The sequence below is a fragment of the Rhizobium sp. BK376 genome (assembly GCF_004341625.1).
GTDB lineage: Bacteria > Pseudomonadota > Alphaproteobacteria > Rhizobiales > Rhizobiaceae > Rhizobium.
On the sequence record NZ_SLZG01000005.1, the window covers coordinates 1 to 230686 of the forward strand.

Annotated in this window: 218 protein-coding genes and 1 pseudogene (1 of these 219 cut by a window edge); 120 read left to right on the forward strand and 99 right to left on the reverse strand. The window is 60.1% G+C overall.

What is annotated here, in order from left to right:
- The 3 genes from EV561_RS14485 to EV561_RS14495 form a co-directional block, all read left to right on the forward strand.
- The coding region (locus tag EV561_RS14485) for a helix-turn-helix domain-containing protein (RefSeq protein WP_281025637.1) at nt 1-147 on the forward strand (147 nt) is incomplete at its 5' end.
- Between the two features lie 112 nt (nt 148-259).
- Nucleotides 260-484: a hypothetical protein gene (locus EV561_RS14490; protein WP_132522641.1), complete on the forward strand. Its 225-nt coding sequence runs from the start codon at nt 260-262 to the stop codon at nt 482-484.
- 1433 nt (nt 485-1917) lie between these two features.
- Complete coding sequence (locus tag EV561_RS14495; protein ID WP_245512686.1) at nt 1918-2139, forward strand: hypothetical protein; 222 nt, start codon at nt 1918-1920, stop codon at nt 2137-2139.
- A gap of 69 nt (nt 2140-2208) precedes the next feature.
- Here EV561_RS14495 and ligD read toward each other — a convergent pair whose 3' ends face one another.
- The gene (gene ligD, locus EV561_RS14500) at nt 2209-4869 is read right to left on the reverse strand and encodes a DNA ligase D (protein WP_132522643.1); all 2661 of its coding nucleotides are present in this window, start codon (nt 4867-4869) and stop codon (nt 2209-2211) included.
- A 150-nt stretch (nt 4870-5019) separates the two neighbouring features.
- A complete protein-coding gene (locus EV561_RS14505; RefSeq protein ID WP_132522645.1) occupies nt 5020-5409 on the reverse strand; it encodes a DUF2934 domain-containing protein in 390 nt (129 codons plus the stop codon).
- A 147-nt stretch (nt 5410-5556) separates the two neighbouring features.
- Here EV561_RS14505 and EV561_RS14510 point away from each other — a divergent pair, with 147 nt between their 5' ends.
- From EV561_RS14510 to EV561_RS14525, 4 genes are all read left to right on the forward strand, one after another.
- Nucleotides 5557-5769, forward strand: coding sequence for a hypothetical protein (locus EV561_RS14510; RefSeq protein ID WP_132522647.1), 213 nt, complete (start codon nt 5557-5559; stop codon nt 5767-5769).
- A 24-nt stretch (nt 5770-5793) separates the two neighbouring features.
- Nucleotides 5794-6051 carry a hypothetical protein gene (locus tag EV561_RS14515; RefSeq protein WP_132522649.1) on the forward strand — a complete coding sequence of 86 codons (258 nt, stop codon included), beginning with the start codon at nt 5794-5796 and terminating at the stop codon, nt 6049-6051.
- A 158-nt stretch (nt 6052-6209) separates the two neighbouring features.
- A complete protein-coding gene (locus tag EV561_RS14520; RefSeq protein WP_165927804.1) occupies nt 6210-6917 on the forward strand; it encodes an MgtC/SapB family protein in 708 nt (235 codons plus the stop codon).
- A gap of 111 nt (nt 6918-7028) precedes the next feature.
- On the forward strand, nt 7029-7343 hold the full coding sequence (locus tag EV561_RS14525; RefSeq protein WP_132522651.1) for a plasmid stabilization protein: 315 nt from the start codon (nt 7029-7031) through the stop codon (nt 7341-7343).
- 137 nt (nt 7344-7480) lie between these two features.
- Here the strand turns inward: EV561_RS14525 and EV561_RS14530 are convergent, their stop codons facing one another.
- From EV561_RS14530 to EV561_RS14540, 3 genes are all read right to left on the reverse strand, one after another.
- Nucleotides 7481-9412, reverse strand: a complete 1932-nt coding sequence (locus EV561_RS14530; protein WP_132522653.1) for a PAS domain-containing sensor histidine kinase — start codon at nt 9410-9412, stop codon at nt 7481-7483.
- 162 nt (nt 9413-9574) lie between these two features.
- Nucleotides 9575-10489, reverse strand: a complete 915-nt coding sequence (locus tag EV561_RS14535; protein WP_281025482.1) for an SDR family oxidoreductase — start codon at nt 10487-10489, stop codon at nt 9575-9577.
- Nucleotides 10486-11094: a flavodoxin family protein gene (locus EV561_RS14540; RefSeq protein ID WP_132522657.1), complete on the reverse strand. Its 609-nt coding sequence runs from the start codon at nt 11092-11094 to the stop codon at nt 10486-10488. Before EV561_RS14540 ends, EV561_RS14535 begins: the two co-directional genes overlap by 4 nt.
- A gap of 181 nt (nt 11095-11275) precedes the next feature.
- Here EV561_RS14540 and EV561_RS14545 point away from each other — a divergent pair, with 181 nt between their 5' ends.
- Entirely contained in the window at nt 11276-13552 is a 2277-nt protein-coding gene (locus tag EV561_RS14545; RefSeq protein WP_132522659.1) for an FdhF/YdeP family oxidoreductase, read from the forward strand.
- Between the two features lie 69 nt (nt 13553-13621).
- Here the strand turns inward: EV561_RS14545 and EV561_RS14550 are convergent, their stop codons facing one another.
- The 4 genes from EV561_RS14550 to EV561_RS14560 form a co-directional block, all read right to left on the reverse strand.
- A complete protein-coding gene (locus tag EV561_RS14550) occupies nt 13622-13816 on the reverse strand; it encodes a hypothetical protein (protein WP_132522661.1) in 195 nt (64 codons plus the stop codon).
- Between the two features lie 54 nt (nt 13817-13870).
- Nucleotides 13871-14107: a 30S ribosomal protein S21 gene (gene rpsU / locus EV561_RS14555; RefSeq protein WP_132522663.1), complete on the reverse strand. Its 237-nt coding sequence runs from the start codon at nt 14105-14107 to the stop codon at nt 13871-13873.
- Nucleotides 14108-14143: 36 nt separating this feature from the next.
- Nucleotides 14144-14296, reverse strand: coding sequence for a hypothetical protein (locus tag EV561_RS37195; RefSeq protein WP_165927805.1), 153 nt, complete (start codon nt 14294-14296; stop codon nt 14144-14146).
- Nucleotides 14297-14563: 267 nt separating this feature from the next.
- Nucleotides 14564-15493: an NADP-dependent oxidoreductase gene (locus EV561_RS14560; RefSeq protein WP_132523295.1), complete on the reverse strand. Its 930-nt coding sequence runs from the start codon at nt 15491-15493 to the stop codon at nt 14564-14566.
- A 184-nt stretch (nt 15494-15677) separates the two neighbouring features.
- Here EV561_RS14560 and EV561_RS14565 point away from each other — a divergent pair, with 184 nt between their 5' ends.
- The 4 genes from EV561_RS14565 (at nt 15678) to EV561_RS14580 (ending at nt 18321) form a co-directional block, all read left to right on the forward strand.
- Nucleotides 15678-16208: a DUF4142 domain-containing protein gene (locus EV561_RS14565; protein ID WP_132523297.1), complete on the forward strand. Its 531-nt coding sequence runs from the start codon at nt 15678-15680 to the stop codon at nt 16206-16208.
- A gap of 46 nt (nt 16209-16254) precedes the next feature.
- Nucleotides 16255-16824, forward strand: coding sequence for a type 1 glutamine amidotransferase domain-containing protein (locus tag EV561_RS14570; protein ID WP_132522665.1), 570 nt, complete (start codon nt 16255-16257; stop codon nt 16822-16824).
- A 65-nt stretch (nt 16825-16889) separates the two neighbouring features.
- Entirely contained in the window at nt 16890-17747 is an 858-nt protein-coding gene (locus EV561_RS14575) for an SDR family oxidoreductase (protein WP_132522667.1), read from the forward strand.
- Between the two features lie 253 nt (nt 17748-18000).
- Nucleotides 18001-18321, forward strand: coding sequence for a hypothetical protein (locus EV561_RS14580; protein ID WP_207910535.1), 321 nt, complete (start codon nt 18001-18003; stop codon nt 18319-18321).
- A gap of 82 nt (nt 18322-18403) precedes the next feature.
- On the opposite strand, the gene EV561_RS14585 is transcribed toward EV561_RS14580, so the two are convergent.
- Complete coding sequence (locus EV561_RS14585; protein WP_132522668.1) at nt 18404-19045, reverse strand: TetR/AcrR family transcriptional regulator; 642 nt, start codon at nt 19043-19045, stop codon at nt 18404-18406.
- Between the two features lie 104 nt (nt 19046-19149).
- Here EV561_RS14585 and EV561_RS14590 point away from each other — a divergent pair, with 104 nt between their 5' ends.
- A complete protein-coding gene (locus tag EV561_RS14590) occupies nt 19150-19554 on the forward strand; it encodes a VOC family protein (RefSeq protein ID WP_132522669.1) in 405 nt (134 codons plus the stop codon).
- A 223-nt stretch (nt 19555-19777) separates the two neighbouring features.
- Nucleotides 19778-20401: a DUF5666 domain-containing protein gene (locus EV561_RS14595; protein WP_132522670.1), complete on the forward strand. Its 624-nt coding sequence runs from the start codon at nt 19778-19780 to the stop codon at nt 20399-20401.
- 33 nt (nt 20402-20434) lie between these two features.
- Here EV561_RS14595 and EV561_RS14600 read toward each other — a convergent pair whose 3' ends face one another.
- Nucleotides 20435-21319, reverse strand: a complete 885-nt coding sequence (locus EV561_RS14600; RefSeq protein ID WP_132522671.1) for a helix-turn-helix domain-containing protein — start codon at nt 21317-21319, stop codon at nt 20435-20437.
- Between the two features lie 115 nt (nt 21320-21434).
- Between EV561_RS14600 and pobA the strand changes: the two genes are divergently transcribed.
- Complete coding sequence (pobA, locus tag EV561_RS14605) at nt 21435-22607, forward strand: 4-hydroxybenzoate 3-monooxygenase (RefSeq protein WP_132522672.1); 1173 nt, start codon at nt 21435-21437, stop codon at nt 22605-22607.
- A gap of 53 nt (nt 22608-22660) precedes the next feature.
- Here pobA and pcaQ read toward each other — a convergent pair whose 3' ends face one another.
- Nucleotides 22661-23587, reverse strand: a complete 927-nt coding sequence (gene pcaQ, locus EV561_RS14610) for a pca operon transcription factor PcaQ (RefSeq protein WP_132522673.1) — start codon at nt 23585-23587, stop codon at nt 22661-22663.
- A 94-nt stretch (nt 23588-23681) separates the two neighbouring features.
- On the opposite strand from pcaQ, the gene pcaD reads away from it, so the two are divergent.
- The 11 genes from pcaD (at nt 23682) to EV561_RS14665 (ending at nt 33599) form a co-directional block, all read left to right on the forward strand.
- The gene (gene pcaD / locus EV561_RS14615; protein ID WP_132522674.1) at nt 23682-24491 is read left to right on the forward strand and encodes a 3-oxoadipate enol-lactonase; all 810 of its coding nucleotides are present in this window, start codon (nt 23682-23684) and stop codon (nt 24489-24491) included.
- Nucleotides 24488-24904: a 4-carboxymuconolactone decarboxylase gene (gene pcaC, locus EV561_RS14620; protein WP_132522675.1), complete on the forward strand. Its 417-nt coding sequence runs from the start codon at nt 24488-24490 to the stop codon at nt 24902-24904. Before pcaD ends, pcaC begins: the two co-directional genes overlap by 4 nt.
- A gap of 1 nt (nt 24905) precedes the next feature.
- A complete protein-coding gene (gene pcaH, locus EV561_RS14625) occupies nt 24906-25655 on the forward strand; it encodes a protocatechuate 3,4-dioxygenase subunit beta (protein WP_132522676.1) in 750 nt (249 codons plus the stop codon).
- A complete protein-coding gene (gene pcaG, locus EV561_RS14630; protein WP_132522677.1) occupies nt 25655-26269 on the forward strand; it encodes a protocatechuate 3,4-dioxygenase subunit alpha in 615 nt (204 codons plus the stop codon). Before pcaH ends, pcaG begins: the two co-directional genes overlap by 1 nt.
- A gap of 8 nt (nt 26270-26277) precedes the next feature.
- Nucleotides 26278-27327 (forward strand): 3-carboxy-cis,cis-muconate cycloisomerase, encoded by a 1050-nt coding sequence (locus EV561_RS14635; protein ID WP_132522678.1) that lies wholly within the window; start codon nt 26278-26280, stop codon nt 27325-27327.
- A 103-nt stretch (nt 27328-27430) separates the two neighbouring features.
- Nucleotides 27431-28603, forward strand: coding sequence for an ABC transporter substrate-binding protein (locus EV561_RS14640; RefSeq protein ID WP_132522679.1), 1173 nt, complete (start codon nt 27431-27433; stop codon nt 28601-28603).
- Between the two features lie 253 nt (nt 28604-28856).
- Nucleotides 28857-29720, forward strand: a complete 864-nt coding sequence (locus EV561_RS14645) for a branched-chain amino acid ABC transporter permease (protein ID WP_132522680.1) — start codon at nt 28857-28859, stop codon at nt 29718-29720.
- Nucleotides 29720-30724, forward strand: a complete 1005-nt coding sequence (locus EV561_RS14650) for a branched-chain amino acid ABC transporter permease (protein WP_132523299.1) — start codon at nt 29720-29722, stop codon at nt 30722-30724. Before EV561_RS14645 ends, EV561_RS14650 begins: the two co-directional genes overlap by 1 nt.
- Complete coding sequence (locus EV561_RS14655; protein ID WP_132522681.1) at nt 30721-31485, forward strand: ABC transporter ATP-binding protein; 765 nt, start codon at nt 30721-30723, stop codon at nt 31483-31485. The genes EV561_RS14650 and EV561_RS14655 overlap by 4 nt, the downstream gene beginning before the upstream one ends.
- A complete protein-coding gene (locus tag EV561_RS14660; RefSeq protein WP_132522682.1) occupies nt 31466-32182 on the forward strand; it encodes an ABC transporter ATP-binding protein in 717 nt (238 codons plus the stop codon). Before EV561_RS14655 ends, EV561_RS14660 begins: the two co-directional genes overlap by 20 nt.
- Nucleotides 32183-32351: 169 nt before the next feature.
- Entirely contained in the window at nt 32352-33599 is a 1248-nt protein-coding gene (locus EV561_RS14665; RefSeq protein ID WP_132522683.1) for an MFS transporter, read from the forward strand.
- 66 nt (nt 33600-33665) lie between these two features.
- Here the strand turns inward: EV561_RS14665 and EV561_RS14670 are convergent, their stop codons facing one another.
- From EV561_RS14670 to EV561_RS14690, 5 genes are all read right to left on the reverse strand, one after another.
- Nucleotides 33666-34769: an ABC transporter ATP-binding protein gene (locus EV561_RS14670; RefSeq protein WP_132522684.1), complete on the reverse strand. Its 1104-nt coding sequence runs from the start codon at nt 34767-34769 to the stop codon at nt 33666-33668.
- Nucleotides 34770-34889: 120 nt separating this feature from the next.
- Nucleotides 34890-35972, reverse strand: a complete 1083-nt coding sequence (locus EV561_RS14675) for an extracellular solute-binding protein (RefSeq protein WP_245512669.1) — start codon at nt 35970-35972, stop codon at nt 34890-34892.
- A 185-nt stretch (nt 35973-36157) separates the two neighbouring features.
- Nucleotides 36158-37897, reverse strand: a complete 1740-nt coding sequence (locus EV561_RS14680) for an iron ABC transporter permease (protein WP_132522686.1) — start codon at nt 37895-37897, stop codon at nt 36158-36160.
- Between the two features lie 667 nt (nt 37898-38564).
- A complete protein-coding gene (locus tag EV561_RS14685; protein ID WP_132522687.1) occupies nt 38565-40178 on the reverse strand; it encodes an FAD-dependent monooxygenase in 1614 nt (537 codons plus the stop codon).
- 129 nt (nt 40179-40307) lie between these two features.
- Nucleotides 40308-41246 carry a LysR family transcriptional regulator gene (locus EV561_RS14690; protein ID WP_132522688.1) on the reverse strand — a complete coding sequence of 313 codons (939 nt, stop codon included), beginning with the start codon at nt 41244-41246 and terminating at the stop codon, nt 40308-40310.
- Between the two features lie 114 nt (nt 41247-41360).
- On the opposite strand from EV561_RS14690, the gene EV561_RS14695 reads away from it, so the two are divergent.
- Both EV561_RS14695 and EV561_RS14700 read left to right on the forward strand, forming a co-directional pair.
- Nucleotides 41361-42380 (forward strand): amidohydrolase family protein, encoded by a 1020-nt coding sequence (locus EV561_RS14695; RefSeq protein WP_132522689.1) that lies wholly within the window; start codon nt 41361-41363, stop codon nt 42378-42380.
- Nucleotides 42381-42893: 513 nt separating this feature from the next.
- Nucleotides 42894-44789: a methyl-accepting chemotaxis protein gene (locus tag EV561_RS14700; protein ID WP_132522690.1), complete on the forward strand. Its 1896-nt coding sequence runs from the start codon at nt 42894-42896 to the stop codon at nt 44787-44789.
- 134 nt (nt 44790-44923) lie between these two features.
- On the opposite strand, the gene EV561_RS14705 is transcribed toward EV561_RS14700, so the two are convergent.
- Nucleotides 44924-46375 carry an aldehyde dehydrogenase gene (locus EV561_RS14705; protein ID WP_132522691.1) on the reverse strand — a complete coding sequence of 484 codons (1452 nt, stop codon included), beginning with the start codon at nt 46373-46375 and terminating at the stop codon, nt 44924-44926.
- A gap of 259 nt (nt 46376-46634) precedes the next feature.
- On the opposite strand from EV561_RS14705, the gene EV561_RS14710 reads away from it, so the two are divergent.
- A complete protein-coding gene (locus tag EV561_RS14710) occupies nt 46635-48023 on the forward strand; it encodes a DHA2 family efflux MFS transporter permease subunit (RefSeq protein ID WP_132522692.1) in 1389 nt (462 codons plus the stop codon).
- 430 nt (nt 48024-48453) lie between these two features.
- Here the strand turns inward: EV561_RS14710 and EV561_RS14715 are convergent, their stop codons facing one another.
- Nucleotides 48454-49092 (reverse strand): YjbE family putative metal transport protein, encoded by a 639-nt coding sequence (locus tag EV561_RS14715; RefSeq protein WP_245512670.1) that lies wholly within the window; start codon nt 49090-49092, stop codon nt 48454-48456.
- A 304-nt stretch (nt 49093-49396) separates the two neighbouring features.
- Complete coding sequence (locus EV561_RS14720) at nt 49397-50479, reverse strand: porin (protein WP_132522694.1); 1083 nt, start codon at nt 50477-50479, stop codon at nt 49397-49399.
- Nucleotides 50480-50760: 281 nt separating this feature from the next.
- Here EV561_RS14720 and EV561_RS14725 point away from each other — a divergent pair, with 281 nt between their 5' ends.
- The 3 genes from EV561_RS14725 (at nt 50761) to EV561_RS14735 (ending at nt 53764) form a co-directional block, all read left to right on the forward strand.
- Nucleotides 50761-51741, forward strand: a complete 981-nt coding sequence (locus EV561_RS14725; protein ID WP_132522695.1) for a LysR family transcriptional regulator — start codon at nt 50761-50763, stop codon at nt 51739-51741.
- Between the two features lie 249 nt (nt 51742-51990).
- Entirely contained in the window at nt 51991-52980 is a 990-nt protein-coding gene (locus tag EV561_RS14730) for a PhnD/SsuA/transferrin family substrate-binding protein (RefSeq protein ID WP_132522696.1), read from the forward strand.
- A gap of 91 nt (nt 52981-53071) precedes the next feature.
- Entirely contained in the window at nt 53072-53764 is a 693-nt protein-coding gene (locus EV561_RS14735) for a class II aldolase/adducin family protein (RefSeq protein ID WP_149339873.1), read from the forward strand.
- Between the two features lie 114 nt (nt 53765-53878).
- Here the strand turns inward: EV561_RS14735 and EV561_RS14740 are convergent, their stop codons facing one another.
- From EV561_RS14740 to EV561_RS14770, 7 genes are all read right to left on the reverse strand, one after another.
- Complete coding sequence (locus EV561_RS14740; protein ID WP_132522698.1) at nt 53879-55396, reverse strand: ethanolamine ammonia-lyase reactivating factor EutA; 1518 nt, start codon at nt 55394-55396, stop codon at nt 53879-53881.
- Nucleotides 55397-55400: 4 nt separating this feature from the next.
- Nucleotides 55401-56639 carry a cupin domain-containing protein gene (locus EV561_RS14745; RefSeq protein ID WP_132522699.1) on the reverse strand — a complete coding sequence of 413 codons (1239 nt, stop codon included), beginning with the start codon at nt 56637-56639 and terminating at the stop codon, nt 55401-55403.
- 185 nt (nt 56640-56824) lie between these two features.
- A complete protein-coding gene (locus EV561_RS14750; RefSeq protein ID WP_245512687.1) occupies nt 56825-58321 on the reverse strand; it encodes an ethanolamine ammonia-lyase reactivating factor EutA in 1497 nt (498 codons plus the stop codon).
- Between the two features lie 122 nt (nt 58322-58443).
- On the reverse strand, nt 58444-59667 hold the full coding sequence (locus tag EV561_RS14755; RefSeq protein ID WP_207910537.1) for a hypothetical protein: 1224 nt from the start codon (nt 59665-59667) through the stop codon (nt 58444-58446).
- Nucleotides 59668-60049: 382 nt separating this feature from the next.
- On the reverse strand, nt 60050-61048 hold the full coding sequence (locus tag EV561_RS14760; RefSeq protein WP_245512688.1) for a tripartite tricarboxylate transporter substrate-binding protein: 999 nt from the start codon (nt 61046-61048) through the stop codon (nt 60050-60052).
- A 139-nt stretch (nt 61049-61187) separates the two neighbouring features.
- Nucleotides 61188-61748: a tripartite tricarboxylate transporter TctB family protein gene (locus EV561_RS14765; protein WP_132522702.1), complete on the reverse strand. Its 561-nt coding sequence runs from the start codon at nt 61746-61748 to the stop codon at nt 61188-61190.
- Nucleotides 61745-63262: a tripartite tricarboxylate transporter permease gene (locus EV561_RS14770; RefSeq protein WP_132522704.1), complete on the reverse strand. Its 1518-nt coding sequence runs from the start codon at nt 63260-63262 to the stop codon at nt 61745-61747. Before EV561_RS14770 ends, EV561_RS14765 begins: the two co-directional genes overlap by 4 nt.
- 437 nt (nt 63263-63699) lie before the next feature.
- Between EV561_RS14770 and EV561_RS14775 the strand changes: the two genes are divergently transcribed.
- From EV561_RS14775 to EV561_RS14790, 4 genes are all read left to right on the forward strand, one after another.
- A complete protein-coding gene (locus EV561_RS14775; protein ID WP_165927809.1) occupies nt 63700-64275 on the forward strand; it encodes a chromate transporter in 576 nt (191 codons plus the stop codon).
- Between the two features lie 8 nt (nt 64276-64283).
- Nucleotides 64284-64823 carry a chromate transporter gene (locus EV561_RS14780; protein WP_132522708.1) on the forward strand — a complete coding sequence of 180 codons (540 nt, stop codon included), beginning with the start codon at nt 64284-64286 and terminating at the stop codon, nt 64821-64823.
- Between the two features lie 169 nt (nt 64824-64992).
- The gene (locus EV561_RS14785; RefSeq protein WP_132522710.1) at nt 64993-65859 is read left to right on the forward strand and encodes a phosphate ABC transporter substrate-binding protein; all 867 of its coding nucleotides are present in this window, start codon (nt 64993-64995) and stop codon (nt 65857-65859) included.
- 60 nt (nt 65860-65919) lie between these two features.
- On the forward strand, nt 65920-66957 hold the full coding sequence (locus EV561_RS14790; protein WP_132522712.1) for an amidohydrolase family protein: 1038 nt from the start codon (nt 65920-65922) through the stop codon (nt 66955-66957).
- Between the two features lie 32 nt (nt 66958-66989).
- On the opposite strand, the gene EV561_RS14795 is transcribed toward EV561_RS14790, so the two are convergent.
- Nucleotides 66990-67286, reverse strand: a complete 297-nt coding sequence (locus EV561_RS14795) for a hypothetical protein (RefSeq protein ID WP_132522714.1) — start codon at nt 67284-67286, stop codon at nt 66990-66992.
- A gap of 165 nt (nt 67287-67451) precedes the next feature.
- Here EV561_RS14795 and EV561_RS14800 point away from each other — a divergent pair, with 165 nt between their 5' ends.
- From EV561_RS14800 to EV561_RS14810, 3 genes are read left to right on the forward strand one after another with little or no spacing between them, the layout of a single operon-like run.
- Nucleotides 67452-68561: an alcohol dehydrogenase catalytic domain-containing protein gene (locus tag EV561_RS14800; protein ID WP_132522716.1), complete on the forward strand. Its 1110-nt coding sequence runs from the start codon at nt 67452-67454 to the stop codon at nt 68559-68561.
- Between the two features lie 10 nt (nt 68562-68571).
- Nucleotides 68572-69249 (forward strand): RraA family protein, encoded by a 678-nt coding sequence (locus tag EV561_RS14805; RefSeq protein ID WP_132522718.1) that lies wholly within the window; start codon nt 68572-68574, stop codon nt 69247-69249.
- Between the two features lie 21 nt (nt 69250-69270).
- Nucleotides 69271-70134 carry an alpha/beta hydrolase gene (locus tag EV561_RS14810; protein WP_132522720.1) on the forward strand — a complete coding sequence of 288 codons (864 nt, stop codon included), beginning with the start codon at nt 69271-69273 and terminating at the stop codon, nt 70132-70134.
- Between the two features lie 8 nt (nt 70135-70142).
- Here EV561_RS14810 and EV561_RS14815 read toward each other — a convergent pair whose 3' ends face one another.
- The 8 genes from EV561_RS14815 to EV561_RS14850 all read right to left on the reverse strand — a co-directional run bounded on the left by EV561_RS14815 (nt 70143) and on the right by EV561_RS14850 (nt 77627).
- Nucleotides 70143-71063: a LysR family transcriptional regulator gene (locus EV561_RS14815; RefSeq protein WP_132522722.1), complete on the reverse strand. Its 921-nt coding sequence runs from the start codon at nt 71061-71063 to the stop codon at nt 70143-70145.
- A gap of 221 nt (nt 71064-71284) precedes the next feature.
- Nucleotides 71285-71488 carry a hypothetical protein gene (locus EV561_RS14820; RefSeq protein WP_132522724.1) on the reverse strand — a complete coding sequence of 68 codons (204 nt, stop codon included), beginning with the start codon at nt 71486-71488 and terminating at the stop codon, nt 71285-71287.
- A gap of 137 nt (nt 71489-71625) precedes the next feature.
- Complete coding sequence (locus tag EV561_RS14825) at nt 71626-72561, reverse strand: ABC transporter substrate-binding protein (protein ID WP_132522726.1); 936 nt, start codon at nt 72559-72561, stop codon at nt 71626-71628.
- Between the two features lie 317 nt (nt 72562-72878).
- Nucleotides 72879-73808: a LysR family transcriptional regulator gene (locus EV561_RS14830; protein WP_132522728.1), complete on the reverse strand. Its 930-nt coding sequence runs from the start codon at nt 73806-73808 to the stop codon at nt 72879-72881.
- A 42-nt stretch (nt 73809-73850) separates the two neighbouring features.
- Nucleotides 73851-74861, reverse strand: coding sequence for a 2Fe-2S iron-sulfur cluster-binding protein (locus tag EV561_RS14835; protein WP_132522730.1), 1011 nt, complete (start codon nt 74859-74861; stop codon nt 73851-73853).
- A gap of 25 nt (nt 74862-74886) precedes the next feature.
- Entirely contained in the window at nt 74887-75744 is an 858-nt protein-coding gene (locus EV561_RS14840; protein WP_245512671.1) for an IclR family transcriptional regulator, read from the reverse strand.
- Nucleotides 75745-75786: 42 nt separating this feature from the next.
- On the reverse strand, nt 75787-76311 hold the full coding sequence (locus EV561_RS14845; protein WP_132522732.1) for a hypothetical protein: 525 nt from the start codon (nt 76309-76311) through the stop codon (nt 75787-75789).
- 29 nt (nt 76312-76340) lie between these two features.
- Nucleotides 76341-77627 (reverse strand): aromatic ring-hydroxylating dioxygenase subunit alpha, encoded by a 1287-nt coding sequence (locus EV561_RS14850; protein WP_132522734.1) that lies wholly within the window; start codon nt 77625-77627, stop codon nt 76341-76343.
- 222 nt (nt 77628-77849) lie between these two features.
- On the opposite strand from EV561_RS14850, the gene EV561_RS14855 reads away from it, so the two are divergent.
- The 4 genes from EV561_RS14855 (at nt 77850) to nikR (ending at nt 80486) form a co-directional block, all read left to right on the forward strand.
- The gene (locus EV561_RS14855; RefSeq protein WP_132522736.1) at nt 77850-78167 is read left to right on the forward strand and encodes a non-heme iron oxygenase ferredoxin subunit; all 318 of its coding nucleotides are present in this window, start codon (nt 77850-77852) and stop codon (nt 78165-78167) included.
- A gap of 83 nt (nt 78168-78250) precedes the next feature.
- The gene (locus tag EV561_RS14860; RefSeq protein ID WP_132522738.1) at nt 78251-79015 is read left to right on the forward strand and encodes a class II aldolase/adducin family protein; all 765 of its coding nucleotides are present in this window, start codon (nt 78251-78253) and stop codon (nt 79013-79015) included.
- Between the two features lie 157 nt (nt 79016-79172).
- On the forward strand, nt 79173-79922 hold the full coding sequence (locus EV561_RS14865; RefSeq protein WP_165927810.1) for an IclR family transcriptional regulator: 750 nt from the start codon (nt 79173-79175) through the stop codon (nt 79920-79922).
- A 120-nt stretch (nt 79923-80042) separates the two neighbouring features.
- Complete coding sequence (nikR, locus tag EV561_RS14870; protein ID WP_132522742.1) at nt 80043-80486, forward strand: nickel-responsive transcriptional regulator NikR; 444 nt, start codon at nt 80043-80045, stop codon at nt 80484-80486.
- Nucleotides 80487-80515: 29 nt separating this feature from the next.
- Here nikR and EV561_RS14875 read toward each other — a convergent pair whose 3' ends face one another.
- Genes EV561_RS14875 through cbiM form a run of 3 tightly spaced genes read right to left on the reverse strand, consistent with a single transcriptional unit; the run spans nt 80516 to nt 83271 of the window.
- Complete coding sequence (locus EV561_RS14875) at nt 80516-81310, reverse strand: energy-coupling factor ABC transporter ATP-binding protein (protein ID WP_132522744.1); 795 nt, start codon at nt 81308-81310, stop codon at nt 80516-80518.
- Nucleotides 81311-81334: 24 nt separating this feature from the next.
- Nucleotides 81335-82183, reverse strand: a complete 849-nt coding sequence (gene cbiQ, locus EV561_RS14880) for a cobalt ECF transporter T component CbiQ (protein ID WP_132522746.1) — start codon at nt 82181-82183, stop codon at nt 81335-81337.
- Entirely contained in the window at nt 82180-83271 is a 1092-nt protein-coding gene (gene cbiM, locus EV561_RS14885; protein WP_132522748.1) for a cobalt transporter CbiM, read from the reverse strand. The genes cbiQ and cbiM overlap by 4 nt, the downstream gene beginning before the upstream one ends.
- An 844-nt stretch (nt 83272-84115) precedes the next feature.
- Between cbiM and EV561_RS14890 the strand changes: the two genes are divergently transcribed.
- A complete protein-coding gene (locus EV561_RS14890) occupies nt 84116-85489 on the forward strand; it encodes an MFS transporter (RefSeq protein ID WP_132522750.1) in 1374 nt (457 codons plus the stop codon).
- Nucleotides 85490-85520: 31 nt separating this feature from the next.
- Here the strand turns inward: EV561_RS14890 and EV561_RS14895 are convergent, their stop codons facing one another.
- Nucleotides 85521-87143 carry an MFS transporter gene (locus tag EV561_RS14895; protein ID WP_245512672.1) on the reverse strand — a complete coding sequence of 541 codons (1623 nt, stop codon included), beginning with the start codon at nt 87141-87143 and terminating at the stop codon, nt 85521-85523.
- A gap of 57 nt (nt 87144-87200) precedes the next feature.
- Nucleotides 87201-88202, reverse strand: a complete 1002-nt coding sequence (gene glsA / locus EV561_RS14900; protein ID WP_132522752.1) for a glutaminase A — start codon at nt 88200-88202, stop codon at nt 87201-87203.
- Between the two features lie 314 nt (nt 88203-88516).
- Between glsA and EV561_RS14905 the strand changes: the two genes are divergently transcribed.
- The 3 genes from EV561_RS14905 (at nt 88517) to EV561_RS14915 (ending at nt 91685) form a co-directional block, all read left to right on the forward strand.
- Complete coding sequence (locus tag EV561_RS14905) at nt 88517-89059, forward strand: DUF1269 domain-containing protein (protein ID WP_132522754.1); 543 nt, start codon at nt 88517-88519, stop codon at nt 89057-89059.
- Between the two features lie 96 nt (nt 89060-89155).
- Nucleotides 89156-90892: an alpha/beta-hydrolase family protein gene (locus EV561_RS14910; RefSeq protein WP_132522756.1), complete on the forward strand. Its 1737-nt coding sequence runs from the start codon at nt 89156-89158 to the stop codon at nt 90890-90892.
- An 88-nt stretch (nt 90893-90980) separates the two neighbouring features.
- Nucleotides 90981-91685, forward strand: coding sequence for an alpha/beta fold hydrolase (locus EV561_RS14915; protein ID WP_132522758.1), 705 nt, complete (start codon nt 90981-90983; stop codon nt 91683-91685).
- A 473-nt stretch (nt 91686-92158) separates the two neighbouring features.
- Here the strand turns inward: EV561_RS14915 and EV561_RS14925 are convergent, their stop codons facing one another.
- Both EV561_RS14925 and EV561_RS14930 read right to left on the reverse strand, forming a co-directional pair.
- A complete protein-coding gene (locus tag EV561_RS14925; protein WP_132522762.1) occupies nt 92159-93211 on the reverse strand; it encodes an AI-2E family transporter in 1053 nt (350 codons plus the stop codon).
- A 21-nt stretch (nt 93212-93232) separates the two neighbouring features.
- Nucleotides 93233-94675 carry an amidohydrolase family protein gene (locus EV561_RS14930; RefSeq protein WP_132522764.1) on the reverse strand — a complete coding sequence of 481 codons (1443 nt, stop codon included), beginning with the start codon at nt 94673-94675 and terminating at the stop codon, nt 93233-93235.
- A gap of 185 nt (nt 94676-94860) precedes the next feature.
- On the opposite strand from EV561_RS14930, the gene EV561_RS14935 reads away from it, so the two are divergent.
- Nucleotides 94861-96528 (forward strand): Na/Pi symporter, encoded by a 1668-nt coding sequence (locus EV561_RS14935; protein ID WP_132522766.1) that lies wholly within the window; start codon nt 94861-94863, stop codon nt 96526-96528.
- 31 nt (nt 96529-96559) lie between these two features.
- Here EV561_RS14935 and EV561_RS14940 read toward each other — a convergent pair whose 3' ends face one another.
- Nucleotides 96560-97423, reverse strand: a complete 864-nt coding sequence (locus EV561_RS14940) for a MurR/RpiR family transcriptional regulator (RefSeq protein ID WP_132522768.1) — start codon at nt 97421-97423, stop codon at nt 96560-96562.
- 192 nt (nt 97424-97615) lie between these two features.
- Between EV561_RS14940 and EV561_RS14945 the strand changes: the two genes are divergently transcribed.
- The 7 genes from EV561_RS14945 (at nt 97616) to EV561_RS14975 (ending at nt 106401) form a co-directional block, all read left to right on the forward strand.
- Nucleotides 97616-98704: a D-TA family PLP-dependent enzyme gene (locus tag EV561_RS14945; RefSeq protein WP_132522770.1), complete on the forward strand. Its 1089-nt coding sequence runs from the start codon at nt 97616-97618 to the stop codon at nt 98702-98704.
- Between the two features lie 539 nt (nt 98705-99243).
- Entirely contained in the window at nt 99244-100725 is a 1482-nt protein-coding gene (locus EV561_RS14950) for a M81 family metallopeptidase (RefSeq protein ID WP_132522772.1), read from the forward strand.
- 89 nt (nt 100726-100814) lie between these two features.
- Nucleotides 100815-102332 (forward strand): ABC transporter substrate-binding protein, encoded by a 1518-nt coding sequence (locus tag EV561_RS14955; RefSeq protein WP_132522774.1) that lies wholly within the window; start codon nt 100815-100817, stop codon nt 102330-102332.
- Nucleotides 102333-102351: 19 nt separating this feature from the next.
- Nucleotides 102352-103293, forward strand: coding sequence for an ABC transporter permease (locus EV561_RS14960; RefSeq protein ID WP_165927820.1), 942 nt, complete (start codon nt 102352-102354; stop codon nt 103291-103293).
- Nucleotides 103290-104153, forward strand: a complete 864-nt coding sequence (locus EV561_RS14965; protein ID WP_132522778.1) for an ABC transporter permease — start codon at nt 103290-103292, stop codon at nt 104151-104153. Before EV561_RS14960 ends, EV561_RS14965 begins: the two co-directional genes overlap by 4 nt.
- Nucleotide 104154: 1 nt before the next feature.
- Nucleotides 104155-105960: an ABC transporter ATP-binding protein gene (locus EV561_RS14970; protein WP_132522780.1), complete on the forward strand. Its 1806-nt coding sequence runs from the start codon at nt 104155-104157 to the stop codon at nt 105958-105960.
- A gap of 45 nt (nt 105961-106005) precedes the next feature.
- Entirely contained in the window at nt 106006-106401 is a 396-nt protein-coding gene (locus EV561_RS14975; RefSeq protein ID WP_132522782.1) for a RidA family protein, read from the forward strand.
- Nucleotides 106402-106518: 117 nt separating this feature from the next.
- On the opposite strand, the gene maiA is transcribed toward EV561_RS14975, so the two are convergent.
- Nucleotides 106519-107178 carry a maleylacetoacetate isomerase gene (maiA, locus tag EV561_RS14980; protein WP_132522784.1) on the reverse strand — a complete coding sequence of 220 codons (660 nt, stop codon included), beginning with the start codon at nt 107176-107178 and terminating at the stop codon, nt 106519-106521.
- Nucleotides 107179-107552: 374 nt separating this feature from the next.
- Between maiA and EV561_RS14985 the strand changes: the two genes are divergently transcribed.
- The 8 genes from EV561_RS14985 to EV561_RS15020 all read left to right on the forward strand — a co-directional run bounded on the left by EV561_RS14985 (nt 107553) and on the right by EV561_RS15020 (nt 115027).
- Nucleotides 107553-108008, forward strand: a complete 456-nt coding sequence (locus EV561_RS14985; protein WP_132522786.1) for an ester cyclase — start codon at nt 107553-107555, stop codon at nt 108006-108008.
- A 165-nt stretch (nt 108009-108173) separates the two neighbouring features.
- Nucleotides 108174-109259, forward strand: coding sequence for a bifunctional DNA-binding transcriptional regulator/O6-methylguanine-DNA methyltransferase Ada (ada, locus tag EV561_RS14990; RefSeq protein ID WP_132522788.1), 1086 nt, complete (start codon nt 108174-108176; stop codon nt 109257-109259).
- A gap of 211 nt (nt 109260-109470) precedes the next feature.
- Nucleotides 109471-110220: a 2OG-Fe(II) oxygenase gene (locus EV561_RS14995; protein WP_132523309.1), complete on the forward strand. Its 750-nt coding sequence runs from the start codon at nt 109471-109473 to the stop codon at nt 110218-110220.
- A gap of 179 nt (nt 110221-110399) precedes the next feature.
- Entirely contained in the window at nt 110400-110894 is a 495-nt protein-coding gene (locus EV561_RS15000; protein WP_132522789.1) for a methylated-DNA--[protein]-cysteine S-methyltransferase, read from the forward strand.
- A gap of 178 nt (nt 110895-111072) precedes the next feature.
- Nucleotides 111073-111720: a glutathione S-transferase family protein gene (locus tag EV561_RS15005; protein WP_132522790.1), complete on the forward strand. Its 648-nt coding sequence runs from the start codon at nt 111073-111075 to the stop codon at nt 111718-111720.
- A gap of 186 nt (nt 111721-111906) precedes the next feature.
- Nucleotides 111907-112212, forward strand: coding sequence for a hypothetical protein (locus EV561_RS15010; protein WP_132522791.1), 306 nt, complete (start codon nt 111907-111909; stop codon nt 112210-112212).
- A 217-nt stretch (nt 112213-112429) separates the two neighbouring features.
- Entirely contained in the window at nt 112430-112912 is a 483-nt protein-coding gene (locus tag EV561_RS15015; RefSeq protein ID WP_132522793.1) for a hypothetical protein, read from the forward strand.
- 51 nt (nt 112913-112963) lie between these two features.
- Complete coding sequence (locus tag EV561_RS15020; RefSeq protein ID WP_132522795.1) at nt 112964-115027, forward strand: sigma-54-dependent Fis family transcriptional regulator; 2064 nt, start codon at nt 112964-112966, stop codon at nt 115025-115027.
- 81 nt (nt 115028-115108) lie between these two features.
- On the opposite strand, the gene EV561_RS15025 is transcribed toward EV561_RS15020, so the two are convergent.
- From EV561_RS15025 to EV561_RS15055, 7 genes are all read right to left on the reverse strand, one after another.
- The gene (locus tag EV561_RS15025; RefSeq protein ID WP_132522797.1) at nt 115109-116743 is read right to left on the reverse strand and encodes a molecular chaperone GroEL; all 1635 of its coding nucleotides are present in this window, start codon (nt 116741-116743) and stop codon (nt 115109-115111) included.
- A 60-nt stretch (nt 116744-116803) separates the two neighbouring features.
- A complete protein-coding gene (locus EV561_RS15030) occupies nt 116804-117619 on the reverse strand; it encodes an iron-sulfur cluster assembly protein (RefSeq protein ID WP_132522799.1) in 816 nt (271 codons plus the stop codon).
- Between the two features lie 4 nt (nt 117620-117623).
- Nucleotides 117624-118646: an amidohydrolase family protein gene (locus EV561_RS15035; RefSeq protein WP_132522801.1), complete on the reverse strand. Its 1023-nt coding sequence runs from the start codon at nt 118644-118646 to the stop codon at nt 117624-117626.
- Between the two features lie 77 nt (nt 118647-118723).
- Nucleotides 118724-119092, reverse strand: a complete 369-nt coding sequence (locus tag EV561_RS15040) for an MmoB/DmpM family protein (RefSeq protein WP_132522803.1) — start codon at nt 119090-119092, stop codon at nt 118724-118726.
- A 22-nt stretch (nt 119093-119114) separates the two neighbouring features.
- Complete coding sequence (locus EV561_RS15045; protein ID WP_132522805.1) at nt 119115-120167, reverse strand: aromatic/alkene monooxygenase hydroxylase subunit beta; 1053 nt, start codon at nt 120165-120167, stop codon at nt 119115-119117.
- A 53-nt stretch (nt 120168-120220) separates the two neighbouring features.
- Nucleotides 120221-121303: a 2Fe-2S iron-sulfur cluster binding domain-containing protein gene (locus EV561_RS15050; RefSeq protein ID WP_132522807.1), complete on the reverse strand. Its 1083-nt coding sequence runs from the start codon at nt 121301-121303 to the stop codon at nt 120221-120223.
- 98 nt (nt 121304-121401) lie between these two features.
- Complete coding sequence (locus tag EV561_RS15055; RefSeq protein ID WP_132522809.1) at nt 121402-123069, reverse strand: aromatic/alkene/methane monooxygenase hydroxylase/oxygenase subunit alpha; 1668 nt, start codon at nt 123067-123069, stop codon at nt 121402-121404.
- 492 nt (nt 123070-123561) lie between these two features.
- Between EV561_RS15055 and EV561_RS15060 the strand changes: the two genes are divergently transcribed.
- Genes EV561_RS15060 through EV561_RS15075 form a run of 4 tightly spaced genes read left to right on the forward strand, consistent with a single transcriptional unit; the run spans nt 123562 to nt 125646 of the window.
- Nucleotides 123562-124011, forward strand: a complete 450-nt coding sequence (locus EV561_RS15060; protein ID WP_132522811.1) for a hypothetical protein — start codon at nt 123562-123564, stop codon at nt 124009-124011.
- Nucleotides 124008-124328 carry a hypothetical protein gene (locus tag EV561_RS15065; RefSeq protein WP_132522813.1) on the forward strand — a complete coding sequence of 107 codons (321 nt, stop codon included), beginning with the start codon at nt 124008-124010 and terminating at the stop codon, nt 124326-124328. The genes EV561_RS15060 and EV561_RS15065 overlap by 4 nt, the downstream gene beginning before the upstream one ends.
- Nucleotides 124328-125443: a hypothetical protein gene (locus EV561_RS15070; RefSeq protein ID WP_132522815.1), complete on the forward strand. Its 1116-nt coding sequence runs from the start codon at nt 124328-124330 to the stop codon at nt 125441-125443. The genes EV561_RS15065 and EV561_RS15070 overlap by 1 nt, the downstream gene beginning before the upstream one ends.
- Nucleotides 125444-125454: 11 nt before the next feature.
- Nucleotides 125455-125646: a hypothetical protein gene (locus EV561_RS15075; RefSeq protein ID WP_132522817.1), complete on the forward strand. Its 192-nt coding sequence runs from the start codon at nt 125455-125457 to the stop codon at nt 125644-125646.
- 43 nt (nt 125647-125689) lie between these two features.
- On the opposite strand, the gene EV561_RS15080 is transcribed toward EV561_RS15075, so the two are convergent.
- Together EV561_RS15080 and EV561_RS15085 are read right to left on the reverse strand one after the other, a co-directional pair.
- A complete protein-coding gene (locus EV561_RS15080) occupies nt 125690-125977 on the reverse strand; it encodes a ribbon-helix-helix domain-containing protein (RefSeq protein ID WP_245512673.1) in 288 nt (95 codons plus the stop codon).
- 94 nt (nt 125978-126071) lie between these two features.
- The gene (locus tag EV561_RS15085; protein ID WP_132522819.1) at nt 126072-127124 is read right to left on the reverse strand and encodes an NAD(P)-dependent alcohol dehydrogenase; all 1053 of its coding nucleotides are present in this window, start codon (nt 127122-127124) and stop codon (nt 126072-126074) included.
- Between the two features lie 225 nt (nt 127125-127349).
- On the opposite strand from EV561_RS15085, the gene EV561_RS15090 reads away from it, so the two are divergent.
- Nucleotides 127350-129233, forward strand: a complete 1884-nt coding sequence (locus EV561_RS15090) for a sigma-54-dependent Fis family transcriptional regulator (RefSeq protein ID WP_132522821.1) — start codon at nt 127350-127352, stop codon at nt 129231-129233.
- On the opposite strand, the gene EV561_RS15095 is transcribed toward EV561_RS15090, so the two are convergent.
- From EV561_RS15095 to EV561_RS15125, 7 genes are all read right to left on the reverse strand, one after another.
- Nucleotides 129224-129619 carry a VOC family protein gene (locus EV561_RS15095; protein WP_132522823.1) on the reverse strand — a complete coding sequence of 132 codons (396 nt, stop codon included), beginning with the start codon at nt 129617-129619 and terminating at the stop codon, nt 129224-129226. The two genes, EV561_RS15090 and EV561_RS15095, sit on opposite strands and share 10 nt — an antisense overlap.
- A gap of 136 nt (nt 129620-129755) precedes the next feature.
- Complete coding sequence (locus EV561_RS15100) at nt 129756-131039, reverse strand: RNA polymerase sigma factor (protein ID WP_132522825.1); 1284 nt, start codon at nt 131037-131039, stop codon at nt 129756-129758.
- A gap of 31 nt (nt 131040-131070) precedes the next feature.
- Entirely contained in the window at nt 131071-131463 is a 393-nt protein-coding gene (locus tag EV561_RS15105) for a YciI family protein (RefSeq protein ID WP_132522827.1), read from the reverse strand.
- A 599-nt stretch (nt 131464-132062) separates the two neighbouring features.
- Complete coding sequence (locus EV561_RS15110; protein ID WP_132522829.1) at nt 132063-132893, reverse strand: N-acyl homoserine lactonase family protein; 831 nt, start codon at nt 132891-132893, stop codon at nt 132063-132065.
- Between the two features lie 9 nt (nt 132894-132902).
- On the reverse strand, nt 132903-133898 hold the full coding sequence (locus tag EV561_RS15115) for an ABC transporter permease (RefSeq protein WP_132522831.1): 996 nt from the start codon (nt 133896-133898) through the stop codon (nt 132903-132905).
- A gap of 1 nt (nt 133899) precedes the next feature.
- The gene (locus tag EV561_RS15120) at nt 133900-135447 is read right to left on the reverse strand and encodes a sugar ABC transporter ATP-binding protein (RefSeq protein WP_132522833.1); all 1548 of its coding nucleotides are present in this window, start codon (nt 135445-135447) and stop codon (nt 133900-133902) included.
- Nucleotides 135448-135479: 32 nt separating this feature from the next.
- Entirely contained in the window at nt 135480-136421 is a 942-nt protein-coding gene (locus EV561_RS15125) for a sugar ABC transporter substrate-binding protein (protein ID WP_132522835.1), read from the reverse strand.
- Nucleotides 136422-136596: 175 nt separating this feature from the next.
- Here EV561_RS15125 and EV561_RS15130 point away from each other — a divergent pair, with 175 nt between their 5' ends.
- The 3 genes from EV561_RS15130 to EV561_RS15140 all read left to right on the forward strand — a co-directional run bounded on the left by EV561_RS15130 (nt 136597) and on the right by EV561_RS15140 (nt 140097).
- On the forward strand, nt 136597-137616 hold the full coding sequence (locus tag EV561_RS15130) for a LacI family DNA-binding transcriptional regulator (protein WP_132522837.1): 1020 nt from the start codon (nt 136597-136599) through the stop codon (nt 137614-137616).
- Between the two features lie 455 nt (nt 137617-138071).
- Complete coding sequence (locus EV561_RS15135; protein WP_132522839.1) at nt 138072-138374, forward strand: UBP-type zinc finger domain-containing protein; 303 nt, start codon at nt 138072-138074, stop codon at nt 138372-138374.
- 28 nt (nt 138375-138402) lie between these two features.
- On the forward strand, nt 138403-140097 hold the full coding sequence (locus EV561_RS15140; protein WP_132522841.1) for an FAD-dependent oxidoreductase: 1695 nt from the start codon (nt 138403-138405) through the stop codon (nt 140095-140097).
- Between the two features lie 119 nt (nt 140098-140216).
- Here the strand turns inward: EV561_RS15140 and EV561_RS15145 are convergent, their stop codons facing one another.
- The 8 genes from EV561_RS15145 to EV561_RS15180 all read right to left on the reverse strand — a co-directional run bounded on the left by EV561_RS15145 (nt 140217) and on the right by EV561_RS15180 (nt 149427).
- On the reverse strand, nt 140217-141476 hold the full coding sequence (locus EV561_RS15145) for an aminotransferase class III-fold pyridoxal phosphate-dependent enzyme (protein WP_132522843.1): 1260 nt from the start codon (nt 141474-141476) through the stop codon (nt 140217-140219).
- Nucleotides 141477-141655: 179 nt separating this feature from the next.
- Entirely contained in the window at nt 141656-142312 is a 657-nt protein-coding gene (locus tag EV561_RS15150) for a class II aldolase/adducin family protein (RefSeq protein WP_132522845.1), read from the reverse strand.
- A 3-nt stretch (nt 142313-142315) separates the two neighbouring features.
- Nucleotides 142316-143653, reverse strand: a complete 1338-nt coding sequence (gene otnK / locus EV561_RS15155) for a 3-oxo-tetronate kinase (protein ID WP_132523313.1) — start codon at nt 143651-143653, stop codon at nt 142316-142318.
- A complete protein-coding gene (locus EV561_RS15160) occupies nt 143653-144678 on the reverse strand; it encodes an oligopeptide/dipeptide ABC transporter ATP-binding protein (RefSeq protein ID WP_132523315.1) in 1026 nt (341 codons plus the stop codon). Before EV561_RS15160 ends, otnK begins: the two co-directional genes overlap by 1 nt.
- Entirely contained in the window at nt 144678-145685 is a 1008-nt protein-coding gene (locus EV561_RS15165; protein WP_132522847.1) for an ABC transporter ATP-binding protein, read from the reverse strand. Before EV561_RS15165 ends, EV561_RS15160 begins: the two co-directional genes overlap by 1 nt.
- A 3-nt stretch (nt 145686-145688) precedes the next feature.
- Nucleotides 145689-146483, reverse strand: a complete 795-nt coding sequence (locus EV561_RS15170) for an ABC transporter permease (protein WP_245512674.1) — start codon at nt 146481-146483, stop codon at nt 145689-145691.
- A gap of 52 nt (nt 146484-146535) precedes the next feature.
- Complete coding sequence (locus EV561_RS15175; protein ID WP_132522851.1) at nt 146536-147549, reverse strand: ABC transporter permease; 1014 nt, start codon at nt 147547-147549, stop codon at nt 146536-146538.
- A gap of 249 nt (nt 147550-147798) precedes the next feature.
- Nucleotides 147799-149427, reverse strand: coding sequence for an ABC transporter substrate-binding protein (locus EV561_RS15180; RefSeq protein WP_132522853.1), 1629 nt, complete (start codon nt 149425-149427; stop codon nt 147799-147801).
- Between the two features lie 123 nt (nt 149428-149550).
- On the opposite strand from EV561_RS15180, the gene EV561_RS15185 reads away from it, so the two are divergent.
- The 9 genes from EV561_RS15185 (at nt 149551) to EV561_RS15215 (ending at nt 158270) form a co-directional block, all read left to right on the forward strand.
- On the forward strand, nt 149551-150642 hold the full coding sequence (locus EV561_RS15185; RefSeq protein WP_207910539.1) for a helix-turn-helix domain-containing protein: 1092 nt from the start codon (nt 149551-149553) through the stop codon (nt 150640-150642).
- A gap of 341 nt (nt 150643-150983) precedes the next feature.
- Nucleotides 150984-152789: an ABC transporter ATP-binding protein gene (locus tag EV561_RS15190; protein WP_132522857.1), complete on the forward strand. Its 1806-nt coding sequence runs from the start codon at nt 150984-150986 to the stop codon at nt 152787-152789.
- A 261-nt stretch (nt 152790-153050) separates the two neighbouring features.
- Nucleotides 153051-153365, forward strand: coding sequence for an ATP-binding cassette domain-containing protein (locus tag EV561_RS38395; RefSeq protein ID WP_281025526.1), 315 nt, complete (start codon nt 153051-153053; stop codon nt 153363-153365).
- A 5-nt stretch (nt 153366-153370) separates the two neighbouring features.
- Nucleotides 153371-153889, forward strand: coding sequence for an ABC transporter ATP-binding protein (locus EV561_RS38400; RefSeq protein ID WP_281025527.1), 519 nt, complete (start codon nt 153371-153373; stop codon nt 153887-153889).
- Complete coding sequence (locus tag EV561_RS37860) at nt 153816-154181, forward strand: TOBE domain-containing protein (protein ID WP_245512675.1); 366 nt, start codon at nt 153816-153818, stop codon at nt 154179-154181. Before EV561_RS38400 ends, EV561_RS37860 begins: the two co-directional genes overlap by 74 nt.
- Before the next feature lie 252 nt (nt 154182-154433).
- On the forward strand, nt 154434-155273 hold the full coding sequence (locus EV561_RS15200) for an extracellular solute-binding protein (RefSeq protein WP_245512676.1): 840 nt from the start codon (nt 154434-154436) through the stop codon (nt 155271-155273).
- A 264-nt stretch (nt 155274-155537) separates the two neighbouring features.
- Complete coding sequence (locus EV561_RS15205) at nt 155538-156359, forward strand: ABC transporter permease subunit (protein ID WP_132522859.1); 822 nt, start codon at nt 155538-155540, stop codon at nt 156357-156359.
- Nucleotides 156356-157201, forward strand: a complete 846-nt coding sequence (locus EV561_RS15210; protein WP_245512677.1) for an ABC transporter permease subunit — start codon at nt 156356-156358, stop codon at nt 157199-157201. The genes EV561_RS15205 and EV561_RS15210 overlap by 4 nt, the downstream gene beginning before the upstream one ends.
- Before the next feature lie 10 nt (nt 157202-157211).
- Nucleotides 157212-158270: a LacI family DNA-binding transcriptional regulator gene (locus EV561_RS15215; RefSeq protein WP_132522861.1), complete on the forward strand. Its 1059-nt coding sequence runs from the start codon at nt 157212-157214 to the stop codon at nt 158268-158270.
- 37 nt (nt 158271-158307) lie between these two features.
- On the opposite strand, the gene EV561_RS15220 is transcribed toward EV561_RS15215, so the two are convergent.
- The gene (locus EV561_RS15220; RefSeq protein ID WP_245512689.1) at nt 158308-159393 is read right to left on the reverse strand and encodes a LacI family DNA-binding transcriptional regulator; all 1086 of its coding nucleotides are present in this window, start codon (nt 159391-159393) and stop codon (nt 158308-158310) included.
- A gap of 468 nt (nt 159394-159861) precedes the next feature.
- Here EV561_RS15220 and EV561_RS15225 point away from each other — a divergent pair, with 468 nt between their 5' ends.
- The 3 genes from EV561_RS15225 to EV561_RS15235 all read left to right on the forward strand — a co-directional run bounded on the left by EV561_RS15225 (nt 159862) and on the right by EV561_RS15235 (nt 163498).
- Nucleotides 159862-160824: a sugar-binding protein gene (locus EV561_RS15225; protein ID WP_132522865.1), complete on the forward strand. Its 963-nt coding sequence runs from the start codon at nt 159862-159864 to the stop codon at nt 160822-160824.
- Between the two features lie 107 nt (nt 160825-160931).
- A complete protein-coding gene (locus EV561_RS15230) occupies nt 160932-162473 on the forward strand; it encodes a sugar ABC transporter ATP-binding protein (protein ID WP_132522867.1) in 1542 nt (513 codons plus the stop codon).
- A gap of 29 nt (nt 162474-162502) precedes the next feature.
- Entirely contained in the window at nt 162503-163498 is a 996-nt protein-coding gene (locus tag EV561_RS15235; protein WP_132522869.1) for an ABC transporter permease, read from the forward strand.
- A gap of 14 nt (nt 163499-163512) precedes the next feature.
- On the opposite strand, the gene EV561_RS15240 is transcribed toward EV561_RS15235, so the two are convergent.
- Together EV561_RS15240 and phnF are read right to left on the reverse strand one after the other, a co-directional pair.
- Entirely contained in the window at nt 163513-164907 is a 1395-nt protein-coding gene (locus EV561_RS15240) for a tetratricopeptide repeat protein (RefSeq protein WP_165927811.1), read from the reverse strand.
- A 64-nt stretch (nt 164908-164971) separates the two neighbouring features.
- Nucleotides 164972-165715, reverse strand: a complete 744-nt coding sequence (gene phnF / locus EV561_RS15245; RefSeq protein ID WP_165927812.1) for a phosphonate metabolism transcriptional regulator PhnF — start codon at nt 165713-165715, stop codon at nt 164972-164974.
- A 177-nt stretch (nt 165716-165892) separates the two neighbouring features.
- Between phnF and EV561_RS15250 the strand changes: the two genes are divergently transcribed.
- From EV561_RS15250 to EV561_RS15275, 6 genes are read left to right on the forward strand one after another with little or no spacing between them, the layout of a single operon-like run.
- Nucleotides 165893-167056: an ABC transporter ATP-binding protein gene (locus EV561_RS15250; RefSeq protein WP_132522875.1), complete on the forward strand. Its 1164-nt coding sequence runs from the start codon at nt 165893-165895 to the stop codon at nt 167054-167056.
- Nucleotides 167053-168003, forward strand: a complete 951-nt coding sequence (locus tag EV561_RS15255) for a sugar ABC transporter permease (RefSeq protein ID WP_245512678.1) — start codon at nt 167053-167055, stop codon at nt 168001-168003. Before EV561_RS15250 ends, EV561_RS15255 begins: the two co-directional genes overlap by 4 nt.
- On the forward strand, nt 168000-168833 hold the full coding sequence (locus EV561_RS15260; RefSeq protein ID WP_132522877.1) for a carbohydrate ABC transporter permease: 834 nt from the start codon (nt 168000-168002) through the stop codon (nt 168831-168833). The genes EV561_RS15255 and EV561_RS15260 overlap by 4 nt, the downstream gene beginning before the upstream one ends.
- A 19-nt stretch (nt 168834-168852) precedes the next feature.
- Nucleotides 168853-170112, forward strand: a complete 1260-nt coding sequence (locus tag EV561_RS15265; RefSeq protein WP_132522879.1) for an ABC transporter substrate-binding protein — start codon at nt 168853-168855, stop codon at nt 170110-170112.
- Nucleotides 170109-170930 carry a class I SAM-dependent methyltransferase gene (locus EV561_RS15270; RefSeq protein WP_132522881.1) on the forward strand — a complete coding sequence of 274 codons (822 nt, stop codon included), beginning with the start codon at nt 170109-170111 and terminating at the stop codon, nt 170928-170930. The genes EV561_RS15265 and EV561_RS15270 overlap by 4 nt, the downstream gene beginning before the upstream one ends.
- Nucleotides 170931-170960: 30 nt before the next feature.
- Nucleotides 170961-171869, forward strand: coding sequence for a metallophosphoesterase (locus tag EV561_RS15275; protein ID WP_132522883.1), 909 nt, complete (start codon nt 170961-170963; stop codon nt 171867-171869).
- An 18-nt stretch (nt 171870-171887) separates the two neighbouring features.
- Here the strand turns inward: EV561_RS15275 and EV561_RS15280 are convergent, their stop codons facing one another.
- The 8 genes from EV561_RS15280 to EV561_RS15320 all read right to left on the reverse strand — a co-directional run bounded on the left by EV561_RS15280 (nt 171888) and on the right by EV561_RS15320 (nt 183368).
- Nucleotides 171888-172472 carry a cation transporter gene (locus EV561_RS15280; RefSeq protein ID WP_132522885.1) on the reverse strand — a complete coding sequence of 195 codons (585 nt, stop codon included), beginning with the start codon at nt 172470-172472 and terminating at the stop codon, nt 171888-171890.
- 381 nt (nt 172473-172853) lie between these two features.
- Nucleotides 172854-174521: a siroheme synthase CysG gene (cysG, locus tag EV561_RS15290; RefSeq protein WP_245512679.1), complete on the reverse strand. Its 1668-nt coding sequence runs from the start codon at nt 174519-174521 to the stop codon at nt 172854-172856.
- Nucleotides 174493-177150: a nitrate reductase gene (locus EV561_RS15295; RefSeq protein ID WP_132522889.1), complete on the reverse strand. Its 2658-nt coding sequence runs from the start codon at nt 177148-177150 to the stop codon at nt 174493-174495. The genes cysG and EV561_RS15295 overlap by 29 nt, the downstream gene beginning before the upstream one ends.
- Nucleotides 177150-177500, reverse strand: a complete 351-nt coding sequence (nirD, locus tag EV561_RS15300) for a nitrite reductase small subunit NirD (protein ID WP_132522891.1) — start codon at nt 177498-177500, stop codon at nt 177150-177152. Before nirD ends, EV561_RS15295 begins: the two co-directional genes overlap by 1 nt.
- Nucleotides 177501-177504: 4 nt before the next feature.
- Complete coding sequence (gene nirB, locus EV561_RS15305) at nt 177505-179955, reverse strand: nitrite reductase large subunit NirB (protein WP_132522893.1); 2451 nt, start codon at nt 179953-179955, stop codon at nt 177505-177507.
- Between the two features lie 17 nt (nt 179956-179972).
- The gene (locus tag EV561_RS15310; RefSeq protein ID WP_132522895.1) at nt 179973-181232 is read right to left on the reverse strand and encodes a nitrate/nitrite transporter; all 1260 of its coding nucleotides are present in this window, start codon (nt 181230-181232) and stop codon (nt 179973-179975) included.
- A 310-nt stretch (nt 181233-181542) separates the two neighbouring features.
- On the reverse strand, nt 181543-182769 hold the full coding sequence (locus EV561_RS15315) for a CmpA/NrtA family ABC transporter substrate-binding protein (protein ID WP_132522897.1): 1227 nt from the start codon (nt 182767-182769) through the stop codon (nt 181543-181545).
- Complete coding sequence (locus EV561_RS15320; RefSeq protein ID WP_132522899.1) at nt 182766-183368, reverse strand: ANTAR domain-containing response regulator; 603 nt, start codon at nt 183366-183368, stop codon at nt 182766-182768. Before EV561_RS15320 ends, EV561_RS15315 begins: the two co-directional genes overlap by 4 nt.
- Before the next feature lie 632 nt (nt 183369-184000).
- Here EV561_RS15320 and EV561_RS15325 point away from each other — a divergent pair.
- Nucleotides 184001-184396, forward strand: a complete 396-nt coding sequence (locus EV561_RS15325; RefSeq protein ID WP_132522901.1) for a VOC family protein — start codon at nt 184001-184003, stop codon at nt 184394-184396.
- Nucleotides 184397-184597: 201 nt separating this feature from the next.
- On the opposite strand, the gene EV561_RS15330 is transcribed toward EV561_RS15325, so the two are convergent.
- From EV561_RS15330 to EV561_RS15345, 4 genes and pseudogenes are all read right to left on the reverse strand, one after another.
- Complete coding sequence (locus EV561_RS15330; protein ID WP_132522903.1) at nt 184598-185650, reverse strand: nitronate monooxygenase; 1053 nt, start codon at nt 185648-185650, stop codon at nt 184598-184600.
- A gap of 48 nt (nt 185651-185698) precedes the next feature.
- On the reverse strand, nt 185699-185938 hold the full coding sequence (locus EV561_RS15335; RefSeq protein ID WP_132522905.1) for a 4-oxalocrotonate tautomerase family protein: 240 nt from the start codon (nt 185936-185938) through the stop codon (nt 185699-185701).
- A gap of 208 nt (nt 185939-186146) precedes the next feature.
- Nucleotides 186147-186392 (reverse strand): annotated as a pseudogene (locus tag EV561_RS15340) (SDR family NAD(P)-dependent oxidoreductase); the annotation flags it as partial.
- Nucleotides 186393-186439: 47 nt separating this feature from the next.
- Nucleotides 186440-187219, reverse strand: coding sequence for an MBL fold metallo-hydrolase (locus EV561_RS15345; RefSeq protein WP_132522909.1), 780 nt, complete (start codon nt 187217-187219; stop codon nt 186440-186442).
- A 75-nt stretch (nt 187220-187294) separates the two neighbouring features.
- Here EV561_RS15345 and EV561_RS15350 point away from each other — a divergent pair, with 75 nt between their 5' ends.
- Nucleotides 187295-188182, forward strand: a complete 888-nt coding sequence (locus tag EV561_RS15350; protein ID WP_132522911.1) for a LysR family transcriptional regulator — start codon at nt 187295-187297, stop codon at nt 188180-188182.
- A gap of 104 nt (nt 188183-188286) precedes the next feature.
- On the opposite strand, the gene EV561_RS15355 is transcribed toward EV561_RS15350, so the two are convergent.
- Nucleotides 188287-188793 (reverse strand): helix-turn-helix domain-containing protein, encoded by a 507-nt coding sequence (locus tag EV561_RS15355; protein WP_132522913.1) that lies wholly within the window; start codon nt 188791-188793, stop codon nt 188287-188289.
- A 112-nt stretch (nt 188794-188905) separates the two neighbouring features.
- Here EV561_RS15355 and EV561_RS15360 point away from each other — a divergent pair, with 112 nt between their 5' ends.
- Nucleotides 188906-190084, forward strand: coding sequence for an MFS transporter (locus EV561_RS15360; RefSeq protein ID WP_132522915.1), 1179 nt, complete (start codon nt 188906-188908; stop codon nt 190082-190084).
- 380 nt (nt 190085-190464) lie between these two features.
- On the opposite strand, the gene EV561_RS15365 is transcribed toward EV561_RS15360, so the two are convergent.
- The gene (locus EV561_RS15365) at nt 190465-191328 is read right to left on the reverse strand and encodes an IclR family transcriptional regulator (RefSeq protein WP_165927813.1); all 864 of its coding nucleotides are present in this window, start codon (nt 191326-191328) and stop codon (nt 190465-190467) included.
- Between the two features lie 256 nt (nt 191329-191584).
- On the opposite strand from EV561_RS15365, the gene EV561_RS15370 reads away from it, so the two are divergent.
- Nucleotides 191585-192019: a VOC family protein gene (locus tag EV561_RS15370; protein ID WP_132522919.1), complete on the forward strand. Its 435-nt coding sequence runs from the start codon at nt 191585-191587 to the stop codon at nt 192017-192019.
- Nucleotides 192020-192022: 3 nt separating this feature from the next.
- A complete protein-coding gene (locus tag EV561_RS15375) occupies nt 192023-192466 on the forward strand; it encodes a VOC family protein (protein ID WP_132522921.1) in 444 nt (147 codons plus the stop codon).
- Nucleotides 192467-192549: 83 nt separating this feature from the next.
- Here the strand turns inward: EV561_RS15375 and EV561_RS15380 are convergent, their stop codons facing one another.
- The 6 genes from EV561_RS15380 to EV561_RS15405 form a co-directional block, all read right to left on the reverse strand.
- Nucleotides 192550-193797, reverse strand: coding sequence for an ABC transporter substrate-binding protein (locus EV561_RS15380; protein WP_132522923.1), 1248 nt, complete (start codon nt 193795-193797; stop codon nt 192550-192552).
- A 41-nt stretch (nt 193798-193838) separates the two neighbouring features.
- Nucleotides 193839-194942, reverse strand: a complete 1104-nt coding sequence (locus EV561_RS15385; RefSeq protein WP_132522925.1) for an ATP-binding cassette domain-containing protein — start codon at nt 194940-194942, stop codon at nt 193839-193841.
- Between the two features lie 4 nt (nt 194943-194946).
- Complete coding sequence (locus EV561_RS15390) at nt 194947-195855, reverse strand: carbohydrate ABC transporter permease (RefSeq protein WP_132522927.1); 909 nt, start codon at nt 195853-195855, stop codon at nt 194947-194949.
- Entirely contained in the window at nt 195852-196727 is an 876-nt protein-coding gene (locus tag EV561_RS15395) for a sugar ABC transporter permease (RefSeq protein ID WP_132522929.1), read from the reverse strand. The genes EV561_RS15390 and EV561_RS15395 overlap by 4 nt, the downstream gene beginning before the upstream one ends.
- A gap of 185 nt (nt 196728-196912) precedes the next feature.
- On the reverse strand, nt 196913-198109 hold the full coding sequence (locus tag EV561_RS15400) for a mandelate racemase/muconate lactonizing enzyme family protein (RefSeq protein WP_132522931.1): 1197 nt from the start codon (nt 198107-198109) through the stop codon (nt 196913-196915).
- Nucleotides 198110-198133: 24 nt separating this feature from the next.
- Nucleotides 198134-198916, reverse strand: a complete 783-nt coding sequence (locus EV561_RS15405) for an IclR family transcriptional regulator (RefSeq protein WP_132522933.1) — start codon at nt 198914-198916, stop codon at nt 198134-198136.
- A 165-nt stretch (nt 198917-199081) separates the two neighbouring features.
- On the opposite strand from EV561_RS15405, the gene EV561_RS15410 reads away from it, so the two are divergent.
- From EV561_RS15410 to EV561_RS15495, 19 genes are all read left to right on the forward strand, one after another.
- Entirely contained in the window at nt 199082-199777 is a 696-nt protein-coding gene (locus EV561_RS15410) for a dimethylmenaquinone methyltransferase (protein WP_132522935.1), read from the forward strand.
- Between the two features lie 27 nt (nt 199778-199804).
- A complete protein-coding gene (locus EV561_RS15415) occupies nt 199805-200974 on the forward strand; it encodes a mandelate racemase/muconate lactonizing enzyme family protein (RefSeq protein ID WP_132522937.1) in 1170 nt (389 codons plus the stop codon).
- Nucleotides 200975-201181: 207 nt separating this feature from the next.
- Nucleotides 201182-202393 (forward strand): sugar ABC transporter substrate-binding protein, encoded by a 1212-nt coding sequence (locus EV561_RS15420; protein WP_132522939.1) that lies wholly within the window; start codon nt 201182-201184, stop codon nt 202391-202393.
- Nucleotides 202394-202447: 54 nt separating this feature from the next.
- A complete protein-coding gene (locus tag EV561_RS15425) occupies nt 202448-203305 on the forward strand; it encodes a sugar ABC transporter permease (protein WP_132522941.1) in 858 nt (285 codons plus the stop codon).
- A complete protein-coding gene (locus EV561_RS15430) occupies nt 203302-204135 on the forward strand; it encodes a carbohydrate ABC transporter permease (RefSeq protein WP_132522943.1) in 834 nt (277 codons plus the stop codon). The genes EV561_RS15425 and EV561_RS15430 overlap by 4 nt, the downstream gene beginning before the upstream one ends.
- 5 nt (nt 204136-204140) lie before the next feature.
- Nucleotides 204141-204956: an aldo/keto reductase gene (locus EV561_RS15435; protein ID WP_132522945.1), complete on the forward strand. Its 816-nt coding sequence runs from the start codon at nt 204141-204143 to the stop codon at nt 204954-204956.
- A 117-nt stretch (nt 204957-205073) separates the two neighbouring features.
- Nucleotides 205074-205367, forward strand: coding sequence for a hypothetical protein (locus EV561_RS15440; RefSeq protein WP_132522947.1), 294 nt, complete (start codon nt 205074-205076; stop codon nt 205365-205367).
- 343 nt (nt 205368-205710) lie between these two features.
- Nucleotides 205711-206436, forward strand: a complete 726-nt coding sequence (locus tag EV561_RS15445) for a GntR family transcriptional regulator (protein ID WP_207910540.1) — start codon at nt 205711-205713, stop codon at nt 206434-206436.
- A 23-nt stretch (nt 206437-206459) separates the two neighbouring features.
- A complete protein-coding gene (locus EV561_RS15450) occupies nt 206460-207296 on the forward strand; it encodes a transporter substrate-binding domain-containing protein (RefSeq protein ID WP_207910541.1) in 837 nt (278 codons plus the stop codon).
- A 94-nt stretch (nt 207297-207390) separates the two neighbouring features.
- On the forward strand, nt 207391-208056 hold the full coding sequence (locus EV561_RS15455; protein WP_132522949.1) for an amino acid ABC transporter permease: 666 nt from the start codon (nt 207391-207393) through the stop codon (nt 208054-208056).
- Nucleotides 208053-208712, forward strand: a complete 660-nt coding sequence (locus tag EV561_RS15460) for an amino acid ABC transporter permease (protein WP_132522951.1) — start codon at nt 208053-208055, stop codon at nt 208710-208712. Before EV561_RS15455 ends, EV561_RS15460 begins: the two co-directional genes overlap by 4 nt.
- On the forward strand, nt 208709-209491 hold the full coding sequence (locus EV561_RS15465) for an amino acid ABC transporter ATP-binding protein (RefSeq protein ID WP_132522953.1): 783 nt from the start codon (nt 208709-208711) through the stop codon (nt 209489-209491). Before EV561_RS15460 ends, EV561_RS15465 begins: the two co-directional genes overlap by 4 nt.
- 47 nt (nt 209492-209538) lie before the next feature.
- On the forward strand, nt 209539-210735 hold the full coding sequence (gene uxuA / locus EV561_RS15470) for a mannonate dehydratase (RefSeq protein ID WP_132522955.1): 1197 nt from the start codon (nt 209539-209541) through the stop codon (nt 210733-210735).
- Nucleotides 210736-210737: 2 nt separating this feature from the next.
- Nucleotides 210738-212159, forward strand: coding sequence for a mannitol dehydrogenase family protein (locus tag EV561_RS15475; RefSeq protein ID WP_132522957.1), 1422 nt, complete (start codon nt 210738-210740; stop codon nt 212157-212159).
- A 46-nt stretch (nt 212160-212205) separates the two neighbouring features.
- Entirely contained in the window at nt 212206-213033 is an 828-nt protein-coding gene (locus EV561_RS15480) for a sugar phosphate isomerase/epimerase family protein (protein WP_132522959.1), read from the forward strand.
- Nucleotides 213034-213198: 165 nt separating this feature from the next.
- Nucleotides 213199-214035 (forward strand): EamA family transporter, encoded by an 837-nt coding sequence (locus EV561_RS15485; RefSeq protein WP_132522961.1) that lies wholly within the window; start codon nt 213199-213201, stop codon nt 214033-214035.
- Nucleotides 214036-214402: 367 nt separating this feature from the next.
- A complete protein-coding gene (locus EV561_RS15490) occupies nt 214403-215398 on the forward strand; it encodes an MFS transporter (protein ID WP_207910542.1) in 996 nt (331 codons plus the stop codon).
- A 3-nt stretch (nt 215399-215401) separates the two neighbouring features.
- Nucleotides 215402-215818, forward strand: a complete 417-nt coding sequence (locus tag EV561_RS37580; protein WP_207910543.1) for a hypothetical protein — start codon at nt 215402-215404, stop codon at nt 215816-215818.
- Nucleotides 215815-216648, forward strand: coding sequence for an SMP-30/gluconolactonase/LRE family protein (locus tag EV561_RS15495; RefSeq protein ID WP_132522963.1), 834 nt, complete (start codon nt 215815-215817; stop codon nt 216646-216648). The genes EV561_RS37580 and EV561_RS15495 overlap by 4 nt, the downstream gene beginning before the upstream one ends.
- A 9-nt stretch (nt 216649-216657) precedes the next feature.
- Here EV561_RS15495 and EV561_RS15500 read toward each other — a convergent pair whose 3' ends face one another.
- Nucleotides 216658-217350, reverse strand: a complete 693-nt coding sequence (locus tag EV561_RS15500) for a GntR family transcriptional regulator (RefSeq protein WP_132522965.1) — start codon at nt 217348-217350, stop codon at nt 216658-216660.
- A gap of 154 nt (nt 217351-217504) precedes the next feature.
- On the opposite strand from EV561_RS15500, the gene araD reads away from it, so the two are divergent.
- From araD to EV561_RS38410, 4 genes are all read left to right on the forward strand, one after another.
- Nucleotides 217505-219241: an L-arabinonate dehydratase gene (araD, locus tag EV561_RS15505; protein ID WP_165927822.1), complete on the forward strand. Its 1737-nt coding sequence runs from the start codon at nt 217505-217507 to the stop codon at nt 219239-219241.
- Nucleotides 219242-219258: 17 nt separating this feature from the next.
- The gene (locus EV561_RS15510; protein ID WP_132522967.1) at nt 219259-219984 is read left to right on the forward strand and encodes a ribonuclease activity regulator RraA; all 726 of its coding nucleotides are present in this window, start codon (nt 219259-219261) and stop codon (nt 219982-219984) included.
- Nucleotides 219985-220152: 168 nt separating this feature from the next.
- On the forward strand, nt 220153-220290 hold the full coding sequence (locus tag EV561_RS38405) for an NAD(P)-dependent oxidoreductase (protein ID WP_207910544.1): 138 nt from the start codon (nt 220153-220155) through the stop codon (nt 220288-220290).
- 140 nt (nt 220291-220430) lie between these two features.
- Nucleotides 220431-220748: an NAD(P)-dependent oxidoreductase gene (locus tag EV561_RS38410; protein WP_281025563.1), complete on the forward strand. Its 318-nt coding sequence runs from the start codon at nt 220431-220433 to the stop codon at nt 220746-220748.
- 98 nt (nt 220749-220846) lie between these two features.
- Here EV561_RS38410 and EV561_RS38535 read toward each other — a convergent pair whose 3' ends face one another.
- A complete protein-coding gene (locus EV561_RS38535; RefSeq protein ID WP_348633736.1) occupies nt 220847-221329 on the reverse strand; it encodes a DUF2934 domain-containing protein in 483 nt (160 codons plus the stop codon).
- Between EV561_RS38535 and EV561_RS37870 the strand changes: the two genes are divergently transcribed.
- Nucleotides 221315-221509: a DUF6074 family protein gene (locus tag EV561_RS37870; protein WP_245512690.1), complete on the forward strand. Its 195-nt coding sequence runs from the start codon at nt 221315-221317 to the stop codon at nt 221507-221509. The two genes, EV561_RS38535 and EV561_RS37870, sit on opposite strands and share 15 nt — an antisense overlap.
- Nucleotides 221510-221602: 93 nt before the next feature.
- On the opposite strand, the gene EV561_RS15530 is transcribed toward EV561_RS37870, so the two are convergent.
- The 5 genes from EV561_RS15530 to repA form a co-directional block, all read right to left on the reverse strand.
- Nucleotides 221603-223261, reverse strand: a complete 1659-nt coding sequence (locus EV561_RS15530) for a phosphoethanolamine--lipid A transferase (protein WP_188079961.1) — start codon at nt 223259-223261, stop codon at nt 221603-221605.
- A gap of 281 nt (nt 223262-223542) precedes the next feature.
- The gene (locus EV561_RS15535; protein ID WP_132522971.1) at nt 223543-224304 is read right to left on the reverse strand and encodes a phosphatase PAP2 family protein; all 762 of its coding nucleotides are present in this window, start codon (nt 224302-224304) and stop codon (nt 223543-223545) included.
- Between the two features lie 312 nt (nt 224305-224616).
- Nucleotides 224617-225987 (reverse strand): plasmid replication protein RepC, encoded by a 1371-nt coding sequence (gene repC / locus EV561_RS15540; protein ID WP_132523331.1) that lies wholly within the window; start codon nt 225985-225987, stop codon nt 224617-224619.
- A 152-nt stretch (nt 225988-226139) separates the two neighbouring features.
- The gene (repB, locus tag EV561_RS15545) at nt 226140-227135 is read right to left on the reverse strand and encodes a plasmid partitioning protein RepB (protein ID WP_132522973.1); all 996 of its coding nucleotides are present in this window, start codon (nt 227133-227135) and stop codon (nt 226140-226142) included.
- Nucleotides 227132-228331, reverse strand: coding sequence for a plasmid partitioning protein RepA (gene repA / locus EV561_RS15550; RefSeq protein ID WP_132522975.1), 1200 nt, complete (start codon nt 228329-228331; stop codon nt 227132-227134). Before repA ends, repB begins: the two co-directional genes overlap by 4 nt.
- Before the next feature lie 203 nt (nt 228332-228534).
- On the opposite strand from repA, the gene cobF reads away from it, so the two are divergent.
- On the forward strand, nt 228535-229305 hold the full coding sequence (gene cobF, locus EV561_RS15555; RefSeq protein WP_132522977.1) for a precorrin-6A synthase (deacetylating): 771 nt from the start codon (nt 228535-228537) through the stop codon (nt 229303-229305).
- A 69-nt stretch (nt 229306-229374) separates the two neighbouring features.
- A protein-coding gene (gene cobG / locus EV561_RS15560; RefSeq protein ID WP_245512680.1) for a precorrin-3B synthase crosses the window boundary here: on the forward strand, nt 229375-230686 show its 5' portion. It continues 104 nt past the right edge of the window; 1312 of the gene's 1416 nt are visible here — the first part of the coding sequence; its start codon is at nt 229375-229377; its stop codon lies off the right edge, out of view.

The window sequence follows — 230686 nt, forward strand, 5'->3', positions numbered from 1 at the left end:
GAAGGCTTCAGCGACGAGGTGATCGCGGCAACCTTGAACGTCAGTGGATCGACGATTTACCGGACCAAGCGCCGGTTTGTGGAAGCCAATCTCGACGGGGCGCTCAGCGAGGCCAGAGGGGTCAAGGCTGTTAGCTGTCATTTTTAAATGCACTTGCATTTCTTATAGGCAATCATAAGCTCGCAAATGTCGGTAGGCGTAAACCTCAGCAGTGACCGTCGGAGATTTATCGTGGTCCAGTCCAAGTAGGAGCACCGTGATGTCTTTGCTGACCCTTCTCAGCTCGCAAGATGAGCAAATCGAAATCGTCACCAATACCGTCCGGCAATGGTGCGACGAGCACAATCACGACATTCACGACGAGCGTGGCAGGTTCGCGCTACAAGCGGCTGTTGCTCTCGCTCTGACGGACAAATGGGACCCGTCAACGTTCGCTTCCCGACTTAGAAGGGAAATGGACAACTGCCCTGACCTGACCATGTAGGGATGGCCATCCTATGTCTGATCATCTCGGACGGAATCTCCAAGTCTGTTTCGAGATCTCTCTCGATTCGACGGTCGCCAAGCTAACCGGTCAGGAAACGAGTTGTTCCGTCGCTCGGCTGCTAAGTCAGGGCCGAGCCCGCTCGCTCTCGAAAGTGCCAGCCACTCTAGCTCAGCACCAACGCAGGTGGCTTCGGGCAGGTATCCCGAACAATTGATCGGCCCCCAGTTGGAAATCGCACCTGGGGGTACCATCGGCACTGTCCGAGAGTCTTTGCGCGCACGGCTCGCTGTCCAGAGGCGCAAATTTTCATGCGCCAGCATTCTTGCGGTGCCACCGATCCAATCGCTGTGTCGATAACGGCCTCGATGCGCGACTGCGAGAAATGTGCCTGTTCGCAGGAATTGCCTCGCATTTCCTCCACCTGGAACACCACCACGACCAGGGAGTTGTGTTCGAAAGGAGAGCATCATGGTTGCCGAACACGAGCAGGATCGTATAAAACCTGTGATCGGTCTCGCGCCCACGTCATCGATGTGACAGTCGTAGCAGGCGATTTTGTGTTCGGTAAAGGCATGCTGAAGTGGGAGCATTTACCGGGGCAGACCATGGACCGACACAGTTTCACATCAGAATGATTGCGATATCAAAGACCTTCGGGTAGCGCTCTCGCTGCTATTCGCCTGATGAACTGCCATGTCGAAATCGCCCTTGCCTGCAACCGAGGTCGGCTGAGCGAAACCGTTCAATGGCCGCCTGCTTTCGAAGGTCTTCCCTATAGCCGGGAGGATGTGGCCGCCGCCAACAGGTCCGAAATCGAGCGGCTGTGGACTAAGACAAGCTCGTTTGCTCGTCCGGGAACCGAGGCAGCGGTATGGAGTTCTCCCTGCAGCGAAGGAGAACGCAATGCCCAAGGACTCATTAGATGACAAAGACATCCTAAACGGAGTCGGCCCACTGGATTATGATCTAGGCGCGGTCGATGACCAGACATCCAGTGCAGCCACTGATGATGAAAGATCTACGGATTCCTGCGCTCGCGATGCTGGTCGGGCCGCAGACGCGAGCGAGGCAGCAAGCGCTGTGCGAGAAGCCGTGAGGTCCACGACCCCACGCTCAGGTCCGTCCATAGAGCGAGACATAATGATGGTGGTGGCAGCGGGCTATATCGGCTACTTCATTGCTCGACTGGCAAGATGATTGAACGATGACGGCGACGACCTCCGAAACCTGACAGTTCGAGTGCCGCCTCTTGCGGCGTTCATCAGCGGATGCCTCGCAAGTCTCGCCGGACAATCGCGACAGTAGCCTCTCATTTCGAGCAATGCTTTGCCCTATGCTCTCGCTTTTCGCAAGCGAGGGACGAGGCAATGGGCGAAGATCACACGAAAGGACATGATTCTTGAATTCCTGAGGAAGCAAACGTTGCGGTCATCGCGACATGCCACCGCAACGGAACGTCGGAGGCGGGTACGGTCGACTTCTCGGTGCGGGACAATCTTGAGATCTTGTTCGATACTTTTAAAGACACACGGAAGTTCAACAATATCGCGGAGAGTCCTGGAGGGAAAATTCCTAACGCTGCCAATTCCGCAGTACCGACCTCAACCTGGAGTCGTCGCCCGCCTCGCGGCACATCAAACTCTGCAGCGTAGCTACTGCAAAATAAACCGACTATGGATTGCATGGCCATTTTCACAGCAATAACAGTCCTGTCAAAGCTCCTATCCGCGGGCTGCTCGCGTCTTGCCCTTGTTTAAACGCTTGATCGCTTGCTCAAGTGACCGCTGGCCGTCGCAGTAGTCCTCCCATGCCGTGCTTTGTTTGAGCAAGGCCGGTACGGTCGGAATCGTGAACCGTTTCGGATCGAGTCCTGCTTTGACCTGTGTCCAGTTGAGCGGCATCGAGACCGTCGCTCCGGGTCTCGCACGAGGCGACAACGGCGCTACCGCTGTCGACGTTCGGTCATTCCGCAGGTAGTCCAGAAAGATGCGCCCATTGCGCTCAGCCTTGAACATCTTGGTGAGATACAGGTCGGGATTATCGCGTGCCATCTCTACGCAGACATCATGCGCGAAACTTTTTCCTTCATCCCATGTCAGCTTTTTACCTTTCGGCACCAGCAGCGGCGTCACCACATGGAGCCCCTTGCCGCCTGTGGTTTTGCAAAAACTGACAAGACCGAGCTCCTCCAGGCGGTCCCGGATTTCGCGTGCGCCCTCGATCACCGCCGCGAAATCGACATCCGGTCCAGGGTCCAGGTCGAATACCAACCGCCCAGGAACCTCCGGTTGGTTTGGTTCGCAGTTCCACGGGTGAAGTTCGGTACCGCCGATCTGGGCGATCGCCGCCAATCCTTCAACCCGATCGATCTGCAGATAGGGCTGCTTGTCACCGGACACCTTGACCTGCTCGATCAGATTGGATGTCCCTTGCATCGCGTGACGCTGGAAGAATTGCTCGCCACCGATACCGTCAGGGGTCCGGATAATCGAACAGGGCCGCCCCTTGATATGATTGATGAGCCAAGAACCCACGGCCTCGTAATAGTGCGCCAGGTCGACTTTCGTGACCGGCTCACCGCCAAGGGCGTCCGGCCATAGCTCTTTGTCGGGACTCGAAATCAGGACACCCATCACGTCGACTTTTGCGCCCTTGCGCAGCCTCGACGGTTTCGCGCGCGTTGGCTCGGGATCAGGGACATTCGCTTCGGCGGGGGCGGCTGGCTTTTCGGCTTCGACCTCCTCCGCAGGCTTGTCTTCGCGAAGTCCCTTGAACGCCGCCTGCCTGACCTGGCCGTCGGCAGTCCATCCGGCAAACTCGATTTCTGCGACCAGTTCAGGCTTCACCCAAACGATGTCCGGGTTCTTCTTGGGAGCGCCAATGCCGGTGAATGGAGATTTCGGCCGCTCAATCTCTTTCAAGCGTGGCAGCAGTTTATCGACGACGCTCGCGCCATATCCGGTCCCGACCCGGCCGACATACACGAAATGCTCGCCACGATTGACACCCACCAGCAACGACCGGAACTTGCCGTTTGTGGTGGCGTAGGCGCCAATGACGACCTCATGCCCTGCCCGGCATTTTGATTTTGCCCAGATTTTCGTCCGACCGGACTCGTAGGCGGCATCAGCTTTCTTGGAGACGATCCCCTCCAACGAAAGCTTGCAGGCAGACCGCAGGACAGCATCTCCGCCCGTTTCAAAGTGTTCAACGAAGCGCAAACGCGGATCGTCGCCAGCAGCTTCCGACAACAAAGCCGAAAGACGCTCCTTTCGCTCGGACAGCGGCAACTGCCTTAGGTCGTTACTGCCGTCACACATCAGGTCGAAGGCGAAATAGACGAGATCATCGGTTTTGCCTTCGGAGAGTGCTGCCTGCAGAGCCGCGAAATCCGGGGCGCCATTCTCGTCGAGGGCACAGATCTCACCATCGATAATGGCGTCGGGAAGGCTCGACGCCGATCGAGCGATCGCAGAATACTTGTTCGTCCAGTCAAGACCCTTGCGGGTCTTCAGAGTTACCTTGCCATCCTCAACGCGCATCTGAATGCGGTAGCCGTCGAACTTGATTTCGTGGACCCACCCCGTGGTGGAAGGCGGTCGATCCAGCGTTTCGCAAAGCTGCGGAGCGATGAAATCCGGCATGGCAGAAGCTTCGGCCTTTTCGCCTGGCTTGTGTTTGACCATCGCCTTGGTCCCTGCTTTCCGCTCATCGGCCGCCAGCCCCTCACTGTTATCCCATACAGCGTCCGCTTCGACGACGCCGCCTGCGGTCATGAAGGGCTTTGGCTTCTTCCCTTTTCCTGCCGCGATGGCTTCCATCGTTCTGCCGGATGCGACGGATGTGTCGTTCTCCTCCAGGACCGCCGCACCGTCCTCGTCCACGGAGAAATCGTCATGATGCTTGATCAGGAGCCAGTTGGTACGTTTTTCGCCCTCGCGTTCGCGCATGCGGACCAGCACGAAGCTGCCATGAAGCCGGTCACCCTCCAGAGTGAATTTGAAATCGCCTTCGGCCAAAGCCTGCGCGGGGCTCTTATTTCCTTCCGGCTCCCAATAACCTCGGTCCCAAAGCATGACGGTGCCACCGCCATATTGTCCCTTGGGGATCGTGCCTTCGAAGTCGCCGTAGTCGAGCGGGTGATCTTCGACCTCAACCGCGAGCCGCTTGTCTTGAGGGTCAAGTGATGGACCTTTGGTCACCGCCCAAGATTTGAAGACTCCGTCCAGTTCGAGTCGCAAGTCGTAATGAAGGCGGGTGGCGTCGTGCTTCTGAATGACGAAGCGGCGGCGGTTCGAAGATTTGACTGTCACCTCGCCGCTGGGCTCGGCGGTCTTCTTGAAATCACGTTTTGCACGGTATTTTGAAAGATTATCGGCCATGGCTCTTCTCGATCGCGATCGAGAGTCGAAATGCGACCACCGCTCTCATAGTTCCCGGCAGGACAAGCGCACTCCGCTCGACTTCGAAGCTGTGCCTCATCCGGACACACCAGGCGGGACGGGGGCGAGCGGATCGGTCACCTTCAATCCTCAGCGGGCGTTGATGCTGGGAAGAAGATTTTCGACCTGCTTGCGATCTCCTACCGGAAGCGTCTCGATCCGGTTTTGCCAGAATTCCTCAGCTGAAGGAGAATCGGACTCCCATTGCCGGACATCGGTGATGTTGTCATCGATCTTCGATAGTCTTCTGCCGCCCAGCGACAGATATTCCTGGGCAAGCTTATGCGTTCTCGTTTCCAGGTCGTCGCCGGATGGCGCCGACACGCCGCTGTTGTGATCCGAGGGCATAGTCTGCGGCATTCCTCCAGTCTTGCGATGTTCCTCTTCTGCTTCCAGCCAGTGGCGCTCGTGGGCGCCGTCAGGACGTCCTTCGGCCTCCCACTTCCGATAGGCTGCCTTTCGGATTTCTTCCTCGCTCATCATTCTCTCCTGGGTAGGGTTTCGGAGCCTAAACCTCCCATCGCCATCATCGTTCCAACACTTGGCGCGCCGGGGCGAAAACCGTGCGCTTTCCCGCCCTCCGGAACACCATGCTGGTCTCGGCGTTGTCCGACAAAGGAGAGCAAGATGTCCAAGATCACAAACGGCCCGAACGACCGCCCGCGGGACGAAAGCATCGCGCAGAGCGGCCCTGGCATTCCTGACGACAGCAGCGCGCCTGTCACCGCGTCGGACAAGGAGATCGAGGAGGCTCGGCGCAAATTGAGAAGCGGCTATCGTCCATCGGAGAGCGTTGAACTGGAGCGCCAGCTTGAGCGCCCAAAGCACGGAACCGCCTGAAGAATTTTCGCTGGAGACACCGCGATGACCTACGTTGCATCCCCGAGCCACGCAATCAATGATCCCGCCAGAACAGACGATCTTCGGCAGTGTCTGGAAACGGCGCGCAGGCGTCTGGACGAAGTGTCAAAGTCTTCAAGTGTCGAGAAAGAAGCGGAGATCATTTCCTCCGCGATCGGGGCCGGGTGGAACGAGGAAGAGGTCATAATCGCCTTGAATCCCGCACGCGAGCCGGACGGCCGGAAACCTACGATCGGTCTCGTGCCTTCTTCATCGATGTGAGTGATCGTCCGCGTCGTCGTCGGTGAAGCTCTCTGAGGCTGTCGCGTTCACCCGTGCTCACCATGGGCCGACATAGGTCCCGACCAGAATGGTCGCGATCGTCGATCTGCTGATCGCGGTAGAGCGCGACGTCGCGGCTTCGGAAGGAGATGTGATCCATGTTCGATTTGATGCCAACCGTGCCAACTTGGTGGGATATCGGCCTGAGGCTTCTGTTGACGGTGCTTGCCGGGGGCGTCATCGGAATGAACCGGCAGGTCGGCGGGCACGCAGCTGGATTCCGCACGACGATACTCGTCGGACTTGCTGCATGTCTTGCGATGATCCAGGCGAATCTTCTTCTGGCGACGGTCGGAAAATCCGAACAGTCCTTTGCCGTCATGGATACATTGCGGTTTCCGCTTGGAATTCTGACCGGCGTCGGCTTTATCGGCGGCGGCGCAATCCTGAAGCGCGGCGACTTGGTGACGGGGGTGACGACCGCTGCCACGCTGTGGATCGTCACCGCGATTGGCCTCTGTGTCGGCGGAGGCCAGATCATTCTTGGATGCGTCGGCGCGGTGGTGGGCTTTTTGGTGCTGTCACCGTTCAAGTGGCTCGATGAAAAACTGCCGAGACGTCAGAAGGCGCGAATGGTGATCAGCTCGAAGACTGGACGGGTTGCCGATCTGATCGCTGCGCTTCAATCGATCGGGTGCCGTGCGCGTTTCATGGAAAAACGCCGCTCCTCCGAGAAAGGCGTGCTGCTGCTGACCTACGAACTCAAATGGACCGGCACTGCCGAAGACGACCCGGAGCGGATCATTTCCGTCATCGAAAAATCCCACCAGCTGGATAGCTTCGAAGTGCTGAACCCGACTGCCTGAATCACCATCCAGGAGGAAGCTGCAAAATCCGCACAAGTCGACGGTTGGGAACCTGTGCCGTACCCGGAAGTTTAGCGAGAGCAAAGGAAACCGACGAACACGGAGGCGACAATGCCAAAGGGAGACACATCCCCGTACACCGACAAGCAGAAGCGCAAGGCCGAACATATCGAGGAAGGCTACGAGGATCGTGGCGTGTCCCATGGCGAGGCCGAGCGCCGCGCGTGGGCAACCGTCAATAAGGAAAGCGGCGGCGGCAAGAAGTCCGGATCAGGCCGCGGCAAGGCGGAAGACCTTTCCTCATCGAAGAAAGGCGGAAAGATCGGCGGTCACGCCGCGGCCTCCCGATCCGAGGCTGATAGGTCGGCATCGGCGAAGAAGGCTGCGGCAACACGCAAGCGCAACGAACATCATGCCGGCCATTGATCGTTCGCGTAACGCGCTGGCATGAAGTTCGCCACCCATGCCCGCTGCCGCACCGTTCGCCGCTGCTTTCGGAATCCGAAACCGTTCTTATGCCCGGCCGCGAACACATCCAATAGATTTCAATGAAGACGGCGCCGTCAACTTATCGCAACCGGTGTCGCAAGGGCGGCATTTAGCTGCCGCTGGTTGAACGGCTTTGACAGACGCTGGGCGTCCACCTCGGCGCCATCCGGAAGCTCGGCATATCCGGTCGCAAGGACAATCCTTACGTTCGGGTAACGAGACGCCACCTCTCTGGCAAGATCCGCTCCTGTCATGTGGGGCATGGCATGGTCTGTAATCAGGACGTCGGGCACCGGTCCGCGCTCAAGAACTTCCAGTGCCTCCTTGCCGGACTGCGCCTGCATTGTCGCGTGCCCGAGGTCTTCCAGCATGAGGACCGTGTTCATCTGAACGAGGCTATCGTCGTCGACCACGAGCACGGTGAGCGGTCCCACGGGATCGACTGACGTTTGCTCGGCGGGCGGATTCTCGACCTTCTGCTTGTCTGCTATTGGCATCCAGAGTTCCGCCGTCGTTCCCTGACTGCGCACAGACTTCAGCGTCAGTCTGCCGCCCGATTGCGCCATCACGCCCTGGACCATTGGAAGACCAAGGCCAGTCCCCTTGCCGATTCCTTTTGTCGTAAAGAATGGTGTGGTCGCCTTTTCCAGCGTTTCCGCATCCATGCCTTCGCCCTCGTCTCTGACGGAAAGGCAGACGTATTCCCCCGCGGGGAGATCTGGAACGTCTCCCTTATCCAGTACATGCTTGCGCGCCGAGACCGTAATCATGCCGCCGCGTGGCATTGCGTCTCGGGCATTCACCACAAGATTGAGCAACGCGCTTCCGAGCTGGTTCGGGTCGGTTCTGGCCAGCGGCAGCGACAGGGGGAATACAGTGCTGATCTCGACCGCCGGCCCGATTGAGTGCTGCAACAGCTCGGCCATCTCTTTGACGAGGTTCTGGAGGTCAACCGATTCCAGCTTCAATTCCTGCTTGCGGGAGAATGCGAGCAACCGTTGCGTCAGCGACGCGCCGCGACGGGCGCCCTGCATGGCGTTGTCGATGAGCCCGAGGACCTCGGGCATTTCGGCGACCCTCTTCCTTGCGATTTCGAGACTTCCGAGGATCGCCGTCAGGAGATTATTGAAATCGTGGGCGATGCCTCCGGTCAATTGCCCGACGGCTTCCATCTTCTGTGACTGGAACAGCTCTTCCCGCGCCCTATCCAGCGCCTCTTGTGCATTGCGTTTTTCCGTCACGTCCCGGGTAATCTTTGCGAAGCCGATTAGGTTCCCATCGTCCGCGTGAATGGCGTCGATGATGACGCTGGCCCAGAAGCGCGTTCCGTCTTTGCGTACACGCCAGCCCTCCCTCTCGAAGCGGCCTTCCCGCGCCGCGGTCTCAAGCGCATTTCGTGGAAGTTCCTTTTCCTTGTCCTCGTCCGTGTAGAAGCGCGAGAAATGTTCGCCGATGATCTCGTCGGGAGCGTAGCCCTTAATTCGTTGCGCGCCTGCGTTCCAACTGGACACGCGGCCCTCCGGGTCCAGCATGTAGATTGCATAGTCGGTCACCCCCTGCACCAGCAGGCGGAATTGCTCCTGGTTCCGCTTCAGGACTTCTTCGGCCGCTTTCCTTTCCGAGAGGTCGCGTGTGATCTTCGCGAAGCCGACGAGCTGTCCGCGAGGGTCGTGAACCGCATCGATGATCACGTGTGCCCAAAAGCGTTTCCCATCCTTGCGGACACGCCAGCCTTCGGCTTCAAACCTTCCTTCCCTTGCCGCCGTTGCCAATGCCATCGCCGGAATTCCCGCCGCCCTGTCCTCGGGAGTGTAGAAGCGCGAGAAATGTTCACCCAGGATCTCCTGCTCGCTGTAGCCCTTGAACCGTTGCGCTCCGGGGTTCCAACTGCTGACATAGCCCTCCGGATCAAGGAGATAGATGGCGTAGTCGGTGATGGCATCGACCAGAATGCGGTATCGGCCTTCGGTGGAGGCCTGCTGGAGACCGGCGACTGTGGGGTTCATGAATTCCTCGAAGCTTTCGGGCGCATATAGCGCAGCGCGGAAGCAAAACCATTCGGACACGTCGGAGTTCCGCCTCGTGCTGGAATTGTGGGCAGGCGAAGACCCGACCGCTTCATTCTGTCCGGAAAAGGCTGCGGGCGCTCTCCCGGCGAGCACGGCCAGTTAGGGCTGGCCACTGCCGCCGGCAGCGCCATAGACCTGCCCGGTCGCGTAGCTTGCGGTCGGATCGGCAAGCTGGACATAGATCGAGGCGAGCTCGGCAGGTTGGCCTGGACGTCCCAGTGGCGTCATCGCGCCGAACTTCTCAAGCTTCTCCATGGTGGCTCCACCCGCCACCTGCAGCGGCGTCCAGATCGGACCCGGAGCGACGCCATTGACCCTGATACCCTTCGGACCCAACTGCTTGGCCATCGATTTCGTGAAGCTCATCCCGGCCGCCTTCGTCATCGCATAATCGACGAGATCCTTGGACGGATCGTAGGCCTGCTCTGAGGTCGTGACGATGATCGCGGAACCCGGCTTCAGGTGTTTCAGGGCAGCTTTGGTGATCCAGAACATCGCGTAAACGTTTGTCTTCATGGTCGCGTCGAATCCTTCGGTCGTGATCTCCGACAACGACGAAGCCTGCTGCTGACGACCGGCATTGCTGACGAGGATATCAAGCCCGCCCAAAGCTTCGGCGGCGTCGGCAACAAGCCTTTCACAGAAAGCTTCGTCGCGAAGATCCCCCGGTAGCGCAACGCCTTTGCGTCCCTCCTTTTCAATCAGCGCAATTACCTCCCTGGCATCGGGCTCCTCGTCGGGAAGATAATTGATGGCGACATCGGCTCCCTCGCGCGCGTAGGCGATAGCAGCGGCTCGCCCCATCCCGGAATCACCGCCCGTAATCAGAGCTCTCAACCCTGCGAGGCGTCCATATCCCCGATAGGAGGCTTCGCCATGGTCCGGCTTAGGATTCATCTTGCCAGCAAGCCCGGGAAAGGGCTGTGACTGCTTCTCGAAGGTCGGTTTCGGATATTTCGTGGTGGGATCTTCCATGGTAACTTCTCCTTCATCTCGGGGGCGGTCGACGATCATTCGCCCGGATACTGTTCTTCCCTAAGCAGGCGGCTGAGATGCACGGTGTTGCGAACCAGCATGTCGACGGCCTTCGTCACGACCTTCGGCACCGATTTCAGATCGACGAAATTGGTGCTGCCCATCGCGTCCCCTACCCAGTAGGCGACAGCATTAGCCGGGATCGTGAAGCCGACGTCGTTCAGCGCCTGATAAAGTTCAGCGGACACATGATGCGCCCCATCCTCGTTGCCGACGACGGCGACCGCGGCGACGCGTCCATAGGACACCATCCGGCCCTGGTCGTCCGTCTCTGAGAGAAACGCGTCCATGCGCTCCAGCGCGCGTTTCGTGACCGACGACGGTTGGCCCAACCATATCGGCGTTCCGACCACCAGGATGTCGGCCGCCAGCACAGCCTCACGGATATCCGGCCACGCATCGCTTTTTCCTTCATCCGACGTTACGCCCGGCTTGATGTCGTGGTCGGCAAGACGGATGGTCCTGGTCGCAACGCCCTGCTTTTCCAAGCCGTTTGCAATCAGTCCCAACATACGATCCGTCGAGGATTTTTCTCCGCCACTGGACTTGAGCGTTCCGTTGAGAGCGAGCGCAGTGAGGGGCATCCGTATTCTCCTGGTCATTACGTTGCCGGACTTAACCAGTGACACGTTCTCTTGTTCCGTTCGCCACCAGACAGGTTCGCGGCCGCCCGCTGCCATTTATCTGGGTCGCAATCGGACGCTTGAGGAACCTACGATCGCTTCGGAGATTTGATTTGCAGAAGCGAATGTCCGTGAGGCGAACATGGCAGATCAATATCCGACTACCCATTCCGAAGGTCCGGCTGGCGGCTGGAGCTCGTTGAAATCGATTGCCCGCATCTATGGCGAGAGCTGGCCGACACCAGCAGCAATCGACACCCTGCGCCGCCAGAACAAGCCGGGTGGCTTCATGTGCGTTTCCTGCGCCTGGCCGAAGCCCGTGAACTACCATCCCTTCGAATTCTGCGAAAACGGCGCGAAAGCGACGCTCTGGGATCTCACCAACAGCCGATGCACGCCGGACTTCTGGGCCGAACATACCGTCGAAGAACTCCGGGGGTGGAAAGATCACGACCTGGAAATGACGGGCCGGCTGACCCATCCTCTTCGCTACGATGCCGGGACCGACCGCTATGTCGAAGTCACATGGGACGAGGCTTTTCAGCACATCGGAGCCGCGCTGAAGCGTCTCGAAAAGGAGAGCGTGGTCTTCTATTCTTCGGGACATGCCGGACTGGAGGCATCCTATCTCTACGCACTTCTTGCCCGCGCCTACGGCAACAACAATCTGCCCCAGAGTTCCAATATGTGCCACGAGACGACGTCCGTCGGGTTGAACAAGGTCATCGGCTCGCCCGTCGGAACCATCGTCTGGGAAGACCTGGAGAAGGCAGATGCGTTTTTCTTCTTCGGCCAGAACCCCGGCTCGAACAGCCCCCGCTTCCTCCACCCGCTGCAGGAGGCCAAGAAGCGCGGAGCGAAGATCGTCACCTTCAATCCGATCATCGAACAGGGCCTCGTTTCCTTCGTCAATCCTCAGGATCCGATCGCCATGCTGACCGGGCACGAGACGAAGATCTCGGATCAGTATCTGCAAGTGAAGGCCGGCGGCGACATCGCGGCCATCCTCGGTCTCTGCAAGCGCGTGATCGAAGCCGACGACCATGCCCAGGAGGCCGGAACAGACAGGGTGATCGATTGCGATTTCATCGCCGAACACACGACGGGCCTCGAAAAATTCGCGGCTGTCGTCCGTGATGTGCGTTGGAGCGACATCGAACGTGAAAGCGGCTTGCCGGAAGCAGCGCTTCGCCAGGCGGCCGATACCTATATCGAGGCGAAGAACGTCATCGGCGTCTACGGCATGGGCTTGACCCAGCATGCGCAAGGGGCGCTGAACGTCGCCATGGTCGTGAACCTGCTGCTGCTTCGCGGCAATATCGGTCGCAAGGGCGCTGGCTGCTGTCCGGTCAGGGGCCACTCGAACGTGCAGGGCCAGCGAACGGTCGGCATCGCCGAAAAAACCAAGCTGATCCCGATGGACAAGCTGAAGACGCTCTTCGACTTCGACCCGCCGACCAAGGATGGCACCACGATCGTCGATGCGGTGAAGGGCCTGATGGAGGGCCGGATCAAGGGATTTATCTGTCTCGGCGGCAACCTTTTGCGCGCCGTGCCGGACCAGAAGGAGATGGAGTGCGTCTGGGCCGCCCAGGACCTGACGGTGATGATCTCCACCAAGCTTAACCGAAGCCACCTCTTTCCGGGCAAGGAAGCCTTCATCCTGCCGTGTCTGTCGCGCACGGAGTTCGATCAGCAGGCAACAGGGCGGCAGGCGGTGACGACGGAGGACAGCTTTTCCCATATTAGCGGCAGCCTTGGAAAAAGAACGCCTGCCTCGCCCCACCTGAAAAGCGAGCTTGCCATCGTCGCGGGTATCGCGAAGGCCGCTCTCGATCCAAACCCGAAGATTCGGTGGGACGACTGGACGGGAGACTATGGCCTCGTCCGTGACCTGATCGAGTTCACCTATCCGAAGGATTTCAAGGACTACAACCAAAGGCTCTTCCAGCCGGGCGGCTTTTATCGGGGCAACAGCGCCCATGATCGTGTCTGGAACACCGAAGAGAAGAAGGCGGTTTTCACAACGCCCGACCGCCTCAATGCGCTATCATTCAAAGACGAACCGGGTCGGTTCAGGCTGATCACCATTCGATCGAACGATCAGTTCAACACGACCATCTACGGCTATTCCGATCGGTTCCGGGGTATCGAGGGTACACGCGACGTCGTGCTCATGTGCGAGGACGATGTCGCCGATGCAGGATTGCAGCCCGGACAGACCGTTACGCTTGTCAGCGATTTCGGCGATGGAAAGCGACGCGAACTCGGCGGGCTCGTCGTGACGCTCCACGACCTCCCCCCAGGCACGATCGCTGCCTATTATCCGGAATGCAACGTGCTCAATGCCATCGACCATCACGACGAACTGTCGAAGACGCCAGCATCGAAGGGAATCCCTGTCAGGATTCGAGGTTAGGTCGCCCGCCCCAGGAATGTGTATGCTGTTTCGTCATGCTCATATTTAGTTCTCAAGCTGCCTGTCGTCTCAATGGACGCTCGGCGTCTTCATCACGGTCGCAAAGTCCTCGGCGACCAGTTCGCTGACGGCGATCAGGACTTCCTCACGCGAAAATCCCGTCCGTAAAGCACTCAGGATCAAGTCCTGCAATTCCGGCTCGATGACGTCACGGCAATCCTCCAGGCGCTCTTCGGAGATCGTTATGCTGGTGAGCTCTTCCATCTTTATCCTTTCAAACAATGCCGCTCCGCCCAAAGCGGAGCGACGAGATTAGTTCTAGCGAACGGGAGCTTTGCGCTTCGGCGCGGCGATCAACCCTTCCCGTTGCAACTTTTTGCGTGCGGCCTTGCGATGACGGCTGATCGCCTGCGCCTTTTCCCGAACGCGACGTTCGGACGGCTTTTCATAGGCGCGCCGTTCCTTCATTTCCCGAAACAGCCCTTCGCGCTGCATCTTCTTCTTCAGCACCCTAAGGGCCTGGTCGACATTGTTGTCTCTGACGAGCACTTGCATCGAATTCTCCTTCTTTCTTGTTTGAGGTGCCACCGGTCAGCCGAGCTGCTCGGCGATGAGCTCCTGCAGTTCACGACGGGTGAGGAGACAGGGGGATATTTTCCTGTTCATGGTCGGCGGCACGACGGTCTCATCGCGCTCACGCGGCTTCACGACCGCGGGTGCGGCAGTGATCTTTGTGTTATTCAATATGTTTCCTTGCCTGCCAGTCAGCAGACGTCATCAGGTTGATTGGAGAATTACCCGTCGCGAAACGTTCGGTGGGCGCACATTTGCCTTGTAGCCAATCACAGCGACAAGCCTACGGGTGTCTAGCAAGTCATCCATATGGGCACTCACAGGGAACATTGCAATCGTTACCGCAAAGTGCCTCTACGCAGTAGGGAAAACGGAAAGAGGGCTTCAACAGTTTGGTCGAATCCCTCGTTGGGCGCAGCCGTCTCGGGGTTCTCGCAATCAGTCGGCAACTTTCAGGACCACCTTGCCGCGGATATGGTTTTCCTTCAGGGCCGTTTGGGCTTGTCCAACTTCGCTAAGCTTAAATGTGCCGGCGACCACGACCTTGACCTTGCCTTGATCGATCAATTCCGCGATTTCCTGTAACTGGCTGCCGTTTGGTTGCGCCGTGTATCTGCCCACGCGAATGCTCAATTCCGCGGCGCGGGCCTTATCCGGCTCCTTCAGTGTCGAAATAAGCGCACCTCCCGGCTTGACCACATCGAAGCTGCGATCCTGTGTCTCCCCACCAATCAGGTCGAACACCAGATCCACCGGCTCGATCACGTCCTCGAATTTTTCGGACTTGTAGTCTATCACCAGATCGGCCCCGAGGTCGCTTACGAATTCCCTGTCGGCGGTGGATACGGTGGTTGCGACCCAGGCGCCCTTGTCCTTGGCGAGCTGGATGGCGAAATGACCGACACCGCCAGCACCGCCATGGATGAGAACACGTTTGCCCGAGCGAAGACCGCCGTGATCGAAGAGACCCTGCCACGCGGTGATCCCGGCAAGCGGCACGGCGGCCGCGCCGACCGCATCCAGCGATTTTGGCATGGTGGCCACCTCGTCTGCTCTGGCCAGTACAAATTCCTCGTACCCCCCGTGATCCGGGGAGAGAAATGCAAAGACGTCATCGCCGATGAGGAAGCTTGATACGTTGTCGCCAGCGGCCGCGATTTGTCCGCTGACGTCGCGGCCGAGCACATAAGGCAAGTCCTTTTCAGTGACGACCGGATACTTGCCCTCACGCATCTTCGCATCGACGGGATTGACGCTTGCGGCAAGGACTTTGATGAGAACTTCGTTCGCGGACGGGATGGGACGATCGATCTCCTCGATCGTCATGACCTCCGGTCCGCCGAAGCGATGAATGCGAACAGCCTGCATGATGATGAAACTCCTGTGATGTCCGGGATCCCTGCTTTCTAGTGCGGAAACAGCGCTGCAGAACGATTGTTCCCTGGCTGTTGTCGACTCTGTCTTCCGACCGCGCGTTGGCACCGCGCCATCGGAACATTGTCGCTGCAAAGAGGTTTTGGCTCGGCAACCCGCTAACCGGAGCTTTAACATGATGAAGAAGACCATCGCCTTTGCTGGCCTCGCCCTTTTGATCGCGGCCCCTGTATTTGCTCAATCCGCAGCAGAAAAGACCGGCGTCAATTCGGTTCTCGGCATGGCGCCGAAGACGCAGGACTTCGTGTCCGAGGCAGCCACAAGCGACATGTTCGAAATCTCATCCAGCAAGCTCGCCCTTGAACGTTCCGATGCCGCCACCAAGACCTTCGCCCAGCAGATGATTGCCGACCATGAGAAGACGACCGGCGAACTCAAGGGGCTGGTGTCGAGCGGCAAAGTTCAGGCGACGATTCCGACAGCGATGACATCCTCGCAACAGGACATGTTGAACAAGTTGAAGAGCCTGCAGGGCGCGGACTTCACCAAGCAGTACCACTCCGACCAGGAAAGCGCCCACAAGGACGCCGTCGATCTATTCAAACGCTATGGGGATGGCGGCGACAACGCGGAGCTGAAGGCCTGGGCCGCAAGCACCCGCCCGGCGCTTGAGCATCACCTGCAGATGGCCACAGATCTGAACAAATGATGGATCTCGGCTGAGCACTTCTTTCACGACAACAATGGAGAGAGACATGACCTTGGAAGGCAAAAAGATCGCAATCCTGCTCGCCCCCCGCGGCACCGAGGAGCCGGAATTCGTGCAGCCGAAAAAGGCCGTCGAGGATGCCGGAGCGACGGTCGTTGTCGTTGGTCTTGAGGCAGGCGAAGCCCAGGCCGTCAACAACGATCTCGACCCCGGATCGACGTTTTCGATCGACAAGGCCATTGCCGATGTTTCGGCTACGGAGTTCGACGGCCTGGTCATTCCGGGCGGTAGCGTCGGCGCCGACAAGTTGCGTGGCGACAAGAAGATCGTTTCTTTCGTGCACGACTTCTTCGCGCAGCAAAAGCCGGTCGGCGTCATCTGTCACGGGCCATGGGTTCTGGTGGAAGCCGATGTCGTCAAGGGCCGCACGCTCACCTCCTACCCGACCGTCTCCACCGATATCCGCAACGCCGGCGGAAACTGGGTCGACAAGGAGGTGGTCACGGACAAGGGCCTCGTGACCAGCCGCAACCCGAAGGATCTTCCAGCCTTCTGCGCCAAGATAGTCGAGGAGTTCGCCGAAGGACGGCACCAAGCCCCGGCCCGCAGCGCCTGATCGCAAAGCCCCCCGGACGCATCGGAAGCGTCCGGCTTCCACCGTAGACCCCAAGGAGAAGAGATATGACCAATTATCCGAGCCCGCCATTTGACACGCCGCGCCAGCCGATGCCGGGCATAACGAATGTGATGTCCCCGCTACCCGATCATGGCGAAGAGACCTATCGAGGCTCCGGACGGCTGAACGGCAAGAAGGCAGTCATCACAGGCGGCGATAGCGGCATCGGGCGCGCCGTTGCGATCGCCTTCGCCCGCGAGGGAGCGGACGTGCTCATTGCATATCTTAAAGAGGACAGTGACGCGGAGCAGACGAAATCCTGGGTTGAGAAGGCCGGGCGTAAAGCAGTGCTCGTTTCGGGTGACATCCAGAAGTCCGATCACTGCCGTCACATCATCGACACGGCCGTGGCGGAGCTCGGCGGCATAGACATACTTGTTAACAATGCTGCCCATCAGGCGAGCTTTTCCGATATCGGGGACATTTCAGACGAGGAATGGGAGCTGACATTCCGAACGAACATCCATGCGATGTTCTATCTGACGAAAGCCGCGGTCGAGCATATGAGGCCCGGTAGTGCCATCATCAACACGGCTTCCATCAACGCCGACAGCCCAAGCCCGCATCTCCTCGCGTATGCGACGACCAAGGGAGCGATTCAGAACTTCACGGCGGGTCTCGCGCAGATGCTGGCGGATAAAGGCATCCGGGCAAACGCAGTCGCTCCCGGCCCCATCTGGACCCCGCTCATTCCGTCGACCATGCCCGAAGAAAACGTCAAGAACTTCGGCAAGCAGGTTCCGATGAAGCGCCCGGGACAGCCAGCCGAGCTTGCGACATCGTACGTCATGTTGGCGGACCCGCTCTCCAGCTACGTGTCCGGCGCGACGATTGCAGTTACGGGCGGGAAGCCAATCCTCTGAGGGGAACGGAGACGCGCGCTCGCATCGACGATTGCGAAGCCTTTCCGGGCGGCGACGGAGACTTCCTCTTCAACCCAGTGAAGTGGATATCGAGCATGGGACTGCGAAGGGCGCGGTTGTGGCGTGGGCGTCTGGTTCGGTTAACGCGATCATCCTTTTGGATTAGCGTCGGAGGCCACTGGCAAAGGCACAGGGCTACGAGGTCGACAATCTGGTCTGCGCCGGTGACCTTCCGCAAGGCCGGCCGACGCCGATGAACATGTACAAATGCTTCCTCGATCTCGGCGTCTGGCCGGCCCATGCCGTCGTCAAAGTCGACGACACCGGCGTCGGTATCGACGAAGGCGTGGCGGCCGGATGCTGGACGGTCGGCGTCGCGCTCAGCGGTAACGAAGCCGGCTTGACGCCGAGCGAACTCGCGGCCCAGTCACCAGATCAACGCTCCGAAGTCTGCAGCCGCGCTTCTGCCGCCCTGAAAGAACGAGGAGCCCATTACATCATCGACACAGTCGCCGATCTGCTCCCCGTCATTGAGGAAATCGAAAGCCGGCTTAGCAAAGGCGAGCGGCCCTGACATTGGCGATTTCGCCGGAGTTGGATGCATCCAGGGCGAAGCAGTCGTGCTGGATTGTGCGTCTGATCATCTTTGTATCCGATTAGCGATTATTTCGCCCGCTCCCATAGATGACAAGAAATGCCTCGACCGAGGCATCCGCATGCCGTTCAAGTTCTGCCTTTGAACGAGGCTTGCTGTTTCCGGTAAACATTGCCTCGTTCATGGGGATCCAAAGCAGCATTCCGAAAAAGTGACTGGCTGCCAAATGGGGGTCACTGGTTTGCATCAGCCCGCGACTTGTGAGCTTTTCAAAGCAGGATGCCATTGAAGCCAGCATCCGCTCGAAGCCCTTTTGGTACCAGCTGCGACCGAGTTGAGGCATGCGATCGGCATTGGCGATGATCAAACGCCGCAGCTTCAGCAATTCGTCATCCATCAGCATCGCCATCAAGCGTCGGGCGAGCTGATGCAGGCCGCCTTCCATATAGGTCACTTCGGACAGCAGTGTTGTCACGACCTCGACGACATCGTTGGTTTGGGTCGCCGTCGATTGAACGACCTCGCTGAAAAGCGTCTCCTTATCTCTGAAATGCTTGTAGATGGTCTGTTTGGAGACGCCGGCATTGGTGGCGATTTCCTCCATACTCGTTCCATCATAACCCTTGCTGACAAAGGCTAGCGTAGCTGCCTGGATGATCTCGCGGTCCTTACGTGCGGATCTGGTTTCATTCTCGATTTTCATGAAATCCTTCGACCGGTACTAGACAGTACCGTACTCTAATGTTAGTCGTGCGACACGGTACTGGACTGACCAGTACTCGTCAACAGATCACAAGGAATAGACAGATGACCAAGATGATCTTCGTGAATCTTCCGGTTCGCGATCTTGCTAAATCGACAGCGTTTTATGAAGCGGTAGGAGGAACCAAAAACCCGCAGTTCTCGGATGAGACTGCCTCATGCATGGTGTTTTCCGAGACGATTTACGCAATGCTGCTGACGCATGACAAATACAAGATGTTCACTGAGCGGCCGATTGCCGACACCAAAAAATCCAGCGCGGTATTGCTTGCCCTCACGGTCGAAAATCGCGATGACGTGGATAATGTCGTTGATCAAGCCGTCAAGGCCGGCGGCATTGCCGATCCTAATCCCAAGCAGGATCATGGTTTCATGTACGGCCGCAGCTTCGAAGACCCGGATGGCCATGTATGGGAACTGATCTGGATGGCAGGAGCGCCGGCTGAATAATCGCCTGATGAGATCGCCAATCGAACCGAAGCTTCCCGCTTCGGTTCGCAATTGATGCCTCTCCTCACTATTCCTTGATCGAGCTTTGATTGGCGCAGCCGAAACGCTCCGCTAGAATGGCTTTGTTTATTTAGGATCGATTTCGACGATCTCATCGCTATTCGGTCGGCCGCACAATTTAATTTAACGGCCTGCCGATTGGCGGCCATCGGGGAGGAATACCATGGGTCCCACCTATTTTCGCAAGACTGCCCTCATGCTTGCGAGCGGCGCCCTCGTTGCGCTCACAACAATTCATGGTGCCAGTGCCGCAGACAGAATTCGCATGCATGGCACAGTTGAAAGCCTCGACGGCGACACGCTGAAGATCAAGAGCCCCGATGGCAAGGACGTGACGGTCACGATGAAGTCCGGCATGAACGTCCTTGGGGTCAAGAACGCCTCTGCCGCTGACATCAAGCCGGGCGACTTTGTCGGTGTCGGCTCGCAGCCGACCGCCAGCGGCGTCAACGGTGCGGTTCAGGTGGTCATCTTCCCGGCTTCGATGAAGGGTACGGGCGAAGGTGACCGTCCCTGGGACGTCAAGCCAAACGGCTCGATGACTAACGCCACCGTTGCGAACGCCGTCAAGGACGTAAACGGCCCCACCCTGACGCTCGCCTACAAGGGCGGAGAGCGCAAGATCAGCATTCCTGATGGCACGAAGATCGTCGCACTCGCCCCGACGACCAAAGACGACCTGAAGGCCGGTGCCGGTGTCTCCGTACAGGGCGTCATGAGCGGCGATAACATGGTCGCAGCAGACCGCGTTTCCGTGGGTCTCGATGGCGCGACGCCACCCAATTGATCTCTGGGCCAGCCACGGTCAACGGACCCTCGGTTATAGGCCGAGGGTCTTCCTTTGCGCGATGCGCCAGGCCCGCGGCGTCTCTCCGGTCTCCTTCAGGAAAAAGCGGGAGAAATAAGCCGGATCAGCAAAGCCGAAACGATCACCGATCTCCTGCACGCTTGCGAAGGTGAAAACCAGCTCCCGCTTTGCTTCGTCGATAAGCTTGCGGGTAATCAGTTCATGCGTCCCCTGCCCGGTCATCGACCGGACGATGCGATTGAGATGCGTGGGTGAGATGCCGAGCGCTTCGGCATAAAAGGAGGCGGGCTTTCGGGATCGAAAGTGCCGCTGGATGAGATCGTTCAGAAGTTCGATCCGCCGCTCGTTCTCCCGCGCCGAGCCTTGGCTTTCCCCTTCCTGCGACGACAGGCGAAAGGTTAGTTGCAGGGCCGATGTCAGATAGGCGTCCAGCAGATCATTGCGCCCTTGGCGGCGCTCGTCGAAGGTCCGCCCGAGACGGCGAAGCGTCATGGCGATATAGGCCGCGTCTTCATTGCTGGGATCAAGCCATGTCACATGCGGCTCGGCGAGCCATTCGCCGAAACGGCTCGCGTCACCCGGTATCGTCTTCAAACTGGAAAGCAATGTGGTGACGACGAGACCGTCGATATCCTTCGAAAAGCGAAATCCATGATTCAAGCCCGGCGGAACCGTCACGACGGAATGCGGACGGATGGCCTGCCTGTTGTCACCGAAGACGACATCGCCTGCACCGGCGCTGATGTAGAGAATCTGAAAGAAGCGCTCATGGCGATGGAGCCGGATCTCCCAGTGATGAAGCCGGCTCCGCGAGGGAATCGTTTCGCAATGTAGCCAGAGTTCGGTTTTTGCACCGCTGATCTCGCCATAGAGATCATAGGTTGGCACGGAATTCATCGCCTGTACTCCCACCGCGGATGTTCGATTTTTGCAATTTCAGGCGCGAAAAGTCCATTGCTGCGGCCTCCTTCTGCCATCACAATTGCAATAAAAGCAAGCGCGGGAGGAAAGAATGCGCACCCAAGTCGTCATCATCGGGTCCGGTCCCGCGGGGCTTCTGCTTGGTCAGTTGCTGACGGAGGCCGGCATCGACAACGTCATCCTGGATCGCGCCAGCAAGGACCATATCCTCGGCCGTGTCAGGGCCGGCGTATTGGAAGAGGGAACGGTCGGGCTGATGGACCGGGCGAAGGTCGGCAGCCGCATGCATTCCGAAGGCCTGCCCCATAACGGCTTCTCGCTCACCTTCGATGGTCGCGACCATCGCATCGATCTCCATGAGCTTACCGGCGGCAAGCGCGTCATGGTGTACGGCCAGACAGAACTGACCCGCGATCTCATGGAACGCAGGGAAGCCGGAAACGCGCCGACGATCTATGACGCCGCCGATACCTGCCCGCACGATTTCGGCGGCGACAGGCCCCATGTCACCTATGTGAAGGACGGCATCTCGCATCGCATCGATTGCGATTTCATCGCCGGCTGCGATGGCTTCCATGGTACCAGCCGCAAGGCAGTTCCCGAGGGCGCGATCAAGACCTTCGAAAAGATCTATCCGTTCGGCTGGCTTGGCATCCTGTCGGAGGTCGCACCCGTCAGCCACGAGTTGATCTATGCCAACCATCCCCGTGGCTTCGCGCTCTGTTCGATGCGATCGATGACCCGCAGCCGCTACTATATCCAGTGCCCGCTGGACGAAAAAATCGAGGATTGGAGCGATGATCGTTTCTGGGATGAGCTTCGCCGGCGCCTGCCTGCCCATCATGCCGAAGCCTTGAAGCCTGCGCCGTCGTTCGAGAAATCGATTGCGCCACTGCGCTCCTTTGTGGCTGAGCCGATGCGCTTCGGCCGTCTCTTTCTCGCCGGCGATGCGGCCCATATCGTCCCGCCGACGGGAGCCAAAGGTCTGAACCTTGCTGCCAGTGACGTTCATTACCTATTTGCTGGCCTGCTCGAGCATTATCGCGACGGATCGGATGCCGCACTCGACGCCTATTCCGCCCGGGCGCTCGCCCGGGTTTGGAAGGCCGTTCGCTTCTCCTGGTGGATGACGACCATGATGCATCGTTTTCCCGACACGAGCGATTTCGACCAGAAGATCCAGGAGGCTGAACTCGACTATCTCACTCATTCGAGGGCTGCTTCGACCGCGCTGGCGGAAAACTACGTGGGGCTGCCCTACTGAAAAGGAGCCGATGCCTTTCATGGGCTTCCCTCCCCTGGCGGCGCGCTTCAGGGCTAAAGCCTCTTCGATATTTCCTCGGCCGCCTGGCGGATCGTCTGCGTGAGGATGGACAGCGGCAGCGAGGGAATGGCGTCAGTGCGCATCGTCAAACCTACCGGACCCTTCGTCTCGCTGGTGTCGATCGGCAAGGCTTTCAGCAATCCGTCGTCGATATCGCCGGCCACTACGCCTGCTGAAATGATCCAGATGGCATCGCTAGACCGGACGAAGGCGCGTCCGAAGGAATCTGAGACGGTCTCGATCTGGCTCAGCAGGTTGGCAACGCCGTTTGCAATCAGGAAGCTTTCGACAAAAGGCCGAATGATCGAGGCCCGCGTCGGCATCAGAACGGTATAGCGTCCGAGATCGGAAAACAGCGACCGGCCAGCTTCGAGAAGCGGATGACCCGAGCGCACGACGAAAACGACCTGCTCGGAATAGAGATACTCAAAGGAGAAACCGCTCATTTTGTCTGCTGCCGCCAGACGCCCGACGACCAGATCGAGATCGCCGACCCGAAGCTGCTCCAGGAGCACCGCATTCTCGCCTGTCACAACCTTGATCCGGCTCCACGTATCCTCCTTGAGAAACAGCTCCATCGCCCGCGGCATGATGCGCGTCGAAACGGTTGGCAAGGCGCCGATGCGGATTGGCGGCGCTTCGCCGAAGCGCTCCTGGCTGACGGAATCGAGCCCTTGGCGCAGCGCGCTCAGGGCCGCGCCGGCGTGGCGAAGGAAGACCTCGCCATAGCGCGTGATCCGGATGCCGCGGCCGTCGCGTTCGAGGACAGCCACGCCCAACGCCTCCTCCAGCTCGCGAATGGTCTTTGTCACCGCAGGCTGGCTGACATGCAGGAGATCGGCGGCCTTCTGCACGCTCTTCTGGCGCGCAACCTCGACAAAGGTCTGCAGATGGCGAAACTTTATGCGGCTATCCAGCATCGCAAAACATAACCTATCAGTTATCAAAGCGTCAGAAAATATCATTTTACCTAACCAGATGAAACTGCCAGTCTCGGCAAGAGGAGATTTTCAAGTGCAATTTGCCCGGATCAACGATGTCACGATCCACTACCAGCTCATTGGCGGGCCGGCGGATAAGCCCGTCATCGTCTTTTCCAATTCGCTCGGCACGGACTTCCGTATCTGGCGGGACGTTATCGTGCGTCTGGCGGGCGATTTCGCAATCGTGCTCTATGACAAGCGCGGCCACGGGCTTTCCGATGTCGGACAGGTTCCTTGCACGATTGAGGACCATGCCTCCGATCTCGCCGGCCTGCTCGATATGCTCTCGGTCAAGCAGGCGATCATTTGCGGCCTCTCGGTCGGCGGGCTGATCGCCCAGTCGCTCTATCAGGGCCGGCCGGATCTGGTTCGCGCCCTCATCCTTTGCGATACCGCCCATAAGATCGGCACGGCCGAAGCTTGGAATACGCGGATCGCGGCTATCCGCGAAAACGGCATTGCCAGCATCACCGACGGCATCATGGCGCGCTGGTTCACGTCCGCCTTCCGCCGCCCGGAAAACATCGCCTATGCCGGCTATTGCAACATGCTCGAGCGCCAGCCGGTGGAGGGATATATCGCCACCTGCGAGGCGGTCCGCGACGCCGACTTTACCGAGGCCGCCACAAAGATTGCGGTTCCCACGATCTGCGTCGTCGGCGATCAGGACGGCTCGACCCCGCCCGACCTCGTGCTTTCCCTGGCGCGGCTCATTCCCGATGCCCGCTACGAAGTCATAAAGGATGCTGGCCACATCCCCTGTGTCGAGCAGCCGGAGGCGCTGACTTCGGTCATTCGCGCCTTCATCGAATTTGCCATGCATGGAGACAAAGGCTCATGAACGAACCCTCGCCCATTTCGGAACGCTACCGCCGCGGCATGGAAACGCGCCGCGCCGTTCTCGGCGACAGCCATGTCGACCGTGCCCAATCGGTATCGACGGATTTCGACCGGCCATTCCAAGAGCTGATCACGGAAAGTGCCTGGGGAACGGTCTGGTCACGGCCCGGCTTGACGAAGCGCGAGCGGTCGATCGTCACGATCGCACTTCTCGCGGCGCTGGGGCAGGACGAAGAAGTGGCGATGCATGTACGCGCAACGGCCAATACGGGTGCCTCGCGAAACGATATCTGCGAGGCGCTGCTTCACGTCGCGATCTATGCCGGCGTGCCGGCCGCCAACCATGCAATCAAGATCGCGAAGCAGGTTTTCGAGCAAATGGACGCCGATCAGACGACCCGAGGCGAGGCATGAGATGAGCGACAGACCGAACCGCAAGCCCGAAACGGGCGCCTTCTTTGCAAGGGATCGCGCATGGCATGCGCCGGCCCTGACACCGGGCTACAAGACCTCGGTACTGCGCTCCCCTCAAAGGGCACTCCTGTCGCTCGACAGCACGATCTCAGAAATCACTGGCCCGGTCTTCGGTCACTCCATGCTGGGCGAGCTGGACAACGACCTCATTCATAATTTCGCCAAGCCGGGCGAAAGCGCGATCGGCGAGCGCATCGTCGTTCATGGCCGCGTACTTGACGAACGCGGCCGGCCAGTGCCGGGCGCTTTGGTAGAATTCTGGCAGGCCAATGCCGGCGGTCGCTATCGCCACAAGAAGGAAACCTATCTCGCCGCCATCGATCCGAATTTCGGCGGCTGCGGCCGCGCCGTGACCGATGAGGATGGACACTATTTCTTCCGCACCGTCCGACCCGGCGCCTATCCCTGGCCGAACGGCGTCAACGACTGGCGTCCTGCCCATATTCATTTCTCGATCTTCGGCCACGGTTTCGCGCAACGGCTGATCACGCAAATGTATTTCGAGGGCGATCCGATGATCTGGAAATGTCCGATCGTCGGCACCATCCCCGACAGGGCCGCCATCGAGCAGCTGATCGCGCCGCTGGACTGGGGCAATACGATCCCCATGGATTCCCGCGCCTACAAATTCGACATCATCCTTCGCGGCCGCCGCTCGACCATGTTCGAAAACAGACCGGAGGGAAACTGATGGCCCAGGAACTCGGCTACCTCAAGGAAACGCCGTCGCAGACGGCCGGCCCCTATGTCCATATCGGCCTGACCCCGAATTTCTGCAATATATCCGGTGTCTACGACAGCGACCTCGGCACTACGATGGTGAACGACAAGACGCTCGGGGAGCGGATCACCGTGACCGGGCGCGTCCTCGACGGCGCCGGCTCCCTCGTGCGAGACGCCGTCATCGAGATCTGGCAGGCCGACAGGTCAGGGCTCTACAATAGCCCATCGGAAATGCGCGGCACCGCCGATCCGAACTTTACCGGATGGGGGCGCTGCCCGACGCGTGCCGAAGATGGCGTCTACAGCTTCGAGACGGTCAAGCCCGGCATCGTGCCCTATAAGGACGGCCGCAGGATGGCCCCGCACATCACCTTCTGGATCGTTGCCCGCGGCATCAATATCGGCCTGCATACGCGCATGTATTTCCCGGAGGAGACAGAAGCGAACGCGGCCGACCCGCTGCTTGCCCGCATCGAACATCGCGAGCGTGTGGCAACGATGATTGCCACGAAGGACGGCGCAACCTATACGTTTGACATTCATCTCCAAGGCGAAAAGGAAACGGTGTTCCTGGACATCTGAAACCCGTCATGAGCGTCTCGCCCTTCGATCATCCCTATTTGTCCGGACTGCTCGGCGACGAGGAGATGAGCATCTATTTTTCTGCGGATGCCGATATCCGCGCCATGCTCTCCTTCGAGGCGGCGCTGGCGAAGGCCGAGGCGCGCAAAGGCGTTATCCCTGAGGGAGCGGCGGCGCGCATCGCAGCGGTCTGTTCGTCCTTCAAGCCGGACATCAGCGCTCTGAAGGCGGGCACGGCATCGGACGGAGTGGTCGTACCCGCATTTGTCAGTCAGCTGCGCGGGGCTGTCGGCGGCGATGAGGCTCGCTTCGTTCATTTCGGCGCGACGAGCCAGGACGTCATCGATACCAGCCTGATGATCCGGCTGAAGGCGGTCTGCTTTCTCCTCTCGGCAAGGCTGTCCGTGCTGGAGGAGATGCTGAAGGAGCTTGAGCGGCAGTTCGGCAAGCACAGGCTGATGGCTCATACGCGCATGCAGGCCGCTATCCCGATGAGCGTTTCGGACCGGCTGCGCGCCTGGAAGAATCCTTTGAGCCGGTACCGCGAGCAGCTTACCAACGAGAGTTTTCCGCTGCAGTTCGGCGGCGCAGCCGGTACGCTCGATCAGCTGGGCGACAAGGCCGCGGCGGTTCGCGCGGCGCTCGCGCAGGAGCTGGACCTCACCGACGCCCGGCAATGGCAGAGCCAACGCGACCGGATTGCCGATTTGGGCGGACTGTTTTCGCTGATATCGGGTAGCCTCGGAAAGATCGGCCAGGATATCGCGCTGATGGCGCAGGGCGGAACGGAGATCGCGCTTTCTGGCGGCGGCCGCTCCTCGGCGATGGCGCATAAGCAGAACCCGGTTGCGGCTGAGACGCTGGTGGCGCTTGCTCGGTTCAATGCGGTCCAGATCTCGGCGCTTCATCAGTCGATGGTTCATGAACAGGAGCGCTCCGGCGCGGCCTGGACCCTGGAATGGCTGGTGCTGCCGCAAATGGCGACCGCGTGCGGCGCGGCGCTGCGACTGGCGCAGGAACTGATAAAGAGCATCATTCGGATCGGAAATGCCGACTAGAAATTTTGCCCTCGGCGGACGGATGATATCGTCACCTGGCCGGCGGTCGGACTATTTGGAGAGGCCTGGACAAAAGAAGAGCCAGTGCCCCGGAGGAGGGAAAATGAAGCGTCTTATCATCGCCGCCGCAGCGGCGCTCGCATTGAGCGGCATCGCCAATGCCGACACGATCAAGGTCGGGGTCATCGGGCCGTTTTCCGGCCCCTTTGCCCTCCAGGGCAAGAACTTCAAGGCCGGCATCGATGCCTATATGGCCATGAATGGCAACAAGGTCGGCAACGACACGGTCGAAATCATCTATCGCGACGTGCCGCAGGCTGATCCCGCCCAATCTAAATCCTCGGCGCAGGAGCTCGTCGTCAAGGAGCATGTACAATATCTCGCCGGCTTCTACTTTACGCCCGATGCGATGGCCGTCACGCCGATCCTGAAGCAGGCCAACGTGCCGATGGTGATCATGAACGCCGCCACCTCGGCGATCGTTGAGAAGAGCCCGCTCGTGGTGCGCACTTCCTTCACGACATGGCAGACCTCGACGCCGATGGCCAAGGTCGCCTTCGACAAGGGCATCAAGAAGGTCATCTCCGTCGTCAGCGACTACGGTCCGGGCATCGATGCGGAAAGCGCCTTCAAGGCCGGCTTCACCGCCGCCGGCGGTCAGGTGGTCGACGCGATCAGGATGCCGCTCTCCACCAATGATTTCAGCCCCATCATGCAGCGTATCAAGGATTCCGGCGCACAGGCGGTCTTCGCCTTCCTGCCATCGGGCCCGACCACGCTCGGCTTCGTCAAGTCCTACAACGAAAACGGCCTGAAGGCGGCTGGCGTGCAACTGATCGCCCCCGGCGACCTGACGCAGGAGAGCGATCTGCCGGCGCTCGGTGACGCGGCACTCGGCATGCAGACGACCTTCCACTACGCCGTCTCGCATGATTCACCGGAAAACAAGGCCTTCGTCGCCGCCGCCGACAAGGCGATCGGCAACCCGGCCGAACTCACCTTCCCGGCGGTAGGCGCCTTCGACGGCATGCATGTCATCTACAAGATGATCGAGGCGACCGGCGGCAAACAGGACGCCCAGAAGGCGGTCGATGCGGTGAAGGGCCTCTCCTGGGTCAGCCCGCGCGGGCCGGTCACGATCGATCCTGACAGCCGCCATATCACGCAGAACATCTATCTGCGCGAGGTCGCCAAGGCCGCCGACGGGACCTATTACAACAAGGAGATCCAGACCTTCGAGAAGCAGGGGGATCCGGGGTTGAAGGCCGGGAAGTGAGATAGAGCGGCGATCGTCGCGGGTGAGCCCCCTCACCCTACCCTCTCCCCAAATGGAGAGCGGGAAACGTCGGTGATTACCGCCAGTTGGGGCGAAAGCCAGAGTCGCGAGTCTCTTCTCCCCATGGGGGGCCGAAGGACAGGTCGAGACCGGTGGGTCGACCCAGGCGGGTGCCGGCAGGCGGATGAGGGGGCCGCGCGGCATCAGGCCCAAGACGCCCGCTCTCGATAAAACAAGGAACACGCTAAACCACATGCAAACTGTCCTCAGCATAGCGGTCGATGCCCTGGCCTACGGCATGGTGCTGTTCGTCATCTCGATTGGGCTGTCTGTCACCATGGGGCTGATGCGTGTGACCAATCTGGCCCATGGCGGATTTGCCATGATCGGCGGCTATATCGCCTCCTATGCGGCGCGCGATCTCGGGCTCGGCTATGGCGTTGCCGTGATCCTCGCCGTCGTCGGCACCATCGTGATCGCCATTCCGATCGAGCGCCTGCTCTATCGCCGGATCTATGGGGCGCCGGAGCTGACGCAGGTGCTGATGACCATCGGCATCACCTTTTGCATCATCGGCATCGCCAACTATGTCTTTGGACCAACCTTAAAAACAATCCCGCTGCCGCCTGAGCTGCAAGGCTCCGTCAATCTTGGCTTCCGCAGCATCGGCACCCAGCGCGTCTTCGCCATCATCAGCGGCCTAATCGTCGCGGCGGTACTCTGGTATGCGATCGAAAAGACCGGCTTCGGCGTGAAATTGCGCGCCTCGGTCGACAATGCCGCAATGGCGGCCGCGCTCGGCGTGCGCACCGAGATCGTCTATGCCGTGAGCTTCGCCATCGCCGTCGGGCTTGCCGCTTTCGGCGGCGTGGTCGGCGCGGAGCTGCTGCCGGTCGAGCCCTATTATGCGCTACGCTATATGGTGACCTTCCTCGTCGTCGTCTCCGTCGGTGGAACCGGCTCCATCCCCGGTGCACTCGCCGCCTGCCTGATTCTCGGCGCAATCGACACGACCGGCCGTTACATCATGCCGGAATACGGAGAATTCTTCTTCTATCTCGCCGTCATCGTGGTGATCTGCCTCTTCCCTGGCGGCCTTGCCGGAAGGGCAAAATGATGGCGCTGACCCTCAACTCCAGCAATGCGGCCGCCTCCCGCCAGCGTCGCTCCATCGGCCACGATCTGATCGCTGTCGTCGTCGTTGCGGCGCTTACAGGCCTCGGCTACCTGCTATTTCCCGACAATCTGGCGCTGTTGACGCGGCTGATCGCGATCGCGCTGCTTGTCCTGTCGCTCGATCTCGTCGTCGGCTATTGCGGTATCGCGACCCTCGGCCATGCCGCCCTTTTCGGCGCCGGCGCCTATGCTGCTGGCATTGCCTCGGCGCATTTCGGCATTACCGATCCATTGCTGATGACGCTGGCCGGCATGGCCGGCGGCGCGATTGCAGGGCTGATCTGCGGCGTGATCATTCTGCGGGCGCATGGCCTGCCGCAGCTCGTTCTCTCCATCGCGCTCGTCTATCTGTTCCATGAATTCGCCAACAAGGCTTCGGATTGGACGGGCGGCAGCGACGGGCTTTCCGGCATTTCCACCGATCCCCTGTTCGGCATTTTCGAATTCGATCTCTATGGACACACCGCCTATCTCTTCGGCGCAGCACTCCTGCTGATCGTCATCCTCCTGCTGCGCCTGCTCGTGCGCTCACCCTTCGGCATGCTCTGCCGCGGCATCAAGGAGGACCCGTTGCGCATCCGCGCCATGGGCGCCTCACCCAAGCTTGCCTTGATCAAAATGTACGTCATTTCAGGCGCGGTCGCCGGCATCGGCGGCGCGCTCAACGCCATCTCGACGCAGGTTGTCGGCCTCGACAGCCTGTCCTTCACGCAATCGGCCGAAGCGTTGGTCATGCTCGTGCTCGGCGGCACGGGATCGCTGTTCGGCGCACTGACGGGAACCATCGTCTTCATGCTGTTTGAGGACTACGTCTCCTCGGTCAATCCCTTCCATTGGCTGACGATCGTCGGCGCGCTGCTGATCGCCGTCGTGTTGTTTGCACCCAAAGGCATCTATGGCACCGCCGCTGCCTACCTGAACGGACGTAGGGAGGCGCCGCGATGAGCGCAGTCTTCGAAGTCAACCGGCTGCGCAAGGCCTTCGGTGGCCTCACAGTCACCAACGACGTCAACCTGTCGATGGCGCCGGGCGATCGCGTCGCCCTGATCGGCCCGAACGGCGCCGGTAAGACCACCTTCGTCAATCTCGTGACCGGCAATCTTCGCCCCGACTCTGGTGAGGTGCGCCTCAATGGGGAGACGGTAACGCGCGTCGATGCGATCGGCCGCGTTCGACGCGGGCTCGTCCGCTCTTTCCAGGTCACGCGGCTGTTTCACGACATGACGCCGGCCGAGCATGTCGGCCTCGCCATCCTGCAGCATTCCGGGCGATCGGGCCGCATGTTCGGCAATTTCCTGGCCATGGGCGACGTCATGGCCGAGGTCGATGGATTGCTTGGCACACTCGGCCTTCGCGAGCTGATGCATCGCAAGGTCGGCGAGATCGCCTATGGCCAGCAAAGGCTGCTCGAGATCGCCGTCGCCATGGCTCTGAAGCCAAAAGTGCTGCTGCTCGACGAACCGGCCGCCGGCGTGCCGCAAAGCGATACGGCGCGCATCGAGCGGGCGCTTGCGGATCTGCCGCCCGATCTCGCCGTGCTGATGATCGAGCACGACATGGACCTCGTCTTCCGCTTCGCCAAGCGCGTCATCGTGCTGGCCGCGGGCACCATCATCTTCGACGGATCACCATCCGACGTTACCCGCGACCAGCGCGTCCGCGAAGCCTATCTGGGGAGCTACGCCAATGCCGGCCACGCCGCTTGAGGTCGACAATCTCTCGGCCGGCTATGGGCCGACGCGGGTGCTGGAGGGCGTCAGCTTCTCCGCGCCGTCGGGCGCCCGCCTTGCCGTGCTCGGCCGCAACGGCATGGGCAAGACGACCCTGCTTGCGACGCTGGCCGGTCAGACCCGGCGCTATAGTGGATCGATCCGTCTCGGCGGCACCGACGTCACCGCCTTTGCAAGCGCAAAACGCGCCCATGGCGGCCTCGGCTACGTGCCCCAGAACAGGGCGATCTTTCCGACGCTGACGGTCGAAGAAAATCTCTTCGTCGGCCTGAAGGGGCGACCGAAAAGCCCGATCAGCGAAGCATACGAGATGTTTCCGCGGCTGCGCGAGCGACGCAAGAACCTCGGAACCCAGCTATCCGGCGGGGAGCAGCAGATGCTTTCGACGGCCCGCACCATTCTCGGACGGCCGAACGTGCTCCTACTCGACGAACCCCTGGAAGGACTGGCGCCCGTCATCTGTGAGGAGCTGATGGCCGCTTTTGCGCAACTCGCCAAGAGCGGCGATATGACGATCCTGCTCGTCGAGCAGCGGATCCAGAGCGCGTTGGATTTCGCCGATCAGGTAATCATCCTCGAACGTGGCCGGCTGGCCTGGAGCGGGACACCGCAAGCACTTTCGGCGGATCGCGATGCAGTCGAACGATTGCTGGGCGTTGGCGGGTTGGAATAGCGGCGCGGGCGGCTTCGAAGCGCCCATCGGGCAGATACAAGGAGTACTTCGCGCAACACGGGAAGTTGATTGGCGTGGAAACCCAATTTCTGGACATCCGGCGCCCCCGAGGCTTAGGTCGGGGTAGTCAACTTCGATATCTACAAATTTCCCAACAATAGAATTTCAGATGACCGAGAGTTATTCAGGCGCCTCCAGCGATTCAGCGACCATGCGTTCGCCGGAGCTCGAGCCGAAAGCCACATCTAAAAACGCGATCTACTCCACATACCTGCCAGCCTTTGTCTTGGCGCTTGGTACGGGGATCGCCGTTCCGGCTATCCCCACTCTGGCGAAATCATTCGGTGTCGAATTCGGCGCGGCAAGTGGCATCATAACAGCATTTCTTCTCGGCAACCTCGTCGGAACCCTCCCCTGCGGCTGGCTCATCGACCACTTCGGCCGGCGCCCGATCATGATCGCTGGTCCCTTGCTGACAGCGCTCATGGCCTTTCTTTGTGCCTTTGCGTTCTCATTCCAGGAGCTTTTGCTCCTGCGCTTCCTGGACGGCTTTGCAGCACAGATGTGGCTGATGGGCCGGCTGGCTGCGATTTCGCAAGGTTCGGCTCCCCGTGAACGCGGCAAGCATGTCAGCTGGATGTTCGGCATGAACAATACAGGCGCGCTTGCCGGCCCCATCATGGGGGGCATGATAACGAGCATTTGGGGGGCGCGGTCACCCTTCATTGTTTTCGGTGCCCTTGCGCTCGTCTCGCTTCTTCCTACCCTATTTTTCGCTGATGCCGGGGGACGCCGAACGATTTTAAAGTCTTCCGAAAAAAGTGCTGCGACCGGCATTTCGTGGAAAGAGATTATTCTTCCCCGTTTGCCCTACTTTGGCGTCGCATTGTTCGCCGGCCTGACCAGGGGACCTATTTTTGCCGATCTCCTGCATCTTTACGCAGCCTTCGCCTACCATCTGGGTCCGCAGCAGATCGGGTATCTGGCGACCGGAGCGGCCTTGCTGGCATGGCCGATCGGCTTTCTTGCCGGGTGGATGATGGATCGTTACGGCCGACTGCGGACGATGATCCCCGGTTTCGGAGGGGTTGCACTTTCCATGGCCGCACTCGGCGTATCCACCGGGATGGGGCTGGGGCTGGATTGGTATATCGTCCTGTTTTTTATCGCTGTTATTCTGCAGGCGCTAACGGGAGGCTCAATCCAGACCGTCGGCGCCGATGTCGCGCCCCCGGAAGCGCGGGGACGATTTCTTGGGGTATGGCGCTTTGTCGGCCAGGGCGGCGCGACACTCAGCCCGATGCTTTTCGTAACGTTGGCACGGTTGGACTACGGGGCGTCCTTCCTGTTCATATCGATATGCGCAGTGGCCGTGGTCGGCCTGCTGATTAAGTACGTTCCCGAGACACGCGAATAGAAGCGGGTTGCGAGTTTCGCGCAACCCCGCTCCTTCCTGCCTTTCCGTGATACCTCGGAAAGCACCTCAATTGCGGACGAGCGTGCAATGTTCCGGCTGGATGTCGACGAAGATCTTCTCGCCGATCGGCGTGCGGAGCGAGGGATGAGCACGCGAGAGAAGCTTGATACCCCCGAGATCGATCTGGAAGTCAACAAATTCGCCGAGGAACAGCTTGCTGTCGACGCTGCCTTGCAACAGATGACCGGTGGCGTCGCGCTCCACGTGCTCCAGCAGGCGCACGTTTTCCGGGCGGATGGAAAGGCTGATCTTGTCGCCCGCTTTCAGAGCATCATTATTCAGGACACGGAGCGTGCCGACCTGGCTGTCGACCACCCAAGCGTCGCTCTCAGAGTCGCGTCCCCGCACGGTGGCGTCTACAAAATTGGTCGTGCCGACAAAATCGGCCGCGAAGTGCGACGCCGGCTTCTCGTAGATCTCACGCGGCGTGCCGAGCTGGACGATCCGACCGCTGCTCATGAGAGCGATCTGATGAGACAGAGCCAACGCTTCCTGCTGATCGTGCGTCACATAGATCGTCGTGAGGCTGAGTTCTCGCTGCAGCCGCTTGAGCTCGAAGCGCATCTTGTCGCGCAACTTGGCATCGAGGTTGGAAAGCGGTTCGTCGAGCAGCAGCAATCGCGGCTCCATGATCAGCGCGCGTGCGAGAGCAAGACGCTGTTGCTGGCCTCCGGAAAGCTTTGTCGCCTCTCGGCCTGAAAAATTTTCGAGCGCGACGACCGACAGGACGCGACCCACCTTCTCGTCGATCTCCTGCTTGCTGAAGCGCTTTCGCCCGACGCGCAGCGGAAAAGCGGCGTTCTCAAAGACGCTCATATGCGGCCAGATGGCATAGCTCTGGAATACCATTCCGAAGTTGCGCTTGTTGGGCGTCACGAAAACCTTGCGACTGGAAGAATAGACGATCGAATTGCCGACCGCGATCGTGCCGCCGACCGGTCGCTCGAGACCGGCAATGGATCGCAGAGTGGTCGTCTTGCCGCAGCCGCTCGGGCCGAGCAATGTGAAGAGCTTGCCTTCGGGAATTTCGAAGGCAACGTCCTGGGCGGCCTTGACGACGTTTCCGTTCTTGTCGGGATATTCGGTGCAGAGTTCTCTGACGGAAAGCATGGCGATTTCTTCTCCTGGCGGATCGTGTGCCGGTGGATCGGAACCGGCACACCCGAAAGTGTGGATCATCAATGGTCTTACGGCCGGAAGGCGATGCTCCTCCCCTTCCGGCCCGCTGCATTATTTCTGCTGCTGGAGGACGATCTTCTCGAAGAGGTCCTGCCACTTCTTGCCTTCGTCGAGAACGACCTTGGAATCGATGACGTCGAGGCTGACGCCCTTCGGCAGCGGGAACAGAGTAAGGTTGGTTGCCGTGAAGCCCCGCTTGACGAGGATCGCCTGCGCATCGGTCATTTCGAATTCCTGGAGGAGCAGCGCGGCGTTCGGGTGCGTCGCATGGGCGGAGACGCCGATGCCGTTGACGCGCGAAGGGATCGGCGAGATGCCGAACCAGTCGACGGGCGCTCCATCCGCCTTCAACTGCTGCGCCTTATATTCGTAGACCGTCATCGAGAGCGGCACTTCGCCGGAAGCGACCAGATTGGTCAGCAGCGTATGGCCGGAACGCACAGAGAGGCCGTTCGTGCTGACGAGCTTGCGGAAGAAATCAAGGCCTTCCTGTTCCGAGGGGAAGCGCTTTACGATTGCAGCCATCCAGTCGTAATCCTCGGCCTCGACGCCGAGCTTGCCCTTCCATTGCGGATCGAGGAAATCCGTCCACGTCTTGGGAACGGAAGAGGCGTCCACGAGATTGGTGTTGTAGGCCGAGGTCATGACGTTGAGGCGCGTGCCCACCCAGTTATTGTGATCCTGGACCGCCTGCGGCATCAGCTGCTTGAACGTGGGGCTGGATACCGGCTGCAGCATCTGTTCGCGTGTCAGTGCTTCCAATCCGGGACCGTCGGTTTCGTAGACGTCGGCGGTGTAGCGACCGGCCTTGGTTTCGGTCACGCCGCGGGTCAGCAGGTCTTCCGAGCTTCCGCGCCAGACGTCGACCTTGATGCCATACTTCTTGGTGAAGGCGTCGGTAATCGCATTGATGTCGTCCACGGGCGTCGATGTGTAGATCGTCAGCGTCCCCTCTTGCTTGGCGCCGGCAATCAGCTTCTCCATCCGGTCCGCGCCATCATATTTGGCAAGATCGGCTATGGTGGATTGGGCGAAAGCCGGGGCTGCCGCAGCCAGCGAAACAAGCGCTGCAGCTGCGAGGCGGAGCGTGTAGCGGGTGGAACGCCTGTCGGTCCGGGTAGAATGCATGGTCATGTCCTCCTTTTGTTGTGTAGTCACCAGATGCGGGGCTTTCTGCCGCATCGCCTCTCTCTGCTCGCCACTTTGCCGGCGGCGAGCTCCTCCTGATTGGGCGGCATGCGTATGCGAGGTCGGCCTGTTCCTTGCCAGCCGTCGTCCCGGTCGCCGCCGGGACGACGGCTGATGGGGCTTTGCGCAGATCAGCGTTCGCTGACCCCGAAACGGCGGCCGACGAGCTGGGCGATCATGACGATGACGAAGAGCGCGGCGATCAGCATGACGCCGAATGCCGAAAGCTCGACATACTGGCCGTTCTGCCAGAGCTCCCAGATGACGATCGACACGACTTCCGAGCCGGAGCTGTAAAGAAGCACCGAGCTTGACAGTTCGCGTACTGACACGACGACCACGTAGATCCAGCCGGCAAGCAAGCCGGGCTTCAGCAACGGCAAAAGGATGCGCCAGAAGGTCGTGAGCCAGCCCGCTCCGCTCATCGCTGCCGACTCCTCGAGTTCGCGGTGGATCTGCAGCATCGACGTCATGTTGTAACGCATGCCGTAGGGCATGAAGCGCGTGACGTAGGCGATCAGCATGATCCACAGCGTCCCGTAGATCCCGATGTCGAGATAGAGGTAGCAGATCATCACCGACAGACCGAGGACGAGGCCGGGGAAGACCATCGGCAGCGAGGTGAGATTGTCGAGCAGCCAACGTCCTGGAAGCTTCGTCCTGACGACGATCCAACAGATGATCGAGGTCATCAGCATGACGATGAAGGCGGATCCCAGCGAGAGGAGCAGGCTATTGAAGACCGCGCGATCGACCGTCGGGTAGTTGATCATCTTGATATAGGCGGCGAAGGAGACGTTCTTCAGTGCCGCCCAGCTGGGCACGCTGTAATATTTCTGCAGCGACGACCACAGCAATACGAGGAAGGGCAACACCACGACCAGGAGCATATAGAAGACGAGCACGCAGCCAGCGGGAACCCGCCACGCGCCGAGATCCATCGGGCGCGGCCGAAAACCCTTGCCCGTAACGGTGGAGTAGCGACTGCCCCGGGCGCTCAGGCGGGATTGGAAGTAGATGCCGATAGAGGCGATGGCGAGAAGCGTAATCGCGTAAGCGGAAGCCAGCCCGACATTGCTCGGATATTCGTGGATCGCCTTGTAGATCGACGAGGTGAAGACCTGGATGCCAACGGGAAGTCCGAGCAGCGCCGGCGCCTCGAAGGACTCGAGCGACCGCACGAAAAGGATCAGGAAGGAGCCGAGAACCGCCGGCCAGGCCAGCCTGAAGGTGATGCGCATCGCGATCTGGCGAATGGAGGCGCCGCTCATCATTGCGGATTCCTCAAGCGACGGGTCCATGGCACGAAACGCCGCCGACATCAGCAGGAAGGCGATCGGCGAATAATGCAGCCCGTCCACCCAGATCATCCCGCTCATCGAATAGATGTTGAGGATCGGCTCCTTGATGCCGAACATGCTGCGGGCGAGCAGGTTGAAAATGCCGATCTTCGGGCTTGCCAGCATGATCCAGGCAACGGTGAAGAGGATGCTCGGGATGACCAGCGGCACGATCGAGGCGGCGTAGAACAGCATCTTGAACGGCGTATTCGTCCGCTCGTTCAGCCAGGCGAAGAAGCCGCCGACAACCAGCGACAGCGTGGCCGTGCCCGAGGCGAAGATCAACGAATTGACGAAGAGGCGGAACGTCTCAGGATTGGAATAGGCCTCTACATAATTGCCAAAAGTGGCAACGGCAGGCGAGGTCGCGGTGCCCGGCGTGAAAAAGCTCTGCCAGATGAGAAAGACGAGCGGCACAAGCGCGAGCCACGCGATAACAGCGACGACAATACCGATGACGATCCATTTAGCGTCGAAGCGTGGACCGTTCAGCGGAACCGTCTCCTCTGCATATTCCTGTTGCACCGTCATTCACTTCCTCCTGGTACATGTCTTTTGGCCGACGCCTCCAAGGCGACGGCGGCGGCTATGGATGCCTGTCGCGTCGCTTCGGATGGCCCCGCGGCCTGCGCGCCGTTCACAGGCGCATAAGCCTGCGAGCGGCCGCAGCCACTGTCGCGACGACGGCCATCATGGCCGTGGCGACGTTCATGGTTGTGCGGATGATCAAAAGGCAGGACGCGAGGCTTCCATTCCCGATAAAGCCGACAGCTCGGCCCGGCCGCCCACATCTCAGCTTTCAACGAAGCCAGCGGCAGTACCGATGATGTAGGTATAGCGGGCGCGGCTGTTGGTGCAGCCACCAATGGGTTCCTCACAAGTCTCCTCCTCCTGAGACGAATTCCGCTCGCGCCTCACCCCGCAAGCGGAGTATGGCTGCCGTCCGATGTCGCGCATCGGGCTGCGAGTTGAGGAAACCTATGGCTACGCGGATTGCCTGTCCAAGATAATAGGATTTAGCAAGCCCTAAGTTTTTCGCGGTAGCAGCCCCAATAGCTGCTGCTGCAGGCGCGGCGAATTATCGGGTGACCGAAGGATGCGCATTCCGCCGATCACCCGGGATCCAAGCAGCAGTTTGACCTCTCGGATGATCGCAATCGCCCGGAGGCCCCGTCGTGGAAGCAACCCGGTCTCGGGCTCAGTGGCCCGTAGCGACCGCGGCAAGTGTGGCGGCATCTTCCGGTGCCTGGTTACCGCGCCAGACGACATGCATGTCGGGCCGCAGAAGCAGAAGGTCATGGCTGTAGACCTGGCGGGCCTGTTCGGAGGCGATATCGAGGACATCAAACGGTGCGCCAATCGAACGGAAGGCCTTCTCGATGCCTGATGTATCGGCCTGTGTATTGCCGAGCCGCAGCAGCGTATAGCCGGATTTGATCCTGTCCTGGACCGGCTCGCCGGGAGCAAGCCACACATGCGGCAGGCGCGCGCCGGGCCATGTGGTCGGCACATAGTCGCGGAAGAGATGCTCCGGTCCGCCCGGCTCCTCCCAGATGATTGGCGAGCCCACGTAGCGATAGCCGAGTTCGGCGCCGATCATCTCGTTGGTCTTGCGCTGCTCGATATCGGCAATGCGGGCAAGATTGTCGCGTGTCGCCTGCCCTTCGGGCGTATCCTCGGTGATATCGGGCCGATATTGCGAGCGCCACTTGCGCCGGCCGAGCGAGGCATAGCGCGAAGCGCCGACATTGCGATCGCCGACCTGACGGCGCTCGATCTCGTAGGAGCGCAACAGGTTCGCCCCACCCCACCCCTGCAGGGTGGCCGCCAGTTTCCAGCCGAGATCGACCGCGTCGCCGACGCCCGTATTCATGCCGAGACCACCCGTCGGTATGACGAGATGGGCGGAATCGCCCGCGAGAAACACGCGGCCGGTGCCATAGCTGTCGGCCAGCAACAGGTTCTGCTTCCATTGACCGACATAAAGCATCTCGTAATCGACAGGCACGCCGACGGCCTTTTCGAACTGGGCCGCCATGTCCTCGTCCTTTTCCACGACGGCATGCAGCGTCCAGTGGTTCGTGGAGTCCTGCATGATGAGGAAAGTGGCCTGCCCATCGGCGACGTGGTAGTGCCGCCCCCTGCCCGCGCCGGGACCGATCGGGATCTTGTCGTAGAGATCGGGGCTATAGTAAAGGGCCTGGCGCAATTGCAGCAGATTGCCCTCTCCGCGAAGCTTGATGCCGAGCTGCTTGCGCACCGGACTTGCGCCGCCATCGCATCCGACAAGATATTTTGCGCGAATTTCCTGTACCTGTCCGTCGGCATCGACGACTTTGGCGCTCACCCCGTTCTCGTCCTGTACCAGCGACAGGAATTCGCAGCCGTAGCGGACGGTGACGCTCGGCAATTCCTCCGCCACCGACTTAAGAAGCGGTTCCAACGTATATTGCGAAATCAGTTGATAAGGTTCCAACGGTTGGGTTCCGTCGTTGACCCTGTCGATCTCAGCAAGCGCCTCGTTGACCGAAGGATAGGGCAAATGCAGGAGCGGGGGCTCGTTCATCGAAAGCACGACGTAGACATCCATCGGCACATCGGCATCCAGCCCGGCAGCACGGATTTTCCTCGACAAGCCCATGCGACGGAAGATCTCCATCGTGCGCGCGTTACAGCGCTCCATCTTGGGAAGGTACTGCGGTCCGGGCTTTTGCTCGATCAGCATGCAGTTCACGCCACGCTGGCCGAGATCTATTGCCAGCGTAAGTCCGACGGGGCCTGCGCCCACGATAAGCACATCTGGATTCATCATTATCCCCATACTCAGCTATCCGCAAAACCGCCCCGCACGGCTGCACTCGCCGAACCGCAGCTTCGATGAGCCTTTGTACAGTCGCCGAGATTTTCGCGTCAATAATGAATCTTATATTGTGGGATAAATTTAAGAATGCTCCTTGTCTGTCGCGCCGTCGAGGGCGGACCACCGCAATGCGCCGCCGTCCAGAATCCGCGCAACAATCGGCTGCATCAGCGCCTGCAGCATCGACGCTGCCTTCGCCGCGATATCCTGGCGGACACCGAGAATGACAACGCGCTCCAGCGCCGGCTCCACGATTCGTCGCGCAGCCACCCGCCCCTCCCTGATTTCATCGAGAAAAAGCCCGTAGGGAACGATGGTACAGCGCCCATGATGCATGATGATCTCGCGCTTGACGTTGGCCGGCTCGACCTCGATCAGGTCCAGGCGCGTCTTGCGCGTCGCCGCAACCTCGTCGATCAGGCGCCGTATGGACCGCACTTTCCCATCGAGGACGAGCGGCAGTGTCGCCAATCTGTCGAAGGGCACCGGTTCCTCCGCGCCATCGAAGACGGAAGGCTCGCCCACCAGATAAAGGTCTTCCTTGTAGAGTGGCTTGATATCGACTTGCGCAAGGCCGGGAACGTTGTAACAGAGCACCGCGTCGAGATCCCCCTGCAGGAGCCCCTGGCTCAATTCATCGCTCATGCCCTGCCGTGCGACGATCTGCAGGCCGACCCCGGCGGCAAGCGGCAACAGATCGGGCAGCAATGCCCGCCCGGGCGTCGGCGCCACGCCGAGCAACAGTCGGCGACCCGCCGACCGGCCGAAAGGCGCCAGCGAACGCTCTGCCTCCGAGAAGGCCTCCAGCGCCTTCATTCCGCTCTCGAATAACACCCGGCCGGCATCCGTCATCCGCACACCTCGAGAATGGCGGTGGAGGAGCACCACCTCCATCTCCCCCTCCAAAGCCTTGAGTTGATAGCCAAGTGCCGGCTGTGAAACGTTGAGAATACGGGCAGCGGCACTCAGGCTACCCAGGCGGGCGACGGTGATGAAATAGCGAAGTTGGCGAAGGTTCATGGCATACCGCGTGATTTTCGATATAAGCTAGGCTTATAGCTCAGCTAAGTAAACCGTATTGGCCCACCAGCTCGCCGCCTCCTAGTCTGCCCCGGAACTTCAGGAGGAATTGCCATGCAATATATCGACGCATTCAATCACTTTTTCCCGAAAGCGCTTTGGGAGCGCATCCAGCGGCTGGACGGCGCCGGCAAGGATATCGGCAAGCGTATGCAGGGCATTCCCTGTATTTTCGACCTCGAGACACGCTTCCGTGTCATGGACGAATTTGCCAATTACCGCCAGATTCTCTCGCTCGGCATGCCGCCGCTTGAGGCCATGGGCACAGGCGAAGTGTCCACCGAGCTTGCCCGCCTCGGCAATGACGGCCTTGCCGAGCTCGTGCGCGACCATCCGGATCGCTTCGCGGGTTTCGTCGCAGCCTTGCCGATGAATGCACCGGAGGCAGCCGCACGCGAGGCCGAGCGCGCCTTTACCGAGCTGGGCGCCAACGGGCTGCAAATCCATAGCAACATCAACGGCGCGCCGCTCGACGAGGAACGCTTCTTCCAGATATTCGAAGTCGCCGCCAAGCATCGCAAGCCTATGTTGCTGCACCCGTCGCGCGGCGCCAACATGCCCGACTATTTGACAGAGACCAAATCCAAGTACGAGATCTGGTGGACCTTCGGCTGGCCATACGAGACGAGCGCCGCGATGGCCCGCCTCGTCTTTTCCGGCTTCATGGACCGACTGCCCGACCTCAAGATCGTCGCCCACCACATGGGCGCCATGGTTCCGTTCTTCGAGGGACGCGTCGGGCCCGGATGGGATCAGCTCGGCAAGCGCACCTCCGACGAGGATCTGACACTGGTGCTGAACAGCCTCAAGAAGCGCCCGCTCGACTATTTCAAGGATTTTTACGCCGATACAGCCGTCTTCGGTTCTCGCGCCGCCACGCTTTGCGGACTTGAATTCTACGGCGTCGATCGCGTGCTCTTCGCCTCGGATTCACCGTTCGATCCGGAAAAAGGCCCCGGCTATATCCGCGATACGCTGAGGATCCTCAATGGCCTCGACCTGTCGCAGGGAGATATGGAAAAAATCTGCTTCCGCAACGCCGCAACGCTGTTCGGACTCGGCGATCTTCACTGACTGGCCGCAAACGAACCGAGGAAGAGCCGGCATTGATCCACGATGCCGGCTCTTGCACCGCCAGCCGTGCAGCGCGGTCGGCGGCATGCCAACGCATGCAAAAATCTTACATTATGAGATAAACCAAAAAATCCGCTGGACAAAATGACCCTTTTGTCACATATTTCTCACGCTTGAGAAAGCTGGCCGCCTCGGCCTGAAGCCGACCTGACGAAACAGGTCCGGCTAGTCATTTCAATATATCTAGAAGATCTTGAGCATACCTGGTGGATATATTAAAAAATAAGATCAATTCCCCCAGATTCTTCTACATATACTAATGTAGCGAGCGCCTTCGCGAAAATAGAACAGAATTTCTCGCCTTCGATATTAACGAGACCTTAGAAATTTTGCTTTAATTCTCATTAAATCCGTCATCACGACGAACGCGCACCGCTGAATGAATCAAGCAAAAAATTTCCATTTACTCGGTGGCGTCGTCATGCCGGCCGCCGTAAATTTTTGGGACTTCAAATGAAACGGCCAAATATCAAATCCGCACTGATTGCCATATTCTCAGTCTTCGCCATCCTGTTCGGCGCAATCGCATATTTTTCCTTGACCGCGCTGACGACGCTGGCCGGCAATACGGAAGAATTCGCAACCGATTATCAGCCCAGCATATCGAAGGCAAAAGACATCCAGATCGCGCGATATTCGCTGCGAGGATCCTATCTCGATATTATTCCGGCCAGCTCGCCCGAAGACACGGCCGTGTTCATCAAGAAGATTACCGACAAAGAAGCCGCGCTTCGCCAATCCGCCGATGACTACAAGAAGCTGGTGAATTCGCCGGATGAGCAAAAGGCCTTTGATGGGGTAGTAAAATCCATCGACGCCTACACCGCGGAAGGCCAGAAGATCGTTTCGATGGCAAAAGCCGGCAAGCGTGATGAAGCGACCATCGAGTTCAAAACCAACCTCGGACCGATCGCGGATGCTTTGGCGAAGGACATCGATAACATCACGAAGCTCAACCAGGATGGCGCGGACGCAGCCCTGGTTGAAAGCCGCGCCCAATATGACAACGCAATCCTGTTGCTTTGGTCGATCCTCGGTGTGAGCGCCCTCCTCATCTGCGGCGCTTCGATCTTCGGCATCACGGGTATCGCCAATCCCATCGGCAGAATGACCAAGGCAATGCTCAATCTCGCATCCGGCGATACCGCATCGACGATTGCCGGAGCCGATCGAGCCGACGAGATTGGCGGAATGGCAAGAGCCGTCGAAGTATTTCGCCAGGCCGCAATTTCCAACAAGCGGTTGGAAGCGGAGGCCGAGGCAAATCGTATCGAGGCCGAAAACGAGCGCATACGGGTGACCGCCGAAGCCGAAGCATCGGCGCAGGCACGCCTTACGGAAGCGACGGCTGGCCTTGCATCAGGTCTGCGCCTTCTTGCAGCGGGCGATCTTAGCTTTGAGCTGTCAGAGCCCTTCGCGCCGGACTTTGAAACACTTCGCCACGATCTCAACAATGCCGTATCTCAGCTGGACGCGACACTTGGCGCCGTCGCAAATGCTGCTGCTACGATCGGCAGCGGTACCCGGGAAATCGGGCAGGGAGCCGACGATCTTTCCAAGCGGACTGAACATCAGGCGGCATCTCTCGAGGAAACTGCGGCGGCTCTCGACCAGATTACCGTCAATGTTTCGAACTCCTCGCAGCGTGCTGAAGAGGCGCGCCAGATCGCTCTGCGGGCCAACCATAGCGCCGCCCAGTCGGGTGCCGTCGTCGCCGCTGCGGTCGAGGCAATGCACAAGATCGAACAATCTTCCAACCAGATCTCCAACATCATTGGTGTGATCGACGAAATCGCCTTCCAGACGAACCTGCTGGCCCTCAATGCCGGCGTCGAGGCGGCACGTGCCGGCGAGGCAGGCAAGGGCTTCGCGGTCGTCGCCCAGGAGGTTCGCGAACTGGCGCAGCGGTCTGCACAGGCCGCCAAGGAGATCAAGGATCTGATCGGCAAGTCCTCGGTAGAAGTTCAGGGCGGCGTAAAGCTCGTAAGAGATACGGGTGATGCGCTGAGGGCAATCGAAAGCCTGATCGTTACCATCAACCAGCATATGGATGCGATCGCGACCTCGTCGCGGGAGCAGTCGACCGGCCTCTCCGAAGTGAATACCGCGGTTAATCAGATGGACCAGGTCACGCAGCAGAATGCAGCAATGGTGGAAGAGACCAATGCCGCAAGTGCGACCCTGGCGGCAGAGGCCGCGCATCTGAAGGATCTCATCGATCGCTTCAAGATGAAGCCAAGCTCCAGCATGTCCACAGGACGGTCGCGGAACGGAAATGTCGCGCAAGATACGCGCGGGCGCCGCGAGGCTTATTCCGGGAACTATAATCATATCGGCAATGCCGCATAATGTTGGCGATCTCGCGTCGGACAGGATCTGACGCGAGTGCCTGCTCGGGGTCGATGGCGTCCGCTGCCCTGCGATCCGGCCGAACGACAATTGAAGGCGATCTCAACATCGCCTTCAGTCGAAGCCTCGGGGAATTAAAGCGGAAACTGTCCCGGCATGGTCTCCATTGTGATCCATCGCAGATCGGTGAATTCAGCAATTCCCGCCGTGCCGCCGAAGCGACCGTATCCTGACGCCTTGGTGCCGCCGAAAGGCATCTGCGCTTCGTCATGTACCGTCGCGCCGTTGATGTGGCAGATGCCTGACCTAATGCGCCGCGCCACCGCTATCGCCCGCGCCGTATCGCGGCTGAAGACTGCGGCCGTAAGCCCATATTCGCTATCATTGGCAAGGCGTATAGCATCCTCTTCGTCCTTTGCCCGGACGATGGCAACCACCGGCCCAAAGCTTTCTTCCGAATAGAGACGCATCTCCCGGGTAACCCGATCGGCGACCTGCGCGGGCATCAAGACCCCTTCCGTCAAACCGGCGCTAGTTACCGTTGCTCCCTTCAAGGATGCATCCGCGATCAACGCCTCCACCTTTCGAACCGTGCTCACATCGACAACGGCGCCAAGCGGCGCTTTTCCCTCGATTGGATTGCCTGCGGTAAGGACTTTCGCGCGCTCCACGAATTTCGAAACGAACTCCTCCGCAATTTCGGGGACAACGATGATGCGCTCGGTCGACATGCAGATCTGGCCCTGGTTGAAGAACGCGCCGAAGATTGCAGCCTTGACCGCCTCGTCGATATCGGCATCCCTCAGCACCAGCAGCGGAGCCTTGCCGCCAAGCTCGAGCAGGACCGGCTTCAGGTTTCTTGCCGCACGTTCCGCGATAATCCGTCCAACCTTGGTCGAGCCGGTAAAATTAATGCGCCGAACCTCGGGATGGTCGATCAGAGCGCCCACGATCTCGGCTGCATCTTCCGGCGCGTTGGTGATGAAGCTGACCACGCCTGCAGGAACTCCGCCTTCTTCCAGCGCGTCGACAATCAGCGAATGCGTACGCGGGCAGATTTCCGAAGCCTTGAATATAACGGTGTTGCCGCATGCCAGCGGCGTTGCCAAAGCTCTTACACCCAGGATGACTGGTGCGTTCCACGGCGCGACGCCCAGGCAGACGCCCGCCGGCTCTCTCAAGGCCATGGAAAGGCAGCCCGGCTTGTCCGAGGGGATGACCTGTCCGGTGATCTGTGTCGTCAGCGACGCTGCCTCCCTCAGCATGGAGGAAGCCAGACCGACGTTAAACCGCGCCCAAGGCACTGTCGCGCCGATTTCGGTCGCCATTGCCTCGACGAATTCATCGCCCTTCGCCATAACCGCATCGGCTGCCTTAAGCAGAATTGCACGACGCGCATTCGGGCCAAGTGCCGACCAGGCCTGAAACGCTGCCGCTGCAGCGTCGGCCGAGGCAAGCGCATCGGCGACCGTCGCTGCTGCCGCTACAGACGCCGTTTTGCCGTCGATTGGATTGAGACGTTCAAAGGTGCGACCATCGGTCGCCGGCCTTTCGGAACCGCCTATTTTCAGATTGATAGTCTTCATTTGCCTTCCTCCCGATGGAATAAACTTATAGCCGGCTCCCTATCCTGGGCGCCATTTGTCCGGCGAAGCGCCATTCTGCCTTTGGCCAAAAACCAGCGTATTGCAGTCAGCCCTGTTCTGTCTGTAGATAGCGAGGCTCCGTGGTCGATTGCGCCCATGGCATCACCTTATCTATCGCTCATCAGGCGCACGGATATTTCTATCCAGGGTCGCCTTCCAGCTATTGTATAGACGCAAGTCCTGCAGTCCTGAAAACAAAATGAAATTGGAAAAAAGCGTCCCCCTGATCGTTGCCTGCGCACTCATCATGCAGCAGATCGATTCCACCGCCGTCGCGACAGCGCTGCCATCGATGGCAAATGCTCTCGGGGTGCCGCCGGTCAATCTCCATTCCACGATCACGATCTATCTTCTATCGCTCGGCATCTTCCTGCCTATCAGTGGTTGGCTTGCGGATCGCTTCGGTGCGCGCCGGGTCTTCTGCTCAGCGATCGGGATTTTCACGCTTGCCTCGCTGTTCTGCGCGGCCTCGACGAGCCTCACCATGCTAGTGCTTGCCCGCCTCCTTCAGGGCTTTGGCGGCGCCTTGATGCTGCCGACTGCGCGCCTGATCCTCGTGCGCTCGGTCCCCAAGGCGGAACTCGTTTCGGCCATGGTCATGATGAGCATGCCGGCGGTCGTCGGTCCGACGGTTGGCCCGCTGCTCGGCGGCTTCATCACCAGTGTCAGTTCCTGGCGCTGGATCTTCTGGATCAACCTGCCGGTCGGCATCATCGGCATCATCCTAACGCTTCTCTTCATCAAGGAAATCCCGCCGGTTGAACGGCCGCGCTTCGACATGACCGGCTTCGTGCTCTCGGCCCTGGGCATCGGCGCGCTTATCTCCGGTCTTGATTCCGCATCGCACGGGCTTAGCAGCAGCGCGATGCTGCTTGCCGGCATAGGAGTAGCGATCCTCGGTTTCTATATCCTCCACGCCCGTCGCCGGCCGGATCCCATCCTCGATCTCAAGCTCTTCAGGCATGCGACATTCCGCACCAGCCTGCTCGGCGGATCCCTGTTTCGGCTTGGCTTTGGCGCATTACCCTTCATGCTGCCGCTATTGATGCAGGAAGTCTTCGGATATTCACCGCTGCAATCAGGAGCCATCACCTTCGTATCGTCGATCGGCGCATTCGGCATGCGAACCGTGACGAAGCGCATTCTGCGCCGTTTCGGATTTCGCAGGATCCTGTTCTGGAATGCACTGATTTCCAGTCTTTCCATGGCTCTTTGCGGCAGTTTCACCTCCAGCACCGCGCCGGCCGTCATGGTGGTCATCATCATGCTGGGCGGCGTCTTCCGCGCGCTGGAATTCACCAGCATCAACACCCTGGCCTTTGCCGAGGTCAGTGAAGCGGAAATGAGCCACGCGACGACCTTATCGCAAATGGCGCAACGCATTTCCCAGAGCGTCGGAGTGGCAACGGCTGCCTCGCTGCTGCAGTTCTTCTCTCCAACGTCTACCGCTTTGACGAACCATGCCTTTTTGATCTCATTCCTGATCGTGGCCCTGGTTTCGGCTTCCTCCAGCCTTTCCTTCTTCCAATTGCCGGCAGGTGCAGGCGACGTGCTCGCAGGTCGCGCAAAGGAGCCGAAGCCAGCCTGACGGAAGTTGAGGGATTATAGAGCCGGTTGCCTCAGCTGCCCGCAGGGGCGAAACATCCCGCCTTGTGCGGGAACGCGGAGTGCGAGTCTGGAAATGTTCTCCGCGGCTTACAGAACGGTTCCGACGTGTCGTACGAAATTCATGGTTCGTCCCGCCTTGGCCTGTCTGGCCTTGACGAGCGAGAGCTCCGCCTCAAAATGGCCAGTAGCTCTCCGGCACCGACCACCACGGATTGAGGGAACGCCATATCCTGATACAAGGCTTTCACCGACCCTGATGGTCGATCCGCCATCTCTCGGCCCTGCCGGAGCCGGAATGGAAGCATCCTTATGATTGTACTCGGTCATCATCGTCCCCCCCGTCACTCGCAATCGGCGGATCATGTTCCTCCACATCATCCGCCCAAAAAATCGAAGCCGTCTTCCTGCAGTCAGGCGCCGGCTATATGATACGCCGCCATCAACTGCTCGCTGCCATTTACCACCATGTCGAGCGCCACGTAGACGATGATCGCAAGGCCGACCCAGCCGATCCATTTGAAACGGTTGAGCAATTTCGCTACGAGCGAGGATGCGGCTCCCATCAGCACCACTGATAGGACGAGGCCAAAGACCAGGGCATTCATGTTTTCCTTGGCCGCGCCGGCGACCGCGAGCACGTTGTCCAGCGACATCGACACATCGGCGAAAATGATCTGGCCTATTGCCTGCTGAAAGCGCTTGGGATGGCCGGCGGCATGCCGCACGCCTGCCGAACCGTCAGCGTGGATTTCGACCTCGTTCTCACCGACCAATTCGCGGAACATCGTCCAGCAGATCCAGAGGAGCATGAGCCCGCCGGCAAGAGTGATGCCTGTTACCATCAGCAGCTTTGCCGCGATAACGGCAAACAAAATGCGGATAACCGCTGCAGCTGCGATGCCGATCGCGATTGCCTTGCCGCGCACGTCCGCTGCAAGGCCCGCCGCCGCCATTCCGATGACGATGACGTTGTCTCCTGACAACAGGAGGTTGATCATGACCACTTCGAAATAGGCCGAGATCGTCGCGTGATCCAGATAAGCAGGCACTATCTTATGCTCCATCCCACAATGCTATTGAAGCGGCGCCTGGAAACTCGCTCTCCTCCGATCCAGCCACGCTTGCCATCAGGCAAATTTGCCGCCTTGCCCTGCCGCAACGCAACCTTGCGTTCGGCAAAACAGTCTTGATCGATCCGTCCGACACATCGCCGCGCTGAGCGCTCCGTTCCGGACGATTTGCATATCCCGCCGATCAGCGATCGGCGGGATATAGGGTTCATCGACGCCATCCCGTCCGGCGGCAGCCGCAAGACGAGCTTTGGTATCGATATGAGGGATTGCTGATGTTGCCTTAGAACTTGCGGTCGAACCGCAATATGCCGGCCCATGTATCGGCGTCGGCATCTTCCCAGCGAGTGTAGCTGATTTCCGGTTCGATCGTCAGAGCCTTGACCGGCCGGAAGGCAAGGTCAGCCGTGGCGGCGAAGATCTTCGAGTCGGTGTAGGCCACCTGCCAGTTGGTCTGCAGCTTCGGCGTCAGCTGATAGCTGAAGCCGGACCACAGAGCCCAGTCTCCCCAGCCGCAGTCGGCGCCGTTGTTAGGGCATGCGGAGGGATCAAGATAGGTGGCGGCATACTTGTTCATCTTGTCGCCGTCCGTATTCCAGCCGCCCATGACGAACGCCTGGAAATCATCGAAGTCGGCATCGACGCGCGCCTTGATCGCGCCTTCCTCGACGATCGAATCATAACCGCCGACCACCTTGAGGCTCCAGGCGCCACTCTTGTAGCCTGCGCCGGCGACGACATCCGGGGCGTAGTGATTTTCTTTCCCCGTCTGCCACGCTCCATCAAAAGAATCACTGTCGGCGGAGCTATTGGAATCTTCGAGCGAGATCACCGCCGAGAAACCGTTGGCATCAAACCTGTAGGTCATCTGGTTCAGCTCTTTCGGGCCGTCATAGACGACGTCATCGTTGATGACGTTCCCGGCGAAGCCCGTGTAGAGATTGTATTGCGAATCCAGCTTGCCGACCAGGAAGCCGCCCAGGCTGATATTGGCCGCGCGCAGCTTCATCTTGACGCTGCCGTCCCCCTGGGTATCCCAGCGAAGCTCGGTATTGGTCTTCAAGGCACCATATTCGGTGTCCGTCGCGGTATTGAAGTAAAGTTCGGCGCGCGTATGCCAGAATGTTCCGATACGGCTATCGGGATTATAGGCATCCTTCCACTCTCCTTCGCTTCGGGCACGACCGCCGATATTCAGACAGGTGTCCGTGCCCGGAATGAAGAAATAGCCTTTGCCGAACGCATCACAAATGCGGACATATTCGAGCGGTTCCGGCGATGCTGCGACGATCGCGTCAGCCGCAAAGGCCCCGGAAGCAGCCACGCCATACGCAGCCGCGCTCAATAGAAGTCGTCTTAATGTCATGATTATCCCCTAAAAACGGGGTACAGGAAGCCTGCCTCAAACCGGCCTTCCCTACCCCTCCTCCTGCGTCACGAATTTGTGATGCTGCGGCCGCCGGACGCAATATCGCGTTCAGCAAAATGGTCTTGACGAAATTTAAAGGGGTGTCAGACCGTAGCGGATGGTTTGACGGCAAAGTCAAATCCCCAACCAATACTGAGCCGCGTAGAAGTGGAGCCGCATCGTTATTCCGACTAGCCCCATCTTAGCTTGACAATTTACAGGAGGGGCCGGGTTATGCGATGACGATGGTGATGACTCAGGCTCCCAACATTACACGATCGAGTTTTGACGGGCTCGATCTCAACGACATCGTGATCTTTTCGCGAGTGGTGCAGCACGGCAGCTTCACGACTGCGGCCAAGCTGTTCGGCAAGTCGCCGTCCTACATGAGCAAGCACATCACCCAGCTCGAAAACGCGCTCAGCCTGACACTGCTGCACCGCTCTACCCATCATGTCTTTTTGACAGACGCAGGTAGCGTCTTTTTCGACCATTGCGTGCGTATCCTGAAGGAATTGGAAGCCGCCAAAGCCGACGCCGTCGGGCTGAGCGACGATCTCGCCGGCACATTGCGCGTGCATAGCACACCCGGCGTCGGGCAGGCTCTGGTCAGCCCGGCGATCGTCGATTTCATCGCGGAATATCCTTCAGTCACGGTCGACCTGACCATCAGCGCCAATTCCGCCAGCCTGATGGAGCGTGGTGTCGACGTCGTGGTCGGCAGCCGAAATTTCGATGATGACGAATCCTTCCACAGCGGCCTGTTCGAGCGCAAGCTGGGACCGGCCCCCTATGTCATCTGCGCCGCGCCAGCCTATCTCGAAAGGCACCCGCGGCCGGAAGACTTTCGGGATCTGGCACAGCACAATTGTCTGATCCACACGACACAGAAGCCTAACCCGCGTCATTGGGCTGCACGAATCGACGGTGAAGAGATCGCGGTCCGTGTGGAGGGAACGTTCCACTCCAATTTGGAAAGCACCATTCTCCTTGCCGCAATTCGCGGCTCGGGTGTCGCCCGCCTGCCGTTTTACAGCGTCATGAACGAACTGCGTTCCGGCTCCCTGATCTCGCTTTTCGCCGGCGAGATCGTTTCTCACCGCGTTATCAAGGCATTTTATCCGCGCAGCCGGTTCGTGCCGAAGAAATTGCGCGCCTTCCTGGCAATCCTCGAAACCCGTCTCGCCGAATCGGTCCACGGCAAGGACAGCGCCTCCTAGCTGCGGCCCTGCCGGGAACAGCCGGGAACTGAATTCTAATAAATACGCCCATCAGCCTGTCGGCGTGAGCTGGCATGGGCCACGGCATCTTCATGCATGCAGGAGAATGCGCACCGCCGGAATGATGCAGATAGAAAATAAATCTCACAATGCAGGATATCTTCAAAAACGCTGGACAGGAGATCGCGCTTTGGCGCATGGTGCGTTCGGAAAAGAAAGCGCGGCGGACGAAGCTGCGGGAGGAATATCTTGACGAAAAAAATCGAGCTCACGCTCGCCTGCGGTGATTACGAGATCGTGCGGCCTTTGCTTGAGGGCACGGTCTCCCCGGATGGCATCGAATTGACGATCCTCACGCAGATGGATTCCACGACAAGGCACTGGCGGTTTCTCAGAAACGGCGAGTTCGACATAGCAGAGGTATCCCTGTCGTCTTATATGGCCGCCAAGACGCGCGGGATGCCTTTTTCTGCCATTCCCGTCTTCCTGCACCGGCGTTTCAGACACGGCTTCATCTTCGTCAATTCGGCGAGCGGAATCCGCGAGCCGAAGGACCTGATCGGCCGCAAGGTTGGCGTGAAAAGCTATCTGGTAACGGCAACGCTGTGGCAGCGCGGACTTCTCGAAAGCGAATACGGCGTTCCGCATCAATCCATCGACTGGTATGCCGAACTCGACGAAGACGTCGACTTCAAGCCGCCGGAGGGATTGCGGCTGCATCGTCTGCCTGACGACAAATCGGTTGAGCAGATGCTGCTGGACGGAGAGATCGACGCCTTGCTGCACCCGGATCTGATCGAGCCGATCCTGAAGCGCGACCCGCGCGTCGGCCGCCTCTTTCCCGACTACAAGCGGGAGGAGATCGCCTATTACGAGCGCACAGGCATCTTCCCGATCATGCATGTGCTCGGCATCCGTCCGGAGATCGTCGAGCGCCATCCCTGGGTTCCGATCAATCTCTATCATGCTTTCAACGAGGCCAAGCGCATCGCCATGAAGCGCATGGAGAATCCCCGCCTCGTGCCGCTCGCCTGGTATCGCGAAGCGTGGGAGGAACAGCAGCAGATCATGGGCGACGATCCCTGGGCCTACGGAGTTGAGGGACAGAATCGAAAGACGCTGGAAACGGTCATCGGCTACGCCCATCAGCAAGGGCTGATCGACCGCCAGGTGACGCTTTCCGAACTTTTCCTGGACATGTCGCAGGGCCGAAAGCGCGGGGACAAGCATCGTGTGTAGCGACTGCGACGCGGCGAATGGGAAGGCCGATTTTAAACCGGCCTGGAGCGAAACTACTTTCCATTGCGAGGGCATGGGGGAGCGAAAGCAGATGCATGACGACCTGAAGCAGAGAATGATCGAGGCTGGCCGAATCTTGGAACAGGCCGGCCAGGGCGACTGGACACGCGGCCATATTTCCGTACGCGTCCCCGATCAGCCGGATCGCTTCTACATGAAGGCGTCGAAGATCGGGCTGGAAGAGATGACCCTCGACAACATCATCACCGTCGGCCTCGACGGCGAAAAGATCGAGGGAGACCACGGGCGCCACAACGAGGTCTATATCCATTCCGAGGTCCTGCGCGCCCGGCCGGACATCAACGCGGTGGTGCATACCCACGCGCCCTATTCCGTCAGCTTTTCCGCGCTCGGAAAGCCGCTGCAGCCGATCGGCCACCCCGGCTCGATCTTCGCGGAGGGCCTGCCGGTGTTTGCCGAGACGACCGAACTCATCACTACGGCAGAACGCGGACGTGCGGTCGCTGCAGCACTCGGTGAATATGGCGCCATGCTTTTGCAAAATCACGGCATCGTCACGGCCGCCCCCAGCATCGAGCAGGCGATCTATCTGGCGCTTTCCCTCGAAAACGCCTGCATGATGCAGCTATGGGTCGAGGCAGCCGGAGGCGCCAAGGCGCTGGGCAAGCCGGAAGATATCAAGGCAAAGCGCAAGCACATGTTCCGCGAGGAAATGTTCAAGGCGACCTTCGCCTATCTGGTCCGTCGGCTGAAGCGCGGCTGAGGGGCGCACCATCCTCCCAGGGACCAGGAGGATGGTGTCCTGCTGCTCCCTGGGATTGAAGGTCCGGAGCATTTCGATCTCGATCCGCCTTGCGGATCGCGCCAACCGGATGGTTCAATTCCGTTCGGCCATTCCCGCCCGGCCGAGTTCCTTGGTCGGGAAGACCAGGGACTTGATGACAACGGGCACGGCGCCCGAGGTTTCCAGCATGCCGCCAATGTCGATGAAATCGAATTCATCGAGCTTGATGCCGTCGATGGAGACGAGATTGGCGACGCCGGCTTCCGCCTTGCAATGCATCCCGACGAGACCGCCGACATCGCCGTCACCGACGAGGATCAGCGGATGGCCCTTGCCGAGAACATCGGACAATCCATCAATCACGCCACGGCAAAAATCGTCGAGCCGACGATAGCTGGCCGACCCCTGCCATTCGTAGCAGAGCGCGACTGGGCTTTCGCCTGCCGCAAGATCAAGCCGTGCCAGGCCGGCTTTGACCTTTGCGGCCACATCGCTAGGATCTATCACCTCGTCGAAGGAGAGTTCCGGCTTGATGACGGGGACGTTTTTGACAGGCAATAGCGAAAGCGGATGCACGAAGATCGTGCTGCCGCTGACCTGCACGGTGTATTGCGATGCCCCGACAACGGTCGCCCGGATGCCCTGCGCCGGACGTTCCAGACGCGGCGGCCATTGGCGCAATTTCTCACGCAACGCCTCCGCCAGAAGCGGACCGAGATCGCTGAACTCCTCCTGCGTCTCGCCGTAGAAGAATTCCGAAACACCGCCTGAGATCGTCACAATGTCGGGCGCGGGAGCAGACGGCAGCGGCGGCAGGCGATGCAGATCGAGCGTTTCCTTCGGCATCTCGCCGCCGGTCATCGCCTCGAAGAGCTGGTCGACCATGCATGCCGCAAGCTTGCGCGCATCCCGCTGTGACAGCACGCTCCCGCGTTCGAGGACGATGCCGGCCCGATGGGCAAAATAGCGACCGGCCTCCTCGATGCGGGTGATCCTGCGATCGGCGTCGAATGCAACGATACGGGCGCCGATGTCAATCGCGGAAATATTGCGGATGGCGCCATTGGCGCAGCGCGCAAGTTTGGACGTGCCGCCGCCGATATCGACGTTGAGAACGGTGGCTCCCGTTTCTCCCGAGCGCGCCACCGCCCCCGAGCCGAAGGCGGCAAGCGTCGTCTCCAGCCCATCGCCGGCGCTGACGACAACGAACTTGCCGGTCTGTTCGGAGAAGATCTCGCCGATCGCCCGCGCATTGCTGCGCCGGACGGCAACGCCGGTGAGGATAAGCGCACCGGTATCGATCGTTTCAGGCGTGATGCCGGCCGCGTCATATTGCGCCTTGATGAAGGCGCCGAGCACGTCGGCATCGATCTCGTCCTCGCCGCGATAGGGTGTCAGCAGCACGTCGGACTGATGCAGCAGCGTGCGTTCGACGACCATGTAACGCGTATCGAGCCGCTCCAGCACGATACGTGAAAAGGCGAGATGGGAGGTCGAAGACCCGATATCGATGCCGACGCTGACCAGCACGATTTCGTCTTCGACTTCCATGCTGCGGCCGATATTCGAGAAGAATATCCGGCCGCCCTGTTCTTCCTCGTCATCGGCCATTGGATCAGACGACGGTCGACAGCTTCTTGGTCGTGTCGGACGGCTTTTCGTACCATTCCGGCTTCATGCGGACCTCGACGCCGTTCTTGTTCAGAAGCGCCTCATATTCCTCGCGGATATGCGGATCTTCCATCCAGTACGGGATCGCAGTGCCGCCTTCGTTGACATCGATCGCGGTGTAGTCCGTGTGCTTCTCGCCAGGCGCACCGGGATCGCGACCCGGATTGTGCGGGCCGAACCAAGCCGTCAGACGGAATGGCTCCTTGGAGACGCTGAAATGCTGGTGATACCAGCGTGCGCCGCCCGGAGCCGCCGTGACCATGCCGTACTGACCGTAGTCGAGACGGCGGACGCGGTCGGCATGGCCGTTCGCCCACGGATTGACACCGCATTCTTCCGGCCAGGTATAGGTATAGCCCTGACCCTTGAGGCAGATCAGGATTGCGGCCGAAGTATGCGCATGCGCCTTGGAGTAACGGCCGTTCTCGTGCTGGCCGATCCAGTAGTAGAAGGCGTTGTTGGTCATGAAGGGCTCGACGCGGCGATAGCCGACCGAACGACGGTTGTCGAGCGGCAGCTCGCAGTTGACGGCATCAGGCATGAAATTGGTGCGGCGCATGGCAAGGCCGCGCACCGGATCCGGCTCGATCTCTTCGCGATACTTGTAGAAGTCATCTGCGCCGGAGAAGCGGTCGCGGAAAATGAAGGGATTGCTGAAGACGGCATCGACGTTCTGGATCTGGTTCAGCACGTTCGGGGCAGTCGTGCCGCCGAGCAGAAGCGCCGGGCTGTTGGTGGCGTTGACGATGCGGTGCATGGCGTTCATCGGGATTGAGAACATCGATCCTTCCTGCCATTCGAAGATGTGCTTCTTGCCTTCGCCTTCGATCCAAACTTCGGTCGAGCCACGGCCTTCGACGACGAGGTAGATTTCCTCGTACATATGCTTTTCAGGATTGAGCGCGCCTGCGGCCGGAACCTCGACGAGGTGGCAGCCCCACTTGGTTTCCGTTCCGTAAAGCTGGATATAGGTGCCGCGGCCGCCGGTGCGCTTCCAGGGTTTCAGCGGCAGGTTCTTGACGCTGTCGACGCCGAGATCGCGGAAGACCGGAATACCCTCTTCTTCCATGAACTGGTCATAGGGGGTCGGCTGCTTCTTGAACTCGCCGAAGCCTGCCTTCTTCGTGCCTGCCGGCTCATGCCAGTGCGTGCCCGTGCCGCCGCCAAGTGGATCCTGATGCATATAGATACTCCTCTTCAATACGGGGCGGGCAATCGCAATCGCCGAACTGCACCGCTCCTCCCCTGGAATGCGATTTAAAAACGTTCCTTCATAAGGAACATTGTTCTTGTCTTGAAATTACAGCGAGCGCCCTCGCAAATCAACGCGGCGGTAGGCCCATTCCGGCAACACAGTCTTTCCGTCGCTCACGAGAACAACAATGACTTGATGACGACGGGAATGACCCCCGGCGGATCGATAAATTCGCCGAGATCCACGAAATCGAGATCCTTCAGCTGGACCCCGTCGATAGAAATGAGATTCGTGCCGAGACTTAGTTCGCGATCCAGGATGCGCCCAATGGTTTGGCCGATATCGCCATCGATCATCAACACCAGGAGTTCCTCGCGCTGGCCCTCAGGAGCCAGGGCAAGCTTGATGGCTTTTGCCATCGCCAGCAGGCGCTGATAGTCCGGCAGGCCGGTCCATGCGAAGGCAAGCGCCAGGGGCTCTGCGATACCGCGATCCTGCCGGTCGATACCCGCGCGAAAAGCTTCAGCCACCGCCTGCACGTCGATCTCTTCTTCAAGAGGCATGCCCAGATGGATGACCGGAATATTGTGCGAAGGCAGCCCCTTCGATCCGCGTCGATAGACCGTCTTTCCGCTCACCTGCACAGTGAACTGCGAGGCACCGATGACAGTGGCGCGGATGCGTTGACCGGCATCGACGATCGGAATGGTGATGCGCGGCTTCAGCTGCTCGACGATTTCACGCGCCAGGAGCTGGGCGATATCGCCGTGCTCGGCCTGTTCGTAGTTGAAGATATATTCGGAGACGCCGCCCGAAAACGTGATGTAATCGGGTGCGCCCTTGCGTTCGAGCGGTTCGGTCAGCTCCAGCCGCCGGCCAAGCTCGTCCAGCGGAGCGCCGAGTATCTCGTCTACGGCCACGGCGGCAAGACGCCTGGCGATCGCCCGGCGGGCGGAAGGATCGGCAAGCGTACCCGGATCGATGGAAATGCCGAGTTCCTCGGCGACCATCCGCGCGGAATCGTCGACACGCGTCCACACTCCGTTCTTGTCTTGCGCGACCAGACGCCCGCCGACAGCAAAGGCGGCAACGCTGGCGATTTCGCCGTTCTCGATCATGGCAAGCTTCGTCGTGCCGCCGCCGATATCGACGTGCAGACCACGCCCCTTTCGCTTTTTCGAAAGCGCCGTCGCTCCCGACCCATGGGCGGCCAGCATGCATTCCAGCTTGTGACCCGCGGTCGCGCAGACAAAGCGGCCGGATTCGCTGGCGAAGATTTCGTCGATCGCGCGGGCATTCTTCCGCTTGATCGCCTCGCCGGTCAGGATGACGGCGCCTGTATCGATATGGCTGCGTTTGAAACCGGCATCGTGATAGCAGTGCTGGAAAAAGTGCCGCAGCTCATGTGCATCGATGGTGCCATCAGGCAAGAAAGGCGTCAGCAGGATGGGAGAACGCCAGACGATCTGACGATCGATCACGACGAAGCGGCTGGACAGTTCCTCGGTTTCGCGCTGCAGCGTCACGCGCGCAAACAACAGGTGAGAGGTGGAGCTGCCGATATCGATGCCAACAGTCAGAAGCTCGACCGTCTCCTGCCGCCAGAGCCAGTCGGAAATCGTCTGCCGCTCCTCCTCGGTCATGTCCTCATGTTCGTGGTCCAGATCCATATCGTGCACGTAGGTACCTCCTTACTTGCAAGTCTGCTGCCTTCATATCCATCGCGGACGATGAAAAAGGCAAACGCCCCGCGCGACGACGCACGGGACGTTTGCATCTCAATGGGTCGATCTCAGGTCGCGGGACCTGCGAGAATCGGCGTCTGGATAACCCCTGTCAGCTGCTCCTTCGGGATCGCGAGGATAGCGGGCTCGTCGAAGACATCGCCCATGGCCGAGGGAACGCCCGTCTTCTGCAGTTCCTCCAGGAACTTGCGATGAACGCGCGGATCCTGATCCTCGTACTCGATCTGGCGTCCGCCATCCTTGACCGAAGTGGCACCACCGCCTTCGGCGCTCTTGCGACGAAGCGAGATGAAAGGGTAGCGGCGGCTACCGAGACTGCAGGCAACATAACGCGCCGGCTGATCGCAAGTATTAAAGTGCTGATGGTACATCCAGAAGGGCGGCGTGTACATGAAACCATGACGCCATGGGATTTCCTTGAATTCGGAATCGCCCTCGTACCACATCAGCGAATAGCCTTCGCCGTCGACTGCATGAACGTGCGTGCCGGCAGCATGACGATGCGCCTTCTTGTAGCGGCCAACCGGCATCTGCGAGACATGCGAGTGCATGGTGCCATCGGCAAGCACGAAATTGACGTTGAGCGATCCCTTCCCGCGACCTTCGAACTCGTAGAGCTTGAAGCCTGTCAGGTCATGGACGAAATTGGTTTCCCAGACGTTCTGTACCTTGCGAACGGACGCCCCGCCATAGGTGTACAGCGCACCATCGCCTTCGAAATAGCGCGATCCGCCGAGCCGATCCTCAAAGGCGAAGTTGTTGGCGAAGACGAAATCGAGGTTATGGTAGAGATTGATGGTCAGCGGCGCATCGTTGGTGCACGAAAGCCGGACCGTTTCCTGGCCCGAGCCGTTGTGGAACTGGTACTCGCAGTTGAGCGGGATGGCGAAAAGTGCCTTGGGACCCCATTCGAATGTCCGCGTTTCACCGTTGGGAAGCCAAACGGTCGTCGAGCCGTAACCGGACAGCACGTAGAAGAACGCTTCGTACAAATGCTTGACGGGCCTGGTCTTCTTGCCCGGCAGAACCTCGATGACGTAATTGGCCATGAAATCGCCCATGCCGACGGTATGGGCGAAGCAGCCGCGCGCGTCATAGCGATCCCATGCCGCGGTTTCGAGGGCCAGAAGATCGTGGCCATAGTCAAAATGCACCGGGATACCCTCGCCGCCCGACCAGTCGGCATAGGGGTCGACGAGGAATTTCTTGTTGTCCGGATCCGGCACCGGCGTCGGGTCGTTACTCTGGACTAGCTGGTCTGTACTGGCCATCGGTCTACTTTCTGGTGGCTAATGATTGAATGATGCGGATGGAGGCGGAAAACACGGGCAACACCTCGCCGCTGAGCGGATACGCATTTTCCGGAGCGGTCCGAACGCATGCGCGGGCGTGAAACGGGAGGCCGGCAGGAATGTGGCAGGTCCTCTCACGCGAGCCCGCCCTCTGTGCGCGGCAACGGATTCATATCGAAAGCTGAGATCAGGTACCCCTTATCGAACATATGCCGGGCCACCACGGCGAACCTCATCTCGCCAGTTCCGACCACTCCGACCCTCATTTGTGGTCCTCCTCGACCGTCGCCCTTACGCAATCGAATGTCCTAGCGCCATCGGACGCCACATTGGGTGGCGTCCGATGGCGAAAGCGGCTTGCCTATTGGTCCTGAAGGGACTCCTTCAGAAAACTGACGATCTCCGGCGTTTGGTCCATTGCCCGCTTGACCAAGCCGCTCACGCTGTCGCCGACCTTCGGATCGACCGGCAGTCCCAGCTCTTTGGTCTTGGCAAGGAATTCCGGGTCAGAGACTGCTGCCGCATAGGCGTCGCGCAGTGTCTTCAGACGGTCGGCAGGCATATCCGGCGGCCCGGCCGTCAAGCGCGAAATGTCGCTCTGGGACTGAACCAGGGCAATGACCTTCTTGGCGGCATCGTTGTCGACAAGCGACGACAGTTGCGGCACATCCGTATCTAACCCGCCGATCTGAGCGATCATCTTGCCGTTTCCGGCATCAACGAAAGGCTGGAAGCTGGAGCGCGAGGCGATAATGCCCTGAACCTCGCCGCGGCGCATGGCGAGCTGATCATCGCTGCCGTTATAGCCCGAAACGATCTCGATCTTCAGACCGAGCGCCTTGATCAGCATGGTCGTCTCGGTGGTCGAGGCGCTGCCGACGCCCGCGGAGGCAAACTTGATCGGCTCCTTGAGATTCTTCAGGTCGTCATAGCTATTGATGCCGGAATCCTTGGAGACGACGATCACGCGCGGATCGGAGGAAAAGCTGCCGATCCACGACATCTTCGTCAGGTCAAACCTGATACCCGGATTGCCAGCCAGCTGTCCGTAGACCAGCCCGGTGTTGAAGGTGCCGAAGGTCAATCCATCCGGATCGGAAGCGTAGATGAAGTTCGCGCCGATCAGATGACCCGCACCGGGCATGTTCTGCACGACAAAGGTCGAGCCCGGAAGATGCTTCTGCATGAACTGGGCGATCAGGCGGCCGTTGGTATCGTAACCGCCGCCGGGACCGGTCGCGACAATATAATTGACAGTCTTGCCTTTGAAGAAGCCGGGGCCGTCATCGGCCCTGGCAGCGCCTGCCCAGGCGCCGGCCAGGGCGGCGATCGCCAACACCGCCGTGCGAAGTGATTTCATAGTCAATTGCAGTCCTCCCTCGTGTTGTCGGAAAATACGGGTGGGCTTGCCTTCCTCTGAGGCATTCATGCCGACCCGCTCATTGTCGTATCGTTGCCCGGAACACTCCGGGCGCAGCCGGTTGAAGCCGGAAGACCGCTCAGAGCGCTCCATTCTGGAAGCGTTGCATGAGCCATTTCGTCGCGAAGCCCTCATGCAGTTCGATGCCGAGAAACGCGCCGAACACCAGGTAAAGCACCGCAGTCGCAATCACGGCCAAGAGCAGCGAGAATTTCCAACTCTTCTTTGCCTGGGTGCGCAGGGTCGCTGCCAGCATGATCGGTGCGCTGACATAGAAGCCGAAAAGAAGGATCGCGACGATGAAGCTGATGAAATAGCCCCACATGGCCATTTCCTGCGGCACCGTATGCGGCCCGAACTCCGGAAGCTCCGGATCAGCCTCCTGGACAGCCAATGCTGCCGCAGCCGCCGGAGCCTGCGTCGGCACATGATGGTGTCGGCCATGGGAAGACGACGCCTTGTGCGAATACAGGTCCATACCGAGCTGAAGAAGACAGAGCGCCATGCCTGGTATGCCGACGATCAGCGGCATGAATCGCGCCTTGGCGGGAAAGCCGAAGGCCAAACCGACCATAACCGAGAAAATCACAAGCATGACGGCGGTGAGAAAAGTGCTGAAGCTGATGTTTTTCAGGGTCATGAGCTGACCTCCATGCGAGACGCAGCGTTGGAGCTGGTCGACCGGAAATTCTTGTAGAACGCATAGGCAATCAGGCCGACGATCATCGCGATCAGGACGAGCGACATGGGACGCAGGAAGAAGCTGAAACCCCAAAGCTGCAACGCCTGATGCAGCGACGCCTCCGCCTTGCCGCCGAGCACCAGCCCGATGACGAAGGGTGCACGCGGCCAATCCGCTCTCAGGAAGCCATAGCCGATGGCGCTGAAGACGACGAGAACGACGAGATTCTGCCACTGGAAATCACTGACGAAGCAGCCCAGCGAAACAAAGACGAGAATGAACGGCACCAGCACACGGCCATCGACGAAGGTCAGGACCGCAACCCAGCGGCAGATGACGAGGAGCAGGCTGACGGCGATGAGATTGCCGACGACCAGGGCCCAGATCAGCGTCCACACGAGATCAAGATGCTTGGTCACCATCAGGGCACCCGGCTGGACGCCGAGGATCAGGAAAGCGCCGAGCAGCACGGCCATGCCGGAACTGCCGGGAATGCCGAAGAACAGGGTCGGAAGCAGCGAACCGCCTTCCTTGGCGTTGCTGGCGGTTTCCGGCGCAATAACGCCTTCGATCGCTCCCTTGCCGAAACGCTCCGGATGCTTGGAGCTCTGCACCGCATGACCGTAACACAGCCAGGCTGCCGTCGAGCCGCCGAGGCCCGGGATCATGCCGATAATGGCGCCGATAATAGATGTACGCACGACCAGCCACCAGTTGCGCGGCACTTCCATGACGCCCGACAGGAGCTGCTGGTATGAGAAGCCCTTGTCCATCGGCACGGCCGAGATCGAGCCGCCCTTTGTGCTGAGCGAAATCATTTCCGGCACGGCGAACATGGCAAGCACTGCGGTCACGAGGCTGACGCCGTCCCACAGGAACAGCATGTGGCCGGCGTAACGCGGCGTACCGGTGATGGAGTCCATGCCGATGGTCGACAGCATCAATCCGTAGAAGCCGACGATCAGGCCTTTGACGATCTTGTCGCCGCTTGAAAGGAAAGCAATGAAGCTGATGCCGAGCAGGGCGATCAGGAAAAATTCCGCCGGACTGAACATCATGATGACAGGTTCGAGAACCGGGATCATGATCGCAAAAACGATTGCGCCAATGATGCCGCCGACGCCTGATGCAGTAATACTGGCGCCGAGAGCCCTCGCGGCTTGTCCCTGCTTTGCGAGTGGATAGCCGTCAAGCGTGGTCGCCGCATCGTCGCCATCACCGGGAATGCCGAACATGATGCTCGATATCTGGCCGCTGGTGCCGTTTACGGCATGCATCGTCAACAGGAAGACGCAGCCGGAAACCGTATCCATGCCGTAGACGAACGGTATGGCCATGGCAATCGACAGCTTGCCCCCGATTCCAGGGGTGACGCCGACCAGCAGCCCGAAGAAGACTGCGATCAACATCAGTCCCATGATGTGGGGAGAGCTCACCAGACCGTAGAGCGCCCCGAACATAGTTCCAATCATTTCAGATTCCGATCCTCCCAATTTCGGGCAGCAAAGGCTGTCCGCCCTCGCAATACCGCGGCGCTCCCACGCAACTCAGATGGCGATATTGCGAGCGTCATGTCCTCCGACACCCTCTCGTCATTTGAGGCACGCCTCGAAATTTTGTCCAAAGCAAAAATTTATGCTTAGTCCAACAGTTTTTACGCTGGCTCGCATTAGAGGCACGCGGAAGATAGCCACTCAGCATCCATCGCATCGCGCCAACCTGCTGTAATAATTTTGATATTTCGCGCAACGGAGAGGAGATCGCCCTGCTGGCGCAGTAAGTTTTTCTTAATTCCAAACTAAGCCGAAATGCCATGGACTTCCCATGGAGCCAGAATAGCATTCCGCCATTGGCCCGATGCGCCGGTCAAATCGTCCGCTTCGGAGTGCCTTTTTCAGCAGGAATCGTAATGGACAAGCCAGTCGACGACAGAATTGCAATATCGCCTCCGCACGTGCGGCTGCAGGCGCTGCTCGCCTCGTTTTTGCGCCTTGGCACCTCTTCGTTCGGCGGCGGCATGTCGGGATGGACGCATCGCGAGATCGTCGAGCGCCGGCAGTGGCTCGATGAAGACAATTTCCTGAAGACGCTGACGATTGCGCAAATCCTTCCCGGTGCCAACCCGGTCAATCTTGCAGTCTATATCGGCCTGAAGCTCAGAGGTGTCGTCGGCGCGGCAATTGCCTTCGTTGGCATGATCGCACCCGCATTCGTTGCCATCCTGCTGATCCGTCTCGTCTATGTTCAGCTCAGTCCTTATGCCGAAACCCACGCCGTCCTGCGTGGCTTTGCCTGCATCGGCATCGCCTCGACGCTGGCAATGGGGATAAAGACCGCCAAACGGCTGCGGAGGGAAACCGCTTCAATCGCCATTGCTCTCTCGGTCTTTGTCATGGTCGGACCGCTGCACTGGCCGCTTATTCCCGTAGTCGCCGTCGCCATTCCCGTCAGCATCGCGGCGGCCTTCCTGCAGGCAAGGAGCTGAGTGCGATCATGGCTGACGGAAAGCTTCTGAACCTCGTGCTCCTCTGTGTACCGCTTTCGCTGGTCTCCTTCGGCGGCGGGCAATCGATCATCGCCGGACTGCAGCATCAGACCGTCGACATTCAGCACATTCTGACTGCCCGTGAATTTACCGACTACTATGCCATTTCACGGGCGGCGCCCGGACCTGGAACATTGATCGTCGTATTGATCGGCTGGCATATCGCCGGCATCCTCGGCGCGCTCGCCGCAATGCTCGCCATCTTCGTTCCGTCCTCCGCCGTCGTTTGCATCTTCGGCAGTATCTGGCAACGCCATCGCCACGCGGCATGGGCAGTTGCCGTCGAGCGTGGGCTGGCCCCAGTGGCCGCCGGCCTGATCTTCGCCGGCGCTTTTGCCGTCTCGGTGGCCGCCGGTCTTACCTTGATCGACATGGCCACGGTGGGAGTGGGAACGGCGGTCCTGTTCCGCAGCAAGATCGGCGCCTACCCTCTGCTGGCGGCGGCTGCCGTCCTCTACTTTCTTCTGGCTCTCGGCGGCATGGCCTGATTTCTCGGGTTCCATCCGCCAGCCGCGACCTCGCACGACAGCCGCAAACCCCTCTCATCGAAAAATCGCCGGACCCGAATTGACCGGCTGTCATTTCGCGTTATTATACTCCATAGGAGAACGTCGTTCTACATAGAAGAACATTGACGCTCGGAGGAGGTAAATCAATATGACAGACCCGTTGGTCCTGCGGACTTCCGTCGGAAAGCACGCTCATGTTCAGCCATTGAGAGACGGTCGCGTTCGCTCCGAGCGCGTAAGCCTGGAATTCCGCGACTACGAGCCGCTTCCCAAGGCATTTCGCACCATGGTGCGCGGCGACGAACTGGACGTCTCCGAAATGGCTGTCGTCACGCATCTGCTTGCGCACCACTACGGCAAGCCGATCACCGGCATAGCCATTCCCCTCTGGAGCAGGCTGCCGCACACCAATCTCGTCAGTCCCGCCGATTCGAGCATTGCCGGGCCATTGGATCTGCAGGGCAGCAAGGTCGGCGTGCGCGCCTATGCACAGACCTCCGGCGTCTGGGTGCGCGGCGTGCTTCAATCCGAATATGGCGTCGACCTCAACAGCATCATCTGGCTCACCATGGAGGATGCGCATCTGGAGGAATACGACGATCCGGCCATCGCCGTGCGAAACCAGTCGTCTTCCGGTCTGCGCCAGCTGATGAGGGCGGGCGAGCTTTCGGCGATCATGGGCGAGCGCGAGGTCGATCCATCAGGCATCCGCTCCGTAATCCCGGAGGCGGAAACGGCCGCCAAGGCATGGATAGCCCGCACCGGCATCTATCCGATCAATCATATCCTGACCGTGCGGACCCCCATCCTGGAAGCCCATCCCTGGCTGGCCCAGGAGCTGATGGAGATGTTCGACGAAGCCCGCCGCATTGCCGAAGCGGATGGCGCCGCCGCACCGCCGGCCTATGGGCTGGAAGCCAATCGTCGTTCCCTTCAGCTCGCCTTCGATTTCTCCGCCCAGCAATTGATTACGCCGCGCGTCTACGACGTCAGCGAGCTTTTCCATCCGATCTGAGATCACGACATCACAGCGTGGGTCTGACGATCCGCGCCTCGAATGCAAAGGCATCCCATCATGATCATCGATATCCACGGACATTACACGACAGAACCGCAGGCGCTTCACCAGTTCCGTGACAAGCAGCTTGCCGGGCTGGCCGACCCCATGCGGCGCCCGACCACCAGCGATCTCGGCATATCCGAAGACATGCTGCGTGAATCGGTGGCGCCGCAGCTCAAATTCCAGCAGGAACGCGGCAGCGACCTGACCATCTTCTCGCCACGCGCCGCCGGCATGGCCCATCATGTCGGCACCGAGGCGATCAGCATGCAATGGTCGGCCATGTCCAACGACCTGATCCACCGCATCTGCAAGCTATTGCCGGACAATTTTGCCGCTGTCGGCCAATTGCCTCAGCATCCCGGCGCCCCGCCCAAGAACTGCATTCCCGAATTGCGCCGCATCGTCACCGAACTCGATTTCGTCGGCGTCAACCTCAATCCGGATCCATCAGGCGGCTACTGGACCGATCCGCCGCTGACCGACCGCCAGTGGTATCCGATCTATGAGGTGCTTTGCGAGCTGGAAGTCCCGGCGATGATTCACGTCACCTCGTCGTGCAATCCGAATTTCCATCACACCGGCGCACATTATATCAATGGCGATACCACCGCCTTCATGCAGCTGCTGCAGGGCGATCTGTTCCGGGATTTCCCGATGCTGAAATTCGTTATTCCGCACGGCGGCGGCGCTGTTCCCTTCCATTGGGGTCGCTATCGCGGCCTCGCGCAGGAAATGAAGAAGCCGCTGCTTGCCGACCACCTGCTCAAAAACGTGTTCTTCGACACCTGTGTCTATCACTATCCCGGCATCGAACTGATGGCGAAGGTCGTGCCGGTCGACAACATCCTTTTCGCGTCGGAGATGCTCGGTGCGGTCAAGGGCATCGATCCTGAAACCGGCCACCACTACGACGACACCAAGCGCTATATCGATCAACTCGATACGCTTGATGAGGCAAGCCGCTACAAGATCTTCGAGGGCAATGCCCGTCGGGTCTATCCGCGGCTGGACGCCCAGCTCGCAAAGCGCGGCCGACCGGGCAAAGCATGATGCGCCCGTTGCCGGCTCCCGCCAGCCTCCGCTTAGCAGCAGCAGAGGTCGTCGCTGTCGGAAATGATCGCGTTCTTCATCCAGTAGGGAGGCAGGTCGTCCTGCGTGGTCTCGGCGACAGGCTTGAATGCCTTGAAGACATGCCGCGTCTCAGGCGTCGTCCAGAACGTGACCACCGTCTCCAGCGGTGGGCAGCCCGGCATGCCGCAGGCGAGCTCGGACACCATGACGGGGACATCGTCGCCGAGCGAAAAACGCTCGCGCGTCCAGTCCTTCAGGCGGCGGATAGCTGCAAGCTGTTCGGTGTTTCTGGTGGCTGTCTTGAGCATGGCTTCGAACCGGGGAAACGCCGGCGCCCGTGTGGCGCCAAGTCGAGGAATAAATAGGGCGCGGGTCCCGCGCTTGTCAAAGCAGATCACGGAAAAGCAACGGTGACCGGTCGCGCATACAGCCAAACGGTTTCAATGCCAGCCAATCCCTAAGGAGTGAAAGACATGACAGAACAGGTTCTCGCCGCGGTTCGTACCGGACCAAGCCAGATGGAAATCCGCGAATATCCGATGCCCGACGTGCCGGAAGACGGCGCGTTGCTGAAGATGGAAGTCGCCGGCATCTGTGGCACCGACGTCAAGCTCTTCAAGACGCCGCCGAACAATGCACCCACCATCATGGGCCATGAGAATATCGGCTACATCGCCAAGGCCGGCCGCGAATTCACCCGCCGCAAGGGTTTTAAGGAAGGCGACCTCGTCTTCGTCGAACATTATGTCATGTGCGGCAAGTGCAAGTGGTGCCATGCCGGCCAGTATCGCCATTGCGAGAACACCGACTGGCGCAACAACCCGGACAGCATTCGCTACGGCTATACCTCTGCCGAGCGCGCGCCGCATCTGTGGGGCGGTTTCGCACAATATGTCTACCTGCCGTGGAATGCCGTCGTGCATGGCGTGCCCAAGGGCGTTACGCCGGAGCTCGCCGGCCTCGTGACGCCGATGGCGAACGGTGTGGAATGGTCGCTCTTCGATTCCAATGTCGGCTATAACTCGACCGTGCTCATCCAGGGTCCGGGCCAGCAGGGCCTGTCGCAGACCGTGATCTGCAAGCAGGCAGGCGCGGCGCTCATCATCGTGACCGGCACGACCAAGGATACAGCGCGTCTCGAAGTCGCAAAGCAGCTCGGCGCCGACTACGTCATCGATGTGCAGAAGGAAGATCCGCTCGCCCGCATCATGGAAATCACCGGCGGCAAGGGCGTCGACATCTCGCTCGACTGCACGGCAGGTGCCGGTACGATCCCGATCACGCTCGGCGTTGAGGCACTGGTGCGCAAGGCCGGCACGATCCTCGTCCAGGGCGAAATGAAGGAGTTCCCGAACTTCCCGCTGGAAAAGGTCACAACGAAGGCGATCACCATCAAGAGCGCCCGCGGCCACAGCTACCGGGCTTGCGAGCTGGCGCTGGAGCAGATCGCTTCTAATCGCTTCCCGCTCGAAAAGATCACGACACACCGCTTCGGACTGAAGGATGCGGCGCTCGCCATCAAGTCCGTCGGCGGCCAGGGCGTTCCCGATGTGATCCACGCCTCGCTTCTGCCCTGGGAATAAGGAGAGCCTCATGACTATCGGTTTTAGGATCGTTCCGCGCACGCGTCGCGTCGATGCGGCAACGATCGAGAAATATCGCACCCTGCCGGTCGCCAATGTCAGCGACGTCATGTCCCGTATGACGGCCGGCGGCCCGGCGCTGCGGCCGCTGCATGCCGGCGGCCAGATGTCCGGCGCGGCCTTCACCGTGAAGACCCGTCCCGGCGACAACCTGATGCTCCACAAGGCTCTGCTGATGGCAGAGCCGGGTGACGTCATCGTCGTCGATGCCGGTGGCGACCTCACCAATGCACTGGTCGGCGAGATGATGCTCTCGCATGCAATGATGGTCGGTGTCACCGGCGTCGTCATCAACGGCGCGGTGCGCGACTACGGCTGGATCAAGGCCGGCAATTTTCCGGTCTTTGCAGCCGGCATCACCCATCGCGGCCCCTATAAGGACGGTCCCGGTGAGATCAATGTGCCGATCTCCTTCGGTGGCATGGTGATCGAGCCGGGCGACCTCATCATCGGCGATGATGACGGTCTGCTCTGCGTGCCCTATGACCGCACCGAGGAACTTTATGCACAGGCCAAGGCGAAGAACGAGGCCGAGGCCAAGACCGTAGCGAACACGCTTGCCGGCAAGCTCGATCCCAAGCTCTGGGTCGAGGAAAGCCTGAAGCGGCTCGGCTGCGAAGGCCTCTGAACCCTTATTCTGGAGATCACGATGGCAACAGCAATCATCGACGGTATTTCGACGCGTTATGAAGTGCTGGGCTCCGGCCCGCCGCTTCTGATGTATTCACCTGGCGGCTTCGATGCGACGCTCGAAAAATGGCGCACGCAGGGCATCTACCAGCACATCAAGTTCCTGGACCAACTGCCCGATCACTTCACCTGCATCACCTTTGACCGCCGCGAGACTGGGCTTTCCGGCGGCCGCGTCGAGCGCGTGACCTGGACCGACTATGTCAACCAGGGTATCGGCCTGCTCGACCACCTCGGCATCGAGAAGGCGCATATCATGGGCGGCTGCATGGGCTGCAGCGTCGTCATGCGCTTCGGCGTCGAGCGCCCTGAGCGCGTCCTCAGCCAGGTCCTGTTCTGGCCCGTCGGGGGCGCACGCTACCGTATGACCGGACACCAGCGCTTTGCCGAACATCTGGCCTTCGTCCAGCAAAACGGGCTGGAAGCGGTGCTTACCCTCGCCAAGGAAAGCAACAAGGCCTTCGGCGCCGATCCGCGTGGCGGGCCATGGGTATCGGTCCTTCGCCACGATGCCGATTTCGCTGAACGCTACATCAGCCAGAATGTCGATCACTACAAGGCGATCATCGCTGGCATGCCGCGCACGCTGCTTGACCGCGACACCTCGCCGGGCGCCGAGCCGGAAGATCTGGTCCGCCTCGAGATCCCCACGCTGATTGTCCCGGGCGCCGATTTCTCGCATGCCACGTCGGCTGCGCGCTATCTTCAGGAATGCATTCCCGGTTCGCAATATTGGGATGTGCCGGTCTCCGCCCAGGATTCCGTCAGTACCAACGCCAAGGTGATCGAATTCCTGCAGCAGGCGTCCGCCAAGGCTGCCTAAGGCTCGATTCAATGAAGCGGGGCATCGGGCAGGAAGCTCGCGCCCTGCTTCGTCAGAAAATCCTGAAAGGCTCTCATAACAGGCGTCAGCACCCGGTCTGCACGGCTGATGGCGAACCATTGTCGCCTGATGGGCAGGCCGGCAACGTCGAGAATGGCAAGGCGGCCGTCCTGCACTTCGCCGGCAACGCTGTGCGCAGCGAGGAATGCCAGGCCAAAGTCGGCCATGACCGCCCGCTTTATATCCTCGACCGACTCCATTTCAGTCGTTGTCGCGCCGGCGCGGACCGCTGCATCGCCGATGAACCGGTCGAAGAACAAGCGGATACCCGAACTGGCACCCCGCAGGATGAAATGCTCGCCTGCAATATCCGTCTTGGCAATGCCGCGACGGTGGGCAAGCGGATGGGTGGGAGCAGCAACGGCGACAAGAAAATGCTCGCCAAAGGTTGTCGCCCGTACCGACAAACTACGCGGCGGTCGCCCCACGAGGGCGATGTCGATGGTCCGGTTTTTCAACCGATCTATCGTCTCGGCATACCTGTCGATGATGAAATCACAATCGACATCGGGGAACGCTTCGGCAAAAGCCGCAAGCATGGGCTCTGCGAAATAGCGCACCGTCGATACCGCACCGATCGCGATGCGCCCGCGCCGTACCCCCTTGAAAGCATCGATCTCGATATCGAGAAGTCGCAGCCGCTCCCCAATGTCCCTGGCTGCCGCCAGAACGGCGCGTCCAGCTTCCGTCGGTCGCATACCATGCGCACTGCGCTCGAAGAGCTGGACACCGGCCTCAGCTTCAGCCTGCTTGAGCTGCAGGGTTACGGCCGGTGCCGTGAGGCCCAGCACTTTGGCAGCTTCGACGACCTTACCACTCGCCTCGATGGCAAGCAGCGCTTTAAGCTGTCGAAAGCTGATATTTTTCATTATGTTAGAATAGAAAATCCCGCCTCGCCTGTAAAGGCACGACGATATGGCAGAGCTCAAAAGACGAAACCTCCGGCTGTAACCGGAGGTTCTTCAGAATGATGCCCAATGTAGGAAGAAGCTTACGCCTTTCGTCGGCGGCGGGGATCGCTCAACTGCCTTGAAACATGCCGGCGTTTCAATGGACGCAACCGCTTATGCTACCAGGCGGTGCCGACCGATCAGCGACGCTTCAGCGCCTGACGGAAAGCCATTTCATCGATGCCGAGCGTGCGCAGTGCGGCTGGGGAAGCGTTGCGATGCTCCCTGCGGGCCGTCGAGCATTCCTGGGCGGCGCGTACCATGCCCATGGTGTCGGCCACACCGCCGAAGACGGTGCGAAGCCAAGAAGAAGAGGAGAACTGATGTTGGGTCAGAACAGCCATGACACGACCTTCCCGCGATTATTGTGCACTGCATATAACGCCGCAGTGCACACACCGGAAGGGCTTTTGCGGGAAGGCTGATATTCGAGGCCTGCATAGGTAAGCGTCGGCTTGGGAAAGTCGCCTCGAACGCGACCTCAGATGACGAAATTCTCCATTGTTTCCGGCACGAAGATGTCCTCCGGCCGCAGCCTGCGCTTTGACAGCCGCTGCTCGTAGGAATAGCGCAGGAATGTATCCAGCACCTCGCGATTGGGGCGGAAGCCGTAGCTCCAATAATCGTCGCCCATGATGCTTCGCGCTTCCTCAACATGGGCACTGAGCCACGGCAGCATCACTTTATGAGCGGCTGTTTCCTCCAGATCGCGATACATGCGCATCTGCGACTCCGCGAAGGCCTTATAGAGCGATTGCGCAATCCACCGGTTGGCTTCGTAAACCTCACGTCGGATAACGATGGTATGCATGATCGGGAAGATGCCGGTCTTCTGGAAATAGGCGCGCTCGACCTCGGCATAGTTCTCGAACAAGCGGCGCACCCGCCCTGTCGGCCCGGTATAGGACGACGGCTTGCGGGCGGTGTAGAGCGCGTCGATCTCACCGCTGTCGATCATCGCCGAGAGCGTTTGCGTCGGGCCTATGCGATTGACGCGAATATTCGGCGGCAGATCGAGCGGCAGCTTCTCGGGGCGGTTCGGCTCCTCTTCGCCGCCGGCGTAATAGGTCACGTCATCGACCTTCACACCGTATTCATCGGACATGATCCCGCGAATCCAGACCGGTGCCGTCATCTGATATTCTGGTGTGCCGATGCGGCGGCCGATCAGATCGCGTGGCTCGCAGATACCGGCTTCCGCGTTCACATAGATGGACGAATGACGGAAATAGCGCGACGGAAAGACCGGGATCGCCACGAAGGGAGCGGCATCCGTGAAATGGGACAGGACATAGGATGAGAGCGACATTTCCGCGACATCGAATTCGCGGTGACGCAGCATGCGGAAAAAAGTCTCCTCCACCGGCATGTTGAGATACACGAGATCGATACCGTCCGGAACGACGGTTCGATCCATGAGGGCTCGGGTCCGGTCATAATTCCAGCACCCGAAAGACAAACGAAGCGACGAACTCAGAATTCTCTCCCACGATAGAGGCTGCGGTGGGACCCGCCCTGGCTACCTCCTGCCAGATCCACGATCTCCCGATCGCGGACACGAATCGCACCCTTGCCGGCAATACCAATTCCGTATGCAGATCATGGCATGCCTCCGAGGTCTCTGACGTGAGAGGACGGAAGTCATGCAACTTTCATCGTACGAAACGGGATATTCGACGGCGCGACAGCGAATGTCCAAGATAAATCGCCGTGTCCAGCCCAAAGAAAATCCGCTTACAGATCGGCATGGTCAATCAGATGCGCATGGGGGCCGATCGCCGCTGCCAATCGGTTGACCATGTCGAAAACGAAGCTGAGGAACTGCTTTTCGTCGGCAAGGCCTTTGTGAGCGGGATATGCCAGGAAGAGTGTAAGCTTAACATTGGGTCGCTCGACGCGCCGCGCGATCAGTTCCCCACTCTTTATCTCTTCCGAAACGATGCCGTAGGGCATAAGGCTCTGAGCGACGCCATGCAGGATCAGTGCCTTGATCGCCTCCATGGACTGAACCTGGTAAGTGATCTTGACGTCGAGCGACAGCCTTGCAGCCACTTCGTGCACACGCTTCCAGATGATGTCGCGGTTCGACACCAGCGCCAGATCACCGCTCACGGCCTGGCGGAAGGAGACGTCCTCTCCAGATGATTTATCATTGGGCGAGGAGATGAAGAGCAGATCCTCCTCCATCAGCGCAATGCGCCGGAGGCCGGGATTGTCCTCGATGTCGAAGGCCAGCACATAGTCGAGTTCGCCACGCTCCAGTGCATCCGTCAGCACAAAGCTCAGTTCCTCGACGACATGCAGTGTGATGTTGGGAAGCTGTTCCCGCGCAGCCACCAGGAGATCCGTGCCGAGCAGCTTCAGGATACTCGGCGTCGCGCCCAGCCGGACACGAACCTTCTCCCCGCCGAGCGATATGAGATCCCGCTTGGTCTCTTCGATGCGTTGCAGAACCTCGATTGCCCTCTCATAGAGCAGCATGCCGGCGGGCGTGGCGCTGACACCACGCGAATGCCGGTCAAGCAGTTGAATCTGCAGAGAATCTTCGAGATTGCGGATCTGAATGCCAAGCGCCGTCTGCGCAAGGTTTAGCTGCTCCGCGGCCTTGGTAATATTGCCGACCTCGACGACCTTCACGAAATAGACAAGCTGACGAAGCTTCATGACCGCCTCCGGCCCTTTCCGGCCGTCCCTGCCCCGTGCAAATCAGTAGAACTGGTCAAAATGGACCTGCGCTGAAGGCACGCCGAGATCAAGCAGCATTTTCTGAATGGCCCGACCCATCGCCGGAGGTCCTGCGAAATAGATCTCGCATTCGGGAAGGCGCTTGCCAAAAAGCTCGGCTGCAATCTCGTGCACGAAGCCGCGATAACCGTCCCAGCCGTCATCGCCCTCAGGCGCACCTGACACGACAGGGTGATAATATATTGTGCTGCCGAAGCCCGGTAGCTCCTCCAGCATCTCGCGGCCGCAAATGTCGCGAGCGGCGCGGCCGCCATAGATAAAGTCGACCCTGCGGCCTTTCAGCTCCGGCGACATCGCCGCCGCCCGGGCGATCGACACCATGGGCGACAAGCCCGATCCGCCCGCAAGACAGACGATGTCGCGCAGCGAATCCTCGCGCAGATAGGCCATGCCATAGGGACCGTCGATCTCGATCCGGTCGCCGCTGGCAAGGCCCTCGAACAACTTGGTCGTCGCCGCACCATTCGGAACCCGACGGACCTGAAAATGCCATTCGCTCTCGTTGTCCCCGGTATTGGCCATGGAATAAGCGCGTGCGCCGTCCACACCAGGCAGCGCAAGCAGCGCGTATTGGCCGGACAGGAAGCGAACGGGCTTCTCCAGCCGGAAACGGAATTCACGGATGTCGTGGGTGATGTCGCGCATCGCGACGAGGGTCGCTGCCTGGCGCACCGGAGCGAACCGGCTTTCATATTGCGGCATCAGTCGCAGCTTCACCACACAGTCCGACATCGCCCGCGCCTGACAGCCGAGCCGCCGGCCACGTTCCCGATCGCGATCGCTGAGACCTGGCGGATCGGTGCGCAGATCCTCCACCTCGCCCTCGAGCAGATCAAAGCGGCAATTGCCGCAGGAACCGACATTGCATTCATAAGGGAAACCGAGCCCAGCGCGCAGCGCCGAACGCATGATCGTATCTCCATCCGAACAGGACCAACTGACGTCGGTCCCCTTCAACATAATTACGGTCATGCGTTCCTCCTCCTGATATTCCTGTTTATCTGTGCCCGTAGCCTAGCCGGGCCGAAATGGCTGAAGCCGCGTCAAGCAACGTCGGCGCAAATCCTTCCAGCGCTTCGATCGACAGGCGCTGCATCGGTCCGGCGATGCCGACGGCCCCGACGACGTTGCCGCTCGAATCGCGGACGGGCGCTGCAATCGCGCGCACGCCGGGTTCGCTTTCCTCATCTTCGATGGCGAAGCCGTGCTGACGCACCTCCGCCATCATCTCCCGAAGCTTCGCCTGATCGATGATCGTGCGAGGCGTCCGGCGCACCAGTGGTCCCGCCAACAACCGGTCGATCATTTCATCCGGCGAAAACGCGAAGATCGCGCGTCCGACCGCCGTGCAATAGGCCGGCTTGCGGGCACCGAGATCCGATTTGATGCCGAGTGCCTGCGGGCTTTCGAGATCGTATACGTGCATCACTTCGATATCGCTCGGAATACCGAGGATGACCGTCTCTCCGGTGTGCTTGCGCAAGTCGAAGAGATAGGGCCTCGCCTCGTTGGAAAGGTTCATCCGCCGGCGAACCAGCGTACCCAATCCGAACAGGCCGACGCCCAGCCGGTAGCGTTCGGTCTCCGGGTTCTGCTCAAGCAGGCCCTCGGCAACGAGCGTGACCGCCAGCCGATGCACCGTGCTCTTGGCGACCTTCAGCTTCTGCGCCAGCGCGCTGACGCCGATTTCGACCTCGTCCTCCGAAAATGCCTTGAGAAGACGAATGGCGGTCGTGACCGACGACAGGCGGTTACGCTTGGCAGGAGCCGCCTTTTTTGGGCGGCTCGTTTCTTTGGCAGATGCATTCATGGCGTGATTGTTCCGTGTGATCGCTGGAAATACAGGATCGTCCATATCACAGCTCCCCGCAATTCTCACGCCAGCTGAATGCCATGCTCAGACCCTCAACGCGCTCAGCATTTCAAGCACATATTCGTCACCGTTGGAGATGACGAGCATGGCTGCGAAGGGGCGCATCGCCGTCAGCGTACGAGCAAGATCGATGGTCGACACGTCGGCCGAACTTAAGACCAGCCCGGTCGTCATCTTGTTGCGCACGAAGCAGGCGTTGCCGATGACTTCCGCGGCCGCCGCCGAAGCGCCGGCCGTCGTCACCATGACGATCACGTCGGCCTCATCGAGCTCGTCGGCCAGGCTGACGCGCTTGCCCTCGGCATTCTCCAGGACGGCGTCGACCGGAAGCATCTTCAGCGAATCCGTCGCACCTTTCGCCTCGATGTAACGCAGGAAATGCGCACCGTCCCAAGAACGCTGTCGTACCACTTCCTGCAAGGCTTCGAGGCCGGCCGCGTCGAGCGCGATGATACGCGATTTACGCGGCCGGGAGTTCGGGTAGTCGATGCGGAAGCGAGCCTCTTCCGCCGTCGTTGCGCGAGCGCTCTCGCTCAGTCCAAGCAGCATGATGTCTCTCCTGGGTTGGACCGGCGGTGTCAGACCGTGGTCGGCGCCTTGCCCTCGATGACCGTCAGCGCCTCATCCGCCACGTCAATGTAGGACTTGTCGACCGGCAGCACGATGGCGGCGGAACGGACCCGCTGATGGACAGGATCGACGCCGGGCGGGGTAACGCCCTTATCCTTCAGGGCACGAACGGCCTTCATCAGGCGATGACGCGCCATGATGATGCCGTTATCCGTCGACACCAGGTTCTCCTTGGTGCGGTCGACGATCGGCCCCATGCTTTCCTGCAGCGACGCGTCCTGCATGGCGATACCCTCGACACCGGAATAGGTGGTGCCCAAGCGCTGCGCCTCGCGGTCCATCAGGTAGTCGTTGTCCTTGTTGGCGGCCGGTCGGTAGGTGCCCGGGACATAGGTGACATGGATGCCCTTGCCGTCGATCATGGCCTGGCGCTCTTCGGTCGTCAGCGCCCGCACGGGATGGTAGTCGAAGCTCCAGGCCCAGCAGTTTTCGTCATCGATCGGGATCCAGAAGTGGCCATGCACCGGATGGCCGCCGCGCGGCGGCACCATGGTGAAGGACGGCATGACCCAGGGCGTCACGCGCCAGTAGTAGTGCCCCTCTTCTGCATTACGGCGGGCGCCGATGAACAGGCCGCCTTCGCTATCGGTCACTTCGAAGAAGGGCCGGGCGTCCGACATGTTGTATTGGTTGCCGCGGGAGCCCTTGAAGAGGGGGTCGCTGTTCAAGCTGCCGCTGTGCAGCCATGAAACGTGGCTGGAGTCGATGCCGCCTTCCATGGCTTGGAGCCAGTTGCTTTCCTGCCAGCGCTTGGAGGTGAACGTCTGCTCGGCCGGAACCAGGGCGAATTCCCATTCCGGATGGGGTGGCTGCTTGTCGGCCGGACCCATGTAGGTCCACAGGATGTCGCCGATCTTGATCAGCGGATAGGACTTGAGCTTGATCTTCTGACAGTAGCCACTTTCCTTCGGTTCGGAAGGAACGTCGACGCACTGGCCGGTATGGTCGTATTTCCAGCCATGATAGGGGCAACGCAGACCACCCTGCTCGTTGCGGCCGAACCACAGCGACACGCCGCGGTGGGCGCAGAATTCGTCGATGAGGCCGTAGCGGCCTTCACTATCCCGGAAAGCGAGCAGGCGCTCGCTGAGCAGCTTGATGCGCACCGGCGCACAATCATTGTCCGGCAGTTCCTCGGCAAGCAGAGCCGGAATCCAATAGCAGCGGAACATGTCGCCCATCGGCGTGCCCGGACCGGTCTGGGTCAAAAGGTCGTTCTGTTCTTTTCTAAGCATGGCAATTTCTCCTCAAAAATTGCAGCCCGCCACGAGGCGGGAATCCTGTGGCTGAACTGAGCCCTGGTCTTGGAAGATCTCCGATTAGCGGTTGACGTCCTCGTTCGATCGGGTATTTTTAACGAGCGTTCCTTTATACAGAACGCTGTTTCGTTTTTAGAACGTACATGCTGACAACTAGCTCGTCAAGCGGCGAGGGCACCAATGGAGGAGAGACTTAAAATGTCAGACACATGTTCGAGGATCAGGCTGTGTTCCACCGATGACGTCGATTGGGACAGCGCCATCCGCGTTGAGGAAGGAGACCTCGTGCTGGCGGTCTTCAACATCAACGGCACATTCTACGTGACCGATGATCTGTGCACGCACGGGCCCGGCTCGCTGGCAGAGGGCTATCTCGAAGGCCACACCGTCGAATGCGATTTTCACAACGGGAAGTTCGACGTGCGCACCGGCGAGGTGGTTGCGCCGCCCTGCATGATCCCGATCAAGACCTACAAGGTGGTCGTCGAAGACCAGCAGGTGATGATCGAGGTCTGAGAAATCAGCTCGTTAGGCCGCATCACTTGTGAGTCATAAAAAATCGTATATTGTGGGATTTATTATAACGGGAGGTTTTCTCTATGTCGTCAGTCCAGCATTCCGTCAGCCAGGCGGAAGGTCCATCCGAAAACGCGCTTCGCCACGATGTGGCGATGGTAACGCGGCTTCTCAACAGCCAGAAAATTCTAGAGTATAGCGGGCATGTCAGTGCTCGCCTGCCGGGCGGCAAAACCTTCCTGGTGCAGCCGCAGGACAAGAGCCGCGCCGATGTTGCTCCCGACCACCTGATGGTTCTGGACCTGGATGGTAAAATTCTGTCAGGCATTCCAGGAGTGAAACCGCCGTCTGAAATATTCCTTCATTGTGAGATTTATCGTGCGCGTCCAGATGTCCATTCCGTCGCGCATTTCCACCACGATGCGACCAATGTGTTCACGCTGGTCGAGGATGTGCCGTTGCTGCCCTTCAAGAATCACGCCATCCGCTGGAAGAGTGGCATTCCGGTCCATCCGGACCCTGCACATGTCGACACGCCGGAACGCGGACGCGGTATCGCGGCCACGCTCGGCGCTCATCACGCCCTGCAGATCCGCGCTCATGGACAGATCGTGACAGCCGAGACGGTGCGCGGCGTCTTCATCGACGCCGTGCATCTGGTCGAGAACGCCGAGGCCGCCTATCGCGCTGCCGCCATCGGCAAGGTCAAGCCGCTGACCGAAGAGGAGATTGCCTCCTTCGCCCATAGTTTCCGCCGCGAGCATCACATCCGCAAGCTCTGGAAATACTATGCCGGCGGCGCCATCCGCGATGGCCTGTTTCCGGAAAATTGGAACGCGGCGGTCTGACGGCCATGTAGGTGTTGGTCCGCGATTGTGCGCGGACCAAGGACCGATCTATAGTTCCGCGTCAGATTTGCCGATGCGGAGATTCGAACTTGTTACCCGATTGCCCCAGCAGACCACAGGCGTATCCGGAATGCCCCGGCAAGGCAGAGGTGACCGTTTGAACAGCCTGGAAAAGATGATCGGCATGCTGGATATCTTCGATGCCGGGGAAGATGCCGTTGCCGTCTCATTCGACGAGCTATACGAGAGGCTCGGCTATACGCGTTCGACGCTTTATCGCTACCTGAAGACGCTGACCGATGCCGGGCTGCTCACCTCGCTGCCAAGCGTCGGCTACATGCTTGGTCCGCGCATCGTGGAACTGGACTACAAGATCAGAACCGGAGACGTGCTGATAAAGGCGGCCAAGCCGATGATGGAAGAGCTGGCGGCCAGGTTCAAAGCGGTCTCCCTGCTTTGCCGCCGCTACAAGTTCGAAGTGCTCTGCGTGCATCAGGAGATCGGCCCGGACGCCATTCACAGCAATTACGACCGCGGCCGCAGGCGTCCTTTGCTGCAGGGCGCTGCCTCCGTCGCCATCCTCGCCTATCTGCCCGACCACCAGTTGCGGAAATTCCATGGCCTTGCACAGGAGCAATTCGCACTCGCAGGCTTCGGAGCCACGCTGAAGGATGTCAAAAATACGCTTCGGCAATATCGCGAGCAGGGCTGGGTCAGCACGACGGGCGACGTGACACCGGGCGCACTCGGCATAGCGGCGGCAGTTTTCGACGCCCGGACGGAGGTTATCGGTAGCCTCAGCCTTACCATGCGCGAATCCCGAGCCAATGCTGGAGTCATCGAGCAGGCAGCCGAACAACTGGTGTTCTGCGCCAATGTCCTGTCGAAAACACTGGCGCGGGACTGAGCAGGGACACAGAATATGGAAGCGGTGGTGCCGTCCATGGAACGGCGCGGCACCCTTCCCGAAGAATAGTCTGCGGCGCGAATGCCTGCTCTTGAAATCACAACGCGATTGGGAAGCGGTATGCAGCGAGTAACGGTCACCCTCGATGACGATCTGATGGCGGAGCTGGATCGGATCATCGCCACGCGCGGCTATCAGAACCGCTCGGAAGCGATCCGCGACCTGGCCAGAGCCGGGCTGAAGCAGGCGGCGATAGAAACCGGTAGCATCGAAAATTCCATTGGCGTGCTCAGCTTCGTCTATGAGCACGAGGCACGGGAACTGGCCCGGCGGCTGACGACGGCCTTCCACCATCATCACGACCTGAACGTCTCGAGCCTGCATGTGCATCTGAACAGCCGCTATTGCCTTGAGGTCGGCATTCTCAAGGGACCGACAGGCGAGGTGCAGCACTTTGCCGAACACGTGATCTCGGAACGGGCCGTCAAATACGGCAATCTGCACCTGATGCCCGCGATTCAGGAGGATGAGGACCGACCAAAACCGCAGGTCGGCGACGGCTGAGCGCCGCCCGCGCGATGCGGCCGCCGCCTTCAATGCTCATGCAGATGATGGTGCGAATGCTGCGTCCCGTCCTCGTGCACGTGCCGGTGGACATGGGCGAGATGGGCGCGGTGTAGAAGCGCCTCGTCTGCAAGAATTTCCGCTGGCGTACCTGATGCAACGACGCGGCCCGCCTGCAGCACGAAACAGTGATCGGCGATATCCTCGATAATGGAAAGATCATGCGTTGCGGTGATGACCGTTCTGCCGCTATCGCGGCAGGAGACGAGAAAATCGACCATCTCACTGGTGCTCTTCGGATCGAGGGCAGCCGTCGGTTCATCAAGCAGCAACACTTCTGGATTGATGACCAGCACGGAGGCGAGCGCGACGCGCTTCTTCTCACCTCCAGAAAGCCGGTGGGGCGAACGATCCTTCAGATGCTCGACGCGAAATTCCCGTGCGGCTGCATCCACGGCCGCTCGAATGTCGGGCTTGCTCCAGCCGAGTTGGAGCGGCCCAAAGGCGATCTCGTCGAAGACGGTCGGGTTGAACAGTTGCACATCGGGGTTCTGAAAGACCAGACCGACACGCTGGCGAAATCGGTGGGCGAGTGCGTCGTCCTGCATCGCCTCTTCAGAGAGCTCAGCACCAAAAGCAAGAATCTGGCCGCGCTCTGCAAAATAGAGTGCATCGAGCAGCCGCAGCAGAGTGGATTTACCCGAACCGTTCGCGCCCAAAAGAGCGATCCGCTGCCCCTGCTCTATCCGCAGGCTGAGGCCATTCAGCGCGGCGACCTCGTTATAGGCATAATGGACATCGATAGCTTCAAAAGCGGCGGCCATGAGAGGCTCCCTGGCGGATTTGATCTAGGTGGATTGCAGAAAGAGGGCGGCCGCGACAACGACGGCAAAACCTGCAACAGCGAGCCAATCGCGCAGCGTCATCCGGAACTCGTCGAGCAAATGTACCTCGCCGCGATAACCTCGTGAAATCATCGCGAGATGCACCTCCGTGCTCAAGTGCAATGCCTTGCCGAGCAGGACGCCGGCGCTCGCCGTGGCGATGCGCCGCCGGTCTCTCGGCGACAGCTTGCCGACGACGCGGCTGCGCCTTGCCTCAAACATCTGCGATGCGCTTTGCAGGAAGGTGAAGACATAGCGGTGCGTCATGCCGAGAATGACGACCAGCATGACGGGAAGGCGGAAGACCCGCAACGCCTTCAGCACATGCGGCCAGGGCGTGCAAAGGATCATCAGCAATGCGAGCGTGGCCGCGGTCTCGGACCGGCCAAGCAGAAAGGCAGCGCTACGCAGCCCCTGCAAGGTCACCGGCCACTGAAGAATGGGAATCCGCAGCAGCACATCGCCCGGCACAAGGAAGATCGCCGGCAGGGCGATCGTGCCGGTAAAGGCGAGAACGCTCGCCCAGACCTGCTTTGCCAAGCGCGGAACATTCACATGGGACGGTAACGCCAGCGCCACGGAGACCAGAAACAAGGCAGCGAGAACCAGCAACGAGTGAACCGAAACCGCCGTGACGACTAGCGCCATCAGGCCGGCAATCTTCACGCGGGGATCCAGCCTTTGCAGGAAGCCGTCACGCCGGGCAAGATCGTCGGCATCGAGGGCATGATCTATCGCGTGCAGAATTCCACCGGTCAGGCGGTCGAGGAAGCCGCCGTGATGGCCGCTACAGACAAAGGATTGTTCGCTCATGCCACGGTCGCGCCTGATATCCTGCGGCCGAAGAGCCAGGAGAGGCCAGCGCAGACGAGGATGATCAGACCGGCACCGATCACGGCGGACATGATGTAACCGAAATTGGCGTCATGCATGAAGGAAGGAGCATAGTCTGGCATCGGCGCGGTCCAGATGCTTGACAGTTTTTCGAGACCCAGCGGTACACGGGTCGGGGGCGCCATATTCGCCGACGCCTGCGAAATCTGTTCGCGCATGCCGGCATCCCGGAAATCCGCCGCCCCCCATTCGCCCCATGCCGTGCCGGCGGCAAGCAGACCCAGCGGGCTTGCCACCATCAGGGCGCCGAGACCGAGCCACAGGGCGCGCGTGCCGCGCCACCCTCCCGCGGTTGCGACGCCTTCCGACACGCTCGCGCGGCCGCCTTTCCCCGCCGTCATTTGCAACAGCGCCGGATTGGAGCGCTGAAGATATGCAACGACGCCGGCGGTGATGATCGCCTCGGCAAGCCCGGCAATCGTCATGTGAGCGAGCATCATGGAAGGAATGGCGATGCTGAGCGGATAGGGCGCGTAAAGCGGCGCACCTGTGGCGTCGGTGAAAAGCAGCGGCTGCAAGCCGAATTCACAGGCGGCGAGAAAAGCGGAGGCGTTGATGGCGACATAGCCCGCAATCGCAGCCGCCACCACGCGGCGTGGCGAGCCGATCTCAGCCCTGGCCGAAATCAGCCGGTAGATTCCGTAGGAAACGAGGGTGCCAACGATTGCCATGTTGATGCAATTGGCACCGAAGGCAGTGATGCCGCCATCGCCGAAGAACAGGGCCTGGATCATCAACGCAATGGAGACGGCGAGCAACGCCGCCCACGGTCCCAGCACGATGGCGGCGATGCCCATGCCGACGGCATGGGCCGTCGTGCCGCCGGGGATGGGGAGATTGAACATCATCACCACGAAGCTGAAGGCTGACACCACTGCCAGCAGCGGCACCACACGGCTCTGCAGCAGCCGCTTGATGCGCTGCAGGCCGGTGTACCAGAAGGGCAATGCGGCCGCATAGGCGACCGCGCAGGTCGAGGGACTAAGATAGCCGTCCGGAATATGCATGAAAACCTCCCGCAAGAACGCGCACACGCACTGTCGCGGCTCCCTCCCCGGAGGCCGCTGACGACAACCGCGCCAGTGATATGAACATTTCGGATGATAGTCATACCGGCATTTCTCCGTCAACCGAGCGACCGGCCGCCGAAAAGCAACGGCAAGATTGGAAGCATGCCCGGATGCGGGCTCCCGCAACGTGCTTTCGTCGCGGCTGCGGCCTGTCGGCCGACGAGACAACAGGCCCACCGAGGTCGATATAATCGCGGAAAAACAACTGGTTAAGAATATGGCCGCACGACGGCGCTATAGATGGCTATCCTTTATGCGGCACTCCGCACCGAGAGAAGACGCAACCTTCCATTTCCAACTGCCAGCAAGGATGCTTTTCCCAAAACGCGATACCGATCATCACCGGCGCTAGGAGCAAGTGCTTCTAATCCGGCCAATTGGGCAAGATGGTTTTGACGAATGTCATGTTGCACCAAAACCGCAAATAATTGCACTATCGTCGGTAGTAGGAGGACTGCGCAGAGGAGGCGCTTGCTTTCGGCACCATCAAGGCAGCCGGTAGCAAACCGGGTTGGAGACCATAGACCGCATATTTGATCGGATATCTCAGCGATCCCATTCGCCGCCATGACGACAGCGGTTTGGGAGGCACACGTAATCCGGGTTTGAAGTTGTGTTTCCGTCGAGAGCCCGCCGGCCCTGGGCCGGATGCTTCAGCTTTTCCAAGATATGTCCTGTCTCAACTCACAAGCGATCTGCGCAACCTCGAAAACGGCCGGTTTCTGCCTCCGCGGCGGCGGCGGAAACCGGGTTTTCACAGGAATGGTGAGGAGCAGGATCCATGGCAACGCGAAATATAGTCAATGTATCTGATATCATTGACAAACAGAAGATTACCTGGACAACCGTGCTCGTCTGCATGCTCTGTTTTGCCGGCCAGCTGGCCGATGGTTACGACCTCGGCGTGGTCGGTTTGACCGCGCCAGGGATCATCAAGGACTTCCACCTCACGCACCAGCAGATGGCCCCGGCCTTCAGTGCCGCCATCATCGGCATGCTGTTCGGCTCGATCGGAGAAGGCTATCTCGGCGACAAGTACGGTCGCAAGCTCGGTATCATCGTCGCGCTGCTGACTTTCGGATTGGGCAGCCTGATGTCAGGCTTCATCAGCGGTATCGACAGCCTGATCGTCGCCCGCTTCATTACCGGCGTCGGCCTCGGCGGCATGCTCCCCAACGTCACGGCCATGATGGTCGAATATGCGCCAGTCAAGCGGCGCGCAACGTTGACGACCCTGAGCTTCATGGGGCTGAGCTTCGGCGGCATGCTTCCGGGCTGGGTGAGTTACTGTCTCAACGGAGAATCCTGGCGCAGCCTCTATCTGGTAGGCACCCTGATTCCGGTGATGCTCGTGCCTCTCTTCATCTTTCTCATGCCGGAATCGCTGAAATACATGGCGATTACCGGCAGGAGCAAAGACAAGCTGGCAAGGATTCTCCGCAAGGTTTCCCGAGACCAGACGATCAGCACGGACGATACCTTTATAATCAATGAAAGCGGCAAGGCAGGCGGTTTGCCGCAGCTCTTCGAGGGACGGATGAGGCTGGCAACCCCGTTCCTCTGGATCATTTTCATGTCGATCATGTTCGTCAATTTCTATGTGAACAGCTGGCTCAATCTCGGCCTGCGCTCGATAGGCTTCGATGCCGCCGCCGCTGCCGCCACCAACTCCTTTTACTATATCGGCGGCGCCTGCGGCGGACTGGCGATCGGCATCGCGCTCGACACTTTGGGGCCGGTCGCGCTGGTGATCACCTCATTGATCGGTGCGGTCACTGCCGTTGTCATGAGCGCCATCGGTGCAGACCATACCGTCATTCGGCTGCTGGTCTTCCTCTACGGTTTTTCGATCCTGGGCTCACAGCTGGGCTACAGCACACTGGCTGGCCTGCTCTATCCGACCGCGCACCGCTCGAAAGGCGCCGGCTTCGCCCAGGGCATCGGCCGCATCGGGGGCTTTATCGGCCCCTTGGTGGTCGGCTCGCTGCTGGCGGCCCAGCTCGAGTTCCACACCATCTTCTCGCTCGCAGCCATACCGCTCCTGCTATGCGCCATCGCCACGCTCTGTTGCATCCGGGCATGGTGCGGCCGCATGACGGGCTATCGCCTCGGCCAGATCCGCCAGATGGACGGCAAGGCGCCACGTCATGCCTGATCGCTTTCCCGGAAGAGGGCGTTACCGGACCTTACGGCTTCTCGGGAATTTCACCCGGCCGATAGTCGGGAAGCCGACCGGCTGGCAGCAACGCCAATAGCGCAAGGCCCGCCATGATCAGGAAGCCGATCTTCAGCGCCCGCAGCCTGGACTCCGTGTTGATACGAAGCGCCTCAGCCTTCTGCTCAGGCGTGGCACTTGTGTTGCCGATCACAGCTGCAAGCTGATCGTTGCTCACGAAGGTGATGCTGTCCAAATTTACCTCGGATTGTATTTCGATCGGCAATGTGGGGTTTTCCACCAACTGTCGCATGACCGCCGAACTGAGGAGCCCGACGAGCAGCGCCCCCGCGACAGCGGTCCCGACTGCCGCCGCAAGATTGTTGGTCGTGCCTCGAAGCGATCCGACATCGCCGGCCAGATTCTTTGGCGATGACGTGACAAGGACATTAAACAACAGGGTGACAAGCGAGCCCTGTCCGATACCGAACAGGATCAATCCGAAGAGCACCGGAACCGAACTCCAGTCGTTGCGCACGACGAAGGCCAGCCACAGGAGCGCCACAACGCATAGGGCAAAGCCCATGCGACCGATTTGCCTCGGCGTCAGCCTTTCGTAGAAACGGACAATCAGCATGGCTGCGAAAAATACAGTCAAATTGAAAGGCAGCATTGCAATCGCCGTAGCCAAGGGCGAGCGCCCCTGCACGATTTGGATATAAAGGGGTACGGAAAAATTGAGCGCCGCCTCCAATGCCACGACGGTGAACATGGCATAGACGGCAGCGCGCTCCTGAGGCGAATCCAGAACCTCGAGCGGCAATAGTGGCGTGCGGCCAGCCGCCTCGCGTCGGCGCGTCCACAGGAAGAATGCCTGACCGAGAACGGCGCCGAGAACAATCATGATGGGAGCCGGCGACAGTCCAAGCAAGTTGAATGGTGCTGCCGGCCGCGCCAAGGCAAGGCCCCAGCCATTGAGATTGTTGAACCCGAAGCTGATGAGAACGATGGCACCGGCTGCCAGCAGGACACCGACGAAATCGATCCGCACATCCGGTCGTCCGGCATCCGATTTCAGCCGGAAGCTTAGAAACAAGACAAGCGCCGAGACCGCAATCAGTATGCCGAATACCGGCCGCCAGCCGATGTAAGTACCAAGCACTCCACCGATCAGGAATGCCAGAACGCCTGCCCCAGCCCGCGCCGATCCCAAGGCTCCGAGCGCGGTTGCCTGTTGGCTGCCGTGGTAGTTTTCCGCAATCAATGCAACAAGCGCCGGAACGATGACGGCGCCCGCCGCTCCGCAGATCGCCTGGGAGGTGATCATCGCGGACGCGGTCGGGCTGAACGTCATGAGAACCTGGGCCAGACCGAAGACGACGACCGCAATGCGAAACACCTGCAACGCGCCGAAGCGCTGCACGAGTTTTGCGCCGAGCATGACAAAGCCGGCAACGATCATGGAATAGGCGACGATGCCCGTTGCAACGACCGTGGGTGCAACCCCGAAACTGTGAACCATGCCGCCCAAAGCCACAGGCAGGGACGCCACGTTGAACGACATGATCGCCTGGCCAAATGCAATCGCGACCATCGGGATCCACGATGCACGTTCTTCCATGTGAGTTGGATGCGACGTTACGGTTGCAGACATTGACCGGCTCCCTGAAGAAATCGCGATAGATACAGCGCAGTTCCGGCAGCTGGCTTTCTAACCGTCCGGCGAGGACATCAGCAGGTCGAGCCCCATTCGCTGCGACAGGAACTGCGCGACAAGCTGCCCTTTGATGCTGTTGCCTGCCTCGTCGAGCTGCGGCGCGAACGTGCCGAGGCCGCCCTTTCCCGGCGACACGGTCACGATTCCGCCGCCGATGCCGCTCTTCCCCGGAAGCCCGATTTCATAGAGCCAATCACCCGACGTCTCATAAAGGCCAGCGGTCAGCATCACCGCCAATGCATAGTGACAGACATCCGGGTTGACGACCTGCTCGCGTGTAACGGGGTTGAAACCGCCATGGGCAAGGGTCGCTCCCATCACGGCGAGATCCTTTGCGCTGACATTCAGGGAGCACTGGCGGGTATAGAGTTCGACGGCTTCGCCGGGCTCGCAGTAAATGCGGCCCAAGCTTTGCAGCATCCATGAGATACTGCGGTTTCGGGAGTTCGTCTTCGACGCGGACTCATAGACTTCCTCGTTGACTGCGAGCTCCCGGCCCGCGAAACGAGACAATCCCTGATGGATGAAACGCCACTTCTCTTCCGGGTTCGCTCCTGGGACGAGGCTTGTGGTGGCGATGGCGCCGGCATTGACCATTGGATTCGTGCGCCCCTCGCTATTCCGCTCAACGCCAGCGAGAGAATTGAATGCGTAACCGGTCGCATTCACCCCCAGGCGCTCACGGGCGCCCGTCGCGCCGATGATGTCGCAGACCAGGGCAAAAATGAACGGCTTCGAGACACTCATGATCGTGAATTCGTGCTCGGCGTCGCCCACCGCGAAGATGCGGCCGTCAATGCCCGCAACGCAAATCCCGAACAGTTTGCTCGAAACGTTTGCGAGGGCCGGATAGACTTGGGAATTTCGTCCGAGTGTGACGTCGGCGAAGCGGTCATGGGCCTCTGTTACGAGCTTCGCAACGGTATCCGAGGAAGGAAGATGCCCCGTCGAAACATACGAGGTCTGCGGGTCGACAAGCGGATTTAAAAGCTCCATCACTACTTCCCTGCCAATAATTGGAGAGCTGTATTCGCGACTAAGGAGATTTTCTTGCTGTGTGGTACAAGAATAAACCCCTAGGAGACTCTTTACAAGGGGCACTCGGATTAGGTGTTGCGCCTCCGCCCGCATGATTAATGACATACTTCAGATCGAACCTCTCCTTAGCGGAGGCCGAAAACCGACGCCGATGTTTGGGTCGTCGATTGCTCATCATTTGGAAACTGAAAGTGCAGGAAGGCGTGAGGCCTACCTCTGGACGAAACCTCTGCTCGTCCTATCTCCGGGTTAACTCACACCAGGAGGGAATCATGTCTGAACTTATCGTGCTCGGCTTCGATAAAGCCGACGAGGCGGATGTCATACTCAACCGATTAGTGGCCCTCGAGAAAGAGTATCTGATAGATCTCGAGGATGCGGTCGTTGCTGTCCGCGACGGCGACGGAAAGGTTCGTCTGAAGCAGAGCGTGAATCTCACGACAACGGGAGCTGCCAGCGGCGGCTTGTCGGGCGCGATTTGGGGATCTCTCGTGGGCTTGCTGTTTCTAAACCCTCTCGCCGGCATGGTGCTTGGCGGAGCGTTCGGCGCAGGTTCCGGAGCGCTTGCGGGCTCGATGACAGACTATGGCATTGATGACAACCTCATCAAGAAGCTCGCCGACACAATCCCCGCCAATAGCTCGGCCCTCTTCCTTCTCGTGCGCAAAGCCCAGCCGGAAAAGGTCCTTGCAGAATTCAAGGACATGAGGGCGCGCATCTTGCGGACCTCGCTGTCCCCAGACCAGGAAATGAAACTTCAGGCGGCGCTTTCCCCCAAGGCTTCCCCTGAATCAGGCGCCGCTGTCGCATCATAGCCGCCAAAATCAGCGGAGGCGATGCGATGCCGATCGCCTCGCCTCAAGCGACAAGTCCACGACGGCTCCGAGATGGGTTGGAGGACTGGGGCGAGCATGAGTGTGAATACGATAGGTAAACGGAAATCGGGTTGGGCAGAGATTGCGGTTGCGGTCTTCGGCCGATTCTCCTGGCTTGGCTTGCTTTTGGGCGCTGTTCTTTTTGCGTCGGCGCTCACGCCGACGCTGGTGCCACGTGACCGGCTGCCGCAGGGCGCATTGGCCGGGCTTTGCTTTTTCATCGGCTATGCACTGGGCGTCTTCTTCACCTGGCTTTGGACCTACCTGGAACTGCCGCAACGAAGTGTTACGCCGATCCGCTACGTGGCGGCGGCGCTCAGTATCGGCTTCGTCGTCAATTCGCTTTGGCGCTCGGCCGCCTGGCAGAATTCCGTGCGGGCAGCCATGGGAATGCCGCCGGTCGACAGCATCAATCCCTTCGTGGTCTGCGGAGTAGCCATCCTCACCTTTGCCGTGCTGCTGACGCTCGGGCGTCTGGCAAAATGGCTGGCCTTAATGCTCGACAGGCGGATGCAACGATACATCCCGCCGCGAGTTGCGATGATCCTGGCAATCACGGTAACGGCTCTGCTATTTTGGTCGCTGGCAAACGATGTCCTGGCCCGGGCAGTGTTCCGGGTGCTCGATGCGTCCTATCGGCAATATGATGCGCTGCTTGAACCCGAACGGCCCCAGCCTCTCGAAAGTGGCAAGACCGGAAGCTCCGCCTCGCTCGTGGCATGGAATGAACTCGGCCGAGCCGGACGAGAATTCGTGGCATCCGGTCCGGATGCGGCCGACATCAGCGCTTTCACCGGGCGACCAGCCCTTGAACCGATCCGCGTCTATGTGGGGCTGCAATCGGGCCAGACACCGGAGGACCGGGCGCGGCTGGCCCTGGATGAGCTGAAACGCCAGGGCGCCTTTTCCCGTTCGATCCTGATCGTGATAACCCCGACCGGCACGGGCTGGATCGATCCTGCAGCGATGGATCCCGTCGAGTATCTGCATGATGGCAATATCGCGAGCGTCGCCGTCCAGTATTCCTATCTCAGCAGCCCGCTTTCATTGCTTGCCCAGTCCGCATACGGCGCGGAGACGGCAAGAGCATTGTTCTCTGAGATCTACGGCTACTGGACGACGCTGCCGAAGGACAAGCGGCCGAGATTGTATCTTCACGGGCTGAGCCTGGGGGCAATGAACTCGCAGCTATCGGCCCGGCTTTTCGAAATGATCGATGACCCGATACAGGGTGCGCTCTGGAGCGGCCCGCCTTTTGTCAGCGCCACCTGGCGAACCGTCACCAAAGAGCGAAACGCGGGATCGCTCGTGCGGCTCCCGCAGTTTCGCGACGGCAGGCTGATCCGTTTCATGGACCAAAGCGGTTTTCCTCAACAAGAGACGACAAGCCCTTGGGGGCCAGTCCGGATCGTCTATCTCCAATATGCCAGCGATCCGATCGTCTTCTTCAATTTCGACGATTTCTACAAAGAGCCCGACTGGATGCGGGAGCCGCTGGGGCATGACGTGTCACCGCGACTTGGATGGTATCCGATCGTCACCGGCTTCCAGCTGATACTCGATATGCTTGTCGCCAACAAAACGCCGATAGGATTTGGTCACGTCTATGCGCCCTGGCACTATATCGATGCCTGGGTCGCCGTGACGGATGTGAGGGGATGGTCCGAGGATCAACTAGCCGCCCTCAAGAAACATTTCGAAACCGCGGAAGAAAAGGGTGCGACGTCGACAAAGGATACTCCAGAACCGGGCTATGAAGGGCGAGGAGGCTGAAGAGGTGTCCCAAATGCTTCCAAACCGGTCGCGACGATCTTTTTTCCGTGCTCGTCGGCGGTCCTATGCTCATTTGCTGGAGTGAGTGATGGCGGTCCATCTCAATGAAGACGAGGCGGAATATGTCGTGCTGGTGCATGGCCTCGCTCGCAGCAGCGGATCCTTTTGGCTTATCGAGAAAGTGCTGGCGCGACGGGGATTTCTGGTCGTCAACCGGGCATATCCTTCAACGCGCGCACCAATCCACGACCTGGCCGGCTACATAGGAGCGTCGATCGAATTGTGCGGCACGCGGCGGGTCAATTTCGTTACCCATTCGATGGGAGGGATTCTGGTTCGCTATTGGCTGGCGCACGCGCAGCGACCAGATCTGGGCCGCGTCGTCATGCTCGCGCCACCCAACCACGGTTCGGAGATCGTGGACGTCTTCGGCGAGATGCCACCATTCCTTTGGATCAACGGCCCTGCTGGTCTTGAACTTGGAACCGATCCGGCGGCCGTGCCGCAGCGTCTGCCGAACCCCGACTATTCGGTGGGAATCATCGCCGGCGACATATCCGTCAATCCGGTATTCAATTCGATCATCGAAGGGCCGAATGACGGAAAGGTCTCCGTTGCGTCGACACGACTGGACGGCGCGGATGATCATCTGGTCGTCCATGCCACGCATACCTTCATGATGTTCAACCCGATCGTGGTTGTCGAAACCGTCAACTTCCTTGAACAGGGCGCATTCCATCACGGCCTGACATTACAGGAGGCAAGCGCGAGCGTCCTTGCAATGCTGCAATAGAAAATCGATGGGGCCGCGAGCCCACGCTCGCTGCCTCAAGGGAAGGAAGAATACGTTAGCGAAAGCATGGAACCGTCAGTATTCTGGCGCCAGATCAACGGAGGAGTGATCGATGCGTATTATACGGATAATAGTGGCCGCTTTCTTTGCAAGTGCGGTCGCATTGGCAGGAGCCCTTCCCGCAGAAGCGGCCACGGCGCGCGTGACCGGCACAACGCAAGTTCGATCAGGCCCCGGCACCTCGTATCGCTCCGTCGGTCAGGTGCGAAGGGGGGACAGGGTGTTCGTCAACCGCTGTTCGTCATCGCGCAGATGGTGCCGCATTGAGCCGCGGCATTCGCGCAGCGGCTGGGTCAATTCCCGGTTCCTCGATCGCGTTTCCGGAAGCCGCAGCCGTAGAGGCGGCGTGTGCTTCTACGGCTCCAGCGGGTATATTTGCCTCGGTCGATAACTATCGTTACCAAGTTTAAGTTTCAGGTCGAAGGCGTATCAAAAGCCTCTTCGGTGTCGCGGCCGATAAGGTCGGACACCCATTGGCTGGAGGGATGCTGACGGCAGAACGTGACCAGCGCAATCGAGATCGGGACACCGATGAATGCGCCGAAAATTCCCCAAAGATAACCCCAGCCGAAAACGGAAAGAAGAACGACGACAGGCGAAAGGGAAAGTGCATTGCCCGAAACGCGTGGCTCTATATAGCTGCCCAGCGTGAACTGTATCACGTTGAGCCCGATGAAGATCGCAAGCGCCGACTGCCAGTCGTCGAACTGGACGAGTGCAAATGCTGTCGGAAACATCGTCGCCACGAGTGGACCGATAAAGGGGATGTAATTCAGGGCAAAGGCGATAGCACCCCACTCCTTGGCGAGCGGCAGTCCGAAAGCGCTGGTGAGCAACCAGACGAACAATCCCGTCGCGATGCTCATGATCGTCCTGATAATCATATAGCGGCGAAGCTTCCTCGCCGTTTGCCGGCTACCATCCAGGAGCAGCTTCCTTGCTGCCGGACTGCGCATTCGCTTGATCCTGCGCTCGAAATCTTCCACTTCCATCACGCCGAGAAGAAGATAGGTCAAAGCAACGAGCCAGAAGCTGAATGTGCTGTTGATGCGGCTCGTCAGGGTCTGAACCACGCGTAGCATGGAAGCGGTGCCGATATTGTCGGACCAGAGCACGTCGACATCGATGCCGTGCCCTTCGAGCCATTGACGAATTTCCTCGTATTGCTGCTGGAAGCGTGCGGTATCGGTGATCATCCATCGGCCGACCCTGCCGAACGACCAGGTGACGATCCAGCCAAACGCAAGAAAGGCCAGGACCATGACGGCCAAACTGACCAGAAGCGCCAGGTATTTCGGGAGAAACGTCTGTATGCCATGCTGAATGGGCCATAGAAGCGCAATGGCCAACAGGGCGAACGCCAAAGGCGCGAGAACCGTTGCGGCTGCCGGGAGTATAGCGACCAACAAAAGAACTGCTATTACGACTTGGGCCGGAGGAACTGCTCGATATTTCCCTGCCCGCATCATTGTCCTCGGCTGGCCAGCTCAAAGAGTATTCTTGAAAATCCGACCGTCTTTGATGACGACCTTCAGATTTTGCTGCGGATCCTCCATCAGCTTCAAATCGTCGAGCGGATTGCCATCCCAGACCAGGATATCGGCAAACGCGTCTTTTTGAATAACGCCCAAGGTGCCCGCATAAGGCGTGCGCAAATTGGAAAGTGCCAGAAGACTTGCGTTGTCCGAGGTCGCCATGCGTAGCGCCTCCGCATTGGTGTACCAATTGCCCAAATGGGTGAGCATGAAATTCTGACGGGATGTCAGCGCGGGAGAGAACAGAACATCCGAACCCCAGGCGGTCTTGACGCCATACTTTTTGAGATATCCGTAAATCTTGGGCGTCCCGGCAAAAAGCTGCATGGCACGTTCGGCCCCTACTCCGGTCAGCGGGCCGGTATCTTCCATCGACAGGAACGGTTGAGTGCTGAGCCAGACATTCTTGTCGGCAAACATCCTTGCCGTATCCTCGTCCATCAAATGAGCGTGTTCGACGCAGGCCGCACCTCCGGCGATGGCGCGCTGGACCGTATGCGAGGCGTAAGCGTGAACGGCCACGTAGGTGTTCCAGTCCTGTGCCACATCAACGCCGGCGCGAATTTCGTCCTCGCTGAAGGTCGTCATATCAAGCGGGCTGCGCGGAGACGAAACACCTCCTCCCCCGACAAGCTTGATCTGCGATGCGCCCTGGAGAAGTTGCTCGCGTATCCGGCGCTTCAACTCGCCGACATCGTCGACGATCGCGGCGCTTCCCATCATTTCGCTCAGGCTGAGTTGTCCCTCCCTCGCGGGAATTTCAAACGGCATTCTGAGGTCGGCGTGACCGCCTGATGTCGTGATCATCGCCCCGGAGGGAAAAATGCGAGGGCCGGGAATGATCCCGGTATCGATTGCCTGTTTGAAGGTAAAGACCGGACCGCCCAGATCGCGGACGGTGGTGAAGCCCCGCATCAACGTGCGCTCGGCTTCCGCCGTGGATGCCGCAAAAATGATGCCGGGATCACCGGACATCAGAACTTGCAATGGAACCGCGGCATATATCGTGTGCCAATGCGCATCGATCATGCCCGGCATCAACATGCGATCGCCGCAATCGATGATCGTCACGTCCCCTGGCGGAGGGTTGTTTGCCTTGTCTACGGCAACGATCTTGTTTTCTTCAACCAGAACCTGTGCACCCGTCTGCAACGAGTCGGATTTGCCGTCGAACAGCTTGATCTGTCTCAACAAAATCTTGGAGGGTGGCTTCGCCGCCTGCGCGTTGCCCACCCCCGGCACGATGCCGGCGGCCGCAATGGATCCGATGCCCGCAAGAAAATTTCGTCGCGAGTAATCGCTAAGGTACTGGGATCGTCGCTGAAGAAGAGGATTGCTGCAGCCGCAGCCTGCGTTGTGGATGAGGTGTTGGTACTTCGAACCCAATCGCAACATGGCATTCGCTCCGAAAACGCCGTGATTGAACGTATCACTTCGCATCAGCTAAATCTACTGCAGATTGCTTATCTCACTATTCGGCGCTGCCTCGTTCGGATGCCGGGAGTGTCATTGCGGTAAGGCGGCTAAGGGTCTAGGGTTCGTTTGCAGCACGAGCCGAAGCCCAGCCGAAAGAGGCGTGCATGTCGACAGCAGTTGCCATACTCGGCGGCGTCGGGCTGTTTCTGCTCGGCATGACCGTCATGACGGACAGCCTGAAGGTACTGGCAGGATCCGCCCTGCGCACGGTCCTCGGCAAGGCAGCGGCGACCCCGCTCTCGGGAGCCTTCTGGGGCGCCATCGTCACGCTGCTCGTGCAATCGTCGAGCGCGGTGACGATGACGACGATCGGGCTTGTCAGCGCCGGGCTTCTAACCTTTCCGCAAGGGCTCGGCCTCGTATTCGGCGCCAATGTCGGCACGACGGGCACGGGCTGGCTCGTCGCTTTGATCGGCGTGCGCGTCTCGCTTTCGACCTATGCACTGCCGCTGATCTTCGTCGGCGCTTTGGTCAAGCTGCTTGGGGGCGGACGGATTGCGGCGGCAGGCGGCGCTCTCGCCGGCTTCGCGCTCGTGCTCTACGGGCTAACGTCCCTCCAGCAGGGCATGGGAGGCCTAGCCGAAAGCCTGCATCCATCCGATCTGCCCGCGGTGATCGGCACAGAGGGGATTGGATGGGTCACGGGTTCGGTCGGTCTTCTGACCCTCGTCGCCGTCGGCCTTGCGATGACGGCTGTCATGCAGTCCTCGACGGCAGCGATCGCCGTCACCATTTCGGCTTTCTACGCTGGGGCAGTGAACCTCGAACAGGGCGCCGCACTGATCATCGGCCAGAATATCGGAACGGCAACAAGCTCCGCCTTGGCGGCCATCGGCGCCGGGACGACGGCCAAGCGGCTTGCGCTGGCCTATGTGCTATTCAAGCTTATAGCGGCATTGATCGCCATCATCGCCTTTCCGTTCACAGCGGCATTGATGAAAGCACTTCTCGGTTCAATCGACGGAATGACGCTCCTTGCCGCCTACCATACGGCCTATAACGTTGTGGGAGTCGCGGTGCTCCTTCCGGCAACGCAATGGTTCGCCCGTGCCGTGGAGCGGCTCCTCCCCTCCAAACAGACACCGCTTCAGCGCGCACTTGATCCGAGCGCGCTCGCCAGCGCCGTCGTCGCAATCGAGACCGCGCGGCGCGTGGTGGCGGACGTTCTCGCGACGACCAGCGCCGCGGTTTCCGCAGCGCTTTCGGGTGGTGCCGCGCCGACCGCGCAAAACGCTGCGACATCCGCCGCTACGCTGGAGGAAGTGCGGGATTTCCTGTCTGAACTGAAGGAGCCGCCCGAGACGGAGACCGAACGGCTTCGCATGACGAGTACGCTGCACGCGCTCGATCACGTCTCGCGCCTCGTGGAAGTCGTGGCCGAAAAGGAACTCCCAGGGCAACCTGCCGAGACCACGCCCGATCCTGGCGCTGCCGAGATTTGCACACGAGCCATGCGCGCCGCAAAGATGGTCGGCAGCTCGATCACTTCAGAGTGCGCCTTCAGCGCGCAGGCAGCACCCATCGGCTGGAACGTCTCGCCTGAGGTCGCCGCCGCGCTTGCGGAGGTGAAGGCCGCAGCGTCGGAACTCGACGCACTGCGGCGGGTCCATCGTGCCACGACGCTGGCTTCCGTCGCGCCCGGAAAACTGACCGTCACCGACGCTTTTGCGCGGATCGACGACGCCCGGCAACTCGACCGGATTGCGCATCATGCCTGGCGCTCGGCAGCGCATCTCCTTGGCCGTGGCCCCCAGGACGGTCCGGGCTCGTGACTTGACCAAAAGATGCTCTGGGCGCGCCGGATCAATCGCCGAGGAGCTGGCGGTCGTCGCCGTCGCGGTTGCGCACCAGTTCCTCCTTGATGCTGCGCAGCGACTTGAACGCCCTGTTGCGATCGGCATAGGCGACCATGTTGGCGAGGATGTCGATTGCGGCAAGATAGGCGTAACGGGTCGAGGTCGGGCGGAAGATGTTCTTGCCCTCTGGCATCTCGATTGCAATCACCAGATCCGCCGCTGTCGCCACCGGTGAACCGTTCTGCGTCATCACGATCGTCGGGATAGCGCGCTGCCGCAAAAGCTCCAGGCAATGGACGAGGCCCATATCCCGGCCGGTGTAGGAGGAACCGAAGATCACTGTGCCCGGCTGCGCCGCGGCCGAGATCATGAGGTTCATATTGTGGTCGTTGGATGCATTGATATGGCAGCCGAGGCGGAACAGGCGGTTGTGCAACTCGTTGACGATCATCGCCGAATTGCCGCTGGCGCCGAAGGCCTGGATGAAATCGGCTGCCCTGAGCATCTGCGCCGCCTTTTCGATGACCGCCAGATCAAGCTGGCGATGCACTTCAAAGAGAGCGTTCTGCGCCTTGGAGATGATATCGTGGGCGACCTCCTCGGCAGTCGCCGTCGGTGCCTCAGGCTTCAGGTAGCGCAAGCCGATATAGGCCATCTTGGCAAGCTGAACCTTGAAGTCGGAATAGCCCTGGCAGCCCAGCCGCCGGCAGAAGCGGGTAACGGTCGGCGGGGAAACTCCCGCTCGCTCGGCCAGCTCTATGATCGACGAGTTGACGACGAAATCCACATTTTCCAACGCGAATTGCGCAAGCTTGGCTTCGAGGCTCGAAAGCCTGCCGCCTTCGTCGGAAAGGGCGTGAAACAGATCCATTCGGTCTTCCCCTCACATTGCCTGAGCCAGAAAAATGCATCTACCAATGAAAATGAATTTCACTGGATCGTATTTTGATAGCATAATGCGGACAAGCATCAACGAAACTAGCCGTCCCCGCGAAAATAAAAGCAATTCCCCTCTGTGCCCGAGTTCCTGCGAAGGCGCATTCTCCCTTAATGAGGTTTCATCATGAATTATCCGTGGCCCGAAGCCGGAACGCCCCTCGACCAGGTCGCAACCCCGATGCCTGTCATCGACGAAAGCCGGCTTGCTGCCAATATTGCCCGCGTGCAGGCCTATTGCGACACCCATGGCAAGCGCTTCCGACCGCATATCAAGACCCACAAGATCGCGGCGATCGCGCGCCAGCAGTTGGAAGCCGGCGCGGTTGGTATCAACTGCCAGAAGGTGACCGAGGCGGAAGTTTTCGCCGATGCGGGCTTCGACGACATCCTGATCACCTACAACATTCTCGGTGCGGCGAAGCTCGCCCGGTTGAAGGCACTGAACGCTAGAGTGGCAAAGCTCGCCGTGGTGGCCGATAGCGACGTCACTGTTGCAGGGCTCGCCGCGACCTTTGGGGCCGACCGGCCGCTCACCGTGCTGGTCGAATGCGACACCGGGGGCAAGCGCTGCGGCGTGCAGACGCCGGAGGTGGCGGTAGCGCTTGCCGAGAAGATCGCGGCGGCACCCGGCCTGCGTTTCGGCGGCATCCTCACCTATCCGGCAATCGGCGGCGCGGAATCGGTCGAGCATTTCATGGCCCGCACGATGAGGCTCCTGGCGGACAAAGGTATAGATTGCCCGGTCCGCTCCAGCGGTGGTTCGCCGGATCTCTTTGCCGCGCATCTCGTGCCGTCTGCCACCGAACATCGCGCTGGCACCTATGTCTACAACGACCGCAGCATGGTTCGCGCCGGCCATTGCACGGCGGGTGACCTTGCCATGCACATCCTGGCAACAGTGGTGTCGCGCCCGGCCCCGGATCGCGCCGTTCTGGATTGCGGCTCGAAGGCCCTGACATCCGACCTGCTCGGCTTCACGGACTACGGCACGATCGACGGCTTCGAGAGCGCACGTATCGTGTCGCTCTCGGAGGAGCATGCCGTTGTCGATCTCAAGGATTGCATAAAGCCGTTCCCGGAGATCGGCGCGATGGTGAAGATCGTGCCGAACCATACCTGCGTCGTTACCAATCTTTTCGATCACATGGTGTTCCACCGTGATGGGATCGTCACGCGGGTCGAGAAAGTCGATGCGCGCGGAACGGTCTGGTAAGCGACCGTCCTGAAAATTTTTGTCGCATCGAGTTAGCGGATAATGGCCGCAGCAGGGCGGCTTTCTTGGCATCATGAAAATCGGGCGCCTCGGAGGGGCGCCCTTTTTCATGTCGAGCGGCCGCCCGTCGCCTTCAGACGCGCAGCTTGCCGCGCCGGAAGGTTTTGATTCCAAAATGCAAAGCGGCGCCCGATGTCGTCGGCGAAGCTTTTCGTTGTATTGCTTCGACGTGAAAATTTGCCCTCATTTTCGCAATTTAGAAAATAAATTACATACTTTGGCGCAAAATCTGAAAATACGTTGACTTTTGCGCGATTTTACGCATTATGAAGAAAATAAATTACACCGAAACGGTGAATGGGTGAACTGAGGGAAACGGGAAATCAGATTTCTTAAGAGCGACGCGGCAGCCGTAAGAACGGTGATGTCCAAGAGGCGCTCCGGCAACCAAGAACGCAATTCAAGACAATAGCGGCGACAGCGATCGGCTCTGACCAGTTTGGCGGCCGCGAGAACTGACGCTTGCTCGGGTAACAGACATGCGCATTTTCACCGCCTCGCTGGCGACTGAGACAAACACTTTCTCACCCGTCCCGACGGATATGAATGCCTTCAAGGCGGCGTTTTATGCCGGGCCGGGCGAGCATCCGGATACGCCGACGCTCTGCTCTTCCGTCGTGCCGATCCTGCGCCGCCGCGGCAAGGCGGAAGGCTTTACCGTCATCGAGGGCACGTCCTGCTGGGCGGAGCCGGCCGGGCTGATCCAGCGCAAGACCTATGAGACTTTGCGCGACCAGATCCTTGCGGAGCTGAAAGCAGCCCTTCCGGTCGATGGTGTGGTGCTTGGTCTCCATGGCGCCATGGCGGCCCAGGGTTATGACGATCCGGAAGGCGATTTCCTCTCCCGCGCCCGCGAGATCGTCGGTCCGAAAGTGCTGATTGCCGCGGAATTCGACCCCCACAGCCACCTGACGGCACTGCGTGTCGCCAATCTCGACCTCATGGCGGCTTTCCTTGAATTCCCGCATACGGATTTCGAACAGCGCGGCGAGCATGTCGTGGAGCTGGCGCTGCAGGCGCTCAGGGGCAAGATCAAGCCGGTGATCTCCACCTTCGATTGCCGGATGATCACCATCTTCCCGACGAGCCGCGAGCCGATGCGGTCGTTCGTCGACCGCATGCAGGCAATGGAGGGCAAGGACGGCATCCTGTCTGCCTCCGTCATCCACGGCTTCATGGCCGGTGACCTGCCCGACATGGGCACCCGCATCGTCGTCGTGACCGACAACGACAGAGCCAAGGGCGACGCGCTGGCTGCTGCACTCGGCCGCGAACTCTACGGCCTTCGCAAGGAGACCGCGATGCCGATGTTCGATACCGAGGCCGGCCTCGACCGGGCCATGGCGATCCGCGCGGCGCATCCTGAAAAGCCGGTGACAATCGCCGATGTCTGGGACAATCCCGGCGGCGGCGTCGCGGGCGACGCGACCCACATCCTGCGCCGGATGATGGAGCGCGGCATGGACGATTTCGTCGTCGCAACCATCTGGGATCCCATCGCCGTTACCTTCTGCCATGCGGCCGGAGAAGGCGCGGAACTCAGCCTGCGTGTCGGCGGCAAGTCGAGCCCCGAGGGCGGCAATCCCCTCGACCTACGCGCCACGGTAGAGCGCGTTTTCGATGCCGGCTGGCAGAGTTTCCGCAACAGCCGTGTGACGCTCGGCAGCACCGCCGTCATCCGTCCGGTCGGCACCAATATCGATATCGTGCTGATCACCAGCCGCACCCAGACCTACGAGCCGGACATCTTCACCAATCAGGGTGTCGATTTCGCCGGCAAATCGTTCATGCTGGTCAAGTCGACCAACCATTTCCATGCGGGCTTTCAGCCGGTCTCGTCAGAAATCGTCTATATCGCCGCACCGACCTCCTATCCCACCAATCCCGCAACGACGCCCTATCGCAAGGCGAGCCTTGAGCTCTGGCCGCGCGTTGCCGATCCGCTGGGGCTGGACACCTGAATACCCGGCCGGACGGAAAGCCGGCCGAATTCATTGAACAAGATAGAAACGGAACTCCGTCAGCAACTGACAACAACAAGGGAACTGAGATGAAGAAGAGTATATTCGTTCTGATGACGCTGGCGGCACTTGCCGGCACCAGCAGCCTGGCTCTCGCCCAGGCAAGCGATGGTGTCCTCACCGTGGCAACGATCGGCGAGCCGCCGACCCTCGATGTCATGCAGACGCCGACCGATATCGTGCTGACCATCGATCAGCACATTTTCGAAACGCTCTACACCTATGACGCCCAGTGGAAGTCCGTGCCGCTGCTCGCTGCAGCCATGCCTACGATTTCCGCGGATGGCCTGACCTACCGCATTCCGCTGCGCGAAGGCGTCAAGTTCCATGACGGCAGCGATTTTGATGCCAAGGACGTGACCGCCTCGCTGAAGCGCTGGATGGCGATCAACTCCAAGGGCAAGCAGGTCGCAGACATCGTTGCGAGCATGACGGAAGACGGGGACCATGCGGTCATCATCAAGCTGAAGTCGCGCTATGCGCCGCTGCTCGCGACCCTCTCCCAGGCTTCGGTCATCATGCCGTCCGAAAAGGTCGCCGACACCCTGACCGAGTTCGTCGGCACCGGCCCTTATATGCTGAAGGAGCGCAAGCCCGACCAGTACACCCAACTTGTCCGCTTCGATGGCTACAAGTCGCCCGACGGCGCGCCGAACAATTACGCCGGCAAGCGCGAGGCGATCGCCAAGGAAATCCGTTTTGTTCCGGTTCCTGACGCCAATACCCGCGTCGAGGGCCTGATCTCCGGACAGTTCGATTATGCCGACTCGCTGCCGGTCAGCGCCTATGATCGCGTCGAAAAGAGCGGCAATGCCAAGCCCGTCATCTTCAAGGACGCCGGCTGGGCCTCGCTCAACATGAACATGAAGCAGGGCCTGCTGACCAACAAGGCTCTTCGCCAGGCCGTGCAGGCTGCTCTGAACCCGAACGACATGATGCTGGCCGCCTTCTCCGACGACCGCTTCTTCAGCGTCGACGCCTCGATCTTTCCGAAGGGCTCCTTCTGGCACACCGAAGCCGGCGTTGCGCGCTATGGCGAAGGCGATCCGGAAGCCGCTGCCAAGCTGCTGAAGGAAGGTGGCTACAACGGCCAGCCGCTGCGCCTCTTGACCAGCCGCCAGTACGAGTTCCACTACAAGATCGGTGAGGTCGCCAAGGCCTATCTCGAAGCCGCCGGCTTCAAGGTCGACATGCAGGTGGTGGACTGGGCGACACTGACCACCCGCCGCGCCGACCCGAAGGAATGGGACATCTTCATCACCCATTCCAACTTCCCGGGCGATCCGACCACGATCAACACGATCACCGACGCCTATCCGGGCTGGTACGTTTCGGATCAGAAGACCAAAGCCGTTGCCGCCTACATGAATGCGACGACCGACGATGCCGAGAAGACGGCCTGGGACGGCATCCAGACGGTCATCTACGACGACGCGCCGCTCTACAAGGTCGGCAACTTCAATGCAGTTTCGGGTCTTGCGAACGGCGTTTCCGGCTATGACCCCACCTACTGGCCGCATTTCTGGAACGTGACGCCAAAGAAGTAAGGGACTGACGATGGCACCGATCGCTGGGGCACTTTTAAAACGACTGGGGGGCATGGTCATCGTGCTCGCCCTTGTCGTGACGGTGGTTTTCGTCATCGTCCGAGTGACGCCCGGCGATCCTGCCGCCGTCATGCTGGGGTCGGATGCGACCCCGGCAGACATTGCGCAATTGCGCGCCAAGATGGGGCTCGATGCGCCGTTGATCGTCCAATATGGCCAGTTCGTGCTGGGCATACTTCGGGGCGATCTCGGCCAGTCGATTTTCCTCAACCAGCCGGTCACGCAGGCGCTCGCCTCGCGTGCCGAGCCTACTTTCTTCCTGACCCTGTTCTCGATCCTGATCGCGGTCGCTATCGCGCTGCCGGTCGGGATCCTGTCGGCCGTCAAGCGCGGCACTCTTTTCGACCAGGTGGTCGTGACGCTGACCATGGTCGCGGCAAGCGTGCCGAGCTTCTGGCTCGGCCTGATGCTGATCCAGATCTTCGCCGTCGGCCAGGGCTGGTTCCCGGCTTCCGGTTATGGCGGTCCCGAAACGCCGTTCCTGGAACGGCTGGACCATCTCGTTCTTCCGGCGGCCGCGCTCGGCATCGTCAATTCGGCGCTGATCACGCGCTTCACCCGAGCCGCGATGCTGGACGTCCTCGGCGATGACTATGTCCGCACGGCGCGCGCCAAGGGCGCGGGCGAAGGTCGCGTCATCCTCAAGCATGCGCTCAAGAATGCGCTGATCCCGATCATCACCGTCATCGGCCTTTCGGTCGCCATGCTGGTCGCCGGCGCAGTGGTGACGGAAACGGTTTTCGGCCTGCCCGGCGTGGGCAACCTCGTCGTGTCAGCCGTTCTGCGTCGTGACTATCCGGTCATCCAGGGCGCGCTGCTTGTCATTGCCGCCATCTACGTGCTCATCAATTTCGTCGTCGACATGCTCTATATTCTCGTTGATCCCAGGGTGCGCCTATGACCACCATGGCCTCCGTTTCCATGCCCTTCGCATCGAGCCTCCGGCGCCTGTTCGGCAATCGCGCAATCTTGTTTGGTGCGGTCATCCTGCTGATCGTCTTGCTTGCGGCAATCTTCGCGCCCTGGATCGCACCCTACGCGCCGAACAAGCTTTCGATCGTCAACAAGCTCAAGCCGCCGTCGATGCCCCATCTCTTCGGCACGGATGAGTTCGGTCGCGATATCTTCTCCCGCGCCATCTTCGCCGGACGGGTTTCGTTGCTCGTCAGCCTCGGCGTCGTGATCATCTCGTCCGTGCTCGGCGTGATCCTCGGCGTTGCCGCCGGCTTTTTCCGCAGCCTCGATGCGCCGATCTCGCGCCTGCTCGATGCGATGATGTCCTTCCCTGATATCCTGCTTGCGATTGCACTCGTCGCAGCGCTTGGGCCATCGGTTTCGACCGTCATTCTGGCGCTCGGCATCACCTATGCGCCTCGGCTTGCCCGCATCGTGCGCGGCTCGACGCTGGTGCTGCGCGAATTGCCCTACATCGAGGCGGCCATCGCCATGGGCCTGCCAACCTGGCAGATCCTGCTCCGCCACGTGCTGCTCAACCTTGCTTCGCCGATCCTCGTGCAGGCGACCTTCGTCTTCGCCTCGGCCATGCTGGCGGAAGCAAGCCTTTCCTTCCTCGGCGTCGGCGTTTCCACTGACATGCCGACCTGGGGCACGATGCTGGCCTCCGGCCGCGAATATATGGACAACGCCCCGTGGCTGATGGTGTTTCCGGGCCTCGCCATCGTGCTCTCGGTTCTCTCCCTGCAATTGCTGGGCGACGGCCTGCGCGATCTCGTCGATCCCCGCCTTGCCAAGGAAAGCTGACATGACCGATACAACGACCAATGTTCGGCCGGTGCTTTCGATCGAGAACCTGACGACCTCGTTCAAGACGCCGGAAGGCTGGAAGGCCGTCATCCGCAATATCAGCCTGCATGTCGATGCCGGCGAGACGGTCGCGATCGTCGGCGAGAGCGGCTCGGGCAAGAGCGTCACGGCGCTGTCGACCATGCGGCTCCTCCCGCCAGGCCGCTCGCGCTCGGAAGGCCGCATCCTGCTCGACGGCAAGGACCTGCTTCAGGCGACCGAAGCCGAGATGCGCTCGGTGCGCGGCGGCTCGATCGGGATGATCTTCCAGGAGCCGATGACATCGCTCAACCCGGTCTTCACCATCGGCAACCAGATTGCCGAGGCGCTGGTCCTGCACCGCGGAATGTCGTGGAAAGCAGCGGAAGCCGAGACGCTGAGGCTGATGGAACGGGTGCGCATCCCGGCCGCCAAAACCCGGCTTCACGAATATCCGCACAAATTCTCCGGCGGCATGCGCCAGCGCGTGATGATCGCCATGGCGCTCGCCTGTCGGCCGAAGCTTCTGATTGCCGACGAGCCGACGACGGCGCTTGATGTGACGATCCAGGCGGAAATTCTCCATCTGCTGCGCGAGTTGCAGAGGGAGGAGAATATGGGTGTGCTCTTCATCACCCACGATATGGGCGTGGTGGCAGAGATCGCCGACCGCACTGTCGTCATGTTCCGAGGCGACATGGTCGAGACCGGCCCGACGAACGAGATCTTTGCCGCGCCGAGGGCCATCTATACGAAATCGTTGCTCGCCTCGATCCCTCGCCTCGGCACCATGGGTGCCGCCGTCGCGCCTAAGCGTTTCCCGGAAGTCGATGCGTCAACCGGCAACGCTGCGGACGGCCGCGAAATGTCCACCGTTGCGCAGACTGTCGAGCCGATCCTTAAGGTCGACAATCTCGCTGTCCGTTTCGATCTGTCGAACGGCCGCGTCCATGCGGTTGAGGATGTGTCCTTCGATCTGCGGCCGGGCGAAACGCTGTCCCTGGTCGGCGAATCCGGCTGCGGCAAGTCCACGACGGGCCGCGCCATCATCCGTCTGATCACCCCGACGGCCGGTTCGATTGTCATCGACGGCCAGGACGTGACGAAGGCCGGCACGCGCGAGCTGCGCGGTATGCGCCGTACCTCGCAGATGATCTTCCAGGACCCGTTCGCCTCGCTCAACCCGCGCATCACCGTCGGCTCCGCCATCGCCGAGCCGATGCTTGCCCACGGACTGGCGGGCCGGCGCGAGGCAAAGGCGCGCGTCGCCGAACTGCTGGAACAGGTTGGTCTCTCGGCGGCGATGGCAAATCGCCATCCGCACGAATTCTCTGGCGGTCAGCGCCAGAGAATCTCGATCGCCCGCGCGCTGGCCCTCGATCCGAAGTTCATCATCGCCGACGAAGCCGTGTCGGCGCTCGACGTGTCGGTCAAGGCGCAGGTCTCCAACCTTTTGCTCGACCTGCAGGAAAAGCGCGGGCTCGCCTATCTCTTCATCTCCCACGACATGGCAGTGGTGGAGCGGATGAGCCATCGCGTCGCGGTGATGTTCCTCGGCGAGATCGTCGAGATAGGCCCGCGGGGGGCGATCTTCGACAATCCCCAGCATCCCTATACACGCCGACTGATTTCGGCCGTACCGATCCCGGATCCATCGCGCCGCGGCCAGACGCCACCGCCGCTTTCGGAAGAGATAAAGAGCCCTATCCGGCCATTCGACTATGTCGCCCCGAGGCGCACCTACCGTGAAGTCTCGTCTGGGCATTTCGTGCACGACATGCACTAGAACGCGTCAAACGCTCCTAGCCATTTTGAATAGAAAGACAGTCTCATGAGCAGCAAGAAACTCATCCGTTACGACGTGGCCGACAACCAGGCTGGCGGCCAGCGCCGCCCCTTCGCCAAGGCGGTTCGCGCCGGCGACATGGTCTATGTGTCGGGCCAGGTGCCCACAGTCGACGGCGAAGTCATAGTCGGCAATATCGTCGCCCAGACCGAGCAGGTGATCGCCAATATCAAGTCCGTGCTGGCGCTCGCCGACTGCACGCTCGAGGATGTCGTCAAGGTCAATGTGTGGCTCGACGATGCCCGCGATTTCTCGAGCTTCAACGCCGTGTTCCAAAAGCATTTCATCGATCATCCGCCGGCCCGCTCCACTGTCCAGTCGCCGATGATGGTCGACGTCAAGGTCGAAATGGACGTGATCGCCTACAAGCCCTTGGATTGAAACGAAAAACGGCGGTTCATAGCCGCCAGTTTTTGATAGTACTTGCAACCCGGAAAAGCAGCGTTTCCGGGTTGCATACCGATCCGGAAGGTCCGCCGCAGCACATGCGAGCAATCGCTAATGCTGCCCCTTCCCGGACTTGTAGCCGGCTTGCTGGGTAGGGTGCGCGTCGGCGAATGCCGGAAGCTCGAAGCAGCGTTTCCCGAGCGCCGCGACGGAGGGAAACGCCGCGAGATCCATTTCATAAAGATTGGCCATGACGATCTGGCCAGCGATGCAGATGTCAGCAATCGTCGGCGTGGACCCCAGCGCAAACGGAGCAGGCGGGCGCCGCGTAAGCAACCGCTCGTAGGTCGCAAGCCCTTCCTCCACCCAATGTCTGCACCAGGATTCGATTGCAGTCGCGTCTGCCTCGAATGCCTTCCCGAGATGTTTGCGGACGCGCGGGACGATAAATGGATGCGAGTCGGCGATCGAAACCAGCGCGAGCGAACGGGCATAAGCGCGCTCCTTCGCATCGGCCGGTAGAAGCCGGGGCTCCGGCCAAATGTCGTCGAGATATTCCATGATCGCAAGCGACTGGAATATGCGATGACCGTCATGAACAAAGGTCGGCACCACATGCTCCGCATTCACGTCGGCATAAGCGGCATCGAACTGGCGTCCGGATAGAATATCGATTTCGATTTCCTCGAAGGGAAGCTTCTTCAACGAGAGCGCAACGCGGACACGGAATGCCGCATTGGAACGCCAGAAGCCGTAAAGCTGAATGGTCAATGGATTGGTCCTTTCCTGATTCTTCCATCAGAAGGATGAGCGAAACCGCATCATGGGCTGAATGGAAGCCGATAAGCGAGGCTTGCCGAGCGACAATACCCGGGCGCTGGATCCCGAATCCCCGCTAGACGGCGAGACTAGCAGAGCCGCCAAAAGTTTCCTGCCAAAGTCGACCTCTCCTCAGCCTGCGCATCAATAAGACGCAGGCCATGGCCACGCCTGCTGATATCAGACAACCTTACCAACCCTTTCCGGAGGATTTCAAATCGAGGGCAAGATCCGGAGTTTAGCGTGAGGACCGGCCATCTAGACCTTCTCGCGGATCATCGACCGGCGTCGACGATCCTCGCGAAACCAAGAGAAGGACCGATAGGATGAGCAAGGAGACAGATAACAAGGCCATCGTGGTGCGCTGGTTCACCGAATTCTGGGGCAAAACCGTCAATCTCGCCGTCATCGACGAGATCGCCGCGCCCGATATGCTCCTCAAATACTCGCTGCATGAGGCCCGCCGCGGTCGCAACGACATCCGGGCTTTCATGACGGACTTCCGTGCAGCATTCCCCGACCTCAATTTCTGGGGCACAGCCGATCTGATCGCCGAAGGTGATTATGTCGTCGGCCAATGGGAAGGTGGCGGCACACATACGGGCCCGGCCTTCCACGACTTCATCATGGATCTCGGCCTGCCCGCGGCGAGCGGTCGCAAGATGCACTTTACCGGCACCACGGTGCTCAAGGTGATCGACGGCAAGATCGTAGAGGAGATCGGCCTTGATGACGGCGTGACCACGCTCACGCAGCTTGGTCTGCTCGTCAAGGCTTCCTGACCGCGCACGTTCCGGATGAACCGGGGGGGGTCACATCTCCAGATGTGGCCCTCCGCAAGAATCGGGTGGCGGCAATCCGATTTGAGAGCAAGCTTAGGAGTGTGCCGCGAGAGAATGACGGGCAGGAATGCTGCGGCTACAAGCCAAATCCGAAGACGACAACGAATGAACGCTCCGATCTTCCAAAATCGCAAAATGCTTCCGGTCGCGGACGATCCGCGATGGGCTCGCGTGCTCGTTCGCGACAAGAGCGCAGACGATCAATTCTGGTATTCCGTTTCCACGACGGGCATTTACTGCCGGCCGTCATGCCCTTCGCGCACGGCCAATCCCAAGAACATTCAGTTTCACGAGACGCTGCAGAGCGCCCGTGCGACGGGATTTAGACCCTGCGGGCGCTGCAACCCGGAGGGCCAATCGCTCGAAACCGAACATGCGGCTTTGATCGCCAAGGCCTGCCGCATTATCGAGGAAAGCGAACAAGAGCCCTCGCTTGACGAACTGGCGGAGACGCTCGGCTGCAGCGCCAGCTACTTCCATCGCATGTTCAAGGCGACGACCGGCCTGACGCCGAAGGACTATGCGGCAGCGCAGCGTGCCAGGAAGGTGCGCGAGGGGCTGGCCTCCGGAGGCACTGTCACCGAGGCGATCTACGACGCGGGCTTCAATTCCAGCGGCCGCTTCTATGAGCAATCGACCGGTATCCTCGGGATGACCCCGACGCAATATCGCGCCGGCGGGGAAAACGAGGAGATCAAGTTTGCGGTCGGGCAGACTTCGCTCGGCGCCGTTCTCGTCGCCTCAAGCAAGAAAGGGGTTGCCGCAATTCTGTTGGGCAGCGATCCGGACATGCTGGTGCGCGATCTGCAGGATCGTTTTTCGAAGGCGCATCTCATCGGAGCGAACAGGGATTACGAGGCGCTGGTTGCACAGGTCGTCGGCCTCATCGAGCATCCCGGCCTGGGGCTTGACCTTCCCCTTGATGTCCGAGGCACGGCTTTTCAGCAACGTGTGTGGCAGGCGATGCGGGAAATTCCCGTGGGGACCACGGTCTCCTACGCTGAGATCGCAGGCCGCATCGGCTTCCCGAAATCCTCGCGTGCCGTCGCCGACGCCTGCGCCTCCAACAATCTCGCGGTCGCGATCCCCTGCCACCGCGTCATCCGCAAGGATGGGTCGCTGTCGGGCTATGCCTGGGGTGTGGAGCGCAAACGCGCCCTTCTCGACCGCGAAGCCGCACAAGTTGCATGAGGCGGACGGCGCCTCCGCGGCATATCCCCAATTTGCTGGCGGCCAACATACGTCGATTTAAGAGCAAGCATCGGAGTTCGACCGCCGCGAGTGGTCGATAGCTTCTGGTCCTCAGATCAACAAAAGGAGCCAGACCAGTGAACCCAATGATTTCCGACCCGGCTGCGAGCCAGGACTTGGCCGTCTTCGTGCCGAGGGAGACAATGGCATGATGAAGCCGCTCCTCGACCTCGCCGCTCCTGAAGGAGCCAATGTATCCGCTATAGCGCGGATTGCCGGCTACGATTGGGCGGCGATCCTGTCTGAACTCGACAGCTTCGGCTGCGCCGTCCTGCCGAAACTCTTGTCTCTCGAAGAGTGCCGCAGAATCTCGGCGCTCTATCCGGACGAGAGTCACTTCCGCAGCCATGTGATCATGGCCCGGCACGGCTTCGGCAAGGGAGAGTACCGCTATTTCAAATATCCCCTTCCGGATCTGCTCTCAGGCGTACGCACGGCTCTGTACCCGCATCTGGCGGGACTCGCGGATCAGTGGAACGAACGCATGGGGATCGAACAGCGATATCCCGACACGCACGCCGCCTTCCTCGATCAATGCCACCGGGCTGGCCAGACACGGCCGACACCGCTGCTGCTGCAGTATATCCCGGGCGACTTCAATTGCCTGCACCAGGATCTCTATGGCGATCTCGTCTTCCCGATCCAGGTCGCGATCCTGCTCTCCGAGCCCGGAGCGGACTTCACCGGTGGCGAATTCTGCATGACGGAGCAGCGGCCCCGCGCGCAAAGCCGGGTCGAGGTCGTTCCGCTTCGTCATGGCGACGCCGTCGCCTTTGCCGTTCACAACCGTCCGGTCGAGGGCACCAGGGGCAGCTATCGCGTCAATCTTCGCCATGGCGTCAGCCGCGTTCACTCGGGGATGCGCCACACTGTCGGCATCATCTTCCACGACGCGAAGTGATCTCCCACTATCTGCAACACTGCCCCGCGCGGCCACCATGTCCCGCGGGGCTTTCGTCGTCATAGATGTTGGTGCAATGGCTCTGCTGCCGCGAATGTTCGATTTGAAAGCAAGGACCGGATCGGCACCGTTTTCGTCTCCTCCTATTGTGACCGCACGCAAATTCGAAAGGCGCTGTCATGCTTGAAATCATTCATTTTGCCTGGGGGATGAGTTCCCTCGGCGACTTCATCGTTGCGATGTCCGAGAAGGGCGTGGTCGCGCTGGAATTCAGTTCGCACCGCGCAGCGATGGAAGACGCGCTGCGCGCCCGCTTTCCCGCTGCCGAGCTCGTCCAAAGTCAGACTGATCTTGCCGACGTCCTTGATAGGGTCGTCCAAGCGGTCGAGCGGCCCGGATACGATCCAGGTCTGCCCATCGATCTCCGCGGCACGACTTATGAAGTCAATGTCTGGACGATGCTGCAGTCGATCCCGGTCGGTGAGACGACCAGCTATGGGGCGCTCGCAGCCCAACTCGGCACCCAGGATGCCCGCGACGTGACGAAGGCGATCGCGAGCAATCCGATCGCCGTGCTCGTCCCTTGCCACCGCGTGATCAAGAAGGATGGCTCGATCTCGGGCTATCGTTGGGGTGTGCGTCGAAAACGGACGCTCCTTGAGCGCGAGCAATAGAATGGGCTTGCCCTCAAAAAGACAAGACGACCGGCGACGGCCATTGCGCGGTGCCGGCCATTGACCGGAAAGCGGCCTCTCCGACCGAACGTTCGCACGCGAGAAATATGGACGGAACGATGTAGGTTTCCGACGAGTTCGTGCGTCATCCCGGTGGGAGACCAAAAGGAGCCGGTTCATGACGATTACGATCACAGCCTTCGAACACTCGCCTGATCGCGGCCGGGGGTTGGCGCGTGACATGCGTGTTCGCTGGGCGCTCGAAGAAGTGGGGCAACCCTATGACGTTCGCCTTCTTTCGTTCAAGGCGATAAAGGAACCCGAGCATCTTGCAATTCAGCCATTCGGGCAGATCCCCACCTATGAGGAAGGCGATCTCGTCCTGTTCGAGTCAGGAGCGATCGTGTTTCATATCGCTACCTGCCATGCGGGACTGCTGCCCCCGGATGAAAATGCAAAGGCGCGCGCGATTGCCTGGATGTTTGCCGCGCTCAACACCGTGGAGCCGCCGGTCTTCGATCGCAGTCTCGCCATGATCCTCGAGCGCGACGAGCCCTGGTATGAAAAGCGCCTGCATGCTCTCGAGGATGGTATTCGCAAACAGCTCGGGAGCCTCTCCAGCCGCCTTGGCGATGCCGACTGGCTGGATGGCGAGTTCAGCGCCGGCGACCTTCTCATGATCAGTGTGCTCCTCAGGCTGAAAGGGTCGGGCATAGTGGAAGAATATCCGAACCTCTCGGCCTATGTCGCCCGCGGCGAAATGAGGTCCGCATACAAGCGCGCCTTCGCCGCTCAATTGGCGGTTTTCATCGCTGCATCGAATTGATGAGAAAGGTCGCTTAATGCCAGGAACAGCCTGAACGACCCAAAGCTCTTGAAAGGACTCGGAACCCGCCACGTTTGATCCCTTGATCGGAGTCACTCGATCGAGAATGATTGTGCAAAGTTTGAGTTGACCGTTTTCGATGGCGAGGCGACACTTGCGGTCCAAAGCGAGGCAGGAGGAAAAACGATGGACGAGCCAGACCGCTGGCGCCACATGGCTAGCGCACCGAAAGACGGCAGTCGGTTCCTCGTTACAATCCGCCCGTCCGAACAGGGGCCGGCAGAAGTTGACCTTGCCTATTGGTCGAATGGTGATCAGTTCGCATCAGCGGGCTGGCGCTCTTCTGATTCCTCGCCCGGCCGCATCGTCGAATATGCCGAGCCGGAATTGAAGTGCTGGATGCCCATGCCCTCGGCCAATACCAATCGCAGCTCGATGCCCTCACCCTGGGAAGGCGAGGACGCCCAGGAGCTTGACGGGTCGGGCATCTGAGAACGCACGGCGCGATGTTGCGAAGATTCAATGCCAAGGTTTGCGCGACCTCGCGGCGTCGGTCGTCGGCAGTGACAAATAATCGCCCTGCTGCCGTCGGATACCACCATCATCCGTTAGCCGGTGATATGGCTTTAAGCTGGTGCATTGGAGGAAATGTGCTACGCTTTTCGTCATAGAACGCGTCAGAAAATGCAATCATGATCTGGGAGGATTCATGGTCGAGATATTTTCTAAGCGGGATGGGCCTCGTCGAGAGGACGTCCACGTCAAACGCCTGATCGAGCAAAATCGCGGCGTGATTACCAGGCTTGCCGACCAGTTCAGCAATGGTCGATATTCCCAATCCCAGAAGCCGCGCGAACGCCCGCAGGCAAAGGGTCTCATCATCCACATCGGCGACAAGCAGGCGACTAAAGCCGAGCCTGAGCCGAAAATCAGGGTAACGCCCAACGGCCGTGTCATTGCCGTTGACGAATCCTCGGGTCGGCAGCTTCAGCATTTCGGCGATATTCGCGAGACCGCTGCCGGGAAGACCTTCGCCCTCGCCATCCCACGCAATCGCTATATCGCGCCGCTGGACGAGGCGACCGCTGAGATGCTTGCGGACATGGACGGCGTCACCATCGGCTCCTCCTATGGCGCCAAAGATCTCGCTGCCGATATCGGTAGTCGTCTCGATATGCCGTCGGAAAACTGACTCGCCGCATGCGAGCACCCGATTTCTCCGAGGCATGAAATGTGAGAGCCAATGAAGCGTAACCCCCCGCATGGCATCAATGAATTTCCTCTCGAGCGGTCACGGCAGATGGCAGCACTGATGCCTGATGCCGCCATCATTCGCACCGACTACGACGAGGTCGGCGTGACCAGAGCGTGGGAAAGACTTCTGGAGGGAAAACAGGAGACCAGGCGCCCCACCCTGCCGGTACGCTCCACCATTCAAGACTCCTGGTCTCGCTGTGCCGAGGGAGGCATCGATGCCCAGCGCAACGAGGCGCCGATCGAGACCGACAGGGATGCCGTTGAAGCGCTGACGCGCGGCAGTTCGGAACTGCTGGAAGCTGCGATGCGTCCGTTTTCCACCATCGGCCGCATGCTGGATGGAACAGGCGCCATGCTCGCCCTTGCCGACAGCGACGGCGTCCTGATCAACGTCATGGGCGACAAGAGGACCGTCTTCGACGGCATGGATATCCACCTCGGCGTCGGGGGCAAGTGGACCGAAGATGTCGTCGGCACCAATGGCATCGGCACGGCCCTTTGGACCGGCGAACCGGTCTTCGTTCACGCAGCGGAACATTTCTGCGCTGGCATCAAGAGCTGGACCTGTGCTGGCGCGCCAATCCGCGACCCCTTCGACGGCAAGGTGATTGGTGTCGTCGATCTCTCCGGACACCCCGATATCTTTCGTCCACACAATATTGCGCTCGTCGCCGCCGCCGCCCGTGAAATAGAGAGGGCACTCGCGGACTCGCAGACGGCGGAGCGGATGAGGCTTCTCGAAGCCTTCATTGCGTCTGCCAACAATTATCATGCGAGTGACGGACTTCTGATCATCGATCGCCAGGGTCGCGCGATCTATCACAACAATGTGCCGCTGCCGGAAGGGCGACGGCTGGGCGAAGTCGTTCGCCGCGGTGGTGTGAACTGTTGGTCGCCGGAGCTCTCCGGCTCCGGCTTCCTCGACAGCGTCGCCACCAACCTTCCCGAGACGATGCGCAATTGCGACGTCTGTCCGCTCGAACTCGACGGCGACATTCGCGGGGCGGCGCTGGTCTTTGCAAATCGCGCACGTGGACGAACCGTGTCGATCGGCAGCCGCGTGTCCGATCGGCTGAAAGAAGCCTGTGCCCAGATCGTCGGCGAAAGCGAGACGCTCCGGGCGGCGGTTGATATTGCCTGCAGGGTGGCCGAGACGGAGGATGTAACCTCGCTGCTGATCCAGGGCGAGACCGGCGTCGGCAAGGAGCTCTTTGCGCGCCTTATCCATGCCGGCAGCCGAAAATCCGCCGGCAGTCCCTTCATCGCGCTGAATTGCGGGGCGGTGACGAAGGAATTGTTCGGCAGCGAATTGTTCGGGCATGTGTCCGGTGCCTTTACCGGCGCCTTGCGCGACGGCAAGGCCGGTGTCTTTGAACTTGCCGACGGCGGAGTCCTGAGCCTCGACGAAATCGGTGAAATGCCGCTGGACATCCAGCCGTTTCTGCTGCGCGTGCTCGAGGAACGTGTCGTCCACCGGCTTGGCGACAGCCGCGCCCGGTACGTCGATGTCAGGCTCGTGGCTTCGACCAATCGCGATCTCAAGCAGGAAGTCGCCGCCGGCCGCTTCCGCCGCGATCTCTTCTATCGCGTCAGTGCTGTGACCATTGCGGTGCCTCCCCTCAGGGAGCGCGGGGACGACTGTCTGCTGCTGCTTGACCATTTCAATCGCAACATGGCGGATCGAAGAGCCGTATCGCTGCTCCGTTTCACCAACGAGGCGCTTGATGCAATGCTTGCCTATCAATGGCCCGGCAATGTGCGGGAACTGCGAAATCTCGTCGAGCGGCTACATCTTCTTGCGCGCAATCGGCTGATCGCCGTGGACGATCTGCCGCCCGAGATAGCCGAACACCAGGCAATCGAAAGCCGTATTGCCATGGGGACAGAGACTGAGGTCCTCACCTTTGCCGAGGCCGAGCGGCAAGCGATCATAACGGCCCTGTCGGCCGAACAGGGCAATTTGAGCAGGGTCGCCCATCGGCTCGGCATTTCGCGACCGACGCTCTATCGGAAAATGGAGCAATTCGGGATCAAGCGCAGCTACGCCTGAGGCGGCGAGACAAGCCCCGACCGGCATTCCCATAGTCATTATTCCGGGCGACGGCACAGGGCCGCCGCCCGGTTCCACTGATCAGGCTCTTCCCAACCGTTCGGCGCCGCCCCCGAGCGCCGGACCGGCAGTGGGATCCACTTCGTCTTCATGCAGGTCTCCGATCAGCGTCTCTGTCGTCAGAATGAGCTTGGCGACGGAGGCGGCGTTGCGCAGCGCCGTGTAGGTGACGCGCACCGGGTCGATGATTCCGGCCTCGATCATATTCTGATACGTGCCGGTCGAGGCGTTGTATCCGTAACCGCCGTTCACGCGGGTGACCTCGCCCACGACAGCCACGGGATCCGCACCGGCGTTGATGGCAATGCGCGACAGCGGCCGTGTCAGCACCGATTTGACGAGCCGCACACCTTCCGCCACATCGCCGCTCATCGTCTGCAATAGGTCGTCGAGGACGGGCGCGATCTGGGCGAGCGCGGAACCGCCGCCGGCAACGACGCCTTCCTCTACGGCCGCCCGCACGGCATGGAGCGAATCCTCGATGAGTTGGATCGTGCGCTTCTGCTCGACGGGCGTCACTCCTCCTGCATAGATGACCGCCGTGCCGCCGGAGAGCTTGGCAAACCGCTCCCGCAGCTTGTCCTGCTCGATATTGGGCGGAGCGATCTCATACTGGCGCTGTACCTGCGCCCGACGGGCGGCGATCGCCTCCGGATTGCCACCGCCGCGAACGATCGCGGTGTGGCTTGCGCTCGTTCTCACCCGTTCGGCAGAACCGAGGTCTTCCGCGGTCACATCCTCCAGCCGACCGCCAAGATCGCGGGCGATAACGCGGCCGCCGGTGAGAATCGCCAGATCCTCCATCAGCGCCTTACGCCAATGACCGTATTCCGGCGGATGGATGACGAGATATTTTCCAGCACCCTCTTTGCCGAGCAGCATGACGACCGCTTCCGGCGACATTTCCTCGGCGAGGATTAGCAGCGGCCGGTGCGCCGCATCGGCAATGCGGCGCACCGCGTCCAGGGAGGAAGGATCCTTGATCTTGAGATCGGTCATCAGGATCAGGGGACGCTCCAGAACAGCCTCCATCTTCTCCTGATCCGTCACCATATGATGGGAGAGGTAACCGCGATCGAACGACATTCCTTCGACGACATCAAGCGTCGTCTCCGTTGTCACGCTGAAATCGGTCGTGATGACGCCTTCCGTGCCGACGCGCTCATAAGCTTCGGTCACAAGCGCCCCGAGCTTCGGATCGGTGGCAGCGATATTGGCGACAGCGGCCAGTACGCCGTCTCCTTTGGCAGGTTTCGCCTTGCTCTTTAAGGCCTCCACGATCTTGTCGACGGCCAGATCGATGCCTTTGCAGAGATCGACGGATTTCGCACCCCGCTCGCTCGCTGCAATGCCGTCCTGAACAAGCGCATTCGCCAGGACGATCGCTGTGGTCGTCCCGTCTCCGGCAACCTCGTTGGTCTGCATCGAGACTTCCCGGACGACCTGCGCACCCATGTTCTCGAAGCGGTCGGACAACTCAATCTCGGATGCGATGCTGACGCCGTCGCGGGTCACAAGCGGCGTGCCGATCGGACGGTCGATCATGGCATTCATCCCCCGAGGCCCCAGCGTCGACTCGACTGCGGCGGCAAGATGCCCGACGCCACGGGCAAGCGCCCGCCGGGCTTCGGAATTGTGCAACATCAATTTTGGCATGGCTCCTCCTCCTGCCGCCCAATGGCGGGTGCCCTGCCTGCCGTTCCATGCAGGCGTGTTTCAATGATCCGTGGTATGCGACAGCGTTGTGGGAGCAGGCACCCGACCGACGATGAAATCGACCAGGGTCGGCTCGCCATCGATCATTTCCATCTCCTTGTATCGCGTCTGTTTCAGCCCACGACAGAGCGCGCCGTTGAACTCCATGTTGATGCGCACGCTGCGCAACTCGCCGAGATAGGCGGCGAGCCTGTTGGCATCGACCGGCTTGCCTTCCCAATCGACAATGACCTTGTCATCGGGGCGCAGACCATGACGGCGAGCAACGAGAGCCTCGCGGTAGCGCAGCCTGACTTTGACGGTGTCTGCCTGCCCTCCCCGCAAAGCATCGAAGTCGGCGAGCGCCATCGCGGCGATCGCGTCCTCGGAAAATCCGTTTGCCCTCAGACTGAGGATGACGGCCTCCTGCCGGCGCTTGAACGCCTTCAGCCGAAACTTCGCGCGCACCGCTTCTAGATCGATCTCGCCTTCGCTCGTCAGTGTGTCGAAGATCTCCGAGAAGCTTTTTCCAGCGGCGATGCCCTGGTTCACCTCCTCGGCGAACATGTGATCATGCAGGGCAATGTGAAAACGCGGCGACCAGGAGAGAGCCTCAAGCGCCACCCTGATGTCCTCCAACATCAGGAAGGCGAAGTTCGGCGAGCACCAATAGGTCGGGAGCCGAAAATCCACCTCGACGCCGCCATCCTGCGCGATCTCGGCTCGCTCGATGAAGCCCATCTCGGTGACGGGCTCATCCAGTTCGGGGTCGTTCACCGTTTCCAACCGCCGCCAGAGCTCCCTCTGGCGGCTTTCAGACAGACCGTCGATGCTCATCGGCTCACTCCGCAGCAACGCTGAAGGGCGATCCGGCGAGTGCCTTCTTCTTGGCGGCGATATCGATGCCGTAGAGGCGCGCTGCGTTGAGGCCGAGTATCTTCTCCTTGATCTCGGGGGTCAGATCGACACCGCGTTCCTGCTTGATGTCTTCCGGCAGTTCGAAGGCCCAAAGCTTTTCCACCAGCCAGCGCGGCGTCCAGATGGCATAGTCCGAACCGAACAGAATCTTTTCCGGGCCGATCCAGAATAGCAGCTCGGCGATAACCTCGGCGAAATACCGCGGACGCGAATGGATGAACGGCAGGACAACGGCAAGTCCGCCATAGACATTGGTTTCCTGCACGCCGATCCAACAGAAATCATCGAGGCGCGGAAGACCGCAATGCTCGACGATCCAGTTGAGATTCTGGAAGTCGGTCGCGGCGTAATCGACGTCATGAACGTCGAAGGCATCCTTGCTGAGCGGGATGATGGTCGGGCCCTTGTGAACGTGGATGTTCTTGATGCCCAGCTTCTCGCAGAGTTCGAAGCAGCGGTAGGCGTCTGGATCGTTCAGCTTCCAGCCCTTGGAGGCCCCGTTCCACTCGGCCGTGTACATCTTCACGCCTTTGATGTCGTAAGTCTCCTTCATGTAGTGGATATATTCGAGGGCCTTTTCGCCATCACGCGGGTCGAAGGAGCCGTTGACGATGAAGCGTTCGGGATAACGCTTGGCCACCTCGGCATTGCGCTCGATCGTGTTGAAACCGTTCCTGTAGAAATCCTTCAGATAGGTGGACTGAACGACCGCCACGTCGTCAGGACCATTGATGAACAGGTCCTGATAGAGATCGTCAGCGCTATATTTCTCGAACTTGCTCTTCTCCCAGAGCTGCTCTTTGGGGCTGAGCCCGGTGTGATAGGCATAGAAGCATTCGACGAACTGCTTGCCATGAATATTGCGCTGGTTTTCCGGGCTCCCGTCCCAGAAATGCGTATGCCCATCGACGATGAAAATCTCTTTGCCTTCGGGTGTAACGTACATGGTTTTCTCCTCCAAAACTGCCGTGTTCCGAAGGGTGCGCCCTGGCGGGGCGCATCCTTCAATCGCCCTGCCAGACCTCAGATGTAGTCAAACACCTCGTCCATATCGCCGAAGAGGATCACCGTGTTGTCGTCGACGCGGACCATGCGGCCATAATGCGTCGATGTGTTGACCTCGAAGATTTCTGCGGTCATCTCCCGTCCGAGATATTCGCTGATCTCGTCCATCTTGAAGATCAGCTTGCCGACGCCGTCGATGCGGATCAGCGCGGGCTGATAGGTGACGACCACACCCGGCTTCTGGCCCATGAATTCGGCGATGGCGCGCGCCTCGACGGAATCGTTCATGGTGACGCCGCATTGATGGGAAATCGTCTGCTCGAAGGTGATATCCTTCATCGATTTGAAGATGTTGTCGTGCGATGTGTCGCGTGCAACCAGTGACATGAAATAGCTCCTTCGATTAGCGCTAGAGATCGAGTTCGCCGAGGATCTTGCCGAGCCGCTCCTGCGACTGGGCCTGGACATCGGCAAAGGCTACGGGCTTGGAATGCGGCATCGACCAGATCGGCTGCAGACCCTTGGCAGCCTTGTCGGCAAGGGCAGCATGCTTGGCGATCCATCCCTGGAAGACCTTCTTGTTGTCGTCGCCGTAGGAATTGTCGTTGGCGAGCAGGTACATAAGGTCGATCGTGTTGGCGAGATTGCGCTCGTAATCGGCTTCGGCCGCAGAGATGACCGGCGGCGTGACGAAGTCGTGGTTGGCGGCTGCCACCTGCATCAGGAAGCCAGAACGAAACAGTTCCCCGACCAGCGGCTCGAATATGAGATTGATCGCGAAATACTGCTCAAGATAGTCGGTCGCGCCCATGATGGTTTCGACCGCTTCGCGCGTGCCCTGCCAGACGCTGTCCTCGAGCCAGGTCTTCTTGCCGAGGTCGTCATCCCAGCCCTGAATATCCATGCCGATCTCGGCCAGATAGAGGGTGATGTCCTGGGCGAGCCGCAGCTTGTAAGAAGAATTGGTCAGCGTCGCGTTGTTGATCATCTGGGTATAGCCGTAGCGCTGCGCCTGCATCAGCGACGTGCCGAGGCCGAACTCCACATGCTTCCAGGCTCCCAGATGCGTCTGCAGGATCTTGAGCCATACCTTGTCGAAGGTTTTCGGCGCACCGGCGCGCCGCGCATTCGACACAACGCTTTGCACCATGGTCTCGATCTTGGACTGCCGCTGGTAGTGCGTGCGCTCCCACTCCTGGTCCGGCGCGCGGAAGCTGTGCCAGTTGGAGCTTTTGACAGCGGTGTTGTCCTTCACATAGGCGCCCTTGCCGTTGGCGAAGGAGATGATCCAGTTCTGGATCAAATAGCGTTCCGGATCGGGCTGGACGTCGACCGTCACATCTTCATAATGGGTGGCGCGCTGGCCCTTCGGTTCGAAGTAGCGATATCTGCGGCTGTCGGAATCGGCAAAGATTGCCGCTCCGGCCGCACCTGATCCGACAGAACTCGATAATGCTGGCATGGTTCTCACTCCCGTGTTGCAAGCTGATTTGTAGGTGTCTGTCTCTTCCGGCCCTAGTGAGCCGGAGCTGCCGACGAAGACGTCGTGAAGCGATCGAAGAAGATGCGCTCGGTTTCGAAGCCGTTCATGAAGAGGACGGGCTGAAGCGCATCGATCATCGGCGGCGGGCCGCAGGCATAGACGTCGCCGTTGCCATCCACATCGAGCTGTTTGAGCCAGGCGTCGACCCGTTCGTGAACGAAGCCGCGCTCACCGGTCCAGCCGCTGTCATCTGACGCATGCGAGAGGACCGGAATGAAGGTCACTTCGGGATGGCGCGCGACTAGCTCCTCGATGCGATCGAGATGGAAGAGGTCGCCTGGCGTGCGCGCGCCATAGAAGAAATAGACCGGGCGGGATTCGCCGCTGAGGACATGGTCGTTGAGGATAGACCACACCGGCGACATACCCGATCCTGCGCCTACCAGGATCAGGGGTCCTTCTCGTTCCTCCCGTCGGAAACAGGTCCCGTAGGGTCCGACGACGGTGACATCGGCTCCGACCCGGATGCCTCCGGAATCGAGTTCTCCGGAGAATTTGCCTTCCGGGTATTTTTTGATGATGAAGGAGAGTTTCTGGGTTTCGCGCGGCGTATTTGCCATGGAGAACGAGCGTGTAATCGTCTCCCCTTTTTCGGTGGTGACCGTGATGTCGACATATTGCCCCGCCCAGAACTTCATCGGGGAACCAAGCTCGATCTCGATGCCTCTGATATCGTGGGTCAGCGCTTCGATGTGGGAAATCCGTCCCCTGAACGTCTTCACCGCGATCGCCTTCGACAGCACCTCCTCGTCATAATTTAAAAGCTCCACTTCCATGTCGGAGAAGGCGAGCGCCCGACATAGCAGGATATGGCCGGTATCCTTCTCCATGTCGTTCAACGCGAAGGTCGAATATTTGAGCATGTCGACTTCGCCATCGAGAAGCACGCATTTGCAGGCGGAACACTGCCCCTCCTTGCAGCCGTGAGGCAGCGTGATGCCTTGGCGGAAAGCGGCGTTCAGCACCGTCTCGCCGTGTTCGACCTCGAATTCGACACCAACAGGCTCAAGGCGGACCTTGTGCGCTGCCACATGCACTTTCTGAGCGTCAGCCATATGGAAATTCTCCCAATTCCCCCGCTCCCGACTGAAGGAAGCGGCCTCGTCCCGGAATGCGGAGGCCGAATAGTCGGCCTCCGCCTGATCTCATGCGTTCAATTGCAGGGATTGATGGTGAAGCCTGCGCGATACTCGGCGAGGTGCTTCTCCCGATCCGCCGGCGACATTTCGCGCAGCAGCGTCAGCGGCGACATCAGCGTGTGGCCGCGAACATCGTCGAGTGTCCACATATCCTTCGCGTCGAAGCGCAGATGCGGTTGCGGCACCAGGGTCTTGCCGTCTGAACGGACGAAGTTCAGGTCCTTAATCGCATCGGCCAGATCCCAGCCGTGATAGAGCGTCTCCCACTCGCGCTTGCCGCTGAAGCGGCCCATCGCGGGCGTCGGCCGGCCCTGATATTCGTCCGCAAAGGCCTCGATGGCCGTCCAGCGGTCGAGTTCGTGGGCGAAGGTGTGAAGCTGACCGTCGATTTCATCGACGACAATGTCCTCACGGATCAGGCAGGGAACGAGGCAGCTCCAGCAGCGATGCGGATAGACGTAGCCGGTTTCCGTCGAGAAGGTGATCGGCGTTTCGCCGGGGCGGCTGAGCTTGTCGTACCATTTCCAGAACTCGCCGAACTCGGCATACCAGCCCGGATACTTGTTCTCGAACCAATCGAAGTCGGCTTCACGCTGGGCTTCGATGCGCCAGAAGTTGACCGGCCAGCCTACTGCGAAGAACTGCGCGACCTTGTGGACGTAGTGCTTCTTGGTGATGCGGTTCCAGGCTTCGTGCACGTCGTCGTGGTGGACCTTGATGCCGTATTTTTCGAGCGGCAGCATGTAGGTGCGATAATAGTCCTCGAAGATCCAGCGATGCCACATCTCCGCGTAGGACTCCTTGTTCTTGTCGCGGTTCGTGGTGCCGTATTCGATGAAGGTGCCGATGGCGGCATCGACGATCGCGTGGTTCTGCCAGAAGGCGTAGCGCAGGTCGCGTTCCAGAAGCAGGTGGTTTTCCGGCTCCTTGAGCGCTGCCATCAGCAGCGAATGGCCGTTGCCGATATGCCGGCTTTCGTCGGACTGGACCGACAGGAAGACGGTCGGCAGCGCATAGTCGCCGTTGCGAGCGGCTTCCGACGGCATGGCAACGAAGAGCGTATTGGTGAAAGCGGTCTCGGCGACGACGGTCAAGTACAGGCAGGCCGATGTCATCACGTCCCCGGTGATGAAGCCTTCGCCGAACTGGCGACCGATCGTCGTGGCATAGCACTTGCCGAAGGCCTCCTCGGTGATATCGAAGCCCGCAGGATCGATATAGTTCTCCATGTACCATTTCTTCAGGTTCATCTGGATAGTCGAATGGCGGAATTCGTCGACCATCTGCATGGTGAAGCCGGTACGCAGGTCTTCGCCGGGTGCGATGCGGGCGACCATCGCCATGGAGCGGGCGGCGGAGATTTCCGGGAAGGGGATGATCGCCAGGAAGAGCTTCATCCATTCCACCCAGCGCGGCTCGACATTGCGGAACATGTCCCCGCGCAGCGCCGCATCGAGAGCGCCATAGACGCGATTGTCCTTTTCCTCCTGCATGGGGAAGTAGGAGCGCAGCACCTGCTTCATCGGATCGCGCGGCGCCTTGCTGATCTTGTAGTCCGTCGGAAACGTCATCGCTTCCTGCACGTAGCTGGGATTCCAACCAAGATCGGAAATCCGCTTGGTTGCCTCGCCGACGGAAATACCTCGCTGCGAGGTTATCTTATTGAGTGTCAAAGACGACATCGTCCTCAGCCTCCTCTATGGTTCGCCGCAGACCTGAGGTCCCGGCCGGAACGGCGCCAGAAACGCCGCGAGCGAAAGTTGGAACGGCACGGGGACGGATGACGCGACGACGCGCCCCGGTGGGCCGGCCATTCAGTTCGATCGAGGCAAAGGTCTTCGGGGAGGTTCCGGACTCCTCGGCCGGATACGCCAAACCGTTCCCCAACTCCTTCGTTCTTCTGTCGTCGCAGTCAGCGCGATAATTTTATGAGAATTGAGAGTGCAAACGGCATGCCAAGTCAGTTTCTCCCTGTTTCCAGGGTTTGCCGAAGCGGAATATCGAAATGTTGTAAAGTTATTTTACAGTCGTAATTTACAAATGTAATTTAATTTATACTTTGATTTAGCGCGAATAATATTTCGCATGTGCGAGATAAACAAAGATCGACATTTAAAATTTCACGGCATATATTTTCATTCCGAGGGTATTTATTTCCCGGTTGGAAGAGATCCATGTCGGACGAGAATGAACAGAGGACGCCGGTCGGACCTATCGAAGGCGACGTGACCACAGATATTGCGAGGCTTATGCAGCGAGACCTCGTCTTTGTGGCGCGCTTTCTGGGAGAGAGCCAATATCTGATGCAAAGCCATTTCCAGCAATTCATCCTGCGCGAACTCTCTGCCTCAGGGATCACCGATGAGACCCATCCGATGATCCATGCCTTTGCCGAACGGCACGCAATCCTGCTGCGCGATTTCGTGTTCTCGGGCGTTTCCCTGTCACGGCAGCTTCGTATCGAAGAGCTCGAACGGTTGACGGGAGACACGATGATCCGCGTCGATATGTGGGACCAGATTCGCAGCCACATCGACATGGCGGAGCAGCGGTTCCGGACGCAGCTGCCGGGTCTGCCGGCCACGCTCGAGGTCTGGAAGGCACCTTCGAGAGGCAATCCATGAGTGCCGATGTTTCAAACCCGATCCAGGATTTGCTGCAGCGTCGCCTGATGCTCGTTTCGACCATTTCGGCGCTGACCGCAAAGACGCACAGGCTGATTCAGGAACATTCTGGCGCAGAGATGGAAATTCTTCGCCTGGAACTTGCCTTGGGGCGTAGCCCGGCAGAAGGCGAACTTCTGCACGCCCTGGCGAAAGCGGAAGCGGACGCCGAGGCGATCCGCTCAAGGCAGGAGGACTGCGCGGCCGAAATCGAGGTCGCGGAAGCCGCCGTCAGCGAGGTCGATCGTCTGATCGCAGCGTCAAAGGAAAAACGGTGATGAACCAGCAGTCCGTTCCCGATCTCACATTGTTCGACCTTCTCGCCCGCAATTGGCAACGCCCCGCCGCGATCAGGCAAATCTGTTTCAACGACGACGACACGCTTCTTGCCGTCATTTGTGCAGACGGCTCGCTCGCCTTTGCGCGAATGGCGGATAACGAGCCGCCGGAGGCCCGCATCACGGTCGACAGGGGCCAGGCGACGATCAGCCCACGTCAGGGCAAGGCAGCGCCGCTGATCATTACGCGGGTAAAGGGCGCCAGGTCCGTCTCGCTTCACCGTGATGGCGGCTTCCTCTCCGCAGGCGCAAACGGCGGCCTGTTGCGTCTCAGTCGGGCCGGCGAGATCGCCGAAACACTCTTCTCGATCGATCAGCCGGTTCAGGCCTTCGACTATTGCGCCGCGACGCATGCGACGGCGATCGTCGTCGGCGATAGGCTTCATTTTCACACCGGGAAAGATCCCTCGAGCGCAAAGGCAAACCTGCCCGGAATGGCTTCAGAGCACGTGGCGTTTGCCACAGACGGGACCAGAATCGCGGTTGCCACCGAGGAGAGACTGATCGTGTTTCGGGGCGGCAGTGAGCTGGAACCCTTGGTGGGGATTTACCTGCCCGCTCCGCCACTTTCGCTGAAATGGAGTGATGACGGAAACTGGCTGGCCGTCGGCCTCGATGGTGCAGGACTGTGCTTGCTCGATGCCAATGCCGGCCGCAATGTCGTGCTTGGCGATTTCCCGGCGCCAGTTCGTTCCGTAACCTGGAGCGCACAGGAAAAGGTACTCATTGCCGCCGGCGCCTATCGCATAGCCGGCTGGTCGATGAAGACGCCGCCGTTCGATGACAATGCAACGGGCGCGCTCGCCACCGGGCGCGTCGGTCTTGTGCTTGTCGACGCGGTTGCGGCCCAGCCAGAGGGCAGATTGGTCGCCGCCGGCCGTTCCAATGGGCAGGTGGTGGTCGCGCCGATCGGCTCAGGCGAAGAATTGGTGGTGCGCCCCGCCGGAGGGCCGGTCACGGCGCTTCAATGGACAAGGGATGGCCGACATCTCGCCATGGGCGATGCGCTCGGCAACGTCGCCATCGCAACCTTCCCGGCACAGCTTTTCAAATGATGGAGGACAGAATGCAGATCGAACTTTCCGAAGAGGAAAAGAGCAAGGACGCCTTTTTCGAGAGGATCGCCAGATTGTCTCAGGAGATGGTCGAGGCCCATGGAAGGGACTTCAGCATGGGCGCGTTGGTGCTCGGCGCGCGCTGGATCGCCGAAGGCAAGGCCGATGCGGGCGGCAAGGAACCTTCCCGCAAGATGATGTAGGGCTTGGATAAAGGCCGATGCTTCCGGCACGGCCTCTTGGCGATCAGGCCCTTTGCCGCGATGCCTCCACGCGCTCCTGCTGATAGAGAAGACAGACAGTCCGCAGCATCGAGGCGAGATTGGACATGTCGTCATGCTGCTCCAGCGCTTCGCGGTAGAGTTCGCCTACGAGCTTCGGCATCGACAGGCCCTCCATGGCTGCCATGTCTTCCAATGCATTCCAGAAAGCCGATTCCAATCTGATACTCGTCGAATGCCCGCCAATTCGGACCGAGCGGCTGATCTTCGTAAACCGGCCCTGCCCTTGATGCGTCAAAACCCTACACATCATGTCTTCCTCCATCGCGATAGTTGTTGGCACATGACTAAGCTCTCCGCCCGGAAACCGGACGAAGAGCGCTTGCGAAATTGTCGAAGCCGAACGTTCAAGGGATCAGCACGGCACGCCCATGGATCTTGCCGTTGTGCAAATCCTTGAGCGCCTTATTGGCGTCGGCGAGCCGGTATTCCACGGTCGTAAGGTTCACGAGGCCGCGATCGGCGAGCGCCATCAGCTCCACGAGTTCGGCCCACGTTCCGACGAGGTTGCCGATGATGTTCTTTTCCGTGATCACCATGTCTACCGTCGGCACGCGGATATCTTCGCCGTAGCCGACGACGTAGTAGCTGCCCATCGGCCGGGTCATCGCAAGCCCCCTGGTGGTGGTGCCTTTTTCGCCGACGAAGTCGATAACGGCTTCGGCGCCTTGCCCATCCGTCAGTTGCAGCACTGCCTCGACCTCGTTGCCGTCAGCCTTGACCAGCTTGTCGGCGCCGATCTTGCGTGCCAATGCCAGGGAATCCTCTGACGTATCGACCACGATGACGTCGGCAGCGCACATGGCCTTCAGGCACTGGATGGCGATGTGGCCGAGCCCGCCCGCTCCGATGACGACGCAGCTCTCGCCGGGTAGCAGATGCCGCGTCGCTTTCTTGACGGCTCTATAGGCGGTCAGTCCGGCATCGGCATAGGGTGCTACATCCTTCGGCGCCAAGGTCTTGGGCAAAGCCACGATATTGCGCTCTGAGGTGCAGAGATATTCGGAATAGCCGCCGTTGCTGTCGAGCCCGGGAAATTTACCGGGGCCATGCATGTCGAAGCCACGCCGGCAGGCAAGGCAAGTGCCGCCCGAAATCTTGGGATGGACGATGACGGGATCGCCGACCTTGATGCCCTCCACTTCCTTGCCAATGGCCTCTACCCAGCCGGCATTTTCATGCCCCATAATCAGGGGCAGAAGATCATGGCCGTTCGGATCCATATGCGGCCGCCACACGCCCTCGATGATATGTAGGTCGGTGCGGCAGACGCCGGCGCCACCGATACGCACGATGACGTCGGTCGATTTCTTGATCTGCGGATCGGGGACGTCCTGTAGCGAAACCCACTGATCGGCTTTCAGATGATCGTCATATTTGTTCAGAACCTGCGCCTTCATACTGATGTCTCCTCCATCGCAGAGATCGATGCCTGTTGCGAAGCAGGAAGAAGCAATCGCCGTTCCAGATCAGATTCATTTTTATTATCATATATATAGCTGGAAGCGGCCGACGCATCTCTGTTCATCGGCTGGACGGAGCCGCGAACGAAACTGTCCAGTTTCTGTCTATTGTCATCCCGGTGACGACTGTTATCCTTCCGTCATGATGCATGAGGAGGAGCCATGCAGCATCTTTCAGGAATGGACCGAGCGCGCAACGCGCTTGAAAAGGGTGAGCGCTTCCCTGTTGGCGCGCTTCAAGCTGTCGTCGCCGACAGCTGGCAGCGGTGTCGCGAAGGCGGTCTCGATCCGCGCGGCATGCCGCTTCATAGCGTCGTGGCCTTTTCCGACGTCCGAAGACGGCGTGAGGCTGCCGCGTCCATGCGCCGTCTGGCGCTCGCTGAGATGCAGCTTTTGCACTCGCAGATCGCCGGATCGAACTTCATGATCGCACTTGGCGATGCAGACGGCATCGTTCTCGATACGATCAGCGATCAGGAATTCGCCGACAGCGCTGCCGGCCGTTCGATCATTCCGGGCAGCATGTGGAACGAGGATGAGCGCGGTACCAATGCCCTCGGCCTCGCCGCCATGACCGGAAAGCCGGTCGCTATCTACGGACGCGAGCACTATTTCGCCTGTCATGGCCATCTGAGCTGCATGGCAGCGCCTGTCTTCAATTCGCAGGGCGAGCTTCTCGGCCTGCTCGATGCCTCCTGCGCCCATGAGGCCCGACAGGAACACACGCATGCGCTGGTCCGCATGGCTGCATCGCAGATCGAGAACGGCCTCGTTTTCCAGGAATTTTCCGGCAACTTCGTTTTTGCCTTCCATCCACGCGTCGAATATCTGGACACGCTCTCGGCCGGGCTGATCTCTGTATCGCCCGGCGGCGACATCACCTCGATCAATCGTTCCGGCCGGGCGCTGCTCGCTGGCCTGCCGGCAACGCTTGGCAGCCATTTCGATGCGCTCTTCGAATCCGGCTTCGGCGCTGCGATGGATGGGCTGCTCAGCGGCGTCATCATCCGCATTCGCGACCGGGCCGGCAGCAGCGTCTTCATGGCCTGCCGGCAGATCGCCCAAGGGCGAAGTTCGCCGCCCCGCCAAGGCTCCCTGTCCGTCCCGACATTGCTGCCTAAGCAAGGCCTGCCAGAGTTCGTTTGCGAAGACGGCGTGCTGCGGCGGGCAATCGCCAACCTGGCGGACGCCGTTGCTCTGGAGATGCCCGTCCATATCACCGGTGAGACCGGGACAGGCAAGGAACTGATGGCCCGCCATATCCATCACCTTAGCCGGCGAAAGGGTGAGTTTGTCGCCATCAATTGCGGCGCGGTGCCGGAGGAACTCTTCATCTCCGAAATATTCGGTCACGAGCCGGGAGCCTTCACCAATGCGCGCGACAAGGGCGCGCCGGGCCTTGCGCGCGCGGCCCATCGAGGCACGCTGTTTCTCGACGAGGTGGCCGACATACCGCTTGCCGCGCAAACCTCGCTTCTCCGTTTCCTCGATAATATGGAAGTTCGGGCGGTGGGTGCGCATAAAACCGAGAAGGTGGATGTGCAGATCGTCTCCGCCACCAATCGCGACATGGAGGAGATGGTCGCGCAACGGCTGTTTCGCGCCGATCTCTATTATCGGCTCAACGCCTTTGCCGTTCATCTGCCGGCGCTCAGAGCCCGCACCGATTTTGCTGCGATCGTTCGCCACCTAATGGAGGCTATGGCGCCGGGAACACCGATCACGGACGCTGCCATTGCCGGACTTTCACGACGAAAATGGCCGGGCAATGTGCGCGAGCTGAGGTCCGTCCTGCAGCGCGCACTGGTGGGCCGTCACGCCGACTATCTCGATGAGGATTGTTTCGAGGGAGCGAAATCGGAGGCCGAGAGCGTGGGCGATTGCTGTGAGGAATGCCGAAACCGGCCGCTCAGTCGCGCCAGATGCGAAGAAATCCGTTCAGTACATCGTCGGTTGGATGGAAATATTTCAAAAGCGGCCCGCGAATTGGGCCTTTCACGCACGACGGTTTACAAGCATGTGCTCGGACTGCAGGATCACAAATAGCGACCACCGCGCTGAATGACTTCGATCTTGTAACCATCGGGATCGGTCACAAAGAAGAAGCGGGCAAGCGGCTCGCCATTGTGCTGAAAACCCACGATCTTGCCGACAGCGAACCCGAGCGAGACGAAGCGCTTGTGCTCGCTCTCTATGTCGTCGACCGAAACGGCTAGATGGCCATAGCCGTCGCCGAGCCCATAGGGCTCAGTCCGCCCTTTATTGACCGTCAGCTCAAGTTCGAATCCTGTGTCGGGGTTGCTGAGATAGAGAAGCGTAAAGCTGTCGAAATCCACGCGTTCGGCAACGGAAAGACCGATCGCTTGCCGATAAAAGTCGACGGAACGCCGCTCGTCCAGCACCCGGATCATGGAGTGGATCATCTTGGCCATATATGCGCCTCCTAGCGCGTGGGAATGGAAGGATGCGGCAAATCCCAGTCCTGCCGGTGGTATGTGAGAGCGGCATGCCGCAATTCTCCAACATGGACGAGTTTGCCTTGATGGGACGGGAACTGCGGGCGCGCCGTCAGTCGCCTCCTTCTTGCCTTGCTGCAGCCGCCGCTTCTGCGGCACGGCGCGTCAATAATGCCCGCTCCGCGCCATTCCCGGTCATTTCGGCGGCGGTTTCGAAAGCCTCCGTAGCCTCGCCATAGCGGGCAAGCTTGAAAAGCAGATCGCCACGCACTGCCTGCAACAGATGATAGGACTGCAGTTGACGCTCGCCGAGCAGGACGTCGATGATAGCAAGGCCGGCTGCCGGGCCTTCGGCCATTCCGACTGCAACGGCCTGGTTCAGCGTGACCACAGGCGATGGCTGGATCGCGGCCAGTCGACCATAGAGGGCAGCAATATGATGCCAATCGGTCTCCTCGGCGCGGACCGCCCTCGCATGGCAGGAAATGATCGCCGCCTGAAGCGTGAAAACACCGTCTTCGCCGCCAAGCTCGCGCGCCCGCTTGAGCGCCTGCAGGCCGCGGCGGATGCGGAACTGGTCCCACAGAGTACGATTTTGGTCGAGAAGCGGGACCGGCTCACCCGTCGCATCCGTGCGTGCGGCGGCTCGCGAGGCGTTCAGCTCCATCAACGCCAGCAAACCGTGCGCTTCCGGCTCTGCCGGCGCAACAGCCGTCAGCAGCCGGCCGAGGCGCAATGCCTCATGGCAAAGCTGGGGCCGCAACAGGCATTCGCCACGAGCTGCCGTATATCCTTCATTGAAGATCAGATAGACGACCTCGAGCACCGAGGCGAGACGTTGCGACAGTTCCTCACCGCGTGGTGTCTCATAGGCCAATCCGGATTCCGAAAGCGACCGCTTGGCTCGCAAAATGCGCTGGGCCACGGTCGCCTCGGGCAGCAGAAAAGCGCGCGCGATTTCCTCCGTCGTCAGACCGCAGATCATCTTGAGCGTCAGGGCAACGCGTGACTCGCGCGAGATCGTGGGGTGGCACGCCGTAAAGATGAGACGCAGCATCTCGTCGCCGATATCGTCGTCGAGCGCTGCATCATGATCCGGCATGATCATCTGCTCCTCTTCGATCTCGCGGGCGATCATTCCATGCCTGCGGTCCCTGACGGCCAGATGCCGCAGGTGATCAAGCGCACGGCGCTTGGCCGTCGCCATCAACCAGGCGCCCGGCCGCTCCGGCACGCCGGTGCGAGGCCAATTTTCCAGTGCTGCGACGAGGGCTTCCTGCGTCATGTCTTCGGCAAGCGTCACGTCGCGCAGCATCCTTGCGAGGCTGGTGATTAGCCGCGGCTGCTCGACGCGCCAGACCGCAAGGATCGCGCGGTGGGTATCAGCGGCCGTCAAGGCCGCCGTTTTCCTGAATCAGGCTCGTACATCATTGCGCAGCAATCACCCGCGGATCACACATTCTTTGCATCTCCTCGGTCCAGTAGGGACGCACTTCGCAGGTGCCTTCCCAACCGGGCATGTGATCAATATGGAGCTGCATGAATTCGACGGCGACGGCGACCGCCTCTTCCTTGCTCTGGAACTCGAAGATTGCATAGCCGCCGATGACTTCCTTGGCCTCGACGAAGGGGCCGTCGATGACGTTGAGCTTGCCTTCCTTGATCGTGACGCGGGCGCCCGTCGAAAGCGGCATCAGGCCTGCCGTATCGATCATCCGGCCGGCCTTGGTCTCGCGGTCGGCGAGCTTGCCCATGGCCTCCATCAGTTCGGGCGTCGGATGGGCGGTCTGGGCAGAAGTAATGATAGACATGAAACGCATGTTGTATCCCTCCGAGACGGGTGCTGAGATTACCGCAGCTCAATGAGCCCGCTCATCACGTCGACGATGCAGAACGACATAAAACGACATGGGTGCGAAAATATTTTGGCGAGACGCCGATTGCAAACGGGTCGCCGGCAGATTCGTCGCCCGGCCGAGTGGATGCTTATGTCGCAAGGCAAACGCATCTCCCATCTGGGTGGGTGAAAAAAGTCATGCTATTGCTTTGGCCGGGCATGCTGCCCCATGGCCATATCCGGAGAGACGGCAAATGAGATACGCACTCGTGATCCTCCTGACCATCCTGGGCTCTTCGACCGGATATGCGCAGACCAGCACACGCATTGCCCGACCCGGCTGCATCGGTTCAAACTGCGCGATTACAGAGACCAATCGGCCCGGGGCTTATCTACGCCGGCCTGCGACGAATTTGCCGAAAAGGTCAGACCAGACGAAGGGACGTTGCTATGTCGATAGCCATGGAACGCGTGTCTGCAAGTAATAACAGCTCTTTGCAGGCTGAATTCCAGGTCTGCTATTCGTCCCAGGCCGGGATCCCACGGTCGTCCACGAAAGTCCGATTGGTGACTTCCACCGTCTTATGACGCCTTGACGATCCTGAAGCCCTCGACTTCCCTCACCAGCGGCAGATGCGCCCAGCGATCGTTGTCATGCATCATGATCAGTTTCGAGTGATCGCCGGCGATCTCCTCATTGATGCGGTCCATCGTCTCCAGTTGCTTCCAGATGCTGCCAATGCCGTTGTTGAGCGGCGCAAAGACGCCGTCATGATTGTGGCCGGTGAGGTTGAGCTTCGAATAGATGCAGTCTCCCGCTGCCACCAAGCGACCGCGGCCGGTTTCGACGATGACGAATTGCTGGCCGAGCGTGTGCCCTTCTCCGAGCCGGACATGGATGCCGGGCAGGATATTGTCCTTGTCGCCGTCTACAAGCATCAACCGATGCTCGACGGCTGCATCGAAGGCCGAGCGCATATTGTCCGGATTGATGATGGCGGTCAGGAAGCCGTATTGCGGCGGCAGGGCCATCGCCTCGTTCCAGGAAAGCCATTCACGTTTCTGGATGAATATCCGTGCCTTTGTAAACGCCGAGATCGAACCCATGTGATCGAAATGGGCGTGGCTGAGAACGATGTCCGTAACATCGTCAGCCTTCACGCCGAGCTCTTCGAGCATGCGCACCGGCGAGATCCAATAGGGAATGCCGAACTTCCTGGAGAAATCCGCCCCGCTGCCCTCGTTGAGAAAGCCGGTGTCGATCAGCACATTCTTTTCACCGTTCTGGGCAAGCACGAAGCCGAAAGGCAGGTCGAGCACATCGGAAGGCGGCGCCCCGTTGACGAGGTCGATCAGCGGCTGGTCCTTCGACCGCGCGAATTCGATGACATGGACCTCCCAATGATTGGACATCGTATGCTCCTAACGCTGCGAGAGAATTCGGCCGAGGCTCGACAGCCCGACGGCGATGATGAGGATGGCGCCCTGGAAGATATATTGCGAATAGGTCGGTGCGCCGAAGATATTCAGCCCGTTGAAACCGAAGGCGATGATCAGCGCCCCGATGAAGGTTCCGAAGACATGGAACTCGCCGTCGCGCAGCGTCGCCGAGCCAAGGAAGACGGCGGCGAATGCCGTCAGCAGGTAGGGATCAGCGGCACTGGTCGTGCCGCTTCCCAGCCGCGAGGCGAGCAGGATGCCTGTGAGTGCGGCGCACATCCCCGAGATGACGAAGCCGAGGATCTTGATGCGATCGACATTGATGCCGGCGAGCCGCGCTGCCGACGGATTGCCGCCGACCGCCTGGATTTCCTGGCCCAGCGCAGTCCGCTCCACCAGCACCCAGAGCCCGCCGAGCACCACGGCCATGATGACGATATTGTTCGGGATGCCGAAGAGCCAACGGCCGAGCGACACCTGCAGAAAGGCCTCCGGCACACCGGCGGTAATGGGTACGCCGGCGGAATAGGCAAAGGAAAGGCCTGTCAGGATCGTGCCGACGCCGAGTGTCGCAATGACGGAATTGACCTTCACCTTGGTCACGATCAGCCCGTTGACCAACCCGATCAGGCCGCCGAGCACGACAACGATCAGTATCGCCAAGCCGATCGGCAGCTTGTTGGAGACGATCAGGCCGGTCACCAGCACGCCATGCAGCGAGGCGGCAAACCCAATCGACAAGTCCAGTTCGCCGACGATCACGGCGAGCGTGAGCCCGCCGGCGATGATCATCGCGAGCGAGGTCTGGTTCAGCACGTTGGTGAAATTGTAGATCGTCGGAAAGGCGCGCGGCGATAGGATCGAGAAGGCGACGATCATCGCCACCAGACCTATGATCGTCGCATAGCGCGCAAAAGCGCCAAGGGCGCGCCTGGCACCCGGCGAAAGACTGCGTGTCGAAACCGCGACGTCGCTCATGTCATGTCCTTTCCGTGCCGTCGAAGGCATAGCTTGCCTCGACGATCGCATTGCGCGTGATGCCCGCTCCGGTCAGTTCGCGAACGATCCGTCCCTCCGCCATGACGAGGACGCGATCGCAGAGATCGGGCAGTTCGTCCGGCTCCGAGGAGACCACGATGACGGCCATGCCGCGTGCGGCGAGATTGCGGATCAGGCGATGGATGTCGGCGCGGGCTCCGATATCGACGCCCCGCGTCGGTTCGTCGAGGATGAGGATTTTTGGCTGCCGCAGCAGCCAGCGACCGATCACCACCTTCTGCTGGTTGCCGCCGGAAAGCAGGCCGACCGGCGTCTCGATCGACTGCGTCTTGACGGAGAGATCGCGCACGATCTGCGCCGAAAGATTTTCGCGGCGGCGATAATCGATCAGCGGCAGCGCCGGATTGCGGATGATGTTCAGAAGGTTTGCAAGCTGAAGATTGAAAGCGACGCTCTTGCTCAAAAGTAGGCCATCGGCGCGGCGCTCTTCCGGCACCAGCCCAAGCCCGGCCTTGACAGCCTGCACAGGGCTCTTCGGCAGGAAAGGCTTTCCTTCCAGCGTCATCGCACCGGAATCGGCGCGATCGGCACCATAGATCAGGCGGACAAGCTCCGTGCGGCCGGCACCGACAAGGCCGCCGATACCGAGTACCTCACCGCGATGCAGATCGAAAGAGACGTCCTTGACCTTCGGAAGCCGCGTCAGCCCAGCGACGGAGAGGACAGCTTCGTTCCGCACATAGTCCTTGTCGTGGCTGAGCTTTTCGACTGCACCGCCGACGATTGCCTCGACAAGGCTTGCGCGCGTGAGATCGGGCTTGTCGATGACTGACACAAAATTGCCGTCTCGGAAAACGGTCACGGCGGCGCAGAGCCTCAGAATCTCGTCAAGCCGATGCGAGACATAGAGGATCGCAACGCCGGAATCGCGCAAATCCTCGACGATCCTGAACAGCTTTTCGCTTTCAGCCGCAGAGAGCGAGGCTGTCGGCTCGTCCATCACGATCAGCCGTGCCCTGCGCATCAGCGCCCGGCAGATGTTGATGAGCCAGTTTTCGGCCGTCGATAGATCCTTCACCTCCGCATTCAGCGGCGCGGTGATGCCGACGCGCCGGGCGATGGGCTCGACATCCCGCGCGATCGCCTTCCAGTCGACGAAGCCGAAGCGTGTCTTCTTCGGCAGCCCGAGCATGATGTTTTCCAGGACAGTCATGCCCGGAATGAAGGCGAGTTCCTGATGGATAAAACTCATGCCGAGATCGGTAGCGGCAGCCGGATTGGCAATCGTTACGGGGCTGCCATCGATCAGGACTTCGCCGGCGTCGGGATGGGTCAGTCCCGCCAGCACCTTGATAAAGGTTGATTTCCCGGCGCCGTTGGCGCCGACCAGCCCGTGGATTTCACCGGCGCGCAGCGTCAGCGACACGCCCTTCAACGCTTGTGCGCCACCATAGGCTTTCCTGATGCCATGGGCAACGAGAAGCGGAGGCGTTACGGACGCCTCCTTTTCCGGATTGGACGCGAGCATCGCTACTCTTCCATTTCCTGTTTCAAGCCGGCTTACTGCACCGCGTCCGGATGCTGCTTCAGGAAGTCCGCCACCGTATCCTTGGTGATCAGGACGGCAGGCACTTCCACCGCCTTTGGCTTCCAGTCCGCGCCGGCTTTTTTGATGTCAGCCACCAGCTTAATCATATTGTAGCCTTCGGTGTAGCTGTCTTCCCAGGCGGTCGCGGTCATGTGACCGTTCTTGATGTTTTCGATAGCCTGCGCATTGCCGTTGACGCCGTAAACGGTCACGTCGTCGCGGCTCTGGGAGCGAAGCGAACCGATCGCGCCGATCGCCGGATCGTCCCAGCAGCCCCAGATGGCGAGCTTGCCATCACCGGGGGGATGCGATGCCAGCCATGCGTTGGCATATTGCGCGCCATCCTCGAAATAGCCGGGGATACGCACCTCGTTCTTCGTGACCTTGATGTCAGGATATTTCTGCAGCATCTGATCCATCAGCGCTTCGCGATTACGGCAGACCTCGCCGGTATGATAGGTCAATGCCAGAAGCTCGCCCTTGCCGCCCATGTCGTCGATCATCTTCTGGATGACCGGTTCGGCGATCGGTGCACCGGATCCATTGGTCGCAGCCACGCTCAGGCCGAGGCCGCCGCCCCAGGTGACGACAGGAATGTTGGCTTGCTTTGCCGCATCGAGACCCGCGCCGATCGACGAGGCGGGAAAGACGAGATCGGCAATCGCGAAGGCGCTGCGCTGCGCGAAATTCTGGATTGCCGCATTCGCCTGGTCGGCGCTGCCGGCGGCATCGACCACAGAAACATCATAGCCGAGTTCTTCCGCCGCCTTCTTGGCGCCGTTGATATAGCGAACGTTGTTCGCTTCGGTTGCGGCGATCGAGACGATGCCGATCAGCGGCTTGTCCGCCGCATGTGCCTGAAAGCCTGCCATGGCCGCTGCGGCGACCAGGAAACCAAACCCAACGAATTTCATGGAACTCCTCCTCCCATCCAGCCGGCTTTGTTTGGCAAACACCAGCTAACCGTTTTGCTAGCATTCTCGATTTCTGTTGGTTTCGCAAGCGGATTTTCAGTTTTTTCTGGACAAATTCGCCGAATTGCCACAGCCTTATCAGCGAAACGATTAGTTACAATGCTCCGGGTGGCGAATGGCGACAATCAGGGATGTGGCAAACCGGGCGCAAGTCTCGACGGCAACGGTGTCGGCCGTCGTCAATGATTCCGCCTATGTCAGCCCGGAATTGCGCACCCGGGTGCTTGCCGCGATCAACGATCTCAATTATGCGCCGTCGCAGGCGGCGCGCAGCCTGAAGCGCGGGCGCAGCCAGCTGATCGCGCTCGTGGTCGCCGATCTTGCCAATCCCTTCTTCGCGCGTCTGGTCTGGGCGGCGGAGGCGGCGGTGGCCGCCTGGGGCTATTCGCTCGTGCTCTTCAACAGCGACGAGAAACCGGAAAACGAACGCCGAATCCTCGCCCGCATCCGCGCACTCTCCTGCGACGGCATCATCCTCGTTCCAGTCGACGTGGTCACGGCGCAGCCGCAGCGCGACAGCGAGGGCGAGCAAATCCCGACCGTTCTGTTCGGCCGCACGGTCGAGGGACAAAAGACGGATACGATCACCATCGACAACATTTCCGCGGCCCGTCAAGTGACCAATTACCTGATGGATCTCGGCCATGTTAGGATCGGCACCATCACGGGCCCGTTGCATCTTACGACAGGACGTGGTCGTCTCGACGGCATGCTGGAGGCCATGCGGGCCCGCGGGCTGGAGCCGGCGCCCAATCACGTCAGGGCCGGTGAATTTCGCGAAGACACGGCCTATTCGGTCGCCCGCGAGCTGCTGACGCAGGCCGAACCGCCGACGGCGCTGTATGTCGCGAACGGTGTCATGGCACTGGGCGTCATGCGCGCTCTGGCGGATCTCGGCCTCAAATGTCCCGACGACATCTCGATCGCTTCCACCGACACCATTCCCGGCATCGGCGGACTGCGTCCGCGGCTGACCCGCACCGAGCATCCTGTGATCGACATGACCAACGAAGCTCTACGGCTGCTTGTCGACCGGATCAATCGCGGGACCAGCGTGGATGCCCGCAACGTCGTCTTCCAACCCTCGCTCGTCGTCGGGGAGAGCTGCGCGCCACTGAGGAACTTGGGAAAGTAGGCCTCGGCGCTAACGTTCCATTGCCCGCAAGATGCGATCGCATCGTCAATCCGGTCGCGACAGCTGGTGCGCTGCACCTAGACCATTCAACAGAAAAGCGCCGTCAATTATCGGTGGCGGGAGCGTGCGAGCACTCCAAGAAGTACGGCAAAGAGCACGACCCCTAACAGGAAACCGATCGACCCGCCCCAAACCTCGCCTGATGTCCCACCCAGCACGCCGCCGAGAACTCCCCCAATCAGGAGCAGAAGAACCGGAAACACGCAACCAATCATTGTTGAGATCCTGCGAACGATTGTGTTGATGGTCGAAATTCTAGGCCCATTGGGGCTGATGGTCATAGATAGCAATTGATATCAGATTGTCAGCGTGGACAAGCAGAGACACTGATAGTAGCTATACTTGTGTCTTCGACCGAAAGCACGGCTGGTGAAATACCGAGGAGACGCGTTTCGATGAAATCATGCGGACATCTGACGTTGATCCGGAATGTTGCTCCCCGGACGCTTGGTTGCGAAGAATGCCTCGAAATCGATCAGGGTTGGGTCCATCTCCGCCTCTGCAGGGAATGCGGCCATGTTGGCTGTTGCGACGATTCCGTAGGCCGTCATGCGACGGCGCATTTCCGAGAGACGGGTCATCCCATCATCGAGGGCTACGACCCGCCAGAGGGCTGGGGATGGTGCTATATCGACGAGACGGTGGTGGAGCTGCCGAACCAGACGCCACAGAGCGGTCCCATCCCGCGATATATTTGAGACCGAACACGATTATCGGAGGGCCGCCATGTCGACTTCTAGCAGCCGCATTGAGCAGATGTTCCCCGTTCTCACCGCCCGTCAGATGGCGAAGGCCCGGCGCTTCGCGAGCGCGGATGCCCGCAAATTCGAAGCGGGCGAAACCATCTTCGGCTTCGGCGAAAAAGCCGCACCCATATGGATCATTCTGGAAGGCTCACTTGAAGTCTTCCGCCACGACGGCCCGTTGAACGAAACCGAGGTCGTCGTCCACAAGCCCGGTCACTTCACGGGCGAGGTCAGCCAGCTCGCCGGCCGGCCCTCGCTCGTCAGGGGTGTCGCGGGTCCCGAAGGATGCGTCGCCCTGCCCTTCGATGGCGCACATCTTCGCGCGATGGTCATCGGCTCGGCCGATATCGGCGAGCTGGTCATGCGCGCTTTCATTCTGCGTAGGGTGGCGCTGATCGACACGGGCGGCGCGGGCTCCATCCTTCTCGGGGTGCCGGGCAGTTCAGCCTTGACCCGCCTTCAGGGCTTCCTGACCAGGAGCAATTATCCGCATCTGGTCCTCGACTGCACGGTCGACGAAGAGGGGCAGGCCCTCGTCAAGAGGTTGGGGGTCGCACCCGAGGATGTCCCGGTAATGGTATGTCCGAACGGCACTGTTCTGAAACATCCGACTGAGCTCGAAGCGGCCATGTGTCTTGGCATCACGCCCGACATCGACCCCGAAGCGCTCTACGATGTCGCGATCGTCGGCGCGGGTCCTGCCGGGCTGGCATCCGCGGTCTATGCCGCCTCCGAGGGTCTGAAAGTCATTGTCGTGGACGAGCGTGCGGCAGGCGGACAGGCAGGCGCATCGGCGAGGATTGAAAACTATCTTGGATTCCCGACGGGAATTTCAGGCCACGCCCTTGCCGGACGCGCATTCAATCAGGCGCTCAAGTTTGGCGCCGATATCGCCTTACCCCTTGCCGTGCTCGACTTCCGGCCGGCCCAGCAACCGGGGGAGCCGCATTTCCTCCAGCTGACTGGGGAGCGATCCGTCCGCGCCAAGACTGTCGTCATCGCGTCAGGAGCACGCTACCGACGCCCGGCGGTCCAGAACATCGACACTTTCGAAGGAGCGGGAATTTCCTACTGGGCGACGCCCGTCGAGGCACGGTTGTGCCAGGGCGAGGAGATCGCCCTCATTGGCGGCGGCAATTCCGCCGGGCAGGCTGTCGCATATCTGGCGCCGCAGGTAAGAACGCTCCATCTCGTCGTGCGCAGGCCACTCGAAGAGACGATGTCGCGCTATCTGATCGACCGCATCGCCGCCCTTTCGAACGTGGTCCTTCATGTCGGCTGCGAGATCGCATCCGTGTCCGGAAACGATCGTACGGGACTGTCGGGCGCTGTCTTGCGCGATGCGGCGGCGGAACGAAGCCTAGAGCTCGCGCTGAGGCACCTCTTCCTGTTCATCGGAGCGGATCCGAACGCTGATTGGGTCAGATGCCGCGTGGCTCGCGACAAAAGCGGTTTTATCCTGACCGGCACGGACGCGGCGACAGATCGGTCCGGCCAGCATCCCCATCCCCTGGAGACAAGCGTCCCCAACCTCTTCGCGATCGGCGACGTCCGGTCGGGTTCGACGAAGCGCGTGGCGGCGGCGGTCGGCGAGGGCGCGGCAGTCGTCGCCCAGATCCACGCCGCACTCAAATCGATGAACAACGTCGCCGAGCAACCGCTCCTTCGGAGATAACCCGCACGGCAGGCCGTCGATCCCTCGACGGCGCCGAAACGCTCCTGACTGGTAAATGCCGCGCCGGTGGCAAGCGCGAATAGCCTACGCCCAGCTGTAGCGGCTACGGCATTTTCGGTTCACGCACCTGTTCGGTGCGATATGCCGGAATTGGCCGCGACAGTATCCTTCATCGCGGCATCGGCGGCTTCCAGCGCCCGATCAATGTCGGCCGGCTGGTGTGCGGCGCTCAGAAACATATTGTGCTTCGGATGGAGGTAGATGCCACGCCGGAGCGCTGCCGCGCAGAAGGTGTTCGCGATCTTCAGGTCGGGATCGTTCTCGAAGCGCAATATCGGCATTTGCGCCGGTCCTGTCTGATGCAGAACGACACCATGCCGTTCAGCGATGGATGCCAGCCCCTCTCTGAACCTTAGGCCCATCGCTTCCATATGCGCTAGAGCGTTGGTGCTCTTGAGGATGCCGATGGTCTTGATGCTGGCGGCCATCGCCGCCGAGCCGTACCAGAAGGAACCCGTAACGAAGATCTTTGACGCCCCGTCCAGCATGCGGCGATTTCCGGCAACGGCCGCAAGAGGCCAGCCATTGGCAATCGCCTTCGAATAGGCGCCGAGATCAGGCTTGACCCCGTGCATCGCCCAGCTGCCACGCACATCGAGGCGGAAGCCCGCGCGCACGTCATCAAGGATGAGAGCAGCACCGGTGCGGTCGCATATGCTTCGGGCATGCCTGAGGAACGCCGGATCCGGCATCTCCTGATCCCGGTTCAAGTCATGGCGAAATGCCGTGAGCAGTATGGCAGCCAGATCGTCACCGGCGCCGGTAACCGCTTCATCGAGGCTCTGGGCGTTGTTGTAGTCGAAGAAAATAACGTGGGCGCGGTCCTCTGCCGTCACGCCGACCACCGAGGGCGAACACCACGGAACCGCACCGTGATAGGAGCCGCGCGCGACCAGGATCTTGCGCTTGCCGGTGGTGGCGCGGGCTATGGTTACGCAGGTCGTTGTCGCGTCTGTGCCGTTCTTCTGGAAAAGAGCCCAGTCGGCATAGTCAATCGTATCGACGAACAGCTCGGCGAGTTCGACCATCCGCTCCGTCGGACCATTGGCGATATCACCCCTGGCGATTTCCGCGAGCGCGGCGGTATTGACCTCCGGATGTCTGTAGCCAAGGATATTGGGGCCCCAGGCACACATGAAATCGATATATTCGTTGCCTTCAGCATCCCAAACGCGGCAACCGTCGGACTTCGAGAAAAATTGCGGATACCCTGGGCCGATAGCACGGGTCGCCATATGGCCCCACATACCGTTCGGCACGACCTTGCTTGCGCGTGCGAGAAGCTCGCTGTCCCGGCTATTGGTCAAGCTTTGTTCCATTTTATTCTCCCTGTATTGCTGTCTAGCGCCGCAGCGCCTGTTTTTGTGAAACGAAGGGCGTCCAGACCAACCCCGACGGCAGATCCGGAATAGTCTCGAGCTAGGTGGCTGGCGGCGCAGTAATCACGGTTTCTCCGGTTCGGTCGGATGGCCGCTGAAGAGTTGGCGAAGGATGGATTTCAGGATGCACGCACGGCCTGTCGACCGTAGGTTTTGTAACGCTCCTTGACCTCGACCAGGTCGTCTGGGGTCAGAACCACGGGCTGCGCGAACGAGCGGCAGAGAATGTATTGGCGTGCCAGCGTTTCCAATTTCAGCGTCCGGCCGAAAGCCTCGGCGACTGACGTGCCGACCGCGACCATTCCATGATTTGCAAGCAGGCAGGCCGTGCGGCCCTCAATCGCTTCGACTGTCGCATCGGCAAGTTCGGGAGACCCGAAAGCGGCATATTTGGAGCAGCGAATGTCATCGCCGCCAAAGCCGGCGATCATGTAGTGAAAGGCCGGCAGAGATTCGCGCGCGCAGGATAAAGCCACGCAGTGATCCGGATGGGCGTGGACGATCGCCTGGACTTCCGGGCGAGCCTTGTAGATCGAGGCATGCAGCGCCCATTCGCTTGAGGGCGTTACCTCGCCCGACCAGGCGCCATCGAAATCCATTGATACGATCAGCTCCGGCCGGAGCGACTTTGGGGGTGCGCCCGTCGGCGTGATCAGCATGCCGGCATCGAGCCTGACGCTGATATTGCCTGACGTCCCTGCATTCAGTCGAAGCGCCTCGGCTTCGTTCGAGGCATCGACCAGGGATTGGCGAAGTCGTTCAGCACTAGCGTTCATGGATCAGCCTTTCGGGGGCCAGCGGGTTAGAAGGGGGTCTTCGGCGATGGGGTGACACATGTCCTCCAGAGCCGTGGCGAAGAGGTCGATGCTGCCGAGCTTGCCTGACTTCAGCATCAGTGCGATCGGGAAAGGCTCCGTCGCAACCGCACGGGAAAAGCCCGGTTCGCGATAAGGCCCGGGCTGCAGGTCGCGAATACCAAGCGCCCTGACGATGGCCCCCGACGTCTCTCCACCAGCAACGACCAATCGGCGAACGCCGAGCTCCAGGACGATGACTTTGGCGATCTCGGAGAGGATGGCCTCTGCTCGCGCGCCAAGTTCGAGCCGCCCATGGGCCGATTGCAGCTCATCGATACGATGCTGCGGCAACGCAGTGCTGATCGCGAAATTGCCTCCGCTGGCGATGGCGGAAACGGCAAACCGCCGGGCTTCCTCCACGAGGTCATGGCCGGCATAGGCCCGTGCGATATCGACGGTGCAGACCGGGCTCGTTGCACTGAACCGTTTGAGCTGGGCGGCGCTCTGTGGAGCAACACTGCCGACCAGCACTGCGCCCGGGCCATCCACCGGTGCAAGTCTTATCGCTGAAGCCTGTTCGACAAGCCCGCGTTCCAGCCATATCGGCGGCAGATGGGCTGTCACCGACGAATTGCCGGTCAGGAAGCGCATATCGGCGCTGGCGCGTGCCAGGGCCGCAAGATGGTGTTCGTAAAGCGTATCCGCGATGAAGAGCGACTTTCCGGCTCGGGCTGCCTGGTCCTGGGCGTTGGACCTGATAGCGTCCGGCCCTCGGTCCACGACGGTGTAGTCGATCAGCCCGACAGACCTCCGGCTTTGGCCCTGCAGCACGCGCACGAGGTTCGAATCCGTCATTGGCGTCAGTGGATCAAAGCGCTTCGACGATTCTCCGAGGAGTTCCTCGCCTGCGAACATGTGCCCCTGGTAGACGGTTCGCCCGGTCTCGCAGAGCGCCGGCACGAAGAAGGCCTGATCCGTGCGCAGCCGCTCCATGATGGCTTCAGCACAAGGCCCGATATTGCCAGCCGGCGTGGAGTCGAAGGTCGCGCAGTATTTGAAGAATATCTGCCGGGCGCCGCGGTCGAGCAATATGTCGAGGGCTGCAAGCGTCGACCGGACGGCATCCTCCACGGGGGCAACACGTGACTTCAGAGCGATGACGTGGGCGGTCCGAATATCCGCCGGCATCTCGATCCCCACGGATAGGGATGTCGGAATTCCGCGCGCGACCAGCATTGAGGCCAGTTCGAGCCCGCCGGTCAGGTCGTCGGCGATCACGCCGAACACGAGGCCGGGTCGGGTGCCGTTGTTCGTTTCCATCACGCCACCTCTCCGAGATTGGTTTCGGGGAAGTGGCAAGCAGCCTTGTGTCCGTTTTCGATGTCTCCGAGTTGCGGAACGACCGTCGAGCAAATCTCCTGCGCTTTCCAGCAGCGCGTGCGGAAAGGGCAACCGGAGGGGACATTGAGCGGACTGGGCACATCGCCTTTCAGCGTAATGCGCTGGCGCACGCGCTCGGCATCCGGGTCAGGCAAGGGAGCGGCGGAAAGCAGCGCCTTCGTATAGGGATGGGCCGGGTTTTCATAGATCTGCCCGGCCTTGCCGATCTCTACGACCTTGCCGAGATACATCACCGCGACGCGATCGGACACATGCCGGACGACGGCAAGATCATGCGCGATGAAGACATAAGCGATGCCAAGTTTTTCCTGCAACTCCTCAAGCAGGTTGAGCACGCCTGCCTGCACAGAAACGTCAAGCGCCGAGACCGGCTCGTCCAGCACGAGGATTTCCGGATTGAGCGCCAGGGCGCGAGCGATGCCGACGCGCTGCCTCTGCCCGCCGGACAGTTCATGCGGGAAGCGTTGTCCGTGCTCTGGCGCCAGCCGGACGAGGTCCAGCAATTCCGCCGCCCGCTCCAATGCCGGTTTGCCGGTAGTGCCTATGAGACGCAGCGGCTCGGCGATGATGTCTCGAATGCGCATGCGTGGATGCAGCGATGCGAGCGGGTCTTGGAATACGATTTGCAGATGGCGCCGGAACAGACGCATCTCGTCGGCGGAAAGCGTGGCGAGATCGGTGCCCTTGAAACGCACCTCGCCGGATGTCGGCTCGACGAGCCGCAGCAGACAGCGGCCAAGTGTCGATTTCCCGCAACCGGACTCCCCGACCACGCCCAGCGTCTCACCCTTGAGAAGATCGAAGGAGACACCGGCGACCGCTTTGACCGTTCGGACGGATTGCCATCCGAACAACCCGCCCTTGATTGCGAAATCCTTGGTCACATCACGGACGGAAAGGACCGCCTCGGCGTTTTGGGGTTCCGATAAAACAGTGGAATTCATCATCGTCCCACGCTCGAAATCTGTTGATCGGAGGCGCTGCCGTGGAGCTCCCCGGCGAAATGGCACGCACTCATGACGCCATCGATCTGCTTTAGCGGAGGCTCATCCGACCGACAGATATCGCGGGCCATCGAGCAGCGGGGATGGAACGGGCAGCCATGCGGCCGCGTGCTCAGCAAGGGAGGGCTACCGGGAATGGGCTGAAGCGTGCCTTCCCTGCCGCTGATGGTCGGAAGGCAGGACAACAGCCCGCGCGTGTAGGGGTGTCTCGATCGATAGAAGATCTCGCGAACCGGTCCCTTTTCCATCACCTTGCCGGCATACATCACGATGACAGTGTCTGCCGCGCCCGCCACGACGCCGAGGTCATGCGTGATCAGTATCAGCCCCATCGAGAACTGATTTTGCAGATCCTTGAGGACTTCGAGGATCTGAGCCTGCACGGTCACGTCGAGCGCGGTGGTCGGTTCGTCGGCGATCAGGACTTCGGGATTGTTTGCGACAGCCATGGCGATCATGACGCGCTGGCGCATGCCGCCGGAGAACTCGTGGACATATTGGTTGGCCCGGACCTCCGGCTGCGGAACGGAGACGAGTTCGAGAAGCTCGATCGCCTTCTGCTTTGCTTTTGCTGCCGACATGCCGGGATTATGGAGGCGCAGCGCTTCGGCGATCAGTTTGCCGACGGTGATGACAGGATTGAGCGCCGTCATCGGGTCCTGGAAAACCAGGCCGATCTTGCTGCCCCGCAACTGCTGAAGCCGGCGTTTGGAAGCGCCGATAAGTTCCTCGCCGTGAAGCTTGATCGAGCCCGAGAGCTTCGATTGTGACGGCGGCAATCCCATCACCGCGCGCATAGTGATGGATTTGCCGGAGCCGGACTCGCCGACGATCCCGACGACCTTGCCGGCTTCGGCAACGAAATCGACGCCGCGGACGATTTCGACGCCGTTGCTGAGGGTCACGCGGAGATCGCGAACGTCAAGCAATGGTTCATTGTTTACCATTGATCAATGCTCCCTCGGATCGAGTATGTCGCGCAGCGCGTCGCCAATGAAATTGAAGCCGAGGCCAAGGGACAGGATTGCGATGCCGGGCCCGAAAGCGATCCACCAGGAATAGAAATGGGCGGCTCCGTCGGAAATCATCGCACCCCATTCGGGGCTTGGGGGCTGGGCGCCAAGCCCGATGAAGCTCAGCGAGGCTGCCAGCAGCACCACCTGCCCGAAGTCCATGGTCGCGCTGATGATCGTTGGGGTCCACGAAAGCGGGAGGATATGCTTGGTCAGCAATCGGAAAGATGTCGCGCCGCCGGCGCGCGCAGCCTCGATATGATCGCGTGATATGACATCCAGCACCTGCCCTCGCATCAGCCGGGCATAGACCGGCCACCATACGGCGATGACGGCGATCGCGGCGTTCTGCAGCCCAGGCCCGAGCGATGCCGCAACGGCCATCGCCAACAGAACCGGTGGAAAGGCAAGCGTCACATCGACGAGACGCATGATCACGCCGTCGACCCAGCCTCCGAAAAAGCCGGCAATTGCCCCAAGCGCCGAACCGATCAGCACCGAACAGATCACGACCACGGCGGAAATCGCGATGGAGTAACGCGCGCCATAGAGTGTGCGCGTCAGCACGTCACGGCCCAGCGCATCCGTGCCCAGCCAATGTTGCAGCGACGGTTCCTGCAATTTCCGGCCGATGAGCTTCAGCGGATCGTAGGCGCTCCACATATCGATGGTCAGGGCGACGAAGATCCAGAAGACGACAATCGCCAGGCCGATGATCAAGACCGGCCGCATTGTAATACCCGACTGTTTTGATGTTCTTGCGCTCGCAGAGATGGACATTCGATCACCCCAGCTCCAGACGCGGATTGGCAAAGGCGTAGGCGACATCGGTCACCAGGTTCGCCAGGAGGAAGGCGGAAGCCCCGATAAGGGAAACACCGATGATTGCCGGGTAGTCCAGCGTCCGTGCGGAATCGACCGCATAGGAGCCGATGCCCGGCCACGCAAAGACCGTTTCCGTCAGAACGGCTCCGGTGATGAGATAGGCGAAGGAATATCCAATGATGGTCAGGGTCGGTATCATGGCGTTCGGAAGTGCGTGGCGTAGAAGGGTCCTTGCCTCACCTGCGCCCTTGGCCCGTGCGGCCAGGATGTAATCCTGCCCCAGGGCATCGAGCATGCTTGCGCGCACCAGCCGCGAGATGATGCCCGTCACCGACCAGCCAAGGACGAAGGCCGGCAGGATGAGATGATGAAGCGCATTCAGAAAGGTGCCGAACTGCCCGGCAATCAGCGCATCGACCGTATACATCCCGGTCACGAAATCCGGCGGGATCGCACGGGCGTCGAGTCGGCCCGGCCCCGGTATGACCCCGAACTTCACGGTGAACAGATAGAGGAACAACAGTCCTGACCAGAAGACCGGCACGGTGGACCCGAACAGGGCCACGAATCGCGCAAGATAATCCGCTGGCCGATCGCGGAACCGCGATGCGAGGACGCCGAGCGCGATGCCGCTCAGCGTACCGAAGAGCATCGCGAATATGACCAGTTCCAGCGTCGCGGGAAGTTTTTCGGCGATATCGGTCAGCACCGGCCGGCGCGTTCGGAAGGATGTCCCGAGATCGCCCGTCACGAGATTCCCGATATAGACGACATACTGTTCGGGCAAGCTCCGATCGAGACCCCATCTTTGCTTGGCGGCGGCAACGACCTCGGGATTGTTCATTTGCCGCTCGCTGACCAGAGCGGAAAGAGGGTCCGCCTGCGTAAAGTGCGACAGAAAGAAAGCGACAGTCGCCACGCCCAACAGCAGCAGGGGGATCGAGATCAATCGTCGAAGGACATATTGGGTCATGGCACTCGGAATTTCCTTGTTATTTTCCCTCGTCGGCCTGCAACCATGCCAGAAACACGGACGAGGAATAGCGAGGGTTTCGAACCCCGCGTCAGGCGCACGGAGCCGATGGTACACATTGGCACGGCTTCGCCAACGATGACGACGTCGATCCCCTTCTCGGGAAGACGATTTAGATCCGAGACAACCAGCGCCCACGCACCGGAGGCCTAAGCCTCCGGTAGGTTCTTGATCGGCGACATCAGGTCCTTACTTGGCCGTGATGTCCGAGAGTACGATATTGCAGCAGGCCGAGAAACGCAGACCGCTGACGCCTTTACGGGAAACGAAAACGGCATCGGGACTGACGATCGGCAGGATCACGCGATCATTCGCCATCATCTCGCCAAGCTTACCGAACAACTTGCTGCTCTCGTCGCCCTTTGCAGACAGGGCTTCGGCAAGAAGTTTCGGCGTTTCCGGATTGGCGAGCGTCGGATCATTCTTGCCGCCGGAACGCTTGTACCAGACGCTGCCGTCCATCATCGCGAAATATTGCGCATATTGCGACGAACCGTAGTAGTCCGGCGCAAAGAAGACAGCCGTCACAGGAATACCGTCCGCGTTGATCTTTTCTCGCCAGACGGAGAATTCGACCGGCTGCAGATCGAGCTTGATGTTGATTTCAGCCAGGTCCTGCTGGACCTTCTGCATCATCAGCGAGTAGTCGACGCCGTATTGATTGACGTTCGGATAGGTCGCGTTCAGCGTGAAGCCATCGGCAACGCCCGCCTCGGCCATCAACTTCTTCGCCTTTTCGACATCGTGCTTGATCGGCTCGCCGACGCCGCCGCCGGGGAAACCGATCGGCAGGGGAGAACTCAGGCGCTTGCCCTTGCCGTCGACGGTCAGATCGATGATCCCGTCATAGTCGATCGCGCTGGCAATCGCCTCACGGATCTTTGCGTCCAGCGGATGCGGCAGGTTCTTCGCACCAGGGCTAACGGCGAGATAGACCATGTTAAAGGACGGCTTGGTCTCGACCACGATATTGGGGTCGGTAATGTCCTTTGCCGTGGTCGGATCGACCTGCATGGCGATGTCGGCGCTGCCGTTTTGCAGCAACTGCGTCTGGCTGACGGCATCCTTGCTCTGAAGGAAGACGAACTCGCCGACCGAGGGCTTCTTCCGCCAGTAATTCTCGTTCCGCTTCAGGCGCAGTTCACTGTTGGGGCTGTAGCTCGACAGAGTATAGGGGCCGGCGCCTGCCGAATTGGCCAGCAGCCACTGTTCGGCGTTGTCCTTGGTGCTTGCGTCCGCATCCGCATCGCCGCCATGGGCCATGACGACGTCGGAATTGATGATGCCCGTATAGGGAGCGGTCAGCGAGCCAACGAATTCCGAATCTGCCACCGAAAGGGTGATGACGACGGTTGCGGCATCGGGCGCGTCGATCGACTTCACATTGTCCAAGAGGTAGGCCATGCCTCCCTTCAAGTTCTTCAGTCGTTCGAGGGTCCATTTGACGTCCTTGGCCTCGACGGGCGAGCCGTCGGAAAACTTGGCGGCAGGATCGAGCTTGAACGTCACGACCTTCTGGTCATCGCTCGTGCTCCACTCTTTCGCAATCATGGGGACCAATTTATTGTCCGGCGAAAGATCGACCAGGCGATCATAGACAGAGCTGAGGTAGATCTGACAGGTGTCGCAGGTTGCTCTGGATGGATCGAGCGAGTTGAGATCCATATCGCGAGCAATGACGACGGGCTTGCCGGCATCCTGCGCAAAACCTGCGATCGGGGCCCCGAAGACCGAGGCAAGAAGCGCCGCAGCGAGCGCAACCGAAGCCGTCCGGCGGCGTGTTTTCCCTAAGGAAATATCCGACCTTACAAATGACATCTAATATTCTCCCGTTCCACCAATGGGGTCCAAGCGCAACAATCTTGCTTGCCTGATGTTGTTTGCGCGCAGGGATAATGGCATCGATCCCAGCGGACGAGATTGACAAATACGAACCATATCGTGCAATTTACGAAGAAGATTATTGCTGTGCGCAACATGTTTGCGACGTCTTTCGGTTGGAAAATGGACGACACCAACAGCCTGGTCAGTACGCTTCCCGCAGGGGCGGAGCGGAAAAAATCGATCGCCGTAATCATCGGTAGAGAACCGTCGCTTCACAGTATTCTCGTCGCCGTCGAACCGTTCCGGGCGGCAAACAGGGTCGGAAAAGCGCACCTCTTCAGCATCGACTTTCTATCCGCCGATCCGGCTGAAGCGCCGACGAGCATGGACATTGCCGTACCGCTGACGACGACCTTGGAGGACACGAGAAAATACGATCTCGTCATACTGATGATAACCTACACGGTTGCCGACGACGCCAAGGGAAAGCTCTTTCGCTGGCTTCGCAGACAGGCGGCGAGCGGCGCGCATCTTTGCGGAATGGATACGGGACCGCTCGTGCTTGCCGAGGCAGGGCTGCTCGATGGCTACACCGCAACCGGCCATTGGACCGGGATGGCCTCGCTGAAAGAACTGTCTCCCGGCAGCAGCATCGTCGAGCAGCTTTATGTGACGGATCGGAACAGGTCGACATGTGCGGGGCAGGCAGCGAGCCTGGATTGCTCGATGTCGCTGCTGAGAAGAATGAGTGGCGATACGCTCTATCATCTCGTTTGCAACGAGTTGGTCTATACGGCGCCCCGTGCACCGGAGACACGTCAGCGAGACATGGTGAACGGGCAGTCCTGGCTGGCCAATCCGACCTTGCTGCGGGCGCAACGCATCATGCAGGAAACGGTTGAAGATCCCCTGGATATGGAGACGGTGGCCGAGCGATGCGGTGTTTCAGCGCGCGAGCTTCAGTATCTTTTTCGACGGTATCTCAATACCAATCCCAAAAAGATGTACATGGCCTTCCGGCTGCAGCATGCAAAAGAACTGCTTCTTTATAGTTCGATGAGCATTCAGGAGACAGGATTGGCGAGCGGTTTTGCGACCCCTTCCGCCTATTACCGTGCATTTCGTGCCGTCTATCAGAAGAGCCCGCAGGAATATCGAAGCGATTTCGCCAAAAATAAGTCTGCCATGTACGGGCGCAATTTGTATTGACGTCACTTGCAGGCACATGATCGGTCTGACCGATGTTGCAACTATGCCGCATCTCGAAGCTTAGTCGAAAATTTCGCCAGATTTGACTTGGCGCGCGGGCACAACCGATCTAGGGTTGATCATCATCAACACGGTTCTAGGGGGTTTTCGATGGCTAATTTTTCCAACTCCCCAGTGGTTTCCGCGACTATCGCCTGAAGCCGTCGGCGTTTTCCAACGCGACAGAACCTGATGGACTAGTGTTAACCTTCCGGTCGATCGTTCCCCACCAAACCATTTCGCGCGGTTTTGCGCGGACATCCATTTCATTATGACGGGGCCGGCGAAAGCCGGATACATCAATGTCTCTTGGATTCAAATCCCGCCGCGGCGGGGCTTTTCGCAGCGTTTTCCGCTATTGCTGGGCTCATTGGAAGCATCAGCCTGGTTGCGCCTCTTTCATGTTGTTCACAGCGATGCTGTCGACACTTGCCGATGTGCTGACACCCCTATTCTCCGGCCGGCTGGTCGATGCCGTGGTGTCGGGCCAGGCGAGCGACGTCACAACGTGGAACGACGCCTTCAACGCCTTCTGTTGGCTGATGGCATTGTCGATCGGCGCCGTCATCTTGCGGCAGGTCACATTCACGGCGATCATTGGCTTCACGCTGAAGTCGATGTCGGAGATCGCAGCGGATTCCTTCTTTCATATTCAACGCTTTTCCAGCGACTGGCATGCCAACAGCTTTGCCGGCTCCACCGTTCGCAAGGTGACTCGCGGCATGTGGGCGCTCGACCTGCTCAACGATACCGTTTTCGTTGCGCTGTTCCCGTCGCTGGTGATGCTCATTGGCTCGACCATTCTGATGACATGGTATTGGCCGGTGATGGGGTTGCTGGTCGGCGTCGGATCCGTGTTGTTCATCGCGTTCACCGCGACCATGGCTTTGCGCTATGTCGCGCCGATGGCCAGCATGGCCAATAGCTGGGATACACGCCTTGGCGGCGCGCTCGCCGATGCCGTGACCTGCAATGCCGTAGTCAAGGCCTTTGGTGCCGAGGACCGGGAAGACAAGCGTCTCTCCTCGGTGATCCGCAAGTGGCAGGATCGCACGGCGCGCACCTGGTCACGGGCGACCCTCAACGGTACCTCGCAGAACGCGCTGCTTACCCTGTTGCGCGGCTGCGTGCTGGGCCTTGCCCTTTGGCTTTGGGCCAATGGCAAGGCCAATGCCGGCGACATCACCTTCGTACTGACGGCTTTCTTCATCCTTCAAGGCTATCTGCGTGAAATCGGCATGCATATCCGCAACCTGCAGCGCTCGGTGAACGACATGGAGGAACTCGTCACCATCCATGCGCAGCCTTTGGGCGTGGAAGACGTTCCGGGCGCGCCAGCCCTCCATGTGAAGGCGGGCCTGATCACGTTCGATCATGTCACCTTTCACTATGGCAACCATCATGCGCCGCTTTACAGGGACTTCTCGGTCACCATCGAACCGGGCGAGCGGGTTGGTCTCGTCGGCCATTCCGGCTCGGGAAAGACGACATTCGTCAAGCTGATCCAGCGCCTGCACGACGTCAACCAGGGCGCTGTGTCGATCGACGGGCAGGATATATCGAAAGTGGCGCAGACATCCCTTCGCCGCCAGATCGCCATCGTGCAGCAGGAACCTATCCTGTTTCACCGCTCGCTGGCCGAAAATATCGCCTATGCGCGGCCGACGGCCACCCAGGCGGAGATCAGGACGGCTGCGCGGCTTGCCAGCGCCCATGATTTCATCGAGGCGTTGCCAAAGGGTTATGCGACGCTCGTCGGCGAACGCGGCATCAAGCTTTCCGGCGGCGAACGGCAACGCATCGCCATCGCCCGCGCATTCCTGGCCGATGCACCGATCCTGATTCTTGACGAAGCGACCTCGAGCCTCGATTCGGAATCGGAGATGCTCATCCAGCAGGCAATGGAGAGGCTGATGGAAGGCCGCACGACACTCGTCATCGCTCACCGGCTGTCGACCGTGCGCGCGCTCGACCGGCTGCTGGTCTTCGAGCATGGACAGATCGCCGAAGAGGGCACCCATGCCAGCCTCATTCGCCGCAAGAGCGGGATCTATCGCGGGCTATTCGAGCGCCAGGCGCTGGAGCTGACAAGGGGCATCGCGAGCTAAGGCCGGTGTTTCCAGGGAGGACAGACAGGTGTTGTCCGCAGTCTCGAAGTGGTGTTCCGGACGGGAATGTCCGGAACGGGCTTTGCGGACCGCGAAAGGACGATGCAGGCTATGGTCTCAAACATCCGTTCACAGGTGCGGAAGGAACGCCCCGGTAATTGCCGCTGCGTGATGCAGAAATCCAATCGATGTCATCAGGCTGTTAATCGGCAGCAATAGAAATCAACCCGGATTGCACAGCTGTGCAAAGAGGGGATCGCGATGAGCCGAGAGCAGTTTCTTACGCTGCATGATGTTACATGCTCGTATGGCTCGGCGGCGATTCTTCGCGACATCAATCTCTCCGTCGGCCGTGGCGAATTCGTTGCTTTGCTCGGCTCCTCGGGATGCGGGAAGACAACGCTGCTTCGCGTGCTGGCTGGTTTTGTCAAACCGTCGGCCGGCGAGGTTCGCGTCGATGATCGCATTGTGACCGACGAGCCACCCAACAAGCGTTGCATGGCGCTGGTATTTCAATCCTATGCGCTCTGGCCGCATATGACGGTTGCGCAAAACATCGGTATGGCCTCAAGCTGAAGCGTGTGCCGCGGCGGGAGATCGACGATCGGGTCGCCGCCATCGAAAGGCTCCTCGGACTGGAGGGGCTGGGTGCCCGCAAGCCGGCGGCACTTTCGGGCGGCCAGCGTCAGCGTGTCGCGCTCGGCCGTGCGCTCGCCGTCAATCCCCAGATCCTGTTGCTCGACGAACCCTTGTCCAATCTCGACGCCCGCATCCGCCTGACCGTGCGCCATGAATTGCGAGTGCTGCAGAAGCGGCTCGGCATCACCGCGATCCATGTCACGCACGACCGCGAAGAGGCGATGGTCATGGCCGACCGCATCGTCATCCTCAATGCCGGCCGCATCGCCCAGCAGGGCACTCCGGAAGACGTCTACAATCGGCCGGCCTCCTCCTTCGTTGCCGCTTTCATGGGCGCGGAAAACGTGCTGTATCTGCAGGGAACCGCCGAGACCGATCGTTTCCTTATTGGCGGGGGGGACAGCCAATCTCGCTGCCGCCGTCCCCCTGCTCGACCGGCCGCTTGTCAGCGGCATCGTTGAGGCCCGGTTCCGCCCCGAGGCGGGCAGGCTCGTTCCGGCTGGCCAAGCGGCGCTTCCCGGCCAGGTCGTCTTCCACGGCGAGGTGACAGCGGTCAGCTATCCCGGCGGCCATTGGCGCCATGCCGTACACCTCGGCGAACACGAAGTCCTGGCCGATGCCGAAAGGGCGTTTGCGCCCGGCGAGAAGGCCGATGTCCATGTCGCCGCCGAATCCCTCTTCCTTTTCAATCCGCCGGACGCAGCGCCGGTCTCCTCCATTTCCCGGGCACCGGCCGGGGAAGTTCACGCCTGATCCTTCAACTCTTGGAGAATTACTCATGAAGAGATTGACTTATGCAGCAATCGCCATCGCTCTTGCCGCCCTCCCCGTGAAGGCCGAGGAGCTAACGGTCGTTACCGCCGGCGACCAGAACATGGTCGACTACATCAACCAGTATCTCGGACCGCTCTTCGAGAAGACCTATCCGGGCAACACGGTTCGCGCCGTCGGCACCGGCCCCGGCGATGCCGGCTCGCAGAAAATCCTGGAGCGTTTCGACGCGCCATGGTCCAGAAGGGCTATCTCGAGAAGTATCGCAGCGATATCGACACCGGCAAGCTCGTCACCCGCGACAATGCCAACAACGCCCTCGGCTCCAACGTCGGCGGTTACGTCATGCCGATGTTCAACAGCCAGACGGCGATCGCCTACAATCCTGCCGTCGTTCCGAATCCGCCGAAGAGCTATGTCGAGCTTGTCGACTGGGTCAAGCAGCATCCCAAGCAGTTCGGCTATAACGGCATCAAGGGTGGCGCATCCGGTGTCAGCTTCGTCATGGGCTGGATCTACGCTTTCGGCGCGGGCGATGCCAACAACCTGATGACCGGCCCGTTCAAGCAGGAAGAAACGACCAAGTGGGGCGATGCCTTCAAGAGCCTCGCCGAGTTCAACAAGAACGTCACGCTGACGCCAGGCAATGCAGGCACGCTCGACATGCTGAACCGCGGCGAGATCGCCATGGGTCCGGTCTGGGTCGACATGTTCTACTCCTGGCAGGCCAACGGCCAGCTGTCGCCCGACCTGAAACTCGTCCTGCCGGCTCCGGGCATGCCCGGCCAGCCGATGCATTACGTCGTTCCGGCCGAGGCCGCCCATAAGGACCTGGCGGAGAAGTTCGTCGCGCTCGCCACCAGCCCTGATGTTCAGGCGAACGGCATCGTCAAGCAGTTCAACTGGTATCCGGGCATCGACGCCAACTTCGTCAAGCCGAAGCTGGACCAGGCGACCTGGAACAAGCTGTTCGTCGACATCACGCCGGACGATCTCGCCACCAAGGGCAAGCCTTTCCCGATCGCTCCGTATAATGATGCGATCCTGGAAGCCTATGAGAAGTCTGTGAAGTAAGAAATCCCTCTTCTTCCCGGGCGGGAAGCAGGTAATCGCACACGAGTAAAAAGACCCCTCCCAACCCTCGCCACAAGGGGGAGGGCTAGCTCGTCGCACCGCCGAAACCTCAAGTGAGGACGAGCGGTTGCCGCGAGTCTTCTCCCCCCCATGCGGGGGAGATGGCCGGTAGGCCAGAAGGGGTCTTTTTCTCCAAATGATTGCCCGATCCCCCGGCGGGAAGAAGAGACAACCGTCATTGCTGTCGCTTCGAGTTCGAACGCCATGTCCAAACGTCTTCTCGCTCTCCTGCTCGTGCTGCCCGCGCTGGCGGTGATCGGGCTGTTGTTCATCCTGCCGCTGGTCATGTCAGCGGTCGGCGCCTTTGAAGTCGAGGGTGGATATGGCCTTGGCAATTTCTACAAGACCTTTGATCTCTATACCGACGACATCGTCTTCTCGATGCTGATCGTCGGCCTCTCGACCATACTGATCGGGCTCGCCTCGATCGCCATCGGTGGCTATCTGACGCTCGGCGAGCATCCGGTCGCCGTCGCAATCCTGCGCTGGCTCTATCGCTGGCCGATGTTCGTCCCCTTCATTGTCGTCGGTCAGATCCTGCGCACGTTCCTTGCCAAGAACGGCATGATGAACAATGTTGCGATCAGCCTCGGCCTGATGACGCCGCTCGATGCCGTCAGCCTGCTCGACTGGCGCGGTATCGTCATCGCCTTCGTCTGGAAGCAGACGCCCTTCGTGGCATTGCTGGTGGCCGGCGCCATGGCCTCGATCAACCGCGACACGATCGAGGCGGCGCGCAATCTCGGCGCCTCGCGCCTGCGGTTGCTCTTCGAGATCGTCGTGCCGCAGGTCGCCGTGACGCTGACGGTCGGCCTCATCCTCTCTTTCGTGACGATGATGTCGGTTCTGTCCGTACCGCTGATGATCAATGCGCAGTCACCGACCATGCTGACCGCCGACATCGCGTTTCGCATCAACACCTATGGCGATTACGGCGTCGCCAATGCGCTCGGCCTCGTCTCGCTGGTGCTCGCCTCGTCGGTCGCCTGGATCTATCTCCGCCAGAACATCAAGGAGCGCACATGATGGTATCGGCTTCACCCACCAGCGTGCCGCAATGGCGCCCGGCCGTTCTTTGGTGGCTTCCGCGTGGCATCATCTTCGGCCTGATGGCCTTCTTCATCTTCGGTCCGATCGCCAACATGCTGCTGTGGACCGTGGCGGAGAAGTGGTATTTCCCGCATAACCTGCCGCTGCAATATGGCTTCAGCTATTGGACGCGCGTGTTCGCGCCGCGTGGCGGGGCAGTGGAATCGCTCACCAATTCCCTGATCGTTGCGCTGCTGACGGTGGTCGTCTCGCTGTTGCTTGCCATTCCTGCCGGCTATGCGCTGGCACGAGTGAAGCTGCCGCTGCGCGGCCTTATCCTTCTCGCTTTCCTTATCCCGCAGGCCTTTCCCAATTTGACGGTTTACGTCAACGTCGCGCGTATCTTTTACGAAATTCGTCTGAATGGCACGATCCCTGGCGTGGTGCTGGTGCATGTGTCGCATGGCCTAGTCTATGCAGTGTGGATCGCGACCGCGGCCTTTTCCGCGGTCGACCAGGAACTCGAGCAGGCGGCACGCTCGCTTGGCGCCGGCGCCTTGCGTGCTTTCCTCGATGTGACCCTCCCGCTCGCCGCACCGGGCCTGATGGCGAGCGCGATCTTCGTCTTCCTGGAAAGTCTCGACGAATTCACCGGCAGCTATTTCGTCGGCGCGCCCGACGTCAATATGCTGCCGCTGCTGCTCTACACCGCCGGTGCCGGCGGCAACTACCAGATCGCCTCGATCACGGCCCTCCTGTTGCTGGTCCCATCCATCGCCTTTATGTTGATCGTCGAACGATTCCTGAAGGCCGATGTGCTCTCCAGGGTCGGGCATTGACGGAACGGGAATGACCGACGACGCGACGAATTCCATCAAGCCGACGCGCCGGGAGCGCATGCGATTTGTCAGCGCCGAACAGGTGGCGCGTCTCGCCGGCGTATCCCGTTCGGCGGTTTCGCGTACCTTCACGCCGGGTGCCAGCGTCGCGCCCGCAACCCGCGAGAAGGTGCTGCGCGCCGCCGATATGCTCGGTTATCATGTCAATGATCTCGCGCGCGGCGTGCTTGCCAACCAGAGCCGTCTTGTCGGCATCGTTGCAACGCGCCCGGAAGTCGGTTTCCGCGCGCATCTGGTGGCCGCCCTTACGAAGTCGCTGATCCAGCGAGGCAGCGTCCCGATCTTGATCAACACGGGGCAGACCGAAGAAGAGATGCTCGCGGCCCAGAAGATATTGATCGGCCATCGTGCTGAGGCGACGATCATTCTTTCCGGCTCCCCGCCCGCGAGCTTTTTCGAACTGGCACATCGCAATGGCCAGCCATTGGTGGTGATCGGACGTTCGGAACCGGGGGCTGACCATGTGCGCGCCGGCAATTCGGAGGCGTCTCGCAAGGCGGCAGAAGCCTTTTTTCGGCAGGGACGTCGGCGATTGGCCGTCGCCGGCTCTCTGTCCGGCACGCCGAGTATTGCCGAGCGCGAGACGGCCTTCACAACTGCGGGGCGTGAACTCGGCCTTGAGGTCTCGCTCGGCCGTGGCGCCGATTCCGACTACGAAGGTGGCGTAAGCGCTGCTCGTCTTCTGTTTTCAAAGCAGCCGTGCCCTGACGCCGTCTTTTGCGCCAACGACCAGATCGCATTCGGCCTGATGGATTTCGTGCGCGCGAAAGTCGGATTGCGCATTCCCGAAGATGTGGCCGTTATCGGCTTTGACGACGTTCCTGAAGCCGGCTGGCTCAGCTACCGGCTAACCACCTTTCGCCAGGATCCGCAGATCATGGCTCAATGCGCAGTGGAGCTTGTCGAGCGGCGCTTGATGGATCCCGATCTGCCGCCAGCCAATGAGCGTGTCGTCCCCGCCCTCGTTAGCCGCGGCAGCTTTGTAACGGCAGAGGGAGAGCTCGGCTAGGTCCCAGACCAATCGACGGAGGGGCGGGCACAATCGTTCAAGCAGCTGGCGGCTTTCCTCGCGCCCTCTGATGCCCGGCCGCCTTCGCCTCTGCAGCGACGCGCACGCCTGCTGGGGTAGTCACGGAAGCGCGTTTGACGAGTGAGCATTCCAGCTTCGTGATCGGGTAGCGGCGCTCCCGTTGCGAAGTCGAGGTATCGAGATGTTCGATCGCCCATTGCCCCATTGCCAGATGCGGGAGGATCGATGTCGTGAGCGGCGGGACGAGATGGCGGGAGATTTCCTCGTCGTCATAGCCGACCACGGACATGTCTTCGGGTATGCGCAGGCCCGCTTCCTTCAGCGCTTCGTAGCATCCGATGGCGGTACGGTCGTTCTGGCAGAAGATCGCGGTTGGAGGATCGGCAAGGGCAAGCAGCTTCATCGTCGCCGAGTAGCCGGCGCTGGCCGACCAGTCGCCCTCGATGACCAATTCCGGATCGAAGGGAATATCGGCCGTGGCGAGCGCCCGGCGATAGCCGGTCAAGCGATCCTGTGCTGCCTGCATCCAGGGTTCGCCCGTTATCGTCGCGATCCGATGATGACCATGCGCGATCAGATGTTTGGTGGAGGTCTGGCCGCCGGCGATTTCGCTTGGGACGACGGCGGGAAAGGCATAGTCGGCCGTATAGCAATTGAGCAGGATGATCGGAATATTGAGGTCCTGGAAATAGTCCGGCATCTCCACCTCGCGGGTGAAGATCGTCATGTAGATCAGAGCCGAAATACCACTGCTGGTGAGCGCCTTGATCGCACGCGGCTCCATGACGGGATCGCTCATGGTCTGGGCAACGAGCAGCACGTTTCCGGCATTCCAGGACGCCTGGCGTGCGCCCTCGATGGCAACGACCGCTTCGGGGCTTGTGGCGAGCTGATCCACCGCAAAGCCAATGATGCCGTCGAGCTTTGAGGCGGTGACCAACCCCGGCGGCGTAGAAAAGACGGGGGCGACATAGCCAAGCTGGCGGGCTGCTTCGGTGACCCGGTCGCGGGTCTGCTGCGAGAGACGCATGCCGGGTGTGTTGTTGAGCACGAACGAAACGGCGGCCTGCGAGCATCCAGCCGCCTTGGCGATATCCGTCATGGTGACCCTGTTGCCGAGACGCCGACCTCGCCTCCTCGGTTCCCTGCCGTCCTCCGGCTCGCGGTCACTGTTCGCGGCAATTGTCCTTCTCATCAAACTATCTCATCCCCTCGGGCGAAAGCCTCGCGGCTCGCGCCGCCCTCCATAGCGCTAATTTTTATTAGCATTATTCGCAAGACATCGGCAACCACTGCCGAAATAAACGGCAAAAATTGAGGAATTTTAACACATTTCTCAAAATTCACTAAATTATGATGCAATTTCAATAATATGATTATTTGCAAAAATCTCGTATTCCGAAGCTGCTAATTCTATTTACTAATCAAAATTAGTCGTATAGCGTTGCTTCCGTGATTGGACGTTGCGCTTCATCTCGCTTTGCGAGAGACCCTAGGAGGGGGTTCGCACGACGGTTGATCGCGAATTCGCAACTGGACCCCTGGAGACGGGTCTATGGGAGGGACTATCATGAGACATGCATTGCGTGGTGCTGCCGTTTTTGCGGCGGGGTTGATGCTGGCTACCGCGATGTCGACAGCCTCTTACGCTGCCGACAAGCCGACGCTGGCCTTCGTGGTCAACGGTGCTTCGGACTTCTGGAAGGCCGCTGAAGCCGGCGTCAAGAAGGCGCAGGCAGAACTTCCGGACTTCGATCTGGAACTGAAGTATCCCGAACAGTCCTCCGTTGCGATCCAGCAGCGACTGATGGAAGACCTGGTTTCAGCAGGCGTCAAGGGCATCATGGTTTCGGCCGTAGATCCCAAGACCTCGACGGATGGTCTCAACAAGATCGCCTCCGAAACCGCGCTCTTCACGACGGACAGCGATGCGCCGAATACCAACCGTATCGCCTATATCGGCTCCTCGAACGTCGATGCCGGCAAGCAGGCGGCTGAGATCGCCAAGAAGGCGATGCCGAACGGTGGCAAGTGCATCGGCTTTGTCGGTCTGCTCGGCGCCGACAATGCCAAGGAACGCATCCAGGGCATGAAGGACGGCATCGCCGGAACGAAGATCGAACTGACGGATGTGCGCGGCGACGATATTGACCAGACTCGCGCCAAGAAGAATGTCGAGGACGCGCTCGTCGCCAATCCTGATGTCACCTGCATGGTCGGCTTCTATTCCTACAACACACCGAGAATCTACGAAGCGCTGCACGAAGCCGGCAAGCTCGGCCAGATCACCGTTGTCGGTTTCGATGACGATCCGATCACGCTCGGCGGCGTCAAGGAAGGCACGATCGCCGGCACGGTCGTGCAGCAGCCATTCCTCTGGGCCTATCAGGGCATGAAGATGATGGCTGCCTACACCAAGGGCGACAAGTCGGCCATCCCGGCCAACAAGCTGCAGATCATCCCAACCGTGATCATCGGCAAGGACGATGTCGACAAGTATGCTGCCAATCTGAAGGCAATGGCCGGCAAATAAATGCGGCAAAGGAACAGCGTCGGCTTCAAGCCCCGGCGCTGTTTCATGTGTCGATTGCCGCCAGGTGCCCAGATCGTGCCGATAGCCCTGCAGGCTGTGGATCCGTCATGAACGAACTTTCCGATACCTTGGCTTCGGCCGAAGCTGCATCGCCGTTCCTCAGCCTTTCCGGGGTCGGCAAGACCTATCCGGGCGTGGTCGCGCTCGACGGCTTTTCCATGGAGATCAGTCCCGGCGAAGTGATCGGCCTCGTCGGCGAGAACGGCGCCGGCAAATCGACTCTGATGAAGATCCTCGGTGGCGTCGTGAAGCCGGATCGGGGAAAAATCACGATCGACGGTGCGGAGCACGCCGCGCTGACGGTCGAAAGCAGCCTGGGTTCGGGGATCGCCTTCGTTCACCAGGAGCTCAATCTTTTCGAAAATCTGGATGTTGCAGCCAATATCTTTCTCGGCCGCGAGCCGTTGCGTGCAGGGCCGCTGAAGCTCGTCGATCGCGCCCGCCTGCGCCAACTGGTCGCCCCTTTGCTGAAGCGCGTTGGCGCGAATTTCTCGGCCGATACGCCGGTCGCATCGCTATCGCTTGCCCAGCAACAGATGGTCGAGATCGCCAAGGCGCTCTCCATCAATGCGCGCCTTGTCATTCTCGACGAACCCACCTCCAGCCTGCCGCTGGCCGAGACGGAAAAATTGCTGGCCGTCATCGATGCGCTGAAAGCCGAGGGCATCAGCGTCATCTTCATCTCCCATCGGCTGCATGAAATCGAGCGCGTCGCCGACCGCGTTCTTGTGCTTCGTGACGGCAATCTCGTCGGCACGCTGCAAAAGAGCGACATCAACCACGACCGCATGGTCAAGCTTATGATCGGCCGCGCGCTCGCGGCGCGCAATGTGGAGGCGAGCCGAGCACCGGGCAAGACGGCGCTGAAGATCTCCGGCCTCAGGACCGCGGCCTATCCCGGCCATTCGGTCAATCTTGACATCAGATATGGTGAAATTCTGGGCCTCGCCGGCCTCGTCGGATCGGGCCGGACGGAGCTTGCCCGCGTGCTCTTCGGCATCGACAGGAGCTACGGCGGCACGACTGAAATGGACGGAAAGGACATAAAGCTGACCTCGGCGACAAAGGCGGTCGCATCCGGCATCTTCCTCGTGCCCGAGGATCGCAAGCTCAGCGGCATTCTTCTCGATCTGCCGATCGCCCAGAACATCTCCCTGCCCAACCTTCCCGCTCATGCCAGCCGGTTCCTCGTGTCTTCGGAGCGGGAGACTGCGGCCGCCGAAGTCCAGCGCAAGCGGCTCTCCATCAAGGCACCCTCGGTCGGAACCCGCACCGGCACGCTCTCGGGCGGCAATCAGCAAAAGGTCGTTTTGGCAAAATGGCTGGCGATGAACCCCAAGGTTATGATCTTCGATGAACCCACACGGGGTATCGACATCGGCGCCAAGAGCGAGATCTATACGCTGATGCGCAATCTCGCGGATGTTGGCGTGGCGATCCTGATGATCTCCAGCGACATGGAGGAGGTCATCGGCGTCTCCGATCGCATCGCGGTTATGCATGAGGGGCAGATATCAGGCATTCTGGATAAGGACGACTTCAGCCAGGAGAACGTGCTTCTGCTGGCCGTCGGCAAAGCGATACACTAACGGCCGCGGCCAAATCGAATGGATATCCGATGAGTAAGAAAGATTTGGGACTGCTCCTGTTGATCATCGTCGTCGGCATCGTCGTGACGCTCATCAATCCGCGCTTTCTGCTGCCGATCAACCTTGCCAACACGTCGAACCTCATCGGCCTTTTCGGGATATTGTCGATCGGCCAGGCCTTCGTCATCATCACCGGCGGCATCGAACTCTCCGTCGGCTCGATGGTGGCCCTGCTCGGCGTGCTGTTCATCGATTTCGTCGCCAATCAGAACATGCCGTGGGCGCAGGCGCTTGTGGTTATCCTCGCGCTTGGCGGCGTGCTCGGCGCGATCCACGGCTGGCTCATTACCCGGCTCAATCTTCAGCCCTTCGTCGTGACGCTGTGCGGCCTGTTGATCTATCGCGGTGCTGCGCGGTTCTACACAGCTGATGGCACCGCCGGCTTCGCCTTCGGCCAGAATTTCCCTTCTTTGGAATTCCTGACCGCCGGCCGGCCATACGGCATTCCCAACACATTTATTGCGCTGCTGATCATCGCGATTGTTATGTGGGTCGTGCTGCATCGCTCCGTCTTCGGCCGCTATCTCTATGCCATTGGCAAGAACGAGGAGGCTGCCAAATATTCCGGTATCCGCACCGGAAAGATGGTGACGATCGCTTATATCATCTGCGGTGTGCTGACGGCGCTCTCGGCCATCTTTTTTGCCATGTACACCCGCTCGATCTCGCCGGCGAGCCACGCTCAATTCTACGAACTCTATGCGATCGCCGCGGCCGTGCTCGGCGGATTTTCGCTGCGCGGCGGCGAAGGCTCGCTGATTGGCGTCATCCTCGGTACGGTTCTGCTGCAGGAACTGCAGAACCTCGTCAACCTGCTCGGCATTCCTTCGTCGCTCAACTTTGCCGTCATGGGCGGCGTCATCCTGATCGGCGTACTCATCGACCAGCAATGGAACGCGATCCGCGCGCAGCGCCGGCTGGTTTCGGCAGCTCGGCAACAGGATGCCCGGGCGCCCGCTGAATAACAGCGGGCAACGCTCTAAGCTTTATCGGCAATCATGCTACTGGCCGCAGCAATGGCGCGCGCGATCGGTGCTCGTCGGTAATCCCAGATCGGTTCATCCGGTGGCGGCATGATGATCATGGTGGCATTGGCTTCGAAGAAGAGCAGATCGCCATTCTCGTCGATCGCAAAGTCTATGCCGCCGTAGTCAAGGCCAAGAGTGGTCTGTATGCTCTCCAGAGCCTCCATTGCCCCTTGTCCGATCGCCGCCGGCATATCGGCGAGAAAGGCTGCCTCTTCGTCGCGGTAACGCTGATGCTTGGCCATGTCAGCGGTGAAATAGTGCACCATCCAGTCGCGTGAAATCGCCAGATGCAGCGGGACGAGTTCGCCGCCGATCATCATCACCCGGTATTTGCGCGCCTGCCCTTCCGCGTCTCGGGCATCGAGATACTCGATCGCCAGCAGATGTTCGCCCGGCAGCTCGGCGAGAGCCGCATCCAGATCGGCGCCGCAGTCAACTTTTCGGAAGTATCGTCCAGTGTGATAGCCTGGGCTGCGCAGCAGCAGGGGATAGCCGAAGATTTCAGCCTGTTCCGGCACCTGAGCGTGTTTGACCAGCACCATGCGGGGTGCCCTGACATGCGGCAGGTTCCTCACGCGGTTGGCATTGGAAATTCGGTCCGTCCCACGAACGCGATCCGGCGGATTGACAACGGGGGCTTTACCCAAAGCCAGGACGCGGTCGGCCGCATCGAGTGCGGCCTGACAGATGTCGGCATCGCCGATGGCGTTGAAGATGACCTGATGCGGCGGAAGCGGTGTTGCCGTGTCGAAGCCTTCGACGACAAGCATAGAGACCGCGAACAGCTTGTCGCTGAGCACGAAGCGCGTCGGGATATTTCCGCCGACGGCCGACACCAGAACGAGCACCTGGCACGGCACACCTTCGCCTCGATAGGGCTGAAAGGTCAGCTCGGCGGGCCGATAGCTTTTCTGCCGATGGTCTTCAGCAGCTTCCCAATCACCGAGATTCTGCAGGAGATGGGCCATGCTGCGATGGACGTCGGGATGATCGGGAGCGAGACGAAGCGCGACTTCGAGTTCGGCGCCCGCCTCGGTGTATTCACCATTTGCGATCAGGGAATTGGCATAGTTGACACGGCCGATGACATTGTCCGGGTGCCGCCTCACTGCTTCAGCATAGGCAAGACGCGCGGCGCTGCGAAAATCGGTCTTCTCGAGAAGATTGCCGAGGTCGTTGAGGGCTCCAAAATGATTGATATCCACGGCAAGGATCGCCAGGTAACCCTGCTTCGCCTCGTCATATCGACCATTGGCCGCCAATAAGGTGGCCTCGCGGAACATCAGGGCTATGTCCGGCCGATCCCCGGTCGTTTCAATATCCGCGGGAAAAGTCTCTGACGTCACGCCACACTCCATCCGGCCGATCGCCACTCATGTCGACCGCCGATTTTTCTTATACTGTCGCCGCTCACAGATCGCCGCGCCGGATGACAAACTGCACCCGCTCTCCTGCGTAGCGGGTTTCGTGGTAGACGATCGGCCGTCCTTCCAGATCGATGTCGACGCTCTCCACGAACAACACCGGCGATGAATCCGACTGTTTCAGATGTTTCACATCCTCCGGCGATGGCATCCTGGCAGTGCAGCGCGTTACGTCGCGTCGGTAATCGGTCACGCCGTAGTGCGCCAAAGCCTTGGTCATCGAGTAATTTTCCCGGTATCTCTCCCCGAAACCCGGAAACCGCTCGGCGGAAAGATAGGTCTCGGCCACGGAAATCGGGATGTCGTCGGCTTCGCCGATCAATGAGATAAAAACGGCGAGGTCGCCTTCGGCCATGTTCAGCGTCTCGGCCGCCTTGCCGTGGGCCGGCCGTTCGTCGACGACGATGAGCGTGTGGGCCGGTTCGCGGCCCTGTGCTGCGACATTGGTGCTAAAGCGCGTCCGCTCGCCGATTTCATAGTCCAGCATCTCCGGAACGACATAGGAGCCGCCGCCCTTCCGCTTGAACAGCAGGCCCCGCTGCACCAGAGCTGCGATCGCTTGGCGCGCCGTATGCCGATTGACGCCGAATTCCTCGGCGAGATCGAACTCCGATGGAAGCCGGCCGTTTCCCTTGAAACGCCCGTCCTTCACCTGTTGTAAGAGAGCCGCCTCGATCTGTTTCCATAGCGGCCCGTCTCGCCCGTCATGCCGCACCTGTTCCGCTGCCATTCCTGCACCCGTCATTCTCTGGTCGACTCGCCGTCATATTATGGCGACCGGACGCCACCCGAAACCATTCAATTTGCCGCTGGTATCTAGCAGGCCATTGTCACGAAGCTGAAACAAAATCTGTCTAGACAGATTTCTGTCAAAGACAATTTTGAGTGAGCTGCGGACAATCGCGACATGGCCGAACTGAGTCTATCCAATCTGACGAAGAACTATGGCCTGACGCCAGTGCTTCGCGACGTCTCGCTCGACATTGCGCATGGCGAATTCCTGACGCTGCTCGGGCCGAGCGGCTGCGGAAAGTCGACGCTTTTGAGGATTATCGCCGGGCTGGACGTCCAGGATGGCGGAAGCCTTTCCATCGGCGGCAGGAACGTCGATGGCCTGCGCCCTCGCGCCCGCGACGTGGCCATGGTCTTCCAGTCCTATGCGCTTTATCCGCACATGACGGTCGCTGCCAACATGGCGTTGCCGCTCAGGATGAGACGCCTTTCGGCTGGGCAACGCCTGCCGCTCATCGGTCGTTTTCTTCCCGGTACAAGTCGGACCGGCGCCGAGATCGATGCTGCCGTTGCCACCACTGCCAATGCGCTCGGCATCGGCCATCTCCTCGGTCGCAAACCCGGGCAACTCTCCGGCGGGCAACGACAGAGAGTGGCGGTCGGGCGTGCGATGGTCCGTGATCCCACTGTCTTCCTGATGGACGAGCCGCTCTCGAATCTGGATGCCAAGCTGCGCGTCCAGATGCGCACTGAAATCAAGGAACTGCATAAACGGCTCGGCGTCACCTTCGTCTACGTCACGCATGACCAGGCAGAAGCCATGACGCTGTCCGACCGTGTGGCTGTCATGCTCGACGGCGAGCTGCTGCAGGTGGGCAAGCCGCAGGACATCTATGCCGATCCGACAGATCGGCGCGTTGCGGAATTCGTCGGCTCGCCGAAGATCAACATGCTGACGGCAGTTGTCCGCGAGCGTGGTCGGGTCGAGGCCGCTGGCATGGCGTTGCCGCTGATAGTCGGCCAGCCAGCGGGAACGGCGCTGACGCTTGGTATCAGGCCCGAAGCGTTCCAGCTCGGCGCTCGCGACGGTAAGGATGCCTTTCGCGGACGCGTCCGCCTTGTCGAACATCTCGGTTCCGACCTCTTCGTGCATCTTGACGCCGAAGGCCTCGAAGAGCCGCTCATCGCACGCCTGCCGGTGGAACAGACATCGGAGGCTGCAATTGGCAGGATGCTTGAAATGACGGTCGCGCCTGACCGCTTGCTGGTCTTCGATAAGACCGGGCGACGCCTCAGGCCGAGCGCAGAGATCGTGACGGTTCGGGGGTATGTCCGATGACGGTCACGGCAGACATTATGGTGAAGGAGCAATCTTCGCCAAACGGCGTCTCCAGCGCTGCGGCGAAAGCTGTGGCGCTCCACGAAATGATGGCGGCCTTGATGCTCGCCGGGCCCGCAACGCTCGCGCTGATCGCGCTCTTCATCCTGCCTGTTCTGTGCGTGTTCGGCATTGCCCTTACCGACTGGCAGTTCGGCGCAACGAGCCTGAATTTTGTCGGATCGGCCAATTTCCGCGCGGTATTCGACGATCCGGATTTTCGTACGTCCATCGCAAACACGTTCGTCTACGTGTTGATCGTTGTGCCTGCGACCGTCATTCTCGGCCTGCTGGTCGCAATTCTGGTCGAGAGCGGCGAGAGTCTGCGGTCCTTCTACAGGGCAGTGCACTTCCTTCCCTACATGGCCATGCTCGCCGCCATGGCGATTTCCTGGGAAGGACTTCTCCATCCGACAATCGGGCTGGTCAATCACGTCTTCGCTGCCCTTGGTCTTCCGACCGCCAACTGGCTGCGCAATGAAAACACCGTGCTCGCGTCGCTCGCCGTCATCGGCATATGGCAGAATCTCGGTTTCGCCATGGTGCTGTTTCTCGCGGGTCTCAAGGCAATCCCTGGGGATCTCTATGACGCAGCGAGCGTCGACGGCGCCGATCTCTGGCTTGATCGGCTAAGAACGGTGACATTGCCCATGCTCGGGCCGACGACAATGTTCGTCGTGATCGTCGTCGCCCTTGATGCCTTCAGGGTCTTCGACACGGTCCAAATCCTTACCCAGGGTGGGCCGAACCACGCGTCGGACGTGTTGCTCTACACGCTCTATCGTGAAGGCTTCAACTATCTGCGCACCGGCTACGGCGCTGCCGTCACCATCGTCTTCCTGGCAATTGTCGTCACGCTGACGCTCGTCCAGGCCCGCATCATGGACAGAAGGGTGCATTATTCATGAGCCCTTCCCGCTCCTATCTCGGCGGCCTCGGCCGGCATGCGGCCCTGTTGCCGACGACCCTTTTTGCGCTGGTTCCCTTCATCTGGATGCTCAGCCTCTCGCTGAAGCCACCGGAAGAAATCTTCGGCTCGCCCTTCGCTCTGCTGCCGCAGCATTGGGATGCCTACGAGAATTACAGCAAGGCGCTCAAGGCTGCGCCATTGGCACGCTTCATGCTGAATGGCGGCCTCGTCTGCTTCGCCATACTCGTCCTGCAAATCCTCCTCTGCGCGCCCTGTGCTTATGCGCTCGCAAAGCTGAAATTTCCTGGCCGCGACCTGCTTTTCGGCCTGGTGCTTATCGGACTTCTGCTGCCGCATCAGGTGCTCGCGCTGCCGCTCTTCATCCTCTGCTACAAGCTCGGCATTCTCGACAGCTATGCCGCGTTGATCCTGCCTTTCATCGTCTCCCCCTTCGGCATCTTCCTGTTTCGCCAGTCGTTCAAGTCGATCCCGGACGACATCGTCCAGGCCGCGCGGCTCGATGGTCTTTCCGAATTCGCGATCGTCTGGCGCATCATGGTGCCGATGGCGGTGCCTGCGCTCATCGCCTTTTCGATTTTCTCGGTAGTCGCCCACTGGAACGACCTCTTCTGGCCGTCGATCGTCATCAAGACCAGAGATCTCATGCCGCCCTCGCTGGGCGCAGCCGCCTTCAGAAATGTCGAGGCGGGCTATGATTTCGGTCCGCTCATGGCCGGCGCAGTGGTCATCGTATTGCCGCTTCTCCTTGCCTTCGTTCTCGCCCAGCGGTGGTTCATCGAAGGGCTCGCTTCCTCTTCACTCAAATAGATTCAGCACGGAGTTTTTCATGCAAACCTTTGCCAGATCCATCGCGCTTGCAGGTCTGCTCGGCCTGACGGCCGGGTTCGCCCACGCCGCAGACACCACGATCAATGTTCTCTATGCCAATGACCGCACCACCGCCGAGGCCCACGAGGAAATCAAGACTCGTTTCGAAGCGGAGAATCCCGGCATCAAGATCAGCTTCCTGGCACCTGCCGACAGCTATGAGACCGCGACACAGAACCTGCTCCGCGGCGCGCTGATCGGCGATTTGCCTGATGTCGTCTTCCAGGGCCAGAATCTGATCCGCAGTCTGGTCGATCGCAACCTTGCCGTACCGCTGAACAGTTTCATCGAGGCCGATGGCGGCGCGGAGAAACTCGGCTACGACGCCGGCATGTTGCGCATCGGGACGCTGAAAGATCGCTACTACGCCATCCCCTTTGCCGTTTCGACACCGCTCGTCTATGTCAATCTGGATCTCGTAAAGGCGGCAGGCGTCGATCCGGATCACTTCCCGACCAATTGGGCGGACATGGTGGCACTCGGCAAGAAGCTCAACGACCCGGCAAAGGGCGTGACGGGTTTCTATTTCCAGTGGGACGTCACCGGTAACTGGATGTTCCAGAGCCTCGACTTCAGCTATGGCGGCCAGATGCTGAGCGCCGATGAAAAGACCGCCACGCTCGACAGCCCCGCCGGAATGAAGACACTGGAAACGCTGGAAAGCTTCGCCAAGGCCGGCATGCCCAATCTTCCGTCCGCCCAGGCACGACCGGCTTTCGCGGCCGGCAAGATTGCCATCTTCGGCGACTCCAGTTCCAATCTCGGCAAGGCAACGACGATGATTGGCAAGAATTTCCAGTTCCGGACCTATCCCTTCCCGCTGCCATCAGCCGACGCCAAGCTGCCGGCCGGCGGCAATGCGGCGGTCATGCTGACGAAGGATGCCGAAAAGCAGAAGGCGGTCTGGAAGTACATCAAGTTCGCCACCGGTCCGATCGGCCAGACGATCATGGCACGCCACACCGGCTACCTGCCGAGCAACAATATCGCCATCCAGACGGCCGATCTGCTCGGCGACTACTATGCATCGCAGCCAAATTATCAGACCAGCATCAAGCAGATCCCCATCCTCACCGGCTGGTACGCATTTCCAGGACCGAACGGCCTGAAGATCATCGACGTCATCAAGAACCATCTCGAAGCGGTCGTCATGGGCAAAAAGACCGCCACGGAGACTGCCTCTGCCATGAACCGCGACGTCCAGGCTCTGCTGCCATGACCTCGACTGAAACCAATACCGCACAGGACGCAGCCGCCAGCCCCTATGAGGGGCTGGCTTCCAACTACAACGAAGCACGCCCGAGCTATCCGGATGTATCAATTGCAGATCTCGCCGGAACGACCGGCCTTGTCGTCGACGTGGGAGCTGGCACCGGCATCTTCACCCGTCAACTCGCCCGTGCCGTGCCGCAAGCCGAGGTGATCGGCCTCGAGCCGAGCGCAGACATGCGGCGCATGGCGCAGACCGCCTCGGGTCATCTGGGCAACGTCACGTTCCAGATCGGTTCGGCGGAGAAACTGCCCTTCGACGATGAAACGGTTGCAATCGTTACGGCCGCCACCGCAGCCCACTGGTTCGACCGGCCGGTCTTTTACGCCGAGGCCTTCCGGTGCCTCGGAAAGGGTGGCCGCCTGGTCATCCTTCAGAATATCCGCCGATGGTGGGACAGCGATTGGCTGGCTGCCTACGAGGACCTGCATGAATCCACCGTGGGCAACTATCGCCGAGGCACCTTTCCTGCTCCTGAGGGGCAGTGTCGGGCGCTCGACGTTGCCGCAGAACTCTCTGCGCATGAGGGGGTCTCGTCGGTCATGACGCAGGATTTCGAATGGCGCACCACGCTTTCGGAAAAGGATTTCGTCAGCTTCAGCCTTTCCTCGACGATCACCCAGCGCGCCATCGCTGCAATCAGCGAAACCGCTTATCTCGAAAGGCTGGCGCGGCTGATGGATGCTCACTCCGACGGTGGCATCCTGCCGATCGACTACGTAACCCGCGTCGTCACAGCCACGCGGGCCGACGATCCGGCCGCCTGATATCATTCTCTACGAGCAACGAGTTTTTCTATGCAAATGACTGCCGATCAGTTCCGCATCATCCAGATTTCCGATCCGCATCTCGGTCGTCGCCGGCCCTTCTTTCAGCACAATTGGGAAGTGCTCGTAGAATTGCTTAACGCGGAGACCTACGATCTCATCGTCTGCACCGGCGACATGTCGATAGAAGGCGCAGAATTTGAAGACGAGCTTGTCTTTGCAGCGCAGCAGTTCGAGCGTATCCGAGGCCCGGTTCTCTTCACGCCGGGAAATCACGATATCGGCAACAGTCTGCCTGACGTGCGCGGCGGCGAAACGGCGATCACCGCCGCCCGCTGCGACGCCTTTGTCAGGTATTTCGGGCCTGATTTTTGGTCTCGCGACATCGGCAGCCACTGGCGGCTGGTCGGCCTCAACTCGATGCTTCCGGGAAGCGGTCTCGACGGCGAAGCGCAGCAACAGGCAATGATCGAGGAGGTTGTCGCGAGTGCAGCAGGACGCCGCCTGATGGTCTTCAAACACAAGCCGCTCTACGTGCGCCAACCCGACGAAACGGCCATGACCCAGAGCGCGCTCTATCCCGAGCATCGAGCCCGATTGAAGGACACCCTGTCGTCAGCCGGAAACGCGCTGATCTGCAGCGGCCACATCCACGATTACAAGACGGCATCATGGGAGGGTCTCGACCAGATTTGGGCGCCGTCAACGGCCTTCGTCATCGATCGCGACGGTTTGCTCCATCCCCTGCATGGCATCCGCCGCACCGGTTATCTCGTCCACACGCTCGCTGGAGATAAACACAGCCACGAATTCGTCGAGCCGGACCGCTTCCTCAACATCGATGTCGGAAACTGGATGCGGGCTCCTGAAACCTTCCACGCTCGTTATCACGCAGAACCGCTCCGCGGCCTCACTCTTGCAGATGGCCAGCAGAGCTGAACTGCCGATCGGCAAATTTCACGCTTCGGCCGTGCGATGTTCCTCACGCGCGGCCTCCCAGACCTCCCATGCCGCATCGGCGTTCATCGCGGCAATGCCAAGGCCCACCACGATATCCGGCCACACGGAATGCCAGACAAACGCGGTGACGAGGCCGGTTGCGATGATTGCAAGGTTCGCATAGACGTCATTTCGCGCCGACAGAAAGGCGGCTCGTGTCAAACCTCCGCTATGATGCCGATATGCGGTCAGCAAAAGCGCGCAGGTGACATTCACTGCCAATGCGCCCAAACCGGCCAGGCCAAGGGCAAGAGGCTGCGGCGGCACCGGATTCATGAAGCGCTCATAGGCCGTCCAGGCAGTCGCCAGGCCGGGAACGAGCAAAATCAGGGCAAGCAGCATGCCCACTTGGGCACGCGATCGGGCAGTCCACGCAAGCGCGACCACGATGAGCAAATTGATTGAAGCATCTTCGAGGAAATCAACGCTGTCCGCGAAAAGCGATACGGACCCTATCGCCAGCGCAACCGCAAATTCGATCCCGAAGTAAGCCAGGTTTAAAAGCGCCACGACGAGAACTATACGACGGAGCGGTCGGTTCATTTCCGTTTTCATGAAATTCTGCACACCTCGAATCTCAACGAGAGATCCACAGCTGATCTCAACGACGCCATAGCTCATTTGGAAACGCTTCCCAACCTGTTTCGTTGGCATCGCTGCTCGCCACCGGTATGAACGATGCCGCGAGGAGGCGTCGAATGGATTTTCGATACCCTGCTCTTGAACAACGGAACTGATCCGTCGATCCATGACAACCGTCCAGATACCATCTGTGCGGAGGTGTACATTCTTGCTCATTGAAAACCAGGCGCGCCATATCGCAGGTAGGCGAGCAGAAGAGCGGCGGAAAGCGATACGGCGAGGGGCATATTGGTTCCCTGTGCAAATCGGCCGAGCAGAAGACCGGTGGCGACTACCAGCATACTAACCGGCCATGTGCCGCCGCTGAAGGCCAGGCCGAGGGACGTGATGCAGACGGCAGACGCCAACATCGGGAGTGGCCGCGTGGCATTTGCGACAGATGCTGCGCCGTCGAAAATAGCGATGAAGCAGTTCCAGCTCAGTGCGATCGAAATGATAAGCAGGACGGGGGCGATGGCGTGTATCTGCATCAGGCGCCCTCATCGAAGTCGAATTGCCTTGGACGTCAATCGCGTCTCTTGCGGTTTGGCGCTCCGCCAGGGCTCGGCCGACGGCGATCAGGACCGGATGATCGTAGCCGATCTCGTTGATGCCTTCTCCGAGCCTCGCTAGCGTTCCGTGCCATTGACGTTCGGCAGGACGACTGACATTGCTGACGATGACTGCAGGTGTTGAAGGCGACGCGCCGGCTTCAACGAGGCGCTCGGCGATAAGGCATGCCGTCCGCCCGCCCATATAGAACACATTGGTGGTCTTCGGATCAGCGATCGAGCGCCAGTCCATATCGTCGGGCAAGACGCCGCTGCGCGAGTGGCCGGTGATATAACGAACGGATTGCGCGTGGTCCCGGTGCGTGAGCGACAGGCCGAGACCCGCTGCCATCGCGCTTGCGGCTGTGATGCCCGGAATGACGTCGACGGGAATATTCTGCCGCTCGAGGCAGGCGATCTCTTCGCCGGCGCGACCGAAGATCATCGGGTCGCCGGACTTCAGCCGGACGACGCGTTTGCCTGCCCTGGCGAATTTCACCATCATCTCGTTGATGTCCTCCTGCCGGCAGCTGGTGCGACCCCCTCTCTTGCCCACGAGCATGCGTTTTGCCTCGCGGCGAGCGAGTTCCAGCACGTCGGCCGATACCAGATCGTCGAAGAGAATGATGTCGGCCGCCTGCAGCGCGCGCACCGCCTTCAGGGTCAGGAGTTCCGCGTCCCCCGGCCCTGCCCCGACGAGCGTCACGCAGCCGCCTTTCGCGGCAGCGGCCTTTATCCCGCGCGCTGACTCGAGAAGCTGCTTCTCGGCGTCATGACTGGGCACATCCCTGAACGCATCATCTGCAAACCTCTCCCAGAAAATGCGCCGTTCCGAAGTCGTTTTCAGCTGCCGATTGACATGGTCTCGCAGGGACCGGGCGATTTGCGCCCAGGACTGAATGGCGCGCGGCAGCAGCGTCTCGATCTTCCGGCGGATCGCCTGCGCCAATATCGGCGCGGCACCATCCGTCGAGATCGCGACGACGACGGGCGAACGATTGACGATCGAGCCGAACTGAAATTGGCAATAGGCCGGCTTGTCGATCACGTTCACCGGTACCCCGAGCGAGCGTGCCGCATCGAAGAAGCACCTGGCTTCGGCGTCCTCGTCGAAATCCGCGATCGCGAGCTCGGCGTTCACAAGATCGGGCGGCGCCCAGCGTCTGCGGTGGTGGACAAGGCTGGCGCTGGGGTGGCGCAACGGACTCGTGAGAAGGATTTGAAGACCATCGCCCGCCTCCTCGGTGAAGACCTCGACCTGCGCCCCACAGGCTAACATCAGTTCCGCTTTCCAGGCGGCAGCGTCGGAGCCGCCGACGATGACCACGCGCTTTTTCTCTAGCGTCCAGAAGACAGGAAGCTTCGCAAGCGGCTCCATGCGCGAGGAACCTTCACTCGGCGGCTTGGGTAAGGCATGCATCGATGATCCCCCTGATCTCGGCGCGGCAGGAGCCGCAATTGGTGCCCGCGTTGAGTTGCTTGCCGACAGCCTCAACGCTGTGGCAACCTCCACGAACGGCGGCGACGATCTGGTTGACGCCGACGCCGAAGCAGGAACAGACGGTTGCGCCCGGATCAGGCTTGTCCGCGCCCGGTCGCCCGGCGATGAGCGCGAAGCGCTTGCGAATATCCGTGTGGTTGGCGACAAGCTGCGAGATCGTCCAATTGCGGGCAACTGGTACCGGTTCGGGCGCCAGAAACAGAGCCGCGAGCAAACGATCGCCGGCAAAGAAGGCAAGTCTCGTCACGCCAGTCTGCGCATCGGCGTAGCCGAGAGGCTCGATGTCCTCGGCTATGGCAAAGGTCGCGCGGCACCATGAGCACCAATCGGTTTCCGCCTCATCGAAGGCCAGCTCCATCCGCCATCCACCATCGGCCTTCGCGATCGCCCAATAGGCGGCATCAAGCGGCGCCGGTTGTTCGACCGAGAGCCCGAAGCCGTAGCGTGCCACTTTGAACGGTCGTGCGGTGACCGCGACATTCTTCGATGCGGGCTGACCCGAGATTGGGTCTGTCCGCGGTGCAACGAGTGCATCGATGCGTCCCCTGGCGGCAAACTGATCGTTCCAGTGCATGGGAACGAAGATACTGCCCCGGGCCTGTCGTTCGGTGATTAGGGCGCGGACGACCGCCTTGCCATAAGGGCTCTCGATCTCGACGAGATCCGCCTTGCCGACGCCGATGTCGATCGCATCGCGCGGATGCAGTTCGGCAAAAGGCTCGGCGATGTGAGACGAGAGACGCGCGCTTTTGCCCGTGCGCGTCATCGTATGCCAATGATCGCGAACCCGCCCGGTATTCAGCGTGAAGGGGTAATTGGGATCGGTCCGGTCCATGAGGACTGGATTGACCGCGACGAACCGGGCTTTGCCGTCGGCGTGGTAGAAACCACCCTTTGCGAAGAAGCGCGTTTCAATCGCCTTGCCGCCCTCGGGCTGCGGCCACTGGAAAGGCTGAAACTCATCGTAGCTGCTGGAACCCATGCCGGCATAGGCGCCGATATCGAAATCGCGTCCACCATTATTCTCGAAGGCGGACAGAGCAGCATGCTCGCTAAAAATCTCGGCGCTGGAGGCGAATTGAAACCCCGCGTAGAAGCCCATGCGGCGGGCGACTTCCGCCAGCTGCCACCAATCGGCCCTCGCCTCTCCCGGCGTTTCGAGGAAGGCGCGCTGACGGGAAATCCGCCGCTCCGAGTTCGTCACCGTTCCGTCCTTCTCGCCCCATCCGAGCGACGGCAGTAGGACATGGGCATGCCGCGTCGTATCCGTGTTCTTCAGCACATCGGAAACGACCACGAAGGGACAGGCCTTGATCGCCGCCTCGACGGCATCGGCATCCGGCATGGAGACGACGGGGTTGGTCGCCATGATCCAGATCGCCTTGATGCGTCCGTCCGCAACCGCCTTGAACATGTCGACGGCCTTCAGGCCGGGCTTCTCGGCGATCCTCGGCGCGGTCCAGAAGCGCTGGACACGGTCGCGATGCTCTGGATTTTCGATATCCATATGGGCGGCAAGCATGTTGGCAAGCCCGCCAACCTCGCGTCCTCCCATGGCGTTTGGCTGGCCCGTCAGGGAGAACGGTCCCATGCCCGGCCGGCCAATGCGGCCGGTCGCGAGGTGACAGTTGATGATGGCGTTGACCTTATCGGTCCCTGACGCCGACTGGTTGACGCCCTGGCTGTAGCAGGTGACGACCCGCTCTGTAGTGGCGAAGAGGTGATAGAACTCGCGCAGCTGCATCGCCGGCAGGCCGGTGAGATCCAGGAGATCGCTGAAGGAAATCGTGGCGGATGCTGCAAAGGCGTCCGCAAAGCCACCCGTATGCTCGGCGATATAATTCTGGTCGACCGCGTTTTCGGAGATCAGATGCGCAAACAGCCCCGCAAAGAGCGCGACATCGCCATCCGGCCGGATCGCCAGATGCATATCCGCAATATCGGCCGTCATCGTCCGGCGCGGATCGATGACGACGATTTTCATGGCCCGACGCGCTGCCTTGGCAGCAGCCAGCCGCTGGTAGAGGACAGGATGACACCAGGCGAGGTTGGAGCCCGCAAGGATGACCAGGTCAGCGAGCTCGATATCCTCGTAGGTTCCTGGCACCGTGTCGGAACCGAAGGCGCGCCGATGGCCGGCGACGGAGGAGGACATGCAGAGGCGTGAATTGGTGTCGATGTTGGCAGAGCCGATGAAGCCCTTCATTAGCTTGTTGGCGAGATAGTAGTCCTCGGTCAGCAATTGGCCGGAGACATAGAAGGCAACGGAATCAGGTCCGTGCTCGACGATCGTCTGCGAAAATCGCTGCGCGACGAGGTCAAGCGCCGTGTCCCATTCGACCCGTTTTCCCGCTATTTCGGGGTGGAGAACGCGCCCGTCGAGATCGATGGTTTCGCCGAGCGCCGAACCCTTCGAGCAGAGCCTTCCGAAGTTGGAGGGATGGTCGGGATCGCCCCGCACGGAGACTGTGCCGTCCTCGGCGACCTTGGCGATCACGCCGCAGCCGACACCACAATAGGGACACGTTGTCCTGACCTCTTTCTCCATTATTCGGCCGCCATCATTATGCTTCCGAGGGCGATGGAGAGAGCCCCATTCTCGTTGCGAACGGGGATGGTGCGGACCGCGCCGTGATCGGCGCCGAGCGCCTTGCCCGTTTCGAGCGAGATCACCCAATTATGCAGCGGGCAGGTCACGGCTTTCGCATGGACGATGCCCTGCGAAAGCGCCCCGCCCTTGTGCGGGCAATGATCCTCGATTGCGAAGACCTCGTTTTCAGCGGTCCGGAAGACCGCAATTTTGCCTTGCGGTGTCTTCACGCAGCGCGCGCCCCTCAGCGGAATATCGGCGACATCGCCGATCGGATGCCAGGTTTCCTTTGGCCAGTTCATGTCCATCTCCTCACTCGGCAGCCTGCGGATAGCCGATCGTCGCCATCGGCCTGAACTCGTGCTTGTCCTTGCCGGAAACACGCTCCGACCAGGGATCGACCTGGGCAAATGTCTGCGAGAAAACGAAGCGGTCGTAATAGGCCTTGCGCTTCTCCGCATTGCCCATGATCTGGCGGCGGATTTCGTCGAGGCCGACGCGCTTTGCCCATTTGTAGATGCGCTCGAGATAGCGCGCCTGTTCGCGATACATCTGCGTCAGCGCCACGATATGCTCCAGCGCCTCGTCTTCGGTCCTGACGAGGCCGAGAACTTCGGTGCCCTTGATGTCGAGGCCGGCGGCACCCGCAAAGTGGATTTCGAACCCGCTGTCCACACAGATCACGCCGATGTCCTTGCAGGTTGCCTCGGCGCAATTGCGCGGACATCCTGACACCGCCATCTTCAGCTTGGCGGGCGTCCAGGAGCCCCACATAAATTTTTCGATGCGGATGCCAAGGCCGGTAGAGTCCTGCGTGCCGAAACGGCACCAGTCTGAGCCGACGCAAGTCTTCACGGTGCGCAGACCCTTTGCATAGGCCTGGCCGGAGACGAAACCGGCCTTGCCGAGATCGGCCCAGACACCAGGCAGATCTTCCTTCTCGACGCCGAGCAGGTCGATGCGCTGGCCGCCTGTTACCTTCACCATCGGGATTTCGAACTTGTCGACGACATCGGCAATAGCGCGAAGTTCGCTCGACGAGGTGACGCCGCCCCACATGCGCGGTATGACCGAAAAGGTGCCGTCCTTCTGGATGTTGGCGTGAACGCGCTCGTTGATGAAGCGCGACTGGTAGTCGTCGGCATATTCGTCCGGCCAGTCGCAGACGAGGTAGTAATTGAGGGCGGGACGACATTTGGCGCAGCCGCACGACGTCTTCCATTCAAGCTCCTGCATGACGGCCGGGATGGTCTTCAGCCCCTTGGCCTTGATGAGCCGGCGAACGTCGTCATGACCGAGCTCGGTGCAGGTGCACATCGGCTGGACGGCAGCGGGGTTGTAACTGTCGCCAAGCGTCAGCGTCATCAGCTGTTCGACCAAGCCCGTACAGGAGCCGCAGGAGGCGGAGGCCTTGGTGTGAGCGCGCACGTCGTCCAACGACGTCAGGCCTCTGGCCGTGATCGTAGAGGTGATCTTGCCCTTGCAAACGCCGTTGCAGCCACAGATTTCCGCATCATCCGGCAAGGCTGCAACGGCCGCCATAGGGTCCAGCGGTGACCCTCCCTGATAAGCCTGGCCGAAAATCAGCGTCTCGCGCATGTCGGCGATGTCGGTCTGCTTTTTCTTCAGATCGTTGAACCAGGCGCCATCGGCAGTCTCGCCGTAAAGCACAGTGCCGATGATCCTGTTGTCCTTCAGCACGAGACGCTTGTAGACGCCGGCGGATGCGTCGCGCAGCACGATTTCCTCGCGATCGTCGCCATCGGCGAAGTCGCCGAGCGAGAACAGATCGATGCCTGTCACCTTTAGCTTGGTCGGCGTGTCCGAATGGACGAACGCGGCCGAACTGTCTCCGGACAGATGCGAGGCCGCCACGCGCGCCATTTCATAAAGTGGGGCGACGAGACCGTAGACCATGCCGCCCACCTCCGCGCATTCACCGAGCGCCATGATGCTGCCGTCCGAGGTCTGCATGCCGTCATCGACGACGATGCCGCGGTTGACGGCGATGCCGGCGTCCTTGGCGATTCCGATATTCGGGCGAATGCCGACGGCCATGACGACAAGCGTGGCGGGAATGATGCGGCCGTCATCAAGCTCGATGCCTTCCACACGCTCCTTGCCGACGATCGCCCTGGTATTGGCCTTGCAGATCACCTTGATGCCGCGTTCCTCGACGGCCCTTTGCAGAAGATAGCCAGCGGCTGGGTCGAGCTGGCGCTCCATCAGCGTCGGCATGACATGCACGACGGTGACGTCCATACCGCGGGAAGCAAGGCCGGCAGCGGCTTCGAGGCCGAGGAGGCCGCCGCCGATAACGACCGCCTTCTCGCGCGACTGGGCGGCCAGCAGCATCGCCTGCACGTCGTCGAGGTCGCGATAGGTGATGACGCCGGGCAGATCCTTGCCCGGAACAGGGATGATGAAGGGAACGGAGCCGGTGGCGATCACCAGCTTGTCGTAGCTCTCCGTGATGCCGTGGTCCGAAGTGACGGTCTTGGCGGTCCGATCGATCGCAACGATCTTGTGGCCCTTGTAGAGCACGATGCCGTGCTTAATATACCAGCCGTCGCCGTGGATGATGATCTGCTCGTAGTCCTTTTCGCCGGAGAGCACCGGCGAAAGCATGATGCGGTCGTAATTGACGCGCGGCTCGGCGTTGAAAATGGTCACCTGGTAGCGGCCGGGTGCCTTTTCGAAGAGGTGTTCCAGCATGCGGCCGGGCGCCATGCCGTTGCCGATAATGACAAGTTTCTCAGTCATGGTTTGAAATCCTTGGCTCAGGTTGCTGCAACGGAGTGCGCGGAGAGACTGCGGCGCTCGATCTGCTTGACTGACAGGTGCATCCAGACGAGCGAGACGATGATGATGGCAAAGAGCAGCAGGAAGCAGCTGGACCATAGGCCAGTCATGTCCTTGAGGTAGCCGAAGGCGATCGGCAGGACGAAGCCGCCAAGGCCGCCCATCATGCCGACCAAGCCCCCGACCGCGCCGACGCTATCGGGATAATAGGCGGGGATGTGCTTGTAGACCGCTGCCTTACCGAGGCTCATCACGAAACCGAGAGCGAAGATGACGACGATGAAGACGGCGGGCGTGATGCCGGTCGAAGTGCTCGTCGCGGCAGGGAAAGACAGGATGAGCGTCGCGACGGCGGCAACGGCGAACATCACATACATGACGCTGCGGGCGCCCTTCTTGTCCGAGACTGCACCGCCGAAAGCACGGAAGATACTGCCGGGGATCGAATAGGCAGCGGCGACCATGCCGGCCGTTTCGAGATTGAAGCCGTAGACGCCGACCAGATAGCGCGGAAGCCACAGCGAGAGGGCAATGAACCCGCCGAAGGCAAAGAAATAGTAGAGCGAGAAACGCCAGACCTGCAGGTTCTTCAAAGGCGCGAACTCCTTTGCCAGGCTTTTGGGCGCGCGCCCGTTCTGCTGGCGATGGCGAAAGGCAGGATCGTCGGTCGTGGTGAACCAGAAGATGACCGCCATCAGCGCCAGGACGCCAGCCCAGATTTGAGCTACGGCGGGCCAGCCCCAAGCCAGCAGGACAAATGGGGCAGCGAACTTCGTGATGGCTGCACCGACGTTGCCAGCGCCGAAGATGCCGAGCGCCGTTCCCTGTTTCTCTGCGGGAAAGAACGGCGAGACATAGGCGATACCAACGGCGAAAGTTCCCCCGGCAAGACCAACGCCGAGACCTGCAAGCAGCATCTGCGCATAGGTATGGGCATAGGAAAGCAGGAATGTTGCAACAGCAGCAGCCAGCATTGTGAGCGTAAAGACGAGGCGCCCGCCGTAACGCTCCGTCCATATCCCGAGAACGATGCGGACGAGCGAGCCCGTCAACACGGGCGTGCCGACCAGCAATCCGAACGCGGCTTCGCTCAGACCCAGATCCTGCTTGATACGAATGCCGATGATCGAAAAAATCGTCCAGACGGCAAAACAGAGGGTGAAGGCGACCGTGGAGATCCAGAGTGCCTTGGCGGGTTCGTTGGCGGATATGGATTGCGATTTCTCTATGACAGACATGGCTTCTCCGAGGCCCGACAAGGTCGTGCCGATCCATCGTTGCGGTTGAAAACAAAAAGCCGCTGCTCAGGGTGCACGGGCACGGAAGGTGCGCGCGTATAAACCTGGTCAGCGGCTTTGCTTGAGGCGCCCGTCGTTGGACACCGAAATCCTGTGGCCCATGGGGCCTGGTAGTTTTAGATGCAAGGCACGTGCCAAGTTTAGAACTGCAACGTTTTCAGCGATTTCGATTGAGATGCCCGCCGCCGGCACAATGCCATGCCGCAAAAGCGGTCGCATAAAATGCCAAAAATTGTGCAGCGCTTATAAATTAGGCTTTGAGCACGCTGCGCCTTTGAGCGGCAACATAGTCGTCCACACGGTCGGGATCGAAAAGATTGCCGTCGAAAAAGCCGTCAGGCCCCAATGTCAGCGAACCAGTTGAACCGACGGGGGTCTCAATTTGCAGCGCGCCTTCGACCTTGGCACTTGCCGCCGGCATCGCGATACCGAGCGTCTTCAGTGCTTCGCGGTAGATATCGGGACGATAGGTATTGCCGGCGACCTGTTGATGCGAGGCGCTGTGGGCAATCTGCTGCCAACGTACCATCTGGGTGTAGAACCAGAGGGCGTGGCTCTTCCAGGGGAAGGTTGCCGCCTTCGCGTTCGGAACGAAGAAGTCCTTGATGGTCCTTGTTTCGCCGCTGCCGATCGGCAAAACGCCTGTCAGCGCCGGCAGCAGCAATTCGGCCGGCCGATCGATGTAGATCGGTGCGGCGAGAAGAGTTGCGAGCTCCTGGCGGTTGCCTGGGTCGGCGCACCACAGCGAGGCCTTGTAGAGCGATCGCAGAAGCGCCGCCAATGCTTCCGGGTGCGCGTCGCCCCAACGGCCGTTCACGCCAAGCACTTTTTCCGGGCTCGACTTCCAGATCTCCGCCTTGACGGTTGCCAGATGCGCGCCGCGTTTCAATATGCCGAAGCTGTTCCACGGCTCGCCGACGCAATAGCCGTCGATCGCGCCCTCCTGAAGCGCATCGCCCATATCGGGAGGCGGCACGACGAGAATCTCGATCTCCCGATCGGGATCGATGCCGCTCGCCGAAAGCCAGTAGCGGAGCTCGTAGTTATGGCCGGAATAGGGATGAACGACGGCAAAGCGCAGCCTCTCAGCTCTGGATTCCGAAACGACCTTTCGAAGCGCCATTCCATTCGTGCGGGCGTCGAGATCGTCGGTCGCTCCATGAGCGACCATTTGGCGCCAGAGTTCGGCGGAGACAGTCACGCCGTTGCCGCCGAGACCGAGTGCCATCGGCACGATCATCCGCGGTGCCGGCGCCGTCAGCCCGAGATTGCAGGCGATCGGCATCGGCGCAAGAATATGGGCAACCTCGAAATGTCCAACCGCCAACCGGTCCCGGATCGTTGCCCAGGAGCGTTCGCGCACGAGCGTCAGGTCGAGATCTTCGCCTGCCGCAAATCCCTTCTCTTTTGCGACAACCAGAAGTGCGCTATCGAGAAGAGGCAGGAAGCCGGCGGTTATCTGATAGCTGTCGCTCATACATCTTCTCCCGGATCGAGAAGGCTTGCGGCCGTGATGAGGCTTTGCGCAATCTCGACAATCTTCCTGTTCTGGTTCATGGCGGTCTTCCGCAGCAGCCCGTAGGCGGCTTCTTCGGAGAGACCGCGCGAACGCATCAGCAGCCCCTTGGCGCGATCGATCACCTTGCGGTTTTCGAGCTCGCCGCGCGTCTCCTCCAGTTCACGGCTCAAGCGTGAGAAGGCGTTGAACCGACTGATTGCCATCTTGAGGATCGGCCGCACACGCTCCTGCTTCAGCCCGTCAACGATATAGGCAGAGACCCCGGCTTCGACCGCCGCTTCGATAGAGGCTTCATCCGACCGATCGACGAACATGGCGATCGGCCTTTGAACCGCGCGTGAAATCTGGAAGAAGCTTTCGAGCATGTCGCGGTTCGGATTTTCGAGGTCGATCACGATCACATCGGGATTGATCTCGGCAATGCGTCGAGCCAGGCCGTGCATGTCATCGATGATCGTCACCCGATCGTAGCCGGCCTCGCGCAGCCCGACATCGATGATCGAAGCGCGAATTCGATTCTCGTCTATGACAAGGACATTGAGACTGCTGTGCTTCATCGGCAGTACCATGCTGATGTCAAAACCTGGATTGCAGTGGGCTCAGGAGCGCATCACCGGACGACATGATTTCAAGCACTCCGCTGGCCAACTGCTTCGTAGCGCTTCCAATATGTAGCAGTTATAACAGGCAAAAAGCATAGAAGGTCAGTTTTAGCAACCTCGGCGTATTTTCATCCATCCAGCCCGAGATCAAGGGATGGTGGGTTACGTCGCCGACATGCAGAGATACGAGATCCGCGCGAATTTTCTCGCCCCCGAAATCCTGTGCATATTTTCACAATGGCTGAGAGAATGACCAATTTTCCGCCAACCGCCCGTCCTCTATCGATTGGATGAAGCCGAGGAGTGGGGAGTAACCCGCGCCGCCCCTGAGAACCTAAGCGTCGTGGAAATGCCAAACGGTCGACGGTCCCTCCCCACCCCCCAATCGAGACGTAAAATCCAAATAGATACCGGTGCTGGGCCCGCTGTGTCGTGGGTGCGTCGCCTAGTTCATCTTGCTGTGAATATCTTCGTGAAGCATTCTGTGCGGCCACCTGTCGTGAAACGTTGGTTTTTGCGACTTCGAAAAATTCAGTCGTAAAACTGTCGCTTTAATTGAGATTTTTGCGACAAGGGCGGGGGAACGGATGCTGCATCACATTTCGTTTGGTGTCTCGAACATCGAAAGATCAGCCGCGTTCTATGACGCGGCTTTTGCGCCGCTCGGCTATATACGAGTTTGGGAAGACCTAAATCCCGACTCAGGCCAAGCGGTTGGCTACGGTCCTCCTGATGATGGCGACAAATTCACCATCAAACTTCGAGGGAAGGATGCTCGGTGTCCGGGGCTGGGTTTCCATCTTGCCTTTGCCGCTCCCAGCCGAAACGCCGTCGCCTTGTTCCACGAGGCAGCACTGGCTCATGGCGGTCGAGACAATGGAGGGCCAAGTCTACGGCCTCATTATGGACCTAACTATTTTGCAGCCTTCATCATCGATCCCGATGGATACGAAATTGAAGTTGTTTGCAAAGCACCTGAATGATCGTGTCGCACAAATCCTGATTTTCGCGACAAAATAGGGATCACCGATTTTTCAAGGGAATATCTGTCGCAAACTTCTCGTCGTTGATCCGATCTGTCTGCTCCCTGAGCGACACGCCACCCACAGCCCGCTGACGAGAAAAGTCGAATACTGGCGCCCCACCGCAGTAAAGGCGGCTGCCGTATCTCGTTTCCTGCTTGGTCAAAGTCCCGCCAGATAGCGAGTGAGCTCCCGGGTCGTCATGACGCGGGCGAGTGCTGCGCTTTGCCCAGACCACATGTTGCTGAAATCCGAGCGGCCCGCCTTCTCAGTGATGGCCCGTAAGGGAGTGAGAGCGCCGCCCGCGGTCGGAAACGCCGGCGCGATGTCGGCGAGCGGCCCGATCTCTTTCATCAGCCGGTTCATGAATCCGCGGGCCGGCCGACCGGTAAAGAGGTTGGTCAGCGCCGTCTTGTCATCGCCGCCAGCAAGCAACGCCTTGCGGTGGAATTCGCTTACCTTCGCCTCCGGTGTCAGGAGATAGGCCGTGCCGACTTGAACCGCCGACGCACCCAGTGCAAATGCAGCATTAACACCTCGCGGATCGGCGATGCCACCGGCGGCGATCACAGGAACGTTCACCGCATCTACGATCTGCGGAACGAGAGCAATCGTGCCAACCTGGGTACCCATGTCGTCGCTCAGGAAGTTCCCGCGGTGACCGCCGGCCTCGTAACCCATCGCAATCACGGCATCGACTCCGTGGTCGGCAAGCCATCGCGCTTCCGCAACCGTTGTCGCGGATGCGATAATCTTTGCGCCCGTGGCTCTTACCCTGCCGAGAAGCTCAGCATTCGGCAGGCCGAAATGAAAGCTGACGACCTCTGGTCGATACTTTTCGACCAAGCCGCAATAAGTGGCGTCGAACGGCGCACGATTGGAAGACGGGACAGGATCGGCTGGGTTCAAACCGAGTTCGACATAATAGGGTGCTAGCGCCGCCCGCCACTTCATTTGAGCGGCAGCGTCTGGTTCCGGATCGACGTGACTGAAGAAATTGACGTTGATCGAGTTGCGGGTTGCGGCGCGGATCTGATCCATCGCCTGCGTCATCTGTTCGATCGACAGCATCGCTCCGGGCAAGGACCCGAGGCCGCCGGCCTCACTCGCCGCAATCACCATCTCTGGTGTGGTGGCACCGGCCATGGGCGCTTGAATGATCGGCAATTCTATGCCGAAGAGTTCGAGGATGCGGCTGTCTTTCCAGTTGGCCATTGGTGGGCACTCCCTTCCACTGTGCGGCGCCGGCCGCATCCTAGATTGTTACTTCGCCTTGGCGGCAGCCTGCTGCCGGCGATATTCCGGCGTTGTCACGCCGCCCACGCCCCAATTTTCCAGTTCTACCTCATCGATCACGACAAAGGTCGAGTTATGTGGCTTGCCCATGACCTCGAACAAAAGGTCGCTGACGCCCTTGATCAGGGCCTTCTTCTGCTCCGGAGTCGTAGCACTGGCACCTGGCGCAGTCCCTTCACGTGTCACCTTGATATTGACGTATGGCATGGTCTTCACCCTGGTTCTGTCATTCGGCCGCTTTGTCCGACGTGACGGTTGCTGATCTTCGACAGCAACGGTGTCATTGCCGTCGCATTCCAACTTGCAGGCCCGGTCAATGTAGGCCGGCTCCGATGTCGGGCAATCGTCAGCTCGACATGGAAATCTACTCGCCCGAAAAAGCCGACCGGGGCGGCGGACCATCAACCGCCCCGGTGCCGGCATTGTTGATCAGCGTATCGACGCGACCGAAGCGCTCGATAGCCGTATCGACAACCTTCTTTGCGACATCCCGGTCACCGATATCGCCCGCAACCGCAATCACACCGTCATCGCTGGACGGCTTGATGTTGCGGGAATTGGCGACGACGAGGAAACCTCTTTCGCGGTAGCCTTGCACGAAACCTGCGCCGAGGCCCTGCGATGCGCCGGTGATGATGGCGACTTTCTGTTCATTGCTCATGGTATGCTTCTTTCCTTGTTTGACTGATCCGCCACACGGGCACGGGATCAGCCGGCTTCGAAAACAACCGGCTTTCCCTTTTCGAAGAGGGTCAGACGGTCGGCGAGTTTGAATGTCGAAAAGGTCTGGGCCAGTTGATCCTGGCTTTCCCGGAAATGGACCCAGCCTTCGTTATGGGCGGCCACCAGCTTCGCTCGTGGAAAGGCATGTGCCGCCTCCAGCGCGTCTTCGCTGCCCATTGTCATGTGAAAGCGTCCGCGCGGCTCCGCCGCGCCGGTAAACATCAGAACGACCCTCGGTGAAAATTGTCGCGACACCTCCGCAGTGCCGTCGAACCAGACCGTATCGCCGGTGACATAGATGAGATCTCCCGGCTTCTCGGCGCCGAGAGCAAAGCCAACCACGTCTCCGGAAATGGGCTCGATCCCGACTGGACCATGGCGGGCCGCCGTTGCCGTCACGAACAGCCTCTCACCATCCTGTCCTTCGAAACCGCAGGTTTCGAAGGGCGCTAGGCCAATCGCGTTGCCGCCAAGCCGCTCCGCGCCAACCTTGGTCGTGTAGATTCGACCGACCGTCGGCAGCATGGCGCGGCCGGACGCGTCCAGATTGTCGTAGTGCTGATCATGGCTCAGCAGAACGGCATCGAGCTTGCCGATTTTCTCAACGCTCAGGGCGGGACCAGACGTCTTTTCAAACCGAACTGGTGTCTCGCGGTAGAGCCCCGGTGGATCGAACGTTGGATCGGTCAGTATCCGGAGCGAACCATATTCGATCAGGACGGTCGGACCTCCGATCAGTGTCAGTTTTAGATCTTTCAATGCCATTTGAGCCAGCCTCACTTGGTTACCGACTGAAAATAGTACGCTGGCATTCTGTGTGTAATTCGCTATTATTTCTCAATGGCTGATAAAAAACGCACAGAGCCAGATTGGCAGGATGTCCGAGTATTTTTGGCGCTCGGCCGACACGGCAGCTTGTCCGCGGCGGCGCGGACCCTGTCGGTGAACCACGCCACCATCGCGCGGCGCATCCGATCGCTGGAGACTACCCTCGGCGAGAAGCTGGTCGAGCGGCGACCCGAAGGTTATGTGCTGACACCTGCGGGGACGCAGGCGCTCGCTGCAGCCAGCGACATGGAAACCGCGATCCAGACGCTTGGCCGAGGCAACTCCGACGGCTCCCCCAAAGGCCTGGTTCGCGTCAACGCCCCGCCCGGCCTTGCGCTGGGCTTCCTTACTGAACGCCTGGCTGCCATCCCGCATGAATTTCCGGGGTTGGATATCGATCTTGCGACGGATCTGCGGTCCGTCAGCCTGGAACGGCACGAAACGGACATCGCGATTCGCCTTGGCCGGCCACAAGACGGAGACTTGATGGCCAAGCTGCTCTTGTCGATGGGGTTCGGGTTCTACGGCACTCCGAAGGCCTGCCGACATGTAGAGGCAGGCGGCGAACCCCTCTTCATCGGCTTTGACGAGGCAAACTCCTACGTGCCGGAGGCTGCCTGGCTCGCCCGCGAGTTCCCGCAGGCGCGACTTGTGTTTCGGGCAAACAATCAGGTAGCGCAGGCCATGGCGGCAAGGTCCGGTATCGGGCTGGCTTTGCTTCCGAATTATATCGGCAGGTCGGATCCGAAGCTGCAGCGCTGCTTGTTCGATCCCGCGCCGCCGCCACGCGAAATCTGGATGCTGACGCGCCGCCAGGACCGAAAAGACCTGCCAATTCGTGCTGTTACCGATTATGTCGCGCGCATATTTGCTGAAGAGCGATCGCTATTTGATGCGTGAGCACATGCGTTCCACCGACCCGCACCACCGCGCTTGCACCTTGGGGGTCGGATCGCCTCGACCAGACTGATCAGTCCGGCGCTCCTCGACGTAGTTGGCGACCGTCACTTTTGTCTGAGGATTTTTTCATTTCTGTCGATGATGAGCGCCTTCGTTGCGTCTGACGCGTTGGGACCGGGCTCGAAGCGAATCTGACGAAAGGACAGTCGTTCGCCCGACTGGGCAATAATCGATACAGGCTCGACGGCTTCGCGATACGCTTCGTCAACCAGCGAAATATGCGGCTTTCCACCGGGAGCGAGCCATTTGTCACCCCATTGCTTCAGCACGACAAGGACAGGGTAGAGCTCCTCGCCCTTACTGGTCAGTCGGTAGCCGCTGATGCCCGGCTTCTCGGGAAGCGGGAAGCGCTCGATGATGTCGAGTGCGGTCAAGCGCTCCAGCCTTGCCGTAAGCACGTTCCTCGCGATGCCAAGCCGTTTTTGAAATTCATCGAAGCGCATGGAACCGTATGTGCACTCCTGAATGATGAGGAGAGACCACCATTCCCCGACTTCGTCGAGGGCGCGGGCCAGTGAACAGGCCATGTCGGAGAGGCTTTTTCTTTGCATGCGCTGTTTATATCAGAATACAGTTGCGTGAAGCAACTCTTTTGCGTGGTTTCATGACGCAACTTCGCTGGGGACGATCCCTGCGTCACAATTTCAGTTTAGGAGTATCGCCATGGATCGGCGCCTTCTTATGTTGGCTCTCAGCATGTTTTCGCTGGGAACCGGCGGCTTTATCGTAGCCGGGGTCCTGCCCCAGATTTCCAACACATATGGCGTCACGGTCGGTGCGGCTGGTCAGATGACCACGGCCTTTGCGTTGACCTACGCGGTCCTGGCGCCGCTGGTGACCGCAGCGGCCGCCAGCGTTCCGCGCAAGCGCCTCCTGATCTCCGGGCTTATAATCTTCGTTCTCGCAAACATTGCTACCGCCCTCGCCCCAACCTACGAGCTCGCGCTGATCACGCGTACGGTCGCAGGGCTTGGAGCCGCAATGTTTGCGCCGACGGCAACCGGAGCGGCTCCCATGCTGGTCGCCCCGGAGCGCCGCGGTTACGCCCTGTCCGTTGCTGTCGCGGGTTTGACCTCTTCGACCGCTCTTGGTTCACCAATGGGGGCCATCATCGGAAGCTTCGTGGATTGGCGCTGGGCCATGGTATTTGTCGCGGTGCTGGCGACTATCGCCACCATCGGCGTCCAGGCCTTCATCGGCGACATGCCGCTTTCGCCCAAGGTGTCGCTCGCCAAGCGTTTTGCTCCTTTGACGGACCCGCGCGCCAGCCTGACGCTCGTCGGGACCCTCTTGAATCTGGCGGGAATTTTCGTTGTCTACACCTACTTCCCGGTCGTGTTTGATCGCGCTCACGGAGGCAATGCGATCACGCTTGCCTGCCTGCTTGTCCTGTGGGGCCTTGATGGCACTGCATCAAACCTTCTCGCGGGCCGTCTGATCGACGTCGTCGGCAACAGGAGGGTTCTTGTGCTTCTCCTTGTCGTCAGCGTCGTCGTCACCGGGTTGCTTCCGCTCGCCGGAGCAAATCTGCCGGCGGCGACCATTGCGATCGCGCTCTGGGGTGCGTGCGGCTGGGGCATCCTCGTTGCGCAACAGCATAGACTTGTGACGGTGGCCCCGCATGCCGCGCCGATGGTGCTGGCGCTCAATACATCCTGCACCTATCTCGGCATTTCCGCCGGCGGCGTATTCGGCGCGTTCTTCATCCCGACGATCGGCGCCCACAATCTCGGCCTCATCGGTGGCGCGGTGACACTGGTCGCTTTCGGGATCGTCGAACTGGCGACCTGGCGCATCAACGCAGCAAACACCTCGCACAACAGCGAAGTGGCTGCTGCCTGATAAGCCCTCCATGGCAAGCGCAGAGCGACCGCGATCAAACCTACATTTTCCCCTCCCCGATCGTGAAAGCAGCCTCATGCAATCGCGGTGGGGAATCAAAAGCCCGTTGGAGGACTCCCTTGGGCTGCATTGATGCAATGAATGTCTTCGTGGGTCCCTCGACGAGCGAAGTCTGTCGCGAGTTGCGCTTCGTATTGGCCCCTCGCCGTCGGCCGTCAGCTGAGGGGCCTTCGCGCCGATGAGGCTCAGTGACCATCGATCATGCCGCCGTCGACATGGAGGATCATCTCTCACGTGGAAGATCCAGCTGCCTCCGCCTCGACGAACCGAAAACGGACTTACCGACTTGTCTTTCATCGCGCGGATCGGCGCGGTTGTTCCTATTTGCCGCGCTTCTTTTTCGCTGACGCACCTTGCCCATCCGTGTCGAGCGCTGCAGCATCGAGGGCAAGGGCCGAAGGCTTGGCCAAGCCAATCTCTTTCGTGATGGCCTCCGCCGTCGAAAGCACGGCCCGCCTGATCTCCTCGATCCTCTTCTCGTCAACGCCGGCGACGAAGGGAACGCTGACGGCTGCAATGACGGTGTTTTCATAGTCGCGCACCGGAGCGGCGATCGCGTGAACGCCGGACATCTGCTCGCCCATGTCCCGCGCCCAGCCGGTGGCGCGGATGTGTTCCAGCTCTTCCAACATGCGATCAGGATCGGAAATCGTCTGGCTGGTGAAGCGCTCGAGCTTGGTCAGCCGGCGATCGATATCCTCCTGTGCGGAGAAGGCCAGAAGGACCTTGCCGGCGGCGCCGGCATGGAAAGGCAATCGCTGGCCGGCCGCGGCCGTCAGCGCATATTGACCATGGCCCTGCGCGGCCGCGACGACGAGGATATTGTCGCCTGATGGAACCGTGAGCTTGCTGCCCTCCCCTGTCAGCTCCGAGATCCTGTTCAGATGCGGCTGCGCGATCGCCAGCAGATCGTAGCTCGCGACATTCGGCGCCACATGGGCGGCAAGAGTGAGAAGACGACGCCCGAGCGTATAGCTGCCGGCGGGCGAGCGATGGACGAAATCATAGGCACTCAGGGTGTTCAGCATCCGATAGACGGTCGTGCGCGAGAGCTTCACCGCCTTGACGACGTCGCGGATCGTCGCGCCCTCGGGCGTGCGTTCCAGAAGCGCGAAGACCTCCACCATCTGCTCGATGACAGGGATGCGATATTTCTGGGAGGCGTCTTCACTGATCTCGTTCATTCGGAACCCTGGTTGGCCTGATCGGGCGATGCTTTGCATTCAATAAGCAATGCTTTGTTTTCGCGCAATCGCGGCTCGTTTCGGTTGACTCCAGCATCAAAATTTCGATAAATTCATAAATGAACCTGTATCAGTTCAAATGTAAACAAGGCGACGAATTGTCCGATCTGATCGGTGGTCGCCTTGGCGCGGCGGAGGAGTGTCGCGTTTCCCGGGGAGCAGGGCCTACAGAGGAATTCAACGAGGAGGATGTGAAATGAAGAATGTGAAAGCGATCGGACATATTGCGGTCAGCGTAAAAGACATCGAGCGGTCGATGGATTTCTACGTCAACAAGCTCGGCTTCGAGGAGATGTTCAGGCTGGAGCGTGACGGCCGTCTCTGGATCGTCTATCTGCGCATCACCGATACGCAGTTCATCGAGCTCTTCCCCGACGGCGTTGGCGACAGCGCGCCGCCCTTTGCCAATGTCGGTTATAACCACCTCTGCCTCGAGGTCGATGATATCGATGCCGCGATTGCCGAAATTACGGCGCGCGGCGTGACGCTGACGGCGGAGAAGAAGCTTGGCGTCGACCACAATTACCAGGCCTGGATCGCCGATCCCGAGGGCAATCGCATCGAGCTGATGCAGCTCGGCGCAGATGCCATGCAGACGGCCGCGATCCGCCGGATCAAGGGACAGGCCTGAGCCATGGATCTGTTCAGACATCTCGGGCATATCGCCCTGCGCGTGAACGATCTTAACAAGTCGCTGGCCTTCTACCAGAAGCTCGGCTTTCGCGAGATGACGCGCCTGCTCAACGATCAGGGGGAGGCGTGGATCGTCTACCTCCGGATCAACGACGACCAATATCTGGAACTCTTCCCGAAGGGCGTGAAGCGGCCGGAGACCGGCCCGGATGTGATTGGCATCTTTCATATTTGCCTCACGGTCGAAGATATTGACAAAACGTTCGAGGAGCTTGCGAAGGTCGGCATTCATCCCAGCCAGCCGCGCCCGACGAAAATCGGCATCGATGGCAACCGGGGCGGCTGGATCGAAGACCCCGACGGCACCCAGATCGAGGTCATGGAAATGGCGCCTGACTGCATCCAGTTGAAGGCGATCGAGAAGCTCCGCGCAGAAACCGTCTGACTGGATGCGAACGGTTGCTATGGACAAGGAGGCCGCCTCGATAGGGCGGCCTTCTGCTGATGACGGCCAGCAAGACTCTACGATCAGAAGATCTGATCGTAGGCATCCTGCATCGCATGGATGAAATCGTCATCCGTGCGCTTCGGGTCGCTCCAGTACTTGTCGGCCTCTTCCCAGATCGTCCGGTACCAATCGGCATCGGCGGTATTGAACGGGTTCGAGACCTGCTTGTTCGGGTCCTTCAGCGTATCCAGCACCAGCTTGTTGCAGGCATCCAGATTGGTCGTATCGGCGTCGGTCCGAACGGGGCTTGCGCCCTTCTTCAACACGAAGTCCGCATTCAGCTTCGGATCGACATCGAGCCTGGCGAAGTCTTCCTGCGCCTTGGCGGTATCGGCATTGCCGGTGTTGAGGAAGCCCCAGGCATCGACAGTCACGACGACCGCCTTGGTGCCGGGAATGTTCATGCAATCGAAATCGGTGCCGAGCTTCTTGTTGGCCGCCAGGAATTCGCCCTTCATCCAGTCGCCGTGGATCTGCAGCAGCGCCTTGCCCGTGATGACGAGGTTGGTCGTGTCGTTCCACTGCCGATTCGGCGAGCCCGGATCGGTGTGCTCGGCGATCTGGCGGAAGCGTTTCAGCGCGGCCCGCATTTCCGGCGTGTCGATCACGCTCTTGTCAGGCTTTTCGCCGTAGAAGCGATCATAGATCTGCGGGCCATCCTCGGCCGCGATCAGCGCCTGCAGCAGATAGGCCTTCTGGAACTGGTCGCCGCCCTGGGCGATCGGGATGTAGCCGGCCGCCTTCACCTTGTCGAAGGCAGCGAAAAGATCGTCGAGCGACTTCCAGGATTTCGGATCGACGCCGACGGCGTCGGCGACATGCTTGTTGTAATAAATCATGCCATCGATATGCACCGTCGCCGGCGCCTTCATGATCTCGCCATCGACGGTGATGTTCTTCAAGACGGAGGGCGGAAAGTTCTTCGTGGCGCCGATGCTGTCGAACAGCTTGGTCAGCGGCACGCCGAGGTTCTGCTTGTTCAGATCGCGATAGATACCTGGGTCGGAATTCATGAAGATCGCGGGCGGATTGCCGCCGGTGATCATGTTCATCAGGCTGACATTGGCGCCGGAATCGTGGGCGATGGAGAGATCCTTCCATTGGTGCCCATCTTTCGCCCAGGCGTCGCGCAACACGCCGAGTGCTGCGATTTCCGACGGTTTCGACCAGGTATGATAGACGACGACTTCATCGGCGCGCGCGGTGCCGGCAAGCGCGGTGGCCGCGAGCAGCAGGGATGCCCCCGCCAGAGATTTCCATTTCCTCATGCGTCATTCCTCCCGTTGAAATTCTGGCATTTGGACTTCGGCTAAAGCCGCTGGCCCGTCGGCGCATCGAACACATTCAGCTTGTCTAGCGGCAGATAGACCGGCAGCGTTTGGCGCCCGCGATAGCGGTTGGCATCACGACCATCGATGCGCACGGCGATGCTCTGGCCGGACATGGTCAGGAAAGCGAAGGCATCGGGGCCGGATTTCTCGAAATATTCGACCGGGCAATCGAAGCGGATGGTCTCGCCCGCATCGCCGCGCTCTTCGGTCAGCAATTCCTCGGCGCGGAAGCCGAGCTTCACCGAGCCGCCCTCGGCCGACTTGCCCTTCCACTTATAATGCCCAAGGCCAATCTCGACATTGCTCTTGTCGTCCACGGCGACAAGAGCGCTTCCATTTCTCTTGACCGTACAATCGAGCACGTTCATCGCCGGCGAGCCGACGAAATCGGCGACGAAGAGGTTGGCGGGCTCATTGTAGATCTCATCCGGCGTACCGAACTGCTGGATGACACCTTTGTTCATCACGGCAATCTTCGTCGCCATTGTCATCGCCTCGACCTGGTCGTGGGTTACGTAGACGACGGTGTTCTTCAGCTGGTTGTGCAGCTTCTTGATCTCTATGCGCATCTCGTTTCGCAGCTTGGCGTCGAGATTGGAGAGCGGCTCGTCGAATAGGCAGACGCCATATTGCTTGACGAGCGCGCGGCCGATCGCGACGCGTTGGCGCTGACCGCCGGAGAGCTGGGAAGGCTTGCGATCGAGCAGATGCTCGATCTGCAGAAGCTTCGCCGCCCAGGCGATGCGCTGGTCTGCTTCCGCCTTGGTGATGCCGCGCGAGGACAGGCCAAAATTCATGTTTCCGCGCACAGTCTTGGTCGGATAGAGCGCGTAAGACTGGAACACCATGGCAAGGCCACGGTCCTTCGGATCAAGATAGCTGACGTCGCGATCGCCGATCAGGATCTCGCCGCCATCGATTTCGAGCAGGCCGGCCAGCAGATTGAGCAGGGTCGTCTTGCCGCAGCCGGATGGCCCGAGCAGCACGAGAAAATCGCCGTCGCCGATGCTGAGGTTCAGGTTCTCGATGACGGTCAGCGCGCCGAACTTCTTGACGATATTGTTGAATGCGATCGATGGCATGCTTTCATCCCTTGATGGCGCCGGCCGTAATGCCCTGCACGAAGAACTTGCCGAGAACGAAATAGATGACGAGCGGCGGCAGCGCGGTCAAAAGCGCCGAGGCCATGTCGACGGCATAGTTCTTGGCGCCAGTCGTCGTGACCGTGATGTTGTTGAGCACTACCGTCATCGGCTGCGTGTCCTGCGCGCCGAAGGTCAGGCCTACGAGGAAGTCGTTCCAGATGCCTGTGATCATCAGGATCAGCACGACGATCATGATGTTGCCGGACATGGGCAGCACGATCTCGAAGAAGATGCGCCAGAAGGAACCGGAATCGATCATCGCCGCCGCAATGATCTGCGGCGGCATTCCGCGGAAATAATTTCGGAAGATCAGGGTCAAGAAGGGAAGCGACAGCACGCTATGAATGACCGCGATACCGAATGTCGTGCCGTAGATATGCAGCGTGCCCGCGATCTTGATCAGCGGATACATGATGATCTGGAAGGGCACGAAGGCGCAGATGAAGAGCACGAACAGGAAGCCGTTCGCCCATTTGACGTTCCAGAGCGCCAGCCCGTAGCCGGTGATGATCGACAACGAGATGGTCAGCACGAGGCTTGGCGCAAGAATATAGAGTGAATTGACGAAGCCGACGCGCACGCCGCTGCAGTTCATGCCCGAGCAGGCCTGCGTCCAGGCATAGACCCAGGCATCCACTGTCCATGGATGCGGCCATGAAAAGATCTGGCCTTCGCGGATCTGGTCCATTGTCTTGAAGGATGTGACGACGATGACGTAGAGCGGCACCGCGAAGAAGGCGGCCGCCATCAGCAGGAAAACGAAGATCACGACGCGATGCGGTCGGATGAGCGGGCGGCGGCGAGCCTTCGTCCGACTTGCGGAGTGCGATGTCACGGGAATGGCCGTCATGTCGCTTTCCTCTGCCGGATGGCCGTTATGATGACGAGCGGCAGGAACAGGACGAGCGTCGTCAGCAGCATGACGGTCGCGCCGGCCGAGGCGAAGCCGAGATTCTGCTTCTGCCAATAGGCGTCGATAACGAAATAAGCGGGCATGATCGAAGCGCCGCCGGGACCGGCATTGGTCATGGCGACGATGATGTCATAGGCCTTCACGACGCCGATGCAGAGCAGGATGATGCAGGTCAGGAAGGTGAGTTTCATCATCGGGATGATCACCTCGATATAGAGCCGCCAGAAGGGCACGCCATCGAGCCGTGCTGCCTGCCAGATCTCGGAATTGATGGATTTCAGCCCCGACAGCATCAGCGCCATGAAGAAGCCCGTCGATTGCCAGACGGCGGCGAGAATGACGCCGAACATGACCGTGTCCTGGCTGGCAAGCCAGTTGAACGAGGCGCTCTGCCAACCGATGGAGTGGAGCACGTTCTCAACGCCGAGGCCGGGATTGAACAGCCAGCGCCAGACGAGGCCTGTCACGATCAGCGAGACTGCCAGCGGATAGAGGAAGACCGTGCGGAAGATGCCCTCGCCATGCACTTCCTTGTCGATGAGCGCCGCAAGGATGAAGCCGACGACGATGGAGAGCAGGCTGCCGAGCGCGAAGATCACCAGGTTCTGCAGCGACAGGAGCCAGGAGGCATCGTGAAACAGTCGCCAATATTGCTTCCAGCCGACCAGTTCATAATCGGGAAAGCGCCGGCTCGCCGTAAACGAAAGATAGACGGTCCAACCGATGGACCCAATGAAAAAGACAAGCGTCAGCAAGGCCGCGGGCGCAACGGCCAGATGCGGGGTGACGCGGCTCCATCGGATTCCCATGAGCCTCCTCCTTTGGCCGCAAGCGCTTCACTCCTCTGAAACACCGGCAACCAGTTTTTATATGAACTTCCTCTTGTTCATAACGGACCAACTATAGGAATCGAAAACCGGCGATGTCAATCGGATTTCGGCCCCGTTTCCCGGTTGCGCCGGTTTGACGAGTGGCTACCACCGAGACATTCGCTTCAGTCGAAGAAATCGCGATCGTCTTCCGTGAGGTACTGTTTTGCCTTCTCGGGCACGAGATCGACGCCCATGCCCGGCCGCTCGATGATATCGACGAAGCCATTCTTCACGATCGTCTGCGGCAGGCCTTCGACGATCTCGTACCACCAGTCGGGATCGCCGGTGGTGTATTCGAAGGCGATGAAATTGTTCGGCAGCGTGGCGCAGACCTGGATCAGTGCGCCGAGGCCGAGAAGACCGTTCGCCGTGCCATGCGGCGCCATCAGGATCGAATGCAGGTCGGCATATTCCGCGATCCATTTCAACTCGGCGATCCCGCCGACATCGGCCGGATCCGGGCCAACGATATTGACCGCATGGGTCTCGATAAGTTCCTTGAAATTCTGCCGCAGATAGATCTGTTCGCCGGTGTGGATCGGTATGGTGCTGACGCGCGTCAGTTCGCGATAGACGCCGGCATTGACCCATGGCGTATAGTCGCCTGAGATCAGGTCCTCCAGCCACATGAGATGATAGGGCTCGACCATCCGCGCCAGGCGAATGGCATCGGGCAGCATCCAGCCCGGCCCGCAGTCGAGGGCGAGCCCGATCGCGTCGCCGGCCACCTCCTTCATCGCCGCCACGCAGTCCACGAGATGTCGCAGGCCCTTTTCGGTGATCGGACCGCGATCGAGTGCGCCATGGAAAGGGCTGCTCGATGGCTCGCCGTAGTAGAAGCCCGGCACCTCGCGTTTCATGGGAGAATGAAAGCCGATCGGCTGTTTGATGATGGAAAAGCCTTCCGGTAGGGCCATCATCTTCTTCAGGTCGTCGGCATAATCCTCCGGCCGATAGCCGGCCATCGGGAAGCGAATCGCACCGTTATAGACGCGAATGCGATCGCGCACCTTGCCGCCCAGCAGCTTGTAGACCGGCACGCCGGCGACTTTGCCTGCCACATCCCAGAGCGCCATTTCGATGACGCTGACGGCGGAACCCCAGGGCTTGAAGCCGCCGCGCTGGCGGATCTTCAGCATGACGCGCTCGACATCGGTAGGATCTTCGCCGATCAGCGCATCGCGGAATGCAAGGATATGGCTCTTCAGATAGGGTTTCCAGGTTTCCGCCTGGCCATAGCCGGAAATACCCTCGTCGGTGACGACACGCACGATCGGGCTCTTGCCGATGACGGCGCATTTCAGATCAACGATCTTCACTCCTCGTCCTCCCTGAAATCTGTTCTAGATCGGCATCGCCTCGCTGATGGCGCGGGCGGCATCGATCGCCGCGATGCGGATTTCCTCCATGCGCGCGGGCTCCGCCCCCGCCAGGAACGGCACGCTGACAGCCGCCACCATCCGGCCCGATCGATCGAAGACGGGCGCGGCGAAAGCGTGGATGCTCGGTGCGTTCTCGCCGCGATCCTGCGCCCAGCCGGCGCGTTTGATGCGGGCGAGTTCCGCCGCCAGCTTCCTGGGGTCGGTGATCGACTTGGCGGTATAGGCGATGAGCGGCTTGGCAAGCCAGATGGCCAGTTCGTCGGCGGAGAGATGCGCCAGCAGCAGCTTGCTCGCCGCTCCGGCATGGATCGGCATGCGCTGGCCCGGAGCGACGGTCAGCGCATATTCGCGCCGGCCCTGCGAAACAGCGATGACGAGAATGCCTTCGTGATCGATGACCGATAGCTTCGTGCCTTCGCCGAGATCGGCCGAGAGCTTATCGAGAAAGGGCTGCGCGAGGCTCGCAAGGTCGATATCGCTGACGCCGGCAACGACATGGGCGGCGAGTGCCAGAAGCCGGCGGCCGAGATGATAGGCGCCGGCATCGTCCCGGCGCACCATGTCATGCTCATATAGCGTGTTGAGGATGCGGTAGACGGTCGTGCGCGGCAGCGAGAGCTGCGCGGTCAGCTCGCGGATCGTCGCGCCGTTCGGCCGGCGCTCGATCTGGCCGAGCACGTCCATCATCCGCTCGATAACAGGGATCGTGTGCTTGGCCGCACCGGTTTCGCTCGCGTCGTCCATTGCGCATCATTGCCGCAGGCAAGCTCCGGATGGAGATTGACAAGGTTCTCGCCATCCCATTACCATGCAATCTTGAACAGAGGAAGTTCAAATATGGATTGACCGATGGAGGTCGGGTAATCCGGGAGCGGGCCTTGCGGCGCGTTCCGCCTGAGGAGGCAAGCCATGGACGAGCATGCGCGGGAGATCGCCGGCAAGGCCGAGCGGTTCAAGAAACTCTATACGGCCGCTGTCTACGACATCATGGACGAGATGGGTCTGCCCAATCAGTGCATGGATCTCGGCATCAGAGGGCTCGACCGCTCGATGCGGATTGCCGGCCCGGCTTTTACGGTCGCTGTCACAGCCGATATGCGTACGGACGCCGAATATGATCTCGAAGAGGTCAAGACCTTCACCTTCTTTCGTCGCATGTATCCCGGCTGCGTGGTGCTGATATCGGCAGCGGGCGAGCGAAACGCCGGCCATTGGGGCGAGTTGATGAGCACGGCCTCCAAGGCACGCGGGGCGACCGGCGTCGTGGTCGATGGCGGCATTCGCGATGGCAATATCCTGATAGGCATGGAGGACTGGCCGGTCTTTACCCGTTATCTTTCGCCGATCGAGTCCCGCGGCCGCACGCGCATCAGCGGTGTCGAGGTTCCGATCGCCGTGACGGGCACGCTGACAGCGCAGATCCGCATCAATCCCGGCGACTGGCTGTTCGGCGACATGGATGGCGTCGTCGTCATTCCCGCCGACAAGGTGGACACCGTCCTTGCCAAGGCGGAGGAGATGACGACGATCGAGAACCGCTCGCGCAACGAGATCCGCGCCGGCGGCGATGTCGCCGACATCTATGCGAAATATGGGCGGCTTTGAGCTCGGGATAGCCGGCTGGGAGGAAGCATGAAGATCACGGCACAGAAAGTCTTCGTCGCCAATGTCTCGCGCACCAACTTCGTCTTCGTGAAGTTCTATACGGACGAAGGTTATGAGGGCGTGGGCGAAGCGACGCTCGAGTGGAAGACGCTGACGATCGTCTCCGCGCTGGAAGAGCTGGAGCGCGTCCTCATTGGCCGCGATCCCTTTGCCGTCGATGCGATCGTCGAGCAGCTGCACCGCGATTCCTATTGGCGCACGGGTGCTGTCTTCCGTACCGCGCTGGGGGCGATCGAGGCTGCGTTGCTCGACATCAAGGGCAAGGCGCTCGGCGTCCCCGTCTTCGAGCTTCTTGGCGGCAAGTATCGCGACCGTGTCGCCTGTTACGCCAATCACTGGTTCTTCGGCGCGGTCACCCCGGAGCAATATGCGGACAATGCCCGCAAGGCGGTCGCCATGGGTTATCGCGCGCTGAAATGGGATCCCTTCGATGTCGCCGATCTCGAAATGGATCGGAAGCAGCGGCGCCAGACGATCGATATCGTCGCGGCGGTGCGAGATGCGGTCGGCCCCGATGTCGACTTGATGCTCGACGTTCACGGCCGGCTGAACGTGCCGACGGCGATTGCCATGTGCCGTGAACTCGCCCCCTATGATCTGCGCTGGATCGAGGAGCCGACGCCGCCTGAAAGCATCGATGCGCTGGTCGACGTCCGCGCCGCAAGCCCGGTGCCGATCGCGGCCGGAGAGCGCTGGTTCGAGCCTGGGAAATTCCTGGAGGCGCTGAGCAAGAAGGCCGTCGATATCCTTCAGCCTGACGTCTCCCATGCCGGCGGGCTCGGTGAGACGAAGCGCATCTCGCATATGGCGCATCATCATCTGATCCCGGTCGCGCCGCACAATCCCGTCGGACCGGTCATGAACGCGATGACGCTGCACATGTCGGTGGCGATCCCGAATTTCTCCGTCTTCGAAACCGTTTCCGTCGATGTGCCCTGGCGCAAGGAACTGGTGCGCGAGACGCTGCAATTCGAGGATGGCGCGATCCTTGCGCCCACCGCGCCGGGGCTCGGCGTGGAACTCATCGAGGAGGCCTGCGCCCGCTATCCCTACGAGCCCTATAACGTGCCGCTTTTCGACGGCAGCATGAATACGAGCGGCGTTGCGGCGGGCGCTGCGACCTACCCCCGCGATTGACACCACGGGGCACTGCGCCAAGTTCTATGAGAAATTGCATTATTCAAATGTGAATAAGACGATTGAAGCAGACGGAGATTGGATGTCGCGATCAACGGAGGTCGCATCCTCCGGGGCGGAAAGAGCAGCCGCTCGATCCCTGCGCAAGACAGTGGTGAATTGAGGAGACAGGCGCGGCGCTGAGACCGCGCGACGGAGGAGCAAGCGATGAAGGGTTTGAGGATAGCGGCTGCCACGGTCTCGGCATTTGCATTGATGGCTGGCAGCGCCTTTGCCGGCGAGGTGGTTTGGTGGACGCCCAATTGGGGCCAGGCGCGCGCCGAGAAATTGGCCGCCGATTTCCAGAAGGCCAATCCCGGCATCACCATCAAGATGGAAGTGACGACCTCGAACGGCCTGCCGCAGCGCATCCTGACGGCGCTGCAATCGGGCGCCGCTCCCGATGTCATTGAGGTGCAGCATCCCTGGGTACAAGGCTATGCCCAATCCGATCTCGTCCAGCCGCTCGACGACGTCATCCAGGACAAGGACGATTACAACAAGGCGTCGATCAACTACGACACCTATGACGGCAAACTCTACGGCATTCCCTATCGCATCGAATGCGTCGGCGTTCTCTATAATCTCGCCGACTTCACTGGCGCAGGCCTCGATCCCGCCAATCCGCCGCAGACCTGGGATCAATGGATGGATGCCGCCAAGAAGATGACGACGGGCGGCAAGTTCGGCATGGCGATCACAGGGGGCGGCGAGGTCGGCAACACGATCACGCGCCTGCTGCCGCTGATCTGGATGAACGGCGGCGACATCATCAGCGGCGATGGCAAGAGCGCCGTCGTCAATTCGCCGGAAGCAGTGGCCGCGGTCAAATTCTATACGGATTTCTACAAGAACAAGTATTCACCGGACTCGACCCTGCAGAATGACGGCATCGCTAACCGGCAGCTCTTCATTGCCGGCAAGGTCTCCATGTACCAGACCGGGCAATACGATATCGCGCCCATCATGCAGGCAAAGGCCGACCTGAAGCTCGGCGCGATGGCGACGCCTCATCCGGATGGCAAGCAGACGGCGGGCGTCATAGGCGGCTGGAGCTACGTTATCCCCAAGGATGCGAAGAACCCGGACGATGCCAAGAAATTCATCCAGTTTCTGAATACGTCGGACAATCAGGGCTTCTTCACCGACACTTTCCCCGCAAGGGCATCTTCGCTGAAGCTGCCGCGTTTCCAGGACCCGATGTTGAAACAATTCGCGGCGATGCTGCCCTATGGCCGCCCGGCGCCGAATACGCCGCACTGGGTGGAGATCTCGCAGGCCGTTTTCGATGGCGTGCAGCGGATCCTTTCGGGCGATCAGGACCCCAAGGCGGCGATGGACCAGGCAAACGAGGAGATCCAGGCCCTGCTCGACAGCTGAGCCGGCATCGAACGGCGCCCGTATCCGCAGCCATCTGACAGGAAAGGTCGATCCATGGGTCGCCAGTCAACCGGTCTTCTGTTCGTTCTTCCTGCGATGATCGTGCTGGCGATGCTGATCGCCTATCCCATTGCCTATACCGTCTTCCTCAGCGCGACCGATGCGCATGGGGCGCTGACGACGCGCAATTTCGTCAATGTGCTGCGCCCGCCGGTAACGCGGCAGGCCTTCGTCAATCTCATCTATTTCGTCGGCGGCTCGATCGTCTTTCAGGTCACGCTCGGAACGGCGGCAGCGATTCTGCTCAACCAGCATTTCACCGGCCGGGCGCTGCTGCGCTCCATCACGCTGATCCCCTGGGTCGTCCCCGGCATCGTCGCCGCGACCACCTGGGCATGGATGTTCCACACCGAGTTCGGCATCATCAACTATATGATGACCGGCGCGGGCATCCTTCCCGCTCCGATCAGCTGGCTCACCAATGGCAACACGGTCATGCCCGTCCTGATCGCCATCAATGTCTGGAAGCTCTTCCCCTTCGTCGCGATCATGGTGCTGGCCGGGCTACAGGCGATTCCGAAGGAACTCTATGAAGCCGCGAAGGTCGATGGGGCCGGGTTCTGGGAGGAAGTCTGGTACGTGACGCTGCCGCAGGTGCGCTCCGTCATCGTCGCGGTGACCTTGCTTCTCGTCATCTGGGGGCTGAATTCCATCACGCTGATCTATGCGATCACCAAGGGCGGCCCGGCCAACAAGACGCTGATCACCCCGATCCAGATTTTTCGCCTCGCCTTCGAAAGCTTCCAGTTCAACCAGGCGGCAGCGCTTTCGGTAATCTTCTTCGTGGTCGCCGGGATATTGGTGGCGATCTATCTGAAAGTGTCCTCGGCCACTCCGGGAGAGGCGCGATGAGACGAAGAAGCGGCCTCGGCTCTCTGGCGATCGCGCTCTCGTCCATCGTGCTGGCCTTGGTCTGCCTGTTTCCCTTCGCCTGGATGGCGCTATCCTCGATCAAAACACTGCCCGAACTCTATACCGTGCCGCCGCACTGGCTGCCCTCGGTGCCGACGATCGGCAACTACGTCAACGTCATCTTCAACTCGAATATTCCGCGCTATTTCCTGAACAGCGTCATCATCTCGGTCGGTTCGACAGGGCTCGCCCTGATCCTGGCGATCTTCGCCTCCTATGGCTTCGCCCGCTTCGATTTCCGCGGCAAACGTCTGCTGCAGTCGCTTGTCCTGATCGGGCAATTGCTGCCGACCGCGGCGATCATCGTGCCGCTGTTCATCACGCTGCGCTATCTGCACCTGGTCAACACCTATTGGGGGCTGATCCTTGTCTACATGATCATCACCCTGCCGCTCAGCGTCTGGATGCTGACCAGCTATTTCAAGGCGCTTCCCGTCGAGCTTGAAGAAGCGGCGACGATCGACGGCGCCTCCCGGCTCGGCATTCTGTTCCGCATTACGCTGCCGTTGTCGACGCCGGGGCTCGTTGCCGTCATCGTCTATGCCTTCGTCACGACCTGGAACGAATTCATCTTCGCGCTGTGTTTCGCGACGGACTCCTCGGTCAAGACATTGCCGATCGGGCTTGCCGAATTCTCGACCGAGTTCAACACCGACTGGGGCAGTGTCATGGCGGCATCGATGGTCATGACCGTCCCGATCGCCCTGCTTTTCCTCTTCTTCCAGAACCTCTTCGTCGGCGGCTTGACGGCCGGCGCAACCAAGGGATGACCGCGATGACGAGTGACAAATCCATTCCTCAGCTCGGCCTCGGCACTTATGGCCGCACCGGCAGCGAGGGCATCGCCGCCATGCTTGAGGCGATCGAGATCGGTTACCGCCATCTCGATACGGCGCAGACCTACAATACCGAGGCAAATGTCGGCGAGGTCATGCGCCGGTCCGGCCTGCCGAGACGTGATCTCTTCGTCACAACAAAGGTTGCGGACTACAATCTCGACAGGACAAAGTTCATGCCGTCGGTGAGAAAGAGCCTGGAGACGATCGGCGTCGATCAGGTGGACCTGCTGTTGATCCACTGGCCGTCCTTCGGCGGCGTGGTTCCGCTGGAAGAATATGTGACGGCTCTGGCCGAGGCGCAGCAGCAAGGTTACGCCCGCCTGATCGGCGTCTCCAATTTCCCGATCGCGCTTTTGGAAAAGACGCGAGCGCTGCTCGGCAACGATGCCATCGCCACCAACCAGGTCGAAATCCACCCCTATCTGCAGGCGCCGAACCTGGGCGACTATGCCCGCAAGATAGGCTTGCAGCTTACCGCTTATCAGCCGCTCGCCAAAGGCGAGATCTCCGGCGACGTGACATTGGAGCGGATCGCCGCCGCCCACGATTGCCCGGTATCGGCCGCCGCACTCGCCTTTCTCATGGCCGAAGGCCACATCGTCATCCCGGCATCCGGCAGCCCAGCAAATCTGCGCGGCAATTTCAAAGGACTGGAGGTCCGGCTCAGCGATCAGGAAATGACCGACATCCGCCGGCTCGATCGCGGCTACCGGCGGATCAATCCGGACAAATCGCCCGCCTGGGATGATTGATCTCCGGGGAGCCTCGATCTGCAGACACCCTCGCATCTTATGGGGAATTGTGCGTATCGATATTGACCGCACCGGCAATCCCAATGTTGAATGCCACCATCGTGCAAGGTGGGGTGTATGATGGATTGGAATAGACTTCTGATGGAGCATGCAGACAGAGCCAGACGCGCTGTCCAACTGGTGCCTCGTATATTGTCTCACCCGGGCCTTTCTTTCGATCAGTGCACACGCCTGCTGACTGAGATTGCCTCAATTCGCTCCAAGCTCGACATGATCCAGGCCAATATAGCGGCCGACGGAGCGCCATCGTCGTTTGCGCTCGTCACCGATCAGCTCGGCCACATTTGGAACGAGTTGTCCGAGGCGGCGGCACGGCGTCTGAAGGATTTTGACGAGCTAATCGCGGCATAGACCCAGCGACACTACTATTCATAGCGTCCGTTGCCGCGAAACCGAAGCGGCGGAATCTTGGGCTCAGCACGTCCGAGCGGATACTCGTCATTCGCTCAGATACTGGCGATATGTCCGATCCCATCGGTGCGTCTTATTTGTTTTCTCAGCAAGTCGCCAAACCTCCCCGGCCGCTTTCGCGCGTACCGTCCGGTCGTTCACTTACGCCGGGCTTGAGCCAATCAACCCTTCATATCCAGTCACGGTGCGGAATTGCGCAATGGCGCAACTATCCGGCATATCGCCCTATCGCTTGACAGCAAAAACCAACTTGCTTACTAGTATACAAGAAGAGATGACGTTAATGCCCAAGATCACCGACATCACGCTGCAGAGATCCGGTCCGGCCGCCCGCGAGATTTATTCCGCGCTGCGCCACCGCATCATGCTGGCGGAGCTTATGCCGGGCACAGCAATCTCCGAGGTTCAGCTGTCCGAACAGCTGGGCGTCAGCCGCACACCGGTACGCGAAGTCTTCCGGCGGCTTGCCGATGAAGGCCTCCTGAGGATCGTGCCGCAGGTGGGGACATTCGTTGCCCCAATCCAGCTGCGCGCCGTCTATGACAGTCAGTTCGTTCGCGAGACGCTGGAATGCCGGACGATCGTTCTGGCGACCGCGAACATGAATGTCCGCGCGGCCGACGAACTGCAGGATCTTCTGACACTGCAGAAGCGCGCAATACGCGACAATGACCTTGAGCGCTTCTTCGACGCCGACGACAGGATGCATACCTACCTGATCGGCCTTGGCGGCTATCCGGCGATCTGGGATCTCATCCAGGGCGTCAAGGCCCAGCTCGACCGCGTCCGTTATCTTTCGCTGGAAAGCGGCGACTGGCTCAACCGCATATTCGAGCAGCACGAAGTCATCGCAGCCCGCGTGATCGAGGCCGATGCGGCCGGCGCCGAGGCCGCGATGCGTGAGCATCTGCAATCCGTCTTCCTGACCATCGAGCGCTTGGCCGTAAACAAGCCCGAGCTCTTTGAAGGCCATCTCGGCCAACAGTCATCAGCCAAATCGACACCATAACCTTTGAATTGGGAGGAAAAATCTTGTTTGGTTCGAAATTGATATCGGCACTGACACTCGCTGTGTCCATCGTTGGCTTCGGGACAGCGGCTTTCTCAGCCGATGTGCCGGCACCGGGCGCCAGCCCTCGCATCGATGCCATCAAGAAGTCTGGCGTTCTGCGTGTCGGCGTGCTCGCCAACACGCCCTGGCTCGTTGAGAACACGACCGGCTCCGGCGAGCCTTGGGAAGGCCCTGCATGGCTGCTTGCTCAGGAATATGCAAAGGAGCTGGGCGTGAAGCTCCAGCCAATTCCGGTCAGCCATGAAACGAAGGTCCCTGTCCTTGCCTCGAACCAGGTCGACCTCAGCATTACGCCGCTTGCCGAAACGCCGGAACGCATGAAGGTCGTCGATTTCGTCCTCTATTCGAAGACCAGCATCTGCATCTTCGGTCGCAAGGACAACAAGAAGCTCGCGGACGCGGCTTCGATCGATGCGATCAACAGCCCTGATGTCACCGTCGCCTATTTCATCGGCGGCGCGGAGGAAGACTGGGTGAAGGAGCGTTTCCCCAAGGCCAAGCTGCGCGGCGTCACCTCTTCGAGCGCGCCTGCGCCGATCGAGGAAATCATGGCCAAGCGCGCCGACGTCGCCCCGATCAACCGCATCCAGTGGGTGTTGCTGAACAAGAAGGTACCGGGCCTGGCCGCGCTGCCCAAGGAAAACAATTGCCAGGATTCGTCTGAAAAGGCAGCACCCGTCGGTCTTGCGATCGACAAGGGCCAGCCGGCCTTCCTTGACTGGCTGAACGCCGTCGAAAAGGAAATGCAGCCGAAGCTCACCGCCGACGAGGCGCGCATCGTCGACACGATGAAGTAAGGACACCCGCGTCCGCGATCCAAAGGTCGCGGACGCTTCCCCCACCTCCGCAAGCATGTTCCCGCGCCAAAGCGCGGGCACGGAGAACTGCGTCATGGATTTCGACTTCTCGGCCGTTTGGGACAGCCGGCTATATCTCCTGGGCGGGCTTGGCCTGACGATCGCGCTCAGCCTGCTGACCGTCGCATTGAGCCTCGTCTTCGGCACGTTGGTCGGGCTCGGCCGCATCTACGGCCCGCGCTGGCTCGCCACTCCGCTCGTCTTCTACATCGACTCGATGCGCGCCGTTCCGGTCCTCGTCGTGCTCGTCTGGATCTATTTTGCATTGCCGCTCGTCACCGGCTTGAACCTGCCGCCCTTCTGGGCCGCGCTGGTGTCGCTGACGTTCCATATCTCCGCCTATGTCGCCGAGATCGTCCGCGCCGGTATCGGCTCGGTCCGCCCCGGCCAGACACAGGCCGGCCTGGTGCTCGGCATGTCTCAGGCCGAGGTCGTCGCCAAGATCATCCTGCCGCAGGCCTTCGTGCGCATGTTGCCGTCGATCGGCTCGATTATTTCGATCGCGATCAAGGACACGGCGATCGCCGCCGTCATCGCCGTTCCTGAATTGATGAAGCGCGCCGAAACGGTTTCCGGCCAGAGTTTTCGGCCGATGGAGGTCTTCACGGTCATCATGGTCGTCTATTTCCTGATCCTGTTCCCGACGACCCGGCTGATCGACCACCTCTACCAGAAAGTTTCCTACAGGGGGCGCTCATGACTCTCGATTGGAGTGTCGTCTGGCAATATTCCGGTGCGCTGGCGCAAGGGACTTTGGTCACGGTCCTGCTGACGGTTCTGACCATGCTGATCGCCATCCCTGGCGGTGTCGTCCTGGCGCTGATGCGGTTGTCCGGAAACGTCATCCTCCGCGGCTTGAGCGCGTGCTTCGTCGAATTCTTCAGAAATGTCCCGATCATTCTTCTGATCTATTGGACCTTCTACGTGCTGCCCGTCTTTACCGACGTGACGATCTCGGCCTTCGCAACCGCCTTGCTTGCCCTAGCGCTCAACGTTTCGGCCTACAACGCCGAGACGTTCCGCGGCGGCATAAACTCCATCCGCAAGGGGCAGATGGAGGCGGCGCTCGCGCTTGGCATGAGCCATACCGAAGCAATGTTGAAGATCGTCCTGCCGCAGGCGGCCAGGCGAGTCCTGCCAGTGCTTGCCAGCACCTGGGTGTCTCTCTTCAAGGATACGTCGCTGGTGTCTGTCATCGCGGTCGGCGATCTCGCCCATACGGCGCTTGAAATACGCTCGCAGACCTATCGCGTGCTGGAAGTACTGACCGCGATGGCGGCGATCTACTGGGTGCTCGGCTACCCGCAGGCAAAGCTGGTCGATGTCATCTACAGGAAATGGGGAGTGAAGGAATGACCTTGGCTACAGAACTTGAGAGCCGCAAGAACGCCGGCCAGACCCCGGTCGTGGAGTATCGCGCGATCCGCAAGCTCTACGGCGAATTCGTTGCGATCGGCTCCGTGACCGCGCGCGTCAACAAGGGGGAAGTCGTCTGCCTGATCGGCCCTTCGGGGTCGGGAAAATCGACGCTTCTGCGCACAACAAACGCTCTCGAAAGCATCAATGGCGGCGAGTTGTATTTCGACGGAAAGCCGCTTCCGACCGCCAAGGCCGACATACGCCGCGTGCGCCGGCGCATGGGAATGGTCTTCCAGAATTTCGAACTCTTCCCTCACAAGACGGTTCTTCAAAACATCACCGTCGGCCCGCTAACCGTTCTCAAGATCTCCGAAGAGGAGGCACGCCGTCGCGCCGTCGCCCTCCTGGAAAAGGTCGGCCTGTCCGATAAGGCGGACAAATACCCCGCCAACCTGTCAGGTGGCCAGCAGCAGCGCGTCGCAATCGCCCGCGCGCTTGCCATGGAACCCGAGGTCATGCTTTTCGACGAACCGACCTCGGCGCTCGATCCCGAGACGATCGGCGAAGTGTTGAACGTGATGAAGCGGCTGGCCGAGGAAGGCATGACGATGATCGTCGTCACCCACGAGATGACCTTTGCCCGGCGCGTGGCCGACTGGGTTATCGTTTTCGACAAGGGCAGCATCGTCGAACAGGGTCCACCGGCCCAGATATTCGATCACCCGCAGGCCGACCGGACGCGTGATTTCCTCAGCCACCTCGGCTGGAACGGCTAGCTGAAAGCACCGGTCGCACAGGAATTTTGAGATTTGGAGATATTGGAATGAGACATACGTGGCGATGGTTTGGACCTGTTGACAAGGTCAGTGTCAGAGACGCCGCGCAAGCCGGTGCGCAGGGCATCGTCAGCTCCCTGCATCACGTCCCGACTGGCACGGCCTGGCCCGAAGACGAGATCGCCAAGCGGCAGAAGGAAATCGAAGCCGGCGGGCTCACCTGGGAGATCGTCGAGAGCATTCCGATTTCCGAGGACATCAAGAGCGGCACCGGCGAGTTCAAGGCTCATATCGCTGCCTGGAAGGAAACGCTACGTCGCCTGCAAAAGGCCGGCATCGAAACAGTCTGCTACAATTTCATGCCCGTGCTCGACTGGACCCGCACGGATCTGCGCTGGACGACACGTCATGGCGCAAGGACGATGCGCTTCGACCTGGTCGATTTCGTCGCCTTCGATCTGCATGTCCTGAAACGGTCTGACGCTGCCCACGACTACGAGCCCGCCTTGGTGGAAAAGGCAACTGAGCGTTTCATGGCGATGAGCGATGACGAAAAGCTCGCCATTTCAAGGAATGTCGGGGCCGGTCTGCCTGGCTCGACCGATGTCTACTCGCTCGAGGAACTTCGCGCGCATCTGAAGCGCTATGCCGGTGTGGACGCCGGAGCACTGCATGCCCGGCTCGTCAACTTCCTGTCGGAAACAGCGCCTGTTGCCGAAGAACTCGGAATGCGGCTTTGTGCCCATGGCGACGACCCACCGTGGCCGCTACTTGGGCTGCCACGCATTCTCTCCAAGCTGGAAGACTACGAGGCCATGCTTTCGGCGGTCGATCTCAAGGCAAACGGCGTCACTTTCTGCACTGGCTCGCTCGGCGCCCGTTCGGCCAACGATTTGCCGTCGATGATCCGCAAACTCGCGCCACGCATCCACTTCCTTCATTTGCGCAACGTCCACCGCGAGGACGCAGGCACGCCATGCTCCTTCTTCGAGGACGAACACCTTGAAGGCGACACGGACATGGTGGCGGTCATCGCAGCCGTTCTCGAAGAAGAGAAGCGCCGCAAGGCGGAAGGCCGTGCTGATCATCAGATTCCGATGCGCCCGGATCACGGCCAGGAAATTCTCGACGACCTGACCCGTGGCGCGCAGCCGGGCTATCCTGCCATCGGCCGTCTGAAGGGGCTAGCCGAGCTTCGCGGCATCGAACGTGCCCTCACCCACTCATCCCACGGGATACAATAGCCTTGCAGAGACTTTCAAAACACGCCCTGCTTTCCGGCGCCATCAAGACATCCGCCCTGGACCAGGCCAGGATCAAGCCCGGCATCCTGCATATCGGGATCGGTGCCTTTCACCGCGCCCACCAGGCGATCTATACCGAAGACGCAATGGCAAAATCAGGCGGCGATTGGGGCATCGTCGGGGTCAGCCTGCGTTCCCGCGAGATCGTCGACGACCTCGAAACCCAGGACATGCTCTATTCTGTCACGACGCGGGGGGCCGAGGGCGACAGCATCCGCATCGTCGGATCGATCATTAGCGCCCATGCGGCATCCGTCGATCCTCAAGCCGTCCTCGACCATCTCGCAGACCCCCGTATCCGCATCGTCAGCCTGACTGTGACCGAAAAGGCCTATGGGCTCGATGCCGCGAGCGGCGGTCTTGATCCCAATCATCCAGCCATAGCGCACGATCTCCAGTCGCCGGAAAGTCCCGTGGGGGCGATCGGCTATGTCGTCGAGGGCCTCGCTCGCCGCCGAAGTGCCGGAGAAAAGCCCTTCACGGTGCTCTGCTGCGACAACCTTCCGTCGAACGGCGATGTCGTGAAGCGGCTCGTTCTGGACATGGCGAGGACCCGCGATGCAGCTCTTGCGGAATGGATCGAGCAGGAGGGCGCCTTCCCCAATACGATGGTCGACCGGATCGTTCCGGCCGCAACGCAGGAAACCCGGGATCGCGCCGCAGCACTGCTCGGCGCGGAGGACCGGCTGGCGCTGGAATCGGAAGAGTTTACCCAGTGGGTGATCGAGGATCACTTCGTGTCGGGACGACCCGATTGGGAGTCAGCGGGCGCGCTCTTCGTCAAGGACGTTGCGCCCTATGAGAAGATGAAGCTGCGTCTTCTCAACGGCGCGCATTCCCTGATTGCCTATCTCGGCCAGTTGCACGGCCTCGACTATGTCCGAGACGTGATGGCCGTGCCGGCTCACGCCGCGCGGGTGCGCCGTCACATGGAGGCCGCGGCGAAAACCCTTGATCCCGTTCCCGGCATCGAGATCAGCGGCTATATCGAGCAATTGCTTACGCGTTTCGCAAGCCCTGCAATCGCCCATCGGACAGCGCAGATTGCGATGGACGGGACCCAGAAAATGCCGCAGCGCATCTTTGCGCCGACCGTGGACATGCTTTCGGCTGGCGGCGAGATTACAAGTTTCGCCTTTGTGACGGCCCTCTGGCTGACCTTCATCTTGCGGCAGGACAGTCTCAACGACCCCCGCGCGGCCGAGCTGCTCGCGGCAGCCCAGGGGGCTGGAAATAAAGGCGATCCGCTTTTGCCTTTCCTCGATCTGCCGGGTCTCTTTCCCGCTGTGTTGAAGGACAATCCGTTGTGGCAATCCGCCGTGCGCGACGAGATGACAGCCATTGCGACCGAGTTGAACCGCTAGTTCCCATAGAAGCGCGGCGCGATCAGCGGGCATGAGAGGATTTTCCATGAAGAAGAGCATCCATTCCTATGCCTGGATCAAGGTTTGGACCCCCAAGGCAGCGGGAGATGTGGCGCCCAAGGCAGCAGCAAAGGGGTTCAACCACGTCGTCATCCCGATGCGCGATCATTCGACGATCCATCCAGCGGACATCGCACGAATTTTCGGGTCGCACGATCTGACGCCTGTCGCCACAGCCACCCAGATTGCCGATGCCGACATCTCCAGCCTCGATCCTGAGATCCGCAGGCGTGGCATGGACCGGCACCGGGCCTCGCTGAGGCTCGCCCGTGACATGGGTGCCTATCACATGGGAGGGATCATCTACGGCCTCTTTGGCAAGGCGGGGAACGCCGCGACCGATGAGAACCGTAAAGCCGCCGCCGAGGCGCTCGCCATCCTGGCAGCGGAAGCAAAGACCATGGGCGTGCGCCTCGCGATGGAAATCCTCAATCGCTACGAGACCAGCATGTTCAATACGGTGGCCGACGCCGTGGCCTTCCTGAAAATGAGCAGTTCGGACAATCTGTTCCTCCATCTCGACACGTTTCATATGAACATGGAAGAAACGGACATGATGGCGGCGCTGAAGCGCGCCCTGCCCTACCTGAAATACTTCGAACTGGACCAGAACGACCGCGGTCTTCTGGATCGCGGCGCGATCGATTTCGGACCGATGCTGCGTTTCCTAAAGGAGAATGATTACAGCGAAATCATCGGCGCCGAAGCGTTTTCGAGCGCCGTCAGCGGACCGGATGTCGCACGGGGCGTCTCGGCCTGGCGCCCGCTGTTTTCGAACGGCGACGAGGTCGCCGATAGCGCCAACGCGGTGTAAGACCGGTATTCGGGTCTTCCGCTTGAAGCCCTCCTCAATGGATCAGCCGGAATAATCCACCCTGCCTGGCAATGCGAGAGATAGGGGTCTTGACCGAGAAGAACGATTTATGACAGTTGTGTGACGCCATTCGCTCTCCGGCGCTCACCCCTAGGCTGTCCCATCTTGCCCCTCGACATTGTCCTTCTCGTTCTCTTCGGCGCACTGCTGCACGCGACCTGGAACGCCATCATCAAGGCCGGGACGGATAAGTCGCTGGACGCCAGCCTGATATCGGCCGGCGGAGCAATCACGGCGCTACCGTTCCTGCCGCTCCTGCCATTGCCCCAGCCGGCAGCCTGGTGGTTCATCGCAGCATCTGCCATCCTGCAATTTGCTTATTTTCAGCTGGTTGCCGGAGCCTACAGGGCAGGCGATATCGGCCTTGTCTATCCGTTGATGCGCGGTGGCGCGCCGCTTCTCATAGCGACGACCAGCGGCCTTATACTCGGAGAAACGCTGTCCTTCGCGGCATGGGCCGGCACGTTGACGATCTGTGCCGGGATTCTGACCCTCGCCTTTGAGGCACGGAATGGCAGCCGACACGCAATAATGCTGGCGCTGGTCAATGCCTGTGTGATCGCATCCTATACCTATGTCGACGGCGTCGGCGCCCGACTGTCGGGCAACGCCATCTCCTATACGCTGTGGATGTCGCTGCTGCCGCCAATCCTGCTGTTCGCCTGGGCGTTCTCGCGGCGCGGCACGCTCGCTGTCGCGCAACATGTCCGTCGCAACTGGTGGCGCGGTCTGATCGGCGGGGCCGGATCGATAGCCTCCTATGGCGCCGCACTCTGGGCAATGACGAGAGCGCCGGTCGCCACCGTCGCGGCATTGCGCGAGACGGCGATTGTCTTTGCGTTGATCATCTCGGTCACGGTCCTGAAGGAAAAGGCAACGCTGACGCGCTGCATTGCGGCCATCATCATCGCTCTCGGCGTATTGTTGTTGAAGATCGCCTAAAGCCGGGCGCCGTCTACAACCGGCAAAGCAGGTCTACCGGGCCTGGTGATCGAAGAGCGCGATCACGATATCGAAAAGGTTCTTCAGGGGCTTGGATATCCAGCCGAAATTCGCTCTCGTACATTTTTGCGTGTCGGGATCGCCTGCATAAACATGCGACAATCCCAAACCGCCAACGCGAGAGATCGCCCGCAAAACCATGACAGTGGCTATGAAAATCAGATAGGCGGATTTTGCCTGTCTGAGACAAGCTAGGATCGTTGGCGAACATGGAGGTCAATGTCGTGCCGATGCTATTGATATATTGATGCATTAGTGCTTTAGTCCCGCTCAACAAGCGTGGACACGCCGATGTTGGGAGGATTCTATGGAAAATAAAGGAACTGCGGCCGCCGAGCCGTCCGCCAATATGATGCGCAGGGTTGCGATTGCCTCGTGCATCGGCACCACAGTCGAATGGTACGATTTCTTTATCTATGCCACCGCTTCGGCGCTGGTCTTCAACAAGCTCTTCTTTCCGAGCTTCGATCCGCTGGTCGGATCGCTTGTCGCGCTGGCAACCTATGCCGCGGGATTCTTCGTTCGTCCGATCGGCGGCTTACTGTTCGGCTATCTCGGAGACCGCTACGGCCGCAAGAGCGCGTTGGTCACGACGCTTCTGATTGTCGGTATCGCCACCTTCATCATCGGCCTCATGCCGACCTATGACAATATCGGCATCGCCGCGCCGCTCATCCTGCTCTTCATCCGCATGCTGCACGGTTTCGGCATCGGCGGTGAGCAGGGCAACGCCATTCTCATCATGTGCGAGCATGCGCCACCGAAGAAGCGTGGCTTCTTCGGCTCCTGGGTGCAGATGGGCGCGCCCGCTGGCTTCATCCTGCCGCTCGGGATCTTCGCCGTCTTGACCAGCCTTCTTTCGCCACAGGCCTTTCTCAGCTGGGGCTGGCGTATTCCCTTCCTGCTCAGCGTCGTGCTCGTCGGCGTAGGCCTCTATATCCGCCTGTCGCTGACGGAATCACCGCTCTTTCTCGAGATGCGCAAGCGCCGCGCCGACGACGCGCATCCGCTGCTGGAAATCCTGTGCAAATATCCGCGTTTCCTCATCCTCGGCTGCGGAAGCAAGTTCGCGGAAAGCGTTGCCTTCACCAGCTTTGCAGTGCTGGTGACAGCCTATGCGACCAGCCGCGGTGTGTCTCGTCCAGTCATGACCTCGGCTTCTCTCGTCGCGATCGTGCTCGAACTGGTCAGCATGCCGCTCTTCGGCGCGCTCTCCGATCGCATCGGACGCAAGCCGGTCTATATATTCGGCGCGGCCATGGTGTTGCTGTCTGCCTTTCCGGCTTTCGCGCTGATCTATTAACGTATGGACAGCTACATCTGGGTTGGCCTTGCAGCCGCGCTCGCCCTTGGCCATAGCGCCATGTATGGGCCGCAGGCCGCCTATTATTCGGAGTTCTTCCCGACCCAGATCCGGGCGAGCGGCGTTTCCTTCATCCAGCAGATCGGCGCCTTGATCGGCTCGGTCGGCACGCTTGCGGCTGGCTGGCTCCTGGAAATCGCCAATGGTGCGCCCTGGGCCCTCGCAGCCTATATCGGCCTTGGCTGCATCATCACCATCGCCTGCACGGCGGCGTTGCCGGAAACCGCTCCGCGCCTGGGCAGGTGGAAGGATCTCATCGGCGAGTTATCCGGCGGTGCTGTCATTCGCGGCGAGGCCGGCCTGGGTACGAACGGCATGGGTACGAACGGCATGGGTACGACCAACTTGGGTACGAAATGACGATCGCATTCGACGTTTTCTCCGACCGCTGGGCGCATCTCGGCGAGAGCCCGATCTGGTCGGAGAGCGGCAATTGCATCTGGTGGGTCGATACCGACGGATGCCGCCTCCTGCGAACCGATGCCGCAACGGGCCAGACGGAGGTCTGGGATGCGCCGGAGGCGGTCGGCTGCATCACATTGCGGGCGGACGGGATGCTGGTGGCGGGTCTCGCCACCGGCATTTTCCTGTTCGATCCCGTCTCCGGGCAATTCGAACTGGTCTGTTCGCCGGAAAGCCGAAACGATGTGCGGTTCAACGATGGCGCTCTCGACCCCGCCGGCCGGTTCTGGGCCGGCACGATACATCGTGAGATCACGGAGCCTGCCGGCGCAATCTTCTGCATCGAGCCGGATTTTGGCCATCGCCGGATCTTCGATCATTTCTGGACGCCGAACGGGATCGCCTTCGATCAGAAGCGAAACCGGATGTATTTTTCCGATTCCCATCCCACCGTTCAGACCATCTGGGTCTGCGACTATGACGTGTCGACCGGCACGCCCTCCAATCGACGGGTCTTTGCGACGACGCATGCGCTGGAGGGGCGGCCGGACGGAGCATTCATCGACGAGGACGGCGTCTACTGGATCGCCGGCGTCGGCGGCGCACAGCTTCTGCGCTTTGCGCCATCAGGCGAGGCGCTGGAGCCGATTTCCGTTCCGGTCAGCCACCCGACCAAGATCGTCATGAACCGGAAGAACCCGCGCTCGGTCTTCGTCACCACGCGCCGGATGGCCGGCGACGATGAAACCCATCCTTCCGGGCATCTGCTGCGTGGCACCCTGCCCTGACCGGTACGGTCAGCGGCTGACATAATCGGGGTATTGCTCGCAGATAAGATCGATGATCGAGAGCGTGCCGGACAGGTGCTTGCGCATGGCGCCAACCGCCTTTTCGGGATCTCCGGAGCGCACGGCATCGATGATGGCGCGATGATCGGCAAGCACCGCCTCCATCTTGCCCGGCATCGGCAGGTTCAGCCGCCGCAGCCTGTCGAGATGCACGCTTTGTCGGCGCACCGTGGTCCAGAGGCCGAGAATGCCGACACGCTCGAACAGGGTGCGGTGAAAATCCTTGTCCAATAAATCGAAGACGTCATATCTTTCCGGAGCGAGTTCCTGCTCCTGCCGCAGGAGCACGCGCTGGAGGGCGGCTGCCGTCTCCTCGGGACTTTCCGACGTCAGCCGACGAATCGCTTCCAACTCGATCGAAAGGCGCAGGAAATGCGCCTGGACGGAGTGACCGATATCGATCTTGGCAACCACGGTGGCATATTGAGGATAAACCTCGACAAGCCCCTCCTCTTCGAGGCGAATCAGCGCATCGCGCACCGGCGTCTGGCTGACATTGAATTCGCTTTGCAGCGAAATGCGCGAGAGGATCGTAGACGGCGGCATATCCATCGAAAGGATGCGGGAACGCAGGATTTCCAGAATTTGCGGCGCGACTTGCCGCGTGCGGTCCAGGGCGAATTCCTTCCGGTTTACTTTCACGCGCAGCCATCCTTCAAAAACGTTGGCATCATTAAACATAATTTATGGCTTGATGCACTGATGCATTAGTGCTTTAGTTGATCATCAAAACCCGCCGGATGGAAATCAAGGCGTGTTTTCGTTTCTCATCGTTCGAATACAGGGCCTGAACAGAATGAATGCCAGGAAGATACCGGCGCAATTGCGCAGCGCCAGATGGTTTGCGCCCGACGACCTCAGAAGCTCCGGCCACCGCTCGCGCACCATGCAGATGGGCTACGCGCCGGAAGAATGGACCGGCAAGCCGGTTATCGCCATTCTGAACACCTGGTCGGACGCCAATCCCTGCCATGCGCATTTCAAGCATCGCGTCGAGGATGTGAAGCGCGGCATCCTCCAGGCAGGCGGCTTCCCGCTGGAGCTGCCGGCGTTGTCGCTTTCGGAAAGCTACGTCAAACCGACGACCATGCTCTACCGCAACATGCTCGCCATGGAGGCGGAAGAGCTGTTGCGCTCGCATCCGGTCGATGGCGCCGTGCTGATGGGCGGCTGCGACAAGACCACGCCTGGTCTCGTGATGGGCGCGATCAGCATGGGATTGCCGATGATTTATCTGCCGGCCGGTCCGATGCTGCGCGGCAATTATCGCGGCGAATATCTGGGCTCGGGCTCAGACGCCTGGAAATTCTGGGACGAGCGCCGCGCCGGCACGATTTCTGCCACCGAATGGGTCGAAGTCGAGGCCGGCATCGCCCGCTCCTATGGCCATTGCATGACCATGGGCACGGCAAGCACGATGACGGCAATCGCCGAAGCGCTCGGCCTGACGCTGCCGGGCGCGAGTTCCATCCCTGCTGCCGATTCGAACCATATCCGCATGTCCTCTGCCGTCGGCCGCCGCGCCGTCGAGATGGTCTGGGAGGATCTCGTTCCCTCGAAGGTGGTGACGGCTGCCGCCGTCAATAACGCGGTCGCAGTCGCCATGGCGACGGGCTGTTCCACCAATGCCGTCGTTCACCTGATCGCCATGGCACGCCGCGCCGGCATCGAGCTGACGCTCGACGACCTCGACCACGCCGGGCGCACGACGCCGGTGCTTGCCAACATCCGCCCGACCGGAAAGACCTATCTGATGGAGGACTTCTACTATGCGGGCGGCTTGCGCGCCTTGATGGCGAAGCTTTCTTCCAGGCTCGATCTCTCCGCCCTTACCGTTTCCGGCGTCACGCTCGGGGAAACGCTGCAAGGGGCGAAGTGCTATAACGACGATGTCATCCGGTCGCTGGACAATCCGGTCTATCACGAGGGTTCGTTGGCGGTGCTCAAGGGCAATCTTGCGCCGACGGGTGCCGTCATCAAGCCTGCGGCCTGCGATCCGCGCTTTCACAAGCATCAGGGACCTGCGCTAGTCTTCGACAGCTATCCCGACATGAAGGCTGCCGTCGATGACGAGAACCTTGATATCACGCCGGACCATGTCATGGTGCTGCGCGGCGCCGGCCCGCAGGGCGGACCGGGAATGCCGGAATGGGGCATGCTGCCAATGCCGAAAGCCCTGCTGAAGAAGGGTTATCGCGACATGCTGCGCCTTTCGGACGCGCGGATGAGCGGGACGAGTTACGGTGCCTGCATCCTGCATGTCTCTCCCGAATCCCATGTCGGCGGCCCGCTGGCATTGCTTCGGAATGGCGATATCATCCGCCTCGATCTCGATGCCCGCCGCATCGACATGCTGGTCGATGAAGATGAGCTCGCGCGCCGGCGCACGGCCTGGACAAAGCCGGCTGAGAAGACGGGACGCGGCTATGGCTGGATGTTCGGTCGCCATGTCGGGCAGGCCGATACCGGCTGCGATTTCGATTTTCTGGAAACGACGTTCGGCGCTACGGCTGCCGAACCCGATATCTATTGACGGCAAAGGACAGGATCATGAGCGAATTTGTGCTGACACGTGAAACCCGCGAAAAACTGATGGGGGTAGCAACGCCGACGATCGCAACCGCCCTCTTCAAGCGCGGATTGCGCAACCAGTTCATCCAGGATGTCCGGCCGCTGTCTGCCAAGGCGCAGAATATGGTCGGGCAGGCCTTCACGCTGCGCTATATTCCGGCGCGCGAAGACTTGAATACCCTCGACGTCTTCCGCAATCCCGAGCATCCGCAGCGCGCCGCCGTCGAGAAATGCCCAGCGGGCTTCGTGCTCGTGATGGACAGCCGCAAGGATGCGCGGGCTGCCTCGGCCGGCTCGATCCTCATCTCGCGGCTGCAGGTGCGCGGTGTCGCCGGTGTCGTCACGGACGGCGGTTTCCGCGACAGTCCCGAAATCGCCAATCTCGAAATCCGTTCCTATCACAACCGGCCTTCCGCTCCGACGAACCTGACGCTTCATCAGGCGATAGAAATGAACGTGCCGATCGGCTGCGGCGATGTTGCTGTCTTTCCCGGTGACGTGATCGTCGGCGACAATGAAGGCGTCATCGTTATCCCGGCACATCTTGCCGACGAGATCGCGGCCGAGACCGTCGAGATGACGGCTTACGAAGACTTCGTCACCGAACAGGTTCTCGCTGGCGCAACGATCATCGGGCTTTATCCGGCCACGAGCGACGCGCCGCGTGCTAAATTCGCCGAGTGGCGGATGGGAAACGGTCGGTGAGGAAGGCTTGCCAAGTCAGATAGCCCGCGCGGCGCGGGCTATCTGCTCCTGTAGAACCGCGCGCAACCCTAGTGCTGCGAGATTTCGATCTCGTGCTGCAATGCCTTCAGAAAACCCTCTGCTATTCGTGACAGGGGTTCCGATGCGCGATAGATGGCGCGTGGGTAGATGGGGGCACGAGGCGTCAGCGGCCGCTGCACGGTTTCCGGAAAAACGGTAGGCATTATTGGCCTGGGGCGGATTGGAAAGAGCCTGGTCAAGCGTCTGAGTGGTTTCGAAGCCCGGATCCTCGTTCACCAGCCGTAGCCAGACGAAGTGTGCGGCAGGAATAACAACACCACCTATGTCGTTGTCGATACGCTCCTCCGGCAAAGCGACTATGTGACCCTGCATGCCCCCTCAGGTCGCAAACACGGTTTCTCATCGATAGGGAGAGGCTCGCGCGCATGAAATCAACCGCCATCCTCACTAACGCGGCCCGTGGCGGTCTCGTCGAGGACGCCGATCTTGTGAACGCGTTAAAGAGCGGAACGATCGCCGGAGCGGGACTGGACGTATTCATCAGTGAAAGCGACCCGACCTTCAAAGAGATTTCGAGCGAACTTATCGCTTTGCCCAACGTCATCGCAACACCACATGCTGCGGCCTCCTCCCGCGAGGGGCCCGCCCGCGCCAACATGATCGCTGCGCAGTCGGTGGTTGCAATACTGAACGGTCAATCCCCGCCACCGGCCTGCATCGTGACCGACGGTCGATCGCGATAGGGCTGAGGCCAACCGAGGGCATCGTCAAGATGCTCACAGCGTCTGGCGGTCCTTCGGACGCCAATACGCGCTGCCGTCGACTTGGATCAAATCCGACTTCAGTGCAGCGATTTCTGTTTGGAAGAAGCGGGCTTTGTCGGTTTGGCAGTTGCGGTCGCAGCGGCGCTTTTCTTTGCAGGCTTTGCCGGCTCTTCCTTCGCTCGTGTCTTGCGCGCGCGGCCTGAGGCAGCTCCTGCATCCTTTGCCTTATGCTCGGATGCGTGCTCGGCAGCGACTTCTTCGAACGCTTTGAGCCAGTGGCGAAGATCCGCTCCATGTGGGCGGCCTTCCTGCTCCCATATCTGATAGGCTCTCTGTTTGATGCGCTCTTCCCTGTCGGATGACATTTTGCCTTCTCCCCTGTGTTGCTTCGGTGAAAGGTAGGGCGCCAATGATAGGGTCAAGGATAGCTTGTTAACTTTCGTCGAGAAGAATGGCGGCTGATTCGCATTCGGAGACCGCTGATTTTGTTGACATTTTTTCCACTTCACCGGCGCAGGCAGGAAGTCATCCGCTGCGCTGACGCGTTGGACGCTATTCATGGCGAGGCGGCCAACGCATTTTGGAAGGCCGAGATGCGCTCGCTCGCCGGCCTTCTCAAAGCGGCTGGAGCCGACGACGCCGAAATTTCCAGCCAGATCTTCGAATTTAACGCTGCCGTACAGGAGGAGCTTCAAAGCCGTTCGCTTGCCGCTCTGCACCTTGCGCCACAAGCAGGCTAGGTATCGCTACGGCAGTCTTGGCGCAGGCCGGCGCTCTTGTGATTGCTCCCAATTGGGCGGCCGAAAGACTTAGCTTTCGGCTGCCCCGCTCGTTCAACGCAGCGCCAATGTATTCGGCGGCCGGCGACATTTCGCAAAGACATCCAAATCGGAATCGTAGACCTTGGTTGCGATGTCCATAAGACCGAGAACGCTGTGGAAGATGTTATCGTGCGAATGGCCCTCGCCTGCACCCTTCGCGACACAGGCCATGTCGAATCCGGCTGATTTGGCAAGATCGTCAGCCACCCAGACGAGGAACGGCACATGCGTTTGCTGTGTCGGGGCGATCAGATACGGCGTCCCGTGGAGATAAATCCCGTTTTCGCCGAGTGACTCCCCGTGATCAGAGAAATAGACGACGGCTCCAGAGATAGACGCGGAGCGCTGCTTCAACTTGTCGATGACGGTTGAAACGACGTGATCGGTGTAGAGGATCGTGTTGTCATAGGCGTTGGTGATCTCTTCCGGCGAGCAGCTGCCGAAATCATTAGCGCGGCAATCCGGTGTAAAGTGCCTGAATTCTTCGGGATAGCGCTGATAGTAGGCCGGGCCATGACTGCCGAGCTGATGCAGCACAAGGACGCTGTCACCTTTGACATGGTCAAGCCAACTGTCGACCTTGTCCAACAAGATGCCATCAAGGCATTCGCCATCCTTGCAGAAGCGAGGATCGGCCGAGGTAGGCAGGTAAGTGTAGGATACGCGATCCGTCACGTGATAGCTGCCGGTATCATTGTCGAGCCAGGTGACATCGACCTTTCCGTGGGTCAGCACATCCAGCAGATTTTCGGTTTGCAGACCTTTCAGATGCGTATATTGCGCTCGCGTATAGACGGAAAACAGGCATGGGATTGAGGTTGCTGTTGCTGTGCCGCAGCTGGTTGTCTGGGGAAAGTAAACGACATTCTGTTTTGCGAGCTCCGGATTGGTCATCTTGTCGTAGCCGCCGAGCGAGAAATCCTGCGCACGAGCGGTCTCGCCGGCAACGATGATCGTCACACGGGGCTTGGCGTTGCCGGCTCGCCCCACCTTGTGCGCATCAGTGCCCAGAGGCTGGGCAGCGATGTCAGAGTCACGTTGCGAGTCGATCGTATAGCGAACCGCGCTGGCGACAGGCATAATCGGATTGAGGGTATCCATCAGGTCGCGATGGGCGCGACCGATGCCTGCAAAGGTCTTGTAGTAGCTGCTGCCCGCCACCAGGAAAACCGCCACACATGAACAAATGACCGCCGTGTTGTAGGCGAGCTTTTTCCAAACGGTTCGATGCTTGATCCGTACCCAAACAATCAGCAGAGCGGGGATCGCGCCCGTCAGCAGAACGTGGATGGCGAAGCGCGTCGTAATCAGGTGGCCGGCTTCAGCTCCTGTTGACACCGCCGCATTGCGGATCATTTCCTTATCGATGACCACGCCGAACTGGTCGTTGAACCAGGAAGAGATGGATGCAACGAATATGAAGAAGATCAGTACCGGCTTTGTGAGATACTTCGCCGAAAACATTGTCAGAAGTGCCATGGTCGTTGCAGCAATCCCGACCACGAAGGCGCCAAAAGCAGCCTGTTCGGTGACGAAATAACCATAGGCCCTGACCCAGAAGGTCTGGTTTGTCACAAGAAGTATATAAAGTGTGACTATAAGGCAGAGTGTAACACTGCCGATTGCAGGCCGTGCGTATCGCGCGCGCGGGTGATTGGTTTGATTGCTCAATGCGATTTTCTCCAAGCCCTGCCTGGTCAGAGCAGAGCGCAACACCGCAGGCCGCGGGATCGAATATTCCGTCGGTCAGTTAAACGCACATCGCTAGTGCCCTTTCCTGACAGTAACCTGAATTGTGAATTTCTGAAACGCGACGTCCGCGTCCGCCATCGGTCATTCACTGACAAATTCGGGCGATCTTTAGGCGTCCGTCAGATTTGTCGGATTATAAATATGCGTTCGGAAAGGGCTTGGGCGCATCTCTTGTTGGTCGAAGGCTTGAAAGATCCGCTCTACTTCCGCCGCAGTGCTGGGCTAAAAGCGTCGAAGGCGGCCAGCACTCCTGCGAATATCACGAGCGATAAGAGCCAACCGAGAACCGCATCAGACAGATAATGTGCGCCTGTCATGACGCGCATCGCAGGCATCGCAACGGATATGATTGCAAGCGGGATTCCCAGCGGCAGACGCCAGCGCGGCGGCAGCAAGAATACCAGGCAAAGGAGCCATCCGCCGGATGAGGCCTCTCCGGAAACAAAGGAGCAGTTCTGCAGACATTTGCCGGCAAACGATCCAGCCTGAACAAAATCGAGAGCGCCACCGAAGAGGTCGGTGTCGCGGGGACGTGGCCTGCCTGAAAATTCCTTGAGGAACAGATTGACGATCAGTCCACATCCAAGTGCAAGGGATGTCAAAGCGACGATACTCTGTTCAGCCTCCCGTGTCCGCCAGCGCGATCCTAAGCGCCGCCACGATACCAGCGGGATAGCGATTAGAACCGCGACCGCCACATATGGCAGGATGAGCGTGATCGAGCGCAGGGAAACGAACAGCAGGTTTCTGTCGTAGGCGAAAACGCCACAGGTATCGCCGATCTCTTTTGCCCTGTGACAGAGGCCGTTGCTGAAGAAGTAGCGAGCAACCGCGATATCGATCGCCGGAGCCCTGTTGAAAATGAGCAGCAGCGCCCACCAAATCACGAACAGCGCGACAAAAGAAAAGAGAGGTTGGCTGTATGGCAGCGATCTCTTCGATGCGGAAGCGTATTCATGCATTTGTTCAAAGCCTGCTGCAACTGGACACAAACCGATCGCCGGAAAAGTGGGGATCCAGCACTGAGTGCTTTAGATTTGCTGGCTGACGGCAGCCTGAAAAACAGAAATGAAAACGCTGTTTTTCCAGCACCGTCGTTAGTTCGATCATGCGAAACGTAATCCAAGGGAAGCCTCGTGCGGGAGGTGCTGAATATTACGGGTCGATCCTGAACGCTCCTCTGTCGCAGGCGTCTTCAGGTCGGGTGACGATCGTGGATGCACATTGCTTCGGGCTTGATGTGTTCCTGTGGAGGAGGAGAATTGTCCACGTTTTCACCGCCTATGGTTCGAAAGGGGGCTGGATGTCCCTCGATGTGCAATCGTCGACCAGATTGAGGGTTGTTGTTCGGATCGTGCAATCCTGCCGGTATGCGCGCGCAGGTCTTTAGCACCGACTGACGGCGCGTCGGCATTTGGCGCCAGATTGCCGTCAGGGATACAAGGTGCGCGATCTTTCTCGGCTTTGGCCCGCATGAGCGCGTTGAGCATCGGTCCCAGGGAAAATTCCCGCCGCTCGGCTTTTCGAGTGAGGTCGCACAGATAGCCTCCGGGCGAATTAATCTGATCAGCTCTCTCAAGCATGCATGCGATGATAACGGCTGTACCTTTCGGGCCTATCACTTCGCAGGCTCGATGGTAGGCGCCTTCGCCGATAGCAAACATCTTCTGGACGATAGACGAGGCTCTCAAGAGATCGTTCCAGGTCGATATCGTGCCGGCTGGGCCGTAGAATGCGATCTCCGGGCACGCCTTCAGCACGACGTTCAGCGGAGCGTCATGCTGATTGGGTGTTACTAACGATGAGATGCTGGTTTTCTCGGCGTCGCGATCGGCGATGGCTTCAGATTCAGTTTTAGAATTAATATCTGAATTCTGTATATGCCCGCCATTCTGGTGCTCAATGGCGACCATCTTTTCTGTTTTTGCGAATGTTTTAAGGTAGTTAACGATTGTTTGACGCAGATTGTCGAGTTCGGAGAGAACTCGCTCGATTTCCTGCTGTGAGGCAGAGCGAGGCAGGCATAGCGAAATGGAGTCGAACTGCGCTTGTACGTCAGCCCAGTCGCCGGGGACCTCGGCTTCTTCGGCGGCTTCGATAAGTTTTGCGATGTCGCGACGGCAAAGGGAAAGTTGCTCCTTCAGCCATCTGAGCTGCTGGCGTTCGGCGATGCATTCTGCTGCCAGACGCTCGATCTCCTCGCTACGGGCGAGCAGCGGCGCCAGGTTGAAACCGAAAGCCTCGCGTGCATCTCCAGCCCGGCCCTTCCGGGCATAGCGTTTGCCGTTTGGGCTGTCTTTGCGAATGATCAGACCAGCCTCGACAAGGGCTGCCAGATGCCGACGCAAGGTGGTGCCTGCCATGCCGTGTGTTCTCATCGAGAGCTGGGCATTGGAGGGGAAAACCACGAGGCTGTTATCCTCACCAAGTTCGGTCTTCGGATAAAAGCTTAGGAGCGCATTGAGGACCGCAAGAGTACGATCGGAGACGCCCAGCGGGCCTCTGGCCTCATAGATGGTCCGGAACAGTTTCCACTTATCGATAGTCTTTCGCGAATCAATTTCGGTTGCCTCAAGCTGAGTTGACAGCATGGCAAGCGTCATTGACCGCCGCCCAAAGGGCGTCGTCACAGCGACAGATTGCATCATTTTTACCTTTTCCAAGGCAAAAGAAATCCGCTCACCGAAATCGGTGCCAAGACGCTTGACAGTGATTCGAGGAAGTGTAATTCTCAGATTGTCCAGATATGAGAAAGGCTTCCTTACGGCAACGTTTGGGGGCTTTTTTCTTTTGCGGCCTAGTCTCCTGCTTTCAGTTTGTCGGTCCGGTATGCTTGGTAAAGCTCATCCAAGCGGCTGGAAATGAAGTCGCCGAAGTCAGGCGCAGCGGCCGTCTTCAAGGCGAGTGTGAATGTGTTGGCCGAGGCCTTGATGGTCGCGCGGATCTGATCTCCGGTTTTAGGCTTCCACTCATATTCAGTGATATCAGTCGTGCGAAGTTTCCGCGTGAGTTCCGCGAAAACCATCTCGAAGCGCTGATCGGAATCGAGCTTCTGGAAACTCTCGGTCACCATGAGCTTCTGCAGCTTTGCCAGGGTATTGCCGGTGATGACCTGGGCAAGCGCCAGCCATTTGCGTCTCCCGATACCGGGCGCAATACCGACGGCCTTGATGATTTCGGCGGGCACAGCTTTCGCGACTGAGATGAGCTTGGAAAGTTCCGTCTTGTCAGTCGAGAGCGCCTTCATGATGACCGCGCGCTCAAAGCCACTATTTTCTAGGTTCTCTGCAAAGACTGCACGCTCAACGTAGGAGAGGTTCCTTCGCGCCGAATTCTCGATGCCCTGCGCAATGACAACGTCTGTGTCGTCCAGCTTCCGGATAATGGCCTGGACTTTGCGACCCAACAGCTTGACTGCTTGCAGGCGCCGGTGGCCGTAGGCGATCTGGTACCTGCCCTCCACCGTCGGATGATTGCGAACAAGGATCGGCACCTCTTGCCCGTTCTCCGAAATGGATTGAACAAGCTCGTCTTCCATATCAAGCGGCGCATCGACCAGGCGATCGCGGATGAACGAGATGTCGACAAGATCGGGATCCAGTTCGACGACACGCTCGCCGGAGAGCAATGCTTCCTGCATTGCCCTCGTCTCTTCCTCCATTCGTCCCAGCGTCAGGGCCATGGAACGCACCGGCCCTGCGGGTCCGCGTACAGCCGCGTCTTCGTAGTTGGCCGCGGCCAACTCCTGTGCGGTGTCATCGAAGAGACCTTTCAGCCGATCACGTCTGCTCATGTTCTACCCCACGCTTTGTGAAGCCCCGCGAGGACCTCACCATTCGCTGCATTGACTGACTCGAGCGCCCGGTCATAGGTCGAGCGCCGTACCTGGCCTCTTTCGATTTCGTAAAGCGTCTGCTTGGTCAGGCCGGCGTCAGCGATTGCAGTCGATTTGAGGATTGTTGCCGTCAACACATCCTCGCCGAACAGACTGCGCAGCAGGGCAACGATCTGCGACTGCGGCGCATCGAACGGCTCATGCCTAGTCACGACATATTTAATGAAGTCGTGCCGGAGATCGCCGCCTGCATTGCGAACCACCGAGAGCAGATCAGCGGTCATCAAGAGGAACTGCGACATCGAGGCCACGTCCACCATCTGGGGATGAATGGTGATCAGAAGCGATGTCGCCGCGCAAACTGCACCGAGCGTCAGATATCCAAGCTGAGGAGGGCAGTCGATGACGACGACGTCATAGTCTGACTCGACTTCGTTGATGGCCACTCCAACACGGTTGAAAAACATCTCGCCGCTCGAATGCCGGCGATCACTCAGGGCTCTTGGCGTCTCATGCTCGAACTCCATGAGCTCGAGATTGCCTGCCACAAGATCCAATCCATCAATGTAGGTCTTGCGGATGATCTCGCGCAGCGGCTTACGGTTCTCGTCATACCGGATGGCGCCATAAAGGGTGTCGCCTTCCGCAAGATCGAACTCCGGCTGCAGTCCGAGCATCGACGACAGCGACGCCTGCGGATCGAGATCCACGGCGAGCACACGATAACCGTTCAGAGCAAGATACTGAGCCAGGTAAAGAGTTGTCGTCGTCTTTGCAGAACCGCCCTTGAAATTGGTGACGGCGATGGTCTGCAGCTTTTCCCCCGGCCGCCGCCAGGGCAGATAGGCAAGCGCATCCTTGGGCTTCAACTTTGCCATATGCTGGCGAAGTTCATTGATCTGCGCCAGAGTGTAGGACCGGCGACCGGTGGCAGAAACGTCCGGAGAGGGGCCTTTGCCATCCAGAGAGAGCTGCCTCAGATAGCCGTCGGAGACACCAATCATCTGCGCGGCTTCTCCGGACGTGAACGTCCGAAGCGTCTTCTGAGATAAGGGCGGGAAAAGCTTGTCACGCAAAAGCTTCAGCTGCCGAGACAACTGATTTGCGTGTCGTTCAATTCGCACGTCCGTCGTGGATACGCTTAAGCTGTCCAAAACACTCGATCCTTTTTGATGCGCTTTTTTGTCAGCGTACTGTCAAAAAGCGTATCGAAAATGACACGATTCGGGATTGGCAGCAATATTAGCTATTAAGACGCGAAATTACGCACTCACCGAGCTCTGCTGCGGGACAGCAAGCCTCTTGAAATGCGCAAATGGTTTCTGCAAACAGAGCTCGGAAATGAGGATCTGAAAAAATGAAACAGCTTTACGTCATCGGTATTGGTACGGGTAATCCAGACCACATGACCGTGCAGGCAATCGCCGCGCTGAACAAGGCCGATGTCGTGTTTATCCCCAGGAAAGGCGAGGCCAAAAATGGGCTGGCACAGGTGCGCAGAGAGATCTGTGCTCGCTTCATAACAGGCGAGCAGACGGAGATCGTTGAATACGATCTGCCTGAACGACAGACCGTCGGGCGGGGATATAGCGGCAGCGTTGACGAGTGGCATGCCGATATATCTTTGCTTTATGAGGAATTTCTAAAAAATAGTTTGAGTGAAAACCAGTCTGGCGCGTTTCTGGTGTGGGGCGATCCTGGCCTCTACGACAGCACAATTCGCATTCTTGAGCGAGTGAGAGGGCGCGGCAATGTCGCCTTTGATTATGAGGTCATTCCCGGCATCACCAGCATTCAGGCGTTGACGGCCAGCCATCGAATTCCGCTCAATCTCGTCGGCAAGCCGGTTCAGATTACTACAGGGCGGCGTCTCTCCGAGAGCTTTCCAGGTCTTGTCGAAACGGCAGTGGTTATGCTCGATGGCGAAGAGGCCTTCAGCAAGATCGATGATCCGGATGCCTATATCTATTGGGGCGCCTATCTCGGCACGGAAGACGAGATCATCCTGTCGGGGAAAGTTGTCGATATTGCCGATCGCATTCGCGAGATGCGCCGAGAGGCTCGCGAGCGGCATGGGTGGATCATGGATATCTACCTCCTGCGCAAAGGCCGCGACTTCGAGGACTAGGCGCTTTCCCTCAAAATATTTGCCTGCGCGACAGGATCATGTAAGGACGTTCCGAGGAAGGATGTTCACATGGTCGTCAACGCCGGACCAATGACCGAAGAAGCCGAGCACAATGCAGATCAGCGTGATCCCGCTCGGCTTATCCCGTCGTCCGTCCAATCCCCCTCCTCTGTGCGCGGCGCCTGTCCTTCTTTGGCGGCACCGATGCATACAGGTGACGGATTGCTCGTGCGGTTCCGTCCATCAGACCCTGCGCTGAGTATCCAACAGATCCGGCAGCTGGCCGAAGCCGCGGCATGTCACGGCAACGGGTTGCTCGAGATCACGTCCCGGGGCAGCCTTCAAATTCGCGGGCTGCGTGAAGAGACCCTATCGGCGCTTGAGGCGGATATCGCCGCTGCCGGCATTGTCCCAGATTCAGGAATTGTAATTGAGATCCCATCTCTATCTGGGCTCGATCCGACAGAACTAAGCAGTGCGGGTGTGATGGCGGAGAACCTCAAAAGGGCAATCGCCGGCATGCCGTTGCCAGCTCTCGCACCAAAGCTTTCCATTGTCATTGATGGACGCGACCGGATCGGTCTTGGCTCGCTGCCGGCGGATATTCGCTTGACGGCGACGAGAAGGGAAGGTGGAGACCCCGAATGGATTGTTGCTGTCGGCGGCGCCAGTCGGATGGACCGCAGGCTTGCGATCCTCCCGAACGAAAGGGCGATTTCCGCGACGGTGGAAATTCTTCGGTTACTAGCGGAAATCGGTCCTCGCGCGCGTGGACGTGATCTTTCCATCGATCGGTTGCGGCCTTCGTTCCCTGATATTGAGATGATCGAGATGACGGATCCCGGCAGGGCAGTCGCCTCGCCGATCGGTCTGCACGACCTTGGTTCGGGCAATTTGGTTTTCGGTTTGCGGCTTCCCTACGGGCAAATTCACTCTGCCGAGTTGATTGCCTTCTTGGACAGGGCGGAAGAGTGGGGCGTGTATGAGGTGCGACCGGCCCTCGAGCATTGCCTTATGCTTGTGGGAATGCGTCCGGAGGCGTTGGCCTCGGCAAAGTTGGCCGCGGCCAACTTTGGTTTTTCCATGTCCACCGACGACCCCAGAAATCATATTCATACCTGCGCAGGGACCAGGGGCTGTGCCTCGGCATTCTATGATACCAAGGCCTTCGCTGCCCGGCTCCTTACGGCATCAGGACTTTTGGATGGATCGACCAGCATCCATCTGTCCGGCTGTTCGAAAGGCTGTGCCCGCCCGGCTCGAGCCAGCCTGGCATTTGTCGGTGCGCCGATGGGCTACGGTCTTGTCGTAAATGGTTCTGCCTCCGACGCGCCCGTCGCATACATTCACGAAAACGATCTGAAATCGGCACTCGACGATC

Coding starts and splice junctions, on each gene's coding strand:
- EV561_RS14490 (WP_132522641.1), top strand. CDS start 260: ATGTCTTTGCTGACCCTTCTCAGCTCGCAAGATGAGCAAATCGAAATC.
- ligD (WP_132522643.1), bottom strand. CDS start 4,869: ATGGCCGATAATCTTTCAAAATACCGTGCAAAACGTGATTTCAAGAAG.
- EV561_RS14505 (WP_132522645.1), bottom strand. CDS start 5,409: ATGAGCGAGGAAGAAATCCGAAAGGCAGCCTATCGGAAGTGGGAGGCC.
- EV561_RS14510 (WP_132522647.1), top strand. CDS start 5,557: ATGTCCAAGATCACAAACGGCCCGAACGACCGCCCGCGGGACGAAAGC.
- EV561_RS14515 (WP_132522649.1), top strand. CDS start 5,794: ATGACCTACGTTGCATCCCCGAGCCACGCAATCAATGATCCCGCCAGA.
- EV561_RS14520 (WP_165927804.1), top strand. CDS start 6,210: ATGTTCGATTTGATGCCAACCGTGCCAACTTGGTGGGATATCGGCCTG.
- EV561_RS14525 (WP_132522651.1), top strand. CDS start 7,029: ATGCCAAAGGGAGACACATCCCCGTACACCGACAAGCAGAAGCGCAAG.
- EV561_RS14530 (WP_132522653.1), bottom strand. CDS start 9,412: ATGAACCCCACAGTCGCCGGTCTCCAGCAGGCCTCCACCGAAGGCCGA.
- EV561_RS14535 (WP_281025482.1), bottom strand. CDS start 10,489: ATGATCGTCGACCGCCCCCGAGATGAAGGAGAAGTTACCATGGAAGAT.
- EV561_RS14540 (WP_132522657.1), bottom strand. CDS start 11,094: ATGCCCCTCACTGCGCTCGCTCTCAACGGAACGCTCAAGTCCAGTGGC.
- EV561_RS14545 (WP_132522659.1), top strand. CDS start 11,276: ATGGCAGATCAATATCCGACTACCCATTCCGAAGGTCCGGCTGGCGGC.
- EV561_RS14550 (WP_132522661.1), bottom strand. CDS start 13,816: ATGGAAGAGCTCACCAGCATAACGATCTCCGAAGAGCGCCTGGAGGAT.
- rpsU (WP_132522663.1), bottom strand. CDS start 14,107: ATGCAAGTGCTCGTCAGAGACAACAATGTCGACCAGGCCCTTAGGGTG.
- EV561_RS14560 (WP_132523295.1), bottom strand. CDS start 15,493: ATGCAGGCTGTTCGCATTCATCGCTTCGGCGGACCGGAGGTCATGACG.
- EV561_RS14565 (WP_132523297.1), top strand. CDS start 15,678: ATGAAGAAGACCATCGCCTTTGCTGGCCTCGCCCTTTTGATCGCGGCC.
- EV561_RS14570 (WP_132522665.1), top strand. CDS start 16,255: ATGACCTTGGAAGGCAAAAAGATCGCAATCCTGCTCGCCCCCCGCGGC.
- EV561_RS14575 (WP_132522667.1), top strand. CDS start 16,890: ATGACCAATTATCCGAGCCCGCCATTTGACACGCCGCGCCAGCCGATG.
- EV561_RS14580 (WP_207910535.1), top strand. CDS start 18,001: ATGAACATGTACAAATGCTTCCTCGATCTCGGCGTCTGGCCGGCCCAT.
- EV561_RS14585 (WP_132522668.1), bottom strand. CDS start 19,045: ATGAAAATCGAGAATGAAACCAGATCCGCACGTAAGGACCGCGAGATC.
- EV561_RS14590 (WP_132522669.1), top strand. CDS start 19,150: ATGACCAAGATGATCTTCGTGAATCTTCCGGTTCGCGATCTTGCTAAA.
- EV561_RS14595 (WP_132522670.1), top strand. CDS start 19,778: ATGGGTCCCACCTATTTTCGCAAGACTGCCCTCATGCTTGCGAGCGGC.
- EV561_RS14600 (WP_132522671.1), bottom strand. CDS start 21,319: ATGAATTCCGTGCCAACCTATGATCTCTATGGCGAGATCAGCGGTGCA.
- pobA (WP_132522672.1), top strand. CDS start 21,435: ATGCGCACCCAAGTCGTCATCATCGGGTCCGGTCCCGCGGGGCTTCTG.
- pcaQ (WP_132522673.1), bottom strand. CDS start 23,587: ATGCTGGATAGCCGCATAAAGTTTCGCCATCTGCAGACCTTTGTCGAG.
- pcaC (WP_132522675.1), top strand. CDS start 24,488: ATGAACGAACCCTCGCCCATTTCGGAACGCTACCGCCGCGGCATGGAA.
- pcaH (WP_132522676.1), top strand. CDS start 24,906: ATGAGCGACAGACCGAACCGCAAGCCCGAAACGGGCGCCTTCTTTGCA.
- pcaG (WP_132522677.1), top strand. CDS start 25,655: ATGGCCCAGGAACTCGGCTACCTCAAGGAAACGCCGTCGCAGACGGCC.
- EV561_RS14635 (WP_132522678.1), top strand. CDS start 26,278: ATGAGCGTCTCGCCCTTCGATCATCCCTATTTGTCCGGACTGCTCGGC.
- EV561_RS14640 (WP_132522679.1), top strand. CDS start 27,431: ATGAAGCGTCTTATCATCGCCGCCGCAGCGGCGCTCGCATTGAGCGGC.
- EV561_RS14645 (WP_132522680.1), top strand. CDS start 28,857: ATGCAAACTGTCCTCAGCATAGCGGTCGATGCCCTGGCCTACGGCATG.
- EV561_RS14650 (WP_132523299.1), top strand. CDS start 29,720: ATGGCGCTGACCCTCAACTCCAGCAATGCGGCCGCCTCCCGCCAGCGT.
- EV561_RS14655 (WP_132522681.1), top strand. CDS start 30,721: ATGAGCGCAGTCTTCGAAGTCAACCGGCTGCGCAAGGCCTTCGGTGGC.
- EV561_RS14660 (WP_132522682.1), top strand. CDS start 31,466: ATGCCGGCCACGCCGCTTGAGGTCGACAATCTCTCGGCCGGCTATGGG.
- EV561_RS14665 (WP_132522683.1), top strand. CDS start 32,352: ATGACCGAGAGTTATTCAGGCGCCTCCAGCGATTCAGCGACCATGCGT.
- EV561_RS14670 (WP_132522684.1), bottom strand. CDS start 34,769: ATGCTTTCCGTCAGAGAACTCTGCACCGAATATCCCGACAAGAACGGA.
- EV561_RS14675 (WP_245512669.1), bottom strand. CDS start 35,972: ATGACCATGCATTCTACCCGGACCGACAGGCGTTCCACCCGCTACACG.
- EV561_RS14680 (WP_132522686.1), bottom strand. CDS start 37,897: ATGACGGTGCAACAGGAATATGCAGAGGAGACGGTTCCGCTGAACGGT.
- EV561_RS14685 (WP_132522687.1), bottom strand. CDS start 40,178: ATGATGAATCCAGATGTGCTTATCGTGGGCGCAGGCCCCGTCGGACTT.
- EV561_RS14690 (WP_132522688.1), bottom strand. CDS start 41,246: ATGAACCTTCGCCAACTTCGCTATTTCATCACCGTCGCCCGCCTGGGT.
- EV561_RS14695 (WP_132522689.1), top strand. CDS start 41,361: ATGCAATATATCGACGCATTCAATCACTTTTTCCCGAAAGCGCTTTGG.
- EV561_RS14700 (WP_132522690.1), top strand. CDS start 42,894: ATGAAACGGCCAAATATCAAATCCGCACTGATTGCCATATTCTCAGTC.
- EV561_RS14705 (WP_132522691.1), bottom strand. CDS start 46,375: ATGAAGACTATCAATCTGAAAATAGGCGGTTCCGAAAGGCCGGCGACC.
- EV561_RS14710 (WP_132522692.1), top strand. CDS start 46,635: ATGAAATTGGAAAAAAGCGTCCCCCTGATCGTTGCCTGCGCACTCATC.
- EV561_RS14720 (WP_132522694.1), bottom strand. CDS start 50,479: ATGACATTAAGACGACTTCTATTGAGCGCGGCTGCGTATGGCGTGGCT.
- EV561_RS14725 (WP_132522695.1), top strand. CDS start 50,761: ATGACGATGGTGATGACTCAGGCTCCCAACATTACACGATCGAGTTTT.
- EV561_RS14735 (WP_149339873.1), top strand. CDS start 53,072: ATGCATGACGACCTGAAGCAGAGAATGATCGAGGCTGGCCGAATCTTG.
- EV561_RS14740 (WP_132522698.1), bottom strand. CDS start 55,396: ATGGCCGATGACGAGGAAGAACAGGGCGGCCGGATATTCTTCTCGAAT.
- EV561_RS14745 (WP_132522699.1), bottom strand. CDS start 56,639: ATGCATCAGGATCCACTTGGCGGCGGCACGGGCACGCACTGGCATGAG.
- EV561_RS14750 (WP_245512687.1), bottom strand. CDS start 58,321: ATGGATCTGGACCACGAACATGAGGACATGACCGAGGAGGAGCGGCAG.
- EV561_RS14755 (WP_207910537.1), bottom strand. CDS start 59,667: ATGGCCAGTACAGACCAGCTAGTCCAGAGTAACGACCCGACGCCGGTG.
- EV561_RS14760 (WP_245512688.1), bottom strand. CDS start 61,048: ATGAAATCACTTCGCACGGCGGTGTTGGCGATCGCCGCCCTGGCCGGC.
- EV561_RS14765 (WP_132522702.1), bottom strand. CDS start 61,748: ATGACCCTGAAAAACATCAGCTTCAGCACTTTTCTCACCGCCGTCATG.
- EV561_RS14770 (WP_132522704.1), bottom strand. CDS start 63,262: ATGATTGGAACTATGTTCGGGGCGCTCTACGGTCTGGTGAGCTCTCCC.
- EV561_RS14775 (WP_165927809.1), top strand. CDS start 63,700: ATGGACAAGCCAGTCGACGACAGAATTGCAATATCGCCTCCGCACGTG.
- EV561_RS14780 (WP_132522708.1), top strand. CDS start 64,284: ATGGCTGACGGAAAGCTTCTGAACCTCGTGCTCCTCTGTGTACCGCTT.
- EV561_RS14785 (WP_132522710.1), top strand. CDS start 64,993: ATGACAGACCCGTTGGTCCTGCGGACTTCCGTCGGAAAGCACGCTCAT.
- EV561_RS14790 (WP_132522712.1), top strand. CDS start 65,920: ATGATCATCGATATCCACGGACATTACACGACAGAACCGCAGGCGCTT.
- EV561_RS14795 (WP_132522714.1), bottom strand. CDS start 67,286: ATGCTCAAGACAGCCACCAGAAACACCGAACAGCTTGCAGCTATCCGC.
- EV561_RS14800 (WP_132522716.1), top strand. CDS start 67,452: ATGACAGAACAGGTTCTCGCCGCGGTTCGTACCGGACCAAGCCAGATG.
- EV561_RS14805 (WP_132522718.1), top strand. CDS start 68,572: ATGACTATCGGTTTTAGGATCGTTCCGCGCACGCGTCGCGTCGATGCG.
- EV561_RS14810 (WP_132522720.1), top strand. CDS start 69,271: ATGGCAACAGCAATCATCGACGGTATTTCGACGCGTTATGAAGTGCTG.
- EV561_RS14815 (WP_132522722.1), bottom strand. CDS start 71,063: ATGAAAAATATCAGCTTTCGACAGCTTAAAGCGCTGCTTGCCATCGAG.
- EV561_RS14820 (WP_132522724.1), bottom strand. CDS start 71,488: ATGGCTGTTCTGACCCAACATCAGTTCTCCTCTTCTTCTTGGCTTCGC.
- EV561_RS14825 (WP_132522726.1), bottom strand. CDS start 72,561: ATGGATCGAACCGTCGTTCCGGACGGTATCGATCTCGTGTATCTCAAC.
- EV561_RS14830 (WP_132522728.1), bottom strand. CDS start 73,808: ATGAAGCTTCGTCAGCTTGTCTATTTCGTGAAGGTCGTCGAGGTCGGC.
- EV561_RS14835 (WP_132522730.1), bottom strand. CDS start 74,861: ATGACCGTAATTATGTTGAAGGGGACCGACGTCAGTTGGTCCTGTTCG.
- EV561_RS14840 (WP_245512671.1), bottom strand. CDS start 75,744: ATGGACGATCCTGTATTTCCAGCGATCACACGGAACAATCACGCCATG.
- EV561_RS14845 (WP_132522732.1), bottom strand. CDS start 76,311: ATGCTGCTTGGACTGAGCGAGAGCGCTCGCGCAACGACGGCGGAAGAG.
- EV561_RS14850 (WP_132522734.1), bottom strand. CDS start 77,627: ATGCTTAGAAAAGAACAGAACGACCTTTTGACCCAGACCGGTCCGGGC.
- EV561_RS14855 (WP_132522736.1), top strand. CDS start 77,850: ATGTCAGACACATGTTCGAGGATCAGGCTGTGTTCCACCGATGACGTC.
- EV561_RS14860 (WP_132522738.1), top strand. CDS start 78,251: ATGTCGTCAGTCCAGCATTCCGTCAGCCAGGCGGAAGGTCCATCCGAA.
- nikR (WP_132522742.1), top strand. CDS start 80,043: ATGCAGCGAGTAACGGTCACCCTCGATGACGATCTGATGGCGGAGCTG.
- EV561_RS14875 (WP_132522744.1), bottom strand. CDS start 81,310: ATGGCCGCCGCTTTTGAAGCTATCGATGTCCATTATGCCTATAACGAG.
- cbiQ (WP_132522746.1), bottom strand. CDS start 82,183: ATGAGCGAACAATCCTTTGTCTGTAGCGGCCATCACGGCGGCTTCCTC.
- cbiM (WP_132522748.1), bottom strand. CDS start 83,271: ATGCATATTCCGGACGGCTATCTTAGTCCCTCGACCTGCGCGGTCGCC.
- EV561_RS14890 (WP_132522750.1), top strand. CDS start 84,116: ATGGCAACGCGAAATATAGTCAATGTATCTGATATCATTGACAAACAG.
- EV561_RS14895 (WP_245512672.1), bottom strand. CDS start 87,143: ATGTCTGCAACCGTAACGTCGCATCCAACTCACATGGAAGAACGTGCA.
- glsA (WP_132522752.1), bottom strand. CDS start 88,202: ATGGAGCTTTTAAATCCGCTTGTCGACCCGCAGACCTCGTATGTTTCG.
- EV561_RS14905 (WP_132522754.1), top strand. CDS start 88,517: ATGTCTGAACTTATCGTGCTCGGCTTCGATAAAGCCGACGAGGCGGAT.
- EV561_RS14910 (WP_132522756.1), top strand. CDS start 89,156: ATGAGTGTGAATACGATAGGTAAACGGAAATCGGGTTGGGCAGAGATT.
- EV561_RS14915 (WP_132522758.1), top strand. CDS start 90,981: ATGGCGGTCCATCTCAATGAAGACGAGGCGGAATATGTCGTGCTGGTG.
- EV561_RS14925 (WP_132522762.1), bottom strand. CDS start 93,211: ATGCGGGCAGGGAAATATCGAGCAGTTCCTCCGGCCCAAGTCGTAATA.
- EV561_RS14930 (WP_132522764.1), bottom strand. CDS start 94,675: ATGTTGCGATTGGGTTCGAAGTACCAACACCTCATCCACAACGCAGGC.
- EV561_RS14935 (WP_132522766.1), top strand. CDS start 94,861: ATGTCGACAGCAGTTGCCATACTCGGCGGCGTCGGGCTGTTTCTGCTC.
- EV561_RS14940 (WP_132522768.1), bottom strand. CDS start 97,423: ATGGATCTGTTTCACGCCCTTTCCGACGAAGGCGGCAGGCTTTCGAGC.
- EV561_RS14945 (WP_132522770.1), top strand. CDS start 97,616: ATGAATTATCCGTGGCCCGAAGCCGGAACGCCCCTCGACCAGGTCGCA.
- EV561_RS14950 (WP_132522772.1), top strand. CDS start 99,244: ATGCGCATTTTCACCGCCTCGCTGGCGACTGAGACAAACACTTTCTCA.
- EV561_RS14955 (WP_132522774.1), top strand. CDS start 100,815: ATGAAGAAGAGTATATTCGTTCTGATGACGCTGGCGGCACTTGCCGGC.
- EV561_RS14965 (WP_132522778.1), top strand. CDS start 103,290: ATGACCACCATGGCCTCCGTTTCCATGCCCTTCGCATCGAGCCTCCGG.
- EV561_RS14970 (WP_132522780.1), top strand. CDS start 104,155: ATGACCGATACAACGACCAATGTTCGGCCGGTGCTTTCGATCGAGAAC.
- EV561_RS14975 (WP_132522782.1), top strand. CDS start 106,006: ATGAGCAGCAAGAAACTCATCCGTTACGACGTGGCCGACAACCAGGCT.
- EV561_RS14985 (WP_132522786.1), top strand. CDS start 107,553: ATGAGCAAGGAGACAGATAACAAGGCCATCGTGGTGCGCTGGTTCACC.
- ada (WP_132522788.1), top strand. CDS start 108,174: ATGAACGCTCCGATCTTCCAAAATCGCAAAATGCTTCCGGTCGCGGAC.
- EV561_RS14995 (WP_132523309.1), top strand. CDS start 109,471: ATGAAGCCGCTCCTCGACCTCGCCGCTCCTGAAGGAGCCAATGTATCC.
- EV561_RS15000 (WP_132522789.1), top strand. CDS start 110,400: ATGCTTGAAATCATTCATTTTGCCTGGGGGATGAGTTCCCTCGGCGAC.
- EV561_RS15005 (WP_132522790.1), top strand. CDS start 111,073: ATGACGATTACGATCACAGCCTTCGAACACTCGCCTGATCGCGGCCGG.
- EV561_RS15010 (WP_132522791.1), top strand. CDS start 111,907: ATGGACGAGCCAGACCGCTGGCGCCACATGGCTAGCGCACCGAAAGAC.
- EV561_RS15015 (WP_132522793.1), top strand. CDS start 112,430: ATGGTCGAGATATTTTCTAAGCGGGATGGGCCTCGTCGAGAGGACGTC.
- EV561_RS15020 (WP_132522795.1), top strand. CDS start 112,964: ATGAAGCGTAACCCCCCGCATGGCATCAATGAATTTCCTCTCGAGCGG.
- EV561_RS15025 (WP_132522797.1), bottom strand. CDS start 116,743: ATGCCAAAATTGATGTTGCACAATTCCGAAGCCCGGCGGGCGCTTGCC.
- EV561_RS15030 (WP_132522799.1), bottom strand. CDS start 117,619: ATGAGCATCGACGGTCTGTCTGAAAGCCGCCAGAGGGAGCTCTGGCGG.
- EV561_RS15035 (WP_132522801.1), bottom strand. CDS start 118,646: ATGTACGTTACACCCGAAGGCAAAGAGATTTTCATCGTCGATGGGCAT.
- EV561_RS15040 (WP_132522803.1), bottom strand. CDS start 119,092: ATGTCACTGGTTGCACGCGACACATCGCACGACAACATCTTCAAATCG.
- EV561_RS15045 (WP_132522805.1), bottom strand. CDS start 120,167: ATGCCAGCATTATCGAGTTCTGTCGGATCAGGTGCGGCCGGAGCGGCA.
- EV561_RS15050 (WP_132522807.1), bottom strand. CDS start 121,303: ATGGCTGACGCTCAGAAAGTGCATGTGGCAGCGCACAAGGTCCGCCTT.
- EV561_RS15055 (WP_132522809.1), bottom strand. CDS start 123,069: ATGTCGTCTTTGACACTCAATAAGATAACCTCGCAGCGAGGTATTTCC.
- EV561_RS15060 (WP_132522811.1), top strand. CDS start 123,562: ATGTCGGACGAGAATGAACAGAGGACGCCGGTCGGACCTATCGAAGGC.
- EV561_RS15065 (WP_132522813.1), top strand. CDS start 124,008: ATGAGTGCCGATGTTTCAAACCCGATCCAGGATTTGCTGCAGCGTCGC.
- EV561_RS15070 (WP_132522815.1), top strand. CDS start 124,328: ATGAACCAGCAGTCCGTTCCCGATCTCACATTGTTCGACCTTCTCGCC.
- EV561_RS15075 (WP_132522817.1), top strand. CDS start 125,455: ATGCAGATCGAACTTTCCGAAGAGGAAAAGAGCAAGGACGCCTTTTTC.
- EV561_RS15080 (WP_245512673.1), bottom strand. CDS start 125,977: ATGATGTGTAGGGTTTTGACGCATCAAGGGCAGGGCCGGTTTACGAAG.
- EV561_RS15085 (WP_132522819.1), bottom strand. CDS start 127,124: ATGAAGGCGCAGGTTCTGAACAAATATGACGATCATCTGAAAGCCGAT.
- EV561_RS15090 (WP_132522821.1), top strand. CDS start 127,350: ATGCAGCATCTTTCAGGAATGGACCGAGCGCGCAACGCGCTTGAAAAG.
- EV561_RS15095 (WP_132522823.1), bottom strand. CDS start 129,619: ATGGCCAAGATGATCCACTCCATGATCCGGGTGCTGGACGAGCGGCGT.
- EV561_RS15105 (WP_132522827.1), bottom strand. CDS start 131,463: ATGCGTTTCATGTCTATCATTACTTCTGCCCAGACCGCCCATCCGACG.
- EV561_RS15110 (WP_132522829.1), bottom strand. CDS start 132,893: ATGTCCAATCATTGGGAGGTCCATGTCATCGAATTCGCGCGGTCGAAG.
- EV561_RS15115 (WP_132522831.1), bottom strand. CDS start 133,898: ATGAGCGACGTCGCGGTTTCGACACGCAGTCTTTCGCCGGGTGCCAGG.
- EV561_RS15120 (WP_132522833.1), bottom strand. CDS start 135,447: ATGCTCGCGTCCAATCCGGAAAAGGAGGCGTCCGTAACGCCTCCGCTT.
- EV561_RS15125 (WP_132522835.1), bottom strand. CDS start 136,421: ATGAAATTCGTTGGGTTTGGTTTCCTGGTCGCCGCAGCGGCCATGGCA.
- EV561_RS15130 (WP_132522837.1), top strand. CDS start 136,597: ATGGCGACAATCAGGGATGTGGCAAACCGGGCGCAAGTCTCGACGGCA.
- EV561_RS15135 (WP_132522839.1), top strand. CDS start 138,072: ATGAAATCATGCGGACATCTGACGTTGATCCGGAATGTTGCTCCCCGG.
- EV561_RS15140 (WP_132522841.1), top strand. CDS start 138,403: ATGTCGACTTCTAGCAGCCGCATTGAGCAGATGTTCCCCGTTCTCACC.
- EV561_RS15145 (WP_132522843.1), bottom strand. CDS start 141,476: ATGGAACAAAGCTTGACCAATAGCCGGGACAGCGAGCTTCTCGCACGC.
- EV561_RS15150 (WP_132522845.1), bottom strand. CDS start 142,312: ATGAACGCTAGTGCTGAACGACTTCGCCAATCCCTGGTCGATGCCTCG.
- otnK (WP_132523313.1), bottom strand. CDS start 143,653: ATGGAAACGAACAACGGCACCCGACCCGGCCTCGTGTTCGGCGTGATC.
- EV561_RS15160 (WP_132523315.1), bottom strand. CDS start 144,678: ATGAATTCCACTGTTTTATCGGAACCCCAAAACGCCGAGGCGGTCCTT.
- EV561_RS15165 (WP_132522847.1), bottom strand. CDS start 145,685: ATGGTAAACAATGAACCATTGCTTGACGTTCGCGATCTCCGCGTGACC.
- EV561_RS15170 (WP_245512674.1), bottom strand. CDS start 146,483: ATGCGGCCGGTCTTGATCATCGGCCTGGCGATTGTCGTCTTCTGGATC.
- EV561_RS15175 (WP_132522851.1), bottom strand. CDS start 147,549: ATGACCCAATATGTCCTTCGACGATTGATCTCGATCCCCCTGCTGCTG.
- EV561_RS15180 (WP_132522853.1), bottom strand. CDS start 149,427: ATGTCATTTGTAAGGTCGGATATTTCCTTAGGGAAAACACGCCGCCGG.
- EV561_RS15190 (WP_132522857.1), top strand. CDS start 150,984: ATGTCTCTTGGATTCAAATCCCGCCGCGGCGGGGCTTTTCGCAGCGTT.
- EV561_RS38395 (WP_281025526.1), top strand. CDS start 153,051: ATGAGCCGAGAGCAGTTTCTTACGCTGCATGATGTTACATGCTCGTAT.
- EV561_RS15200 (WP_245512676.1), top strand. CDS start 154,434: ATGGTCCAGAAGGGCTATCTCGAGAAGTATCGCAGCGATATCGACACC.
- EV561_RS15205 (WP_132522859.1), top strand. CDS start 155,538: ATGTCCAAACGTCTTCTCGCTCTCCTGCTCGTGCTGCCCGCGCTGGCG.
- EV561_RS15210 (WP_245512677.1), top strand. CDS start 156,356: ATGATGGTATCGGCTTCACCCACCAGCGTGCCGCAATGGCGCCCGGCC.
- EV561_RS15215 (WP_132522861.1), top strand. CDS start 157,212: ATGACCGACGACGCGACGAATTCCATCAAGCCGACGCGCCGGGAGCGC.
- EV561_RS15220 (WP_245512689.1), bottom strand. CDS start 159,393: ATGACGGATATCGCCAAGGCGGCTGGATGCTCGCAGGCCGCCGTTTCG.
- EV561_RS15225 (WP_132522865.1), top strand. CDS start 159,862: ATGAGACATGCATTGCGTGGTGCTGCCGTTTTTGCGGCGGGGTTGATG.
- EV561_RS15230 (WP_132522867.1), top strand. CDS start 160,932: ATGAACGAACTTTCCGATACCTTGGCTTCGGCCGAAGCTGCATCGCCG.
- EV561_RS15235 (WP_132522869.1), top strand. CDS start 162,503: ATGAGTAAGAAAGATTTGGGACTGCTCCTGTTGATCATCGTCGTCGGC.
- phnF (WP_165927812.1), bottom strand. CDS start 165,715: ATGGCAGCGGAACAGGTGCGGCATGACGGGCGAGACGGGCCGCTATGG.
- EV561_RS15250 (WP_132522875.1), top strand. CDS start 165,893: ATGGCCGAACTGAGTCTATCCAATCTGACGAAGAACTATGGCCTGACG.
- EV561_RS15255 (WP_245512678.1), top strand. CDS start 167,053: ATGACGGTCACGGCAGACATTATGGTGAAGGAGCAATCTTCGCCAAAC.
- EV561_RS15260 (WP_132522877.1), top strand. CDS start 168,000: ATGAGCCCTTCCCGCTCCTATCTCGGCGGCCTCGGCCGGCATGCGGCC.
- EV561_RS15265 (WP_132522879.1), top strand. CDS start 168,853: ATGCAAACCTTTGCCAGATCCATCGCGCTTGCAGGTCTGCTCGGCCTG.
- EV561_RS15270 (WP_132522881.1), top strand. CDS start 170,109: ATGACCTCGACTGAAACCAATACCGCACAGGACGCAGCCGCCAGCCCC.
- EV561_RS15275 (WP_132522883.1), top strand. CDS start 170,961: ATGCAAATGACTGCCGATCAGTTCCGCATCATCCAGATTTCCGATCCG.
- EV561_RS15280 (WP_132522885.1), bottom strand. CDS start 172,472: ATGAACCGACCGCTCCGTCGTATAGTTCTCGTCGTGGCGCTTTTAAAC.
- cysG (WP_245512679.1), bottom strand. CDS start 174,521: ATGCATGCCTTACCCAAGCCGCCGAGTGAAGGTTCCTCGCGCATGGAG.
- EV561_RS15295 (WP_132522889.1), bottom strand. CDS start 177,150: ATGGAGAAAGAGGTCAGGACAACGTGTCCCTATTGTGGTGTCGGCTGC.
- nirD (WP_132522891.1), bottom strand. CDS start 177,500: ATGGACATGAACTGGCCAAAGGAAACCTGGCATCCGATCGGCGATGTC.
- nirB (WP_132522893.1), bottom strand. CDS start 179,955: ATGACTGAGAAACTTGTCATTATCGGCAACGGCATGGCGCCCGGCCGC.
- EV561_RS15310 (WP_132522895.1), bottom strand. CDS start 181,232: ATGTCTGTCATAGAGAAATCGCAATCCATATCCGCCAACGAACCCGCC.
- EV561_RS15315 (WP_132522897.1), bottom strand. CDS start 182,769: ATGAGCGACAGCTATCAGATAACCGCCGGCTTCCTGCCTCTTCTCGAT.
- EV561_RS15320 (WP_132522899.1), bottom strand. CDS start 183,368: ATGAAGCACAGCAGTCTCAATGTCCTTGTCATAGACGAGAATCGAATT.
- EV561_RS15325 (WP_132522901.1), top strand. CDS start 184,001: ATGCTGCATCACATTTCGTTTGGTGTCTCGAACATCGAAAGATCAGCC.
- EV561_RS15330 (WP_132522903.1), bottom strand. CDS start 185,650: ATGGCCAACTGGAAAGACAGCCGCATCCTCGAACTCTTCGGCATAGAA.
- EV561_RS15335 (WP_132522905.1), bottom strand. CDS start 185,938: ATGCCATACGTCAATATCAAGGTGACACGTGAAGGGACTGCGCCAGGT.
- EV561_RS15345 (WP_132522909.1), bottom strand. CDS start 187,219: ATGGCATTGAAAGATCTAAAACTGACACTGATCGGAGGTCCGACCGTC.
- EV561_RS15350 (WP_132522911.1), top strand. CDS start 187,295: ATGGCTGATAAAAAACGCACAGAGCCAGATTGGCAGGATGTCCGAGTA.
- EV561_RS15355 (WP_132522913.1), bottom strand. CDS start 188,793: ATGCAAAGAAAAAGCCTCTCCGACATGGCCTGTTCACTGGCCCGCGCC.
- EV561_RS15360 (WP_132522915.1), top strand. CDS start 188,906: ATGGATCGGCGCCTTCTTATGTTGGCTCTCAGCATGTTTTCGCTGGGA.
- EV561_RS15365 (WP_165927813.1), bottom strand. CDS start 191,328: ATGAACGAGATCAGTGAAGACGCCTCCCAGAAATATCGCATCCCTGTC.
- EV561_RS15370 (WP_132522919.1), top strand. CDS start 191,585: ATGAAGAATGTGAAAGCGATCGGACATATTGCGGTCAGCGTAAAAGAC.
- EV561_RS15375 (WP_132522921.1), top strand. CDS start 192,023: ATGGATCTGTTCAGACATCTCGGGCATATCGCCCTGCGCGTGAACGAT.
- EV561_RS15380 (WP_132522923.1), bottom strand. CDS start 193,797: ATGAGGAAATGGAAATCTCTGGCGGGGGCATCCCTGCTGCTCGCGGCC.
- EV561_RS15385 (WP_132522925.1), bottom strand. CDS start 194,942: ATGCCATCGATCGCATTCAACAATATCGTCAAGAAGTTCGGCGCGCTG.
- EV561_RS15390 (WP_132522927.1), bottom strand. CDS start 195,855: ATGACGGCCATTCCCGTGACATCGCACTCCGCAAGTCGGACGAAGGCT.
- EV561_RS15395 (WP_132522929.1), bottom strand. CDS start 196,727: ATGGGAATCCGATGGAGCCGCGTCACCCCGCATCTGGCCGTTGCGCCC.
- EV561_RS15405 (WP_132522933.1), bottom strand. CDS start 198,916: ATGGACGACGCGAGCGAAACCGGTGCGGCCAAGCACACGATCCCTGTT.
- EV561_RS15410 (WP_132522935.1), top strand. CDS start 199,082: ATGGACGAGCATGCGCGGGAGATCGCCGGCAAGGCCGAGCGGTTCAAG.
- EV561_RS15415 (WP_132522937.1), top strand. CDS start 199,805: ATGAAGATCACGGCACAGAAAGTCTTCGTCGCCAATGTCTCGCGCACC.
- EV561_RS15420 (WP_132522939.1), top strand. CDS start 201,182: ATGAAGGGTTTGAGGATAGCGGCTGCCACGGTCTCGGCATTTGCATTG.
- EV561_RS15425 (WP_132522941.1), top strand. CDS start 202,448: ATGGGTCGCCAGTCAACCGGTCTTCTGTTCGTTCTTCCTGCGATGATC.
- EV561_RS15430 (WP_132522943.1), top strand. CDS start 203,302: ATGAGACGAAGAAGCGGCCTCGGCTCTCTGGCGATCGCGCTCTCGTCC.
- EV561_RS15435 (WP_132522945.1), top strand. CDS start 204,141: ATGACGAGTGACAAATCCATTCCTCAGCTCGGCCTCGGCACTTATGGC.
- EV561_RS15440 (WP_132522947.1), top strand. CDS start 205,074: ATGATGGATTGGAATAGACTTCTGATGGAGCATGCAGACAGAGCCAGA.
- EV561_RS15445 (WP_207910540.1), top strand. CDS start 205,711: ATGCCCAAGATCACCGACATCACGCTGCAGAGATCCGGTCCGGCCGCC.
- EV561_RS15455 (WP_132522949.1), top strand. CDS start 207,391: ATGGATTTCGACTTCTCGGCCGTTTGGGACAGCCGGCTATATCTCCTG.
- EV561_RS15460 (WP_132522951.1), top strand. CDS start 208,053: ATGACTCTCGATTGGAGTGTCGTCTGGCAATATTCCGGTGCGCTGGCG.
- EV561_RS15465 (WP_132522953.1), top strand. CDS start 208,709: ATGACCTTGGCTACAGAACTTGAGAGCCGCAAGAACGCCGGCCAGACC.
- uxuA (WP_132522955.1), top strand. CDS start 209,539: ATGAGACATACGTGGCGATGGTTTGGACCTGTTGACAAGGTCAGTGTC.
- EV561_RS15480 (WP_132522959.1), top strand. CDS start 212,206: ATGAAGAAGAGCATCCATTCCTATGCCTGGATCAAGGTTTGGACCCCC.
- EV561_RS15490 (WP_207910542.1), top strand. CDS start 214,403: ATGGAAAATAAAGGAACTGCGGCCGCCGAGCCGTCCGCCAATATGATG.
- EV561_RS37580 (WP_207910543.1), top strand. CDS start 215,402: ATGGACAGCTACATCTGGGTTGGCCTTGCAGCCGCGCTCGCCCTTGGC.
- EV561_RS15495 (WP_132522963.1), top strand. CDS start 215,815: ATGACGATCGCATTCGACGTTTTCTCCGACCGCTGGGCGCATCTCGGC.
- araD (WP_165927822.1), top strand. CDS start 217,505: ATGAATGCCAGGAAGATACCGGCGCAATTGCGCAGCGCCAGATGGTTT.
- EV561_RS15510 (WP_132522967.1), top strand. CDS start 219,259: ATGAGCGAATTTGTGCTGACACGTGAAACCCGCGAAAAACTGATGGGG.
- EV561_RS38405 (WP_207910544.1), top strand. CDS start 220,153: ATGGGGGCACGAGGCGTCAGCGGCCGCTGCACGGTTTCCGGAAAAACG.
- EV561_RS38410 (WP_281025563.1), top strand. CDS start 220,431: ATGAAATCAACCGCCATCCTCACTAACGCGGCCCGTGGCGGTCTCGTC.
- EV561_RS38535 (WP_348633736.1), bottom strand. CDS start 221,329: ATGAATAGCGTCCAACGCGTCAGCGCAGCGGATGACTTCCTGCCTGCG.
- EV561_RS15535 (WP_132522971.1), bottom strand. CDS start 224,304: ATGCATGAATACGCTTCCGCATCGAAGAGATCGCTGCCATACAGCCAA.
- repC (WP_132523331.1), bottom strand. CDS start 225,987: ATGCAATCTGTCGCTGTGACGACGCCCTTTGGGCGGCGGTCAATGACG.
- repB (WP_132522973.1), bottom strand. CDS start 227,135: ATGAGCAGACGTGATCGGCTGAAAGGTCTCTTCGATGACACCGCACAG.
- cobF (WP_132522977.1), top strand. CDS start 228,535: ATGAAACAGCTTTACGTCATCGGTATTGGTACGGGTAATCCAGACCAC.